This window comes from Pleurocapsa minor HA4230-MV1 (assembly GCA_019359095.1).
In the GTDB taxonomy this organism is placed as follows: domain Bacteria; phylum Cyanobacteriota; class Cyanobacteriia; order Cyanobacteriales; family Xenococcaceae; genus Waterburya; species Waterburya minor.
Map to the genome: position 1 here is coordinate 288,356 of JAHHHZ010000036.1, position 230,686 is coordinate 519,041.

A 230,686-nucleotide genomic window follows, 5' to 3' on the forward strand; every position below is an offset into this window, starting at 1 on the left:
AACCTATTTTGTACTTAAAACCTACTTTCTTTGGGCAAATTTTGTTAAGTTGCATAAAGAATATGTCAACTACAATCCTCATGACTGTGCGTAACGCTAAATCATCAAAACACCCGTTAACTCGACTGTTGCATTATGGAGATAAATATCAAAAAATAGTCTGGCAAGCCACAATCTGTTCAATTCTCAATAAACTGTTCGATCTTGCGCCTCCCGCTATCATTGGTGCAGCAGTAGATGTGGTGGTTCAGAAACAAGATTCGATCGTGGCGCGATTTGGGATTACTGATATTTTTCAACAGCTTTTGGTGTTGTCAATTTTATCGGCAATTATTTGGGGTTTAGAATCAGTATTTGAATACGCCTTTACTCGGCTATGGCGTAACCTGGCTCAAGATGTGCAGCACGATATTCGTCTGGATGCCTACAGTCATGTACAAAATTTAGAATCAGCCTACTTTGAGGAACGCAGTACAGGAGCATTGCTATCAGTTCTCAACGACGATATTAACCAACTGGAAAGATTTTTAGACGTTGGGGCAAATGAAATTATTCATGTTCTAACTACAGTAGTAATCATTGGTGGCTCATTTTTTGTCTTGACTCCCGATATCGCCTGGATGGCAATTGCACCAATTCCGATTATTGTTTGGGGTGCGATCGCTTTTCAAGGATGGCTTGCCCCTAGATATGCGGAAGTGCGAGAACGAGTTAGTACCCTCAATTCTCGATTAGCCAATAACCTCAGCGGGATTACCACGATCAAAAGTTTTACTACTGAAGCCTATGAAATCGAACGTCTGGCTAAAGATAGTAACGCCTATCGACAGAGTAATCATAAAGCGATCGCTCTTTCTGCTGCGTTTATTCCCTTAATTCGCTTGGTAATTCTGGCTGGCTTTACAGGCATCTTGCTCTATGGTGGGACGCAGGCTGCATCTGGCGCTTTAGCGATAGGTACTTATAGTGTGCTGGTATTTCTCACCCAAAGATTACTTTGGCCATTAACCCATTTGGGACAGACTTTTGACCTCTATCAACGAGCAATGGCTTCTATCGATCGCGTGATGGATTTATTAGACACTCCCATTGCCATCCATTCAGGAGAAAAATCTTTACCTCTAGCGACGATCGAGGGTGCAGTAAATCTCAACAATATTACCTTTGCCTACAACCAGAGAGAGCCAGTAATTAAAAATCTTTCCCTTGATATACCCGCAGGTCAAACTATTGCGATCGTCGGTGCTACGGGTTCGGGTAAAAGTACTCTAGTTAAGCTTCTGCTGCGACTATATGAGGTGCAGTCAGGGGAAATCACTTTAGATGGTCAAAACATCAAAGATATCGTCTTGTGGGATCTGCGTCGTGCTGTCGGTTTAGTTAGCCAAGATGTCTTCTTATTCCACGGTACGGTGAGAGAAAACATCAGCTATGGTTCTCCTGATGCTACCATTAGCCAAATCCAAGAAGCGGCTCGAATTGCTGAAGCTGCTCAGTTTATCGAGGAACTACCCGAAGGCTATGACACCATTGTGGGGGAAAGAGGACAGAAACTATCTGGGGGACAAAAACAGCGCATTGCGATCGCCCGAGCCGTATTAAAAGATCCGCCAATCCTCGTCTTAGACGAAGCAACCTCTGCCGTCGATAACGAAACCGAAGCTGCGATCGCTCGTTCTTTAGAAAAAATTACGCAAAATAGAACCACCATTGCGATCGCTCACCGTCTCTCCACCATTAGACATTCTGACTGCATCTATGTGATGAATTATGGTCAACTGATTGAAAGAGGAACTCATGAAGAACTATTAGCCCAAGATGGCGTTTATGCTGGCTTATGGCAGGTACAGACAGGAGCGAAAAGAGACAAAATACAGATCGCTTAACTATTAACTAATTCTGATGTCGGCTGCGGATTGTCTCGGCGATCGCTTTAAGCCAAGTTTCGGTAATCATTTCCTTAGATAGCTGAAAGACACAATAGCCGTGTTGTTGGGCTAAATTTAGCTTTTCATAGTCTCGCATCAGGCTTTTTCCTGTACTATGTCCGCCTTTGTGCCAAATTTGTCCATTAATCTCAATTGCGACTTTGGCAGCAAAGTTTACATAATCGAATTTAAAGCGACGTTGAGGAATTAGCCGTACTTCTGTTTCTAAATCTAAGTCAGGAAAAAGCTCTTCCCACATGAGATCGAACTCAAATTCCAGGCTACTAATACTCATTGGTTAAGCTAACTGTTCTGTTCTGTTCTTTTTTACTGAAGATAACCTGATTTTAAGCGATTGACCAACACAAATTCGATCGACCTCATCTACTTTTTCATTTATACCGACAAAGCAAAAAAATATGTCACAGCTTTGGATCTCAACTGAAGGACACCAACCAGTCGTTGCAGTAGCTCTTCATGATGGTCATGATGTACGCTCAGAAGTAAAACAATTACTGGCTATTAGCCCAGATGAGCGCCAGCGAGAAGAAGACCCCTTTACGGCTGTTTGGACAGATATTGCCGAAACAAGACTGGTTGTTTTGCGATCGCGTTTTGAAATCGATCTCAATCGTCCCCGCCATCAGGCTATTTACCTCCAGCCCGAAGATGCCTGGGGATTAAAGGTTTGGCAATCACAACTCCCCCCAGACTTAATTGAACGGTCTTTAGCCGAGTACGATGCCTTCTATACTCAAGTTGGGCAAATTTGCCGAACCTTAGAGCAACGTTACGGGCGCTTTGTTATTTACGATCTACATACTTACAATCACTACCGTCAAGGAATGCAAGCTCTCCCAGCTAGGGAAATAGACAATCCAGAGATTAATTTAGGTACAGGATCTCTCAACCGAGAATATTGGCACCCTGTAGTCGAGCGATTTATTCACGACATGAGAGGGTTTGATTTTTTGGGTAGACAGTTAGATATTCGAGAAAACGTTAAGTTTCAAGGAGGATATTTTGCTGAATGGGTTCACCAGCATTTTCCTGATTCTGCCTGTGTATTAGCTATTGAAGTCAAAAAGTTTTTTATGAACGAATGGACGCACCAGCTAGACTTAGCCAAGTTGTCAGCCGTACATCAGGCTTTGAAGGGTTCTGTTGCGGGAGTAATAGAAGAATTACAGTACTTAGCTAGAATTGCATCTTCATCTTGAAAATTGGTATAAATAAATACCCTACACAAACAATAGAAATGAAAATTCTCTTGGTGGATGATGAAACTGAATTAAGCGATCCTTTGAGTCGAATTTTGTTACAAGAAGGTTATCAGGTAGATATTGCTAATGATGGTGCAGCAGGAATGAACTTAGCTCTGCAAAACCAATATGATCTACTGATTCTAGATTGGATGTTACCCCATCAGTCGGGAATCGAAATCTGTCAATCAGTGCGATCGCAGCTCATTTCCACTCCCGTATTATTGTTAACCGCTAAAGATACATTAGACGATCGCGTTGATGGTTTGGATGCAGGAGCCGATGACTATCTGGTTAAGCCGTTTGAACTTAGGGAATTAATGGCTAGAGTACGGGCTTTATTGCGTCGCTCGACTTTGGAAACTCCCCAAGGCGATCGCTTAAAAGTGGCAGATCTCGAATTAGATCTGGAAAATCAAATGGTATATCGTCAGGATCGAGCGATTAATCTTTCGGAAAAAGAAATCAAGTTACTAACCTACTTTATGCAGCACCCAGACAGATTATTAGCCCACGAAGAAATCTATCGCTATCTTTGGCCAGCCGATGAGCAACCTAGTAGCAATGTGCTAGCTGCATTAGTGAGACTATTACGACGCAAGATTGAAATTAAACAGCAAACGCAATTAATTCATACCGTATACGGCAAAGGTTATCGTTTTGGCATCAATTAATTTCTTTTAAAACCTAAGTGGTAAGCTATCTTCCTGGTGGCACTGTAGCTCAGTTGCTTTAGCTTCAGCCTGCATTTTGGCAACTAACTGCCGATCTTGCTCTGACAGGTTAGATTGAACTGAATCTTCAAGCTCAACTGATTTCAGCGATTTTAGTTGTTTTGACAGTTCTAAAGTTTTTTCGATGGGAATTGCCAAGCTAGAGCGAGTAATTAATTCCTGTAGTGCTGGACATAGCTCTGAACCATCTTGATAAATTTCTGGAGATTCCCACAGAGGATAAGCATGTTTGCCGTTAATCCCAATTACTTCTGCTTGAGAATTGAATAATGGGCCGCCACTCATACCTTTTTTTACATCATTGGTGTAGCCAATCTGATAGCCTTCGGTCAAAGGTTGGTTGAGGATAATTGCTACTCTACCTAGTTTTAAACTTAATTTTCGCGGCCCAAAGATGTTAGATTGCGCCCACACAGCAGAAGTTTGTGGCAAACTTAGTTCTTGATTGGGGAAGCCCGCTGCAAATACAGATTCGCCCACTTCTAGCTTGGAAGAACTGCCGATTTTGGCTGTCTGATAGTCGGTATCGGCTTTGAACTTGAGCATGGCTAGATCGTATTGCTCCCCAGAAATACTCATCTGAGTAATTACTTCTGCACGATAAGTACTGCCGTCAACAGTTTCAATCGTGTAGGGCGGTTCTCCTGCCCGCAGAACGTGCTGGTTCGTAATTACTAGATATTCTTGGTTATTCTGATGCACGATAAAGCCAGAACCTAAAAAATCTTGATTTAAGATTCTGACACTAATATCTGATGCTACCTGGCTAATTTTAGTGGCTAACCGCTGGGGAGAAGCCGAGGCGATCGTTACTTTAAAGCGATCGCTATCTCCAGACAAAAACACCCCTGTACAGATAAGACAAAAGATTATCTTGGCTATTTGGGATGTTGAATTGAAAATAAAATAATTACGAACCCTATTTGCTATGTCTTGGTTTACATAACCCTTACGGGGTAGCCATTTCATTCATTAAAAAATCTAGCATGAGTACTTCGCAAGGCAAGACTTATTTTTCTACTGGTACTTTTTCGAGGAATTTGTTCATATCGACATAAAATTCGCCGTCAGAGTAGAATCCAGGGTCATCCGCACTAAGGGTTAGAGTTTCGCCACTAACGCTACGACGGAAATCTACTAGCTTAACTAGTACTCCTTCAGGATCGGTTTCTGGCTTGAGAGTAATTAGCACATTTTCGTCTGGACAGTCACCACCACGAGCATTAGCTACACATAGGACGGGTAGATTGTTGACGTTGCCTGTGCGGATAAACTTCAAATTACCTTGATCGAGAAATTTTTGAAATCTACTAGATACCGCAGAACATCTTTTTTGGGGAGTCCAATCGGGAGAAAATTCATTTTCCCAGTTGATTAGTTTTACTCTACCTCTAGGGGTGTTAACAAAAGTGTTCCAGCTGTTGTTTAGTTGAGCGCAATAATAGGTATTAGTATTTTTAGTCTGGGCTTCGGCAGGGTTGAAGACTGCGCTACCAATAATCACACCAAGCCCAGCAAATATGCCAGCCAATGTTTTAATTTTCATGATACTTTCTGAGATATTATGAGCCGTTAACAAAATAAACTACATGTTCACTCCACCGTAATTCTAACTGAAGTTGTCCGATCACAGACATTTATCTCGGTTTCAACTAGCAAGATTTACAGTAAGTTCATAATGTAGCCACAAAATGTACAATTGTCGAAGATTAGGTAAATTATTGGGCTAAGGTTTTCGGTTTAACCAGCTTGGCTTCAATCATCTGGCGGTTTAGATTGTGTCCAATTAGGACTAATTTAGTTTGTCGAGATTCATCTGCTATCCACAGGCGATCGTAAAAAGTATCAAAGCGATTTCCCACCCCCTGTAAGACCAAGCGCATTGGCTTATTTGGCACGTTGACAAAACCCTTGACGCGATAAATTTCTTGTTCGGCTACGAGTTCTTTAAGTTGTTGAATTAATGCTTGAGGTTCAAATGATTGGTCTAAAATTAATTCGATCGCATTAATCTCCTCATCATGCTCGTGTTCTGCTTCATGATCGTGGTGGGAATGACGGTTATCAAGGTCATCTTCTACGGCAGCATTAAACCCTAAAAGCAGATCGGGGTTGATTAACCCGTCTTTGACTGTGACAATCTTCACCCCAGGTTGCAACTCATGCTTCAGCCAATTTGTTACTTTAGTTAAGGTTTCTCGATCTACTAGATCGGTTTTGGTGAGCAAGACTAGATCTGCACAGGCTAACTGATCCTCGAATAGCTCTTCAATGGGAGTTTCGTGATCGAGATTAGGATCGGCTTCTCTTTGAGACTCTAAAGCAGCTAAATCACCAACTAAATTACCCATGCCCAAGGCATGACAATCGACTACCGTTACTACCCCATCTACCGTAGCGCTGTTGCGAATTGCTGGCCACCCAAATGCCTGAATTAAGGGTTTTGGTAAAGCTAATCCTGAAGTTTCAATCAGCAGACAGTCTATTTGCTCTCGACGCTGGAGCAATTCCTGCATGATCGGATAAAACTCTTCTTGAACAGTGCAGCAGAGGCAACCGTTGGTCAATTCGACAATATTACTTTGGGTACTACTTTGGGGATTTGATTCATCGTCACAAATCTGACACGATCGCAATAAATCTCCATCAATGCCAACTTCGCCAAACTCATTGACCAATACCGCGATCCGTTTGCCCTGATTATTTTGTAGTAGATGACGTACTAGAGTGGTTTTGCCTGCCCCAAGAAAGCCTGAAATTACGGTTACGGGTATTTTGTGCATGATTATTCTGGTTTTTTGCCGTTAATAACTTAATAATTAAGAGAATTTAACCTAAGACGATGTTGGACAAAAAAGTAAACCCAACACCACAGACGGTAAAGCCAACAAAGCGTAGCCAGAGAATTGATTTATTTGGCTGATTGAGTACTCTTTTACCCAGATAGAAAGCGATCGCAGCGATCCCTAACTGAATTAAGCAAAAACCCAGGAGATATGCACCCAAAGCGCTAGTTTCCGCCCCGACAATGGATTCACCGTAAGCATAGCCATGAAAAATACCCGCGATCGCACTAATTACAGCCAACAGCAACCAGTTAACCTGATTTTTTTGGGCTAAAAAGATCCCGATTAGCAATACTGAAGCCGAAATAATTAGTTCAGGAGTAGGAAGATTAATATTTTGCAGATGAATTCCCGTACCCACCGCCGTAGCGATCACAAACGCAGTCGGTATCATCATCCCTAAGTTGCTACTTAAAGCTGCCAATAAGCCGATGGCAATCACAAATGCTAAATGGTCGATGCCGATTACTGGATGAGCTAAACCAGATATAAAACCTGCCCCAAAAGTAATAGGTAGCGTACCTCCCATAGCATGATGGGCTAGAGCAGGAGTCGCATTAAATAAAAGATTAATACTCAAGAAAACAGTAGAAACCAAACCAAAAGCGATCGCTTTATTCTTATTCATAAATTACCAAGTTTTGGATTAAATCAGCCGAAAAATAACCGAGATTGCAGCAAGATGCACCAAGTCAAGATACTACCAGTTGGCAGCGTCCAGCATTATGTGCTTAATTCGCGTCACCACCACCAACTTTGTAACGTTAAGCTGGTAATCGAAGCTATAAATAAGCAGAAATTGCGTAGAGTAATTAAACTGCCACAGGAGTTAACGGAAACTAGCATCATCTGTACCTCGCAGATCTAAAAAAAGCTAATGTATAAGACCATCGGTGGGCATTCTGACTTTGGAGGTTGCTGAGGGCTAACTCCTTACAGTTGCGGGACAGTGCCAGATTTTCACTGGGCTTCCCCCCTTACGTTTGCACAGATCTGTACAAAACCGACTGATATTTATGGTGAGGCAATATTACCACTAATAGTGTCACTACTGGATCATCTAGCATCGAGGCGTAAAATTAAGACTTGAAACTACTTGAGTTTGGGGTTTAAAGTCTTGGTATAATCTGCTTTAAAGCAAATCTTAAATAATTGCAGAGAAATGGCAGACTGGCAGATAGTTGAGGGTGGCATCACTGCACCAAAAGGATTTATTGCAGCAGGCATCTCCGCAGGATTAAAATCCACAGGGGCAAAAGACTTAGCGCTGATTTTATCTCAATCAGATGCGATCGCCGCAGGGGTGTTTACAACTTCTCAGGTACGTGCTGCCTGCGTTGATTATTGTCGTCAGTGTCTTCAACTCAAAGCTAGTGCCAGAGCGATCTTATGTAATGCGGGACAGGCTAATGCTGCCACAGGAGAAGCTGGTTGGGAAGATGCTCAAGAGAGCGCTAGACTACTAGCTCAAGAACTGAATATCGATCCTAATGCTGTTTTGTTGGCTTCTACAGGGGTAATTGGCCAAAGAATCAAGATGGAGCAGCTACGTCAAGGAATTTTACCTTTAGTGAGAGCAGCGAGTGAAAATGGTGGGACTGATGCAGCTAAGGCGATCGTTACCACTGACCTAGTTACCAAAGAAATTGCTTTAGAAAGCATGATTGAAGGTCGTCCTGTCCGTATTGGAGGAATTGCTAAAGGTTCAGGCATGATCGCCCCTAATATGGCAACAATGCTGGGGTTTATTACTTGTGACGCTGCCGTATCGACTGGTTTATGGCATCAAATGTTAAAACGTGCCGTAGATCAAAGCTTTAATCAGATTACTGTCGATGGTGATACCAGTACTAATGACTGTGTGCTGGCGCTAGCTAATGGACAGTCCCGTACTACCGCAATCACCGAAAATAGTCCCAACGCTCAAAAGTTAGAAAGAATGTTGACGGCAGTTTGTCAATATTTAGCCAAAGCGATCGCCCGTGACGGCGAAGGAGCAACCTGCCTAATTGAAGTCCAAGTATCAGGCGCACCCGATAATCAAGCAGCATCTCAAGTAGCCAAAACTATTGTTGGCTCATCTTTAGTGAAGGCAGCCGTATTTGGTCGCGATCCTAACTGGGGTAGAATTGCCGCAGCAGCGGGTAGAGCAGGAGTTAAGTTTCATCAGGACGAGCTAAATATTAAGCTGGGAGATCTTGTCTTGATGCGGAATGGACAACCTCAAGAGTTTGATCGCAATGCTGCGAGTAATTATCTCAAAGCAGCAGCAGCAGGAGAATATTTGCAACACGATACTGTCTTAATTTCCGTTGAGATTGGTTTAGGTGCTGGTAAAAGCATCGCTTGGGGTTGTGACTTGACTTATAAATACGTGGAAATTAACGCAGAGTACACAACTTGAACTGTTTTAGTTCCTAGTACATAACTGATGTTACGCACCTGCTAATTTACTCTATGGCTTTTACTTGGGGACTTGCCCTAAAGGATATGCGAAGCGGTATCTCCAACTATGCGACTTGTCCTAAAGGATACTGCTCCGCATATGCCGCTTAGTTCGGTAGACAAGTGCTTTAGCACTAGCTTCGCGTCGGGGACTTGGGGCAATAATTATCTCCCTATCTCCCTATCTCCCTACATAATTGTAATTACTAAATTTTCTCTGCGTAACGTCAGTACATAATTAAAATAGTTGTAAAGGTCTAATTTAAAAGTTTAATTTAGTTGAGCATTAAGTAATTAATCTTTATTAAAGCGCTCACTAAGAATGATTATGCTGATAATAAGCTGATTTTTGTCGCTATTTAATCATTCAGCTAGAGCAGTAGATTGTGGCGCAACTATTTTAGACCTCATGGGTGCAAAAGTCCCCGATCATTTAGATGCCAACTCTTTCTAATCAATCTGTGATCTGTGTCTTTCAAGATTATTTACAGCAATCAAACCCATGAATGTTCAAGTCTCCGTTATTATTCCCGCGTATAACACGGAAAAGTATATCGCTAAAGCCATTAATTCTGCTTTGTTTCAGACGTTGACTAACATTGAAGTGATTGTAGTTAATGATTGCTCCACAGATAACATGCTACAAGTGGTTCAAGCTATTAAAGAACCTCGGCTTAAACTGATCTCCAACAGTCAGAATTTGGGTGTATTGGACGGATGCAAGAAGAATGTGAGGCGATAGAGCGATTTTTTCAAAATACCGCATATATTGACCAAAATCCTCAAGTAGCAGCAGCATTAAGGCTTAAAAAGCGAGAAACCCAGGTCTGGCTCAATTATTACCTCGCGATCGAACCTTTGAAGCAGGGGAGAACATTAATCTGCATCCAGAGAATCTTGTCTCATCCTGAAGTGATCAAACATTCACTCTTTAATCTACCTCGGTTAATTGCTCGTCGCTATCAAAATTTCTGGATGAGCCGACAGGTTAACTATCACAAAAGTGTGTTCAAAGTTTAGTAAGGGCAAAAGGTTGTTTGCCCCTACTACCTATATGCGAAGCGGTATACCACAAGGGTACAATGTGCCACGGCACTAGCTGACGCGAAGCTAACCCTTTAGGGTCGCGTCGTCCTTTAGGACTACCTACTACCTACTACCTGCTACCTACGAGCCGATTAATATTAATGTCCCAATTTAATTTTGTACGACTATAACTAGCCACCAACTTTTAATAATTCCACATCAAAAATTAAGGTTGCATTCGGCGGAATTACTCCACCCGCGCCTCTGGCACCATAACCTAATTCTGGAGGAATAATTAGAGTGCGTCTTTCGCCTACTTTCATCTCCGCAACTCCTTCATCCCAGCCTTTAATTACTTGACCAACACCCAGCTTAAAAGAAAAAGGACGATTGCGATCGCGGGAACTATCAAACTTGCTGCCGTCTTCTAAAGTGCCTGTGTAGTGAACGGTAACGTTTTCTCCTGTTTGGGGGGATGCACCATCACCCTCTTTAACGACAATATATTTTAAGCCTGAGTCTGTTGTAGTAGCGTTTGATAAATCCATAGATTCCTCGGATGAAATGTTGTTTTGAGCGATTAACTGCGAGTTTGTACTAGGCTGCTGTAGCTCAGATGCGATCGCCGTTGCTGAACCGCCTCCCCTCAAAGCAGAAAAGATTAGTACCGATCCACAGAGGAGAACGACAGCAATACTAATCAAGATTTCGTTACTCAATTTTTTGACCACCTGTTACTATATCCTGTTTTAAAATTACTAAAATTGCTCCAGAGATATTGTACAAGTTAACCACGATCTCCCTGTCATCTTTTGGGCTATTTTTAGCCTAAATTTTCCGACAATTGCGGTTTTTCAGGCTGGAGAATGATGATATTGTCGCCAATTATCGGATTACGAGCGATTAAAGTTCCTAGTCGATCTTTTAGCTCTAGTTTTTGGAAACTGAGTCCACGAGAACGCTGTAGAATCTCATTTCCTAAGCTTTTTTGACGCAGTTCATCCAGTTCATACCAGTTATCAGTCACCTCAACTAAAAGACTACTTTCAGGTAAATTAACTTGAATATTCTTAATAAACTCACTCGGCTCATCTTGAGCCAGCTCTCCTAACTTAGTTTTTAAGGTGGCAATAAAATTTTGTTCGGGAGTAAAGTTCAACTCTGGTTTAATTGTGACCAGTTTGAGATTTTTTGGCTTTCCAGGAGACGTTAATTCAGGAGGAATAATAGTTTTGACTACATCTTCGATTGGTTCAGCGATCGGTTCTATTTCAGCAGGAAAGTCGCTGACGTTAGTATTATCAGAAATATTATCAGAGTTATTTGAGTTCTCAGTCCCATTGATGGAGGGGGTTACTGGAGACTGCTCGGGAATTGGATCTGGATCAACGGCAACTTTTGGTGTGGGTTCGGCTTGGGGGAATAAATTAGCTATTACTGGAGGTTTCCAAAGCCAAAAGACTGTGACAATGGCGATCGCGATCGCTGTAACGCCAATCACAATTAAACCAATATTGTTCTTCTTTTGAACTCTCGATACGGGAGTTTTGGCTGCTGGAGCTTTAGCAGGGGATCTTTTAGTCGTTTTTTGAGCTGCTGGCTCTGGAATGGGATCAGCTGGTTGAGTCGTGAAGACAGGTTCGCTTTGAGATACCTTAACCTCAGCAGGGGGAGTAACAGCATCTTCTAATGCTTGGGTTGTGGTCAATAAAGTATTAATGGAGTCAGAAGAAGGCATCTTGGCTGAATCCTCGCTAATTCTTTTAATAGTTTCTTCCAGTCGGTCAATACTATCGTTTAACAGCGCAATTGTTTCGGTTTTAGACAAAGGAGGGCTGATATTTGACTCAGATTTGGGATCTAAGTTTGGTTGTGTTTGATTTTCTGCTGATTCCATTTGACTGTACTATTCGATCGGGATTAATATTTCTCAAGTTACTGCATTTATGAATAAATACCACTAAATGACAGTTTTTCGCGCTACCCTATATTGAAATTGAATTGAGAATTGAAATTGAACAATTAAATTCCTCTCTATTTTATCTAAGTCAGAGATTACCGTTGGTCAAAAAAACTTAACCCTAAGCGAGTGAAACAGATTCCCCCAGTTGATTTAACCCGACAATATCAATTAATTAAAGCAGAAGCTAACTCGGCTGTCCTCAAAATCCTTAATTCTGGTCGATATATAGGCGGAGAGGCGATCGCTACTTTTGAAAGAGAATTTGCTAATTATCTGGGAGTCAGAGAATGCGTTAGCTGTAATTCTGGCACAGATGCCCTTTTTCTCGCACTACGGGCTTTAAATATTGGCTCAACAATTGGCTCAACAGACGAAGTAATTACCACCCCCTTTAGTTTTTTTGCGACGGCGGAAGTGATTACCAGAGTGGGAGCAAAGCCAGTATTTGTGGATATCGATCCTGATACTTTTAATTTTGATTTAGCTCAGATTGAACAGGCGATTACACCCCAAACCAAGGCAATTATGCCAGTTCATCTTTTTGGTCAGCCTGTCAACATGAATGAATTAATGGCGATCGCCAAGGCGCATCAGCTATACGTCATTGAAGATTGCGCTCAGGCTGCGGGTGCTGCTTGGGGAGATCGGAAGATCGGCAGTATTGGTGATGTGGGTTGTTTTAGCTTTTTCCCCACCAAAAATTTAGGTGCTTGTGGTGACGGCGGGGCAATTACCACTAATAATCCAGCGATCGCCAAACAGATGAGAATTCTCAAAGAACATGGTTCTCCTGAGCGTTATCGTCATGATTTTGTGGGCATCAATAGCCGTATTGACGCAGTACAGGCAGTGATCCTGAGTGTCAAGCTACCGTATCTCGATTATTGGAACGAACAACGTAACCAAGCAGCTCAGTACTATCAGAAGCTCTTACAGCATGTCAATCTTAAACTACCTCAAGCATTACCTGGGGGCATCAGCGTTTGGAATCAATATACCGTTTGTGTCAGCTCATCACCTCAGAGTAATAATCGGCAACTGCTTCAGGAGAAATTACAGCAAAAAGGGATTATTTCGATGATCTATTATCCGATTCCCCTACATTTACAGCCTGTATATCAAGATTTAGGCTATCAAAAAGGACAGCTCCCCGCCGTGGAACAAGCTGCCCTAGAAGTATTGTCTTTGCCCATGTTTCCTGGGATTACCCCAGCCGAACAAGAGCAGGTGGTTTATGCGCTTAAAGATTGTTTGTCAGAAATTTAAGCTGTATTTAGCCCACTGATACCTGGCTGCCAGAGAGGGCTTCAACCAAGCTACGAACGACAGCTACCATAGCCACTTCACTATTTAGCTGGTTAATCGCTGAACCGACTCCTACTCCCGATGCTCCAGCAGCGATCGCCATTGGCACAGTGACGCTAGATAAACCAGAGGCACAAAGTACAGGAATATTTACTGCCTGAGAAATACTGTAAGCAGCAGCCAAGGTGGGGGCTGCTTTTTCAATTAAGCCTCTCACTCCAGGATTGCCAGGTTGAATGCTCGTTCCTCCCTCAGTTTGAATCAGATCGGCACCAGCTTGTACCAACTGTTCTGCTAGCTGAACCTGCTCATCTAAAGCCAAAATATGTGGGACAGTGACTGAAAGAGTTACTGTCGGCAACAATGAACGAGTCTGTTGCGTTAATTCTAAAACTTCAGCGGCTTCAAATCTTCTGCCCTGACTGTAAAAACTGTCGAAATTACCAATTTCAATGAGATCGGCACCAGCATTGACGGCACTGACAAATAATTCTGGCTCAACCGCAGAGACACAGATTGGTAAGTTGGTTAAATTACGAATCGCTTCCACCAATTGAGGTTGAGCAGCAATATCGACGAAAGTTGCACCGCCAGCTTCGGCAGCTTTAACGACTGCTGTTACCTGTTGGTGGTCAAAGTTATTTAAGCCGCTAATCACCTTGAGAGCATTTTTCCGAGTTAAGGCTTGAGCTAGCTGAGGATGGATGGTCATATTTACTTTTTGAAATTTTTAAGTCTGAACTGTAATTAAGTTCTAGTCTAATTATTTTAAGCTGAGGCTTGACACCAAAATAAAATAAGCAGAGGGAATTAATCTAAAACTAAGAGATTAATTAGGAGATTTTCGACGGCAGTTCAGTTAACTGCTTGCGCTGCGTTAAAACGTTTAGTTTTTGTAGTAGCATATCCACTTCAGCTTCTAGATGAAGATATTTAACCTGCTGATTTGTCTGATAGTGTGTGGTTTTTGGGGTTGGATTAGATAAAACTGTAGCCATAAATAACTTATTTTTAATTTTGTTTGATTATGCGATTTGAAATCATAACTTAAGAAAAGCACATTCTAGACAGCATAATCTTTAGATTTCCTTTAGATTGTGATAATTTATACTGCTAATCATATGTGTATCAACAGATACATAGCAATTATTGAAATTTTTTATCTTTGGTTCTTACTTAAGTAAGTTTCTCTTGTTGCGTTATTTAAGAGAAAATAAAGCGAAAGGTTTTTCGTAGCAATATTTGCGCAAAAAAGATGAGTTTACTATCTAAAGGCTTTGAAGTTGAAATGTACACTGGCACGCCAGAAGGAAAAATTGTTGGTTTGTCAGATAAAATCGTTCAAGCTTTAGATGGTTTTGTCCGCGAGCCTGATAGTCGTAACGTAGAATATACCACCGCTCCTTATTGTGGCTACGATCGCCTGCTCTGTGCCTTATTAAAGCCCAGACAATCCTTAAGAGGCTATCTGCAAACGTTAGGTGATTATACCCTCATTCCTGGTAGTACCATGTCCCTGGGAGGAAGCGATCGCTTTTGGCGTTCCGATCCTAATAATCCTTATCACGATTATATTGAGCAGACTTACGGTACTAACGTTGTAACTGCCAGTATTCATATTAATATTGGCATTGAAGATCCCGAAATCTTGATGCAGGCTTGTCGTTTAGTTAGGGTAGAAGCACCTCTATATTTAGCCCTGAGCGCCTCTTCTCCTTTTATTGATGGTCAAGTAACAGGGAGTCACTCAACACGGTGGCAAATGTTCCCCAAAACCCCGCAAAACGTACCATTATTTGAAAGTCATAGTCACTTTATCCGCTGGACAGAAGAGCAGCTAGTTGCCAAAACCATGCGTAATGTGCGCCATCTCTGGAGTGCAGTGCGTCCCAATGGCGATCGCCGTCCTTATAATCTCAACCGTTTAGAACTAAGAATTTGCGATCTCGTAGTCGATCCTCTGGCTTTACTGGCAATCACTGCTTTATTAGAAGCCAGAATCATGCAGATGATTGATGATCCTCAACTCGATCCACTACAACAAAGTAATTTATCCACTTACGATTTACAGTCAGAATTAATGGCACTAACTGACGAAAATGAAGTATTAGCTGCCCGCTCTAGTTTAGACGCTGAACTACGCCATTGGCAGGATGGTAGGAAGATTCTGGCTCGGGATTGGATTACAGAAATTTATGACGAAGTTTATCCCACTGCCAAAAAACGCGGTTTTAGCTGCTTCCTTTCTCCTTTGAAAAAAATTCTCCGTCAAGGAAACAGCGCCCAACAATGGCTAAAACTATACGAACAGGGAATGTCGCCCGTAGATATTATTCAACAAGATATCCAAAACATTGCTCGGCAAGAAAGAGATCTCGATTATGCCGTTTGTCCACAAGCCCTAATTGCCTGATAGATTAGTAATTACTGATTACTGATTACTGATTACTGATTACTAATTACTGTTCACTGTTCATTGATTTAAATGGTTCGTGTTGTCCTCGTTAATCCCGAAATTCCCCCTAATACGGGCAATATTGCCCGTAGCTGCGCTGCTACCAAGACTGAATTACATCTAGTTGCACCTCTAGGATTTGAAATCAGCGATCGCCATCTTAAAAGAGCAGGTTTAGATTATTGGCCGCTCGTAAAACTCCACTATCATGAAAACTTGGCGGCTTTTTGGCAAGAGCATCAGCAAAGAGGAGGTAGACTGATTGCTTTTAGTGTCAGGGGTACAAAAAATTATCTTGATTGCCAATATCAAGAAACAGACTGGCTGGTATTTGGTAAAGAAACTGCGGGCTTGCCTCCAGAAGTAACTGCTGCCTGCGATCAAATAGTCCGTATTGATATTGCTGAACCAAAGGTACGCAGCTTAAATCTTTCTGTTAGTGTCTCCGTTGGCTTATTTGAAGCAATTAGACAGTCAACACATTAACCGAATTTTGACCAATTAACTGTATTCTTGCTCGTACTACACTTGTTTAGAATCTCGTTTTAGGTTAATTTACTCTAAAAATAAGCTCTAATCATCAAGGCAACTAATTAGCAAAGTGAAACAAATGACCCAGACTTTGCCAAATCTGCCTGAAAAAAAATGCTGTATTCTTTCTAAAATCAGACACCAATCTTGATATGGTTAAACTTGCTAATAATACATACTTCCAACTAGGTGTCTTTATGTCATCGGTAATGGTGGTGCAAACAATGGGCCAAAATCAATTGACTCATGCTATAGAGTTCGATCGCCCCTTAATTGAACAATTATCCATTACTAAACCAGGCGTTGATTCAGTTCAATCACAGCAACAGCTTACATCTCTCCCGCAAATTTTCAACCTACTTGCTTTTCAGTTCAAATCTCACTTAGGATTTTCAACGCAGTTAGATAATCCTCAACCTGCTAGTACGGTTCTTTTAGCTCAATCAAAACGAACGAATCCTGCCTCAAACAATCAAGAATCATACCTGGCGAATGCCCAAACCCAACCCCAACCTCCGTCGCTAATTTATCATCAAGTAAAGCAAGGAGATACCATCACCAAAATTGCTAGTGAATATCAAGTATCGAGAAACGAGCTAATTAAACTTAATCAGATTCCCAATTCAAATGTTATTTTTGTCGATCAAAGATTACAAATTCCGACTACAGCGATTCAAAATAATCAAAATAATACCTTAAATTCTAGCAATTCGGCGATCGCTAATTTAGCTCCCACAACTAATTCTCGCACTTTGCCTCAGCCAAAGAGTAACCAAACAAATATTGTTCCATCTGCCGACGAAGATCCCTACATCGCTAATCTCAGAGCAGAAATAGACCAACTGCGCGCACAGTATAAACAGGAACAGGAACAAAAAGTAAATGGTAATGTAAAAACAGCTAGTTTAGTTTCCGTAACTGACCAACAGTTGGAATCAAAAGCAAAATCTAATCCTGCACAAATATCTACTACTGCTAAATTAAATTCACCTTTGCCACAGCGCAATATAAAATCCAATTTAATCAAACAAAATCTGATTGCTTTAAAACTGCCTCCTTTATCTAACCCAGACGCATATCTACCCAATACTTTTGACGGCTATGCTTGGCCTGCTGAGGGAGTAGTAACCTCTGGCTATGGATGGCGTTGGGGAAGAATGCATCAAGGAATTGATATTGCTGCACCCATTGGTACACCTATTGTAGCAGCAGCAGCGGGAACAGTAATTGGTGTTGGATGGCACGATGGCTACGGCAACACTGTTAAGCTAGAGCATTTAGACGGCAGCGTTACTTTGTACGGTCACAATGACCGAAATTTAGTTACTCATGGTCAGCAAGTCGAGAAAGGGGAGCAGATAGCCGAAATGGGTAATACTGGCTTTAGTACGGGTTCTCATCTCCATTTTGAAATTCATTTAAGAGATCAACAGATAGTCGATCCTATAACCTTACTTAGTGAGAGATAGTTTAGTTGTCGATTTTCTTGTGAGTGGCGATCGCCCATCTGAACTCAAATTGACGTTTTAATAAATATGAATATTAAAGCTAAATGTGATTTCCAGAGCTTTTAAGGGAAAATCGGCAGGTAAAGGAGCGAACGGGACTGAATTTTGCACCGCCTCTAAAGCTTCTCGATCTGCTTCATCAGAGCCAGAACCTTGAGATACTTGAAGTCCAGTAACTTGACCATTCTTTTCAATGTTAAAAGTTAACACAGTAGTACGATCGTCTTGTCGAAAAGCAGGATTCCAGTTAGGCTTTACCTTTCCCTCCATTTCAGCCAGATATTCACTGAGATCGAGACCTTTTAAAGCTGCTAGCTGTTCGGGATTTAAAACACTATTGTATTTAAGAGCTTCTGGACTAAAAAATGCGTCTCCACCACTAGCAAGGGTTTTTTCAAAATTTCCTCCTAATAAATCACCTGCACTGGTACTCACACCGTCTGGGTTTGCAGGTTTGTTGGGCTGATTAGACTCAGGAATAGGTGGGCTTTTGGGCGGTAAGCTCGTGGCTACTGAATCGCTTTTGGGTGGCGTTGCTACAGGTTTTGGTTGAGGCGCAGGAATTGTTGCTGATTTTGGAGTTGAAGCACTATCTGAGCCTGATAGGACTGGGGTTTGGTCTTTAACCGTAGGTATTGGTTCGGGGGTGGGTTGGGGAATCGGTTGTGGAGCAGGAGCAGGACTTGGTTCTGGTTGAGGGGGCGTTGGTGGCGTAACTGCTGTAGGTTCTGGGGGTGCTGCTCGATCGCCACTTTGATCTTCAGTGATAGTCTCTGCCGACTCTTTGGGAACAACTGTAAATTCAATTGGTTTGAGATCGCTTTTTTCTGGTGTAACAGTTTGAAGACTTTGATATCGTGCAAAAAAAAGTAATCCTAAACCATGAATCAAAACAGAAATTAAAATGGGCCATAGTAGATCCTGGTGATTTAAACCAGGGCGAACTACAGTTACTTGTTGATTATCTTGCTTTGCTGACTTTAGATCTACCATGATTGACAACTATCCTCCGCAACTGAAAATCTTACAGGCAATTGTACCTACATCCAACCTTAACAAATTGGGATTTTAAAGACTTTACTTTCACTGACGATTTCAATCAATTTTCCGTAAATCCCCCTCTAGTTAGATTTATTGTACCTACTTTAGTCAGTAGCATTGATTAGTTACTAGACGACTGGTCTACTACGAATTAAGCAAATCTATGTCTAAAATGTCTGAAATAGCAGAAAAAGTAGTCATTATTACTGGAGCAAGCAGTGGTTTAGGCGAAGCTACGGCGCGCCGATTAGCCAAAAATGGAGCGAAGCTAATGCTGGCAGCTAGAAGAGAAGATCGCCTGAAAGATTTAGTAGCCGATCTTCAAAAAGACGGTGGTGTCGCTAAATATCAGGTAACAGACATTAGCGATCGCTCTCAAGTAGAGCAATTGGTTCAGGCAACCAAAGAAGCTTATGGAAAAATAGATGTTTTAGTTAATAATGCAGGCTTGATGCCTTTATCACCTTTGGCAGCAGCGAAGGTAGATGAATGGGAAAAAATGATTGATGTCAATATTAAGGGGGTACTTTACGGAGTGGCTGCGGTCATGCCACTCATGCTGCAACAAGGATCGGGACACATCATCAATCTTTCTTCAGTAGCAGGACACAAAGTATTTCCTGGGAGTGCAGTCTACTGTGCTACTAAGTTTGCTGTTAAAGCAATTTCTGAAGGCATTAGGCTTGAATCTGAGGGCAAAATCCGTTCGACAAATATATCGCCTGGTGCATTGGCAACTGAGCTAGCCAGTACTATTACTCATGAAGAATCAGCCGAGATGGTCAAACAGTTGACTAATGTAGCAATTGATCCAGATGCGATCGCCCGCGCCATTACCTTTGCGATCGAGCAACCAGGGGATGTTGATGTTAATGAGATGATCATTCGTCCAACTAAGCAAGAACTATAACAATAAAGCATTAAATAATTAGGTAAAAATTAAGCAAAAATCATGTCACAAGAATTAAATAACAAAAAAATTGCCATTCTAGTCGCTGATGGTTTTGAACAGGTTGAATTAACCAAGCCCAAAGAAGCTTTTGAAGAGGCAGGGGCGCAAACTCAGATCATTTCCCTCAATAGCAATCGCGTTCAAGGATGGAATCATTTTGATCAAGCAGACTTTTTTGCTGTAGATGTTCCTTTAGAAAAGGCTCAAGCTGCTGACTATGATGCCTTGCTGCTGCCTGGTGGAGTAGCCAATCCCGACCAGTTACGCACTAACGACAAAGCGGTACAGTTTGTCAAATCATTCTTTGATGCTGGCAAACCCGTCGCTGCTATCTGCCATGCACTATGGACTCTAATTGAGGCTGATGTAGTTAAAGGGCGTAATCTTACCTCTTGGCCTTCGCTCAAAACCGATCTTAAAAATGCAGGGGCGAACTGGATTGACCAGGAAGTAGTCGAAGATAATGGTTTGATAACTAGCCGTAACCCTGATGACATCCCTGCTTTTAATGCCAAGGCGATTGAATTATTTGCTAAACAACCAGCAGCTAAATAGATCAAAACTGTCGGCGCAATGGCGCAACTAGCCCAGCAAATTGAACTAATTTTTAAATACCAATGCCTAATATCACTCTTTACGGTACACCTGTAAGTACCTATGTCCGTACGACTCGTTTGTTACTAGCAGAAGCTAATATCGACTATGACTTAAAAGATATTGGTATTTTTAACGGTGACAACAAAACACAAAGCTATTTAAGCAAGCATCCCTTTGGTAAAGTCCCCACGCTGGAAATAGATGGTCAAACAATCTACGAAACAGCCGCAATTACCTACTACATCAATCAAAAACTGGCTCAGGGTAAGTTTAGTCCACCCGATCTTTTGATGCAGACACGGATGCATCAGATCATGGCGATTATAGATAGCTATCTTTATGCTCCTGCGATTGGCACAATTGTGATTCAGAATCTAATTGTACCTACTCAAGGTGGGACAACTGACCAGCAAGCAGTAGAAGGAGCGATCGCGCCAACGCAAAAAGCTCTAAAAGCAATTGAAGACTTAGTTGTCGGGACTCCTTTTCTAGTTGGCAGCATGATTAGTATTGCCGATTTTTATCTAATTCCCATTTTTGTTTATTTAGCAAAAACGCCCCAATTTAAGGCGCTAACAGAAAACACCCCCAAGCTCAATGTATGGTTGAACGAAGTAAAGATGCTTGCTAGTGTTCAACAAATTTGTGCCTAGATCTTAGGAACGAGTAATTAAGACCTTTATGCAATTAAGACTCAAAGATTTAGAAATTAGTAGCCCTGTATTTTCTCCTTTGGGCAACATTCCCCAACGTTATACTAGCGATGGTGAAAATATATCTCCTGCCTTACAGTGGCGTAAAATACCCCCCGAAACCAAAGAGTTAGCCTTAATCTGTCACGACCCAGATGCACCTTTACCTTGGGGATTTACTCACTGGGTTGTCTACAATATTCCTGCCGACATTACCGAGATTGCCGAAGCTGGAGGAGATCTCTTTACCGCAGGGGTGAACAGTTCTGGCAACAAGGGTTATACAGGGCCTGCTCCCCCACCAGGACACGGCGTGCATCATTACTATTTTTGGCTATATGCTCTCGATCGTTCCCTCGAACTCCAGGCAGCTTTAAATCGAGAGCAATTACTTGAGGCGATCGCCGATCATATTACAGCTCAAGCCAGATTGGTAGGCACTTACCAACGTTAAAACTGTTAAAACCGCGAAGCTTTAAGCCATAAGCCATAAGCTTACATATTAGGGGATTTAACCCTCACTATGTCTTATTCTACCATGTGCAAAGTGGAGGAATTAAATCAGGCTTAAAGCTTAGAGCTGAGAGCTTTTGTTAAAACTATTGTTCTCAATCAGATTAATTATTGACTATGACTATCACCAACATGCCTCACCTCCTCAGTTCTTTTCAACTAAAAGATTTATCGTTAAAAAACCGTGTGGTAATGGCTCCGATGACTCGCGGACGTGCGGGTGAAGAGAAAACAGCCAACGCTTTGATGGCGAAGTATTATGCTCAACGTGCAGGTGCAGGCTTGATTATCTCTGAAGGTACGGCAATTTCTCAACAAGGCTATGGCTGGACAAATAGTCCAGGAATTTACACTCCTGAGCAAACTATAGCCTGGAAACAGGTAGTAGATGCGGTACATGAGCAGGGGTCAAAAATCTTTTTACAACTATGGCATACAGGTAGAGCTTCCCACAGCAGTTTCCAATTAAATAATCAACTGCCGATAGCTCCTTCCGCGATCGAGATTGAAGGTGGTGAGGCGCATACTCCTAGTGGTAAACAGCCATATGAAACACCTAGAGCTTTAGCAACAGCTGAAATAGCTTTAGTAGTAGAAGAATATCGCCAAGCAGCAGCCAACGCTAAAGAGGCGGGTTTTGATGGTGTCGAGATACATGCTGCCAACGGCTATTTAATCGATGAATTTTTACAGTCTAAAACCAATCATCGCACCGATCGATATGGTGGCAGTATTGCCAATCGCTATCGTTTTTTACAAGAAGTAGTCGAAACAGTCTTAACTGTTTGGGATGCTGGACGTGTCGGAGTTAGGCTTTCTCCTAATGGTAGTTTTAACGATATGGGTTCACCAGATTACCGCGAGTCTTTCACCTATATCGCTCAACAATTAAACGGCTATCAATTAGCATATCTGCACCTACTAGATGGTTTGGCTTTTGGCTTCCATGAATTAGGTGAGCCAATGACCATTGCAGAATTCAGAAAAATTTATGCTGGAGTTTTAATTGGTAACTGTGGTTACGATCGCACAGATGCGGAAAAAGCGATCGCCTCTGGAGATGCAGATTTAGTTGCCTTTGGTAGACCATATATCAGTAACCCTGATTTAGCAGCTCGTTTTGCCCATAATTGGGAACTTAATCCCGATGCAGAGATGAATGTTTGGTATTCCCCTGGTGCAGAAGGTTATACGAATTTTCCTGCTTATCAACCAGTGTAGTGATTACTAATTACTGATTGCCCATTACTCGTTACTCGTTACCCATTACCCATTACCCATTACCCATTACCCATTACCCATTACCCATTGAGGATGTCTGTTGATTAGCAAGTGGATCGAGATCGAGATATTGAGTTGTGGCATGAACTAAAGGTAATAATGCTCCTGCTTGCTCTGTGCCATTAACTCCTAAGTCGCTATGACAGAGAAATATTTTCTCGGTCGCTCTAGCCATAACGTCCCGCAAAATTCGCTCTAAACGTTCTCGATCCATAGCATATTCGTCTTCGGGCATCCAGGTTCTTCCTGTCCACTGCTTGAGGAATAATGGCGCAGCAAACAGGGTGGCTGCACCACCTTGTGACCAAAGGGGAGAGCTGACATCTAACCAAAATTGCCAACGATGGGACGATCGCTCTTGACGATATTGAAAGACAGTTGCTAGGGTCACGGCTTCTCTTTTGGGCGAAAATTGGCGTAACGGTCGAGGATTAGCGGTAATTGTCCCTCTGCGTAATAATTGGATAAACTGGGCGACAGTGGCAGTCTGGGTTTGAAAGCTCGGCTCGTTTTGTCTCAGTCTGCGGTCTACTTCCCAGAAATGTTGGGCAGTTTCCATTAATTCTCGCAATATGGCTAGGCGATCGCTCGTTAAAGAGCTACTGTTTAAACTGTTTAAAAAATATTCAATTGCTTCGGATAGTAAGATTGTCGGAGTTAAAAAACTTTGTTGCTGTTGACGGATTTTAGCTGCTTCAATCCAGCGCACAATTTTTTGATAGGCATTAGTGGCTTGATGTCCCAGACGATCCCAACGGGGAAAAGCTTCTATGGTCGATAGATAAGGAAATTCGGGATCGACATGATAGCAATAGTCGGCAATTAAACCTGCTCTTACAGGATCGATCTGTGATTTGCTTAAGACGATCAGCATTTCGGCGATCGCATCACGCTCTACCAAGCGACCTAAATCTCGATAAACTAAACCTAACAAAGTCAATAAACTTCTGACTAGGGGAGAACTATTCAGCGGACGTTGCTCATTTAGAGGCGTTACAAGAATGTTTTTGGCTGCTAAAATTTCAATTAGGCTATAGCGGGCAATTTCGTCTAAACCAGGGGCAATAATGGCGATTTCGGAGGGTTTAATATCTTGCTCTACGACTTGAATAATGATTTCCGCAGTCTGTCGCAATAATTCAGCACGGGAAATAGTTTGTAAAGATTGGATTGTCTCAGGAGCAGATGTTAGATCGTTAGTTTCAGGTAGCAAATTCCCCCAAGAGCCGACTGTAACTAGTTCTACTGCCGTATCAGCAAATTCAGTTCCTAGGTTAGCAGTGGTGGAGAAAAGCTGTTCTTGATGGCAACGAGTGGCTAAACCAGACAGATAATCGGGATCGGCGTTTAAACCTAAGCGAATTTTACCATCAGGGTTATAGGTGAAAACCGCAGATGCACCCCGATCTAGCATAACTTCAAACAAATTGCGCGCGATCGCGGGATAGTCATCGACATCATCAGCAAATACTGCCTGATAACGACTATTCAAATGCTGCTGATATTTAGGATTGGGCAGCAAAAAACGCCAGTAAAGCTCATAAATCAAGCCATAGGTAAGTAGTCCGCGCTCTAGACACCAGTTACGCCACGATAGCAGTAATTCTCCCATTCTGTAATGACGTTGGCTCTCGCTACCTAAATCGTTACTAGACATTCCCTGATATAGTATTGCCGAAATATCTTCTGTCGGTACACCACTAGCCCCTGCAAGCTGCATTAAATCCAAGGTTTGTCGCACTAAACGATATTCACCGTCAAGCTCACATAACTCTAGCCAGTCTGGTTCATTACGCCATAGCTGAGTGGCTAATTCTTGTTCGGTTTCTGGGCGAAGTCGAAGGGGAAACTGTGCCTTGAGCTTTAATTCTTCAAAGATCAAAGGGAAAAACAACATCACCTCATCGGTAATAAAACCGACAGGAGTTTTGCACACCACGGGATAAGTACCATCTACCGCTAATACTAGGCGATCGCTCAATTCACGGCGATTTTGATTATTGGCAGCAAAGACTAAAATAGCTGAGGCTAAATTTGCAGGTAAAGCTTTAATCTTTGGTTTGAGCAGCTGCTTTCTCACCCAGCTAGAAAATTCTGCCACTAAACGAGAAGTTTTTCCTGTGCGCGATGTTCCAGTGAGCCAAAGAGATAAAATAAGCAAAATCTATTATTTGACTAAGTTATTAATATAAGTCTTATACTTCATTATTATGTAAAGTATTATGTAAAGTACCAATTTTCTGACTCGATCTCAGACTAGGCACGATTATCCGAATTATTGCTTGTGCTGTTTAAAATTAATGAAACTTCAAGATATTTTTAATGTTGGCAGACGTTGGTTATCTGCTACTCCAGAAAGAGCATTGGATGCAGCATATCGGGCAGCAATCAGAATCAAGGCGATCGAAGACGATCATTTTGCAGGACAAATCGTATCTAATAATTCTGTCGAATATTCCCCCAGCGTCATCAAAGTATTCAAGGGAGATGTTAAAAACTATCTTAATACGATTAATGCTCGATTGACGGAATTTAAAATTAGCCGTGGGTTATTAATTTTTTCAAGTAATCAAGCAAATGATTCTAGCCAGATCATTGTACGCTACAGTAATGGTTTTGATGATACTCGTGAGCTGACGACCATAGAAAAGTTAGCTTTTATTGACGCAATTACTGATAAATATAAAACTGCTGTTGTCCAAGATTTAGAAATTACGCCGACTCGTCGTTTAGACAAAAATCAAAAAAACAACCGATTAATTATTAATAAAAATGAGCGTTCAATTGCTCTAAACAAATCATTCCCAGAAAGAAATGGCAAAGAACTTAATACAGAAACTATTACTGATAAAACTAGCGTTTTACCACGTTCATTTATGCGGACGCTTAACCGAATCAAACAAGAAATCGATCCCAAACTAGAAGATAGTGAGGAAGAAATAGTTAAAAGGTTTCGTAAAAGCCGTAACAAGACAGCAATTTCAATTCGCTTTCTACTAGTCTTAATTATTGTGCCTTTGTTAACACATCAAGTAACCAAAACTGTCTTCATTACTCCTTTGGTGCAAAAATACTTTGATGAACATCCACAACAAGTATTATTTATTAATAAAGATCTCGAAGAAGAAGCTTTTGCTGAATTACGCCAATATGAAGAAAAGCTTCGTTTCCAAAGTATTATTGGTTTAATACCTCCTCTTTCTCAAGCAGAACAAGAATTAGAAATAAAAGTAAAAGCAGAAGAGTTAGCCGAAGATTTTCGCGGGCGAGGTATTAATGCGATCAGCAATGTCTTTGCTGATTTCTTTTCATTAGTGGCTTTTGGTAGCATTGTTTACTTCTGTAAACGAGAAATTCAGGTGATTAAATCGTTCCTCGATGAAATTGCCTATGGTTTAAGCGATAGTGCTAAAGCTTTTTTAATTATTTTGTTAACGGACATTTTTGTCGGTTATCACTCTCCCCACGGATGGGAAATTATTTTAGAAGGTGTTGCTCGGCATTTAGGATTACCTGAAAATCGCGATTTTAATTTCTTATTTATTGCTACTTTTCCCGTGATTCTCGACACAGTTTTAAAATATTGGATTTTCCGCTATCTCAATCGTATTTCACCTTCTTCTGTTGCTACCTATAAAAACATGAACGAGTAAATATTTAATTTCCCACCAGTCCAAAAATCTTGGCAGCACCACCCAAAATAATCACTACAATTCCAATTAGTATTCACGATTAGTAAATTCTGAGTTAGTTATTCTCTTGTCTAATTGTTCTACTTGAGCATCCAGAGCTTTAACTTCACCTTTAACCTCAGTTTTCAAGTCTGTGACTTCTTGTGAGAGTTTGTCGAGCTTTTGATTAATTTGCCCTAATATTTCAGCTAAATGAGTTTCAATAATCGGATTACTCATTAAATATCACTTTTTTAATCTAAATAATCTACTGATATGTTTAAGTGTAATTGTTTCTTGTCTAGTTAGAGCGATCGCTCTTCAGGGTAAGGTATTATTAAGCGATCGCCCTACAAAAAATTTTAACTTTATTTTAAGATTCTGAGTATTTTTACTTAATAATAAAATAGTTTAATAGTAACATGATATATATCAATTAAGACGGTTAGTTTAAAGATAAAAAGATGAATCAAAAAGCTGTTGTTATTGAAATTAATGAAGTTCCTTTAAAAGTTTTAAACCACTATCGGGAATTAAAGCCTAATTCAACTATCGCCAAATTATTAAATGAATCTTTGGTACTCAAAACAGAAGCAAAAGATGTAGAAGAAAGTTTTTTGTATCCTTCCCAGACTTGGGGTTCATTAAATACTGGGGTGGAATACGATCAGCATCAAATTCATTGGTATAACGATCCCAAACCCGATCGCTATCCCCTATATTGGAAATTAGTAGCTGAAAGTGGGCTAAATGTAGGCTTAATTAATACATTGCATTCTTCCCCAGCAGATAGCTATATAGACAACAGTAATTATAAATTTGTCATTCCCGATTGTTTTGCCAGCAATAACCTTACCAAACCCGAAATTTTTCAAGATTTTCAGGTTTTAAATACCAGTGCTACCTCAGAAAATGGTCGAGCAACAACGCTCAAATTCCCTCGCCAAAAAGCTATTGCAACTTTAGTTAAATCTCCAGCTTTGGGGATAAAGACTAAGACTTTGTTAGATGCTGCTACCCTTGTCGCTCGAATTAAAACAGGTAAAGTCAATAAAGAAAGACTAAGGAATTTACAGTTTACTTTATTAGCGGATATTTTCTTCAAACAACTGCAATCTAAAAATGTTGATTTAGCTATCTTTTTTACCAACCATGTTGCTGCCAATATGCACCGCTATTGGTATGGATTATTCCCTGAAGACTATAGCCTCAAACTTTATGACCAACAGTGGTTAAATAAGTATTCCTCAGAAATTCTGGTATCTTTGGATTTATTAGATAATTTTTTACAGCGATTAATTAATTATTGTCAGCAACAAGAGCGATCGCTTATCTTGGTAAGTAGTATGGGACAAGCTGCGAATGAGAAATTGACAGAAACTCCCATGCATTTCTACATACTGGAAAATATTCAAAAATTACTAAATTTACTCTGTGAAGGTAAAGAATATGACTATCAAGTAGATGCAGCAATGATTCCTCAATACAGCTTAAATTTTACCTCGCAAAAGCAAGCACAAGAATGTTTTCAAATTATCAAAGAGTCTAAGCAATACTTAAAAAATATTTGGCTAGAAATAGATTTAAATCAGCAAGTGATTACTCTTTCAACTAATTTAAGTGGCAGTGCCGAGCAATTTTGGATCAAAGGCAAGTGTTTTAGCCATTTAGATTTAGGTTTTAAACAGATTCGAGTTGAAGATCACCATTCAGGTAGACATTGCCCAGAGGGCAGTTTGATTGTCTATAATAGCCCAACTAGTAGTAAAACTAAGGATACTGTTGATTATCTAGAATATGCACCAGCAATGCTCAAGTTTTTTGGCATAGCCCAACCTAGTTATATGCTTAAACCACAGTTTACTATTTAACCTCAGTTCGAGTTAAGAACATTAGTTTTTCAAGATCTTGCACAAGATAGTGACAATGAATATCAAATAATAGATTCAACTGTTGTCCGCGCTCATCAGCATAGCAGTGAAGCAAAAGGAACAGATATAAAAGCGATCGCTTTTATTTGTGGTTACAGCGTCGATATTAAATGTTTTCTAGTTAACTATCTTGTATATTTCTTCGATGTTTGGATATTCTGGTTTTTTGTAGAGCGATCGCTATCCCTACTGTATTTTCCCATAAGTTTTAGGCGTAACACCCACCAAACGTTTAAAATAACGATGAAGATGGCTTTGATCGACAAAACCTACCTGAGTTGCGATCTCAGCAAGAGATAATTTACCCTGTTGCATTAAGTTTTTAGCTCGTTCAATCCGACAACGGATAAGGATATCTATCGTAAGCAACAATTAGATCATTCCAGCCTACAGAATGACTAGAAACAATTGGCGCAGGAATATCTACTTTTTAGATTTTAAAGCTTCTCTTCGAATAATCATGAATTAATCATAAGCTTAATTTAAAACGAAGATCAATTCTCAATATATGGTCAAAGCTATGGGATTATTAAACGAGGTATTAAGTTAGAATCACAAGCTAATCCCAACGAGTGGGAGAATGTAGCTAAGAGCTAAGAGTTTCCATAGACACATCTTTTATCAGTAAATTTAAGCCCTGCATGAGTGAAGTTACCCTAGCCAATGGAAATGGAGTCTCCCAAGAAGAAATTATTGCCGCTTTGGAGATTCCCGCCGATTTTAATTTTGATTTGCCCGATCCTGAAGATGAAGAAATTCTGGAAATTGATTTCCGAAATCAGTTAGATAAGATCTGGCAAATATGCGATCGCTTTGATCTGCAAACAGACATCTGGCGCGGGCGTGTATTACGCTCGATTAGAGACAGGGAAAAGAAAGGCGGTGAAGGTAGAGGGGCAGGTTTTCTGAATTGGCTAAAAGATCGCGAGATTACTAAATCTCAGGCTTATGCTTTAATTCAACTGGCAAATAGTGCCGACACTCTATTAGCAGATGGAATGTTGGATGCTGAAAATATTAATAACTTTAGTAAGCGGGCATTTGTCGAAACTGCTAAATCTGCCCCCGAAATTCAACAATTAGTTAGCGAGGCTGCTCAAAAAGGCGATCGCATTACCCGTCGTGAAGTCAAGCAGCTTTCTGATGAGTGGACAGCGATGAGTTCAGAATTACTACCTGATGAGATTAAGGAAAAGGCAACAGCAGGCATCTTACCCACACGTCACCTTGCCCCTTTAGTCAGAGAAATGGAGAAGCTACCAGAATCTCATTTAGTTGAAATCAAACGGGAAATTGCCGAAAGTCCTGATATTGATACGGTCAAAATGATGACCACTGAAGCCAAAAACCTGGCTAAATACCTCGATGCGGCTGCCCAGGTACAAACTTTGCGGGATAAAGCGGTAGACATGGAATTAGCTTTAGAAGAAGCCCTGAGACTAGACTGTATCAACACTGCTGCGGATTTAGTTAAACAGGCTACTACTTTAGAACAAACAGTAGGCAAACTTTATACTACCTGGAAACGGATGAGTAATGTGGCCGATCGCCTGTATGTGGAAACGGGGGCATCTAATCCTCATTTGCGATCGCTTTTAACTTGCCTGGAGTCTTTAACAGGAGAGATTATTGAAGTACCTTTAGATGAAGAAGGAGAGCAAATTGTCCGACTAAAAATTTTGACAGAAGATTTTAATGCAGCTAACAATTGAAGAAAAGTAGATCTGCCGAAATAAGCATATATTGATACTGTTGATACTGCCGAGCAAGGTAACTTTTATTATAGGATTTGTAACTAATTTTTAATTCCCGTCGAACCAATACCCTGAATAAATTGTTTTTGACCAATCAAAAATAAAACCAAGACTGGAACAGTAGCGATTACCACCGCAGCCATTAACAAAGACCAATCACTAGTAAACTGTTCTTGAAACTCAGATAATGCTAGCTGTACTGTACGTAATTCTGGACGGGTAGTAAAGACCAATGGTTTAAATAAATCATTCCATTCACCAATAAAGGTAAAGAGAAAAAGAGTGACGATCGCAGGGCGAGCAAGAGGTAACATAATCTGAGTGAGAATCTGGAGACGGTTAGCGCCATCTAAAGCAGCAGCTTCTTCTAGTTCGATGGGAATACTAGAAAAATATTGGCGCAGCAGAAATATACCAAAACCATTAGCTGCTGTGGGTAAAATTAATGACCAATAGCTATTGATCAGATGCGCCCATTTTAAAATGACGAAGATGGGAATTACCAGTAATTGAAAGGGAATAACTAAGGTAGCTAAAATTAAGAGCAAAATCGCCTGTTTTCCTTTAAACTTTAGTCTGGCTAAAGCATATCCCGCTAAGGCAGAAGTTATAATTTGTAAAGCCGTAACGCTCAAAGCCACAATGGTCGAATTAGCAAAGGCTAAGAAAAATCCTCCTCGATGCCAAGCCTGTTGATAATTAGCCCAGGTAAAATGACCATCAGCAGTAGTAAAGGAAGCTTGCAGCACTACCAATAAAGGATATAATACGGCGATCGCCCCTAGAATCAAACCAATTAAAATTAATAATTTAGTTGCCGAAAAAAATGAAGGCGATCGCTGTTTCATCAGAATAAACCCTAAAATTAAATAGTAACCAGTAATCAGTAATTAGTCCTAAAGGATAAGCTTCGCAAATAATCAGTAATCAGTAATCAGTAATTAGTAATCAGTAATCAGTAATTAATAACATGAGCAAGCAGCGGGTATTATCAGGGATTCAGACTACTGGCAATTTACATTTAGGCAACTATTTAGGAGCAATTCGTAACTGGGTAGACATCCAGCAAGACTACGATAATTTCTTCTTTTTTGCCGATCTTCATGCCATTACTGTCCCCCATGATGCCAAAGTTTTAGCCGAGAATACCCTCAAAATGGCTGCGGTATATTTAGCCAGCGGGATTGATTTAAACTGTTCGACTATTTTTGTACAGTCTCATGTGTCGGCTCATAGCGAACTTGCTTGGTTGCTCAACTGTGTAACTCCTCTCAACTGGTTGGAAAGAATGATCCAGTTTAAGGAAAAAGCCGTTAAACAAGGTGAAAACGTAGGTGTTGGACTACTAGACTATCCTGTCTTAATGGCAGCAGATATCTTGCTTTACGATGCGGATAAAGTACCTGTGGGAGAAGACCAAAAGCAGCATTTGGAATTAACCAGAGATATTGCGGGGAGAGTTAATGACCAATTTGGTAAAAAGCAACAGCCTGTGTTAAAAGTACCTGAGCCGATGATCCGCCAAGAGGGTGCGCGGGTGATGAGTCTAACGGATGGGACTAAAAAAATGTCAAAATCCGATCCTTCAGAACTTAGTCGGATTGAGCTACTCGATCCTGCCGATGCCATTCAACGCAAGATTAAAAAGTGTAAGACAGATCCCGTTAAAGGACTGGTTTTTGACGATCCTGAACGACCCGAATGTCATAATTTGCTGACTCTTTATCAGATTCTCGGCAACAAAACCAAAGCAGAAGTAGCAGCAGAGTGTCAGGATATGGGATGGGGACAATTTAAGCCTTTGCTTACCGAAACTGCGATCGCAGCACTACAACCAATTCAAGCTAGATACTATGAATTGATGAATAATCGAGATTATCTTGATTCGGTATTAAGAGAAGGAGCGAGTAAAGCAAGTGTTGTGGCAAATCAAACATTAGTTAGAGTTAAAGATGCATTAGGATTTTTACCACCTTTTTAAAATAATCAAAAGCTGCATCCGCTCAAAATAATGGAAATAATTAGAATAATGAAAAAATAACCAACAAAACTCATATTTGGCTGTTAAAACATACTAATAATTAACCTTGCAATCTTACATGACTAATAATTTTCGACAAGCAGTATTAGATAAAAAATTTTTACTGACGGCGGAAGTCGCACCACCAAAAGGAGGCAACCCCGCTCGAATGATGGAGGTAGCATCAAAGTTAAAAGACAGAGTTCATGCGGTTAACGTTACTGATGGTAGTCGTGCAGTATTAAGAATGTCTTCGATCGCTGCTTCGACAATTCTCTTACAGCATGATATCGAACCAGTGTGTCAGATGGCCTGTCGCGATCGCAACTGTATTGGCTTACAGGCAGATCTTATGGGTGCTTATGCCCTAGGTATTCGTAATGTTTTGGCGCTCACAGGAGATCCAGTCAAGGCGGGAGATCACCAGAAATCTCGCTCAGTGTTTGAACTAGAGTCAGTCAGGTTGCTCAAGCTAATTACTAAACTCAATAGTGGCGTCGATTTTAACGATCAAACCATGCCCGATGATGCCCTAAATTTATTTTCTGGTGCTGCGGTCGATCCACAGTTAAAAAGCTGGTCAAGTCTGCAAAAGAGATTTGAACAGAAGCTGGAAGCAGGAGCGCAATTCTTTCAAAGTCAGATGATTACTGATTTTGACAAGCTAGATAAATTTATGACCCAAATTGCCTCGATTAGTGATAAACCAGTTTTAGCTGGGATATTTCTGTTAAAATCAGCTAAAAATGCCAAGTTCATTAATAAATACGTGCCAGGAGTAGACATTCCCGACGCTATTATTGAACGTTTAGCTAAGGCAGAAAACCCGCTTGAGGAAGGCGTAAAAATTGCAGCCGAACAGGTTAAGCTAGCTCAATCAATCTGTCAAGGAGTGCACCTAATGGCAGTCAAGCGCGAGGACTTAATTCCCGAAATTCTCAATCAAGCAGGGATTAAACCTCTATCTACTACAGTTAAAGCTTGACCTAATCGTGAGAGATCCAGTCGAGGTACTTTGGTTCATCAATTAACTCTTGAGCCAAGAGAAAGCTAGATATAGTCCAATTCTGATACTTTCTCGCCTCTTTACCCACTAGACGACCATTTTTTCCGTCATAATACTCTACCCATTCGTCTTTGTGCAAACGTTTGGCAGCAATATCAATTGCTCTTTGCGCTAGATCTACACGATCCATTTTGACTGCTGCTGCCACAAAAAAACCTAACAGTACTGGCCAGTTGCCCCCATTATGATATGACCAAGGACGATTTTTGGGGTCACAGCCAGTCAGGATCTGCCAGTCTCGATTCTTCAAGGCAGGAAAACAGATTTTCATGGGCATCCAACCAATTAAATCTTCCCATTTTTCTTCAATGGTGTGGAGAATAATTTGTCCCTGTTGTAGTGTCACCAAGGATGACAGGATTGCTATCATATTGCCTAAAGCAAAAAACCGACAGTCTAGGTGAGAAGGACCCAAATTACCAGCTAAATATCCCCCCTGTTCGGGAAACCATTCACTTAGTTCAGCATAGGGAATTGATTCAGCATAAATATTGAACTGGTTTAAAGCATCTTCACCATATTCTTCTGAATGGTAACGATAAATGACGTTGAGCTTTTCTGGATCTAACCAGTAGTTATGACGAATATGGCTAGTTAAGGGTGGAATGCGATTCTCAATTGCCTGGAGAATTTTGACATTTTCTTTGTTGTAGAGCAACAATTCTTTGGCGCAGCGCAAAGTAGTATGAAATAGCGCCTGAATCTCCAAAGGATGCCCATTAATTCCCATGCGACGGTCAATCATACAAGCTCCATCAGGAACAAGTAGCGTGGGGTACATATCAAATCGTGCCGAGAGACAAAGCTCGATAATTAATCTAATCCCCTTTTGCATTTCAGGACTGTGAGCAAAAGAACTTTCGCCTGTGGCTTTAACGTAAGCTCTTAAGAGAAATGTCCACCATAGACAAGAATCTACAGGAGTAACTCGACCAATAGCATGGTCGCCAAAATCGGCTTTGAGAAATTCCTCAGATCCCTGATGCAACACCTTAAAGCTCGCTGGCATCAATCCCCGTCCAGGCTCTAAGAAATCAAGCTGCTTTTCCTTAATCTGTAGTTTGAGAGTCTCAAGCAAAAAATTACGGACAATATCAGTTCTGCCTCTAGTGAGAAAAATCAAAGCAGCAGGCACAAAATCTCGGACAAAACACTGATCGTAATTTATAGCAGGGGAGCTATAGTCACCAGCAGCCAAAGTGCCAATAGGCTTACCTCGATAGTAGATAATAGATGATTCGAGAGCTTGCCATGCTTCGGCTGCAATAACATAACTTTGTTTGACACTCAATTGTATAAAACCCCTATTTTTTGATAATCTGCTGGTTTTTAGCTAACTTGATAATGAATAGAAAATTAGATTTATCTGTTATTATCCACTACTTTATTCGGTTTCTCTGAAACTTTTGCCTTTGTGGATCGTCAAAAATACTGAAGCGTCAACTAAATATGAGGCATTCAACATAATTACCCTCATAACTATACAAAATCACTAACTATTTTTTCAAACATCAATTAAAAAGTCACTCAGATCTATGAATTTAAATCAGCATTTTAAAACTTTAGTCTCACTAGCTAGTATTCCTGGTGCGATCGCTTTTTTAGGCATCCCTACTAAGGTTAATGCTTTGGATCTTGAAGGTTTAAACCCCAATCGTCTTCAACACTTACGTCAAGTTATTGCTCAAAGCAACCCGCCAGAGGTGATTATTAACGAACCAGGCTCTGAGCCAGCCAGTCCTCGGACTACTAGCAACGCTGATACTCGATTTAACTGCGAACTGGTCAATGGTGAATACACCGTAATGTATTATCCCGAAAGCCGACCCGATCAGGGTTATGCTTGGGCAATTCCTAGCGAACTAGGTGGTGGCTGGACTCCCCAAAAACGTTGTAATGCGATTACCGATCGCTTTGAATCCTATCGTGATGATGGATTATTGGAGTTAACTACAGGAACCGAAAATGGCTATGATACTATCTGCGTCACAACCCAAGTAGATCCTACAGATTGCCGTTTGGTTCTAACCGTTCCCCCTGGACAAGATCCCCAATTAACTCGTGATTTGATCTTCGATAATTTACTGGTTGCTGACGATGGTGGTTCTACTCAAGGAGTATATACCTTTGGCGATCGCCAAGGAGGAGGAAGCGATATTTTAAACGAAATCGGTAAGGTGATTAATGGTGGTAGTGGCAACCGTAATAACTCCCGTAAATCTTCACCCGAAGATATTAACCTGAAACCATTTTTAGATCCCGCTGACGGCGGTACAGGACAATACCTAAAAAGCAATGCTGCTGCACCAACACCGAGTAGTTCCGAACGTAAGCCAGACTTGTTTAAGTAAAGGGCTGCGCCCTAGCTATTAGCTTTTAGCTTTTAGCTCTTAGCCATTAGCCATTAGCTTTTAGCGCAATTAGAAGAGACTTTAAACTTCTCCTAATTGCGACGCGAAGGACGGACGCGCTAGCTAATCCTTTAGGGCAGACTGCTCATTGCTCACTGTGACGCGAGCTTGCGAGCTAATCCTTTAGGACTCATTGCTAAGCGTGCGCCAATAATTGATCCGCTTGCTTGGCGGTTTCAAAGAAATAGCGAACATTATCTTCAGGAGTACCCACCAATACCCCGTGTCCTAGGTTAAGAATATGTCCTTGATTCCCTGCTTTGCGAATTGTATCTAAAATGCGATCGCGAATTACGTCATGAGAACCAAACAAAACACCAGGATCGATATTTCCCTGTACCTTCATATCTTTACCTAGTCGCTGTCTAGCCTCAGCCATATCCACCGTCCAATCGACGCTGACAATATCTGCCCCTGAAGGAGTCATGCGCTCAAGCAAACCAGCACTACCGCTAACTAATAAAATCAGTGGTGTATCAGGATGAGTCTGTTTAACCTTACGAAATACCTGCTGTTGATATGGTAGAGCGAAGGCTTCATAATCTTGGGGACATAGTTGTCCCGCCCAAGAATCAAACATCTGCACCGCTTGAGCGCCACAGTCGATTTGGTAACAGACATAAGTAGCGATCGCATCTGCTAACTTGCTTAATAGCTGATGTAAAATCGTTGGGTCGGAAAATGCCATCCCCTTGATATTTGCGTAAGTCTTAGAACCTTTGCCTTCTACGGCGTAAGCAGCTAAAGTCCAGGGCGCACCAACAAAACCTAAGACGGTAGATTGATTGTTTACTTCTGAGCGCAAGCTTTCTAAAATAGTTCTAATAAAAGGTAGAGATTCCTCTGGTTGTAAAGCGTGTAGCTCATCTACCTGCTGCTGTGAACGAATCGGCGAACTAATAATTGGGCCTTTCCCCTCGGCAATATCCATTTCAATACCCAAACCAGGAAGTGGGGTAACAATGTCGGAGAACATAATCACACCGTCGGGCTGAAAAGCTTTCCAAGGCTGCAAGGAGATTTCAATTGCTACTTCAGGAATTTCAGAACGTTCACGAAAGCTAGGATATTTATCTCGAATATCACGATACGCTTTCATATATCTTCCCGCTTGGCGCATCATCCAAACAGGAGGACGCTCTAATTTTTCGCCACGGGCTGCTCTTAACAGTAATGGCGTTTCCTGTACTTCGCTCATTTTATAATTCCTGTTTAATATTTTTTTTAAGTGCAACTGCTAGCTTACCATTCCACAAAGGTTTGATTGCCCTGACCGATTGTTTAATTATGTGAAGCGAGTTAAGAAATAGGAAGTCAGAAGGTAGGGGCGAACGGCTGTTCGCCCGTACAGAAGTAGCAAGTTAATTAAATATTTTTAAGCTGCCGTATTGAAACTACTTGATAAATTCTACTAAACTGATCTTAGGGTAAATATCCCAAGAATTAAGGTTGAGCAAATATGTTGGGAAATTTTCAGCAAAGTAACTTGCGAATTGAAGTTAACGCTTCAGAGCAAATGATTAAAGACAGCTTACTCCAAAGCGATCGCTTGAAGCAATGGATGTGGCCCCAAAACTTTGCCTCCTTATCTGGCAAGCTAAGTCCTGGAGATACTTTTGTTAGCTCTTTAGGATTAGTAGAAATTGACCACAAGGTAGATATTGTTGAAGATCACAGCCTCCGCCTACTATTGAGTAAAGGTATTGACGGCTTTCATGAATGGCATTGGGGTGATGGTTGGTTGCAATCTCGTTTGGAAGGGGTATCGATTTTACCCCTCAATCTCGGTCAGACTTTAAGTCTATTTCGTTTACGCCAATATCTTAATGCCAACAAGACTTAATCTTTTTCATTAGGAATTGAAACTTTTAGCAGCTAGCTTACTTACTTGCTTCTAACTGTCTAAATTCCTCTTGCAGCATAGTTACAAGCTGATAGTTTTCTTTCGCCTGGGCTACTTTTAAGCGATGTTGGAGACTGTTTTGCAAGTTTTCTATATGTTTCTGCTGAGCAAGAGTATCTTGCAACTGGTATCGGAGAATATTAACAGCTAGGTTAGTAGCTTCTGCTGAGTCAGTATTTCGTCTTGCAGAGTATGTTTGCGAACCTTGATGCAGAGTATTAGTCGTCCGATTATGTTGAGGACTTTCTAAACAAGATATGTGACGCGGCAATTTAATCTTTACTGAAGGATCTACGATTAAGCGATCGCTTAATTCACTATCGCCTGGAGCGTCTCGATAATTTAAAGAGCGGGATAAATTTAACATTACTAAAATATCTCTGGTTAAAAATAAATGATAGTCAAAGTATAAAATTCATGACTTAGAGGATATCTGAAAAGTCTAATTGCTACGTTTCCAGTGGGTAGATCCCCCTAAATCCCCCTTGTTAAGGGGGACTTTGATTCCGATTCTCCCCTTGTTAAGGGGGGCTAGGGGGGATCTGCTAGGGTCTAAGCATAACAGAATTGAGTTCTCAGACATCCTCTTAGAGGCACTAAATCTTAGCACCTCTAAACGAACAATAATTAAAATTAATCTTGGGTATAGTGAACACCACGATAGGTAAGCTCTGATTTAACGTGCTTACGACGATGTTGTTCTTTCAAATGGTGGACTTTCCAAGGTTTACCACGATATTTTCCACCAATTTCTCCTTCACTGACATCCCACTCAAGATGAGGAGCTTCGTAAGATTTGCCTCTAAATTGTAATTTCATTGTCTTGTTTTGCTACTCAATATAATTTTCTATATGCGACAAAGCAGTTGTCATTTAAGTACCTACTGCGATCGCAGCAGATACAGTTATTTTTGCTTTACACATAAATAATATAGCTAATTTCTGTAGCTATTGTTACCGTTTAACCAGAAAATTATATTATTTAATAATATTTATCGATCTTTACAGCTGTTTTTGGTTCTAGTGGTGTGTCAAAATTATTTTGAGGGATAGTACGTATAGAAGTCACGCATTACCTACTACCTAATCTCAACCCATCAATTCAAACTTGACGACCTATTAGATTGCATAGCGTCATCGACTTGGGCATAAAGTTCGGCTAATCCAGCGTCATTGGTCAAAACCAGATCGGCTAAAGCTATTTTTTGCGCCAAAGGCATTTGGCTGTTGATTCTGGCTGCTGCTTGCTGAGGTGTTAAACCGTTGCGCTGCTTTAATCGTTCAATTTGTAAAGAGCGATCGCAACTTACCACCCAAATCTCTGTCACCAAAGCCATCAAATTCGCTTCAAACAGCAAAGGGATAGATAACACTACTATGTTACTTGTTAAATGTTGTAATTCTTGTGCAAAGCGATCGCGCACAAAAGGATGAATCTGCGACTCTAGCCACTGTTTTTCTGGAGGATTGTTAAAAATAATCTCCCCTAAAGCAGAGCGATTAAGCTCGCCATCGGGTAACTTAACCTGGTCACCATATCGCTGCCAAATAGCTTGGAAAATTGGCGAACCTGGGGTTACAGCTTCTCTGGCATAGACATCTGCATCTAAGACTGGCAAAGCATATCGATCTGCGAGGTAATTAGAGACGGTAGTCTTGCCTGTGCCGATTCCCCCCGTCAATCCAATCAGTCGTTTAGCTAAATTTGGCATACTCCAAGTGATAGTCGTACAAAGTTAGATTAGGACATTAATAATAATTGGCTCGTAAGTAGGAAATAGGAAGTAGGAAATAGGAAATAGGACATAAAAAGTAGTATTTCAAAAATGTTTTAACTTTGTTACGTGTGGCATAAAGTATTTTTCTATCAAAAGAAAGTTTTTCTGACTACGGAAGCTTGATAAACTATTGCCTAATGATTCGATGATCTTAAATCAAGGAGTAAGGCTTGTGTTAGACCAGAAAGCAAAAAAAATAATGCTGCGTAAAATTCCCCACGGACTTTATATCTGCGGTGTCAAGGAAGGGGAGGAAATGAATGGTTTTACCGTTAGCTGGTTAATGCAATCATCTTTTGAACCACCTTTAGTCGTTAACTGCGTTAAAAAAGGCACTGTCTCTCATGAAATGATTAAAAACACTCAAGTATTTGCGATTAGTTTCCTCGAATCAGCACAAAAAGATTTAGCAGCATCTTTCTTTCGACCAAAAACCCGTGTTGGTAATAAATTTGAAGATGTAGAATTTTATGAGGGAGAAGCAACAGGCTGTCCAATTATCCAAGACTCTTTAGGATATATTGAATGCAAGGTAGTCGGCGCAGTAGAAGAAGGTGACCACACAGTATATGTTGGCGAAGTAATTGCTTCAGGGATTCACCGAGAAGGCGATCAGCTCTTATTATCTAGCACTGGCTGGGAATACGGCGGCTAATTTTAGATTGGGCAACAAATATAGCTGTAGGTAAAAACGTTAGGAAATCTTCGAAATACTACTTCCTATTTGCCCTAAAGGATTCCCTACGGTCACGAAGCTTATGCTAAAGCATTTGCGAAGCTTATCCTTTAGGACTAGCTACGCGTCGTCCTTTAGGACTTCCTATTTCCTATTTCCTATTTCCTATTTCCTATTTCCTATTTCCTACTTCCTAATCGAGTCTGGATGCTCAGATTCAAGATAACCGACTTCTTCTTCCAGGCGATCGCAACAATAACGAACTAAAGCTAAACCGTCTGCTTGTGATATTGTACCTGTGGTGGTGGGAAATTTAGCTAATAATTGAGCCTCGGTAGTGGTATATTCTCCCAGTGTGGTTTTAAATTGAGCTAGATAATGACCAACCTCGCTATCTTCGTGGCAGCTAAATTCTAAAATTGAATCGAGATAATCTTTAATCGCTGTGTTATGAATTCCTTCGGTTACCGCAGCGTATAGCAGCTCATTATTGAGATAGTCAAACTCTGGTACATTCAATTTTTGCCCCTGTAGCTGGAACGTTTTGCATCCTACCTGGGGTCGAACGGTTATATTTTCTCGACGCACTCGATTTGCCGCCTCAGAAATTAAAGCTACTAATGCCAGGGTTACATGAGGATAGTTACTATCTGCGCCTCTTAGTTCGACTGTCCCAATCGAATTAAGTCGAATTGGATTCCAGCCTGCGGTTAATAATTCACCACCAGAATCGAAAAACATTTGTCTGTCTACCCCTGCGAGATCCATTGCCTGTAGCCAACTGTGGTAGCGATGAAATAGCTGTCCAGTTAAATCTTCGACGGTTTCAGCATAGGGCATCAAACCACCTACAGACGGAAGGTTAGTATAAACTCCTTGCCATGCAAAACGTTTGCTTCCTCGATAGTGAATTGTACGCATTGCCTTACCTGCTACTTCTCCCTGATAAAAAGGACAGGCGCGAGATAAAGTAATGATGGCCGCATCAAAAGCGATCGCCAGATTATAAATATTTAGTACTCTTTCTCTCGCTTCAGCAGAGGAATTATAAGCCAGACCAATTTGGCGATCTACGACATCAGTAGGCAGATCTAAATGAATATGCGTCCCTGTACATTTTGCAGCATGATCGAATCTTCCCGCGCCGACAGTTCTTACCTGCAAATGATAATTAGGTTTATTCCTGATTACTGGCGTAGTAAATAGAGGATAGGTAGATAAGGGATATACTCGTAAATCTAACTCTTGGGCTGCTTTTAACAAGATTCGCAGCAGGTCGAGATATTCGACTTTTAATTCGCTAAAGTTATTAACTGGAACAGTATTGATCTCTACAATACTTTTAACAAATTCTGGGGCAAAACAATTAGCAGAGCGATTACTGGGTTTGGCGATCGCACAACAGCGCTCTAGAAATTCATCAGCGCGATGGGATAAAAAACCCTCTAAATCGACAATAAAAAATTCTTGCTCCAGTCCAAGACGAGAATTGTTAAGCTCCATCTCATTATCATAGTTTTTTAAGTTGCTATAATTTGTAGCGACTGCTTCACTTTGATGATTAAGGGAAAAAACATTTAGCCAGCTTCAACCAATTTGAAGACAACTTAAATTATTTATGAGCAATCTATTTAATCATAATCAGCAATTAAATTCGGATTTAACTTCAATTCAAGAACCGATCGCCAATGCCCCAACCGAAGTCAAGCAGGTAATTGAACAGGTTTTAAAGTTAGAGAAAGACAAGCTTTATTTAAAAACTCCCCGTAATATTAATGATGATATTCTAAATATTATTAAACACGTTGTGCAATGAAGTTAAATTACCTGCAACTGTGCAACTTTCGCCAGTTTTATGGCAAAACCCCACAGATCAAGTTTGCCAGCGGAGCAAAAAACACTACTGTAATCTATGGTAATAACGGTGCAGGGAAGACTTCAATTCTCAATGCTTTCACCTGGGTGCTTTACGAGAAGTTTACCGCAGCTTTCGCTTTACCAGAATTATTAATTAATCAAAGATCTTTAGTGGAAGCACCACCAGAAAAAGCGGTAGAATGCTGGGTTGAGCTACAGTTTGAACGCGATCGCCAGATTTATCAATTGAAGCGCAAGTGTTACGCCACCAGAAATGCTCAACATGAGGTTAGCTACACTCAGGCTAATTTATTTATGTTAGTAGCGGGAGATGATGGACGTTGGTATCCGCCTTTAGAGTCGCCAGAGGATATAATTAACCGCATTTTACCCGCTAGTTTGCATCAGTATTTTTTTTTCGACGGGGAAAGAATCGATGGTTTCTTTCGTCAGAATCATAACTCGACTATTGCTGAAGACACCAAAGAGTTATTAGGAGTCAAGGTTTTAGATCGGGGAATTGAACATTTAAAAAAAGCTAAAAGGAGTTTACAAGAGGAGTTGGCAGAATTAGGCGACGCTCAAACCAAGCAGCTATTGAGAGAAGAAATCAAGCTAGAGCAAGATCTCGAAGCGATTAAAAAACTGATTACCAAAATCACCAGAGAAGTAGCTGAGTTAGAACAACATAAAGCAAATTTATCACGACAGCTATTAGAAATTAGTGGTGTTAATGAAATTCAAAAGCTTAAGCTCAAGTTAGTCAAACAGCAGAAATTAATTAAGCAAAATCTACTTCAAAGTAAAAAGGAACTGAAAAGGTTATTGTCGCAGGATAGTTATGTAGTATTTCTCCCAGAAATCGGCGATCGCTTTTTAGACTTATTGCAAACATTACGCGATCGCGGACAGCTTTCGAGTGGACTCAAACAAGAATTTATTCAGCAACTATTAGATCGACAGTCTTGTCTTTGTGGTGAGACTCTTATTCCTGAGACAGCAGCATATAACAGTGTCAAGTCATGGCTAGAAAAAGCGGAATTAAAAAACATCGAAGAATCGGCAATTCGGTTAGAGACACAGGTAAACACAATTAAATCTCAGTCGGCTGATTTTTGGCAGCAGCTAGATCGACAACAGACAGAAATTAAGCAGCAGTATCTTGAACTTAATCGCCTTGAAGCCGAGACAGAACAGGCTAATAAACAACTAAATAACTATCCCAATCGAGATTCCCAACAGCTACAGCAAAATATCGAGGCGATTGAAGAGAAAATTAAAAGTCTAGTCTTAGAACAGGGTGAAAACCAACAGCAACAGAGCGATCGCATTAAGCAATTAGAACAATTAAACCAACAGATCGCCCGACATCAACAAACCGAGAATAAACAACAGTTGGCTCAAACCAGAATTGCCGTTACAGAAGAAGCGATCGCTAGACTGCATGAAGTGAGAACCCGTCTGGAGCAACAGTTTCGCCTGGCTTTGGAACAAAAAGTGCAAGAAATTTTTAGCTTTATCTCCTTTACGCCTTATATTCCTCAACTGAGCAGCGATTATAAATTAACCCTAAGCGAAAATACTTCAGGGATCGCCACACCTGTGGCTGCATCAACGGGAGAAAACCAAATATTAAGCCTATCGTTTATTGGTGGCATTATCGATCGCGTGAGGCAATGGAGCGAGGGCAATAGTTTATTGGGATATGATAGCAGTACTTTTCCGATTGTGATGGATTCTCCTTTCGGCAGCCTAGATCAAATCTATCGTCGACAGGTAGCCAAAGCAATTCCTCAGCTAGCCAACCAACTAATTATTCTAGTGACTAAAACTCAATGGCAGGGAGAAGTAGAAGAGTCAACACAATCATTGGTTGGACAAGAATATGTGTTAACCTATTATTCCCCAAAACAGAACTGTAAGCCAGATCGTCTCGAATTAAACCGACAAAATTATCTCTTGGTTCAACCCAGTTTGAGTAATTTTGAATATACTGAAATCGTTCTAGTCAACAGTGCAGATTAGTAACTATTTCTCACAGTGATGACCGTAAAACTTAGGTTATAACTGTGTAAACAGATTGTTATTTTGTACAACAGCTATAGGGGCAGATATAGGAGTGAAGGAAAAATGCTTTTCTTAGATCATACACAGGTACAGTATTGCAAAATACAAAGCGGAGATCAGACATTATCGGGCTTAATCTATAACCAAAATCTGTTTATTAGAGAAAAAGCTTTCCCCAAGGAAGAAATAGAAGCAGCCATTAAAGAATGCCGCGAAGAATATCTAGATCATGAAGAGAGATCGCAGATTGCCACCTTACTAGTAAAAGGCAAAAATAGCGTTGGCATCTGGATGCAAAATAACAAGTATAAAGCTAATATTATTCCTGGTTCTAGTGAGCAAACGACAGCAAAACCTCAATCGTCCGCTAATAATGCCCAAGCCAAGGGTAATGCTCAAAGAATTAGTATCAGAGAGTTAGCGAGTAATATGCATTCAGAACGAGGCGTAGAAATTAAAACCCGACGTCATAAACTAATGCTGTTTCAACGGTGTTTTCTCGGTAATGAAGCTGTCGATTGGATCGTCGCTCAGGTAAAAGTATCGAGAGAAGATGCGATCGTTTTAGGTCAGAAAATGCTCGATAAAGGCATTTTTCAACATGTTTCTAATGAACATCAATTTAAGGATGAACCTATTTTCTATCGTTTCAATGAGGATCAGGGTAAAAGTATTTGGAACAGTTCGATGTGACATCCTCCCAGCGTGGGACTTAGCCTGACATTTCAGTTAAAAATCTAAACCAAGAAATTGATTTTATTAGCCAGGTGAAAATTGGGGAAAACTTGATTTAGGCGATCGCTCGGAACAGATAAGTGCTGGTGGAGAATTGCTGAAAATATTTCTCGAAAGTCGGTGGTAACTGGCAAATCTCGGTTTTGCTCTATTGCCGACTCGCCTAAACCCAACCACTCGCCATAGACATTACCGCCACGTACTGCCCCTCCTAAAAGCCAAATTACGTTGCCGTATCCGTGGTCTGTTCCTTTATTACCGTTTTCTCTCACCGTTCTGCCAAATTCTGAGATCACCGCAATTACAGTATCGGCAAAAATTGGCTCTAACCCATGAGCTAAAGTGGCTAGACCTTCCCCCAGAGAAGGCAACAAGCGTTCCAAAAGAGGATTTTGATTAACATGGGTATCCCAACCACCAATTTGCATAAAGGCTAATTGCGTCTGAGCATTGCCCACCATCAGTTTTGCCACTTCCACAGCGTCATCGACAAAAGCATTAACCCGTTTTGCTCCTCGTGAAGCCTCGATCATCTCTTGAGCTAACTCCGACATAACTATATCTCTAGCTTTACTCCCAGTTTGGTAAGCCTGACTCAAAGGATCGCTGCCACTATACAACTGACTAAAAGCTTGGCGGACAGCAAGATTATCGCTGGGAATTGGTACGGCGGAATTCAATCCAGGTTTGAGACTAGCGATCGCCATTTGACCCTTGAGAATATAAGGAGTAGTCACCCCAACATTAACAGCCTGAGTGGGTCGATCTTGAGGTAGTTGAGCTAGCAGTCGATTCATCCAGCCATCAGGGGTATCTTTTACGCCAGGAGTACCATTTTCCCAATAATCTTGAGCCTGAAAATGCGATCGCTCCAGTACGGGAGAACCACTAGCATGGACAAAGGCTAATTGCTGGCGATTCCAGAACGGCATCAGCTCTTTGAGTTGGGGATGTAAACCAAAAAAGCCATCCAGATCGAGCGTCCCCTGGGGCTGCTGTGGATAGGGTATGGCAATCGTTGGTCTGGCTTCATAATATTCTGCCTCTTGGTGGGGAATCACCATGTTTAAGCCATCAACAGCACCTCTAAGAAAAACTACCACTAGACGCTTACGGTTTTTGCTATTTACCTGTTGCGCCACCCAGCTATTACAACCGATGGGGAGTAACATTCCTCCTGTTGCTAAACCTGCCGCCGTTAAAAAATTTCTTCTGCGCATATTTTTTGCTTTTTACTCAGTTGTTTTAGCGATACATTGCTTCGGGACTTCCCATCATCAAGGCAGTACGCAGCTTGACAGGTGTTTGCTCAATTACTTCTTTGGTGTGGGGAGAAAATGCGCCTAAATTTTGTGCCAATTGTTGGATTTCAACTCGGCTGTTTTTATTTAGAACGCCATTGGCGATCGCTCTGGCAAAACCTGTTCGTTGTAACATTGCTTGGGGATTTAACCAAACTGATTGAGTATTGCTATATCCATTAGGAGCTATACATCCATAGGTGGGCATTGATAGCTGAAATAGCATCCCGCGTAATCTTTTGAGGTTAGGCTGTTGAATCTCTCCCAATCGCACCAAGGAAATCAAATACTGGTAAGGGGTTTTAAACTTTTGGCCAAAATACTGAGGATCGTTGAATTCCTGGCTGTGAATTAAAGCATCCATAACTAGCTGGATATTCCCCTGACTATCCAGAAACTTCTTGGCTAGGTGGTTAACTAATGATTCGGGGGGTCGATCGGCGACAAAATATTGCGCTAGCTCATAACTAATGTGATGGGCAGTTGCGGGATGATTTGTCAGGATTTTTAAAGCTGCTTCGCCTTCCTTAACACCGTCAGCAGGAATTTGCTGTCCCAAAAACACTTTATCTTGGCGATCGTGACGGCTAGCAAAAAAGAAAAAGCCTTGTTGTTCTCCCTTTTTCCCCGAACGATCCGTACTCCAACCAGTAAATATTCGAGCCAGAGCAATTACATCATCCTGACTATAGCCTCCCTCTACTCCAAGAGTATGTAACTCCATTAACTCACGAGCATAATTTTCATTTAGACCCCTGTTGTGCTTTTTGCCTGCGGGGCTATCTGGCGCAGTATTCATTTGATTATCTAAATACATGAGCATCGCTGGATGTTTTGCTGTCGCCAATAACAAATCATAGAAGTTGCCTAAAGCATGAGTCCGAATTTGATTTTCATAGTCGTATAACCAGAACTTAACCGCGTCTTTCTGAGCGTAAACATTAAAGTGATTGAACCAAAAATCGACCATCACTTCCTGTAGCTGACGATTAGAGTAGATTGCCCTAACTAGATGAGCATCCGCAACTTTGTTAATCGTGCTGGTATTTAGTTTTGCGATCTCTTGCTGAATTTCTTGCTGTTGTTCACTTGATAGTTGGGAATTTTTGAGCTTTTTGCGTAGGGCAGTAGCATTTTGATTCAGTTCGATTGGATTTTGGTTAATTGAACCAAGCTGGGCTAAATAGTCTTCTAGTCGGGAAGATTCACTCATAGATTGAGGCTTAAGCTGAGACTGAATATAAGCTTCAATTCCAGTTTTAGCAACCTGTTCTAACTGGGCTGAAGTTGTGCCAAAGCTCAATCTAGACAAGACATGCCGTTGATGATTTGGGGATTCACTAGCTGCAACATAATCTAGCGAATTTAACCAAAACGAGCTTAAAATTATGCTGATAAACCAGCTAAATAGCTTACTGACCATAGATCTACAACTAATTTTATTAAGCATCGTAGTTCTCCTCAAAACCAATTTTAAGTATTTGTAAGTATTAGATTTAATACGCTTTTCCCTAAAGGATTAGCTCCTACGTCGCGTCACAAATGAGTAGACCACAACAATGAAATTCAAATAAGAGCTAAAAGCTAAAAGCTAAAAGCTACGAACTAATTCATTAAAAACATAGTCTATTCAAATGAAAGCGGCTGTAATACCCAGACTGCGATCGCTAAATTATTTAGTTAGACGAAGTTCTATTAACAAAAGTTGCAAATATGAGTCGTTTTAATAAAAAAAATTAATTATTAGATAGTATTTGAATAGATATAAAATCAATTTAGAAACTATTTATTCTAAGTTTTGCTCGATCCCCAACTATCATTACTAAATCCTGTAGTTTCTAATTAATATCTGTATTATTTAACCTGACAAAAATATTTAGGAAAATTAAGCTCATGAAAGTTTCTTCGGATTTAAGTCAATCAATTATATTCGCTCTACTTCTTGCTTTTAGCAGCGTAGCTGTAATTTTGCTAATGTCGCTGGTTGGTGGTTAGATTTAATTTAATAGTTTTTAAATTGCTGAAATTACATCCAGACAAATTATCTAATTAAAACGATTAAACACTGTACTATGATTAAAACATTTTGCAGTGTTTTTTAGTCTTTGATAATTGTTTTAGAAACCAATCGCGTTTTTTTGCGATCGCCTTGGGATAAATCTTTACCGATCTGGAGTCGAGTTGCGTTGGTTTGCAGGATCGTTGCACCTGCTTTGTCTCCGAGTTGTAGAGCAGTTTTGGCAGCAGTTTGTAACATTGTAGCTGCCCCAGCGCGATCGCCATCTTGTAACTTAGTTTCCGCAATTTGGGTTTGACGATATTTAGCTAAAGTCAAAATATGATTTTGGACTTCATCGCTGGGTTGAGCCTGATATGAATCTTGAGATTCTAATTCAATCGCCAGAACATCGGAGTGGAGATTTTCTTGGTTAGTACTAGGATCGTCGTACTTCAGCTGAACCGCTGCAATTTTATGGGTGCCTGGAGACAACTGATTAAGATAAAGATTAATTAAAATTACCCGTGGTCGATCCATCATCAGATCTCCCAAGCGAACCGTGAAGTAATTACCTTCTAAGTGAATTGGTAGTTCAATTGTTTCAGGGGCTACCTGTGCCACTGGCTTTAATTCAGCCAGACGAACTTTAGGCATTAACTCCACCGTTAAACAACTGTTGGTTAAACCGACAGACTGAGCGCGGTTAAAAAGACGCTCAAACTCAGTCACTGCTTCATTTGGCTGTTCAATATAGACTAAAGTTCCTTGAGCTAAATCGGCGATTTGTTCCAAAATATCCTGATTCCAATGCTCACCAAAACCCAAAGTATCAATGGTTACGTTATATTCAGCCGCTAATTCTGCCAGTTTCAGACAGCGATTATTATCACCGTGTTCATTTTCGCCGTCGGTTAATAAAAAGATGCGGGATACACAGTGCAGGTTGTGGGCAGCTACTTCCTTGAGTCCTAAGCGTAATCCTTCATCAATAGCAGTTCCACCATCCGCCACCATCAGCCGAATTTTCTGTTTAATTGGCTCAACATCCATTACCTTTTGGTTTGGCACAATCACCTTTGCCCGATGATCGAACGTCACCACGCTAATACGATCGTTAGGCTTGAGTTTTTCGATCAGATTAATAGCAGCCTCTTTAACCATTTCTAATGGTTTTTCTGACATTGAACCACTGCGATCTAAAACTAAGCAGAGATTTAGAGGTAGTTCTGTTGTCTGGTCATCAGGAATAGCGGAGATTGCCAGAGAAAGTTGACGTTGACTACTATTTAACCGAGCATCAATATTGGCATCACTAAGGTAAGACTGTAGACCGACTCTCATGGCTGTAAAGGAATATAGAAGTTATGATTCTATAATATGACTCGATCATCATTGTATTGCCAAATAAAAAAGGGGCATTAATACCCCTAAAAACTTTAATAATTAATCAATGCTGATGGAAGTAGGTGCAGTACCAGTAGGAGGAAGACTAGAACCTCGGCGAAAATCTGCATAGAGGCGATCGCGCCAAGCAAAGAAAGGTTCAAACGTAATATTATCAGCTAATCCAGGAATACCCTTGCCCTTGAGGGGATCGGGAATATTGAGATAAGAACCGACGGGAAACTTCAAGTAAATACTCAATCCTGCCACAGCAAAATCAGCTAAAGTTGGCGTATCTCCCGTTAAATAAGCTTGGTTTTGCAAAATTAGACATAAAGCTTCTAAATCTTGAGTTAAACCTTTTTTGGCTGTTTTAACGGCATCTCCACCAAAGCCAACCCCTGTTCCTAACACCTCTAAAACCTCGCCAGGAATAGCTCCTATAGCAGTTTTAACTAAATCGGGAGTGTTATCTGGTAACAAAGAAGTCCGAAAATTCTGATTTTGATTTAAAGCACCGATAAAAGCCTTGCGCGCCTTTAAACCGATTGAAACATCTGCCCACTCTTCAATTAGCAAACACTGTCCCTTAGCCAAGGAATCTGTGGGTAGGATTGGGCGTTCGGGATACTTGCGTTCCAAATACAAAGCAATTTCTGTCGAGTCAGCAACATAAGTACTGCCGTCTTTGAGAACTGGTACTTGGCGACTACCTGACTTTTGCATCAGTTCAATCTGACCAACTCCAGGAGTAACTTCGATTTTACGATACTCTAACTGTTTGTAATCTAAAATTAGACGAACTTTTTCAGTATAGTGAGATAACTCAAATTGATATAGCTCTAACATTAAAACTCCTTATAATCAGATCGACTCTTTTGATCTTTAATTTACCTTGTTCTAACAATTGATGTCATCTTTCTCAAGTCTAGACTGTTTTCAACTAATTATAATGTGGGGAAATTTACTAGATCTTGAAAAGGCTATAACAAAGCAAAGCATCAACTCGACCATAAGCAGGAATATTGTAAGCATTTCAACATCTCCTGGTCTCATGCTCTTTATCATTGGAACGTTTGGCAACATTTTTATCCTTACTTTGATGTAAAGGAGGTTTAAAATTATTAAAATTAAAAGTACCAAGTCTTTACAGAACTAGAGTTGATGAAATTACCTGTTAAACCAACTTCAGCACTAACCTTAGAAGAATTTTTGCAATTACCAGAAACTAAACCAGCAATTGAATATTATCTTGATGGGCAAATTTACCAAAAACCTATGCCACAAGGCCAACATAGCACTTTACAAATTGAATTAGCATCTGCTGTCAATCAAGCAGGAAAAGCGCAAAAATTAGTTTATGCCTTTACAGAATTACGCTGTAGTTTTGCAGAACAATCGATAGTACCCGATATAGCTGTTTTTGAATGGCAAAGAATTCCTTTAGATAAAAATGGTCGTATTGCTAATAGATTTGAATTAGCTCCAGATTGGATCGTTGAAATCCTTTCTCCCGACGGGCGGCACAAGCTCCCGAATGCGATTCGGGAGACGCGCCCTCAACAATCCGCAAATAAGGTCATTCGTAAAATTACATTTTGTCTCAAAAATGACACAAAATTAGGCTATTTAATCGATCCTGATGATGAATCAATTACAGTTTTTCAACCTAACCAATTACCAGAAGTAAAAGATAAGCAGGATATCTTACCCGTTTTAGATGTGTTGAATAGTTGGCAACTTACAGTTGAAGATGTCTTCAGTTGGTTGAATTTTGTCTAAGCTCGATCTCTTACTAATTACGTCTAGTGTGAATTCTGCTATATGTGCTATTTTCAGTAACCTTTTGAGGACGACGACGCAAGCGATACATCACTAACCCAGTGAAAAATAAAATAGTGGGTGTTAAACCAACAAATACGTAAAGAATACGAGTTGGTAAACCGCCAAACGTGCCGTAGTGTATAGGAACAAAAGCATTTAAAATGCGATCGCCCAATTGAGCCTTCTTACTATTAATTACGTGTAGCACTTTGCCACTATAGCGATCGATGTCTACTTTATTGGCCAAATATTGCGCATCTTGGGGTTGCTTTAGGTAGACAGTAAAAACTGCATCGGGTTTAGTGGGGACAGAAATAACACTAGGCTTGGCTTCTGGAATAGTTGCGATCGCTGTAATATTACTTAGAAAGGCAATGATAAATAGTAAAGCAATCTGCAAACGTCTTGTATCCATAATGTTAACCTCTAATTGTTAGTAAAAACATCTTTAAAACTTGACAGAAACTAAACCAATTACAGAAAAAGGTGAGCCTGGTTCATTAGCATTGGTTCTGCTATTTTGAGTAGTGATAACAAGCTAAATTGAACTAAATAAAAGCTATCTTTGATTAATTGCACTTTTTTGATTCTTATTAGATTAGATTAAATTATTTTGAATTGCGAGTGATTAAGAAATAAGTAAAATTAACTGGCTTGTTGGGCATTGTCTAAAATGGAAGTACGATTTTCAGGAGATAAAAATTATGAATCCCATTACTATTGACGAAGCTGCCCAAAAGTTACCAGATTTAATTGATGCAGCACTACGTGGAGAAGAGGTCGTTATTATCAAAGATGGCTCGGTGGTAAAATTAATTCCAACCAATTCTGTTAAGCGTTATCCTGCTCAAGCTGGTAGTGCGAAAGGTCAAGTCTGGATGTCTGATGACTTTGATGAACCACTGGAGGAATTTAAAGAATACATGGAATGAGATTATTACTAGACACCCATACATTTATTTGGTTTGTTACAGATAGTCCACGACTAAGCACGACAGCCAAAGCCTTCATTGAGGATGAATACAATGAAAAATTACTTCGTAAAAGAGATCGCTAACCTGAATGAAGCAAGTTTGAATAAAATAAGGGCTGGTTCTATATTATTAAACCGCTACATCAACGATGCTCATTCCTCAAATTTCTACCATTGATTTACTCAAGTTAGCTTCTGGTGATGTGTTATCTCTACAGATCTATAAGTTTAAGGGCGATCGCCCTGGTAAAAAAGCTTATATCCAAGCAAACCTCCACGGGGCGGAAATTGTCGGTAATGCGGTGATTCAGCAGCTAATTGAATATTTAACGGCTTTAAATGCTGACCAGTTAGTAGGAGAAATTTGGTTAGTACCTGTGTGTAATCCTTTGGGGGTTAATCAGCGATCGCATTTTTTCTCTACAGGTAGGTTTAATAGCTACGATGGCAAAAACTGGAATCGTATTTTTTGGGAATATAAGCCAGAAGCAGCAGATTTGACCAAATTTGCTCAGTCTCAGCTAAATAAACCCCTAGAAGAGATTCGTCGTAATTATCTAGCGATGATCGAACAAGCTTGGGGAGCAGAATTAGACCGCATTAGCTTACCCCGCAGTGTTCCCCTCAGCCGACAATATCGCTATCAGCTACAGTCTTTATGTCTGGATGCCGATTATGTAATTGATATTCATAGTTCTAGTAATCAAGCGATCGACTATACTTTTGGTTTTAAAGAAAGAGTAGAAAGCATCAAATATCTCTTGCTGGAATATGGCGTGTTGATGGATGAATATGACGGCGATGCTTTTGATGAGGCATTTCTTAAGCCGTGGCTAGCCTTAGAGCAGGAATTAGCTAATTTAGGTCAAAAAATCCAGTTTGATATTGAAGCCTGGACTTTAGAATTGGGTGGAGGAATGGCGATCGATCCCAATTCTGTCGCTAAGGGATTCAGGGGCATTAAAAACTACCTCGCCTATAAACAAATGTTGCCTGGAGTCATCAATAAGACAGAAACCACCTTAGTATCAAAACAGAAAATAAATAGTTATTACGCCCCGACAGGGGGAATGATTCAGTCTAGATTACCCTTGGCAACTAAAGTAGAGCCTGGAGAGCAAATTTATCAGTTGCTCAGTTTTAATAAGCAGGGAACTACGCCAGAAATTATCAACGTTCAGGCTGAAACTTCAGGAATAGTCTTTGATATCTCGACTAACCAATGTGTTAATCAAGGAGAATACGTAATGGACATTCTCGATTGCTAACTTACCTCTTACTTTTTACCTCTTCATGGATTCCCCAGAAAATATCGATAGCCTAGTTCCGACAATTCCCATCGCCCCCCCTGATTTCAAATCGGGTTTTATTGCGATCGTCGGCAGACCAAATGTGGGCAAGTCCACTTTAATGAATCATTTAATTGGACAAAAAATTGCCATTACTTCCCCTGTGGCGCAAACTACCCGCAACCGTTTACGAGGAATCTTAACCACCCCTGAAGCGCAAATTATTTTTGTCGATACTCCTGGGATTCATAAACCTCACCATGAATTAGGCAAGGTACTGGTACAAAATGCCAAAACAGCGATTAAGTCGGTAGATCTAGTCTTGTTTGTCGTGGATGGTTCTAGTGAGGCAGGAACAGGCGATCGCTTTATTTTTGATATTCTCAAGCGGATTGATACTCCCGTAGTTCTGGGCTTAAATAAAGTTGACCTCCAACCAAGCAACTATCAGTTTATTGATGATACCTACGCCGAGCTAATTGCCGATACTCACTGGTCTACGGTTAAGTTTTCGGCGACTACAGGCACAGGAACTTTAGACTTGCAGCAGGCTTTAATTAATCGGCTAGAAACTGGCCCTTATTACTATCCTCCAGACCTAGTTACAGATCAGCCAGAACGCTTTATCATTGCGGAATTAATCAGGGAACAAATCTTACTCCACACCCGCCAGGAAATTCCTCACTCGGTAGCCATCACCATCGAGAAAATTGTCGAGCTGCCTAAAATAACTAAGGTGAATGCCGCCATTAATATTGAACGTAGTTCGCAAAAAGGAATTTTGATTGGCAAGCAAGGTATAATGCTCAAAACCATTGGTACAGAGGCACGACAGCAGATTCAAAAGCTGATTGCTGGGAAGGTTCATTTGGAGCTATTTGTTAAAGTTGAACCCAAATGGCGACAGTCAAGGTTACGCTTAGCGGAGTTTGGCTATCAGGTTGAAGAGTAAAGGGCTTTTAGCTCTTAGCTCTTAGCTCTTAGCTTTTAGCTCTTTACTCAAGTAATCTTTTGAAGCTAAAAGCTTTTTTTGGTAATTTCATTAAGTATTGAGCATCGAATATTAAGGATTTACATAGTGATGGTTGAAGAGGAACGAAAAATTAAAGTTAAAGTTAAATTATTTGCGGTATATCAGGAGGCGTTTGGCACACCAGAACTAGATCTGACGTTATTACCAGAGACAACTGTAGAGCAGGTTTTAGCATCTTTAATTGCACAACAGCCCAAGCTAGCTAAATGGCGAGATGTTACCCGTTTTGGGATAAATTTACAATTTGTTGAATCGTCTACCGCACTACAAGATGGTGATGAGATAGTCTTGATTCCTCCTGTAAGCGGTGGTTAAACCGCGAAGCCGTTAGCTATTAGCTAGTTAAAATCCTTACATTGTCTAGTATTGCTATATCTGCGTGGAAAGCAAATAAAAAATGGCGATCGCTCTCTAAGTATTCGCAATTTTTGTTGAGTTATTATCTGGCTCTTGGGTAAATATTTTTTATTTGGGATTCTTAGATACAGAAGAGTCCAGCTTCATAATATAAGATGATGAAATTGTGCTTTGTTGCTCATTAATTGCTCAATAATAACTAATAAAAGTTAGATTCCTATTAGTTATTATGTACTTATTGAAAAGATTGAGATTTATTTCTTACTCAAAGTTTAACCATAAAATGTCTCGCTTGCAGGCTTTCTGTATCGGCGTTACCGCAAAACTCCACCTGCTCATCAAAAAATAAACTATAAAAATTGCAGTCTACATTCAGGAAGAATATTTTTTACTAATTTCTACCTTTAGAAAGAGGATTTTTTTAGTAGTCAACAGGTAGCCTAAAGCTAACAATAAATAACTGATTAATTAAATCAAAGAAAAGAAATAAACTTCATTATCTAGCCAAAAAATAGATAATGCAGCAGCCACTTTTAATTAAGATTGCCACAAATTTTTAGGAGTTTTGGAGATGAAAATTGCTCAAATTGCCCCTCTCTGCGAACGAGTACCACCTCCTGCTTATGGCGGTACGGAAATTGTAGTTAGTCTATTAACAGATGAATTGGTGCGTAGAGGTCATGAGGTTACGCTTTTTGCTTCAGGAGATTCCCAAACTTTAGCCCATTTAGAGCCTTCTTGTCCCCAAGCTCTACGCTTACTCGAAGTAAGTCCAGCAGAAATTGCAGTTTATCAAAGCCTACAGCTAGATCGAGTATTTGCCCAAGCTGCGGAGTTCGATTTGATTCACTCTCATATAGGAGAAGTGGTATTTCCCTATGCAAACCTAGTGGAAACGCCAACGCTACATACAGTTCATGGTGTTATTCCCCCTCAGATTGAACCGCTGTGGCTCAATGCTCGGCATCAAAACTTTATTAGTATTTCTAATTCACAAAGACGCAACGATCTTCACTTAAACTATGTCGATACTGTTTATAACGGTATCGATACGGGCCGATATCCTTTCTATGTCCAGCCCGATCATCCTCCCTATTTAGCTTTTTTAGGCAGAATGTCGCCAGAAAAAGGCCCGCACCTGGCAATTGAAATCGCTAAACGTACTGGCTGGCACTTAAAGATGGCAGGGAAAGTAGATCCCGTAGATCGTCAATTTTTTGAAGAGGAAATCAAACCCTTAATTGATGGTGAACAGATTGAATTTTTAGGCGAAGCTAATCATCAGCAAAAATGTCCGCTTATGGGTGGTGCGGTAGCAACACTATTTCCCATTACTTGGAATGAACCTTTTGGTTTAGTGATGGCAGAATCGATGGCAGTGGGTACGCCTTTAATAGCTATGGCTATGGGTTCGACTCCAGAAGTAATCGATGCGGGGAAAACGGGGTTTTTGTGTCACAGTGTCGAGGAATGTATTGTGGCGCTAGATCGCATCGGCGAAATAGATCGAGTTGCCTGTCGCGATCGCGTTGTCTCTAATTTTAGTGTCAAGCGTATGGTTGACGACTATGAAGCAGTTTACCAAATGTTAGCCCAGCAGCCCAGTTCCAATCATCGCGTGCCAAATTTAATTGTGGATGAAAATCGTTTATCGGCATAAAGTATGTAAAATCTAAATTAACTAAACCTTTGCTAAATTAACAATTTGTACGGTGCTATGACAGAGCCTCTCGAACTCAATGGCAAAACTTACGTCCCCGTCGAAACCTCTCCAATCCCTCAGTGGCCGTGTGTTAAAAACGAATCGAGGCTTTCTACCCTAACTCTCAAAGACGATGACATTTTCTTGGTTACGGATACCCTAGGGAATATTCCAGGCTGTTTACCAGGCGAAGCCAGCACTAGTGTCGGATTATTTTGTCAAGACACCCGTTTTTTGAGTCGTCTAGAGTTGCAAATCGATGGTCAGTTACCAATTCTTTTGAGCAGTAATGCCCGCAGTGGCTTTGCCCTTTCTATTCTCTGTGCTAATCCTCATTTAGAACAACAGCAGATTGGGGCAGAAACGATTGGCATTGAACGAGAAATTGTGATTAATGGCGGACTGTTTGAAGAATTAGAGATTACTAACTTCAGCACCAGTCCCGTTAGTTTTGAGCTTAGTTTGAGTTTTGATGCCGATTTTGTCGATCTCTTTGAAATTCGCGGTTGGGAACGCAAACAGCGAGGCAAACTATTACGTTTGATGGATGAGGCAGAAAATGTCGAGTCACAAATAATCGAAACAGAAGCTACTTTAAGCGAGAATTTAGAATCCGATGTAGAGGTAATCGAACAAGCAAGTAGCCCTTTTATTTATGAATCTCATTCCGAGTTTACTGGAGGTAAAAGCGATCGCACTCTTTTAACAGCCAAAGCAGCCCAGGATTTAGTTTTAGTCTATCAAGGTTTAGACGGTGTAGTCAGGTCGTCGTGCATTCAATTTTCGTCCCGTCAGCCTGATTACTTCAAAGGCAACACTGCTATTTGGCGTTTAGAGTTGAATTCCCACCAAACCACACACCTAGGCTATCGTGTGCAGCTACTGGCTAACAATCATTCTATTTCCAAAGTAGGCACGCCCATGACCTTGATGCAGGCAAAAGCAGCAGAGTCAATGGAGTTACAAGAATGGCAGCAACAGGTAACTACAATTCGCTCCGACAGTAGTACTTTCAATCGGTTAATTGAAAGAGCAGAGCAAGATATTTATCTCTTGCGTCAAAGTTTTGAAGACAAAAAATTCTTATCAGCGGGAATTCCCTGGTTTTCCACCTTGTTTGGTCGAGATTCAATTATTGCAGCCTGGCAAACGCTAATCCTCGATCCTCAAATTGCTAAAGATACTTTATTTATCCTCGCCGAATATCAGGGAAAAACCGCAGATCAATGGCGGGAAGAAGCGCCAGGCAAAATCCTACACGAACTACGCCTGGGTGAAATGGCGCGCTGTGGCGAAATTCCCCATACTCCCTATTACGGTACGGTAGATGCCACTCCTTTGTGGCTAATTCTCTATGCCGAATATTATGCTTGGACGGGCGATCGCGAGACGATCGAGCAACTATGGGAAGCTGCCCTCTCGGCAATGAGTTGGATCGATCGCAACTTAGGACAAACAGGATATTTAAGCTACTCGCGTAATTCTCCCAGTGGCTTGCTCAATCAGGGTTGGAAAGATTCTGGAGACTGCATCGTTAACCGCCAAGGTCAATTAGCAACAGGAGCGATTACCTTATGTGAAGTTCAAGGTTACGTTTATGGGGCGAAAATGCGTCTCTGTGCGATCGCCGATTTAATGAAAAGAACCGATCTCGCTGGCAGATGGTATCGAGAGGCTCTAGAACTCAAAAGTCGCTTTAATAAAGATTTTTGGCTGCCCGATCTAGATTACTGTGCCTTGGCCTTAGATGGGGAGGGAAAACCTGTGGATAGCATCACCAGCAATCCAGGTCACTGTTTAGCAATGGAAATTTTACAACCCGAAAAAGCGATGAACGTTGCCGAAAGACTGCGTGCGCCAGATTTATTTAGTGGTTGGGGCATTCGTACTCTGAGCAATTTATCTCCAGCTTACAATCCGATGGGCTACCATGTTGGTTCGGTATGGCCCCACGATAATAGTATTATTGCTTTGGGTTTACGCACTACCGCTAGGGAAATTCCCAGAGAATCATCTGGTTTAGTCGAGCAAACCCTCGAAGTCGCTACGGGAATTATCGATATGACTCTTCAGCAGCCCTATCTCAGACCACCAGAACTGTTTTGCGGATATGAACGAAGAGAAGAAAATACCCCCGTACGCTATCCCGTGGCTTGTTCTCCCCAAGCGTGGGCAACAGGTACGCTATTTCAACTATTGCAGGTGGCAATTAACCTTGTTCCCGATGCAGCAAACAACCGTATGCGAGTGATCGAGCCAGTTTTACCCGAATCTATTAATTCTCTTTCATTGCACAATCTGAAAGTTGGTTCGACAATACTTGACTTAGAATTTGAGCGCCTGGGCAACACCACTGCCTGTCGGGTGGCAAAAAAACGTGGCAATCTCAGGGTAGTGTTTGAAGCTTGACATCCTCCCTCAATTTATTGAGGGATTCCTAGAACAAAGCGAGTTTTGACTCCTTGCGAGATTAACGGCGATCGCCATTGAGGTTCAAAAGATTGACAAAAATCATCTAGGTCGCAAAACAATTCTTCTAAAATAAACATAGGATGGGAGTGCTGAATTATATACATTTTCAGCTTACTACTCCCTCCTTTTCTTATCCCGAACTCAGGTTAACTAGTTATTCGTTTAACTTTGTTTGGTGGCAGCTTAACATTAGTTGCCAGTCCCAAAGCAGATAAAGTTTTAATCACCATCCAAGTTAGGTCAATTTCCCACCACTCTAGACCATGACGAGCAGAATATTGAAAAGCATGATGATTATTATGCCAACCTTCACCAAAAGTAAGCAGTGCTACCCACCAACAGTTGAGGGATGTGTCGTCAGATTCATAGCTTTTATAGCCAAATTTATGAGTTGCGCTATTGACAAACCAAGTACAGTGAAACACCACTACTAGCCTGACAAAAACGCCCCAAATTACCCAGGGTAGACCGCCAAAATAATATAAACTTCCCGCTAAAATAAGCTGGATGGGAATCATCCCGTATTGACAAAATTGATAAAAGCGATCGCCTGAGATATCCTTGGTATAACGAGCAATTTTCGCGTTGGCAGGATTTTGACATAGCATCCAGCCAAGATGACTCCAGAAAAAGCCTTTCAACGAATTATGTGGGTCAGATTCTAAATCGGAATATTGATGATGAATCCGATGCAGTCCAATCCAATCTAAGGGCCCTCCCTGACCAGCTAAAGTACCGCAAAAGATTAAGCAATATTCTAGTAATCGAGGAACTTGATAGCTACGATGGGATACGAGGCGATGAAATCCCAAAGTAATACCAAATCCTGCGGTGATTACGTACAGAATAAACGCTACCCCCAGCGCACCCCAGCTAAAATTGCGGGGAAATATGGCAAATAAAGCTACAAAGTGAATTATCGCCAGGTAAATAATTGTTCCCCAAGCAGGAGGAATTTTTTCAGATGTCGCAATCATTTATAAATCTAAATCTCAACTATATGTAATTATTGATGATGTAATTCCATATATCATCTGTTAAATGGTGTAATTTCATACATCATCTATTAAGTAGCACTCGCGAAGCAACAAACATAATCAAATCTGCTGTTGGTTTTCATGCTGAATTATTAGTCAGAATATGCCATTACTAAGATAAACTGCAAAAGCATTACTCGATTGACGACTGAAACATAAATCTCAGCACTGCCTTAAAATCATGAAAACTGATCGTCTGCTTTCAGAAGCAGAAAAAGCACTAATACCGATTTTTTCTAAAATTGACGCTCAGGTCAAGCAAAATCTCAAAAAAGTTTTAACCGCCTTCCGCGATCTGCGTGTGGGAGTACAGCATTTTTCTAGTGTTAGTGGCTATGGACATGATGATTTAGGCAGAGAAACCTTAGATCGAGTTTTTGCTCAAGTCATGCAGGCGGAGGCTGCTGCGGTACGAGTACAGTTTGTTTCAGGGACTCATGCGATCGCCTGTGCTTTATACGGCGTATTACGACCAGGTGACGAAATGTTAGCAGTGGCTGGCACACCCTACGACACTCTAGAGGAAGTAATTGGCTTACGAGGTAAGAATCAGGGTTCTTTAAAAGACTGGCACATTGATTATCGTCAGCTTGAGTTAACCGAACAAGGCACAATTGATTGGTCGGGGTTAAGTAGCGCCATTACTAGTAAAACTCGTTTGGTCTTGATTCAACGTTCCTGTGGTTATTCCTGGCGACAAAGCTTATCTATTGCCGATATTCAACGAATTGTGGAGTCGGTTAAACAGCAAAACCCCCATACGGTTTGTTTTGTCGATAACTGCTATGGCGAATTTGTCTCTGAACTTGAACCAACGGCGGTGGGAGTAGATTTAATGGCGGGTTCTTTAATTAAGAATCCTGGAGGCACAATCGTCACGGCGGGGGGATATATTGCGGGGAAAAAAGAGTTAGTTGAAATGGCAGCCTGTCGCTTAACCACACCAGGAATTGGCAGCAGTGGTGGGGCAACTTTTGATCAAAATCGTCTGATGTTTCAGGGTTTGTTTCTCGCACCACAAATGGTTGGGGAAGCGATTAAAGGTAGTCATCTAATCGCTTATGTTTTTGAACAGTTAGGTTATCGGGTTAATCCTTTACCCCTAGAACCCCGTCGCGATATTATTCAGGCAGTACAGTTAGGCTCGGCTAAAAAGTTGATTGCCTTCTGTAAAGCGATTCAACAGCATTCTCCTGTAGATTCCTATGTTGAACCCATTCCTGGGGAAATGCCTGGATACGCCAGCCAATTAGTTATGGCAGGAGGCACGTTTATTGATGGTAGCACCTCCGAATTCTCCGCAGATGGCCCTTTGCGCGAACCCTATATCGCCTTTTGTCAGGGAGGAACTCACTGGACACATATTGCGATCGCACTTGAAGCAGCAATTCCCGCCATGATTTGAGGAAGATTGAACTAGATCTGTTCTCCACTCTTTGCTTTCACAAGATAATGCCATAATTATTGAGCGTAAATTTAAATTCTAAAATCAAGCGATCGCGAGTTTGAGGTACAATTCCTTTATGAAAACAGAATGGATCTTCGGCAAAACCAACCCCAGCGCGATCGCAGATAGTAATTATATTTTCATGACCGTAGTATTCTGTAATTTCGCCGTCGTTTCTTTCCCTTAATAAAGAGAATTGATGACTTAACTTTTTGTTTTGATGGCTACTTTTGACACAAACGTGACAACCATCAGCTAAATCGACATCTGTAAGATAAAACATAAATTTTACACAGGCATAATCTTCGAGATCGTAGTGAAAGCGATAAAACCCTTCAGCACGTCCTTCAGCAGGTGTGTCTTTGACAAAAGTCCACCACATCTGAGTACTAGCAAGCATTGGCTGAGTACTAAAATATTTTGCTGCAATTTCCCAAAGTTTAGGATCTGCCGCTAATTTTTTAATTGCCGCGCATTGAGACGTAGGTTCAAAATTGTAACCAAGCCGAAAATTTCTGCCATATTTTATTTCTTGCACTTTTCTATTAGCCAGTGAGAAAGGAAATCGCCAATCTCCATTTCCCTGATAAGTAGCTGTTTGAGCAAAATCTAGAATCTCTTTCAGCAGATGGGATGGAATGATAATACCTAAGTGCAAACCGTCATTTTTGAGAGTTTTAACCACCCAATCAGGATCGAGATCACAAAAGCAAGAATCTTTTTTAGCTAAATCCAAATCCAACTGCACAGTTTGTTTACTCAATCGCAACACTAAAGAACGAATAAAATGGATACGGCTAAACGCAAACATCAACAACCACTGTGGCTGCTTAAGCGAGATGGCAAAATATTGTCTAAATCTTCGTTGAAACTTTAGCCGTAGTTTTTGAGAATTAATTAGTGAGATCATCTAGTTTTCCTGAATTCTCTATGTTCTAATCACTACATGGCACTAGAATACGCTCAATGGAAATTTATTTTCGGCTTTGTCCCTATGTCTGATTTCAATCCTCAATCGTCCTAAAAAACAATCGCAATTACACTAGTTAAATAGCTATATATTAACTACTTATTTTAAATTATTCTTAAAAGCGATCGCAACTTACAGCAGTTTTCAATTGAGTAGACACGTTAATTTATCGAAGTAATGGGTAATGGGTAATGGGTAATGGGTAATGGGTAATGGGTAATGGGTAATGGGTAATGGGTAATGGGTAATGGGTAATGGGTAATGGGTAATGGGTAATGGGTAATGGGTTCTATCCAACTGAAATTCGCTGTATGTTATGTAAGGAGTTTTTTCGAGCTAAAAACTAGTAAATTAGAACGAAGGTAATTCACATTAAGCGTACATTAGTTTTAATTTCAGCAAGACAATCTTTCATTTGCTATATCTGTAGCAAATCAATATGATACCCATAAATTAGAAGTGCGATCGCAACTTACAGCAGATTAAATCTGGAAATCAATCAACAATAATTTTTAGTTGTTAAAATTTTTTCAATTGACAGGCTTTTAAGATTAAGTGAATACCGAGAAGATATATTCCACTCACAACAGGAATTAGAAGGGATGGAGAAATGTGCATGTTAATTCTCTAGTTTGACGATTTTTTGTCCGAATTCCACTGAAAACAAGATATATACAGTTATCTTAGCTGAAGGAATAGTATTTAGAGTATCAATTTTGCACTGCACGATATTAGCTTAGGTAGCAAGTTTTGCTTGCCTTATTTTTTTAGCGCTGACCAAAACTAAGCACCTATTGCGCAACACTCAACCTTGAATACTGTTGTTCTAATGGTTTGTTATTAGTATTGCTGTTTATGTTAGTTGGTATTTATTTATTTAGCAAATTAAAATTGGATGGTCAAGATTGATTCATCAAGTCTAAATTTTATTTTATGAATTTGCCTATTTTAATCAAACCATTACTTTTTATTTATTGTTTGGGTTTAATCTCGGGTATACAACCAGATTTCGGTGGAGATTTTACTGCACAAGCTCAGAATACTGTTGCTTCAGACAATAATCTGACCAATTTATCCTCACAGGAAAAGACTAGTCTAAAACAAGGCAAAGTAATACTGAAAGGAGAAAAGGGTAAATATTTGGGTCAAGTAGAGACAGCAGGCAAGATCAATACTGCCTGGGAAGTTTTAACTGATTATGATAACTTTGAGCGTTTTTTACCTAATCTTGCTTCTAGTAAGATTATCTCGGCAAAAGGCGATCGCATTTTATTCGAGCAGGTGAACGTAGTCGATCTCTGGTTATTTAAACAAAAGTTTACTGTCCAGATTGAGGCGATTAAAACTAAACCAAACAAAATAGACTTTAAGATCGTTGATGGCGATTTAAAGAAATTAGTTGGTAGATGGCAAATTAAGGAAACATCTCCAGGTAAAATTTTGGTTAGTCAGGCAGTAGAAGTTGAGCCTGAAAATAATACAGAGAAGCCTCTTTTTTATGGCATTTATGAAAGTTCTTTAGAAGAAAATTTAAAAGCGATCGCTAAAGAAATTACTAAACGTTCTCAAATTTAAATATCAAGTTCAAAATCGAGATTATTTAATTCTTCTAATAGTAAAGCTTCTGCTTGTGATTCTGATAATTTCTCAATATTTAATGCATTATTATTTATTTCAGCAGCTTCCTTATTTTTAATTAGCTCAGAATTGAATAACAAAGATGATAAATAATTGCTCAGTGCTGTAAGATTGGCATAATCAAAAATAACAGTTGGCGATAGCTTTAGATTGTAACTAGATTGGAGTTTATTTCTTAATTCTACTGAACCTAAAGAATCTAAGCCTAACTCAGCAAAACCTGATGCTAAATCAATCTTACTTAAATCTTTAATGCCTAATATATCTGCTAACTGTTGACTTATTTGTTCTTTTAATAAATATTCTCTTTGCTCAGGAATTGCAGCAAGCAAATGTTGTTTGTAATCACTACTATTCTCAGCATAAGCTGGTACAGAAACTAAATTTTCGTAGTAAGGCGTAACAGAATTATGTTGTTGCCATAGATCCCAATCAAAGGGGATTACCCCTATCTGTGGGGGAGCATTTAATAGTAATTGTTCTAAGATTTCAATTCCTTGATTAGGTTTAATTGAGCCAATTCCTTGTTGCTTGAAAGCGTTTGTGATCTGAGTATTAGCAGCTAATCCTGTATTTTTCCACGCACACCAGTTAATCGCGATCGCAGGTAATCCTAAATTACGTCGAGCATGAGCTAAAGTATCGAGAAAAGCATTAGCAGCACAATAATTAGCTTGTCCTGCCGAACCAAGTAGAGAACTGGCGGAAGAAAACAGAATAAAGTTATCTAGGTCGTATTTTTGGGTTAAATGGTGTAAATTCCAGGCTCCTTGAACTTTTGGGGCAAGAACTTGCTCGAAACTATGCCAGTCTTGTTGGGCAATAGTGCGATCGCTGATTATTCCTGCACAGTGAACCACTCCTTTTAGTGGCGGTAACTCTAATTCGATTTGTATTAGAACCTGGGCTAGTTGATCTGTATTAGCAATATCTGCTTTAATAAGTTTAACTTGGGCCTTATCTTGAATTTTTTTGAGACTACTTTCTAATTCAGGTTTGATATCATTACGTCCAAGCAAGACAAGATTAGTTACCCCCTTAGTTACTAACCATTGGGCTATCTGTAAACCAATTGCCCCCATTGCTCCTGTAATCAGGTATGTACCTGTATATGTTTTGTGGGTAGGGGTTATTCTGGCATAATCCCTACTATTCATTGCAATGATAATTTTTCCTTGGTGTTTCCCCTGCTGCATATAGCGAAAAGCAGCAATAGTTTGCTCTTGAGTAAAGACAGTGTGGGGTAGGGGTTTAAATGTTTCAGCTATAAATTGCGATCGCTTGTTTAGTTTACTGTGCAATTCCCTTAACATTTGCTGGATTAATTCAGGCTTGTCTTGGGTGATCTGCCAGAGATCGACAATCGAGTAATTAATACTTGGTTCTACTTGTGCTACCTCTGATGGTGACCAAATACCTTGCTTGCCTATTTCAATCAAACGCCCATGTTTATTTAATACCGCAATACTTTTAGCAATAAACTCTCCTGAAAGAGAATTCAATACGACATCAACACCCTTGCCATTGGTTGCCGAGATAATTTCTTCAGCAAAATCAAGACTACGGGAGTTCATAATCTGTTTTACTCCCATAGACTCCAGCAATGACCATTTAGACATAGAAGCCGTGGCGTATATTTCCGCGCCGATGTTTTGGGCGATTTGAATAGCAGCTAAACCAACTCCCCCTGCTGCTGCGTGAATTAAAACCTTTTCTCCTGGCTGGAGTTTGGCCACATAAACCAGGGTGTAATAAGCTGTCAGGAAAGTTACAGGGATAGTTGCTGCTTCAAGCAAACTCAAAGATGCAGGTTTATTAATAGCTAGCTGGGAATTAACCACTAGGTATTGACTAAAGCTGTTTTCGGCAATTGCCATCACTTCATCCCCAGGCTTAAAGTTAGTTACCTTACTACCTACAGAAATAATTATCCCCGCACATTCTATGCCTAGAAATTTTGTTTGATCGGGATATAAATCTAAAGCTACCATCACATCACGGAAATTTAACCCCGTAGCTTTAACCTCGATTTCAATTTCATCAGCTTGAGGTTGTTGTCGGTTAATAGATTTCCATTGCAGACTATCTAAATTACCAGGATTATTGATATTTAGCTGAAAATTTCCCTTATTGATGGAAGATTTACCAATGGGCGATTGACCAATCGCCCCTACAATTCTTACCAACCTGCTAACATAACGCTGATTATCTCGATAGGCAACCTGTTCCATTCCTGAGTCGCCAAGTTCCTGAAAAATATTAGCTGCTGCGTTATCCAAAGAGTCTATATCTATCCCAACGCATCTTAACTCAGGATGTTCTAAAGCGATCGCTTTTTGCATCCCCCAAAGACAAGAGTTTTTAATTCCTGGTGTAAGTTGATAGTTACCAACAGGTTGTGCATTATGGGTAACAAACCACAAAGAGGAATGAGTGGCGGATTGAATTAAAGCCTGTACTAGATATAAATAATTTTGGCACTCTTGCCAGTTTTCAGTAAGATCCAAACTCCAGAGATATATAACCCCTGTAACTGTAGGATGTTGTTGAATTAAATCTGAGCAAGCTTGAGGATCGTCGGTAATTGTGTCACGAGTAATAAGATGGCATTGCTGCTGTCGATCTTCTAGTTGTCTAGCCAACTGTTGACCGATACCTGTACTGTCAGTAAAAATTAACCACGTACCCGTATTTGATAAAGAGGATGGAGTCAATAATGGTTGTGGTTTCCATTGCGGTTGATATAGCCAATTGTGCCAAGCTGGTTGAGATTTGATTGCTTGAGATTTTAAGCCTTCAATTTTGGCAATTAGATCGCCAAAATCGTTATATAGCCAGACATCTGCCATTAAGACTTGATGCTGATTATGATCTTGTCGTAATTTTAGATAACTCCAAACTCGCTGATGAGGAAAATATTGTAGATCTAGTTTTTCTAAACCGACGGGGATATAAGTTATAGCTTGTAATTCTCTAGGTAAAGCGGCAAAGAGTATTTGTAAACAAGCATCTAATAGTGCAGGATGAAAATAATAGGCTGCGCTGCTGAGGTGATTTGGTAGTTCAATTAATCCCAAGGCTTGATGATCTTTTGCCCACAGTTGTTTGATGCCCTGAAAGCTTTTACCGTAGTTAATTCCTTTGTCTTGGCAGTTTAAATAATGTTGTTCAACATCTAATTCAGTCTGGTTAAATTTAGTTCTAATCTCGTTTAAAGTTTGACCTTCAATTAGCATATTTGAGCTAGAAACTTGACCAGAACAATGTAGTTGCCATTCACCATCATTTAAACTATGAATTTCCCAATGACAAGCTTCTGTTGTGTCAGAGGTTATTATTTGAATTTCCTGCTCTAGCTTTAAGTTATTTAAGTTATTTTTAATATATAGAGGAGTATAAATATCAATATTTTTAATTAGCAATCGGTTAGTTTTACCATGAAATAAGCCCAAGGCGATCGCTATTTCTAAATAAGCCGTACCAGGAAAGATAATTTTACCTGCTAAACAGTGATCTTGTAACCAATTATAAGTATCAGCCTGTAGATAAGATTGAAAAATGGTTTGTTTTACAGGAGAAGAAATTAACTTACCTAACAAAGGATGAATTAAATTATCAACACTTTTTATAGCTTGATAGTTAGTAACTTCTGTCGGAATATCAAACCAATATCTTTGTCTTTGAAAAGGATAGGTAGGTAAAGATATTTTATTGGCGTTATAGTTTTGGGTGACAGCTTGCCAGTTTATCTCTATACCTGCTGTATATAATTGTGCCAGGTTTTCTAAGATATTTTGCCAATCTGCTTGTTGTGAATCGAGACTATGTAAAAATAACTTATTATCTCGATCATCTATAATACCTGTGACGATATTTTTCAAAATGGGTTTTGTTCCCACTTCTAAAAATATATCTACCTGTTGAATAGCTAAATATTCAATACTTTGAGCAAACTGAACAGGTTGTAATATATGTTTTATCCAATAATCAGCCGTGGCGATCGTTTCATCCGCTAATTCTCCCGTCAGATTAGAAACAAGCGGTACTTTAGGTAAAGAGTAATTAATACTTTCGGCTACTAGTTTAAACTCCTCTATCATCGGCTGCATTAAAGGAGAATGAAAAGCATGAGATACATTTAATAATTTAGTTTTGATTGCTAAATTATCTAGTTGTTGACTAATCTGCTCAATATCTTTTTCCAATCCTGATAATACTAAATGCGTCCCATTGTCCGCTGCAATACTTATCTTATTAGCAAGTAAATGCTCGATCTTATCTTTACTACTAAAAACTGCCAACATTGCCCCATTTTCAGGTAAGCTTTGCATCAACTTACCCCTAGCACAAACTAACTTCAAAGCATCCTCTAAGCTAAATATTTCTGCAATAGTTGCTGCTACATATTCGCCAATACTATGTCCGATCGTGACATCAGGTTTAATGCCCCAAGCTAACCATAGTTGCGCCAGAGAATATTCAATGATGAATAATAACGGTTGAAGATATTGGGTTTGATTGATATCAACATCCCACAGGGACGTGTCACAAATTTGACAACAGCGATCGCAATTTTCTTTAAACACATCGCAGGTATCGTATAATTGCCTTGCCATATCAACGTATTGCGAACCTTGTCCTGTAAACAGAAAAGCTAATTTATGGTGTTGGATTGGTTCTTCGATCGATATTGCTGCTAGTTTTTTAATTAATTCCTGTTTATCTTTAGCAACAATACCCTGACGATAATCAAAATGATGTCTGCCAATATTACTAGTTAAACAAATATCTGCTAAAGACGCTGCACAATTACTCTCGAACGAGTTTTGATAGTCGATCGCTAGTTCCTTTAAAGCAATTTTATTTTTAGCCGATAAAGTTAATAAATAAGCAGGCAATAATTGAGTCGTAGTTTCTGTTTGATTAACAAATTCTTCTAAGACAACATGAGCATTAGTCCCACCAATCCCTAAAGAATTAACTCCTGCACGACGAGGATAAAATTCAGTTTTCCAGTCTTGTAGCTGAGTATTAATATAAAAACGACCCTGCGCAAAATCAATCTGCGGATTAGGACGATTAAAATGTAAGCTTGCAGGAATTTTCTGATGATATAAACACAGGGTGGTTTTAATTAAACCGACAATTCCCGATGCCATTTGCAGATGTCCGACATTAGTTTTTACTGAACCGATCGCACAATCACTTTTTCTGGTATCATCATGATATGCTTGGGATAATGCTGTAATTTCAATCGGATCGCCTAGTTTTGTCCCTGTACCATGGGCTTCAATATAACTAACCGATCGAGGTAAGATGTCTGCGTAGGCGATCGCTTCGGCGATTACTCTAGTTTGCCCGTCTACATTTGGTGCAAAATAACCTACCTTAGCACCACCATCATTATTAACCGCCGATCCTTTAATTACGCTATAAATGCGATCGCCATCTTCTATCGCTCGCTCTAGTAGCTTTAACACCACCATCCCCGCTCCACTACCAAAGATTGTGCCTGACGCCTCAGCATCAAATGCCCGACAATGACCATCTGCGGATAAGATCATACCTTCTTGGTATAGATAGCCCATTTTTTGCGGAGAATGAACGGAAACACCACCAGCTAAAGCCATGTCGCATTCGGCATTAATTAAACTCTGACAGGCTAAATGAACCGCGACTAGAGAGGTGGAACAGGCTGTTTGCACATTCACACTCGAACCTGTCAGATTAAGCTTATAAGATGTTCTGGTGGTAAGATAGTCCTTGTCATTTGCCGTAGTGACTTGAAAGCCCCCCATCGAGCTTAAATTCATCACCTGTAAATCATCCTGGCGATCGATCTGATGGCGATGAGGATAAATATTATTTAACAGATAAGTATTAGTTGCTGCACCACCATAAAGACTAATATCACCCTGGTAGTTAAAAGGATCGTAGCCTGCATCTTCCAAACTTGACCAAGCACATTCCATAAATAAACGTTGCTGCGGATCTAGTAATTGAGCTTCTTTCGGACTATAGCCCCAAAAATCGGCATCAAAGCTTTCTATGTCATTTAAAATCGGACTAGCTTTTACATAATTAGGATTATTAACCAATGCAGCATCAACCCCAGCATTAATCATCTCTCGATCGCTAAAAAAGCTAATCGACTCCACGCCATCACACAAGTTATGCCAAAACTCGTTAATATTATTCGCCCCTGGAAAGCGACAAGACATACCAATAATTGCAATATCTCGATTACCTGTAGCCTGACGGCGCAACTCTCCCCGACGTTTACCCTGTTGTACAGCAATAGATTCTGGTTCGCTATGCAAATAATTAGCCAAAGCAGCAATAGTCGGATACTGAAACAGCAACACCGCAGACAAATCATATTCAGGAGTCAACTTACTCAATACCTGCATGAGTAATAAAGAATTTCCACCTAACTCAAAAAAGTTATCCTTAACCCCAACCTTGTCTAACTTCAAAACCTCTTGCCATATCTTTACCAGTCGCTGTTCGATCGCATTACCAGGCAACTCCTGCTGACTTAAATTCCGCTGGTTAAATAACTGTTCTATCTCCGAAATAATAGCCTTAAACTCCCCCGCAGCAAATCTTTGACTCAATTGCGATCGCTTGATTTTGCCAATTGCCGTCTTCGGTATAGTCTCTTGCGTCACAGGAATAATATAAGCAGGAGTAACCCCCATCTGCGTAAAAACATCCCTGCGGACGGTATTAATTAATCCTCTTAACTCATTACCTCGATAATCCGTATGGAAAAAAACCGCTATTTGCTCTTGCCGATTAAGATCCATAACGCCACAGACAGCAGTATAAGAAATGCTCACTCCTGCGATCGCTTCAACCACGGATTCAATTTCGTGATTATAATAATTAACCCCATTAATAATAATTACTTCCTTTTCTCGCCCCGTAATTGTCAGTTGCCCCGACTCCAAAAAGCCCAAATCCCCCGTCTTAAACCAACCATCATCAGTAAAGATCTCCTGGTTTAACTCCGACTGCTGATAATATCCTGCTGTGATCGTTTCCCCCTTAACCTGTAATAGCCCAACTTCACCTTCAGGAATTACTTGATTCCCTTCGTCTACAATGCGTAAAGACACCCCAGGAATCGGCGCACCGACTGACACAGATTCCCGATTCAAATTCAGATAAAAATCCTGTAGGGGCGATTGGTGAAGCACTTGCGGTGGACAGGTATCCTGGCATAAGCAAAGTGCTGAACCCGAAGGGTCAATCGCCCTCCAATGAGCTATTCCCGAAGTAGTTTCCGACATCCCGTAACCAGGGCTAACTACCGTCGGAGATAAACCATAAGGGGTAAGTAATTTGAGAAACTGCCCCATAGTCTTGCCCACAACCGCTTCTGCCCCATTGCCCATCCAGCGTAGACAAGACAAATCCCAATTGTGTTTAACTGTCCGATCTAAATTCCGTTCTAATTGTTGATTAACTAAGTTATAAGCAAAATTAGGACTCCAGGTGGCACTTACGCGATACTGATGGATTAAATCCAACCATTGCAGAGTATTTTGCAGAATAAACTCACTTTTAACCTGAATTTGCTGACATCCCAAATATACTTCCGTCAAATGGAACATCACCAAACTAGCGACGTGTTCCAAAGGCATCCAGTTCAAACTAATATCCTGTTGAGAAAGCTGATTCACCGTAGCCATACCGTAAACGCTGGCGATTAAATTACGGGCAGATAACATTACTCCTTTAGGCTTCCCTGTACTGCCCGAAGTCAATAATAACAACGCCAAATCATCCAAATTGCCCTGATGCCAATAGCGATCGCGATTATTACCCAACAAATCCTCAACTTGAACTGTAGCTAAATCCGCTATATCCCTATCGGCAATTACCACAGAAGGATTACATAACTCCCAAGCTTGCTCAATACGGCGATCGCCATTAAGATCTACGCCCAAAGGAATAGGTACAAATCCACCCAAAAAACAGCCCCACAAACAAACAAAAAAATGTCGCGGATCTTGCAGCTGAAGGATCACCCGATCTTGTGGTTGTAAATTACGTTGACGTAACCCAGCTAAGACACGTTCAGCCTCTGCCAATAAATCGCTGTAGGCTAAAAACGTTGACTGATTTCCATCGATCAAAACAATTCCCGTCGAATATTCAGCAGCCCGTTCCAGCATTTTAGGTAAATTAGTACTAAAAACAGAACTCGGCAAAACAGCCCCATGACAGAGAGAAAGATTAACGGAAACTTGTTCTGACAACTTATTCATACAATCAAACTCGACTCACTCACTACCGAAAGATCAAATTTAGAGTTACTTTATAGCAAATTAGTCACAATTAGGGCGAAATTTACTTTTAAGAGCGCATAAAATGCACCAAATTTGCGTATCTTATATATTGCAGTGATAATGTTTGGTGATGACACAGATCCCTCTCACTATTTTTGACGAAACTCTCAGAGACGGAGAGCAACAGGTTGGTATCTTCTTTGATGCCCAAACCAAAGGCGATCTGGCGCAACTAATTGCCCAAACAGGAGTGCATCATGTGGCATTAATGCCTGCGATCCATTCCACAGAAGCCCAGTTAGTCAAAAATTTAGTCGATCGCAATCTTCCCCAGATAGTCGCTTCAACCATGATGGGCAAAAGTCATATCGACCAATCCCAAGCCTGTGGGGTAAAAACAATTATTCTGTTCAATGCTGTCAGCGATCGCCTTTTAACTTTAAGAGATTCCTCAACCCAAGATACGGCTACAATTAACCAGATCCGCGACAAAATGCTAGAGCGAATTTTAGCCAATCTCCAATATGCTGCTAGTCGAGGATTAAAAATCTGTTTTGCAGCGGAAGATGCCAGTCGTGCCGATTTCGATTTCCTCGTCGAGTGTATCAATAAATTTCAGCCCTACATCGAGCATTTTATCCTCTGCGATACCGTCGGCATTCTCACCCCTGAAGATACTAAACTGTGGCTACGCAACCTCATCGAGTTCACGGGGGATAAAACACCCCTGTCTGTCCATTTCCATAACGATCGCGGTTTAGCCTTAGAAAACACAATCCAGGCAGTATTAGCAGGCGCTAGGGGTATCTCAGGCACGTTTGGCGGGATTGGCGAGAGGGCGGGTAATGTTGCCCTAGAACAGGTGCTTAATGGCTTAAAACTACGCTATGGCTGGCACATTGAAGGCATTAACTACGATGCCCTAACACAAGTAACTGAATACTTATCTAGTCAAGGCTTTAAAGCTAATGCCCCCTACTCCACCGAGAGTTTACGCTATGAAACAGGAATTCATGTCGATTCCCTTTGTAGCGATCGCTCTAGCTACTATTTATTTACTCAAGGACAACCTGAAGTCTGGTATGGCAAGTTTAGCGGTGCTAGTAACTTCCAATATCTGTTTGAACATTGTCTAAATCAACCTCAACCCCAGTCAAAGTATCAGGAATTTCGCGAGAAAATTAAACATATAGCGATCGCCCAAAAACGCTCTTTTGATCGAGCGGAAACTCTCAAGTTGTTGGGATATTAACCCAATCAGCAGTTAATCAGTATCAGGCTTTTAGCTTTTAGCTTTTAGCTTTTAGCTTATGCGCGATTACTTAAGTAAATAGCTAATAGCCAGGGAGAAGCCTTTTACCATAGTTTAGTCTTCAGGTAAATAATTAGGATTAAGAGTTTCGTCCAAGGTAAAGGGAGATTCTGGAGGGAAAGTATTCAGAGGTAATTCTGTTTCATCCGCTGCCTGTTCCCTTCCATCTTGATAACATTCAGAGAAAACTTCTTCACAATAGCCTTTTAAGCTGGGACTAGCAGAAAAAGCTTTTCTTAGTCTCCGTCGATGTTCTCTGATACTGGATTTCCAACTATTAGTTCTTCTTTCTGGCTGATATTTATACTTGAGTAAGTGTAACAAGACAACTACTAAGTTACTTTCAATTGCTCGTTTCTCACTTCTGCCCATGTCCTCAATTTCTTCAATTAAATTGGCTGTATCTACCTCAGAAAGTTTACCTTCAGAGATCAGTTGAGCAGTATGTGATAGCCAAAGATAATAATCTCGGTTATAGAGATTTGCTGAGTCAGTAGCAGACGATAATTGAGTAGTCATATAGTCATTATTGAGCAAGAGAAACGAGAAATTGGCTCAAACACCTAATATAGCCGTATAAAGTTAGATTAGGACATTAATAGTAATCGGCTCGTAAGTAGGAAATAGGAAATAGGAAATAGTATTTAAAAAATGTCCTAACGTTTTTACGTACGGCTATACTTTAGTCTGTATTTTATATTTATTATCTACAGCAGATCGCCAAGATACTTAGCTACTGTTTGTACGTCTTTATCCCCTCTACCCGAACAGTTCAAGACAATGCGTTGAGTTCCTGTCAATTGAGGACAAAGTTGCTCTAAATAAGCAAAAGCATGAGCAGTTTCTAGGGCGGGAATAATACCTTCCAATTCTGATAATAGACGCAAACCAGCGATCGCTTCAGTATCAGTCACGGCATAATATTCTGCTCTTTGAGTATCTTTAAGATAACTATGCTCTGGGCCTACCCCAGGATAATCTAGCCCTGCACTAATTGAATGAGCCTCGATAATTTGTCCTTGAGTATCCTGCAATAAATAGCTCATTGCTCCATGCAAAACCCCAGGACGACCTTCAGTTAGAGTAGCAGCATGTTTACCCGATGCCACACTTTCTCCCGCAGCTTCTACGCCAATTAAGCGCACGCTAGATTCAGCTAAAAACTCGTAAAACAAGCCCATCGCATTCGAGCCACCACCAACACAGGCGATCATAATATCAGGTAGTCCACCCCATTTTTCAGTACACTGCTGGCGAGTTTCACGACCAATTACCGCATGAAAATCCCGTACCATCATCGGATAAGGATGGGGGCCAGCCACTGAACCCAAGATATAGTGAGTACTTTCAACATTTGTTACCCAATCTCGAATTGCTTCAGAGGTAGCATCTTTTAACGTTCCTGTCCCAGCGGAAACTGGCTCTACCTTGGCTCCTAATAGGCGCATCCGAAAGACATTAAGCTTCTGTCTTTCCATATCTTGTACACCCATATAGATAATACATTCCAGACCAAAACGCGCGCAGACTGTGGCGGTAGCAACTCCATGTTGACCTGCACCTGTTTCGGCGATGATTCGCTTTTTACCCATGCGAATCGCTAATAACGCCTGAGCTAAAGCATTATTAATCTTGTGCGCTCCCGTGTGGTTTAAATCTTCACGCTTGAGGTAAATTTTAGGCTGAAAATCTGGGCGAGTATAGTGCTGGCTTAGACGTTCGGCAAAATAAAGAGGATTTGCTCGACCAACATAGTCTTTTAATAATCCTTGTAGTTCTTGAGTAAAATTGGGGTCGTTTTTATACTGGTTATAAGCAGTTTCCAATTCAGCCAAAGCTGGCATCAAAGTTTCGGGAACGTACTTACCACCATAAGGGCCAAAACGCCCTAATTGATCTGGTACAGAGGCAATGTTATCTCGTTTGAGGGGAGTGGCAGTCATAAAATTACGATTTAAGCTAAAAAGTAGATGTTATCGTAATTGTATCGTTTATGTATGGGTAAAAAGCCTTAGAGTTTAATCATAATTAAGCTCTGACAACTAGTTTTTAATCTGGTAAAGTTAGAACACAAGCAAGTCAAGATAGCTATTTTGAGCAACGGTCGGGTAAGTCCAGTGTTTAAAAGGCGGGAAACCTGAACCACTTATTTAAATGACGTAATGTGAACGTAAAATTTTCGCGATTATTAACTATAATAATTTTCCTCCTCAGTATTGGCGGAATTATTGGCCTAGGCTCTATTTTAATTGTTAGATATCTTCAAACACAGCAGATTCAGCAAACACAGCAAGCTAACAATTTACTAGCTCAGAAAAAATATTCTTTAGCTGTTTCTGCCTACGATCGACTGTTAAAAACTGATTCTAATTCTGCGCAATCATATCTACTGTGGGCTAATCGTGGAGCTGCACTATTAAAATTAAATCAGTATCAAGAAGCACTAAAATCCTGTTCTCAAGCTACTAGTTTAAATCAGCGAGCCGATTTAGCTTGGAACTGTCGTGGGGAGGCTCTATATTACTTGGGTCGATCCAATGATGCCTTGACTGCTTTTAAACAGGCGATCGCCATTAATCCTCAGAATGCAACTTTTTGGCTTAATCAAAATCAGGTATTATTCGATCTCGCTCAACACCAGCAGGCAATAGCAGCAGCTAAAGAAGCGATCGCCTTACTCCAGTCTCAACCAGCAACAGCTACCAAAAATCGTCAATTAGCGATCGCTTGGAGACGACAGGGACAAAGTTGGTTAGAACTGAAGCAAAATCAACAGGCATTAGCTGCTTTTAATCAGTCTTTAACTTACCAGCCTCAATATTTAGCTGCTCAACAAGACAGAGGAATTACTCTCTACAGATTGGGTAATTATGCTCAAGCTATTCAATCTTTTGAGCAAATTTTACAACAAGATAATTTAACTCCACAACAGCAGGCAATCAACTGGTTATATAAAGGAACTAGCCTCTGCCAAATATCCCAAGCTGACGCTGCCACCCAAGCTTTTAAGCAGGTGCTGCAACTCACTAATAATGTTCAGTTACAAAAAATAGCCCAAGCTGGCTGTGGTATTCATTAATAACCATTAGTGACAAGTTAAGATTAACTGATTAAATATCAACTATTGGCAAAGATGACAAAGGAAAAAACAGAAGATGAAATCTTATTGATTAAATTATGCAAAGGATTAATAGAAGTAGGCGATCGCATTAATCGGGGTGAACCTGCTTATCTAGTCGATCATTCTCAGCCATTTCCTCAGCCTTTGTACGAAGCATTTGAAAAATTAAGTATAAAGTGGATATTGCGCGATGGAGGAATGCGTCATCCTTCCATACTAAATATGGTTGAAGCAGCTAGAAAGTCAGTAGAAGCAGTTGAACCAGATTTTTGTGAATGGGTTGATTTTCCTGATGAACCTCTAATAGAAGACATGACAAGACCATCTGACGAATGTGAAGAATATGCTAGTGAATATAGTTTTAGTTTAGATATTGATAACAATCAAAGCTATATTCCCCGATTGATGGAGGAAATCAGAAGGTTTGATTTGCCTCATAGCACTTACACAATATTTCGTCGTTTTATAGCAGAAAATCTTTTTCCTTCAGAATCCGATATAGCTATTTTGCGAGATAATCATCCCGAAATTGAAAGAGTCAAAGAGTTTTTATCTAAACCCTATCGAGACGCACCTCCTCAATCAGATTCCAAACCACTATGTAAAACTTGTGGCGGATATTTAGACTGTGCAGCCAGAGAAATTGGATATTGCAAACCTTTAGATCGCAAAGTTGATAAAGCACCAATTCTCGATACTGTTATTTCTGTAATTAGACCATCTTTCATTGAGCTACGCTTAGATAAAAAGTTCAAAGATATGGGATTAGAAATAGAATTGTGGCCAGAATTAGATACAGCAGATTTAAAAATTACATTTCCAGATGGTAAGTTTTGGGCAATTGATGCTAAAGACTGGGGAAGTGCAACTAAGTTAGCTAGAAAACTGAATCAAGATACCATCCAAAATTTTGGTCAATCTAAATCATTTTTTGTTGTTCCAGATTATCGATTAAATAAACTTAAATATCAAGCAATTTTTCAAAGTAAATATCAAGGGAGTATTCCTCTAATTTCCGAATCAGAATTAATTAAGCGCGTCAAAAGAGAATTACAATGAGAGATTCAAGCAACTGGATAAATGTTCTTAGACAACCTTTAAGTGGTGCCATTCCTTTGAAGTTTTCTAATTTTGCTCGTATCGAATTAATGTTGTATGCCTTGCAAGCTTATTTTCCCAGGCAACAAATACGTGAAGCTCATTTATTGATGCAGGGTTATAGAGAACCAGTAATTAACGATAATCAGTGGGAAATTATTAAACATTTACGTCATTTAGCACCAGAGTTTCGTAGTTCAATTAGTTGGGAAATTGCTCTGCGTAATTATGATGATATGGCTAACAGTGATGTTGCTGGATGGTTGGGATTTGAGCTTGATTATGACAATAACCGTATTACTCTAAGCAATAATATGGTAATGAATCGATATGCAGTATATGAAAATATACTAACAAAAAGCTCCCTTAAGTTTTCTCAACGAGAATATAATCCAGCACCTCAAGGAAATTATCAATTTAATATTAGTTCAGAGCAGATAAGATTAGTTGGAATTTCAGATGCGATCGCAAATATAGGAATACAGCATCAAAATAATATTCCTAGTATTAATCTAAATCATAATCATTTGCCAATCAGAATATCTCTCGAACAATTAGTTGAACGAGGACGAAATTTAAGCTCGGTTTTAGGTTACGATGCGGGAGAAATCATAGAGAGATCGAGCTATTGGGATATTAAGCAAGATCGACAAACCAACGAGATTTTTATTGATGGTGAGAGTCATATTTTAGGCCCTACTGGAAGTGGGAAGTCTACCTTAATCGAATGTTTAATTACTTTATTAATTGAACAAAATAAAAGAATTGCGATCGCTACTAATAGTCTGGGAGAAGTTCAAGATTGGTTAGAATTTGCTCAAAAAATAGGTATTAAAGCTATTCCCATTATTGGTAATTCGGAACGACATAAACATCTAAGTCGGCTTAATCAAGCTGTGATGTTTGGTAATAGACAGCAATCTTTTACTCACCCTGGTTTTAAATGGCTCAGTCAATGTTGCTCTTTGTTTGCTTTAGCAACATCATCAATTCCCCAGTCAAATAGTCAACGACGCAATAAAACACCTTGTTTTAATCAACTAGAAGATATTGACGATCCGAAGCAGAAAAAGTACGATTGTCCTCTGATTGGTGTTTGTCCTCAACACATTACATCAAAGGAATTAGAAGAAGCCCAATTAATTGTCGGGACATTACCAGGATTTATCCATAAGAAAGTATCTCGTCACAATCTAGAAGAAAACATTACTATTCTGGAATATTTAGCTCTAACAACCGATTTATTCGTAGTTGATGAAGTCGATCTAGCTCAACCTAAACTAGACGAGCTTTTTTATCCTATTGTTACTATTGCATCTTTTAAACCAATTCAAGATACTTGGTCGCGTAGTGAATTTTATCAGCACGTAAACAGTGTTTTAGAAGGCGAAATAGTTGTTCTTGAAAGTTTTAAAGATTCTTGTCTTGAGGAATCAGAGGGTTGGAAATTTTTAGCTTGTAAAGCAATTGGGGATTTGATGTATTCTCTGAGAGATATTGAGACTGCCAACAAAGGGAAAAAACCCATACAAGAAATTGAAAAACTGTTCAAAGAATGCTCTGGCGAAGGAAGATTATTTGCTGCTTGGTCTTTGTTTGACACTCTTGCCGAACATCTGTCGGGAAAAATCAAAATACGCTTGGGTAAAAAAATACGTCAACCAACTGCTCAAAAATACGAACGTAGTTACGAAAGGTATCGTCAAATTTTTAAACCCATACAAGATAACCCCACCGATCCCGATCTAACAGGACTGAATCCTAAAGACAGTAAAATTGTTAGCAAATTAGCTTCAATTGCAGGAATTTTAGCAGGACAAGCTTATCAAAATATTCCTCATGATAAATGCGTGGAATTTATCAAAGAAACCAAATGGGATACCGAACTAAGCAGATTAGAATCAGATGATGAACTATTTACCAAGAATTTAGCAACTCTATTACAACTATCTATTTTTGCAACTCAAGCTTTGGGTGCATTAGGTAAGCACTTTTCTACGAGAAGACAATCTAGTAGCGAACTTCAATCTAATTTACCGTTGATTCCTCCAGTAGATTTTGAACGTTTATTACCTGCTTCTCCTGTAGGTGCTGTAACCAGCGCACAATATCAAGATGGACACCTAAAAATACATCGAGGTATTTGTATTGGGCGATCGCTTTTTAGTCAATGGAGAGATATTTTTAGCGTTGATGGGTTAGTGCCTTCTCATTTGCTAGTCACTTCTGCCACTAGTTATTCAGGAGAAAACAAGCAATCATATCCCTTCCACGTTCAACAACAACCCAGCTTACTAATTGAACCACCTCCAGAAAAAGCTAAAACAATAGCTTACGAAAGCGAATTTTTCTTTTGTCCTGTATCTGATGATGCTGGCGATCCTGTCTGGGTATCAGGTTCACAAGGGGATGAACGTTACAACAACATTGGTAAGATGGTTTCTGGTTTGTGTCGTCCTTCTGCACATGGTAAACCTCTAATCGAGCAGTTTCAAGATTATTTGGTCAACAAGATAGATAGCGATCGCAAAAATCTACTTTTAGTTACTAATAGTTACGTAGAAGCAAAAACTTTCTATGACTGTTTAAAGCCACCCTATAAAGATAAAGCCTCTTTTGTAGTTCGAGATGGAGACAGTGTTTTATGGTCGCCTGATATTAATGTTCCCCGTTCCAAAATGACAGAATTTCCTAGTTTAGGAAAAGAACTGTTGATCGCTCCAATTGGCGCTATTTCACGTGCCGTCAACTTAATGCACCCAGACAATCCCCAAGAACCTTATTTTGGCGGTATGGTAATTCTAGTTAGACAGCATCCTCGTCCAGATGACAATCAACTAATCATTAGTGCTGTTAACAAAAATGCAGTAGATAATATTGGTTCTCAATCTGTAGCAACTATTCAAAGACAAGCCAGAAACACAAGAGATATCTTTCTAGCTGTACCGCAAATTTTTTCTCAATTACCAGACGAATTGCAAGGAGTGGCAATGAAACAGCCTCTTGTTTGGACTTTAGCAGTAAATTTAACTCAATTGATCGGACGTAGCACTCGTGGAGGTCGTAAAACCATTGTTTGGTTTACTGATGCAGCATTTATGCCTCAAACTGCACAAGGTAAGCGTGCTGGTGATACAGAGCAAAATTCTCTTTTGTTAGCAGTACGAAAACTTTTAGGGGATGCTATTAAACAAGGTGGCTCATCTAGTCGCTTAATTCAAACTTTATACGGGCCAGTTTATTACCCTCTGACTCGTTTGACTCATTTTATTAGCGGAGTAAAGCTGTAATTGTAGTATTAATAATAGTGATGGCATAAAAATAAAATATCGACTAACCAAAGTAAATTATGGCAAAAAACCAGAGATACAATCATTTTCAACCAATTTATTTTGAATATATTGAGGCCTTAACTAAAGATATTGCTGGTTGGGTAATGCCATTTCCTAACTTAAAACGATTTAAAAGTAGTTACGGAGAAGAACAAGAAAACGCCCCAACAAATTCCTTGTTAGATATACTACGTTTACTTTTACCTCAAATCAGAGTCATTAATAAACTTGTTGTTGACGGTCAGCCTAACCCAGCAGCTTTTTTAGCTTACGAACCGATAGACCCTAAAATTTTATCTTTGATATTCAGCAAATGGGTTGAAGTTTGGTATCCAGAATTAGAACATCAATATTTAAAATCTTTATGTACTCCTAATCAATTTGAGTGGAAGTCTGCAACCCCAGAACAATTAGAATGGTGGTCGCCAGCCTGGTCAGTAGCAAAACATTTAAGTAAATATCAGGATGGAGAATATAGATACAAGCTGGGCAATAATGAATTCAATTTACTGTTTGCTCCAGGAAGAAAAGGGAATACTGTAGAGTTAGTTTCTTGGCCACCTTTTTCTACTCCTAGCGGTTATAAATCTTCTCTTGGAATTATCATATCTAGCCAAAGCGATTTTTCCGATAGAAGAATTAATATTCATTTCAAGATGAAACGTTGGGTAGTCAAAAGAGGAGAAAATGTAGACATTAATTTACAAACCAAAACCACCCATTGTTATATTCGTCGATTAACTTCTTGGTCAGGAAATTTTAATCTTCTTGAACCAAATGCTTTTACTGTTTTAGAAGCTAAAAACTTTAGAAGAGAAAGTCACGGTAGAAGCGAGTCTAATAACTCTACAGGCGCAGACGAGAAAAAATTTGAGCGTCGCTGGAAAGACAAAAAAATTCTCGAAATACTAGAAAAGCTATCAGTAGATATTCCCGATCTAGAAGATGTTCTCCAAAATCCTCTGAATTATATAGAAACAGAAAAGACAGATATTCTCATACCTGCCAGAAGCTGGCAAAAAGCAGGATGGGGGACAGGATTCACTATTTCTGATAGTAGAAGATTATTAAAACAAATTATTGCCTTTCTTCCTGCGGGCGCAACTTTAACTAAACCTTGGCAAAAAATATCAGCAATTAAAGATAATGACGTAATAAAAGAAAAATCTAAGGATGCTGATAAATCGATTAAAAGGCAATTCATCAAAAATCCTAAGCTCCAAAAACCATCTCAAAATCAACTACCAGAATTAACTGAAGAATTTAAAGAGTTTCTGCAACAAAGAGCAAACAATATAACCCTTCATGTATGCAGTTTGGCTGATTCTAAAACAAAAGATGCTATCGAAAAAGTTGCCAATCATTATTTTGGAGATAGCTTAAAACTAAAATTCTATTCGTCACAAAGTTTAGCCGATCCCATACAGTACGAAAAATCTAAAAAGAAAGACTCCAAAAACAAAAAAATTCCTCAGTTAAAACATATTAAAAAGTTCGGTGAACAATATCAGCCAGAGAATCCTGAGCCAATCATAGTAGAAATTTTGTCTTCACATCATCCTTTATATAATGGCGATGCCGATCCAAAATCTTACATTAAATCAGAACTGCCAAAATACAATCTCATTCCTCAATGTATTGTTTCTGCCGAAAATATCGATAAAGAAACCAAAGAAGCTACTTTAGATAAAAAAGCTAAAAAAAGTCTTTTAAATCGAGCTTTATCGTCGATTTTAGATGCAATAATGCCATTTGATCGACATTATCCTTTAACTACATCCGAAGATAATAACGTTTATGCGGGATTTTATGTCATCTCCCGCAACAAAGCAACTTCTAGCCAAAGCTTTAACGAACCAGTGTTAGTGGTTATCTACAAAAATGAGATTAAGGTTTTATTACCAGCACAAGATACAAAACTGCGTTCTTTTCCTCAATCTATCTGTCATTTAGCGAATAATACCAAAAATACGACTCGGCAGGATGAACGTACCGTCAATACAATGCTAGAACAACTTAGTATTAATTATTCCGATGCGGACAACATCTATCTATATGCTCACGAGCAAAATGCTCGAACATATTGGCAATGGTTACAAGATGGAAAATTTGACAAAGATAATCCACCAACTAAGAAAATCACTATTATGCGAGTTCGAGATTCAGAGAGTAATGAAGTGGCACAAGGCTACGGATTAGAAACAAAAGATGAAGATTTTACAGCCAAATTCAATCCAGAATCAGCATCTTTTGCGCAGGGAATATTTATTGCTCCAAACTGCGAGATCAATAATATTCCACTTACTCGAACTATATTAAGTGTTGCGCCCAAACCACAGACACTTAGCAAGCAAATAAAAACTACCAGTCGTGTCGAATCTTATACTGATTTTAAAGGAGAGACTAAAAGTCCATCTCCTAATACTGATTGGAAAATGCCACAACCTCGCTCTCACAATATTTTAGCTACGCCATCGCCAGACAAATTTATCTTACATCATGCGATCGCACATCATTTAAGATCTGTTCATTGGTGGAGTGCCGATGAATGCGAATATCCACTACCTCTTTCCTTAGCTAAGAAAATTAAAGAGTGGTGTTTTAGTACATAAGAAGTAACGCAAGCGCTCTTTAATTACACAAAATACAGAAGAACTATAATTTGAGTAACCCCAAAATGATCCCATAAAATTATGACTTCGGCATTATTAAGAGATTTTTTTCAACTTGATGCTAGCGATCGCGAAGAAAAATTCCTAACTTCTAATGTAACTTGGCAAGCTTATGAGTCACTTCTGACATCATTGGGGGATAGTTCTAGTTATCGAGTGGCTTACTTATTAGGAACTTTAGAAATTATGTCGCCCAGTCGTAGTCATGAATTAGATAAAAAAGCGATCGCCAGGTTATTAGAAGTTTATCTAGAAGAGAATCGTATTCGTTTTTGGGGATTGGGTTCAACTACTTTTCGTAAAGAAGATAAGCAAGCAGGAAAAGAACCAGACGAGTGTTATTGTATCGGTACAGATAAAGATATTCCCGATCTGGCAATTGAAGTTATTTATACCAGTGGCGGTGTTGATACTCTAGAGATTTATCAGCGTTTGGGTGTCGCGGAAGTATGGTTCTGGCAGGATCAACAGCTTAAAATTTATTGTTTGCAAGATAATAACTATCAACAGCAAATACAAAGTCAATTATTACCAGATTTAGATTTAACTTTATTGGCACAATATGTAGTTATCAGCGATCCTTTAGAAGCAGTTATTAAGTGGCGCAAACAAGTTCGAGTCGATTAGTTTTTGTATGATTGAGCAAAAAAAACAAAAATTTATGTTTAACTAATTTATTGGATAAACACTCTGATGAAACCAAGCCGTTAAAGCGATCGCCAGAGCATCAGCAGCATCATCAGGACGAGGAATAAAGTCTAAAGCAAGTTCTCGTGCCACTGCTTCTTGAACCTCTATCTTCTGAGCGTTACCATAGCCTGTCAAAGCTTTCTTTACTTCTGGTGGGGTAAATTCTACATAAGGTAAACCAGACTGCCCTAAAACCAACATTAAAACTCCTCTAGCTTGAGCGACGGTGATGGTATGGCTCATGCGATAAAAAAATAATTTCTCTATTGCCACGAGATCGGGTTTAATCTCGGCAATTACAGCATGGAGGTCATCATAAATCGTACAAAGGCGATCGCTAAAAGGTGTCTTGGCAGCGGTTTCAATAATGCCGTAATCTTGAAGTTGTACTCTTGCATCTAAGTTAAATTCTGCCGAGATCTGACAAATAATGCTACCAAAGCCCAAAATAGCGATTCCAGGATCTAATCCTAAGATTTTAATTTCCATTTGAGCCAGATCCGATTAACCTTAAAACCATAAACTCTATTTTGAAGATTGCACTCTTGACTATGGCTACCTGCCAACTCAATTACAGCACGATAGGATATGTTTATCTTAACGACTCTGGTATCTATCTCGAAAACAGCCATTACTTGAGATGAAAAATTCATCCCCCCATCAGAAAAAACTTCGTCGCCGTAATCGGTTGTTTAAATGGTTGTCTCCTGGATTATTTATTAAAAGATGGTTACTCATTAGTGCTACTGGTTTCATCCTAGCGGTAATTGGTTCGGCGATCTGGAGTAAGATGACGCCAATCTATCGTTTACTGTCTTTTACGGCGAATATTCTCGAATTTTTAACTACTGTTGTTCCCAACTATATTTCAGGCCCAGTTGTTTTAATGACGGGAATATTTCTAATTATTTGGGGACAGTCGCGCACTATGGGTTCAATTACCGATGTATTAGGGGTAGATAAGGACAAAGGACTAGTAGATATGTTGCTAGATCGTCGTCGTCTTAACCGTGGCCCCAAAATTGTGGTCGTCGGTGGTGGCACTGGTTTATCGACCTTATTGCGGGGACTTAAAGAATATAGCAGCAATATTACGGCGATCGTTACCGTAGCCGACGATGGAGGTTCTTCAGGTAGACTCCGAAGAGAGATTGGCGTATTACCCCCAGGAGATATCCGTAACTGTTTGGCAGCCTTAGCTGATGAAGAAGAATTGCTCACCGAGCTATTTCAATATCGTTTTAAGGCAGGCGACGGACTAGTCGGACATAGCTTTGGTAATTTGTTTCTCACGGTGATGAGCGAGATTACAGGGGACTTAGAACAGGCGGCAACTGCTAGCTCGAAGGTTTTAGCCATTAGCGGCAAAGTCTTGCCTGCTACCCTCAGTGACGTTAGCTTATGGGCAGAAATGGAAGATGGCAGACTGATTGAGGGAGAGTCTAACATTCCTGAAGCCAAAGGTAGAATTAAAAATATTGGCTGTATTCCCGCTAACCCTCCTGCCCTACCCTCCGCCGTCAAGGCAATTGAAGAAGCGGAATATATTATTATTGGCCCTGGCAGTCTTTATACCAGTATTGTGCCAAATCTATTGGTTCCTGAAATTCGCGATGCGATCGCCAAGGCTGATGTTCCCCGCATTTATATCTGCAATATTATGACTCAGCCTGGGGAAACAGAAGGTTACACCGTTGCCGATCACATTAGGGAAATCGATCGCATTAGTAAAGGCAAGTTGTTTGATGCGGTTTTAGTCCATCGCAAACCTCCTAGCGCTGTATCTTTAGAGCGTTATGCTTTAGAAAACTCTCATCCTGTTGATTTAGACCGCCACGAAATTGCTAAACTTAACCGTAGAATAGTTATGGCAAACGTGATGGAAGAAGATTCGGTTAGAGGTCATGTGCGTCACAGTTCTAGTCAGCTTGCTAGAGTTTTGTTGCGTTGGTATAGTGGCAAATGGCAACCGAAAATATAGCCGTACAAAGTTAGATTAGGACATTAATAGTAATCGGCTCGTAAGTAGGAAGTAGGAAATAGGAAATAGGAAATAGGAAATAAAAAATAGTATTTCAGAAATGTCATAACGCTTTTACGTACGGCTATATAACTAACTGTTTAGCGTTTTACCTGGCTCTTACTCAAAGTAATTGAAGTATATTATTAGTAGTAAAAAAAATAAAGGGGAGTAACAAAGCATTACAGTCTGATTAGTCCGCTTTACTTTGTTATCCCAACTTAAAGTTACTTGGCTTATTTATAAATATATCAATTCAATATAAAGGAAGTGTATTGCTTGGGGTCAAATAAGATAAACTTTTAATGAACTTTTGCTCAGATTCCAGTTGGTCTTGGTTTGACTAAGACAATCAACCGCAAGTTTAAGCTTTTTATTTCCTCAACAACAGTTTTTAATTCGTGTTAAAAATTTTCTTGCCTACTTTCAAAGCTACTTTTGATTTTGGCTGTCTATTAGGTGAACATTTGCCTCCTAGTTCAACACTGTTACTGATGGGTAACTTGGGTGCGGGAAAAACTACTTTAGTTCAAGGGATTGGTCGCGGTTTAGGGATTGAAGAACCGATAGTTAGCCCCACCTTTAACCTGATCAACGAATATCTAGATGGTCGTATTCCTCTGTATCACCTAGATTTATATCGCCTCGAACCTAGCCAAATAGATAGTCTCTACCCCGAAATCTATTGGGAAGGTCAAGAAGTCGTACCAGGAATTACGGCGATCGAATGGTCACAACTGCTGCCTTTTAAGCCTGACAGCTATATCAAAATCAAGCTATCAGGCTCTTTAGATTATCGACATGCTGAGCTTGAGCCTCATGGTCAAACCCCAGATCTAAAGTTTATCCAAAATTTTGTCTCTTCTGACCAGAAGTAATAGATTATGTACTTATACTAAAAAAGATGAAGAAACATATTTTGTCTCTTCACCCTTAGTTAGTTGGTGATTAATATTGGCTACTAACTTTTGTAGTTAAAAATAAGCTGGTTAATCATAGGTTAGATATTTAGTCAATACCTAGCTTGTTACCGCGTTTGTACTGCATGTACGCAGCAAAAAATAATCCTGCTAAGGTGATAAAAATCAAGCCCAGTACAATTCCTAGAAGTAGAGGTTCAATCACAAGGTGTCTCCTAAAAAGTTATCTAATTTGACTATATCCTACGCTAATATTGGCAAGCTCATCTATAACTCTTGGCGAAAAGAGCAGCTTCTAATCTAATTGAGCTTTTAGCCTGATGCTAATAATCGGTGGTTTCAACCTGAAATACTGATTTGTTAGCTAGCCTTTAGTTAAGATTATAAGTTAGTTTATTAATCATGGTAAACATAAGTAAACATTCGTAATTTTAAAATTATATAGTGGATAACCAGTTAGCCCAATCCTACGCTTGGCTAAGTCGCCTGACAATAATCATCATGGCAGTATTATTGGTGATCGGCTTTGGCATTCTGGGTATCTATTGGCAAAGATCTGCCGACCCTTACGCTTATCAAGTTTTGACCCTTGATGGAGATCCTCAAAATGGCTTGGCTATTTTTCAGATCAACTGTGCGGGATGTCATAATCTACAAGCACAAAGAAGTGTTGGGCCAAGATTAGAACATATTTCTAAGCGGAAATCACCAAGAGATATAATTACTCAAGTAACCAGTGGCAGAACTCCCCCCATGCCAAAGTTTCAGCCTAGCCAACAAGAAATGGCAGACCTACTTAGTTATTTAAATAAGCTTTAAACTGCTCAAGCTGCTTGAGTAAAATTTTGCCATGTCTTGACAATTGCAGCGATAATTAATAATCAAAAATCGAGCCTCAAACTCAATAGAGACAAATGTTTTATCTTGATTTATTGCTCTTGAATACGAAAAATTAACAGCTAATAATTCAACGAAAATTTCTGATACTATCTTGAATAGTCCTGATATATTATCGATAAACTATCGACATTTAAACAATGGGTTTAAGAATAGTCAAAAACTTTGACGCAACTTTCACTTTAGAATCCCAAGCCAAAGAAATTTTATTTAGTCTGTTAACTAATCAGACATTTACCGAACAAATTAGTCAAAAATTACACGAAACTACTATTAAATTTACCGATCTGTTGTTTCAACCAGTACCCTATAGTCAACAGACACCAAAAGGGATGCCTAGAGAGTTTGAACAGTATCACAACAACAGCGAATATATAATTATCAACGTCCCCCCTAACTTCATGTTTCAAGCCAAAATTTTTCAGCCTAGTCGCTTATGCGCTATCTACCGCAAAGTTAACTATTAATTACTAAAATTACTCAGCAACTTAATCTCTGCACACCTCCACCAAAGCTTAGGTGCTGTTAATTTAACCACAGACTGCGATCGCCAATCACAGTCTTAAATTACAGTCTTATTAAAGCCAGATAAACATGTCTATTCAAACCGAAACAGCATCTCTAGCTAGTCTGGAATACCAACCATATTTAATGGCTGATGGTCACATTAATGAAGACGTATCGGGTAAAATTGGAGTTTATGCCATTTTTGCTCAAGATCAGTCCTTGGTCTATGTTGGATATTCCCGTGACGTATATTTAAGCCTCAAGCAACATTTAATTAGACAACCCCAGCATTGTCATTGGCTTAAGATCCAAACGATCGCCCGTCCGAGTCGAACAGTTTTAGCCGAAATTGCCTCAGCTTGGATCGCTGAAAATGGTAAGACTCCTATCGGTAACGATACACAGCAGCACCTTTGGACTGAGCCAATTGATGCCAACCCCGCTATGACAGAGGAAGAAAAGGCACAATATCAACAGAGCGAAGAATCAAAGCAAATTAAAATACGGAAGCAGGTTGCCAGACGAGTAGAGGCTCAAATACTCAGCCGCTTAAGCGATCGCGGAGTTCAAATGGAAATTAGATTTAATCCTAAGCTCAAAGAAAAAGGTTTATTAGATCTCAAATAAGCTCATAGTCGCTCTTTAAGTTCGTCGTTATCTTTCGCCCGCTTTAAAATAGGAATAGTCGAGTTGTTTTTAGATCAATAGCCGTTCATCTCAAATAAATATGACAGCACTATTAAATAACCGCTATCGCATTATTAAAACTCTGGGTAGAGGCGGCTTTGGCGAAACTTATCTTACTGAAGATAACCATATGCCGTCGGGACGAAAGTGTGTCCTCAAGCAGCTAAAACCGATTGTTAAGCAGCCCAAAATGCCGCCCTGGATGAAAGAGCGTTTTCAGCGCGAAGCAGCCATTTTGGAAGAGTTGGGCAACGGTAGCAGTCAAATTCCTCAGCTTTATGCTTATTTTTCTGAAGGGGACAAATTTTACTTAGTCCAGGAATGGATTGAAGGATTAACTCTCAATCAATATTGGGAGCAAGAAGGCAATCTGCATCGTGATGAAGTAAGACAGATTCTCAAGCAGATTTTACCTGTTCTCGACTATGTTCATAGCCGTCGAATTATTCATCGAGATATTAAGCCAGAAAATATTATTCTGCGTAAGGGCGATCGACTGCCATTTTTAATCGATTTTGGTGCAGTTAAAGAAGCGATCGCTACAGAGGTTAACGGCAATAATAGTACCTATTCCGCTTCGATTGGAACTCCTGGCTATATGTCCTCGGAACAGGCAGCAGGTCGTCCGATTTATTCTAGCGATCTTTATAGTTTGGGCTTAACGGCAATTTTTTTGTTGACAGGACTAGCTCCTAATGAACTAGAAACCGATCCTCGTAATGGTGAAATTATCTGGCAGGAAAAAGCGGTTAATTTAGATCCTGAATTAGCTGACATCATTACTCGTGCTGTTAGGTTTCATCCTCGCGATCGCTTTGCTACTGCTCAAGAAATGTTAGCTGCCCTAAATCAAGACATTGCTAATAAGCCTAATAATCTGACAGGAGTCACCTTAAATGTTGCCCCCAATCGAGGTTCTGACAATCGGGAATTACTCACGAATGCTCACAACACCTTGGCATTTGAATCAAGACCTTTAAAGCGCCCCCAGAAAAATATCTGGAATACAGTTGGTTTATTTCTTCTGGTCGCTACAGGAGTGGCAGCGGGGACATTTGCTGCGGGGTTTGTGGTAGTTTCTAATCTCTGGCGATCGCCTGGAGATGCTCCAACAGCAGAAGTTGAGACAGCAAATAGGCAGCCCGATTTATTTTCTAATACGGACGAAGGTGAAACAGCACAAGCCGAAGCCGAAGCCAAGTTAAAAGCCGAACAGCAAGCCGAAGCCAAGTTAAAAGCTGAAGCCGAAGCTAAGCTAAAAGCCGAACAGCAAGCCGAAGCCAAGTTAAAAGCCGAACAGCAAGCCCAACAAGCTGAAATTGAACTCACAAAAGAGCCAAAAGCCGAGCAAAAAGAGCCAAAAACTTTAGCTAATGCTGATTTAGAGCCGACAGATGAACTAAATATTCCCATCCTCACCACTGGAATATCGGAAAGTCAACTCGTGAGTACTTTGGGTAAGCCGAATTCAGAAAGACAAGGCTGGCAGGCAAATAGTAAGGTGCTAGTTTACTATGATGTGATTCCCGATCGCGTTAATCTTAGTTATCAATCTGATGAGACAGGCAAGATTCGACAAACAGATGTTGCCCTAGATCAAGCGGTTAGCTTGGGTGCAATGCAGCAAACTTTAGCTAAAATGCTCGGGGGGGAGGCTCCTGCCGATATCAGAGACAAGTTACGTAGCGTTTACAATCGTGAAACTAGCTTCAGTTTTTTTAAGCTGGATAATTTAGAAGGTAAAGTTCAGCGAGATGCTCAAGGTCGCATTATTATTTCTGTGTGGGATCGGGGATATCAGCCGACTTAAAACAAATGATCATCCCTGAGCTTAAAGATTGCTGCTGGACTTGAATATGGTCTAAAAAATATTATGTCAAAAATTTATCAAGAATGAAGGACAGGACTGATTCCACCTCGAATATTAATTCAGATATTAATCCAGATATTAATCCAGAAAATATAACAGAGCTGGAAAACGGCAAGGTCGATCTAGAGGAAGAATCGTTATCTCTAGTCAAATCAAAGTCTTTAGAATCTCCTGGACTGAGGCGATCGCCAGTTCCTCAAAAAAATACTGGTCGTAAAATTAGTTTTTCCCAATCACAATTGATTTTAATTAGTCTCTTGTTGATGGGTTTAGGTCTCTGGTTTAGACTTTCTTGGTTGGGGTTGGCAAGTGCGATCGCTGCTTTGTGTCTTTCTCTAGGAGTCGTATTTGGCTCGGTTCGAGGCTGGGTGATTAAATTCCTCACAGTTCAAGAAAGAAGAACCATCTTGGCTTTTATCGGCTTTGTTGGAGCGATCGCTGGGCTGCTTAATTATTTAGGATTTTACAGCAACATTGGCAGTTGGCTTACTCAGTTTAAATACGATGAATTTGGCTCTTGGGCAGAATGGATCGGCGCTGTCGGACAAATTTTAATTGCGATGTTGGCGGTTTATGTCGCTTGGGCGCAATACGTTATTTCTAAGGATTTAACGATTCAGCAAAACCGAATTACTCAACAGCAGACGATTGATACTTATTTTCAGGGTATTTCTGACCTGACCTTAAATGACGAAGGTTTATTAGAAGACTGGCCGCAAGAAAGAGCGATCGCCGAAGGTAGAACCGCCTCAATTGTCTCTAGTATTGATGAAAACGGGAAAGCTAAAGTTCTGCGTTTTCTGTCTCAATCCCGTTTATTGACTCCCCTCAAACGAGATAATCTCCTTGGTAGAGCGATTTTAGATGGTAGTGGTGGGTATTCTGAAGATCGCGCCCATGGTACTAGGGTAATCGATCTAGGAGTGATGCTGGCAGGAGCATATTTAGTCGGACAAGACCTCCGCTGGACAGACTTAAGTGAAGCTAATATGGTGAGAGCCAATCTCAGTCATTGCGACTTAATTAAAGCAAATTTAGCTCGTACTGTATTGTATGAAGCAAATCTAGCTGGAGCAGATATTAAGGGCGCTCGCCTATTTTATGGGTCGGTAGAAACCGCAACTCCTCGTAGTATTACGGTACAGCCTGACTATGAAACAGGAAAACATACTGGTGTGGTTGTGGAAAAAGCTAATTTTTCAGGAATTAAACGCTTAAGTGATGAACAGCGTTACTATATCTGCTCTTGGTGTGGCGAAAAGTCTCGCTCAACTGTACCAGGAGGATGTGAGGGAATTCCCAATAAGTTAGGGAGATAGACACTTACTTTCAGCCATTAAATCACCAACGCCAAAATTTTATTTAATTATTTCATCTTCACAAGTTTCTCAAGTTGCTCATTTATAAATAAAGAATTACTGGATTTGACACCCATATTTTCTGTGGTTTCGAGTAGATTGACACTAACGGAGAAAGGAAATGAGAGCAGCAGATATAATGACTACCAGCGTATTTATGATCGATAGCTTGGCAACTGTGGCAGAAGCGATCGCCTTAATGCAGGATAAAAAAGTACGTTCTTTAATAGTTGAACCCAGTGAAGACGGCGCTTACGGAATTGTTACTGAAACAGACATTATTTATAAAGTAGCCACCCAAGATGTAGATCCTGAATCGGTGATGATCTACCAGATTATGACTAAACCCTGCATTGTGGTCAATCCCGATTTAGATTTAAAGAATGTGGCTCGACTATTTGCCGAAACAGGAATCAGCAGAGCACCAGTAATTCAGGAGCATCTTCGAGGAATAATTTCTGTAACCGATCTAATTATGAAGTCCAAGATATCATCACAATCTGCTTCTGATAGCCTCTCATTAAAAATTCAGGAAACTCTACTACACAGTCGCGTAGCTTTGGATGCACAAACAGAAATAGATCGAGAATGTGAAGCTGCTTGGGATGTAGTTGAAGAAACACAAGCTTACTAAAGTCAGCGTAGTGCATTTGTAATAATTTCAAGAGCATGTACAATATAGAGTTTTGTTTTTGTAAAAGTTATTAATTTACTACAACGGGCATTTAAAATTTTTGTTTAGTTTATTGATAATTAAAATCAATTAGAATAAAAATTGAGTTGCGCAGATGTTTATACAAGATTTAGCCCATGGTCGCAGTACAGCCTCTAGTTTCCGAATTTATGCTTGTTGGTAGGTTAGAAGATTTTGTGGTCAGTTCCAAAGGTCGCGTCAAATCTTTGTATCTATCTACCCCAGAAGCAGACTATACGATTGAAGTGGCTAAAGAACAAGCAAATGTTCTGAGTCAATATCTCAAACCTGGTTGCTATTTAAAAGTGGCGGGGATGCGCAAAAATAAACTACATCAGGCAAAGATTAGTTATAAAGCTTACAGTATAGAATTGCTGCCAGAACAAGCAACCTCCAGCAATACCGTAATTAAAACTCACAAATCAAAAGCTCAGATACTAGTCTGCCAAGGCTCAAGCTGTTGGAATAAAGGAGGAAGGGCCACTTATGAATTGTTAAAAGCTGAACTACAAGCAAAAGGAATAATCGATGACGTAGCAATTAAAACCACTGGTTGTTTGAAACAATGTAAGCAAGCTCCCAATCTAGTTATGCCCAACCGAAATCGTTATAGTAAGGTAAAGCCTCAACAAATATCACAGTTAATTACTAAATATTTCTAGTCATAACTAATAACTAGATCATCAACCCAAACTTGCCATAATGCAGTTCAAATCGTCCTCCGTTATTTATGTGACAGGAATATTTTTAGCAGGATTCTTTTTTACTCAATCTCCTCAAAGTTTAATTGCTACTGCTCAACCAGTTCCAGAAATAAATACTTACAATTTAAATCAAATTCAACAAAATGATGTGATTTATTTGGGGGAAAACCATGATAGTCCTGCTATCCACCAACAACAGCTAGAAATTATTACTCAACTCCAAGATAATCTAGCTAAAGCTGATTCGGCCAAAAAATTAGCGATCGCCATGGAAATGTTTCAGCGTCCATTTCAACCCATGTTAGACCGCTATCTAGCAGGAATAATTAGCGAAGAGCAACTAAGAAAACAAACTGAATATGACACACGTTGGGGTTTTGATTGGGAATTTTATGCGCCGATTCTACGTTTTGCTAAAGCCCAGGAAATTTCTCTAATCGCTCTTAATACTCCCGCTGAAATTACCCAAAAAGTAGCCGAATCAGGTATCAATAGTCTTGTAGAAAGTGACTTTCGCTATATTCCACCCCTGCAAGACATTAAGCTAGACAATACCCTATACCGTCAAAGACTAACAGAAATTTATCAACAGCACGCAAAAGAGGGACAGGGCAACAGTACGGATGCAGATAACTTCTTTGCCGCCCAAGTATTATGGGATGAAACTATGGCAGAAGCGATCGCTCTTGACTATCAAAAATACCCTGATACCCAAATCGTTGTCCTAGTGGGTAAAGCCCATGTAATGTACGATTACGCCATTCCCAATCGAGTCAATCGACGCATCAGCAAACCCAACTTCACTCAAACCACTCTTTTATTAAATAACAAGTAATTCTGGCGTTGCTGATTGAAAGCATGACGTACAAAATAATACTGTTCGTAGCTCTTAGCTTTTAGCTTTTAGCTTTTTGATTCAATACAATATAACAATTTCAAAACGTCACATTGTACCCTTGTCCTAAAGGACGACGCGTAGCTAGTGCTTTAGCATAAGCTTCGCAAATGGTATACCTCGATTTAGCAACGCCGTAATTCTCAGTAATCAGTAATTAGTAATTAGTCCTAAAGGACGACGCGTAGCTAGTCCTAAAGGATAAGCTTCGCAAATGCTTTAGCATAAGCTTCGCCCTAAAGGACTAGCTTCGCGTCGCAAATAATCAGTAATCATTCTTGATGCTGCAAGGCATATAACACCGAGCCTACCAAACCAACTTGGGGACTTAAGACGATGTGAACGGGAATTTTTTCAATTAAGGTACTAACTCGACCTTTATCCTTAAACGTTTGCAAAAATCTGCCATCTTGCATCAGCGGCAAAATTTTAGCAGCTATTCCCCCTGCAATATAAATCCCGCCGTAACAAAGTAATTTTAGAGCTAAATTTCCCGTTTCTGCGCCATAGGCTTCAATAAAGACATCCATAGTTTTTTCACAGAGGCGATCGCTTTGTTTAAAAGCTGCCTGAGAAATTATCGCTGCGGGGTCGATCGTCTTTTTTGCTTCCTGTTCCCACAGTCTAATTTTTTCAGCTATTGTCGAAGATTCAACCCCATAACCACTGTCGCGCAAAAACTGATAAATTGAGGTAATTCCTTGACCCGAAACTACTCGTTCAACCGAGATATGTTGAATATTTAATTTTTGACGTAAATATTTGAGTAATTCCATCTCCAAATCATTACGGGGAGCAAAATCTGTATGTCCCCCTTCACTGGCAAAGATCTGATATTTCTTACCTTGGGGAACTAGAAAAGCCTGCCCTAAACCTGTTCCTGCACCAATGACGGCGATGGGCGAATTTTCTCTGGCTTCTCCTTCTTGTAGGGTATGGACATCAAAATCTTTTAAGCCCAATATACCAAAGCTATTGGCAGCAAAATCATTCAGTAGATTAATTCTGGGGATATCCAATTCTGTTTGTAACCGTTGAGTGTCTAGCACCCATTTTAGGTTAGTTAAGTGACAGGTATTATTGACTACAGGCCCTGCGATCGCAAAACAAGCCAACTGTGGCTTAATATATTCATCTTGCGCTAAAAACCCGCGCACCATTGGTACTAAGTCGGGAAAATTAGCACTTATATACTGGGCTTCCTTAACAGTTTTAAAAGTCTTTTCGGTAAGAGTAACTTCGGTCACTTCCACCAGACGTAAAATCGTCTTTGTGCCGCCAATATCTCCAGCGAGTAAAAACATAATCTACTTGCGATCTATTCTAGTATTCATTTAGTGGGTAACCGTTTAAGATAAATCAAATCACATCTTGCGGTTTCCACACCTTCGGCGGGTTCATAGCCATTACGCTCATATAATTTTACTGCCTCTTTTAAGATTGTTGCGGTTTCCAGCCAAATTTCTTGATAATTTTTAATAGCGATCGCTTTCTCTAGTTTTAGCAATAAATATCTTCCTAGTCCTTTGCTTCTTACTTCTGGTAGCAGATACATTTTGCGAATTTCCACCGCCTTTTGTCCTCTAGCTATCGGTTGATATGCCGCTGTGCCGACCACAATTGCATCCTGCTCCACTACCCAAAACTCACCTCCAGTCTTTAAATAGGCCTGTTCCACCTCAATTACATCTCGATCTGCCAATTCAGGCTGCCAAGGCAAACCATACTCTTCTAGCACCGTCTTAATCACTCCTGCTGCTGAGGCGCGATCGCTCTGTTGCCAATCTCTAATCGTGAAGTTTTGATATTCTTCGTTCACTGTTTTGATTACTGATGACTAATTACTGATACTAAATCCGATTCTCAAAAATAACTTTGTGGTAAGCAGTTTAATTGGGCTGAAACTCATTACTCATTACTCATTACTCATTACTCATTACTCATTACCCATTACCCATTACCCATTACCCATTACTCATTACTCATTACTCATTACTGCTCATTGCCTAACTATGTAGCCTGGGTTCAGGATGCATCGTTGCCAAAATACTGCTTTCATATTCCCCTAATTCGGTTAATCGACGCTCAAGTTTAGGGCGATCGCTATATTCTAATGCTAGTAACCAATAGATGCCGTAATGACGGGCTTCTGATGCCATCAAACTACGATAAAACTTGGCTAATTCAGCATCGGGGCAATATGTTCCAATTAATCCTAGTCTTTCATGGGAACGAGCTTCGATAATTGCCAAAATTAGCAACAGGTCAACTAGGCGTTCTGGTTCGGGGTGGCGTACCTGGGATTTTAGCTGAGCAAAGTAAGGTGGAGCATTTAAAGCTGCTAAGGGAAGATTACGTTTTTCTAACCATTGATTTACCTGGTCAAAATGTGAGAGTTCTTCTTGAGCGATCGCAGTTAATTGACGCACTAATTTCTGGTGAGCAGGATAGCGAAACATGAGATTAATTGCTGCCCCTGCTGCTTTGCGCTCACAGTGAGAATGATCTAATAATATAGTATCGAGGTTAGCGATCGCTGTTTCGATCCACTCAGGGTTTGAAGGCTGTTGCAGAATTTTAATAGTAGCATTTGTGCTGTAAGTGACTACTCGATTCATCATAATCTTCTTATACTAAAGAACGTTTATTTTGCTTTATTGTCCAGATAGTTTGTCTCGAATAGTCAAGCAAAAATTTATTTTGATTATATGCACATCATCTTGAATTAAACGGGAATACTTACTAGTAAGTTAACAATTTCCTTTTATTATTAGTAAAACTGTTAGTAGTAAAAATTAATTGTCAAGAATGCACATTGTCAAACCAGCAAGCATGACTAAAAACCGCCGAATTGTTATTGGTGACGTACACGGACACTATGACACTTTAATTGCCCTACTAGACGCAGTTTCACCCACTAGCAAAGATGAAATATACTTTCTGGGCGACTTAATCGATCGCGGGCCTAAAAGCGCCCAGGTAGTAGATCTGGTCATGCGGAATAAGTTTCATTGTTTACGCGGCAACCATGAAGAAATGCTCTTGGATGTAGTTGGCACAGGAGAAGTCTCAGTCGATCTGTATCAAAGCTGGCTTTACAGTGGTGGTCACGCTACGGTGGATAGCTACGACAGCAAAATTCCTCAAGAGCATATCGATTGGATCAAGGGTTTGCCTTTATATCTCGATCTGGGAGACTATTGGCTGGTTCATGCAGGAGTCGATCCTAATGTTCCTCTCGCTCAACAGAATGCCGAACAGTTTTGCTGGATCAGAGAAGATTTTCATGGTAACGATCGAGCCATATTTAAAAATAAGCTGATTATCACAGGGCATACTATCACTTTTACCTTCCCAGGAGTTAAACCAGGACAAATTGCAGCAGGCAAAGGCTGGCTAGATATTGAAACAGGAGCATATCACCATAATAGTGGCTGGATGACTGCTATAGACCTCAATCAGCATAAAGTATATCAAGCGAATTCTTTTGATGGGCGGATTCGGATTATGCCCTTAAGCAAAGCGATCGCTAAGGTAGAATCTGCTAAAATAGCGTCCCGCAGAATGCGTAAAAGAGCCTAATTTGCTATTTGTTCGCCATCAGTTACACAAATTGAATCTCTTTTGATGACCAGTGTTTATTGCCTAAAGGTTTATCATAGATAGTGTCAGGTTAAGAGAGAATCGATGAGCCAGATCAAGTTAATGCACGCTAAGCTTCATCGCGTTAGAGTCACAGAAGCTAATGTCAATTATGTCGGTAGTATCACTATTGATCGAGATTTAATGAGTAAGGTAGGAATTCTGCCCCTACAAGAAGTAGACGTAATCAATCTGGCAAACGGTAAACGTTGGTCTACTTATGCGATCGCTGGAGTACCTGGATCGGGAGAAATCTGCCCCAATGGTGGAGCTGCCTTACTTTGTCAGCCTGGGGATATTTTGATTATTATTGCCTACGAATATCGCGATCGCTCTGAGGTCATGAGTCAGGGACATCAGGCAAAAGTGATTGTGGCAGATGAACACAACCATTGTTTAGAATTTATAGAACAAAGATTAGTCAACGAGTCAGGCAAGTTACAGTTTCAATCTTCGAGTGATTAAAAAGAGTTTTGGTAAAATAGCAAACAGTAAATCTGTAGCGGTTTATTCCAGATTGCGACACAAATTTCCCTCATTTACCACAACCCGATAAACTTAAACTTGTCGATCGCTTTTTCTGAGTAGCAAATTTCCCTAAGTTCGTAACAGAAATAAATTATCGTTGTAACAGTTGTAAAAGTTACATTAAAATTACAATTTTTTCACACAATATATAAAATAAATCATGACAGCAACAACTACTCGTTTTCCCATTGATTTAGGTGCTTATAAACCTTTAGCCTTAGATCCGAGCAAGGCGATGACAGATGAACAAAGAGCGGCATTGACAGCTAATATTCAACTCTGCCGTGAGGCGATCGTGTTCTTTACTGCTACTGGTGCAGCAAGAGGGGTTGGTGGACATACTGGAGGCCCTTTTGATACTGTTCCTGAAGTAATGATTCTGGATGCTTTTTTCCGTGGTGCGCCTGATAAGTTTGTCCCCATCTTTTTTGATGAAGCAGGACATCGGGTGGCGACTCAATATCTCATGGCAACATTGCATGGTGATTTACCGCAAGAGGATTTACTAAATTATCGTGGTGCTAACTCTAAATTACCTGGACACCCTGAGTTGGGATTGACTCCTGGGGTTAAATTTAGTTCTGGTCGTTTAGGACATATGTGGCCCTACATTAACGGTATTGCCCTAGCTAATCCTGATAAAGTAGTTGTTTGTTTGGGTTCTGATGGTGCGCAACAGGAAGGAAATGACGCTGAAGCTGCGCGGTTAGCAGTGGCACAAAACCTCAACGTTAAGCTATTTATCGATGATAACGATGTAACTATTGCTGGACATCCCTCCGATTATCTACCTGGTTACGATGTAGCTAAAACTCTAACGGGTCACGGTTTAGAAGTTAATGAAGGCGACGGCGAAGATCTGGACTCTCTTTATAGCCGTATGTGCGCAGCGGTGATGAGTGATGGCCCTGTGGCTCTAATTAATAAGCGTCCGATGTGTCCTGGGATTGAAGGCATCGAAGGCACTACCCACGGACATGATGTGATTTCGGTAGATAAAGCGATCGCCTATTTAGAGCAACATAATCAAGGTGCAGCAGCCGACTTCCTCAAAAATATAAAAAAACCCAGCAACGATTATAAGTTCTTGGGAGTGAGCGATAAACTCGGTTCTAACCGTAACGTCTTTGGTGATGCGGTAGTTTCTGTCCTCGGCAAAATGAGCGATGCTGAACGGAAAGAGAAAGTGATCTTTATTGACAGTGACTTAGAAGGTTCTTGCGGTTTTAAAACCATTCACGATGCTTATCCCGATGTCTTTATCCCTTCGGGAATCATGGAACGGGGTAATCTTTCCGCTGCTGCTGGTTTTGGGATGGCAGAAGGTAAACAGGGTGTCTTTGCTACCTTTAGCGCCTTTCTAGAAATGTGTGTTTCGGAAATCACTATGGCACGTCTCAACAAGTCTAATCTCTTGTGCCACTTCTCCCACGCTGGTATCGACGATATGGCAGACAACACCTGTCACTTCGGAATTAACAATATGTATGCAGACAACGGCTTAGAAGATGGTTATGAAACCCGTCTCTACTTCCCCGCTGATGCTCACCAAATGACTGCCTGTGTTAACAAAGTTTTCCACGATCCTGGAATGCGCTTTATCTTCTCCACCCGTTCTAAAGTGCCGATGATTCTCGATGATGCGGGTAAAGAATATTTTGGTGGCGATTATACTTTCACCCCTGGTAAAGATGAGGTGATTCGCGAAGGCGATGCAGGCTATATTGTCAGCTTTGGCGATGCTCTTTATCGTTCCTTGGATGCGGTAGAACGTCTTAGGCAAGAAGGAATTAACGTTGGTTTAATCAACAAATCGACTCTTAATCTGATTGATGAAGAGATGATGACAAAAATTGGTCAAGCGCCTTTTGTCTTGGTAGTTGAATCTTTCAACCGTCGTACAGGTTTAGGTAGCCGTTTTGGTTCCTGGTTGCTCGAACGTGGTTTAACCCCTAAATATGCCTATCTTGGTGTTCATGAAGAAGGCTGTGGTGGACTTTGGGAACAGTTCTCTTATCAAGGATTAGATCCAGAAGGCATCATGAGCCATGTAAAAGGGTTGATCTGAATTAGCTCCAAGCTTTAAGCTCTAAGCTTTAAGTAAAACAGTGTTGCAGGGTGGGTAAATTACTCACCTTTTTTCTTGTCTTCAATTTAGAGTAACAGGATTTATGAAATTATTTATTGACCAGTTAATTACCCAAATCATGCAAAAGCATACTCCTTGTATTGTGGGGTTAGATCCTGCCTTAGAAAGGATGCCCGAAAGCTGGCTAAAAGAACAGGGCATACATCAACAAAGTAGTCTAACTGACTGTGCAGAAGCGATTTATCAATATAATCTGATGGTATTAGATGCGATCGCCGATTTAGTTCCTGCCGTTAAACCCCAGAGTGCTTATTATGAATTATTTGGTTCAGCGGGAATTGTAGCCTTAGAAAAAACCATTCAAGCAGCGCGCGATCGCGATTTATTAGTAGTCTTAGATGTCAAACGGGGGGATATTGCCTCCACTGCTACTGCCTATGCTCAAAGCTATTTACCTCGTGAACCTGAGCGTCCTTTAGCTGCTGATGCCATCACTATTGTTCCCTATTTGGGTCAAGACTGTCTTGAGCCTTTTTTCAGCGAAGCAATTAAATGGGGTAAGGGTATTTTTGTCTGTGTTAAAACTTCCAATCCTGGTGCAGCGATTGTCCAGTCACAGCGATGCGACCCCGCGCCGTCTTACGGCGCTAGGGAACGCGCATCAAGACAAAAGATTGATGGCAGATATCTGTATGAAATTATTGCCGATCTAATTAAACCAGCCTCAGATCAAAGTATCGGTGAATTTGGCTATAGCGGTATCGGTGCAGTTGTGGGGGCAACCTATCCTGAAGCAGCGCAAAGGCTACGTAAACAGTTACCCCAGAGCTTATTTCTCGTTCCAGGGGTTGGCGCACAAGGTGGCGGGAATGAGGGGATTAAAGCCTGTTTTAATGCTGATGGTTTAGGTGCGGTAGTAAGTAGTTCTAGAGGGGTTATGTATCCTCATCAATACGGTGCAGTAGCAGCGAGTCAAGATACGATTAGACAAGCTGCCATAGATTTAATTACCCAAGTAAGAGAGATTTTAATTCCTTAAAATCCTCAAATGTGGTTAATCCTCTAAAGAACCATTAAGCTTTTGTTTTTGCAATACCAAGAACAGTGCTAAGGCAACTATGCTCAGTAAGATCCAAAGATCGGGTTCGGGAACTCCAGAAATTTCCGCTGTTTCAAAAGGATTAAAAGGGGTGTCTAGTTGTTCCGTTCCTGTTTCGATTTCTCGCTCAAAACGGTCTGCTTTCGCTTCCGCAGCTTTTAGTTGCTCCCTTTGCTGCTCATTAACTAAAACGATCATTGAAGAATAGGGGGTTACAATCTTATGATGCTTCGCGATTTGATGGATAGCATCTAATTTCTCTATAGATTGCTGATTTTTATCTTGATGACCTAAATTGAAGACTAGTTGACGGGCAGCAATAGGCTCAAGTCCCTGTTTAGAGTTGGTCTTTGAGTCTGATTTAGTTACAGTCCAACTATAGCCATCCACCACTGACTTAACCTCTGCTTGTTCTGTTGCCAAACGTTTGATTACCGTCGGCAGATTGGTGGCGACACCCCCATGACTATTTTGAATTGCTTGCAAGGTATCATCTTCATAAGCTTTGGGTAACTGACCGCCCAGATGTACCATCCACAGAGGAGAAGTTATTGCTGGTAGCTTTGGTCGATCTGAAGCTAGCTCATAGCTACCTTCATCTGTGAGTAGTAAGACGGCATCATAATCTTGGTTATCCCGCAGCATTTGAAACTGCCATAGCATCTCATCAGTTTGCAAAGAGCCATAAAAAGTTAGTTGATTTAGATGCAAATCGTTAAAATCTTCTAGACGTTGAGCTTGTTTAGGATCAGCATTAGTGAGATATAAATCCACATCATTACTAGCAAGACTATCTAAGTTCTTTTGCCACCATTCAATTGATTGTTGGACTTCTGCTAGCTGATTTCCCATACTGTAAGAACTATCCAGGATTAAAGCGTATTTTTGATTTTTTGGTAGAGCATAATCTTGCTGGCTCAAGGGTTTAACTGCAACACTATATCCATCTTCTAAATTAAGTTGATAGGTTTCTCGCTCTAAATTTTTCCCCGTACCACTAAAGTCTTCTAGCCAAGCATCTGCAAACAACCATTGCTTTTGACCATTGCGAATTCGCTGAGTCTGCCACGTCCAAAAGATATTCCGCTTCTCAGCTAATCTAGGTAATGCCCAACCTTGCTCTTGCTGCATCACTTGATAAGTTAACCAGAGATGCATTTTTGGTCGATCTAATCCTATCTCAATTTGGCCCACAGTCCTTTTGGGAGGAACAGGAAAAGCTCTGAGGCGATATTGTCCAGGCCCAACTTGTTCGAGTAAAGCAGGATCTACAGGGCGAGTACGATTGACCTGAGAATTATATACTTCTTGGGCGGCCCCTCTGGGAGATACTTGATAGGCAAAGCGTCGATCTAAGTCTTCTGTGTCTCCTAACCATAAGCCTGTAATAGCTGCACTTTCGGGCAAGGAGAAGTAGTAAAGAATCTCTTCTACATCATTAGTCTGATTTTCATAGACTTCGTGAATTTCTACATCCGCCCAACTTCCGTGAGGTGCAATATTTACTTCTTGTTTGGCTAACCAGACTTTCTTCTGGTCAATATTGAGTAGTCCTGCTTTTGCTTGATCTACTATGGCAGTAGACTGAATCGCATGACGGACTGAATCACGTTCGGCTTTTTGGATTGGGGTATCAAAGAATTCTGCATAAAGCTGGGCGGATTTATCAACATCATCACGAGAACCTTGGTATAGAAACGGTGAGAGAAGCTGGTTATATCGCTCTTGCATGAAGCGAGAAATTGGCTCAGGTAGTAGGGAATTGTACATATTATAAATATGGTTATTTCCTGACCGCGTGCTGAGGTAACGATAGGGATAAAGGTTAGCGTTAATTAGTCCTTGGCGAATTGTGCCAGAAGCAGCCAGCAACTCTTGTTTATTTAAGGATGATTGTTCTAATAAGCTAAATGCTTTAACCTGGGGTTGTTGATTAGAAATATTAAAAATAATTAGCCATGTAGCTACCACAGCTACTCCCACTTGTATAGCCTTTTGTTTACTATGTTGTTGGGCAAAAGCTTGAATAATTTTCTTGCCTGAGTTGAGATAAAGGTTCGTGATCGCAAAGGGCATCCCGACAAATAGAGCTGAACTAAAGCTAAACATGACCAGAGAAAATATGCCCGCGATCGAAAACCATAGCCAGCTACCTGAAGTTAAGCTATGCCAAAATCCCTCAACCCAATTAAAAGAGAAAAATGCGATCGCTAAACCACAAACTCCCATGAGAATATAGGCAGCAACAGGTAGGGCATAAAATAGTAAGATTGTCCCCAGATATATCCCAGTAAATAACATCAGGGTATGGGTAATCATCTGTACCCAAGAAAAAATCTTTAGATTACCGCGGTATCCTTGGAGAACCTCGATCGCAAATGCCACAATACAAACTAATAAAGTCCCTAAAATAAAAGTGTTCGCAAAGGTTAATTCCCGAATTAGAAACAACCGTACCAAACACCAAGTAATTAGAGGTGCTTCCACACCATAAAACCAGCGCATGAGATCTTGAGGTCGTTTGCTCAGATATTTCGCTCCATAGATAGTGGAGACTGTAGGGACAGCAATTAATGCCAGTAAAGTTAAGGCAAAGTCCAGGGGAATCGTGCCATCAAAGGTCGCGATAATTAGCAAAATGCCAATAAAAGGTGTAATGCCAAAATAAACTAGGCTGAGAAAGATTAAATTCCAACCCCAAAAGATAATTTGCCAGATAGTATTACGAAGTGATTTTGGGTTTTCCATTGATTGAGTGGGCAAGAATTAATGAGTAATTTGTAAAGAGTTTCACCCTTGTTCTTAGCTATTTACTTAAGTAATTTTATAAAGCTAAAGGCTAAAAGCTAAAAGCTTTTTTGGTAATGAGCGCTCGCTAATGATTAAAGTAGTTACTATTGATAGTCTGGTAGATAGTATTACTAAAGTTTTTAATTTCAGGGCTATCGGGATTTTCAGCGCGATCAAATAACACTGATACTAATACCCAAGTCTTATAACGATGGGAAATATAATCCCAAATACGAGTTACAAAATCATCGGTAGTTGTTTGCTCAGATTGAAACCAATAAACTGCTGAAAGTTTTCCATTTTGTAGTGATAGCCAGCGAGCATTGATAGAATCATTAATTAGGGTCGAATTCATTTTATCCACTTTGAAACCATTACCCAAAAAGCATAATTCGGGAGGATGGTGAGACTGCCAAGTGTCGCTTGCCACCATCAACATTGAACCTGTAAGGACGTGTCCCCCGAATTCATTCGAGGGCTTGTATCGTCCTGTCAAGCGATCGCTCTTAAAGCGTATTTTCTGCACCAGAGGGTTAGCAGGGCTATCAAAAAAATCTGCTTCTGCGGTGGTTAAGGCTAAATTTTCGGTGGTTATTTCTGAAGGCAAATTAATAGATTTTAAAGTAATATTGTCTACTGAAAATGGTTTAAATTGTCCAATAATTCCGAGAACTATCACTAGTGACAACAACCATTGGTAATTTAGATAATTTATATTTTTATGCTTATCTTGATAATATTTTTGCTCTTCAATTTTGGCTAAATCCAGAGAAGCTTGAGGTACTTTTTGTAATAACATCCAGGTTAAAGCACTAGCGAGCATAAATCCCACAATACCTAAAGGTAGGTGTAAAATATCGGCTATTTGCTGTTGTTGAAAAACTTCAATTATCAAAACTAAGATGAATACTCGCATCACATTAGTAGCGATTAAAAACAACAAATTGGCGATCGCCACTAGCAACCAACGAAATCCTAATTGACGACTTTCTAACCAAGTTGCCCCTAATAAAAACACTGTCCCTGTCCAAAGGCTTTTCATCCCACTACAGGGTAAATCTACCTGGGCAATCCCGTTTTCCATCACAATAATGTCATGGGAGGAAACAGCACTCAGATGAAAATCTGATAATACTTGAGCGACTGCGTGAGCAGTAATTACCCTGACAGGAAAACCTAAGCCACTATTAAAAGCTACTAAGAAAGGAATTATACAAGCAATGGCGATCGCCACACTTAAACCTCTATGCCAAGCTGTACTGGAAATAAACAAGCCTAACAAACCATAGCTACCTAGAATAAAACAGAGTAGGGTTAGTTGGGGAATATTCAGCGACCATTTTAAAATAATTGCCCCGATTTCTCCCCCTAACATCAACAAGAAGGGATAGATCCCAAAGCGTAGACTGAGTGATTCGGTTGAGCAAAAATCCCTGGGAATTATCTGAGCTAAGAGAACAATCAAACCAATCGTTAATAAAATTAAATTTAAAGTATTGGTATCTGGTAATGATTCGATAAACCATTGATACGTCCAGATATTGCCTAAAAGCCAAGCAAAGATCAGTAGTATGATCTGAAAATAGTGCTGCTTGAAAATCGATTTGCTAATCATCGCTAATTATCAATGTGGATAGTTTTCACGATGACTGGCGATCGTGACGATTACCATTGTATTTTTTTTAAATTAGCAATGGCCACAGCAGATTAGGTGATTTATCAAAAAGCTAAGAATCGATTATCGACTTATGTTGAATTTAATCCTGGAGCGCCAAAAAACTTTTTTATTCAATTTAGCGAGTGAACTGACTATCTCATCAATACACCGTAAGATATATGGTTTTTTACCGCTATTTATTTAAAAATAATTTGAGTACCCAAAGAATGTAACATAGTTCCATTAGTGACCTTGTAGTGAACTTGACCCAAGGAGTTCTATGTCGTTAGCTAAGCCCAAAGGACAAAAACTCAACGTTTCATTTGCTCAATTCTGGCTGTGGTGCGGAATTATTGCCATGATGATTTTTTTTCTGGCGCCAATTTTTTGGCAGATACTTACTTCGATCAAGTTAAACGCAGATATTTCCGCTATTCCCAATGTTTATTTACCAAATGAGTTTACTTCTGAACATTACACTCAGCTATTTAGCCGTCGTCCATTCTTAAGCTATATCTTGAATAGCGCCTTAGTGGCCAGCATTTCTACTATTGCATGTTTAGTACTGGGTTCTCCTGCTGCCTACGCCCTTACGAGGATAAATTTACCAGGAGAGAAATTTATCTTGACGGGAATTCTAATTATTACTTTATTTCCCTATGTGCTGCTGTTCTTAGGACTGCTAGAATTAGTTAAGGCTGTGGGCTTGGGTAATAACTATTTGGCTTTGATTATTCCCTACACGGCGATTAACCTACCCTTGACAATTCTAGTCATGAGAAGTTTTTTTCAGCAACTTCCTCAAGATTTAGAGGATGCAGCCAAGATAGACGGCTACAAAACCTGGGGAATGCTAATTAATATTTTACTGCCGATGACCTTGCCTGCTTTGGCAACCACAGGCATTTTGACCTTTATTTTTGCCTGGAATGAATATATTTTTGCCCTCACCTTTATTACAGAAGAAGCCAAGAAAACGATTCCTGTCGCTACCGCTCAATTAGGAGGGGCAAGTTTATTTGATATTCCTTATGGCCCTATCGCTGCTGCTACAGTTTTGGGTACTCTACCATTGGTGATCCTCGTTCTAGTTTTTCAACGTCAGATCGTTCAAGGGTTAACCGCAGGTGCGGTCAAAGGTTAAGCCAAGAATATTTACTAACGTTCGAGCCTCAAAAGTAATTAGTTTTTAGTTTTTGCAGTAGTTCTCAATGTATATATCTGAAAGTGACAAAATGCTGATTCGTCAGCTAATCGAAAACCAACTACAGGCATTTCAGGCAAACGATTTAGCAACAGCTTTATCGTTAACTAGTCCTAAGATTCAAAATAAATTTACGCTAGCAGATTTTAGCCAGATAATGACTGCTAAATACGGTGCGATACTTAAGCCTCGTTCAGTTATGTTCCGTGGTTTTACTCTGGTAAATAATTTTCCTGCCTTGATTGCGATGATTATGGATCAATCAGGTAATTTAGTTAAAGTCGTCTTTATCGTACAGCATCAACAGGACTATAGTTGGCGCGTTCATGGTTATGAGCTAGCTGGTATTAATGAAAAGATAGTTTAGATAAGCTGTCAGGTATTTAATTTGTTGATTGAGATTGACGCGGTGACGGGGTGATAATACCATTTCCCGAAACTAGCTAATATCAAGTACGGATAAACAGTTTAATTAAACTGTTCTAGTTCTTGGCCACCAATGATAAAAAGTTAAGCCTTTAATTAAATTATGTTCTTGTAGTAATTTTCGGCATCGAACTACGAGTAGCTCTGGTGATTGACTAATAAAATGATGTAGTGATGCAGCGCGGTGACGCGCCTCCAGGCGGACGGAGCGAAGCTCCTAATCCTTTAGGGCTAATCCTTTGTGACTTGTTGGTTTCCAGCAAAGAGCGACTGCATCAAGAAGTCCTTGAGCATTTGTCTTACCTATTGCTTTGGCGAGCGCTGGTAAACTTTTCCTTTTCAGGTCACTTATTAATCCCAACTGAAGATATTTAAATGATTCATAAGCTCTCCCTTCTATGAATAAATCTTTATATAGTTGGCAGTAAGTATCTACACATTGAACTGTTGGTCGAGGGGAGCGAGGCTTAACCATAGTCTTTGTCTGACTTTCAAGCTTTTTTCCTCATTTTACTTTGCCTAGAGTGACAGAAGAGAGATAATGGGTAATAAGTTCTATCCAACTGAAATTCGCTGTAAATTGCCTGTTAAACTAAACCGCCATGAGGAGGCTTAAAAGATTTTCCCGAGTTGTTATTTTTTTCGACAGCAGCAAAATGACTAGATTTAGCGCAAAAAATGTTTTTTTGTCTGACAATATTTTGATAGGAACCAGAAAGAGATTTAAGCCAAGAAATGCGGGAAGGAATCGCTGCCCCAGCAGGCTTCAATCCTTGAAGTACCCCTGATAACTGTAATCCTTCTAGGGGTTTAGCTTCTTTAATTTTATGCCAGACCGAGCGAGACATTAATAGAGTTTGTTCGACAGCCGTAGCACCCATTTTATTAAAATATTCTTCGCGTTCGGGCTGATAGTCAGCAGAAACTATCTCTAATGGCTGGGAATAAAGCTGCTTGTCTGCTGCCAAACCTCGTTTGCGATCGACAGATTCTTGAATAATTTGCGCCATCTTTGCCGTCAGCTGAGGATAAAGCCAAGTATAGGCAGGATTAACGGTTAATTGGGCGCGATGGGGTCGAGAACCATCTTTGGAAGATTCCAGCCTAAAATAGCCGATCGCTGCTTTGCGCTGGGGTTCAAAAACATAGCCACTAACGACATCTGTACCATTGAGCCACAGTCTAATCTGACTCACCGCGTTTTGCACCATACCAGATTTAAAATCATCTGCATGACGGTCAAAAACCTGTCTCAGTAGAGGTGGCATCGATACGCAATCAAGCTGATACAGCAAAGGTGCATCAGCATTACTAATAGGTAGAAAATTGGGTAAATCCGAGTCTTGCTGGGCTAGTTGAGCAATTAAATCCGCTGATATTTGCCAGTAGGTCATCTGTGCCAAAGGCTGAAAACCATTTTCGCGATAGAGAGCTAGATGATTTTTCTCATTAATATTCACCTCTAACATCCAGGTGCGAGCTTCCCAGATATTTTGCAGACAATGGCGCAGTAGCTGAGAACCTATCTCTTTCTGTGTTTTGAGTAATTCTAGATTAGGAGAATTACTATTGAGCAATACCCGTTCTACTCTCCAAGTACTACGAGTGCTATTGAGAGAAGAAACTTGAATTAAGCCAAGAACTTCCGATAAATGCTGTGCCACATAAACTCGCCAGCCATGATAATAAGAACGGGGTAAAAGAGCCAAAAACCTTTTTAATCCATACCAAGAGCCGACCTGTTCTAGTTCTCGATCGATAGTGATTAGGCGCTTGGAAGTTTCCTTAGCGACGCATTCGCTCACTAAGGCATTAATTGCATCCACATCACGATGTTGAAGAGGACGAACAATCAGCTGCTCATTGCCAGGTAGGGATAAAGTCATGGTTTTTTATAATTAATCAACTCTTTCTAGTTGCCATAAAATTTGATTGCCTTCTCGCCTGACTCGGGAAACAACCCAGTTACGCCAAGACCAGTGATCACCTCTACTGGTAACAGCACTAGCATTAATATCCATTAAATCTGCCAGTTCAGAACTGCTAATAAGGTAACCTTTTCCAGCTATCTCTTCAGCGATTCTTAGAGTATCAATTAAATCTCTTAACTGAGTTACTCGTTCTTCGCTTGATACTCTGGTTTCTTCCATTGTGCTGTTAGATGATTCAGTCATAAATAGCTAAAATTTAAATAATTGATAACTAGTTCTAGAGATGAAATATCATCTTTAGGATAATAAAGTTTACACGATATCTTGATTACCGTCATCTTAGCTAATTTGGACGAGAATTATCTGCTACTAGGTTAATATATCTTGACCGTCCTGGCTGAAAATCTGGCTTAATTTCTAAAGCTTTTTCATAGCAAGCGATCGCTTCAGACCATTTTGCTAGCTGTTCGAGAGCGCAACCTCGGTTGTACCAAAACAAATGATTTCCTGGCATCAACTTAATTGCCTGACTCCAGCTTTCAATCGCCCCAGACCAGTTTTCCAGCTGATACAAAGCATGGGCGCGATCGTTCCACGCTTGATAATTATTAGGGTCGATCGCCAAGGCACTTTGAAACGATTTTACGGCTGCTTCATAGTCGCCCATACGTCCTAAAGCACTACCTCGGTTATGCCATGCCTCTGGTAAATTAGCATTAATTTTTAACGCTTTATCCCAAGAAACGATCGCTTGAGCATATTCTCCTGCACTAACCTGCTTGAGACCGAGGTTAAACCAGCTTTCAATCACTTCTAAGCTTGAATCGTCTAGCAGCAATTCAGGTTCTAATTCGGGTTTTAATTCAGGTTCTAATTTTAATTCCAATTCTTCACCGTCACTGGTAATTTGATGTGAACTGTTTAGATCTAGGTCTAGATCTAGATCTAAATTAGCATCAGAAGACTCAGTTATTTCAGTTGAGGAAGCGATGGAACGATTATCTTGCCAGCTCGCCGTTTCTGGTGGAAGATCGAGCCTGTTGGCTGTATTGTCTTGGATCTCATTTGTAGATGAGTCTGAAGCAACTGAATCTACGTTTTCCAGCCAGAGATTTGACTGGGACTGAGGGTCGAAATCATTGTCCTGCGAAGCAGCATCAACAGCCAAATCCAATTCCACTGCTGTTTCCCGTGCTGTTTCCTGTGTCCCCAAAGCGTTAAAATCATCAGGTAATCTTTGGGATAACTCTTGTTCAGTTTCTATCTGCTCATTTAAACTAAAATCAGGCCCTGCATATTCCCAGATTACAGCGGGACTGTTGTCAAACAGCAATTCCCTACCAATGCGATGAGCAGCTGCACCAATTTGATTAATTTCGGTGGCAGATTGAGTCAGTTCACCCAAACGAATCATCATTGTTCCCCATTGGCGTTTAGACTGAATCGGTAGTTTTAATAGCTTTTCTCTAAAGCGTTCTAGCCAAATCACCCAGTCAGCCTGTTGTCCGCGATCGCCTAGCTGGTTAAAAAACTTAATAATTCGGTGATCGTGCCAACCATGAGCAATACCTTCTAAAAGCTGATTGAATAAAAATTCATAGTCAGCATCTGACAATCCAGACTGCGCTAATGAAGTAACTTCAGGCTTTAGAACATCTTGGTGAGACTGATTTGAGTTAGAGTTTGACTGTGGTGTATCTTGCTTGACTTGTCCAATCGTGTGACTCATGACCTTAGATCAAATATACTGATTTATTAGAAAAGTTAAACTAATTTTATTCAAAGCAATCGGCTCACATAAAAACAGTGATGCTTTGAGTCTGGTTGAAGAAACTTGGTTATCCAAGCATTATCTACAGCTAAATATTGCTCAATTGTACAGGGATAATTTTTTACGAATGAGTAAAAAATAAAAATCCACATTAACTATGGCTTACGAACCTCTACATCACAAGTACCGACCACAAACTTTTGGCGATTTGGTTGGTCAGGAAACGATCTCTTTAACTCTCAGTAATGCTTTAGAACAGTCAAAAATTGCTCCTGCCTATTTATTTACAGGGCCTCGCGGTACAGGTAAAACCTCTAGTGCCAGAATTTTAGCGAAATCTTTAAATTGTTTAAATAGCGATCGCCCTACTCCTCATCCTTGTGGAAAATGTGAGGTCTGTTTAGCGATCGCCAAAGGTTCGGCATTAGACGTAATGGAAATTGATGCTGCCAGTAATACGGGGGTGGATAATATTCGCGAAATTATCGAGCGATCGCGCTTTGCCCCTGTTCAGTGTCGTTATAAGATTTATGTTGTTGATGAATGTCATATGCTCAGTACCGCAGCATTCAATGCCCTGCTGAAGACTTTAGAAGAGCCACCAGCACAGGTAGTTTTCATCTTGGCAACTACCGATCCTCAGCGAGTTCTCTCGACAATTATTTCTCGTTGTCAACGGTTTGATTATCGACGTATTCCTCTGACAGAGATGACCAGTCACCTGAGATATATTGCTGAGGCTGAGAAAATTGCGATCGCTGATGATGCTCTGACTTTAGTTGCCCAAATTGCTAACGGTGGTTTGCGGGATGCGGAAAGTTTACTCGATCAGCTCAGTCTTTTACCTGACACGATCACGGTAGAGAAAGTCTGGGATTTAGTTGGTGCTGTTCCAGAACAAGATTTATTAAAGCTACTTCAGGCAATTAAGAATAATGATTCAATCGCCGTTTTACAACAGTGTCGCAGTCTGTTAGACAGAGGTAGAGAGCCGTTAGTAGTGTTACAAAACTTAGCTAGTTTCTATCTCAATTTGTTAATTGCTAAAACCGCACCTCAACATGCCGAATTAACCGCTGTGACAGAAATCTGTTGGCAACAACTATGTGCTGAAGGTAAGAATTGGCCGACTGCGTTAATTTTGCGCGGACAACAACACCTAAAAGAAGCAGAAACTCAACTCAAACGGACAACTCAACCTCGCCTGTGGCTGGAAGTTACTTTACTGGGACTATTGCCAGAAGCTCATGCAGCGATTGCCATGCCGTCACAAACAATTCCGTCTATGTCGGTCAACCCAGTTGTCACACCTGTTTCTCCTGTTGTGGAGTCTACTATTCCCCCAGCAGTACCTAGAGAAACTACTCCTCAAGCAGCTATGGCGATCGAGCGAGATAATGTTCGGCAATCGACAGTCCCACAGCCAGACTCAGCATCAACACAGCAAAATAAGGAGAAAACGCACTCCGATGTAGCGCCACAACATTTTACTAATCAACCAACTGCCGCAGCAAATCCTACGCCTACAAATGCACCTAACAATTATCAAGATCGAGTTACCAATCAAGAAATCTGGACTAAGGTGGTCAGTTGCTTACAGCCTCCCACAACTCAGGCATTATTAAAACAACAGTGTCATTTAGTCAGCTTCGATGGTTTAAGTGCGATCGTGGGGATTAGTTCGGCTAAACTACAAAAGCTCAATCAAGGTAAAGTGCCTAATATTGAAGCCGCCTTTGCTCAAGTCTGCCAACGGAAAGTGAGAGTCCAATTAGAGGTTGCTAGTTCTCAAGGCAATACGACCAAGAATTCGATTGCAACTACCGCTCGACCTGTTGAAACAACACTTTCTGCCCCAGAACAGCCTCCAAACCCGCCTCCACCCAGTACTAAAACAGTACCGCCAGTAGAGAATGCAGCGATTGCGATTAAGCCACCCAATTTTTCAAGTCAAAACCAAGCAACCCTAACACCAGTACTCCAGACTCCCTCAACAAAATCTCTCGACCATAATTTTAATGGGAGCGTAATCGCTCCGAGTTCTCTAGAGAATCGCCCTCAAGTCATTGCCACTGAAAACTCCCCCGTTTTAACTCCCCCCGCTGTTGCTGCCGATCTTACTCCTGCCATTAAGACTGAGGTAATAGCTGAAAATTATGTAGATAGTGAATTACAGCAGGCGATCGCTAGTCTGACTCAAAGTTTTGAAGGTGAAGTAGTGGAGTTAGACAATTTTTTTGATGAGTATGATGAAGATGATGAATTGCCCCTAGACGACATCTCTACCCTATTAGAGCAGCGAGATCTAGAAGAATATGATGATGAATGGTAGCTACTAAATGCTTAGGGAAAACAGCAAAAGAAGTTATAGATTGCTTTTCAACAGACAATAACATTTTTACTGATCCCTAAGACAAAACTCTATCTCTCCTATTCCAATCTATGAACCTCTACCTACTTGAATATCCCTTACCCTAACTGGAACACAAGCATGGGTCATTTGGGCAATTTGCATCGGTTCACCCTTGCCACACATATTTGTTCCACATTGAACTAGTTCAGATTCGCCACCGAGAGCATCAATGCTGTTCCAAAAGTCAGTAGTCATACTGTGATAGGTAACATTCTTGAGCATTCCTGTAATCTTGCCATTTTTTACCTGCCAGAAAGCATCTCCACCAAACTGAAAGTTACGACGTTGCTGATCGATGGAATAACTACCAATGCCGTCAATAAGAATGCCCTCTTCAGTATCAGCAATCATTTGTTCCAGGGTGGCAGTATGACGATCGCCTGGTTTTCCTGGTTCTAAACCGAGATTGGGAATACGTACCATTGGCGTACTTGACCAACTATCGGCAAAGGCACTACCGTTACTACTACCTCTACCTAAACGAAAAGCGGTTTCGCGATCGCATAAATAGTCGTTGAGGATACCATCTTTGACTACATACCAGCGTTGTGCGGGTACACCCTCGTCATCATAAGCTACTGTACTACGTCCTTGGGGCTGAGTGCGATCGGCTACCAGATTGATCCAAGGGGCTGCATATTGTAATTGGTGTAGATTATCCGTGGTAGCAAAGCTTGTTCCTGCAAAGTTAGCTTCATAACCATATACCCGATCGAGTTCAGTAGGATGTCCGACAGATTCGTGAATAGTTAAGAACAGATTACTCGGCTTGAGAATTAAGGTGGTTTTACCATCTCCTGTAAATTCTGGAGCGTGTACTTTTTCAATGGCTTCGTTAGCTACTCGGTCAATATTACCCAGTAGATCGGCGCGATCGATATGTTCATAGCCAATATTAAGGGGTGGGCGTTCGTAATTTCTGCCTTGAGCATCACCATTAGCGATCGCCGTACAGCCCATGCCAGGATAGCTACGATATAGGGTTTGTTCGATGATTGAACCCACGGTAGAAGCGAATATTTTATCTTCTTGGGCAAAACTAAGGAATGAATAGGCTTTTTTGATGCCCTTGTCTTGATAGCTCAAAAACTGCTCGTTAATCTGAAGCAGCAACTCGGCTTTCTCTTGGATCGGTACTGTGAAAGGATCGATTTGAATGGGTGTGGTATATCGAGCTTGATATGCTTCTACAGGAACTAGTTTTACAGGCTCTTGTTGCGTTAGACGACTACCTTTGGCGGTTTCCACAGCTAAGTTAACAATCCGCGTAATTTCTGCTGGAGTAATCTGATGGGAAGCCACGAAACCCCACGCACCATCTAACAAGACTCGTACCCCAAAACCCGAACTCACGTTGTCACTCAGGCGATTTAAAGAGCGATCGCTCGCCGATAAGTTTTGCTTGCGATCGTGACAAATCCGAATATCGCCATATTCGCAACCCGCCTGACGGATTAGATCGACAGCCAAGATAGCTAATTCTTTAGTAGTTGTTTGAATCGGAGCTTGTACCATTGGTGCTTTAAGGAGAAAAGGTGTTGATGTAGATATATTCTAGACAATCGCTTTGGAGGATGAATCGGGATTGACGTTTAAACTCTTTAAATCAAAAGCTAAAAGCTAAAAGCTAAAAGCTAAAAGCTAAGAGCTGATCTAAACCCATTAATTAAAACTTGATAGACTATTAGAATTGCCAATAGTTAGATGCTGATTTGAGCTATCTGGCACCAATATTTCAGACTTAACCTTAATTTTAGTATTGGTAAACTCAGGTTTTGGGCGGATTCTCACTAAGAAGTAACCTTGTTTATCCTGCGGTGCTAGGGTATATTTTGGCTCGGTAATAATACACCAAGTTAAAGGCAGGCTAGAGCGATCGTAGAAGGTAAAATAAATATCAAACTGCTCGATAATTTCTGGCGCAGTGGCGATTTGTAGAGTTTGTTGAGCGTCTAAATAATTATAGGCAAAATGGGTGGCAGGTGCGCCAACGGGTAAATATTCGTTACGGACAAAAGATTCTGGGAGATAGTTACGCAGCTTCAGGATAGTAAAGATATAGTAATGCAGGCTGGAGTAAAACCAATTTTTAGCGTTAATTAAATCATGGTAATACTTGTTGATATCGCTAGGAATATTATCAGCTTCAACAAATAATTGTCCGTCTATTTTTATAGCTGGATAATTAATAATTTCAGCACGATTATAGTAGCGAACTCCCAGAGAATATCTACCCGCAGGTAGCTTAATTGTCTGCCAAGAACTATTAACATCCAACTGTTCTGATTCGAGGCTGGTAACGGTTTTATATCCAGGAAAACTATAGACTACTGCAATCCAAGAACGAGCCGATTGATTAGCAGTTTTAGTATCAATAGCGATCGCCTCTGTAACTTTAAATGGCCCTAAAGTACCAATAATGGCGTGGGTGTTCCAGCGTGGAGCTTTGGTCATTAAAACAGGCAAAACTAAGGGAGCCTTAATCATTTTTGCCGATAATACTCGCCACTGGGAAGCCTTTTTTTTATTCAGCGCCAGATAAACCGTAAACAAATTACCGATCGCGAATTTAACTATCTTATTAAATAAAAAAGATAAGCAAGCTAAAGGAATTTCCCACAATAACCAGATTTTATCCATCTTCATCCTAATCGCAACTCCACAATAATTGTTACAGATTTAATTCTTGAGCAAAATCTTGCAGCTTCGTAAAAGCATATGCACCCATTAACGCACCCCAAATTCCTTTTCCAGTTGCAGGATCGATACCTTTGTCATAAGTCAGTAGCTCGCTGGGTGTAGCTTTGAAGCCCAGAAAAACCTGAAAAGTACTACCCTGATAAGTAACGCTACAGGGTTCATCTGTGACTGGAGTAGTTGCAAAACAGTATGTTCCGTTAGCTAATTCTTGGGTAGCAACCTTAAGCGTACAGTTGGGCAAAAACTTAATTTTATCGGGAGTAATCTGGGTAATTAAAGCTTGATTTTGTCCCGCACCTCTGGCAGTAGCAAGATCTTCAAACATATAAAATTCCACCTCGATATTTTCTCGCTCTCGTAAACGCAAAATTCTCGGACGATAAGGCTGATCGAGCTTAAGTATATTAGCCTGTTCCGCAAATAAAGTAATGCTATCGTCAGTAAAAATAGGTACTGGGCGAATCCAAAGCCGCAAATTAACGAACCAAGCGGGTTGTTCTAGCGCTTGGGGTTGATTACTGAATTCTCCAGCTAAATAGCTAGCTAGGGCAGTAAGTTGAGGAGAAAAATTCATTTAAATAATGAAGTTGTTTAGACTATCATAGGACATTTCAAATCGGCGTAAACGGTCAAAGCTATAAGCTATCAGTAGAATATTGGTAAAGACGCTTGAGCAGCAAGATTAATGTTTGAACTACAAGAACTGAGAAAAAGGATAGAAGAACAGGATTATCAGGGAGCTTTAAAAATAGTTGATGAGCTAGAAGAAATGCAGGGCTATTTCATTCTCATATATCCAGAGAATAAATTCTCTGTCTAAGTACATTAAGTCCGTTTAAACGGACTTTAATTTTAAGCCAAGAAATTTATTTCTTGGTTCACTATAGTTAGAACGAAATAGCCCTGGAAAAAATGTCCGTTGAAGACAAGTTAAATAAAATCGAAAGCTACATGGTAATTCTTTATATCTGTAGGATCACTAAAAATAGCTACACAGCTTAATTTATAATGTTCGCAATACTATAAAAAATATTATCAACATAATGGACGGCAACAACGGACAACTAGAACGCCTCATTGCTTTAGCCGAAGACGAACTAGCCGTATACAGTAGCGATGCACGCAAGATTGAAAAATTAAGACGCAAAATTGGTATTTCTGTCACCCCCAAGGAACAAAAAGAAGTCAAGGCAGAATTACTAGAATTAATGCCCAAAGGCTTTTTTGGTAAGCTAATTGAGGAACAACGTCAGACTGTAGCTTTACCTTTCTGGGGAATTGCGGGATTAGGATTACTATTTGGCATTTCCTTGCGCCAGCCTGTAGATTTTCTCGCGCCAGCTATCGGTATTCCCATTGCGATCAATGTGCAAAAATGGGGCTGGAATTTACAAGCCAAAAGAATTCTGCTCAAAACTCTCGAAGAAATTGAACAGCGATCGCAACAACCAGTTAAAGAGTAAGAAGTGTTGAACATAGTACTTAATACTGACAAACATCTTCCATAATTGCCACTTGAGTAGAAGTTTCGGGTTGTTCTTTAAGACAGTACTCTTCTAACTCTTCGCTCAACTCTTCTAACTTTTGGCTGACTTGTGCAAGTTCTTGGTTCACCTCTTTAACTGCATTACTCTCAAATTCTGCGGTAATGTCGTTTAATCCTTGAGCAGAGATATCTACACATTTTTGCTCAACACGAATATAGGTTTCGTAAGGACAACTATTCTCAGCCTTGACATGGTAATTGACAAATAAGGGTAAGCATAGCGCTACTAGAGGTAAAGTCATCTTAATTTGATTGGTTCTTTCTTGAGTAGCCATAATTCCACCTAAAGCAAGTAACATTTTTAGATCTTTAACAATTCAACTCTGGTTGATTTTGAGCTATTTAGCCCTGATCTAAATCACAGTCAGAAAGTGAGCGATTAATGATGATTTAAGTCTTGCTTGAGGTTGAAAGCTGTCATAAGTCTAGTTGTAAGATAGATTACCAACAAAACTAATGAATAGATTATGGAAGATTTAAGATCCTCACAGTGGAATCCAGCCGACTATGCGAAAAATTCCGATGCTCAATTAAAGTGGGCGCGATCGCTGACTAAAGACTTAAATTTAGCAGAATACCAGTCTATTCTTGACGTGGGGTGTGGTGATGGCAAGATTACCGCTGACTTTGCCGCTAGTTTACCTCAAAGCCGAATCGTCGGCGTAGATAGTTCACCTGAGATGATTGCTTATGCTGCTGAGAAATATCCTCCCAGCCACTATCCTAATCTTACTTTTGCTTGCGTTGATGCGCGATCGCTTGACTTTAATCAAGAGTTTGATTTAATTTTCTCCAACGCCACTCTTCATTGGGTAGACGAGCATCAGCTATTTCTCCAAGCTGCAAATAAAGCGTTAAAAGAGCGAGGAAGATTAATTATTTCCTGTGGTGGAAAGGGCAATGCAGCCCAAGTCTTAGCTATTTTTGCTGAGTTAACAGCTAGGGATTTGTGGCAACCTTATTTTGCCGATTTTAACAATCCTTATTTCTTTTATGGACTTGAAGATTATCAAACCTGGTTGCAACAAGCTGGCTTTAGGGTTAAACGCTTAGAATTAGTACCCAAAGACATGACTCATCAGGGGGAAGCAGGATTAGCAGGCTGGATACGTACTACTTGGATGCCTTTTACCAAATATGTACCAGAAACAAAGCGTGACGATTTTATTGCTCAATTTGTCGAGTTATATCTGGCTAAAAACACTTTGGATGCTCAAGGATTAAGTCATGTTTCCATGGTGAGATTAGAAGTTGATGCTAATAAAACTAACGCCGTTTAGCAGAAGTAATAACAGTATTTATTATTTATTTAGTTTGACAGATGCCTCTAACATATCTACGGAGCGAAAATTAAAATCAAAACAAAAATTGGCTTAAACCTCTGGGTAATCAAAACTAATTATGATTGACCGATTTTGGCAATGGCGTAATTTTATACTTACTATTTGTCTAAGCTTCATCCTAATAAGCCTAATTTATTTAGTGCCGACGCTCAATCAACCATTATTAGCCCAGTCGGATCTTAGTCTCAAATCCGACATTATTTCCCTGGAATCGCGCCTTAATCGTTTAGAACAGGAAGTAACCCGCCTCAGAAGTAGCAGTTCTAGTTCTCAAATTAATATTCCTGCTGCCGAACTAAAAGAGCGATCGACTCCTCCAGCATCTCGTAATACGACTGGCAATATTACCGTAGTTGATGGACAGATTATTGGACGCACCGATCCCTTATATTCAAGATTGGCGACGCTATTAATTGAACTCAAAGAAGAGGTTACAAGTCTCGATCGCCGTTTAACAGAAATTGAGCAAGCTACCCCTTAAAGCAATCTTGATTGTGATGATCGGATTCTCAACTATTTGTAGTAGTCTAAAAATTATTTTTGCTCTAGTTATACCATTTCTCCTTGAGGTTACACTTAATATTTTAAGTTTAAATCTCGCGCAAAGACGCAAAGACGCAAAGGGGTTAAATTTAATTTAGTGCATTGTTATAGAGAATTGGTATTAATATTTAAAAAAACCTGCAAAGCAACTTCATTGTAGCGGTGGTTGTCATCAGTTTAAGTGTAAATACTGATATTTACCGCAAATTCTCTTGTCTTGCTAAATCTTGCTTTAAGATTAAAAAACAAATTAATTAAGTAGCAATATTTAATTTACTTCAAGTGCGATCGCGAAGGGTAGGTAGAGCCTAATTGCCTGCGCGATCGCGCCCTGATTAATTTCAAACGATAGCTGTAAACATCGTTAATTGTAAATTATGACTATAACTCCTGCACAGGAAGCGATTTCTAATTTAATTAATCTAGCAGAACGTGGCGAGATCGATCCCTGGGATGTTCCCGTGATTAGTATTATCGATCGGTTTTTAGCTGAACTAGGATTAATTGGCGAAACAGAATCTCCACAACAGGAGGCAGACTTACCTCGTTCTGGTCAAGCTTTCCTTTGGGCATCAATGTTAGTACTCCTAAAAGCTGATAGCCTCAATCAAATAGAAGAGGAATTAGCAGATATTGACGCTGATGATTTGTTTGAATCAGAAATTTATCTCGATCCCGAAAGGCGATCGCTACCTGCTAATCTAGAACAGCATTTACGTCGCCGTACTGCGGTGCAACCAATCAAAAAACGGCGAGTTACCCTACAAGAACTGATCGAGCAGCTAGAACATATTGCAGCAGAAATTGAAGCGGTGACCACAGATGGCTCTCCCCGTCGCTCTCAACGTTCCCGTAGTGCTGCCATTAAAGCGATCGCTCAACTAGCTCACAATGAAAATCTAACGGAGTTAGCAGCCCAGTTAGAAAGTTTTCTGCATCTTAATTTACCTAATTTATCCCCAAACAAAGATTATGTAGATTGGGAACAGCTATTACAAAAATGGCAAATTAATCAATCAGCGCAAACGACAATCCCCGAACACTTAAATTCAGATCGCGCGGGAGTTTTTTGGGCATTACTATTGCTTTCGGCACAGTCAAAAGTTGAACTGTTTCAAGAAGAGTTTTATCAAGACTTAAGTATCCGTCCTTTAAATTCGTATTTGCAAACTTGATTCTTCGGTGAACATTGTTGATACACTGGAATAGTTTAAATAGTTATTTTTAAGTCTGGTTGAGGAGAAGCTTTAATGAAAGCCATGATTTTGGCGGCTGGCAAAGGCACTCGCGTTCGTCCCATAACATACACAATACCCAAACCCCTAATTCCGATCTTACAGAAGCCAGTGATGGAGTTTCTGTTGGAACTGCTGCGACAGCATGGTTTCGATCAAATTATGGTCAACGTCAGTCACCTGGCGCATGAAATTGAAGGATATTTTCGCGATGGTCAACGTTTTGGCGTCGATATTGGCTATTCTTTTGAAGGTAGTATTGTTGATGGTAAATTGGTCGGCGAAGCAGTAGGATCGGCGGGCGGATTACGAAAAATTCAGGATTTTAATGCGTTTTTTGATGATACCTTTGTTGTTCTCTGTGGTGATGCTCTAATCGATCTAGATTTAACCGCAGCCGTCAAACAACATCGAGCCAATGGTGCGATCGCTACTGTGGTTACCAAAAAAGTACCTAAAGAAGACGTTCCCAGCTATGGTGTGGTGGTAACAGACGAAAATGGCAGAATTAAATCTTTCCAGGAAAAACCCTCTGTAGAGGAAGCTTTAAGCACTGATATTAATACAGGTATATATATTTTCGAGCCAGAAATATTTGATTATATTCCTCCCAAACAAGAGTTTGATATTGGGGGCGAATTATTTCCTAAGCTAGTGGAAAAAGAAGCACCTTTTTATGCTGTTTCGATGGATTTTGAATGGGTTGATATTGGTAAGGTTCCTGACTACTGGCAAGCTGTTCGGGGTGTCCTCACCAGGGAAATCAAAAACGTTAATATTCCTGGTACAGAGGTTGCCCCTGGAATCTACACGGGTTTAAATGTTGCGGTCAATTGGGATAAAGTAGACATTAAAGGCCCTGTTTATATCGGTGGCATGACCAAAATTGAAGATGGCGCCAAAATTGTTGGCCCTGCCATGATTGGCCCTAACTGTTATATCTGTAGTGGAGCAACGGTAGATAATAGCGTAATTTTTGAATATTCCCGTTTAGGAGAAGGAATTCGCTTGGTTGATAAGCTGGTATTTGGGCGCTATTGTGTCGATAAAACTGGAGCGGCGATCGATCTCCAGGCTGCTGCCCTCAATTGGTTAATTACAGATACCCGCAACAACCATTCTGAACAGGAATTGGATGAGCATAAGGTGATTAAAGATTTCTTAAAAGAAGATAATTAGATTCTTTGATCGGGCGTTCCCTCATTTAGGAAGCGCCGAGGGAAAATCTCCTCATACATCTAAGTAGGTGGGTGTAATTAAATTGGAAATGAGGTTAGGGAGTAACAAGTAACAAGTAACGAGTAACGAGTAACGAGTAATATGCGGAGCGGTGACGCGATATGCGGAGCGGTATCCTTTAGGACGAAGGAGCTAATCCTTTAGGAATCCTTTAGGACAAATAGCTCTAAGGGTAGGGGTTTGATCAATTATTTTGCCTACCTACTTAGTTTTTCAGTAGTTTTACTAGCTGGTTTACAATCTCAAAACCAATAAATTAAAAATTATCGAACAATTTTGGCACTTTTACTGATATAATTACATAGTCTCGATGGGCTATAACTCAGTTGGTTAGAGTGTCACATTGACATTGTGGAAGTCGGCAGTTCGAGTCTGCCTAGCCCAACTTCCTGGAGTGAGGAATTAAAAATTTTACTCGCCCAGTAAATCAAAATATGGTGATCGCAGAACATAGAGGCTAAACTAAGCTTGCTTGTTTCCATCCAAAAGAATAATTGTCCACTGGCAAATATTTATGTCAGGGAATAAAGATAATATATGTCTGGAATCTGCCTAAGCAGATTACCTTTTATATAATAGGCGAAAATACTAATTTATTTTGCTCAGCCTGGAATAGGATAAGTTTTTCTACTTAAGAAACAAGAGATAGACATAAAAACTACACAAGTTACCAGGTAATTTACAGTTTTACATACACAATAGAGCAGACAGTAGATATTGTAATGAAACAGACACCCATGATTAAATTATTGATCCGTTGGAGTATAACTTTAGGAGTCGCAGGAGCTACTTTTTTTAGCTGGAGCGCAATCGAGAACTTAATGGCGATCGCTTTACCTGAAGCAGAAATTCTCAAAAAACTCGATCCCGTACCAGTATTCACCATTGCAGACGAAAAAGGTGCGCCTTTAGTAGCTTCAGGAAAAGACAAAGCTAAAGTAGCGGGGGTTTTTATTTCCCAAGGTGATGCTAACGAGTTTGTCAATCAGCTCAAAACCGAAAATCCTGAATTGGCAGAAAAAGTTAGAGTTGTTCCAGTCTCATTGGGAGAAGTTTATAAGCTGGCAGGATCGGCAGAAGGGGAAAACAATGCCTTGAACTTTGCCTATGTTCCTGAGAAAGAAGCTGTAGCCTCAGCTAAAACTATTGGGGAAGCTAATAAACAGCCATATAAAGGAGGAGTGCCTCTATTTGTGGCAAAAGGCGGTGAAGGTAAAGGATATTTAACCTTTGAAAGAAATTCTCAGCAGGTGATTCCCTTTTTCTTTGATAAAGCACAGCTAGAAGAAATGATCGCCCGATTTAAACAACAACAACCAGAAGTAGCTAATAACGTAAATATTGAAGTTCATCCTCTAGAAGGGGTGATTGAAACTTTACAAACAGGTTCAGACGAAATTCTGGAAAAAATTGTCTTAGTTCCTTCCACAGAATCAATTCAGTTCCTACAAACAGTAACACCTACTGAGGGAGCAGCACCAGCACCAACCCCAACCCCAGCACCAGCACCAGCGCCAGCGCCAGCAGAATAATTGAACAGTATTGCTGGTGAAAATTTATATAGCTGGTATCAACAGGCAAAAAAAACCGCGATCGCCAATCGTGTAGATCCAGATGAAGTTGATTGGTTAGTCCAAACAATTACCGATCTAGACAGTCTGTCTTTGCGTTTGGGTACATGGCAAAATCAAGCGCAAATTAAAAGTAACAAATCTCTGTCTGAGTTAACTAAACTATGGCAACAGCGTCTTCAAGAGCGTCTACCCGTACAATATTTGGTAGAAACAGTCTTTTGGAGACGTTTTCAATTGAAAGTTACCCCTGCTGTGTTGATACCTCGTCCAGAAACAGAATTAATCATTGACATAGCTTTAGAAAACAGCTTAATTTCAGGTTCTAATCAACATTGGGTAGATTTAGGTACTGGTAGTGGAGCGATCGCTTTAGGATTAGCAGATGTTTTTCCCGAAGCAACAATTCATGCGGTAGATCTCAGTGCGGAGGCTCTAAAAATTGCCCAAGAAAACGCTAAGAGCGTAAATTTCAACCACATTCAATTTTATCAGGGTAGCTGGTGGAGTCCTTTGAGTTCGCTTCAAGGTCAAATAACAGGCATGATTTCTAATCCGCCATATATTCCGTCGTCGCAGATTGCTCAACTAGAGCCAGAAGTAGCCAAGCATGAGCCTCGTTTAGCATTAGATGGTGGTGATGATGGTTTAAATGATATACGTTATTTAATTAAAACTGCGCCCGAATATTTAGTTTCTGGGGGAATCTGGCTAATTGAATTGATGGTTGGTCAAGCAGATACAGTGGTTGCGCTGTTAAAACAGCAGGGAGAATATAAAGATCTCCAAGTATTTCGCGATCTTGCTGGTATTGAGCGTTTTGTCTTAGCCTACAGATGTTGATTACTAATTAGTTTTTCAAGCAGCAAAAAATTAAAATCTATGGTGAAAGTTTCTCAGACAGAATTGATTGCAGGAGCGATCGCTGGTAAGGTTGTCAGTTTTCCTACTGATACTGTTCCTGCATTAGCAGTAAAGCCAGAGTTGGGTAACTTAATTTACCAATTGAAACGGCGTTCGGCAAATAAACCCCTAATTTTACTGGGAAGCTCGATTGATGATTTGCTTCCTTACATTACTTACAATGATGCTGAGTTAGCAATTTGGCAAGAAATAATCCAGCAACATCTTCCTGGCGCACTTACTTTAGTTCTTCCCGCTTCGGATCGAGTACCCCAAGCAATTAACCCGATCGATACTGATACCGTGGGGATTCGTATTCCCAATTGTCCTACTGCACTCGAAATCTTAAGCCAGACTGGGGTTTTAGCAACTAGTAGTGCCAATATTTCAGGACAAGATGCTCTGCGAACAATGAAGGCGATCGAGCAAGCTTTTCCGTCGGTGTTGGTGCTAGAAAACATGGATTTAACTCCTGGTAGTGGACTTCCTTCTACAGTAGTTATTTGGCAAGAACAGCAATGGAAAATCATCCGTAAGGGGAGTATTGTAATTACTGATTACTGATTACTGATTACTCATTACTCATTACTGATAATTAATTATCATTCATTGTTGCTTTCTACCTATTACCTATTACCTATTACCTACTACCTATTTCCCCTACTTGCGCCAGGTAAAATAAAAAGTTGCTCCTTCCCCAAGTTGAGATTCGACCCATATTTTGCCTCCTTGACTTTCGACAATCTTTTTGACAATTGAGAGACCAATGCCTGTGCTTTCAATCGAGTCTCTAGCTTGCAGAGTTTGGAAGATGGTGAAGATGCGATCGTGATACTGCGGATCGATCCCTAATCCGTCATCTTGCACGCCAAATTGATAAAACTCCTCTTGTTCTTCTACCAAGATGGTAATTTTGCCCTGTTGTTGATGATGATATTTAATCGCATTGCTAATTAAGTTGGTAAAAACTTGCTGTAATGAAAGGGCTTGGGTGGTTAAGGTAGGTAGATTAGGCGGAACTTCAATTTCAAATTCTGGGGGAGGAGAGAGAAAATCGATCGCCTCATTGATTAATTCGCTTAAATTAACAACTGTGACTGAGATATTTTGCCTCCCCACACGAGAATATTCTAATAAACCTTGGATCAAGCCATCCATCCGCTTAACCCGAGACTGCATGAGATCGAGTTGCTGTTGATTTTCGGCGGGAATTTGTCCCTCTAGATCTTCACTCAACCAAGTTGCTAAATTCGAGATCGCCCTTAGTGGTGCTTTGAGATCGTGAGAGGTGACGTAAGCAAAATGATCTAACTCCCGATTACGGTTTTTCAGCAAAGATGTAATTTTAAGTAATTCTCGGTTAGACCATTCCAACTCGATCGCCTTTTCTTTCAGGGAATTTTCTGCCTGTTTTCTAATTTCTAATTCTCTTTGTAAACTATCTAATAACTCAGCCTGCTGGATGGCGATCGCTAACTGGACTGATAATTTGTCTAATAATTCCACTTCATTAGTTAGCCAATGACGGGGACTGCTACACTGATGAGCAATTAGTAAACCCCAAAGCTGAGGACATTTTGGTGCTGAACTAGGTGCAAGTAATAGAGGGCAAACTATATGGGCTTTGACCTGAAACTCTTCTAAGAGCTTAATATGACATGAGGACAGTCCATATTCATGAATATCATCAATTGCCAAAGTTTCGCCTTGTTCATATCTAGCTGCACCTTGTTCTTGAAAGCAGGTATCGACTATATTTTGTCCCCAAGATTTTTTCCAACCAAGTTTGACTGACTCAGCAACAATATCACCACTCAGATCTGAGGTAAATCGATAGATTACTACGCGATCGCAATTGATTAAAAGCTGTACTTCTTTAACTGCGGTATCAAGTATTTCTGATAAATCTAATGATTTACGAATCCGCAAAGCAGTTTCTGCAATCAACTGTTGTTGCCGAATGTTCATACTGGGGATTACTTGTTTATTGTTCATTTTTCACTGCTGAGCGCTGACAAATCTAGATTGAATTTAATGGCGATTTGACTCAAAATTTCTTGTTCTTTTGGGGTAATATTACCTTGAGAAATAGCAATGTCATAACATCTTTTCCAAGTTAAAGATGCAAACTCAGGAATTAATTCTTCAAGTAATGCCGATAAATCATGACGTTGTTTGAGATTGACGGCAATAGTTTCGACAGAAGAAGGCGATATTGTTTTTACTTGAGGTAAGATTTCTGCCCAAGTTTGCTCTGGATAACTTACCTGGATCATATGCGCCAAGATCCGATCCATGATTTCAGACTGTTTTAAAGCTACTTGCCAATCTGTATCAGTTTTTGTCTGCATCGAGACTTCTGAATGATTAACTTTGGCTTGATAAAAACGACAGGCTGTTTGCCCCAAAACATATAGCATAGCTGCATTTGTCGAAGCACCGATCACTGCGCCAATTCCTGGAATAATCTCCACCACGCTTAAACTTGTTTTTAAAACATCTGCGCCTAAAGATAAACCAAAAATTGCCAAAACTTCTCCTCGTCTGGCAGGTTCATTTAGATCTAAGTCATAAGCTGCTGCAATTTCATAGACCATTTCCGTTTGCAGCTTGGTGGTGGCAATTAATTCTATACCCAAAAAGAGGGCTGCAATGGGAGGTATGATATTAGTCAGTAGTCCTAAGCGTCCACCTGACCAAGTTTTCTGAATGATTAAACGCTGGGCAATTTGATCTGCTGTTTCATGAGGATATTGCGATCGCATTTCCGCCACAACTTGCTTGATTTTGGTAGTATCTGCTTTACCGAGAAAGGGCTTTATCCAGTCTAAGCCAATGAGCTTATCTGCTGCTTGCAGTACAGGGTTAGAAGAAATCCATTCTAAAGTCTCTCCTGTAGATACAGTGGTTTTTTCTAAGATTTTTTGAGTTTCGGCAGTTGCAGCTTCAGTTAAATTGCTTACGGTTGAAATTACTTCAGCAATAAAATTGGTTGGGGAATTCATGTTAAATGTTGGATAACTGTTATGGGTTGCTTGACAATTAATCGATCTTTAAATGATATTAAAAATCCTGACTGCATGACCTAAGATGGTTGATACAGCCAGGATATTTATTAAAAGCTAGGAATAATTAGTTTGAACCTAAAAGCCGAAGATTATTTTTTTGATGTTTGACGCTTTAATAATATGGCTTTGAATTAGCTTCTATTTAGTTAAGTTGTCAAAGAAATTAGCTGCTTTGTCTTTAACGCTGGTGGCATCCGTTTCATCGGGTGAAACCATTTTCTCTTGATCTGCTGCACCCTGTACTTCGTTCAATCCTTTTTGCGACTCTTTCGTTACTTCTTCAATTCCCAGAGGAGCAGAACGAGCAACATCATCTGTTTTGTCTTGAATATTGTTTAGTCTCGCTTCGCCGTCAGTAGTTTTACTGGTCACTGCTTGAGCAGGGTTAGCAACCGAAAGAAATAGTAATCCACATACAAATACAGTTAATACAGCACGAATAGAAGACTTTAACCAGTTGTTTAACTTGTTGAATGACATAAACTGACCTCAAAATATGATTCTTAATTATTCTCTATAATGACTGCGATCGCTTTGTAACAACATCCCACCAAAGATATAAAGTCTTGGCTTAAGTTAACTGCTAAAAGACAATTATTATCTTAGCAATCCATCTAAAGGTATATTTTTAATCTAGTCAGAAAATACAAATTACACCGTAACTCTCAAATTTTCCTGCAAAAAACTTGTTTTGCTCCAGCTTCAACGAAACGATCTATCATAAAAATATTTCATTAAATAAATTATTAGCAAGTATAAGTACAAGTATAAAGTTATGATAAATTATCACTTGTCAAAAAGACAAACTTGGTTTCAGCTATTATTAGCAACGTCCGTCATTACTGTTAGTAATATTTCAGTATCGGCATCACAAAGCTTGGCGATTGACATTACTGACGTAATTAAAGGTACAGTGCAGTACGTTCAGATAGCAAATATTTCTGATGAACAGGAAATCGAAATCGGCAAACAGACCAATCAACAGGTGTTAAGCCAGTATCAGCTTTATAATAATTCGCAGATTCAGCAATACGTCAGCGATCTGGGACAAGAGTTGGTTAGTGCTAGCGATAGTCGAGACATTCCATTTAATTTTCAGGTAGTTAGCAGCGACGAAGTTAATGCCTTTGCTACTCCTGGCGGATTTGTTTACGTTACTACTGGCTTATTAAAAACTGCCGAAAATAGAGCGCAATTAGCATCCGTAATGGCTCACGAGATTGCTCACATCAATGAAAAGCACGGTGTGAAAGCTTTGAAGCAGGCGGTGGCAGCTCAAGGGATCGCTGGAGCAGCAGGAGTAGAAACTAGTCAGTTGGCGCAAATAGCTTACCAATTAACGCTAGACTTACCTCAAAGCCGCTCTTTTGAATATGAAGCCGATAATAGCGGTTTAAAGATATTACAGCAGTCTGGCTATCCTGCCCAGGCTTTTGCTGACTTTCTCGCTAAATTAGAAAGCAGTGGCAACACACCAGAATTTATTCGTACCCATCCTACCAGCGAGAATAGAATTAAAGCGATTTCTCAAAATACCCAAATTTCCAATAGCAACAAAGGACAAGATCCTACAGAGTATAGTAATAACGTACTTTCTTTGCTTTAAGAAAATTAGTTAAAAGCAGTAAAGCGATCGCATTGTTGAAGTTGGTGTGGACAGGCGATCGCCAAAATTATCAGCAATAAAAATAAAAAGGAATGATAGAAGATGGCGATGATATTCCACAACCATCTAGTTTTGTTGAATACATAGAAACGCAAATTCCCGCTTAAATGAATTGTAAACGCGATCGTATTGTTAGAGTTGGTGCGGACAGGCGATCGCCAAACTATGAGGGAATTACATTGACTTAAAAATACGTAACATTAGGTCTTAATTTAATTTTCAATTATGTGGTTAGGTGAATTGATGTTGACCTCTGTGTAGTAGTTTAAAACTTATAGCTAAAAAATAATCAGTTTGAACTCAAAATCATCAGGTTCATCATGAAACCAACTTTTAAAAATACATTAGCGTGGGAGCAAGCTCAGGTGTTGATGCAGCCAGCTATGCTCAGAGTTATAGATAATATTCGTAAGGAAATAGAAAATTCTCATTGGAAAGGAACATATAAAGAGGTCACAGCACCGATCCCTGGCTATCACCTTTGTCTTACTTCCTCTAATTATCAAATAGAGATTGATATTTGGGAACTTTGTTACAAGGTTTGTTTTCAAGAATATGAGCCAATTCAACACATCTTTAGTCAAGAGAATGAGGCTGCTTATCCCGTAGAAATAGATACTCGTCTTCTAGATGATTTAGGAGAGGTGGACTGGCAGCTATTAGAATCTAAAGCGCAGCAGTCTGTGAGAAAAGTCTTTAGTACTCTCCCTGAATAATGACGTTGCTAAGTTTCTAGGATTTACACGGCTAACCGACGATTGCCATACCATTGGCTCAAATCCTGCTCAATTTCATCCAGGATGGCGATCGCATCCATGATTGATTTTGCATCAACTGATAACAAAGCAAACACGGTTTCAATCCGTTCTTGATATTTCTGTGGACAAAGCGCAAAGCTCTTGGCAATTGCCACTGCGCCCTTTTCATTCAATAAGTACTCTTCATTGAGTGCAAATAACACCTGATTCATACAAGCCACGCTGCGGAAACAACAGCCTGCTGCATAAGCAACATCACCGCGTGCAACTGCCTTTTGGGCAACAAACAGTGAGAAACTAATTTCCCAGGCAAACTTATTAATTGTGGCTTGTTTTAACCCAATTGGATAGAGTTTTGTTTTAGCCTTTAGAGCGTCTAAAATACCATCTGGATCGTAAAGTGGCAGACCAATGGCAACCTCACCCATATAAATGGAGGACACAAAGCCGTGGGGATGTCCAGGTTGATAATCAATCGTGATTTTTCCCTCATGACAATCATCAATAACACCGTTAACCTGAGCCAGATCACGATAGAGAAAATCTACAGATATACCTTCTACTTTTAGCCAACCACCACCATTGATCCATCTTCCCCATTCACCAATTGAGGTAATTAAATTTGCGCGATGGTTATCGTCAAGTTCAGAAGCAAGATGATTTAGAGAAATTAGATCAAATGAACTCTCTGGTTTGTAATAAATTCCCAGATCCACATCTGACTTTTGGGTATAATTACCTCTTGCTCTGGAACCCCCTAAAGCGATCGCTGCAATTCCCTGAATTGATCGCAAACGGGCTACAACGCGCTCTATGAATTGAGGTAGCTGCTCATTCATGTTAGCTCCATTTTTAGCTTTATTTTCACCCCCAATCCAAAAAAAATGGCATATGTTAGATGTTATCAAACAAGTTTCCCAGCATATACCATACCTGAGCCACACACAAACTATACATCACCGTATGATATTTCACTTTGGCATTTTTGCATCATAGCCGATAGCGTATACCGCAGTAAGGAAAAATCAAGTTCGGCAACGCGAAGTTTGCGAACTTGATACTATACTACTCAACAAATTAATCGATTTCGTGAAACCGTTTAGGCAATGGTAGATAATCACCACCGTAGCAGTGAAGGGAAAAGTCATTGCCTAGCAGGCACGGCGATCTAATTTATATTCTGATTAATTCCCTTCCAAAGCTGCCTGAGTTTTTTTGCGGTCTAGCTTCAACATCAAGACACCTAAAGGAGGCAAACAGAGGTCTAACGAAAAAGGCATATTGTGGCAAGACCAATCATCAGTCCATTTACCACCATAGTTACCCATATTGCTGCCGCCATACTTGCCAGCATCACTGTTAAATATTTCGGTATAAAAACCCTTTTCAGGAACACCAATTCGATAGTGACTGTGGGGTTGAGGAGTGAAATTACACACGGCAACTATAAACTCGTTAGGATCTTTGCCTCGACGAATAAATGCCACGACGCTATGACGATTATCGCTACAGTCGATCCATTGGAAACCTTCTTCTTCAAAATCTCTGCTATATAGTGCGGGTTCACTCTTATAGATCCTATTTAGATCACAAAAAAACTGCTTCAAAGCTTTGTGACTATGATAGTTGAGGAGATCCCATTCTAGATCTATCCAAACATTCCACTCACTCCACTGGGCAAATTCCATGCTCATAAACATAGTCTTTTTGCCAGGATGGGTAAACATATAGCCAAACAAACAACGCACGTTAGCAAATTTTTGCCATTCGTCCCCAGGCATCTTACCAATGATATTGCTTTTCCCATGTACAATTTCATCATGAGATAGCGCCAGCATGTAGTTTTCGCTGTGGTGATACCACATACTGAAAGTCAGGTTGTTTTGATGAAATTGGCGAAACCAGGGATCCATGCTGAAATAATCCAACATATCGTGCATCCAGCCCATATTCCACTTCATATTGAAGCCTAAACCACCAGTATAGGTAGGCCAGGAAACCATAGGCCAAGAGGTAGATTCTTCAGCGATAGATAGTACCCCTGGATAGTAGCTAAACAACAAACTGTTGACCTGACGTAAGAAATTTGCAGCTTCGATATTTTCACAACCACCATATTCGTTGGCAATCCACTCTCCATCTTTACGGCAGTAGTTGAGATAAAGCATTGAGGCTACTGCATCGACTCTAATACCATCGATATGATATTTATCAAACCAGAAGAGGGCATTTGCTACTAGGAAATTACGTACTTCGTTGCGATGATAGTTAAAAACCAAAGTTCCCCATTCCTTATGTTCACCCTTGCGCGGATCGCTATGTTCGTAGAGGTGAGTTCCATCAAAAAATGCTAAACCATGACCATCTTTCGGGAAATGACCAGGAACCCAGTCAACAATTATGCCAATGCCATTTTGATGACATTGATCGACTAGGTACATAAAATCTTCTGGGTTACCATAACGGGAAGTGGGAGCGTAGTACCCAGTTACTTGATATCCCCATGAACCATCAAAAGGATGTTCGGCAATAGGTAGAACCTCAATATGGGTATAACCCAATTCTTTAACATAGGGAATTAGTTTATCTACCAACTCGTAATAACTCAAAAAACGGGCTTCTTGTTTCCACTCTGAAACAGGAATTGGTTCTGTTTTCCCAGAAAGCAACTTTGTTGGTTCATCTGCCGAACCGTGCATCCAAGAACCTAAATGAAGTTCGTAAATCGAGATTGGTTGTTCTAAAGGAGTGCTACGACGACGTTTTGCCATCCATTCTGCATCGTTCCATTGATAGCTATCGAGATCGGCCACAATTGAGGCTGTTTTAGGTCTAACTTCTTGCTGAAAACCATAAGGATCGGATTTTTCGTAGATATGTCCTTCCCAGTTTTTAACCTCATATTTATAAGCAGCACCATAAGTTATTTCAGGAACAAATAATTCCCAAATACCACTACTGCCTTTGCGCATCTGGTGCTTTCTGCCATCCCAACTATTAAAATCGCCTAACACAGATACATTGCGAGCATTAGGGGCCCAAAGAGCAAAATACACCCCCGCAACACCGTCTATCTTGGTACTGTGTGCGCCCAACTTCTCGTAAATACGATGATGATTTCCTTCAGCAAAGAGATGAATATCAAGATCTGTCAGTCTTGGTGAATCAAAGGCGTAGGGATCGTGAATAACTTTTTCGTTATCTCCTTCTTTGATCCGTAGTTGATAGTTAGCTAGCTGAGGATTTTTAACGACACAAACAAAGAAATGGGGGTTATGCATTGGTTGCATAGGATACTCAGTTCTTTCTTCGGGACAAACCACCCAGGCAGCAGAAGCATCGGGAAGATAGGCACGAATTACCCAGCTGTGAACTTTTCCGTTCTCTTCATAAGGATGACGACCTAATACTTCAAAGGGATTGTGGTGAAGATTGTGAACGATCTGATTAACTTGTTCGGGAGCAATGGTAAGAGACATTTAAAGTATCAATATCGGGGGTGTATATTATGTGGTCAGTTTGTTAAAAAAGACGCTGAACAGGCATTAATTGAAGCCAGTCAGAAAATTAAAGCTGCAATTTTATTTATACTGTTTGTAAGAATACTTTAACTATTTTTAAGCACAATACAAATAAATTATTGATTTTTAGCTAAAATGCTTTAATAAAAAGGAATTATAGTCTGAATCAGTTTTCTAATCTGTAGCAAAAAGATAAGTTGCTGAATATCTTCGTTGATTTGGGGATCAAAACGTGATTCTCGCAACCTTGCCTGTAGTTCCTCGTATTCACTAGCCGACAATGGTTTACCATCTACAGGCGATCGCCCTTCAAAAATGATCTCTGTACGCAAAATTTCTTCGGGAACATCTTCGGCAGGAGGCAGGGCAAAACACGCTAAAGGTTGAAGGCAACTAAGTAAGAGGATTACTAAAGTTGTTTTGCTTAAAGAAAGGATGTGAAAATTAATCAAATTTTTGGATTAAATAGTAATTCTTAGCTCTACTGTAGCGATAATAAATGCCAGTTTTCTGGTAAGTATATATAAACGTGTTTTGTGTCGCTAGTTTTACCTACTTTGAATTATTGATGTCATCCTTATCGCAACGTTTAGCTGTGTTTCGACAGCTTCCTTTAAGAGCGCAATTAGCAACTATTACTTCTACCAAGGCTAACAGCGTTCTGAGTCAGAAACACGAGTATATTGCTAGCTTGGAACAAATTCATGCTGAATCCTTAGCCAAAGCTACTGAGGCAGAAAAGTTAGTGTATCACAAGGCAAAAGATTTGCTCGGAAATTAAGTATGGCTATGATTATCAGTAGGTAGGTCAAATTAATTAGAAGACAGTCTGGTAGGGAATTAGGGAATTAGGGAATTAGGGAGAGATAACTAATTACCATTAAAATCTATCTTGTTTTTGGTTTTATATTTAATTCCGCCTAGCTACTTAAGTAAGGCAAGACTAATCCCACCTTACCTATTGTGATTGATTTGGAGCTAAAAGCTAAAAGCTAAGAGCTAACAGCTAACAGCTAACAGCTATAAACATCATTACTAGCAAGCTCAAATAACAACTTGCCAAGATCTTACAGCCAACAACTAACATCGATCGCCAAACTTTGTCCTAATTTGAGTAAGGGTTTAATTTGGGTGATATCCCAGCGACAGCTATGGTAGTCAGGATAAGTAGAATCGAGCAAACAGTTAGGCACAATGTATTGGTGTAAGCAGCTAAGATAGACTTCTTGCGCTTGATCTAAAGTTAATCCTAAACGTAGTTGATTTCCCACGGCGATCGCTGTTTCAATCCTGGTTACATCAGCTTCTAAGGTTACAGGATTACCGTCGTATAGTAGTCGCCACAAGAGGCGAACAATTGTTTGTTCCAAGATTAGCTTGACATCGGGAATATTGAGCCAGCATTCGAGGTAGTTTGCCTCTGTCGCCGTAACGGTGAGTTCTGCAAGTGCGCTATCAATAGTTGCCTCTTCTTCGATCCCCTGTTCTAAGGTGTTCGCCGTCTCAATACAGCGGTAAGATAACGCCACTTCCGCAGCTACTTTTAATTCTTGAGGTACAGGCATTTCTTCTCGTTGAAAAGCTGCCAGCATACTATAGTTTTCTCGATATACCTGGGTATAAAGCTGGTCAAGATGTTTCTTCGTTTGAGCAGTTAACAGTCTGACGATTCGCTGTCTTTCCTCGGCAAACAGATGTTGCAGACTAAAAGAGTGATCCCCCATTAAACGGTTCATCTTCAGGATTACCTGAGCGGCGCTAGCCTGCTTGAGATCGTTAAATAGCTGTTGCTTTAGCTCTGTATAAGCCAAACGACCATCAAATTCCGTAATGCAGCAATGAAAATCCCATCCCCCCAGATGCAGTGCAGCAAAGACAAAATGCTTGCTTTCCCAGGTGATTTCCGAGGTTAATTGAATCTGTCCCAAGGAAAGAGTAAGGGTACCCATCTGCTGCTTTTGATAATCTAGCTGCTCAACTTCATAGCAGTAAATTCGTTCCTGATGTAGGTAATCGGTAAAGATAGAGCTAATGGCATAGTGAGCAGCTACTTGATGCAAACTCACCTGAGAAGGTGCTACTAGATCTTGAAAAACTTTTTTGCCGTCACCAAAGGCAGCAACATTACTCGGTGCTTGAGCTAGATAGCTGAGAAAATCCTGCTTAAGATCGATCCCCGCCACTGCTCCAGCTAATTCCATCGCTCGGGTTGCATAGCGTAAAATCTGTACTCCTTCAGGGCGAGAAATTTCTTCAAAAAACCAACCGCAGCTAGTGTACATCAATAAAGTGTGACGCTCCATTTCCAACAAACGCAGAGCATCAATCTGTTCCGTAGAGGATAATTCCTTTGCCTGATGACGCAGTAAAAAATTAGTCACGTTTTTCACAGAGCGATCGCGCACTACTTGAATGTATTCATTACGAGCTAACCAGGGATCGCGGAAGAATTTAGCGCCAGCCTCTTCATAAACTGTAATTAGGCGATCGCGTAACCAATCCAAAGCATTTCTTAAAGGTCTCCGCCATTTTTGATGCCAACCACCACCACTGCCACATCCACAATCATCTTGCCAACGATCGACTCCGTGGTCGCAACTCCAGGCTGTTACAGGCTTTAACTTTACTTCCCAGGTAGGAGGACAGATACTGAGGTAATGAGCATAGTTAGTTACCGTCCAACCTTGATGAGTGAACTGTTGGCTCAAGGCATAGGCAATACATTTTTCCGTACCGCCTTTATGATGTCCAAAAGTTTCTCCGTCAGTGGCGACACTAATTAACTGCGAAAGGCGATCGCTTCTCACTGCTTGTCCTAAACGATCGGCTAAGTTATCAGCGGTATTTAAAACATCGTTGAAGCCCATGTCGCGGGAGATTGGCCCGTCATAAAAGAAAATATCAATATAGCGATCGCGATCGACAAAACAACGATAGGGACGGGTGGGATCGATTTGTTGCCCCCCAACTTCATGCCATTTAGACTCTAATTCATCTTCTGTCGCCATTACACGGCATTTTTGAGCCTGGGAAGGAGCAAGAATAATAAACTTTATCTCTTCTTCGATCAAGGCTTCTAGAGTCGGATAATCAACGGCTGTTTCTGCCAACCACATACCTTCAGGCTCACGACCAAAGCGATCGCGAAAATCAGCTTTACCCCAACGAATTTGCGTAATTTTATCCCGTTGATTGGCTAAGGGCAAAATAATATGGTTATATACTTGAGCGATCGCATTACCATGTCCATTTAATCTAGCACTACTCAAGCGATCGGCTTCTAAAATCCTTTGATAGACTGCGGGATCGTATTGTTCTAACCACGACATTAACGTCGCACCAATATTAAAACTGAGATACTCAAAATTATTAACGATTCCCAGCAACTCTTGATTGTGGTTAAGTATGCGGGCAAAAGCGTTAGGACGATAGCATTCGTGATGGATGCGTTCATTCCAATCATGGTAGGGATGAGCGCTAGGTTGCCTTTCAATCGTATTGAGATAAGGGTTTTCCCGAGGAGGCTGATAGAAATGACCGTGAACTGTGATGTATACACCCTGGGCAGTTTTCAGGGGATCGCGCTCAACCTTAGCTGGAATTGAACTGATAGCTGAATTAACTGGCGAAGTTGAAACCATAAAAAATTGTTCCCTAGTAGTTAAATGGGTTAATGAGTTGAATATTGCAAATCCAATAAATCACTTGAGATTTTGAAGAGGGAAAGTAAAAACTCAAGCATTATAATTTTGGGGTAGTTGATCTGTGGCGACTTATGTATTTCATTTAAGCTCAGTTTTTTCTAGTTAAGTTGGTTTGTAAAATAAATCAACAAACTTTAATCAAACAGAATATGAATTACTGTCAAATGTTGATAGCAACTGTGAGCATTAGCTTAATTTAATTTTGCCCAACTGTCTCCTATTACAAATCTCAATGGCGATCCGTCAGGCTACGCGAAGCTAGTCCTAAAGCACATTGTACCCTTGTCCTAAAGGATAAGCTTCGCAAATGGTATACCGCTACGCATATCCTTTAGGGTAATTGCCTTTCAGGTAGCGCACGGGGATCGCCCACGGGACTAGTAGTCTGTCAAATATTAATTGATGGGTTGAGGTTAGGTAGTGGGCAGGGCTATTTCGTTCCAACTGTAGTGAACCAAGAAATAAATTTCTTGGCTTAAAATTAAAGTCCGTTTAAACGGACTTAATGTACTTAGACAGAGAATTTATTCTCTGGATATATGAAAATGAAATAGCTTTGGGTAGTGGGTAGTATGGCTTATAGCTAGGAGCAAAGCTCCTTTATTGATTCAGTTGAGCAACTACAGGCTGTGGCCAAAATTTTTGTATATCTTTCGGTAACATATTAGCCACATCAACAATTTCTCCTTCCGTTACCCATTGGGCTAAAACAGCAAAAACTCCAGTGATTAATACTTCTATCTCGACTGGATAGTCTCCTTGAGGTAGATTATCGCGAATCTTCTCGACAAAAGCGCCGACAGACCTTTCTTTGGTGGGTGTAGCTGCGGGTTTCCAACCCTGGTAATAAAAACCTGCCAGCATGACGGGAAATTGCGCACCTAGTTGTGCAGCTTCTTCTAGAGGAATGCGATCGCGTAAACCATGTAAAACTGCTTTAATACCAATAAAAACAGTGTGCTTATCTTCAAGTTTGAGTTGCTCAGCAACATCGTTAATAAATTGATGTGTTTTTTCGATGGTACGGTCGAATACCGCTAATCCATTGGCAGACATAAGAGAGAGTAAGATTTTAGCTAAATTTACTCCCTACATTGTGACAAACTTAAAACTTGCTCAACTTCTGGCTAAGTATATATTTATTGCTCATGCAAGTGGCAAATATGCGCCGATTTCTCTTCCTGAAGCAATATATAGTCGTACAAAATTAGCGATAGACAATTAGGGCGCTCGGCTCGTAGGTAGTGGGTAGTAAGTAGTAGGTAGTAGGTATTAGTAAACAACGTCCTAACATTGTTTAGTATTGCTATATTTTTTCCTGATTAATTTGCCCTGCATATTTATCGCAATTCTCTAAACTACGAAAAATAGCTATTAAAAAGCCGCGAATAGTTCGTTTAACTCTCGCGACTTCAAGACAACTATGGTAATTTAGCTATGTAACCTATACCTTCGCTGGTTCTACGGTTTTAGCTGTTAGCTTTTCGTAAGTTTCACGCATTTTCAAGCCAACTAACACTTGGAACAAACCAGTTCCGTTCTTGGAACCAGGATAATCCCGATGCTTAAGCAGTAATTCAGTCATTTCACCATAGTGACCTGTACTAGTATTGCTGAGATGGCTTTCGATGTAGATCATTTGTTCGAGGTTACCAAACTCACCATCCACTTCTAAAATCGAAACTTCATTATTGTAGAAAGTATCAGGGCCGTAATACATCTTAATTCCTGGGATCGGACATTCTAGCTTACGTCCACATGGTCGCCAGTGAATAGTTGAACCTTCATCAAAGAGATAGACAGTATTAAAGTTTTCTATGCCTTCTTTTTGAATTAGACGAACTCTAAGTAATTCGCTTTCCTTGTCTTGTACTAACTGAGTTGGTAATACCTGAATTACAACATCAGCAAATTCTCTTTGTACCTCGATGTAAGCTTTAAAGTCAGGTTCACGCGCCTTGATCGAAGCCAAAATATCTTCGTAGGTATGACCACGTTCAGCCATATCACGCTGAATTTTCCATTGAATTTTAACTTCGTCGCTGATGTCTAGATAGACGCTAAAGTCTACCAGTTCCCGTACTCTTTGGTCGTACAGAGGATGCAAACCTTCAATGACAACTACTTTGTTGGGTTCAATTCTTTCTGGAGGATCGAGTTCACCAGTTTCATGATTGTAGATTGGCTTATCGATCGCATTACCTTCTTTCAGGGACTTGATTTGTTCGTACATCAAGTCAAAATTATTGGCTTGAGGATTTAAAGCTGTCACCCCAGCTGCTTTTCTACCTTGGCGATCGAGACTATGATAGTCATCAAGACAAATCACAGTCATAAACTCTTCACCAAATAAATCTGTTAAACGGCGAAGAAAAGTTGATTTACCACACCCAGAGTCACCTGCTACTCCAATCAGTACCACTCGGTCTAAATCAGCGGTCATAAAATTCCTCTTCTACAAAAACTAAATATTTAACTTATATTGATTAGCTATCTCTCAGGAGCAAACTCGCAAATATACCCCGATTTAGCCCAGTCACAAACTTTTTAGCCTGATACTAGGTCATATGGTACTTGGAGACACACACAAGTTCATTCCAACTAGATACTCTCAAACTGTCTTGCCCACTTAGTGATCGAGACAACTTAAGTAAGCTTGATTTTAAGCTAGTTAATCTGACTATTAAATGCTAATTACTAACATTGATGGATCTTACCAGAACCTAACTCCCTCTACAAGAGGATGCAGTCTGAAAATCTGCCACAATAACGGCAAAATTTAATCTGGATTTGCCAATCAACTAGTTGAAGAAAAAATGAAATTGAATTCTAAACTACAGACTCTGTTTCTCGCTAGCATGTAAGTTAGAAACTTAAGACTGAAGTTTTACCAGATTTTCATCCGAGGTTTTTACTGGTGGATGAATCAATAAGAGTCCTCCAATGATAGTCTATTAGAGCAACATAAATAATCAAAACTGCTGCCTTGGTTGCCTGTTCAATTCAAATTACGAGTCTGGCAATCAATATCAGTTATGTAAAATATTTAATACTCTAAATTTTTAGTTGGGGGATGAAGTCCAGGTAATGTACAACTCTAGCACCGCGTTTTCTAGCAGCAACACCGCATACAAAAACCGTTTATTCATTTATGAGGTAACAGGTTTATCTCAAAATAGCGTTGATACCAAAGTGCCGATTCGCAGCAGCGGGACAGTACTAATCACTGTTCCTTATAGCAGAATGAATCAGGAGATGCGCCGTATTAATAGTTTAGGCGGAAAAGTAATTAGCATCAAGCCTGCTGGGGGTGATGTACCAGCGCCAGATAGTCAAGCTGTCACTCAATCTGCACCTGAGCAGAAGCAAGCCTCTAACAATAAAAAATCTATGACTCAAGCAACACCAAAAAAAACTAAAACTGAAGTTCCCGTTAATATTTATCGTCCTAAAGATCCTTACATTGGCAAGTGTACCGAAATCTATGACTTGGTAGATGAAGGTGGTATTGGTACTTGTCGTCACATGACTTTTGATCTCTCTGGGGGAGATTTACATTATGTAGAAGGTCAAAGTATTGGTATTGTTCCTCCTGGGGAAGATGATAAAGGTAAGCCTAATAAGCTCAGACTATATTCGATCGCTTCTACTCGTCATGGTGATGATTTAGAGGATAAAACGGTCTCTCTCTGTGTTCGTAAATTAGAATATAAACATCCTGAAACTGGAGAACATGTTGAAGGTACTTGCTCTAGCTTCCTCTGCAACCTCAAGCCAGGGGACGATGTAGCAATTACGGGCCCAGTAGGTAAAGAAATGCTCTTGCCTGAAGATGAAGATGCCAACGTCATCATGATTGCTACAGGTACAGGAATCGCTCCTTTCCGTGCTTATCTCTGGCGGATGTTCTTAGAAGGAGATAAAAACCCTGATTACAATTTTAAAGGTCAGGCTTGGTTATTCTTTGGTATTCCCACAACGCCAAATATTCTCTATAAAGAGCAACTAGAGAAAATGGCAGCGGATCATCCCGATCAATTCCGCCTAGATTATGCTATTAGCCGTGAACAACAAAACCCTGAAGGCGGCAGAATGTACATTCAGCACCGAATTGCCGAACATGCAGACAAGCTGTGGGAATTGATGCAGAATCCCAAAACTCATACCTATATCTGTGGATTAAAAGGCATGGAAGGCGGTATCGATGAGGCGTTAAGTGCTGCTGCTGCCAAGCATGATGCTAATTGGGAAGAGTTCCGTAAAACAATGAAAAAAGAACACCGTTGGCACGTTGAGACTTACTAAGCTTCTGGTCAACTCACCATCACAAACATCATAATTAACGTTGCGTCGACTAAATTAATAGTAGGCGCATTTTTTCTGCTAATTTACGATATCTGTTCTTTTTTTTCAAAGGCTAAAAGCTAAAAGCTAAAAGCTAAAAGCTAGTTAATTTGAACGAAGCTAATTCACACAAAGCGTTGTAGATTGCTCTTTGAAGCATACAATTTATAGTCCATAGCTTACAGCCTACACAGCTACCAGGTTATCTCTACTCCAACCGAACTTAACTAATCTTGATTTAAAAATGAGAATTACGTTAAATTTAGTTAAGCTAGAGGTAATATAAAGAAAAGAAACTTGACTAAAGGTTAAAGACTACTACGACATGACCGTTCAGAACAAATAAAAATAACCTAATAAATATTCAATTAAAAACAAGTTACATCTTATGAAAAATTTTTCGTGGAGAATTGCCTTACTGTGGACACTACCTTTGTTGGTCGTCGGCTTTTTCTTGTGGCAAGGAACTTTTACTACCCCAACTGCTAGCAGTGGCTTGAGTGGCAATACTGCTAGTACTCGTATGACCTATGGACGCTTCCTCGACTATTTAAATTCAGATCGAGTTACTTCCGTCGAGCTATATGACAATGGTAGAACAGCTATCGTTCAAGCGATCGACCCTGAATTAGATAATCGACTACAGAAGCTAAGAGTTGATCTACCTGCTAATTCTCCTGAGTTAATTGCCAAACTACGAGATGCTGATGTCAGCTTTGAATATCATCCTGCTGGTAATGAAGGAGCAGTCTGGGGACTTTTAGGAAATCTCATCTTCCCTGTAATTTTGATTGGTTCTTTATTCTTCTTATTCCGTCGTTCCAACAATATGCCTGGTGGCCCTGGACAAGCAATGAACTTTGGCAAATCTAAAGCCAAGTTTCAAATGGAAGCAAAAACAGGCATCATGTTCGATGATGTAGCTGGTATTGACGAAGCAAAAGAAGAACTACAGGAAGTTGTAACTTTCTTAAAACAGCCTGAAAGATTTACTGCCGTTGGTGCAAAAATTCCTAAAGGTGTATTGCTAGTTGGGCCTCCTGGAACTGGTAAAACCTTATTGGCTAAAGCGATCGCTGGTGAAGCTTCTGTACCTTTCTTCAGTATTTCTGGTTCGGAATTTGTGGAAATGTTTGTCGGTGTCGGTGCATCCCGTGTTCGCGATCTATTTAAGAAAGCCAAAGAAAATGCACCTTGTTTAATCTTTATCGATGAGATTGATGCAGTAGGTCGCCAGCGTGGTGCTGGTATTGGTGGCGGTAACGATGAGAGAGAACAAACTCTTAATCAACTGCTAACGGAAATGGATGGTTTTGAAGGCAATACAGGAATCATTATTATTGCAGCAACCAACCGTGCTGATGTTCTAGACTCCGCGCTGATGCGTCCAGGTCGTTTTGATCGTCAGGTAATGGTAGATAACCCCGATATCAAGGGTCGTTTAGAAATTCTTGAGGTTCATGCCAGAGACAAGAAAATTGCCCCTGAAGTGTCCTTAGATGCGATCGCGCGCCGTACTCCTGGTTTTTCTGGTGCTGACTTGGCTAACCTACTCAACGAAGCAGCTATTTTAACTGCTAGAAGACGCAAGGAAGCCGTTACCATTCACGAAATTGATGACGCAGTAGACCGTGTTGTCGCTGGGATGGAGGGTACTCCTTTAACCGACGGTAAGAGTAAAAGATTGATTGCTTACCATGAAATTGGTCATGCGATCGTGGGAACTTTAGTCAAAGATCACGACCCCGTACAGAAAGTAACTCTAATTCCTCGTGGACAGGCTCAAGGTCTCACCTGGTTTACTCCTAGCGAAGACCAAGGTTTGGTTAGCCGTTCTCAGCTGATGGCGAGAATTGCTGGCGCTATGGGTGGTCGTGCAGCGGAAGAAGAAATCTTTGGTAGCGACGAAGTAACCACTGGTGCTGGAGGCGATTTACAGCAGGTATCAGAAATGGCACGTCAAATGGTTACCGTTTATGGTATGAGCGATCTAGGGCCAATTGCATTAGGTGGCGGACAGGGCGATCAAGTATTCTTAGGTGCTGGTTTGACTTCTCGTGCTGAATATTCAGAAGAAGTTGCTTCTCGTATTGACGATCAGGTACGTCAAATTGCTGAACATGGTCATCAACTAGCACGGAAAATTGTCCGCGAAAATCGTGAAGTAATCGATCGCTTAGTCGATCTTTTAATTGAAAAAGAAACAATTGACGGTGAAGAGTTGAAGCAAATTGTTTCCGAGTATGCTGAAGTACCAGAGAAAGAAAGATTTGTACCTCAAATCTAATTCTAATTTTGACAATTGAAAATCGCTGGGATAGTCTTAGGGCTATCCTTTTTTTTAGTAATTTTTGAGTTGGCGAAAAGGCGATCGCAAATTAATTTATGTTCTCAAATATTATTTAGCCAAAAAATAGGATCGATGAGTCTGAGCCTGAGTCTAATTAGCTTTAGAATTATTTTGGGATCAAAAATCGCTTTTGGCTTAATTGCTCGTTAGCTTTTGTCCACAATACATCTCATGATTGATGCAAAATAATCTTGTAATTCGTTAAATCTGAAGAAAATATTGAAAAATAAATATTCTGCGTCTTAGTCTTATACGATTCATGTAGAGTAATTTAAGAGTTTATTTTACTTCTATACCGAGTCTGTTCGCCAGACAGTATGTTAGCCAATCAGCTTCTAAATTTGTGAACAATTCTGCCATCAGACCTGCATTCAATAATGTACTCCCTTTATTGAATAGTGAGTTGTCAACCAGAACGATGATTGATGCTCAGCAAAAGTCCGCCGAAGACAAATTACGCCAAGATTTGCAAAACAGTGAAGCCAAATATCTAATGGCGACTGAAATAACCAGCGATGGCATTTGGGCCTGGGATTTAAGTAGCGATCGCGTTGAGTATTCCGCACGTTGGAAGTCGATGATCGGCTGTGGTGAGCAAGAGATTAATCATAGTCTGATCGAATGGCTGGTTCGAGTCCATCCCACAGATGTAGAAAAGCTTAAAAGGCATTTAACAGAGTGCTGGCAAGGAAAAGTTGAGCGCTTTGAAGTGGAATATTCTTTGTTACACCGAGATGGAGAGTATCGTTTGATGCGGTGTAAATGTATTGCTGTGGCTAATTTGGCTGGAGTAGTTTGCCAATTGATTGGCGCTCAAACGGATCTGACTCAAGATCGGCAAATTAAAGCTAGGCTGAATCATCAATTCGATCACGATCGATTAACTAAATTACCCAATCGCCAGCTATTTATTGAAAAGCTGCAAGAACTGTCGCGACTTAAGCAGCATCCAGAATACTCCTTTGGCATTTTGTGCTTGGACTTAGATCGATTCAAAAATATTAACCACAACTTTGGCGATGAAATTGGCGATCGCATTTTAGTCGAAATTGTTCGTCAGCTAGAGTCCTGTCTTAGACCTCAAGATATCTTGGCTCGTTTGGGGGGAGACGAATTTGCCATCCTCTTAACTAGTTTTGTCAACGAGCAGCGTCCTGCTGCCATTGCTTCTCAGATTCAGCAGCAGCTGTCAACACCAATTAAAATCGCCGAGTATTCTATTTTAGTCAGTACCAGTATCGGCATTGCTACTCCCGACACTAGCGACCTATCAGCAAATACCACCAATGGATTGCTGCAATCTTTACAGAATGCCGAACTTGCTATGTATCAGGCAAAAGCCAGGGGACAAGCCTGTAATCAAGTATTTGAGTCGAGGTTGCATCTGCAAAGCCTAGAAAAAACTAGGTCGGAGGATGATTTGCGCAAGGCACTCGAACAAGGGCAGTTTGTACTATACTATCAACCTTTAGTACAGTTAGTCGACCAGCAGCTAATCGGATTTGAAGCCTTAATTCGCTGGGAGCATCCTGTGCGGGGTTTAATCTCTCCAGGCGATTTTATTCCTTTAGCCGAAGCTACGGGGTTAATTATACCAATTGGCTGGTGGGTATTGCGTTCGGCTTGTGAGCAAATGGTGCAGTGGCAAAAAAATTCAGCGGCTAAATCAATTTTTGTTAGTGTTAATATTACAGGCAAGCAGTTTTCTCAACCCTACGCAGGAGATATTATTGCCCAGATTTTAATGGAGACAGGCTTAAATCCAAAATGTCTGAAGCTGGAAATTACTGAAAGCGAGATCATCGAAAACATAGCTTTGGTATTGCCTACGGTAGAGAGGCTTAAAAGCTTGGGAGTTCAACTATCAATGGATGATTTTGGTACTGGCTATTCTTCTCTCAGCTATCTCCACTGTTTACCAGTTGACACCCTCAAGATCGATCGCTCATTTATTCAGGGTATGGAAAGCGATCGCCATCAGTTAGAATTAGTCAAAACCATTATTAAGCTCGCCGAAGTATTTGAGCTAGATTTAATCGCCGAAGGAATTGAGACCCAAACCCAGTGTGCCGAGTTGATTGAGCTTCAATGCAAGTATGGACAAGGTTATTTATTTTCCAAACCTGTTAATAGTGCGATCGCAGCTACTTTCTTCAATTCTTAAATTATAGATTATTCAATATTGATAGTTGCAATGATGCTGGACTTTAATTGAAGCATTGATAAATAAAACTGTATACTTAATCAATAAATTTTCAATAAAGCGATTGAAGCGCAATGCTGCGAGCTAGCTTTAGCCCTAAACCATAATTTTAGATGATTAACGTTCTTATTGTAGACGATCAGAATTTAACTCATAGATTAATAGAAACTTATTTAGAACCAGATTCCGAAATCAATATAGTTGGTTTTGCCCATGATGGTCAGGAGGCAATCGAACAAATTCCTCGTTTACAGCCAGATGTAATCTTGATGGATGTGGAAATGCCTAAAATGGATGGCTTAACCGCCACTAAAATTATTACTCAGCAGTTCCCCCAGTCCAAAGTATTAATTCTTACTGTTCATGATAACGAGGAACATTTATGCACAGCGCTTACAAATGGTGCGAAGGGATATTTATTAAAAAATACCACAGCACAAGAGCTTAAAAATGCAATTTACTACGTTAATCAAGGGTATTTTCAGTTAAGTGTCGGACTGATTGAAAAATATCTGCACAAAATCATTACTAGCAAATCAGAAGTTGAAGAAGTTTCTGAGATTAAGCGTAAGGTAAATCATCTGTATAAATCTCTAGACAAAATAGAAAATAGATTAAAACAGATAAAACAAAACTCTAGCGAAGATTTGAGAGAGCATTTAGAAGTTAAGATTCAAGACATAATACAAGCAGAAATGAGAATGGTTCACGATCACGACTCAAATCTTCAGTTTAAAGTTGACCGAATGAAACATAGTCAGGAACGATTAGAAAAAAGCGTTGGTTACCTGTTTAAAATTCAAATTGCCTGTATAGTAGTTACTTTACTGTTTATTTGTTATCTTATTTTCTCCAGTCTCAGCTAGAGGATGAATTAAATTAACTAACGTTTTTGCTAGGATTAACTAACAAATTTTTATTGAGCGCATTGCGATAAGATAGTCGGGATTTAATATTATCCGTATAAGAAAGCTCCTTCTGTAAATATTTCCAGATCGACTCACAAGCTTCATAACTGCCAACTGTAGCCAGTAGGCGATCGCCTTGATAAATCCCCCACCTTTGGTTCTCTGCTTGCTTTATTTCGTATTTGAGGTCAGACATTACAAAAGTTTGCTTATCTTATTATTTATTTATATACTTACATTAAAAAACTGTACTTTTTTAAATAAATCTATCTTAAGTTTAATCTTAGATTTAAAGCTACGTGATGCCGTGAGCAAAACAACAATCTTAAGGATTTCTCAATAATTAAAGCTTAAGGTAAACTGAGCGGAATTTAGATCGAGTATCAATTATATATATGCAACGGAGAAGTTTATGCAAGTTTTTGTTAGTGGAGGCGATCGCTTTAAAATGTTTTAACACTGATAAAGCACAGGCGAGTACCTGGAGTTATCAAGGAGAAACAGGCACAGATTTCTGGGGAGAACTCGATCCCAAGTTTCAGACTTGTCGTTCGGGTCAAGCTCAATCACCGATTAATATAGAGGGGTCTGGATTTACTTTGAATGTTGGTAGTCTAGACTTAAATTATCAAGATACTCCACTGACAATCGTTAACAACGGTCGTACTATTAGAGTTGATTATCAATCTGGAAGCAGCTTGACTCTAGATGGTCAAGTATATGAACTATTGCAGTTTCACTTTCATCAACCTAGTGAGCATTTAATTTCAGGCAAGGCTGCCGAAATGGAAGCGCATTTTGTACATCAAAACCAAGCTACAGGAGATTTAGTAGTTTTGGCAGTATTAATGTCAGAAGGAGAGATGAGTCAAGCGCTAGAATCCATTTGGCAGCAAATACCTCGATCTGATGCTCAAACATCTCAGGTGTCTGACTTAACGATTAATGCGTTGCAGTTACTACCCGAAAACAGTCAGCAATACTATCGCTATCAAGGTTCTCTGACTACGCCTCCCTGTTCAGAAATTGTTACCTGGCTAGTTTTGAAACAACCTGTATCAGTCTCTAAAGCGCAATTAACCAGATTTTTTCAAGCGATCGGCAACAACGCTAGACCAGTACAGGCTTTAAATCAAAGATCTTTACTCCAGTTTAATTAGTAAAAATTTGCATTCTTCAACTGACTGCTCCGTTAAAATTGTTGATACTTCTTTGCTAAAGCTAATGTGACACAAGATAAAAGTCTCCTAAAAAATTCCCTAAAGGGCGACACGGAGTTAGTACCCTTGCGGTATACACCTTCGGACGATGCGAAGCGAGTGCTTTAGTATAAGCTCCTGCGTCGCCCGTCGCACAGATAACTTAAGGCTTACAGCTTATAGCTTTTTGATAACTTTGTGGTAAGCAGTTTAATTCCACTGAAACTCTTTACCCATTACCCATTACCCATTACCCATTACCCATTACCCATTACCCATTACCCATTACCCATTACCCATTACCCATTACCCATTACCCATTACCCATTACCCTTAGTATGATTGCTTCCCAAACAGAATCACTTTCTTTAACCACAATTGCGCAACAAACCCGTGCAGCAGCACTTAAACTAGCTGTCTTATCAACCGAAGACCGCAACTCTGCTTTAGAAGCAGTAGCAAAAGCTCTGGAAATAGCTACTCCTGATATAATTGCTGCCAATGAAGCGGATCTTAAGGCAGCCGAGTCCGAGCATATTGCCCCCGCACTATATTCTAGATTAAAGCTAGGGGAGTCTAAATTACAAGCTGCGATCGCAGGAGTTAGAGATGTCTCAAAACTAGCAGATCCCATCGGCGTTACTCAGATTCACCGTGAGTTAGATGAAGGTTTGATTTTAAAGCGGGTAACTTGTCCTTTAGGGGTTTTAGGCATTATTTTTGAAGCGCGTCCTGAAGCCTTAATTCAGATTACTAGTTTGGCAATTAAATCTGGTAACGGGGTAATTCTTAAAGGTGGGAAGGAAGCAATTAACTCTTGTCAGGTTTTAACCAAGGTTATTACTCAAGCATTAGCAGCGACCAAAGTTGACCCTGCTGCGGTGCAGTTATTGACCACTAGAGCAGAAATTAAGCAGTTATTAGAACTTGACCAGTATGTAGACCTAATCATTCCTAGAGGCTCTAACTCTTTTGTTCGCTATGTACAGGATAATACTCGTATTCCTGTTTTGGGTCATGCGGACGGCATCTGTCATCTGTATCTAGACAAAGCAGCGGATTTAGCCAAGTCAATTAAAATTGCCGTTGATGCAAAAACACATTATCCCGCAGCCTGTAATGCGATCGAAACTTTATTAGTACATCAAAATATCGCCCAGGAGTTTTTACCCCAAATTGCTCAGGCGTTAAATGCCGAGGGAGTAGAATTACGCGGGGATGAGGCAACTAGAAAGATTATTGAGGCTAAACCGGCTCAAGAACATGATTGGCAAACAGAATACAGTGATTTAATTCTGGCAATAAAAATAGTCGATTCTCTAGAGACAGCGATCGCCCATATTAATCAATATGGCTCAAGACATACCGAGGCGATTGTCACAGAAGATAGCCATGCAGCAGAGATGTTTGGCGATCGCGTAGATGCTGCGGGAGTGTATCATAATTGTTCAACTCGCTTTGCTGATGGTTTTCGCTATGGTTTTGGTGCAGAAGTTGGTATCAGTACACAACAGATGCCTCCCCGTGGCCCAGTTGGCTTGGAAGGTTTAGTTACTTATAAATATAAGCTGACTGGCGATGGTCATATTGCGGCTAGCTATACAGGCAAGGATGCTAAAGCTTATACTCACCGTGATTATTGATTATTGATTATTGATTATGGATTCAATTCAAGTTAGTGGTATTCGTGCTTATGGCTATGTCGGGTATTTACCTGAAGAGAAGGTCTTAGGACAATGGTTTGAAGTCGATTTAACTCTGTGGGTAGACTTGAGTGCTGCGGGAATAAGTGACGATATTACGGATACTTTAGACTATCGAGAAGCGATCGCCATTGTCAAAGAACAGATTACTACCGCTAAGTTCGATCTAGTCGAAAAGTTAGTTAGTGCGATCGCTGACAAAATTTTAAGCCTGGAAAAAGTAAGTCAAGTTCAAGTTAAGCTATCAAAACCAGCAGCGCCGATTCCTGATTTTAATGGTCGTATTACTTTAGATATTATTCGCAGCATAGCTTAAATATACAGAATCTTGCTAATTTGACAAGTAGTAAGAACACCGAAGTCCCGTGATCCCCGCTTGAATTTTAAGCATTTCCGAGCATGGGGAATGAGAGCCAATTGGGCAAAATTAAGATTAGAAGGCAATTCCACAAGTAGATTAGCCGTAGTCGAATTATTCGGTTAGCTAACAGCTTAAAAACAACTTTTAATTATTAATTAAGGATCTTGGTCGATGAATAGAAGAATACAGCTCATTACTCTATTGACTTGGCAGTATATTAACCAGCAGCTAGGTCATCAACATTCTGTTTGGAATATTAGACATTTTTGGTATTTATATCAAATTACTCTATTTAAAAGATGTTGGGAGCAGGAATGTTCTCAAAAGAGTCATCCGCAGTGTTAAATAATCATTAATTAACCTGATGGAATCATAAAAGGGGCAGGTAGTAAGCTGAAAGTAACGACAAATTCAGCAATCCTGCCCTATGTTTTGTTTATACCAATTTCTCTATGAAAATGCATTAAATTAGATTTGACTCCTTTGCCCTAAACTAAGCGGGATAAACGTCTTTGCGTCTTTGCCCCAAACTAAGCGGGATAAACGTCTTTGCGCGAGAATTACAATCAAAATATTAAGTGCAACTTTAAAGATAAATGGTATTAGATGCTTTGTTTTACAAGGGTATAAAAATACGTCCGAAATTGAAATAATTTATCCCATTAAAATAACATTATCGATTACGTGAATTACGCCGTTATCCGCTTCAATATCTGCTGCAATTACGGTGGCATTCTTAACTTCAAAATTATCAGTAAAATCGAGGGAAATAGGCGCACCTTCAACAGAAATAACTGACTCAAGTTTGGCTAAATCAGCTTTCATTAATTTACCAGAAACAACATGATAAGTTAAAATTCTTGCTAGTTGAGGCGGATTTTGCACTAAAGTTTGAACTGTACCAGGGGGAAGTTTAGCAAAGGCATCATCAGTGGGAGCAAAAACAGTGAAAGGGCCTGGAGTTTTCAAAGTTTCAACTAAGTTAGCTGCTGTTACGGCAGCAACTAATGTACTAAATCCTTCTGTGTTTACTGCAATATCAACAATATCGGGCATATTTATAAATGTTGTATGTCTATTGATTTTATCTTCGTTTATTTAGTCAATTGTATAGTATATTCACTTCAAAAAAATCAAAAATACCAGCTAAATATTAGTTTAATTATTGCTAATAATTTTAAATTAATACTATTTTAAATTATCTTCTAAGTCTGGCAATTTTATCTAATTACTGATGAAATTTGGGATACAACATCGCCTTAACAGGAGATTTCCCGATCAGATGTTGCTTAATTACGGTGTCAACTTCATCGGGGTGAACTTGCCAGTACCAAACTCGATCTGGTTCTATAACAACCATTGAACCATTTCCACACTGTCCTAGACAAGGAACAGAGATCAGTTCAACCCCTGGAGGTAAGTTTTGGGCAAAATTCTGCCATACAGTCTGCGCCTGGTATTTACGGCAGCTACGCCCGCGACAAACTACTACTTTTTTCCCAGATGTTGGAGATGATGGATTATGAGCGATCGCTGATAAATCTGTTTCTGATGTCATCACTACACAATTCAAGTAAATTAAAGTTTAATTTATGCTGCTAAATCTTAACTTTTTCAATGCCCTAGGGGGGCATCGAGGTTAAATGTGCTAGCTTAATTAGTAATAGGACTTGGACTTTAGTTTATCTCGGCAAAAGACGGCATATATCTCTTCTAAATCCGATTCACAAATTAATTCAATTTATCAAAGGAAGTAGCAAGTGGTTACAATCCCTCATCAATCAGCCTCTACAGTTCATGAGCATCATCATCATCATGAATCCGATCATAATCAAAACAATCGAGTAGCCGTATTATTAATGGGCTATGGCGAAGTAGAAAGTTATGCAGACTTTGCTAACTACAACGAACAGGCGCTCAATCTTTTGACGGCTAAATTTGCCCCCGTACCTACCTGGATTTATCCAGCGATCGCCAAATTATTAGCAATTTTTGACCTTCACGAATGGAGTCATCAGCACAATAATTTTATTTCCCCCCACAACGCCATCTTTGAAGAGCAAAGAGTAGGTATTGAAAAAGAACTTAAAGAAACCTGGGGTGAAAAGATAGCAGTCTTTAAAGCATTTAACTTCTGTGCGCCTCATTTACCCGAGCAGGTATTGGCTGAAATTAAAGAGCAAGGTTTTGAGAAGATTTTAATTTATCCTTTGCTAGTAGTTGATTCTATTTTCACTAGCGGTATTGCTGTCGAGCAGGTGAATAAAGCCTTGGCACAGCAAGCAGATGGAGATACTCATTGGTTAAAAAGTTCCCGTTACATTCCTTCCTTCTTCAACAAGCCAGAATATATTAATTTGATGGCGCAGATGGTGGAAGAAAAGATTGAAGCAGAGTTAGCTCAAGGGCATTTAGCTTCACAAATTGGGATCGTCTTAATGAATCATGGCTGTCCCCATAAAGCCAAAGGATTTACTTCAGGCATTGATGAAAGTCAAGCTATGTATGAATTGGTTAGAGAAAAACTAATTGATAAATATCCGCTTATTTCTGTCGGCTGGCTCAACCACGACACGCCTCTAATTGAGTGGACACAGCCCAACGCTAAGCTAGCTGCTCAAAATCTGATTGGGTTAGGAGCAACTTCGATTGTGATGATGCCCATTGGTTTTGCGACTGAAAACCACGAAACTCTACTAGATGTAGATCATATTATCCATAGTCTTCAGCACAAGCATTCTGACGTTACTTTTATTCAGATGCCCTGCGTCAATAGCCATCCTGAATTTATGCACATGGCAGCGGAGTGGGCAAATCCTCAGATTGAAGCTTTATTAGGGGAATCTGGTAATACGGTAAATCCTCAGCTAGCTAAAACCCAAGCTACTCATCACCATCATCATCACTAAACGTTCTGTGTGAATTAAGCTTTTAGCTTTTAGCTTTTAGCTTTTAATTAAATAAAATAATTAATAACTATCAATTTCACTATGTCCTCAAAGGCGATCGCCATCAGCCGACGCTTTTATTTCTGCACGGTTTTATGGGAGACTGTCATGATTTTGATCGGGTTATTAATAACTTGTCAGGGTTTTGCTGTCTAGCTGTAGATTTACCTGGTCATGGTCAGACTATAGTAGAAGAGGATAGCGATTATCAGATGCCGAATGTTGCTCAAGCACTAATTAACTTATTAGTCGAGTTAAACATCAAGCAATGTATTCTAGTGGGTTATTCGATGGGAGGCAGAATTGCTCTTTATCTAGCTATTTATTTTCCTCAGTATTTTCCAGGAGTAATCTTAGAATCTGCTTCCCCAGGATTATCTAGTCAGTTAGAGCGCGATCGCCGTAGAGCAAAAGATTCAAAGCTGGCAGAGCAACTAGAGTCATCAGATTTTGATTTTGCTAATTTTCTCCAACAATGGTACAGCAACCCGTTATTTGCATCCTTGAGAAAGCATCCTCATTATCCCCAGGCGATCGCCAGAAGATTGTGTAACGATCCTAATCAGCTAGCCAAGTCCTTACGCTCGATCGGTTTAGGGACACAGCCTACACTATGGAAAAGTCTTCCAGAGATACAGATTCCCCTGCTACTGATTGTGGGAGAGTTAGATCCCAAATTTATCAAGATTAACCAAGTAATGGCTAATTGTTGTCCGCAGGCTAGTTTGTACAGGATCGATAATACTGGACACAATGTTCATTTTGAAGCTCCTTTGCAGTTCAGTAAACTGCTTAAATATTTTGCTACCAATTTGTCATTAACAGTAGACTTTAATTAATAGATTAACTATCAGCAAACAAACCAAGTTGCTGATACTCGATATTAAAAAACGTCTAGTGTGAATTAAAAATTAGAGTGATTTAGCTATAAGCTATAAGCTCTCTAGTTGTATCTAAACCAAGCAATAGAAATGGGAGTTTTTTGACTTTGGTTGTAGCTCAAATCAGTTAATTTACGATATCTGTTCTTTTCTTCCAAAGGCTAAAAGCTAAAAGCTAGTTAATTTGAACGAAGCTGATTCACACTAAACGTATCTAATCAAATGACTCAATCTTGATTAAATAGCTAATTATGAGCGTTTTGTGTTTATTTTGCGCTAATTTTGCTTGCATTGTACAGAAGATTTTTTGACTCAAATAAGTTAAGATTCTCAGTAGTAACACATAAATATAACAGTAACAAATATATCTCTATTCTTGAGCAGTGCCGATCCCTTGATAACTAGTTCAAGTGTTTTGCTCACTAAGGTAGAAAAAACATTTAACAAGATCAATAATATTAATAATCTATAATGAGTATTCAACCATCACTATCGTTGACGGAAATATCGGCTAATGGTTCGGCAGCCAAAACAATTTTGACCGAATTGTTTAGTAATTTGCGCGATGTTAAGACAGAAGAAGATATTCTACAAGCTGGAGTTAGCATTGTTCGTCAAGCTCTCAAATGCGATCGCGCTGTTGTCTATAGTATGCAAGCAGAATCCTACTGTAAAATCGTCGCCGAAGCAGTAACTCCTGGCTATACGCAAATTTTGGGTAGGACAATTAAAGATCCTTGCTTTGAGGCGGGCTATATTGAAAAGTATAGTAAAGGTCGAGTGCGGGCAATTACTGATATTCATAAATCGGGAATCAATCCTTGTCATATTGAAAACCTGGAAAAAATTGAGGTTAAATCGAATTTGGTGGTGCCAATTGTCCGTCAGGATAACTCCTTATATGGATTATTGGTCATGCATCAATGTTCGAGAAGTAGAGAGTGGCAACAGTCGGAGGTAGAGTTTGTTCTTCATGTGTCTGGTTGGCTGATTGAAGAACTTGCTAAACATGAGTATTATTCGGCTTTAGAATTGCAGGTAAAAAATGCTAAGGAAGCTCGACAGCTAGTTACCACCGCAACACAACAAATTCATCGAGCCGTAAATAGTCAGGAAGCTTTACAGTTTGGGGTATTGCAAGCCAAGGAAATAATTAATTGCGATCGCGTTGTAATCTATGGATTGCAAGAGGGAAATATGGGTAAAATTGTCGCCGAAGCTACTGCTCCTGCTTTAGCACCGATTTTAGGCAATGTAATTAAAGATCCCTGTTTTGAATACCGTTACTCAGAGCAATACGAGAGTGGGCGAGTTCGGGCAACACCTAACGTTTTTGAAGCTGGCCTGAGCGAATGCTACATTGATAGTCTTGCTAAAATAGGCGTCAGATCTAATTTGGTTGCAGGGATCAATTGGGACAACGGTAAGATTTTTGGTTTATTAGTAGCTCATCAATGCTTCGATTTTAAAGATTGGCAGCCAGACGAAATTGAAAACTTTAAAGAGATCGCTTTCCATACTGGATTGTCTCTGTCAAAAGCGATCGTCAAAGAGCGCACTTATACAATTGAAACAGGGCTACATCAGCTAAGTCACGTCAAGGATACAGTTAATTTGGCGAAATCCAAGATCGAGCAGATTAAGCAGCCAATGCAGGATACTGGCAAAATTTTAGTTGAAATCAACAATCTTAATAAGCTGCTAGAACGAGAAATCGATCAGATTAATCAAAATGGCTTAGCGCAGACGAAAAAAGATACTAAGTTAATTCAGATTATTGCCCGCAAATTAATTTCAATCACCTCGAAAATTAAAAACTCTCTAACTACAGTTAATACTAGTAGTAATGAAGCAAAACTATTTCTAGATGAGGCGAGCGCTTATATTGATGGGAATCAATCTGAATTTGATTGATTTTTAGTGATTTAAAACTAGAGAATTATTTGGTGTTGTCTATAATCGCGATCGCTTTAAATTTAAAGCGATTAAAGATCTGGAGCAAACGGATTAAAAACAAGATGGCGGCGATCGCTAAGCCCAGAGACTGTCCAATCCATAAACCCTTTCCTCCCATACCGTAGTTAAAGCCCAAAATATAGCCTGTAGTTAAGCCAATCCCCCAAAAAGCAGGAATACTCAGTAGCACGGGAATCTGTGTGTCCTGGAGTCCCTGGAGTGCGCCATAAATAATTTTTTGCATCCCGTCGAGGATTAGTGCCACCACACCGATAGTCAGCATCGGCACAGCCATTGTAATTACGGCTAAATTAGCAGGATCTCTGAGGTCAAGATAGAGTCCGATAACTAATTGGGGAAAAATACAGATGGCGATCGCGATTATTAGATTAAATATCAATCCTAAGATAATACTGAGAGCAGTAGCTCGTTGAATACCAACCAGGTCATTTTTGCCTAAAGCTTGACCGACTCTGATGGTTGTAGCGTAAGAGATGCCCAAAGGAATCATAAAGATAATTACGATAGTTTGCAGTACTATTTGATGAGCAGCCAAAGTCTCTGTACCCAATGCACCCATAAGATAAGTAACCACGGCAAATAATCCTGACTCCAAGGCAATAAAAATGCCAATCGGTGTGCCAAGACGAATCAGCTTGAGGAAGATAACTGACTGAAATTGACCCAACTGAGCAAAAAGACGGTAGGTTTTAAGTCGTGGATGTCGGAGCAGATAGACTACCAGAGCCAAAAACATGAGCCAAAGGGTAATTACGCTGGCGATCGCTAAACCTGCAATTTCTAAGCGGGGAAAACCAAACTTACCAAAAGCAAGTACATAGTTGCCCACAATATTACAGATCGTCCCCCCCATTACAATTAGCATCAAGGGACGAGCATGAGATAAACCAGAGGCAACTCCTCGCAAGAGCATAAATCCCAAAATAGGAAAGCACCCCCAAGCCATGATGTCCAGATAAGTATCAGCCAGGGCAATGGTGACAGGATCTTGCCCCATGGCTAGTAATAGACGGTCTAGATTGGCAATAATTATGGCGAGGGGCATGGTTAAAATTATTACGAGATAAAATCCTTGGCTAGTAATGGTCGCAACTCGATGCTTTTTCTGCGCACCATCAGCCTCAGCAATTAGAGGCGTTACAGCCATGATTACTGCACCAACTACACTAGTTAAAGTCATAAAGGTAATGCTGGCAAGCCCTCCCGCAGCAAGGGTTGTCGCTCCTAAACGACCCATCATTAAAGTATCGACAAAACCGATGAGAGACTGAGCCACTTGGGCGCTAGCCAGAGGAATTACTAACTGGAGTAGTTTTTTGCTCTCCTGATAAATTGGACTGGTTTTTAAAGTCAAAAACAAAACTACGTTATTTAAAAATTCCCTGATATTTAAACTTATCTATAGACATAATCTATCGTGTTTATCGTATTCATTGTATTTTCTGAAACCACCTAAAAAAACTATAATAATCAGGCAAGATTTAACGATGCTGGAGAAACTCTTATGGCGCGGATGTATTACGACGAGGATGCTAACCTAGATCTCTTAAAAGATAAAACGGTAGCAATTATCGGTTATGGTTCTCAAGGACATGCTCACGCACTCAACTTAAAAGATAGCGGTGTTAATGTCATTGTAGGTTTATATCCTGGCAGTAAATCGAAAGCTACGGCAGAAGCAGACGGATTGAAAGTTCATCCTGTAGAAGATGCAGCTAAAGCAGCAGATCTAATTATGATTCTGCTACCAGATGAAGTCCAAAAACAAGTTTATACCGAACAGATTGCCCCACACCTTAGTGATGGTAAAATCTTAGCCTTTGCTCACGGGTTTAATATTCACTTCGGACAAATTGTCCCTCCTCAAGGTGTAGACGTAATGATGGTTGCGCCTAAAGGGCCAGGACATCTAGTTAGACGTACCTATACTCAAGGACAGGGTGTACCTTGCTTATTTGCAGTCTATCAAGACGCTACAGGTCAGGCACGCGATCGCGCTATGGCTTATGCTAAAGGTGTCGGTGGTACTAGAGCAGGAATTTTAGAAACTTCCTTTAGAGAAGAAACTGAAACTGATTTATTTGGTGAACAAGCGGTACTTTGTGGCGGTCTCAGCGCCTTAATCAAGACAGGTTTTGAAACTTTGGTCGAAGCTGGTTATCAGCCTGAATTAGCTTATTTTGAATGTCTACATGAAGTTAAGCTGATCGTCGATTTAATCGTGGAAGGCGGGTTGGCTAAAATGCGTGATAGTATTTCCACTACAGCAGAATACGGCGACTATACTCGCGGCCCTAGAATCGTCAATGAACAAACCCGCGCTGAAATGCGTAAAATTCTGCGAGAAATTCAACAAGGAGATTTCGCCCGCGACTTTATTTTAGAAAATCAAGCAGGTAAACCAGGATTTACGGCAACTCGTCGCTTAGAAGCAGAACATCCAATTGAAGAAGTGGGTAAAGATGTTCGCGCTCACTTTAGCTGGTTGAAAAATAATTAAGCTGAATTTTAGTTTGGTTTAGACTGATTAGTTATTAACATTAGGAGAGTTAGCTCTCCTTTTTTTGTATCATCCACAGATAAAAAGTTATGAGCAAAGAAAGTTTCGGACTAGATAATCGGCTATATGAATACTTACTTTCAGTATCCCTAAGAGAAGATGAGGTACTAGCTCAATTACGTCAGGAAACTAGCCAACACAGCGCTAGTATTATGCAAATAGCCCCCGATCAGGGACAGTTTATGGCGTTGCTAGTCAAACTGTTAGGAGCTAAGAAAACTCTAGATATTGGCGTGTTTACAGGCTATAGCTCTTTAGTGGTGGCGCTGGCGTTACCTGAATCGGGAACAGTAATAGCTTGCGATCGCGATCCTCAATGTACCGAGATTGCTCGTCGCTATTGGGAATTAGCAGGAGTAGCCCACAAGATCGATCTGCGTTTAGCACCCGCATTAGAGACCTTAGATCGGTTAATTGCCAATGGTGAAGCCGGTAGTTTTGACTTTGCCTTTATTGACGCTGATAAATCTAACTACTCTAACTATTATGAACGGGCTTTAACTCTGTTGCGTCCTGGAGGAATAGTGGCGATCGATAATGTCCTTTGGTTTGGTAGCGTTGTCGATCCTAAAGATACAGATAAAAGAACGGTTGCCATTCGGGAATTCAATCAAAAACTCCATCAAGACAACCGAGTAGAAATTAGTATGCTGGCGATGGCCGATGGTCTAACCTTGGCACTTAAACAGTAATTTTTTAATAATTGTTCAATATCAGCTCAGTAAACTTTATGGCAATGGCGGACTAGGAGGATTAGGCGGATTAGACGGATTAGAAAAGGGATCGATGGTGTCGGGTAAGCCAGGTAGAGCGCTAGTGCCAGGTAGAGCAGGATTAACTCCTGGAGTCGGCGCAACTTGTACTGGTTGAGAGCCTTCGGGTAGAGTGGCTAGCGCCACGCGATCGCCCCCCACATCCCGCAGAATATCTAAAACTTCAACGACTTCTCTGTAGGTCGAGTTTTTGGCAGCATACAAAGTCATCAAGCCATCAGGATTAGCCTGTCGGAATTTTTTAATTTCCCACGACAAATCAGCGCGACTAACCAAAGTCTTATCAACGTATAGCTGACCAAGATCATCAATCGTCACAATTAAAATATTTTGCAACTGTGGCGTACCAGTTTTTGCTTGAGGCAAATCCAGACTAATTGCTTGTTGACGCGAAAAATTGACCGCAGCTAAGATAAAAAAGATCAAAATACAGAAAATAACGTCAATTAAGGGCAATATCTCAATATTTGCCCCACTTTGCTGGCTATCATCCTGCCAGAGATTCATCGATTTAATTGGTTTCGGCTGGTACTTTCGTTTACGAGTCATGTAAGTGATTACTGATTAGTGATTACTGATTGGGGGATCGAAGATTAGGGGGTCTAATATCGACAAAGGAATATTCGTCTTTGCTAATAACGCCAGGGGTTTCGTCTTCTTGTAATTGTGACCAGCGATCGCGATACATAACTTCCAGACGGCTACCAGTGCGACGTAAGATTCTAATCTGATTTGCCCAAAAAGCCTGAAACATACGATAAAAGCTGAGGCTAACAATGGCGACTAGTAAACCTGCTGCCGTAGAGATCAATGATTCCCCAATCCCCATGGTTACTCCAGAAGCATCTGCTGTACCTAAGTCACTGATTTTAATCGAACTTAAGGCTTGAATTAGTCCCCAAACTGTTCCAAATAAGCCTAACAAAGGAGAAAGAGCAATAATTGCCTCTAATACTTTGTCTCCCTTGCGCATCCGCGCTACTTGTTCTTCAGCAGCCGATTCTAGAGCGAGGTGAAACATATCAGGGTCAGGGTTAGATAGTAAAAAGGGAGAATAAACAAAACTTCCCAAGGGATGACTAATATGTTCCTGAGCAATTTTACCTACCAAATTCCAGTTGCGTTCGGCAGCTTCCATGATCTGATTAAAAATTTTCTTTTCTTGGAAAACTACTCTTGACCAAAACCAGAGCCGTTCGAGGATAGTTGCAATAGATAGTACTGAAAGAAACAGCAGGGGATACATAGAAATACCGCCCTTATCAATAATTTCTAAAAAATTCATCTTACGCCAATTACCTCTTGATATAATTTTTAATTAAAATTACTTGAACAGTTTAAACATTTTAGGTTATTCCAGTTTAAGTCCATAAATATAAATAACACAGGCTACACTAAAATCTTGGTTATCTAAAATTTTTCTAACATGGGTTTCGATTGATGTCTATAGTCAAGGAATTTGGTAATTTATCGTCAGCAACTTGATGTATTCTTTTGCATCTTAGACTACTATAATCTGCACTGTTAATAATTAATTGCCAATGAACCGTAATACTCTTTGGGGAACTTTTGCTCTAGTTTTACTGCTTAGTTTAGCGGCATTAGCATCTCAGGAAGAAGCCAGCTCAGTCAGTTCTCTCAATCAGCTATCTAGTGGATCTAAGTTAATTGCTAGCCAACCAGGAACTAAACTAAATCAGCTAGTAAACGCCAATAATCGCTTTGGCTTTGATTTATTTGCTCAACTCCAGCTACAGCCAAAATCTCAGTCTCAAAACATATTTATCTCACCTCAGAGTATAGCGATCGCTCTAGGGATGACGCGCAACGGTACGGCGGGAAAAACTCAGGCAGAAATCAGCCAAACTCTAGGATTAGAACAATTTGACCCAGCAACAGTTGATTCTAACTATGAGCAGTTAATTGAAACTTTAAACACTGCCGATAACTCTGGAAAATTGGCGATCGCTAATTCTCTCTGGGTCAATCAAAATATTAGTTTAAAAGATAGTTTTATTAAAACTACCCAAGATTTTTATCAGGGAAAAGTCAGCAACCTAGACTTTACCGACACCTCCGCCAAGAATACAATTAATCAGTGGGTAGCCAGCAACACCGCTAACCAAATTCCTGCGATCGTTGATTCGCTCTCGCCTGAAGCTGCTTTGTATCTAATCAACGCCATCTATTTTAAAGCAAGCTGGACAGATAAGTTCGATCCTAATGCCACTACAGAGCAACCTTTCTATCTTGAATCTAAGACAACAAAACCTGTAGCGATGATGAGTCAGACAGGAGACTATCGCTACTATGAAAACCAACAGTTTCAAGCGATTCGGCTACCTTACGGCAAAGGTAAACTGGCAATGTATATTTTTCTCCCTCAAGCCAATAGCAGTCTAGAGCAATTCAATCAGCAGTTAAATCTAGCTAATTGGCAAACATGGTTGAATCAAATGCGATCGCAACCAGGCAATGTTTCTCTACCCAAATTTAAGCTGGAATATACTAAAGAGTTAAAAGATGTCCTGTCCTCTCTGGGGATGCAGCAGGTATTTAATTCTAGTCAAGCAGACTTTTCTGCCATGACAGATAGTGCTGTGGCTCTCGCTCAGGTTAAACACAAAGCGGTAATTGAGGTCGACGAAGAGGGAACAGAAGCTGCGGGAGCTACCTCTAGTGGTATTCGTATAACATCAGCAACACCTCAAAATAAGCCTTTTACAATGAACATTAATCGCCCCTTTTTCTTCACCATTCATGACGATCGTGCAGGAATAATCCTTTTTATGGGTAATGTTGTTGAGCCTGAAGAAAATTAGCTTTAAAAATATCCCTTAACTTTTTTGGTTTTGTACCAGGGTGACAAAGTTCGAGAGAATCTTTAGTCCATTCTCCGAAGACTTTTCTGGATGAAACTGGACTGCCATCAAATTATCATGAGCGATCGCAGCTGTTACGGTTTGTGAACCATGAGTTACCATTGCCGAATTAAATTGAGGCTCTTGGGGAGCAGCATAAAACGAGTTAACAAAATAAACATAAGGCTCAGGGGGCAAATCTTGCCATAGTGGATGATTGGGTTGATTAAACTCCAGTTGATTCCAACCGATCTGTGGCACAGTGATTCCTGGCTCACTTTTAAAACGATGTACCATACCAGGAATAATACCTAATCCCTTTTCAATACCTTCAGCCGAGCCTTCAAATAAAAGCTGTAGTCCCACACAAATACCTAAAAATGGTTTACCTGTGGCAATAGCTTGCTTAATTATCTCTTCTAGATTACGCTCTCTAATGTGTCTCATGGCAGGATCGAAGGCTCCTACACCTGGCAAAACTACGGCATCAGCAGCAAAAATATCTTCAGCAGCATTGGTTATTTTAGGCACTGCACCCGCTTTCTCCAAACCTTTACAGGCAGAGTGTAGATTTCCCATATCGTAGTCAATCACAGCTACATTAACCATATTTTACCGTTACCACTGAATACTCTCTTACCGTATTCTAAACAACTTTGGTTACGGCTTATTATTCTTTACCAGGAAGGCAAGGATAGGAGAAAAAATTTCACCTACAATCATTAGCGTAAAATCGGGATGACAGGATTTGAACCTGCGACATCCTGCTCCCAAAGCAGGCGCGCTACCAAGCTGCGCTACATCCCGTTTATGACTTTTTTAATTTAGTCCTGAATCAATATAACACAAATACTTGTGAATAGTTAATTACGGAGCAATTAGGGATTTAGAAGTTTTGCTGAAAATAAAATGTCTTAACAAGTAATGATGAATGCTAAGGGTTTTGAGTTTGATGAAAATTCAGTCAGAAGTCTAGGGGTGAGTTTGTTTATCCAAATCACCCGCTATCTACCGTAGAACATAAACAGCTTTGCTATATTCCAGGTATCTCTAATTGTTTATCTTCTTTCTTGCTACTTCGTTTCTTCTCAGTCTCAGATTTTTTAGGTTTAGCTTTATCTCTTTGTCTTTCTGCCTTAATCCTTTCTAATAATACTGATGCTGGTTCATCATTAGGGTCTTGGGGTACAAGTTCGCCTCGGAATGCTTTAGCTAATATGGATTGATTGAGGGTTTTTAAGTCGGCTTCTGCTTGTTGGTATTGTTGTTCGATACTGTCTGCTAGTTTGAAGAGAGATTCGATACGGCGGACTATTTCTTTTTGTTCTTCAAGTGGTGCAAGAGGAATATGTAATTTTTTTGTCTCGTCGCTATTAATATTATTAACTCCACTTGTTGAGCGTAAAGGAATCTCTATTTGTAATCTAATCTCATAACTAGAAAACCATAGATTTAGATATTTTGGATAAACTAAGGTTCTGTTTGGTCTTAATCTAATTAAATATCCAGCATAAGCGAAACCTCGTTCTGCTTCATCAATGATGGCTGTTCTACCAACTAATGACACACTCCCGTTCGACCTAATCATTAAAACATCTCCTGGGGTGAGTCTTAATTTATCTAATTCTTTGTCTGACAGTTCTGCATATTTCAAATCTGAATGGTCAATAGTTCCATCAACAACATTAGGAATGCGTAATACAGGAATACCATCTATTTTATAACTACACTTTTTGGATGTTCCATATTTTAGATTTTCAACAACATCACCAATTAAAGCTTGATACCAACTAATAGGTAGATTGCTTGATACTAAATCAGAATTAGATTCTACAATCTTTGAAGCAGGTTCTACATCGGGGTTTTGTTCTCGCCAGTCTTTAGTTAAATCACCACGAAAAGCAGCAGCCAGAACAGATTGACGAAATTGATTTAGTAGAGGTTTAATTGCTTTGAGTTCCTCTTTTACTGCGGTGCTTCTTGTTTGTAGGGCTTCTATTTTGGTGACTATGCGTTTTTGTTCGTTGAGGGGTGGTAAAGGAATACTTGTTGATAAAATGAAATCTTTGGTAACACGTCGATGACCTACTACACCTGTCATGTTCATCGAAGCATTTTGTATATAGCTATTCTGGCGTAGAAAAGGATGTAAATATTGAGGTGAAATTGCACCATAACTACGCAAAGTATAAAATTCTGTAGAACCACAAGCTAGACCATTACAAAGATTTTCAGCAATAGCAGATTTCCCATTTTCCATACAAGGAGTTATCTTGGCAAAAATGACATCTCCGTTAGCAAAGTGTGTATATCCTTTTCTAATTTCTCCTAATTTTCTACATTCAACATCTGGTGAAATAGTGCCAGTTTTTTCATCAACTTCCGCCATTGGTACAAAAGAGACTTCTAATTCATCTAATAAATTGTTATTGTGTTTGGGATTTAATATACAAAGTTCACTTAAAGACTTAATTGACCATCCTGTAGGTAATTTATTAATATCAATCAATTTAATTTATCCTCGCCCTTTAACAACAAATATCTATTAATTAAAACCTGCACGTATCTTTCATTAATTACGTAGCGTCATAATTATAGCGGGGGAATTAGGTTTCCCGTTTGATTTGTTCGATTAGGTAGGCACATACCCACACCGCCAGACCGCCAGAGAATGAATTCTCTGTCTAATAGATAAAATCCGTTGAAACGGATTAGGGGTTCAGGGTGGGGAATTAAAGTAAGATGATAAAATTTGGGTGCGATCGCAGTTTGATTTTAGTCATCTTGAGATGACTTTGGGTATTAGGCAGCGATTGAAATCGCTGACGGTTTAATAAACTGACAATTTTCAAACAAATATCGCTCAATCGAAACTCGTGCATAATCAATATTAATTAATCTAACTCCTCCTCTTTTCTATTAATTGTTGTTTTGTATCCATAATCTAAAATCCTAAAAACCTATATCTTGAAGATTCAAAACAAAGCCAGATAAAACATTTTCTCCATCTAAACTAACAGGATGGTCTAACTCTTCTACATTAGTATTAGGACGATAAATATAAACCTTTTGCTTTATGGGATCGATTAACCAGCCTAATGAAGCACCATTATCAATATATTCTTGCATCTTATCCTGCAAAATTTGTAAACTATCGGTTTCCGAACGCAACTCCACTACAAAGTCTGGACAAATAGGCGCGAATTTTTTCCGTAAATTATTGTCAATTTGTTGCCAACGTTTTTTATCAATCCATGCAGCATCGGGAGAACGTACCGCACCATTAGGTAAAGTAAAACCACCACTAGAACCAAACCCAACCCCAGTAGCATTCTGCTTAGTCCACAACCATAATTGACCAACTAAATTAAAATTTCTTTCCTCTCCTTCTGCACCAGTAGGGGACATGAAAATTAATTCTCCGTGGGAATTGCGTTCAATATTGACATCTTGATTAAGTTGACAAAAATCAAAAAACTGTTCGTCTGTCATCTTCATCGATTGATGCAAACGAATTTTCAAAGGAACAACTTCTCTATTAACTGATAACTGAGAATTCATAAGTATTTTCTAAAATTGTAAACATTTAGTTCAGGTACATTTGTGGATTCAAAACTTTCAATTAATAAACCAATAATTTCCATCAATGATGCTAAAGGATATATTTATTTTCTCTCACTTTATCAATAAAAATCTGATGATAGTTTTAATCAACTAACTTGAAAATTTCTGCTGCAACCCGATCGCATACTCCCACTGTTCCCAAAAGCGATCGCATTTTTTGATAGCCTGCGGTAATTTCTGGTTGAGTATCTGAGTTGGGTAAAAGTTTAATGGCTTCGCGAGTAATATTTTCGGCGGTGACCTCTTCTTGCTGTAATTCGGGGACGATCATGCGGTTGACAACTAAGTTTGCTGGGGACATCAAAGGCACTTTAAAGCCCATTTGGCGACCGATCCAGGCGGTCAGGGGATGAATGCGATAGATTACCACCTGGGGAATATTTAACAGGGCGATTTCTAAGTTAACCGTACCTGATTTGGCGATCGCCAGATCGGCAGCAGCGATCGCATCTAGGGTTTTGCCATCGAGAATTTGTACAGGTAGGTTGTATTCTGCCACGGCTGCGGTAATAGCTGAGCGATAGTTAGCTAAGGATACAGGAAGTAAAAATTTAACTTCTGGCATCTGCTGCAATATTTGTTGTGCTGCTGCACACATCACGGGAAGTAAATACTTGATTTCTTGCTGGCGCGAAGCGGGTAGTAGAGTCACAATCGTATCTGACAATTCTAATCCCAGATTTAAACGAGCCTGTTTTTTATCTGGTGCATGTTCCAGCCGATCTAGCAGGGGATGACCTACTAGGACAGCATCAATTTTTTTTTGTTTAAAGTATTCATATTCGGCAGGAAAGATTGCCAACAGTTTATCTACCACCTGGGCAATTTTAGCAGCGTTATTTAACATCGGGACTGCCCAATCTTGAGGTGCAATATAATAGACCACGGGGATATGAGGTAAATGCTGTTTAACGTAGCTAGCCAAAGCTAAATTAGATGCTGGATAGTCAATTAAGACCAAGACATCAGGAGAGTTTTGCTGGATATAGTTTTTGGTCAATTTTTGAATCTTAATCGTCGGTAAGATAAAAGGGATAGCTTCAATAAATCCCATTGAACCAATGGCTGCTGTATTAGCTAAGATCTTCGCTCCCGCTTCTTTCATGCGATCGCCACCTAGTCCTGCAATTTCTAAGTCAATCTGACGTTTAGCAGCAGCTTGATACAAGGATTTAATCAGCATCGAACCCTGTAAGTCTCCAGAAACTTCTCCTGTACTAATAAATATTTTCATTTAGTAATTGCTAGCGCTCATCGGTACAACTGTAGTTCAAATTAAGGAAAAAGCTACAGGTTTTCCAGCGAGAAAAGAGATAAACTAATTTTCTTTAATCTGGCGCTATTTTAGCTCTGTATCATGACAAAATATGGTAATTCGGTCAAAAAAGCGATTGTTGAGTCCTTTAGAGTGAAAAAATGGCAAAATTTTGGCGCAAGGATACTCAAGCTGCAATAGCTTGGGTGAGCAACGACCACAGCAGATTTAATGGTTGCGGATTTCTTGGCAGCTTAATGGGCTGGTGTTTGGTGAGTTATCCCCTTGCAGCTCAAGTTACTCCTGATAGTAGTCTTGGCACTGAAACTAATACTGACAATAACGTGACGGAGATTACTGGAGGGACTTCCTCAGATAGTAATTTATTTCATAGTTTTCAAGAGTTTTCTGTTGAAACTGGCAACACAGCTTATTTTAATAATGGTGCTGAGATCGTTAATATTATTGGTCGCGTTACAGGCAGTAGCGGCTCGAATATCGACGGTTTAATTCGAGCAAATGGCGATGCTAATCTGATCTTGATCAACCCCAACGGTATTACTTTGGGCAGTAACGCCAGGTTAGATATCGGCGGATCATTTTTGGGTAGTACCGCCAACAGCGTAGTGTTTGAAGATGGTACTGTGTTGAATACAGATCCCAATAGCCAACCTTTATTGACTATTAGCGCCCCCGTGGGTTTACAGTTGGGACAAAATTCGGCAGCAATTGAAGTATCAGGAGCAGATCTCAATACGGGGTTAGAAATATCACCAGGCAATACTTTCGCTTTAGTAGGTAACGGCATTACTTTTGATGGTGGAGTGGTCACAGCCGAATCTGGCAGAATTGACCTGGGTAGCGTCGGTGCAGGACAGGTTAGTATTAGTGAAATTGCTGCGGGATGGCAGTTAGGATATGAAGAAGTAACGCAGTTTGGGGAACTTCAGCTATTGGGGAGATCTGCTCTACTTAACCCTAATATAGCTGCTAACTCCACGGGAGGAATTCAAGTGCAGGGAAGTAATATTATTCTAGAGCGATCGCAAATTACTGCTCAAACCCTAGCAGATGCCCCAGGGGGAAATATTGTAGTTAATGCCTCAGAATCTCTAGCTCTATCGGGAAAAGCAGCGGTGGGTGAAAATAGCTCACAGATCTCGAATAATGTTAGAGCAGGGGCAACTGGTCAAGGTGGCGCAATTGACATTACCACAGGCAAATTAGATATTAATCCGCGATCGTTTATCGATAGTAGTATCTTTGGTGCTGGAAGTGCTGGCGATATTAAGATTGCTGCTACACAAATCAATATCAATGGCGCTGGATTTTTAGAATTTCAACAAAGATATCGCATTGATGCTCTTGAGGGAAATTTACGACCAGACAGTCGGATTACAGGGATTTTTGCGGGGACTTCTACTACTGGTACAGCAGCGAACATCGCGATTGAAACTGATGCTTTAAATTTAACCGACGGGGCAATTATTTTTACTCCTGTCTATATCGCTGGAAATGGAGGGAATATTAATGTAACTGCCAATGAGATTAACCTAAAGGCATCGGCAATCCAGAACGGTGGGGGGGTAGACAGTTTAGCGACGGCTTCTTTGGGCAATATTAATCTAACTAGCGATCGCTTAAAAGTCAGTGATGGGGCAACGGTAATCAATCTTACTTTTGGTGATGTTTCAGGAGGAAGTATAAATGTAGTTGCTGATTCTATTGATTTAAGCAATAGCCCTCCTGAGAGTATTATCGGCACGGGATTGTTTACCAATACCACTTTAGGTTCAGGGGAGGGGGGCGATCTTAATGTGAGTGCTAACACCATAACTTTAAAAGATGCCGTCATTGCTAGTAATTCAGGGGCAATCCTACCAGATGGCACAGTAATTCCCTTTGGTGGTTTGGGGGGAGATATTCAGATTGAAGCCAGAGAAAGCATTGACGTATCAGGAGTTGTCTTTAATACCGATAATCCACAACTATCTGTGAGTGCGGTTGCGGGGATTGGCACTACCACTTTTAGTGACTCTGACGGCGGCAATTTAACCATTGATACTGGTAGACTCTTAGTCCGCGATGGAGCCAACTTTGCTTCATCAACTTTCAATGCAGGGGAGGGGGGACAGTTAACGATTAATGCTGCTGAATCGGTTGAGCTAATTGGAATTACAACCGAAACAGGGATAACTCTTGGGGGTTTATTTGCCTCCTCTGGCAGTATTATACCTGAGCTAGAAGTTACTGGTGCTTCAGGCAATATAAGCATCACCACTCCTAATTTAACCGTCCGAGATGGCGCAGTTATTGACGTACAGAGTGATAACCTGGGGGATGCGGGCAGTATTAATCTAGTTACTGATTCAGTTTTGTTGGCTAAGGGCGGGGCTTTATCTGCCACCACGCAAGATGGAGCAGGGGGAAATATTCAGATCGATACCAAGGTGCTGCAATTAAACCGTGGATTAATCAACGCTTCGGTATTAGGTCAGGGAACAGGAGGCAATATTGAAATTAACGCTCAAGATTCGGTACAAATTACGGGAACTAGCTATGAACAACTCCAATCAACTCTATTCGATTCCAATTTATTTAGTCCAGAATTTTTTGCTAATCTGAGCATCGACCAAATTAATGAAGGTATCTTAGCCGCTGCTGCAAATAGTGGTGATGCAGGAACAATTGAGATTCAAACCGCCAATCTAGAACTGAAACAAGGAGGTTTGATTGCTACTGCCACGGCAGGAAGTGGATCGGCAGGCTCTATTTTGCTTAACGCCTCAGAATCATTAGTAGTCAATAGTTCATTTATTTCTAACAATACTTTTTTTAGCGGTGCAGGTGGTGATATTGCAATTGATACTAGTCGATTAGAAATTTTGCAAGGAGGACAGATCACAGCTTCTACTCTTGGTCTAGGAAATGGTGGCAGTGTCGCGATCGATGCTAGTGAATCAGTAACCGTTGCGGGACGGGCAGAAAATACCGATCTGGTACCAAATCGCTCAGAAACTTTAATCAGTAATATTTCAGTCGGGGCGCAACCTTTAACCACAATTACAGGCAACGGTGGTAATTTAACCATCAATACCCCCCAGCTCAAGATTGACGATCGCGCGGCCATTTCGATTGGCTCTACAGGTAGTGGTAATGCGGGTAGTCTGGAGGTTAATGCCGATTCAATTATGCTTGATAACCAAGGGGTAATTTCGGCAGACACTCAATCTGGTCGAGGTGGCAATATTATTTTAAATGCTGACAATCTTATTTGGCGAGGAGGAAGTTTTACCACTGCTACATCCAGGGGAACGGGTAATGGGGGGAATATTACATTCAACAGTAACAATCTACTGGCTTTAGAAGGTAGTCGCGTCACCGCTAATGCCTTTATGGGTATGGGAGGCAATATTCAAGTTAATACCCAAGGATTGTTTATCTGTCAAACCTGTCAGGTAACTGCTAGTTCTGAATTAGGTTTAGACGGGTTGGTAGACATCGAAACTTTAGAACCGACTACTAGCCTAAGTTCCTTAGAGATACCTCAACAACCAACCCAACCTCAAGAAGAAGTCGCGGTGGCTTGCCCCTCAGAATCAAGAAATAATAGTCAGCTCACAATTACTGGTCGCGGTGGATTACCAAATCGACCTCAAGAGCTATTAAATGCGCGATCGCTGATTGAGTTTGCGCCTGTTGCTGCGAGTAAAACACCAATCAAACCAGTTAAACAAGCTATTTTACCCCCTCCTGCCCGTGGCTGGTATCGTCTTCCTAGCGGTCAGGTAATGCTGACGGCACAGAATATGGACAACTTGGCTTCACCCCAAAATTCGCCCATTAATACCGTAAATTGTCATAATTAATTAGTTTCTCAAACCAAAATTACTGTAACCACGATTAATATGAGTATCTTTAATCAAATCCTCAGCGCGATCGATAACCCCCAGCAAGAAGCAAGCAATAACCAACTTGGTTCAATCCTCGATACGGTGCAGCAGTTAAGCGGAAATTATCAAACTAACCCTAGTGCGGTAGAGTCGGCAATGTCAATTGTGGGGGGCTATACTAAGTCGGCACTGCAACAGCAACGTAATCAGGGTGGTACGGCACAGGTTAATCAGATGTTAAATCAGTTTGGCGGTACTCAGGCTAGTCCTCAAGTTTTATCGGCTTTATTTGGTAGTTCTCAGCTACAAAACATGATTGCACAAATTAGCCAGCGTACTGGTTTAAATTCTCAGACAATTCAGTCAATGCTGCCCATTCTCGTGCCTTTGGTGCTAAATCTCTTAAAGACAGGAAACAATAAAAGTAATGTCCAGGGAGGTAATCCTGTGGTAAATAGCTTTCTCGATTCTGATGGCGATGGCGATGTTGATATCAGCGATATGATGACTATGGCTTCGCGTCATCTTGGCAGATAGATCGAGGGGAAAATAGGAAATAGGAAATAGGAAATAGGAAGTAGGAAATAGGAAGTAGTATTTCAAAGCTGTCCTATTGTTTTTACCAGCTATATAAGACTTTGATTGGCTTATAGCTTACAGCTTATGGCTTATAGCTAGTTTATTTCTTAAGATTGAGGCAATTAAGAATTCGGTGAGCCAGTTGTTGAGCAAGAACTGGTTTATTGACCAAATCATTGGCACCGTTAGCAAATACCTCAGTGGAGATAGCAGCGTCTTGATGAATGCTCAGAAATAAAACTGGTAATTTACACCAGTAGGGATAAGTTCGTAGAACTTTGCATATTTCAATACCGCTCAAGTGGGGCATTTCTATGTCTAACACTAATAGATCGGGAGCAACAGCTTGCAGTACATCCCAAAATTGTCGCGGATCGTCTAGGGTAGTCAGTTTAAATCCCCAAGGCTTGAGTAAAGTTGGTAATGTCTGTAAGAGTTCTACGTCGTCATCAACAATCATCACCTTTTTCCCCAAAGACAAGTGTTGTACTGCTTTATGATAAACGGCCATAATTTGGCTAGGATTAACTGGCTGGGTAAGATAAAATTTGCCTCCATGTCGTGCTACGAGCAAGCGATCGCCAAAATGATCGCGATCGCCAATGACAATAACTGGTATGGATGGTGTTAGTAGCTTAAATTCGGCAATTAAGGCTAAATACTCTTGCACATTTTCAGTAAAAGATATTTCTAGTAGCACAGCCTGTGGAAGTTGCTCACCTTTTGCTTGTTTTTCATCGAGCCAATTTTGCACTAATTCAGGAGTAGCGATTACTTTTGTGCGAATTCCTTGATTTTTTGCTTCAGGGATTAATTGTGCAGCAAAATCGCTATTACTCGTAATTATTAATAATAAAGGCGAATTTTCGGCTAATTTATCGGATATTTGCCGAACTATATCTTGTTTAGTAGTTAATTCTGCTCGTAGAGATGCAAATTTATCAGATAACACCAGTAATTTATTTGAGTCGTGATTAAAATCATTTTGCAATAGTTGTTCTATTTCTTTAGCTAATTCAGCAGCTCGATCTAAGCCAAACTGTCCTAAGTTCCCCGCCAAACTATGAGCCACAATAATGCCAGAAAGGCGATCGCTAATTTCTAAATTGCCAGCACTTAACGAGTTAATAGTTTGACCTAAAGTTGTTAGTTGTTGTTCTCTTCTAGACTGATGTTTTTCCCAGATAGAGGTTAAAGCACTTAAATGTAGCGATTGTTTGGTTAATTCTTGGTCTGGGTTAATTTCTGGGCTAGTCTGAGTTGGTAAATTACTAACGTCTCGATCTTGAGCAATAGGTTTGAGGCAATAACCTTGTCCTCTGACAGTGGTAATTAAATCATCAGGGAAACAGGCATGTTTTAATTTTTGACGTAAGTGTCGCAAGTGAGATCTTACCGTTGCCTGAGCAGGATATTCAGTAGAAGACCATAAATGATCGATGATCTTTTCCACTGAAAAAACTTCTTGACTATGACGTAGAAACAACTCTAGCAATCGATATTCTTTAGCTGTGAGCAATAATGATTGTCCCTGATAGGTAACTTTGCTAGTACAGGGATTTAGCTCTAGATTTCCCCACCGTAATACAGGCAAGAAATCACAGGTCAATCGACGTAGTAAAGCGCGAATATGAGCAGTTAATTCTTCGACATCAAACGGCTTGCAAATATAATCATCTGCACCAGCATCAAGACCACGAATTTTATTTTGACTACCAGTACGAGATGTCAATAAGATGATTGGCGTATCATAATCGTGAGCGCGAAAACGCTGACACAACTCAATTCCATCTAATTTGGGCAAAGACCAGTCGAGAATGATTAAATCATAGGTATAGGTAGAACCGTAAATCCATCCCTGTTCACCATCTGTTGCCACATCGATCGCATAGCTTTGTTGGGCTAAAGTTGTGCTTAATAGCTCGACCAAAATTTGATCATCTTCAACTAATAAAATTCGCATATATATCTGGTCAATTTTAATCAGAAAATTAATAATAAAATTACAGCTGCCATCCCAGTATTTTGGCTATTTGACTGGCAAGGGTCATAGAATTAAAAGGTTTAGTAATTACATCGACGACTCCTAAACTTTTAAACTGGTTTTTTTCAGCAGCTTGGGCTTTGGCGGTTAAAAAAATTACGGGAATATCACTGGTTTGGTGATTAGTTTTTAATTGAGATAAAGTATCGATACCATCCATACCTGGCATCATGACATCTAAGAGAATAGCGTCAGGCTGTTGGTTTTGCGCTAAATTAATTCCTTCTAAACCAGAAGAAGCGATCTCTACTTGCCAACCAGCTTCGATGCCGATTCCCACCTGGACTACTTCTTGAATAGTTTCTTCATCGTCGATCAGTAAGATGTTTTTTTTAGTCATGGCGATCGCTCTCCAATTGAATTAGTTCTGGTAAGGTGAAATAAAAAGTACTGCCGTTTTCTAAACAACTTTCAGCCCAAATTTGCCCACCATGTCCTTCCACTATCTGACGACAGATAGCCAAACCTAGACCAGTGCCTCCTTTTTTGCGAGAATCAGAAGAATCTACCTGTTGAAACCTCTCGAAGATTGTTTCTAGGCGATCTTGGGGAATACCCTGTCCTCGATCCTGAACGGCAAAAGTAATGTAGGAGATTGATTGAGGTTGGCGATCAAGATTTGGCTGAGGGTTTTTTGCTGCTGATAGCACTACGGTACTTTGAGCGGGAGAAAATTTAATCGCATTACTGACCAAATTGGTCAAAGTTTGTACTATATAGTCTCGATCTGCCCAAACAACTAGATTACTGGGTTGGCAGGATAGCTGAATTCCTTGTGACTGAGCCAAAGTTTTCATCGCTTGGACTGCTTCTTCTATCAATTCTCTGGCTGGACAGGCTTGCTTGTTCATATTGATTTTGCCCGACTGAATTCGCTGGAGATCCAGAACATTATTGACTAGGTGAACTAATCTCTCAGTCTGCTCGTCGGCAATTTTAAGCATTCGCTCGCCCTGAGTTGACAGGCTACCCAGCTTACCAGTTGACAAAATTTTGAGGGAACTATGAATCGAGGTTAACGGCGTACGCAGTTCGTGGCTGACAACGGAAAGAAATTCGTCTTTCATCCGTTCAATCGCTTTGCGATCGCTAATATCGCTAGTCAGAGCAAAAAATCCTTGAACTGTATTTTGTTCTTGCAGGTGAGGAATATAAGTAACACTTAAAGAGTGCAGACATCCATCTTGTAAAACTAGATCGCGTTCATAAGTTACTGTTTCTCCCTTAAGTACGCTGGCAACATGTTGGCTAACTTGTTGATAATCGTCTTCTCCATGAACTTGGGCAAGATGCTGATGACAAATCTCTTGGGGAGATAGCCCTAACCAAGTTTGATAAGCCTGATTGTTAAAGCGATAATGCTGTTGATTATCTACATAGGCAATGAGAACAGGTAAACCATTGGCAATTAAACGTAGCTGTTCTTCACTATGACGCAGCGCTGTTTCTGCTTTGGTACGAACATTGATTTCTTGCCTTAATTTAGCAGTACGTTCGGCAACCAAGTCCTCTAAGTTTTCCAGTAACTCTGCTTGGGATAAGGCAATGCCAATCTGATCGGCTAATTGCTGCATTAATTCTTGTTCAAATTCTGTCCATTCTCTAGTTGCTTGACATTGATGGGCAATTAACAAACCCCATAGATGTTCGCCTGCGGTTGGAGACTTAAAATTTTGCAGAATCGGTACCACCAGCTTACTTCTAATCTGCCATTCATCCATAAACTCAATCAGGCATTCTGCTAATCCCGCGTCGATCGCATGAACATTAGCGATCGCTCTAACTCTTCCTTTGGTATAAAGCTGCCGATAATCTGCGGGAAATACTTCTTCAGGAAACTCTACCCCTAAAATTGGCTTAAAGTCTGGCAATACTGCTTCTTTAATCGGCATTCCCGTACCGTTGGCAAAAACCTGATAAATTAAGACACGATCTGCCGCTAAAATTCTTTGCACTTCAGTCACAGTAGTTTGAAGAATTTCTGGTAACTGAAGGGATTGACGAATTTTCAGGGTAACTTCCGCAAATAATTCTACTCGTTGATAATAAAGATCTAGTTCGGCTGTTGCCTGTAATTGAGAATCAGAAACGTCTCTCAAAACCAGTAGATTGTAATCAGGTAATAAATCTAGAACTCGACTATATTCAACAGTCTTAACCTGCTTTTTTGCTTGCTTAAGCTGAATTTCGCCTCGCTCTGCAACCTGCGCCCAATTAATAGCAGATACCAAAAATTGGCTAATCGATCGATCGATCAACTTCTTTTTACTAACGCCGAAGAGCCTACAACCAGCAGGATTTATTGCCACGATCCGATCTTGATGATCTAAAATGGCGATCGCCTCTAAGGAATGTTTATATACTGCTTCTAAGAATGACTTTTTGGTTGGAGATTTTTTTACTCCCGCCATAATTAAATTTGTAATTATTTTTATTAACTGAGCTTAACTTGAACTTAAGTTTGTTTAAGCAATGTGAAATTAAAATTAACTATAAACTTCACCAAAAAATCTGCTAACTCAAGGGCAATCAAAGAGCATCTGGCTCATGTAGCGATCTGTCCAAGTTTCACCCAAAGATTTTTCTAATACCCTGCGGGTTTTATCGTTTTGTTGCTGTTGATTACAGTAGTGGCGTTGTCTTGATAAAACTTGAGCCTGTTCTAGTTTGTCAGTAAGAGCAGATGTCGCCAGAGCAATTTTACAATGTACGGCTAAATATTGTTGCACCCTCTCCAGAAAAAGTCCTTCTTCTTCAGCATTATGGGGATGTACAAACAAACAGAACCCAGAGAAAATATTACCCCATGCGGGTAATGCGCGAGGCTGGGAAAAATCGATGGCAGGTAAATTTGCCAAAGCCCTAATATAATCAGAAGAAAGAACTCCTTGGCTATTTACGGGGGACAAATCCACAATTGCTGCGCCAATTCCCGCTTGAGTGCCGACTAAATCCACCCCAAATATAGGTAGATCGTAATTGAGACGGGGAAACATGACACAATGTAAAATATCAAGGCGATCGCCTACTTGAGCTAACTCTAAATGTAGCTTGCGAAATTGAGTGGTTTGATAGCAACGATTTTCGATAATTAATTTCTCTTCTGCCAGATTGCCCTCGACATAACCCAAATCTTCAGGAATGTTATAGGGAGAGAGATTTAAGTCATGCTTCCACTTAGATTCGATCCAGTTTGCCAACTGCTGAATTAAATAGTGCTGACGTTCTCTCAGAGAAAACTTAAATTGAGTAACCATTGGCTCTTGTTATATTTTAAAATTTAAGCAAAATTTAAACAAAATTCAAAGTTAATTTAAAACCATCAATCGTAGGAGCTTGATTAATTAAGCCCCTACAACTTAATTCGTGGAGGAATTAAACTAGGCTTAAAGCTTAGAGCTTAGAGCTTAGAGCTTAAAGCTTTTGTTAAAATCAATTTTGATGATCTTTAGCAGCTTGTTTTTTCTTGTGTCTGGCAGCTTTAGTTTCTTCAGGTGCTTCAGAATTATCCTTATGCTCCTGTTGCTTCAAAGCTTCGAGAGATTGAATACTGACAATAGTTCCCCCCATTTTGCCAATCCGCTGCATTTCTTCATTCATGCGATTATAGGGAACAGAAACAAAAGTACTGCCACTGTTACGAAATGAATAGCTATTGCTATCATTATCTTGGCTTTGCTTTAGTCCCGTAACTTCATACACAAAAATACGATTGTTTGATGATGAACTCGAACGACCGCTAATTACTGATTTTCCTAACATTGTCTTAAGCTCTCCTTTAAGCTAAGGTAACGCTGGCAACCTTTCCACCCATTTTGTTGATCTTTTTCAACGTGGGGGTAAGTTTATCGTAAGGCACTAAAATAGCTCGACTAACCCGACGCACTTTAGGGTATCTGGGTAAATTCATTGCCGATATTTCAACGCGATAAATACGATTATCTTGATTGGCAGTTCTAAATGCTTTATTGGGAGCATTTCCTTGACTAGATTCTTGATAAGCCCAGCCGACTCCTCCCCCTGAAGGTGCTACCACCGCAGAAACACTATTAAGAGCCAGATCTTTGGCCAAGCGAGATGCTGTGCCTGCTACCTGAGCGCGATCGCTATTAGCATAACCTCGGTATAGTTGGAACATACGGGTAAAACCAACTATTTTCTGCGATGGTTGAGTCGCAAAACCGATGTAATAGGGAACTATATTGTCACCAAAGCTGGCTTCATATTCAGCGGAGTCGATATAGTCGTCGATATCTGCCTCATAACCCTTATTTTGATAAAGATCGAGGTGATAAATCACTTCAGACTCGTCATAGGCTGCTCGACCTAATAAATGCTTGAGATTTAACTCAATCACCCTAGTTTGAAAATTGTCATAAAAGAACTTAGTCTTATATAACTCTGATTTAGCTACTGCTCGGACAAATTCCCGTACCGTCAATGAACCATTACACAGTAAAGATTCTGTAGCGGTTAAACGCTCAGACTGCATAATATAATCGTTACCCAAAACTTGCCGATAAACAGCCTTAATTACCGCCTGAGCATCGTCTTGAGTATAGTTAGGACGTAACTCTAAAGGTGCGCGATCGCTAAAAGCAGAAACCCCTAAACGAGAGGCTGCTGTTGTAATTGCCACTTACTATTCTCCTAATAATTATCTTAAATTAAGCTTAAATTAAGCGTTGGTAAGGCTAAGAATACGACTACCCTGCTTATTCAGCTTTTGCATGGTTGCTGAAAGTCTTTCGTAAGGAACGATATACTCTTGCATACTACGACGTACTTGAGGCGTGCCGATTGTGCCTTTAGTTACTCGCAATCGATATAAGTCACCTCTTTCAGTGGTAGTTGTTCCAGACAAAGAGCCATTACCCCCAGGACTTTGAACGGGAGTTGCCATATTACGGGCTAAATCGTAGGTTAAACGAGGGCTACCAGTGTTGCCTTGGGCGCGATCGCTATTGGCATAACCTTGATAAAGCTGGAACATACGGGTAAAACCGACAGTTTTTTGCCCCGCTTGGGTGGAAAAACCTCGATAAAAAGGAACAATATGCTCGCCAAAGCTTTGCGTATATTCTTCAGAATCGATATAAGAATCAATATCTGCTTCAAAACCTTGATTTTGGTATAAATCTAGATGCTCAACAATTTCTGTTTCATCGTAAGGCGCACGACCAAGTAAATGTTTAAAGTTCAACTCGATGGTACGGGGATGATAGTTGTTATAAAAGAATTTTGTCTTATAAAGTTCTGATTTTGCTACCGTTCTGACAAATTCACGAACTGAGATCGAACCATCTCCCAACAGAGATTCGGCACTAGTCAGACGTTCTGATTTCATCAAATGGTCGTTGCCTAACACATGTCGATACACGGCGGCGATCGCTACTTTAGCTTCTGACTTAGTCCAGTTAGGGCGCAGTTCGACGCGATTTGTCTCGTCAAAGGCAGAAATTCCCAAGCGAGATGCTGCTGTAATTGCCATTGATTAACTCCTAAATTTTCTTATTATGTGGCTAAAAAAATTGCTTAGAATTGCAGTTGACCATTAAACAAACAAGAAGAGCTTCAATAGTCATCTGCGATTCCAAGCTACTAGAAAACTCTAGCTAAGAGCGTTAATTGCGTACTCAATATAAGAATTGGCTTCTACCGCAGGATCACCACTTAACCCATGATTAGATCTAATATATTTGAGGGCTTCGACATACCAGCTAGGAGATAATTCAAACGTGGCGTTGATTTCAGCAACTCCAGCAATTAAATAATCATCCATAGGGCCAGTACCACCAGCGACTAAACAATAGGTAATCATGCGTAGATAATAACCAATGTCACGAGCGCACTTAGCTTTACCTTCAGGAGTAGAAGCATAATTTGGCCCTTGCATTTGGGTTGTGTAAGGAAATTTGCTGTAAACAGCTTCTGCTGCGCCTTTAACCAAGCTGTCTGCTTTATTAGTTAATCCTTGAGCAGCTTCCAAACTGGCACTAGCTTGGCGAAAACGACCAAAGGCAGTTTGAATTTCGCTACTGCTTAAAAAGCGACCTTGGGAATCAGCAGCCGATACTGCTTCAGTGATAGGAGTTTTCATGCGTAAAATACCTCTTGTTTTAAATTTTTACTATGTGTCTAAAAAATGGATTTGCGTTGAAGTTAATTAGCCGACAGACGCTGCTGCGCGATCAAAATAGCTAGATACTTCAGACATCAAAGAACTACAATCTCCTTGAGTTACGCCATTTTTGTCGTTAGCGATCGCGATCGCCGCAGCTTTCATTTTGCTCACAGCTTCTGCTACAGAACCACCGGGAACTCCCAAAGCGACATAAGTTTCTCTTAAACCATTTAAGCAACGGTCTTCTAAAACACTGCCATCACCAGAAAAAGTGGCATAGGTGACATAGCGCAAGATAATTTCCATGTCTCTTAAACAAGCAGCCATGCGACGGTTGGTATAAGCGTTACCACCAGGGGCAATTAACTGAGGTTGTTCGGCAAACAAAACACGAGCAGCATTGGCGACAATAGCGGAAGAATTACCAGTGATGCGGTTCACTACATCCATGCGTTTGTTGCTCTCAGCCACCATATTTTTTAGTGCCTCGAACTGACCTTGATTGAGATAATCGCCTCTAGCATCGGCTTGGGAAATTACTCTGGTAAATGCGTCAAACATCAATATTTCTCCTGAATCTTAAGATTTGCACCAAATGGATGATTGGGAAAACTGATCCCTAACTTGCGCTCAAAAACTGCATTTATCTCGATCTAAATACCTAAATAGTTAAATCCAGGTTATAATACTTTGCCCTACCTAAATAGCGAGCAAGCTTTTAAAAGTTAGGAGATTCAGTGACATTTGGATACTGTTCATTCAACCAAAGTCTTTGTGCAATTTTTGTGCAATGGCACTGAGATAAAATGAAGTTTTATTGGTTTTTGTAACAAACGATTCATTATTTTTCAGAAAAATCAATTACCTCAATCATTCGCCATTAGTGAGATCGCATTTTATTCCAGTCCCAATGAAGGTTATGGAGACTTGCGATCGCTTACTGAATTATCTATCTAAACAGATTCTCGCTTCCAAGGAGCAAACCAAGGTAGTAAAAGCAAACCAGGTAGGGCTGCAAACAAAGTAAACAAGAAAAATCCTGGCCAGCCTATTTCTTTGGCTAAAAATCCAGCAGGGGCAATCAAAATATCCCGACTAAAAGCCATCAAACTGGATAAAAGAGCAAATTGTGTGGCGGAAAAGCGTTGATTGCACAAACTCATCATAAATGCGACAAAACCTGCTGTTGCTAATCCTGAACATAAGTTCTCGACATTAATTGCCACAACCATAAACTGATAATTGTGTCCTAACTGTGCCAAGATAAAATACACAAAATTACTAAAAGCTTGCAAGAAACCAAAGATCCACAAAGAACGATTAATCCCGACACGACTGAGAATTAATCCGCCGAATAATGTACCCACAATCGTGGCGATTAATCCCATTCCTCCTTGTATTGCACCTATATCTGTTTGAGTAAAACCAATTTGAAGTAAAAACGGAGTCACCATATTATTTACTAAGGCATCTCCTAGTCGATAAAGAATAATAAAAATTAGAATCAAAAAGCTTTTGACTACCCCCAAACGTTGAAAAAAGTCTTGAAAGGGCTGAACAATAGCTGCTACTAAATTAGTCGGGGGCTGATCTTGTAAAATCGGTTCTGGTGACCAGATAGAAAATATAACATTTAAGGCCATTAATCCCGCCAGACATAAATAGACTCCTTGCCAAGAAATCCGATCGGCTAAAACCAGTGCCAATCCGCCTGTAATTAATAAAGCAATACGATAGCCTAAGACTCCTACCGCAGCACCTGCACCCGTTTCCCAAGGTTCTAAAATATCAGTACGATAAGCATCAAAAGCAACATCTTGACTAGCACTCAAAAAAGCAATGATCAATGCATTGATAGCGAGTAATTGGAGACTTTGTTTTGGTTGTTGAAAAGCCATTATAGCGATCGCAATTGTTAAGCCGATCTGGGCAATCACTAACCAACCTCGCCGACGACCAAAAAACGGCGGAATGTAACGATCTAAAAAAGGCGCCCAGAGAAATTTGATCGAATAAGGCAGTGCAACTAAACTCAGTAAACCGATCGAAGCTAAATCCACCCCCTCTACCGTTAACCAAGCTTGTAAAGTTCTACTGGTTAAAAATAGAGGCATCCCCGATGAAAAACCCAACAAGAGCAAGGCTAACATTTTGCGACTTTGAAAAACTTGCAAAGGAGACTTGTTTGTTTTCATAGGTTCAAAGGAATGGCTATTACCAGAAAATTAGTTAAGTTAACAAGCTATTTATAACGCGATTTTTTAAAAGAGTAAGCTAACCCTCAACTAATGACATCACAGCCAAATCTTTAAAAAACTTTCAACTAAATACTGTTGCATAGTCGCGGGCAAAATCTTCAAAACTGCGCGGTGTTTTGCCGATCGCATCCTGCACTCCCGACGAGATCGCTGCTGCTTCATTGCGCTGATAATGAGCATAATCCTCTATTAGTCCCTCTGCTTGCCATACTGGTAAACCAACGCCGAGCAACATATCATGCATCTGTTCGGGTGAGATATTGACAAAGGCAATCTGACGACCTAAAGCGACGGATAAACATTCTGCCATCTCGGTATGCGTCAACGCTTGCGGCCCAGTGAGGTCATAAATCTTCCCCTCATGACCAGTTTCGGTCAAGGCAGCTACAGCTACATCCGCAATGTCACGAATATCTACTATGCTTACTTTTGTGTTGTCTATCGCTGCGTAAAAAGCGTTTTGGGTCGCGATCGTTGAGCGAAAGTTTAACAACCCCTGCATAAAGAGGTTAGGACGCAGAAAGGTGTATGCCATCTTAGAGGCTTGAATTGCAGCTTCGACTGCTGCATGGTAGCGCAAAAAGCGTACAGGTGAGTTAGCATTGGCTGCAAACTGCGACAGTTTGACGATATGCTTAACCCCACTTTGTTCGGCCGTTTTAATAAACGCGAGTTGTTGTGCTTCAGCACGTTCTGATGAGTTGGTCAGCAAAAACCCCCGTTCTACACCTTCTAAGACACTCAGCATTGTTTCTGGGCGATCGAAGTCCCCTTCTACAATTTCGATGTTTGGCAGCGAGCTAATTGCACTTGCGCGATCGCGATCGCGAACCATGGCGCGGGCTTGTATATTTCCTGCTGACAGTCGCTTGAGAACTTCTAGACCGTTGTTTCCAGTTGCACCAGTTATTAAAATCATCTAGATATTACTCCTTATAGTGTCTTAACTTGTCTACTTATTTTATTAATTCTTTATTTGTGAATAAACAAAATTGGTAAAACTATTTTCATTGAGTTTGTGCCAAGCAGAAATGCGATCGCGGAATTGTTGCCACTCTTGATACACTGCTTTAAAATCAGGATCTTTGGCAGCAAATTCGTCATAGAGAGCAAAAGAAGCTTTTTCTGCTGCTTGGAGAATTTCTTCACTATAAGGACGTAGTTGCACACCAATATTTAAGAGACGTTGCAAGGCTTGATTATTACGAGCATCATAACGAGCCAACATTGTCGCGTTAGATTCATAAGCGGCAGTTTTAATTGCTTCTTGATATTGAGTCGGCAGTTTATTCCATTCATTTAAGTTAATTTGCAACTCAAAAGTCGAGCCTGGTTCCCACCAACCTGGATAATAGTAAAACTTGGCTATTTTATTCAGTCCTAATTTTTCATCATCATAAGGGCCAACCCATTCACTAGCATCAATTGCACCAGTTTGCAGTGCTTGAAAAATTTCCCCACCACCGAGAGTTTGCACGGTTACACCTAATTTAGCCATTACCTGTCCACCCAAACCAGGAATGCGCATCTTTAAACCTTTAAGATCGTTGAGGGTAGAAACCTCTTTCCTAAACCAGCCTCCCATCTGCATTCCACTATTACCCGCAGGAAATTGGATTAAATTAAATTTTTTGGCATAAATCTCTTGTAGTTTGGCTAAACCCCCTCCTTCATATAACCAGGCATTTTGCTGTTGAGCAGTTAAACCAAACGGAACAGTTGTACCAAAAGCTAAAACAGGACTTTTGCCAATGTAATAGTAAGATGCTGTATGTCCGCATTGAACTGCACCCTGAGACACCACATCCAAAACTTCCAAAGGAGGCGCAACTTCACCCGCAGCACGGGGGCTAATTTTAAACTTACCTCCAGTTAAGGCTGCAACACGATCTGCCAAAACCTGCGCTCCCCCAAAGATAGTATCGAGAGAGGGAGGCCAACTAGTTGCCATTTGCCATTGAAGATCGGGTAAATTAGCTATATCTGATTTTTCTTTTTCTGTTGAGGCTGGGTTTTGTTGATTTTGACAGCCGCCAACAATTGCTACTCCCCCAGCAGCAATTACCCCAGAAGAGACAGATTTAACTACAGATCGACGTTTCATAACATATTCCTCACACTTACTTAAAACAGTTGACAGATATATTGGCACTCTCTGGGGAAGAAAAGACAGATTCTGAAAAGATTTTTATTAATTTGTGAACTACTTTGTCTGTGATATGAATAGAATTAGTTTAGATAATCAGCAAGTAACTATCCAGATATTTGGTTGGGATAAGCTTTGGTCTTTCAAAAGAAAAGTGATTTTTGACCAGAATAATATTATCCAAGTATTTAAATACGATAAAAGCATTTCACCTCCTTGGCTGAAAAGTCTTGGTACAGCAATTCCTGGGATAATTATTGCTGGAACTTATCAAAATTTTAAAAATCGCCAAGAATTTTGGTCTACCCGTTTTAACGGCAATACTATCGCCATCGATTTACAACGAGAAAAATATAATCGTGTAGTTTGTGATTTACCCCAGGATCAATCTGTCGATGAATGGATAGCGAAGTTGACTATTAATTAGAGTAAATTAACGATCAGACTTCTCTATAGCAGCTTGGCGCTTTGACTCGAACCGAAATCGCCATTTTTCATCAATTTCTGTAGCTAATTCGTATAAAGAAATAGTTTGGTGTTCAAAATCTTTAGCTAGTTTTAGAAGTTTTAACCAAGTTTTTTCATCTGGTAATTGTTTCACTATTGATGTCTCAATTCCAACTCGCTATAGACTAGCAAAATTTTTGCCATTAATCTCGCAGATCTGATTTTTGGTTCATCACCTTGCGCCTTGAATCCAAACGAACTCTCCATTTTTCATCAATTTCTGTCGTTAGATCGCACAAAGCTTGAGCCTTCTTTTCTGCATCTCGCGCAAGTTCCAGAAGTTTTAGCAAAGTTTTCTCATCTGGTAGTTGTTTCATTGTAATTCTTGTAGGTGAGCGATAATTCTTCTAACACTTATTTTAACTTCTAAAATTTTACCCAACTCCGTTCCTAAATCTTCACCAGCTTCCAAAATTTCAGAGCTAGTTACATCATTACTGGAAATACGATTAACAGTAATATTTATTCGTCGTTTAGAGATTTCTACAAAGAGAAGAAAGTTATTAAGAGAAGCAAAAAACTGAATCAGTATGAAATTATCTGGAAAGTTAGACAAAATAGGTCGAACTAAATTTAAACCTTCTGTAGCTTCTCTCTCAATTTCCTTTAACTCCCGATCTAAACGATCGACAAGAGACTGAATTTCTGATGGAATAGGCATTGATACTCAAATCTAGCAATATACAAAGTGCGATCGCAGCAATAATAATAACCGATCGCCAATCGAGGAAATGCTATATCTACAATTGAACTCGCCAATTCTTGGGTAAAATTAGTTACTTATTTAAAAATTTAATGATGAGAAATTCCCAAATGCGATCGCTACTCAAGATTGCCAATGCGATCGATAATCTTACAGAAAAGCTTGGCTGGTTGCTTAACTGGTTGGTTTTATTAACTGTCGGCGTGGGTTTTTATAACGTTATAGCTCGTTATTTAGGACGTTTTATCGGGGTGCAGTTATCATCGAATGCCTTAATTGAGCTTCAGTGGTATTTATTTTCGATCCTTTTTTTAGCAGGATTTGCTTATATTCTCAAGCACGGGGATAATGTACGGGTTGATTTTTTATACTCTAATTTCAGTTTGAAACAGCGATCGCTGATTGACTTTTTAGGTACAGTTTTATTTTTAATTCCTTTTTGTGCGATCGGTATCTGGGTTACATTTAATCCAGTTTTGCAATCTTGGGGATATTTACCCGATGGCAGTTGGGGGAGTTGGGAAATTTCCCCCGATGCTAATGGCTTGCCCCGCGCTCCAATTAAAACTATGATTCCTGTTGGTTTAGGGTTATTGCTCCTGCAAAGTATCTCTCAAGCGATTAAGTATTTAGCTGTTTGGTTGGGATATGAGCAAGTATCCGACCGAATAAATTTAGAAACTTCCGAGCATACTAATATTGAATAAGCTGTCAGGTATTTACAGCAGTTTTCGATTGAGTAGACACATTAATTTATTGAAGTAATGGGTAATGGGTAATGGGTAATAGGTTCTATCCAACTGAAATTCGCTGTAATTTGTTGATTGAGATTGACGGGGAGATAGGGAAATAGTTTATTGTTTCAGATCATAATACACAATTTAAATGCGTACAAGCTTAGGAGAAAAGGATGGGCTTTGAGTGGCTAGCAATTGCAATGTTTTTGGGCTTCTTCATCATTTTGATGAGTGGTTATCCTGTTGCCTTTTCTTTTGCTGGTACGGCGATCGTTTTTGGCTTGATTGGGATGGCAGTAGGCGCATTTGATATTCATCGACTATTGCTGTTGCCCAATGTTTGGTTTGGCACGATGTCTAACTTTACGCTACTGGCTATTCCCTATTTTGTCTTTCTCGGTGCAATTTTAGAAAAATCAGGCTTGGCTGAAGAATTATTAGAAACTATTGGGATTGTTTTAGGCAGATTGCGGGGTGGACTTGCCTTAGCAGTAGTTTTAGTCGGAACTGTTCTAGCTGCAACCACAGGAGTAGTAGCAGCGACGGTGATTGTCATGGGAATGTTATCTTTGCCCATTATGCTACGGTATGGCTACGACAAAGAACTAGCTTCAGGAGTAATTGTCGCATCGGGAACTTTGGCTCAATTAATTCCCCCTAGTATAGTTTTAGTGATCCTCAGCGATCAAATTGGGGTTTCTGTAGGGGATTTATTTTTAGGCGCATTAATCCCAGGTTTGATGCTTTCAGGGGCTTATATGCTCTATATAATCGCTTTGGCGATCGTTAAACCCGAACTAGTGCCAGCCTTACCTGCCGATTTGCCGATTCCTAAAGGTATTGATTTAGTGGCACAAGTAGTCAAAGCGGTTGTACCAGCATTATTGTTAATTTTTGCAGTTTTAGGCAGTATTTTCTTTGGTCTAGCTACCCCTACAGAAGCAGGAGCGGTAGGAGCGGTAGGAGCTTGTCTCTTGGCAGCACTAAACAAACGTCTGACTCCGCAACTTTTAACCAATGCAGCACACTCTACAGCCATTATTACTGCTTTGGTCTTAATGATTTTATTTTGTTCTTCTTTTTTTAGTTTGGTATTTGATGCCCTGGGAGGCAAAACTTTGATTACTAGTCTCCTAACTAGTGTACCTGGAGGCTATCTAGGATTTCTAATTGTCAGTAATTTAGCAATTTTTGCTTTAGGAGTATTCCTCGAATTTATTGAAATTTGTTTTATTGCGATGCCGTTATTCGTTCCTGCTGCACAGGCTTTAGGAATCGATATGGTTTGGTTTGGCGTGGTAATGGCAATTAATTTGCAAACTGCTTTTATTTCTCCCCCCGTCGGATTTTCTTTGTTTTATCTCCAAAGTGTTGCGCCTAAAGAAATCAGTACCATTGAAATTCATAAAGGTGCAATTCCTTTTATGGTTTTACAATTTATCGTTTTAATTATTGTGATTGCTTTTCCCCAAACAGTACGCTGGTTAGTCGATCTTTCGGCAGTTACAGGAGCAACATAAAGAGAAATAGTACTACCTACTCTATAGTTGGTAACATAAACAATAAATATAAACTAACTGTTTTATCCCTATCCTGACCCAGTATGACTACTGACTTTCTCGGCCATCTTAATCCTTCCCAACGCCTTGCTGTAGAGCATTATTGTGGCCCAATGTTGGTAGTTGCAGGGGCAGGTTCGGGCAAAACCAGAGCATTGACTTATCGTATTGCTAACTTGATTCGTAATCGTCAGGCAGATCCAGAGCATATTTTGGCGGTTACCTTTACCAATAAAGCTGCACGGGAGATGCGGGAAAGAATTGAATATATTTTCGCCACGGAGTTAGCCTTAGAACAGCATGGTCAACGGCTGGAGTTTTTAAGTGAGTACGAGCAAAAAACATTAAAGTCTAGAGTATACAAAAGGACGACTAAAAAGCTGTGGATTGGTACTTTTCATAGTCTGTTTGCTAAGTTATTGCGCTTTGATATTAATAAGTATCAGGATGAGCGGGGGCGTACTTGGAAGCGGAATTTTTCTATATTTGATGAGTCGGATGTTCAGAGTTTATTTAAAAATATTGTTACCAAGGAATTAAATTTAGATAGTAAGAAATTCGATCCGCGCAAGATTCGTTACGCCGTGAGTAACGCCAAAAACCAGGGTTTGACTCCCAATGATTTAGCCAAACAAGATCCTGGTTATCGTGGTCGCGTGATCTCAGAAATTTATAATGAGTATCAATCTAGGTTAGCTGCCAACAATGCCTTAGATTTTGATGACTTGATTTGGGTTCCTGTCAAACTATTTCAGCAGAACGAATCTATCCTAGGCTATTGGCATATGCAGTTTCAGCATATTTTAGTAGATGAGTATCAGGATACTAACCGCATTCAATACGATCTAATTCGCTTGCTGGCAACTAATGGTGAGACTAATAAAAAAGAGTGGAATTGGAATAGGCGATCGCTTTTTGTGGTGGGAGATGCGGATCAATCGATCTATTCTTTCCGTCTGGCTGACTTTACCATCCTGTTAGATTTTCAGCAGGATTTTGGGGATGGTTTGCCCGATGAAGATACCCGCACCATGATTAAGCTAGAAGAAAACTATCGTTCCCGTGAGAATATTCTGCAAGCAGCCAACCATTTAATTGCTCACAACAGCCAGCGTATTGATAAGGTTCTCAAACCAACCAGAGGAGTAGGAGAACAAATATTTCTCTATAAAGCCGATGAGGAACAGCAAGAGGCGCGCTTTGTCGTGCAGCAGATGAAGCAGATTAAGGAAAACAACCCCGAAATAGATTGGGGTGACTTTGCGATTTTATATCGCACCAACGCTCAGTCTCGTCCTTTTGAAGATTTACTACTACACAATAATATTCCCTACAATATCGTCGGCGGTTTAAAGTTTTACGATCGCAAAGAAGTCAAAGATGCGATCGCTTATTTACGCATTATTGTTAATCCTGAAGATACCGTAAGTCTGCTGCGAATTATTAATACTCCCCGTCGGGGTATTGGTAAGACTACTATGGACAGGCTGATGGATGCTTCTCAACAGATGGGTATTCCCCTCTGGGAAATAGTTAATGATGAAACCTCCGTAAACACGATGGGGGGACGCGCTGCTAAAGCTCTAAATCAGTTTGCACACATGATTCAAGAGGCTAAAGATCAGCTAGACAATTTGACGGCGACAGAAGTATTGAGCTACATCATGGAACAGTCGGGTTACGTCAAAGAATTACAGCAGCAGGGAACAGATGAAGCCGATAATCGGATTGCCAACATCTACGAGTTATATAATGCGGTGCAGCAGTTTCAGGAAGATAACGAGGAAAATAGTTTAGAAGCATTTCTCGCCAGCGCCTCTCTTTCCTCAGATTTAGATGATTTAAACGAAAAACAGCAAAAAGTCTCGATGATGACGCTTCACGCTGCCAAAGGTTTAGAGTTTCCTGTAGTTTACTTGGTTGGTATGGAACAGGGTTTATTACCCCACAACAGAACTTTAAACGATCCGTTGGAAATCGAAGAAGAACGTCGTTTATGTTACGTTGGCATCACCCGCGCTCAAGAACAGCTATTTTTAACCTACACCAGAGAGCGTCGTCTGTGGGGCAATAGAGAACCTGCGGTATCTTCTCAGTTTTTACAAGAGCTTCCAGAAGAGTTAATTGATAGCAACATCAACGTAGCCAGCTCCCATCGTACTCGCATTCGTGCAGAAAGAACCTCTCAAGCGATAGATATCGACTGGAGCGTAGGCGATCGCGTTTTACATCATGAATTTGGTGCAGGAGAAATTACCCATGTTCTAGGCAGTGGTAAGAAAGCCACCTTAGCCGTCAAATTTCTGAGTATGAATGTGACGAAGATTATTCCTAAAATTGCGCCGATGGAAAAAGTGGAATAGGACTTTTATGAGGTTGAACTGGAAGCTTTCGCCTACACTCTATCTCATGATTTACGCAATCCAGTTAGATCAAGTATGGATAATGACTTTAAATAGAGTGATTCTCCAAGTCCCCAAGTCCCCGACGCGAAGGACGGACGCGCCAGCTAATCCTTTAGGACGAGCTTGCGAGCTAATGGTAAACCATACCGCTTCGCATATCCTTTAGGGCTAGTCCTAAATTAAAACATTTAACTGTTTATCCGAACCTAATATTAGTGGATTGCGTGGTTTCAGTGAAATCCTACAAGTCAAATATTCCCAGAAGCTAGACCACGAGGGGCAAGACTTTATTGCTCAAATTCAAAAGGCAGTTCAACGCATTAACGCTCAAATAGAAGGAATGCTTGAACTACATCGTGCCAAGCATGTAGAAATTAAATTGCAGACTGTCGATCTTAGTATCATCGCCAGTGAACCAGAGCGCTCTGTGGAAGTTGCGATCGCAGAATCTATAACTGCTTATGGAGATCCTGTATTGTTGCAAGTTGTTTTAGAAAACTTACTCTCTAACGCTTGGAAATATTCGGCTAAGATCATTCATTCGCGGATTGAATTTGGTTATCTCAAAAATTCTGCTGTCTTTTATGTTCAGGACAATGGTGCAGGATTTGATATGAAACAAGCAGATGATTTATTCCTCCCCTTCAAGCCTTTGCATTCCAACAAAGAGTTTGTGGGTACTGGGATTGCTCTGGCTTCAGTCGCTCGAATAATTGCTAGACACTCAGGAAAGATTTGGGCAAAATCTTCCCCTAATCAAGGTGCAACCTTCTCCTTCACTCTGTCCACTGTTAGCTGCGTAATCTAAAGGTATTTTTACAGGTATTTCCCTTCAGTATCAGGGCTTTCCATCCGTGGTAAACCCATGCTATAGTTACGCACTCTTGCACCCAGGTTATAGCTAAGTTCACCATTAAGCAATAAAGAGCGAATAAAATGCTCTAAATCTGAACCAATACGACGCAGATTATATTCACTCAAATCTTCGCCATTATTTTGTTCTACCAATGCATCAAACTGACGATAAACCTTCTGTAAAGTGTCTTCATTCCAGCTAAACTCATTGTCTGGGTCAATATCTAGAGTTAAGACTCGATCGCTTGGGATTAACTCATTGCCCTTGACTTCGGCACTATAGAGACGGACATGACGGGTAGTTGATTTTACAAGCATAGTAACAGTACCTAAGGAATAATTTTGTGAATGCAGGGAGTTAGGGAGTTAGGGAGTTGGGGAGTTAGGGAAAGTAAAGTTGACTTGTGATCCCCATATCCCCATATCCCTAATCAACAAGAGTGCGTAACGTCAGTTACTAATTACTTTATGAATTCCCACCTTATTATCGTAAATTACTTATAAGCTTTAATGCACTCTTCAACTAGAGGGGTAACTGCATCAACGTCTTTCCAGCCTTGGATTTCGGTAACTTTCTTTTCCAAGTTTTTGTAAGTTCTGAAAAATTCGGCAATCTCTTCTAAGCGATGAGGCGCAATATCTTTTAAAGACTTAACTTCATTGTAACGAGGATCTTCGGCTGGAACACAGAGAATTTTTTCATCGCGATCGCCACCATCAATCATCAACAGCATCCCAATCGGTCGAGCAGCAATTACACAGCCAGGAAAAGTTGGCTCATCCATCATTACCATACCATCTAAAGGGTCGCCATCATCAGCTAAAGTATTGGGGACAAAACCATAGTCGTAAGGATATTTAACTGAGGCAAATAAAACGCGATCTAAGGCAAAAGCGTTCATGTCTTTGTCAAATTCATACTTGTTTTTACTCCCACCAGGAATTTCAATTAGAACATTAATGATGCCAGGTTTAGGCTGAGCAGGAATAAGAGATAAATCCATAAAATTCTCCAAATACTAATTGATTTATTTACAACAATGATTAAGCTGAGTTACTTAGAACCCAATCAAACCGCCATGAAAATTTTACCTGATTAACTAACCAAATCTAAATAAATCTAAATCCAATTTTGGGCGTGACTATTTCTAATTGCTTCTAATTTGAGTAATATTTCTTTTTGGCGATCGCCTTCTACTTTAGTTAATCTTGTACAGTAAATTAAAGAAGATGAGCTACTTCAAACAAATATGGTTAACCTTGGTTCACTTCCTTTGACAACTGCTACTAATCCTGACGATAGTTTCGCTATTACGATTGCACCCTTATCTTTGACAGAAGTATACGAATTGGCAGATGATGCAGCTAACGGCGCTGTGGTGGTTATGAGTGGGACGGTGCGTAACCAAACCGAAGGCAAGGCTGTCGAATATCTTGAATATCAAGCTTATCAACCAATGGCGATCGCTGTCTTTCAGGCGATCGCTGCTCACATCCGTAACCAATGGCAGGATACTAACCGAATTGTGATTCATCATCGGGTAGGTAAACTCAAAATTGGTGAGATTAGCGTGATTGTGGCGGTAGGTTGTCCTCATCGTGGGGAAGCTTTTGCTGCCTGTCGTTATGCGATCGACACTCTAAAACATAATGCACCCATCTGGAAAAAAGAGTTTTTCCGCGAAGATGACGGCACATCTCACAGCACTTGGGTATCTATTGGCGCTTGCGAAGAGTAATTATAATCGCTTTGAAGCTAAATCTGGGAAAATATTTCTGCTTTGATTCATTTACTGACTGGGTTTTAAGACTCCTAATATCATAATGGTTTGATACAGTCAGGACGATCATTTTTTGGACTATTGACCGTTTTACTGACTTGGTGCATTTGCAGTTCGATTTCTGGCAAGGATTCAATTAATTCTTTTCTTCCATCAAGCTCTCCCAACCAAAGATCGTAATACTCCGATGGTATAATCACTGGCATTCTATGATGAACTTCAGCAATCACGCTTTTAGCCTCAGAAGTTAGAATCGTACAGGATAAAAGCTGTTCTTCTGTCTCAAGATTGCTCCAAGTTTCCCAGATGCCAGCGATCGCGAACAAAGGTTTATCTTGATAGAAGTAGTAAGGCTGTTTGCCCTTCGACCACTCATAAAATCCAGACACGGGAATCAAACAGGGACGCTTTTTAAAACCATCTCTAAAACTGGGTTTTTCTTCAACTGTTTCCACACGAGCATTAATTAGATTACTCTTCCAAGTATCCAGACTCTTGACCCAACTGGGAACTAAACCCCATTTCACTAGATCGAGAAAGCGTTGATTTTTTTCATTTTGCTTGATTATTAAAATCGATTGTGACGGAGCAATATTATATCGAGAGGAAATAGATTGATTCACTTCCACTTTAAATTGTTGAGCTAAATCAAATGCTGTTGTATCGAGAGTAAATCGTCCACACATAGCTAATCAAATGTAAATAACGACAGTAACTCCATCTAGTATAAAAATACTGTTAGCTTAATGAATCTAACGATTGGCTGGAGTTTCACTACTCAAGCTGGTAGACCTCGTAAGAATCAGAAGACAACCAGCCGTTATTACTAAATTTAAACTCGTTTAAGTCTTAATCAGGAGCGCGATCGCTATAAAGTAAAATTTACGAATCGTTACAATATCCCAAATCGGCAGCAAATACAACTAATTTAATTACTTAATCTTGGCACAAGTTTGATTGGCAACCTTGGCTTCTTCTGTGGCAGATGTTGTAAGCAGAGAATGCTCGCGCAAACGATCGCAAGCTAGTTGTAACCAAGTTGAAAAATTACCCCCCTGCCATAACCGTATTGTAGTATCCCAACTGCCACTGACAATTTTTTGCCCATCAGGACTAATGGCAACAGAACTGATTGGAGTTTCATGTCTTTGTAATGGTTGACCGATCGCTTTGCCTTGTTTGTCCCATAATCGTAGCGTGCGATCGCGACTACCACTCACTATGTATTCTCCATCAGGACTAAAAGCAACTGAGGTAACAGCACTGCCATGTCCGATAAAAGGCTGACCGATCGCTTTACCTTGTATATCCCACAATCGTAGCGTGCGATCGCGACTGCCACTAACTATGTATTCTCCATCAGGACTAAAAGCAACTGAGTTGACTATATCTGGATGTCCGTCCCAGGATTGACCGATTTGGTTGCCTTCTAGATCCCACAGCCGAATCGTCTTGTCGTTACCACCACTGATAATTTGTTGCCCGTCGGGACTAAAAGCAACGGAGAAAACAGCCGTCTCATGCCCGATAAAAGGTAGAGCGATCGCCTTGCCTTGTTTATCCCACAATCGTAGAGTGCGATCGCGACTGCCACTAACTATGTATTCTCCATCAGGACTAAAAGCAACGGAGGTGACAGCGCTACTATGTCCTTTAAAAGAATCACCGATTTGGTTGCCCTTTAGATCCCACAACCGAATCGTCTTGTCGTTACCACCACTGATGATCTGTTGTCCATCGGGACTAAAAGCAACGGAAGTGACAACTTTATCATGCCCGATAAAAGGCTGACCGATTTGATTGCCCTTTAAATCCCACAACCGAATCGTCTTGTCATTACCACCACTGATGATCTGTTGTCCGTCGGGACTGATGGCTACAGCTAAGACTTTATCCTGATGTCCTACTAAAGTGCGATCGCCTAGGAAATCGGCTTTCTTCCACAATCGAACTGTACTATCTTCGCTACTACTAACAATAGTTGCCCCATCAGGACTAAAGGCAACAGAATAAAGATAATATTCGTGTCCGATTAGCGGTTGACCGATTTGATTGCCTTTTAGATCCCACAACCGAATCGTTTTATCATCGCTGCCACTTAAAATATATTTTCCATCAGGGCTAAAAATAACTGAACGGACAAAATCTTCGTGTCCAATAAAGGATTTGCCGATCGCATTACCCTTTTGATCCCACAATCGGATCGTATTATCGGCACTACCACTGGCGATCGTTTTGCCGTCTGGACTAAAAGCGACTGAGAAAACGTGGTCTTGATGACCCACAAAGGGCTGAGCGATAAGATTACCCTGTTTGTCCCACAGCCTAATTGTGTTGTCGTCGCTGCCACTGGCTATATACTGTCCGTCTGGACTGAAGGTAACAAACCAAATTTTCCCTTGATGACCATCAAAGGGTTGACCAATTTGGTTGCCTTTTAGATCCCATAACTTCACTCTGTGATCATCGCCGCCACTGGCTATATACTGTCCATCAGGACTGAAGGCGACTGACAGCACTCTACCCTGATGACTTTTGAAGCGCTGAACGATATTACCCTGTTTATCCCACAGCCTAATTGTGCTAATTGTGTTATCACCACCGCCACTAGCTATATATTGCCCGTCTGGACTGAAGGCGACTGAATGAACAAGACTTTGATGACCCTTAAAGGGTTGACCAATAGGATTACCCTGTTTGTCCCACAAGCGCACTGTCCCGTCATCAGCAGCACTAGCAATAATTTGACCATCAGGACTAAAAGCAGCTGACCAAACTGGACCTTGATGCCCTCTCAAGACATTGCGTTCTATCGGTACGTTGATCGCATCCCGTAAACTAGAGCGTACTTGGGGTAAAATCTGGGCGAAGCGATCGCCAAATCTGTCTCTACTCTCGCCATTAAGGGCTATGGCCTTAACTACCCCCTCTACAGGGTTGACACTCAGCAGATTGCTCGCTTCCTGTGCCTGTTCGCTCAGCTGTAAGATGCTTCTCTGCCGTTCGGCTTGTTGCCACTGCATACCTGCCAAAAGTGTGAGTCCAGCAAAAACGACAGATATGCTAGAAATTGCTATGAGTAGCTTCTTTCTGCGTGCTTCCTCTACATGGAGAAGGCGATCGCCTTCTGCTAGACTGGCATCGATAAATTCACTTTCCTCTGGTCTTAAGCCACCAATGTTTTTAAAAGTATCTTTTTGTCTAAAATCTACCACCTGAGCTAATCGAGAGCCTTTCAAGAGTTCATCCTGAGCTTTAAGCTCATCTTTTGAGCGAATTTTTTGCCACCGTCTTGTCTCACCAGCTAACCAATTTTTGAGAATAATTGCTTCTTTTTCTTCTTCAAGCCAGCATTTTAGCTCATTCCAAGATGAGAGTAAGATTTCATGGGCAATTTCTACAGTTGCCGATTGTTTTAGGGGCTTGCTTTCAATCACTGGCAGTCCTTTTATGCTTGAATATTCGCCACTACTAACATTACTAACCAGCAACTTTTCTTCAATAAATTTATTGAGGATCTTTTCTACTGATTCACCGACAAATTCATCTCGATAAGCCCGTCTGCTAACTGCTTTCCTGACAGAATTGTTGTCAACAATATTTACCAGCTTCAAAAATATTTGCTTGGTAGCTGTCTGTTGGTCTTGGTTCAAATTGCTGTATATTTCGCCGATCCGCTTTTGCAGCGCCCCTCTTATCCCCTCCAACGCTGCATAATTTTTCTTGTTTAAGGTACGGTCTTCGATATTAGGACGACCATCAGCACCGAAAGATTGACATTCACTTTCCCAAAGCAAATTTAGGGTGTACTGCAATAGGGGAAGATAACCTTTTTGTCCTTCAACTTCCTGGATAATTTGTTCAACTAACCCTTTTTCAAACATAACCCCATGCTTAGCTGCTGGTTGCTCGATCGCCTGTCGTAGTTCATCTGGGTACATCTCAGTCACCAGATGAATATTATTTTGATTGGCAATATTACCTAGATCGGGATAGAAACTCAACTGTTCCAGAAAGTCAGACCGCATTGCCAGTATAATCTTGATCGAATTATTACCCGACTTGGCAACTTGAACCAGACCTGAAATAAAGTTTTGGCGTTTGTCTAGATTGTCACAAATAGTGAACAACTCCTCGAATTGATCGACAAAAATGAGCCATCGTTCCCCATCCTGCCTTAAGGTACTAATCACTCTAGCTAGGCTATCTGTCTTTGCTTCCAGGGCAATCTCAGCTTCTGCTTTATTAAAGCTATAGTCCTTTTCTTCGCTGAGTAGACACCGATATAGAGAATCAAAGGGATCTTGATTGGGCGTAAAGATGAAGTCATAAAATGTTTGAGACTCCAGAGATTTCTTCAACTCAGGAATTAACCCAGCACGCACGACAGAGGACTTGCCACTTCCAGAAGCCCCTAACACTAAACTCAAGTTGCTGCGATTCACCGCCTCGAATAATCTGGCAATTAACTTATCTCTGCCAAAAAAGCGCTCTCTGTCTTTAAAGTTAAACCTTTTGAGTCCCTGATAAGGTGAATTTTTATTCAGTTCTCGCTGGGTGACCACCTCAACCGAAGACTGGATGATCTGCGTCTCGATGATGTTCTGAACTGGCGCAAAGGTCAAGTCACGCCCAACGTTAGCATTTTTAACCAAGTTATCTTGTGCTTGAGATAACCTTGTTAAAGCTAACTTATCACCGCACTTCACACAGAACTTTGTGTTGGGAAGATTTTGATGCAGACAATTAGGATTAGGGCATTGGCTCACAACTCGACCTCACCTAGATTGAGTAATCCTCGTCCTATTTTTGCCAAAAGTTGAGACCAAAATAACTTCATGATTCTATTTCCTTAACTCTTGCTTCCGTCTTGAACTGGTTTAAATTCAAAATTTCCACCAACATTTACACCGCTCACCTGGTTGGTTTGAGTTTGATTGATCATCGCCTGTCCACCAGGCTGTTCTTTGATCTGGTCGAGTAAATCTTGAACTAACTTGCGAATCTCAGGGTCATCATTGACCTTAGAGATTTCCACTTCTTCTTGTAATGTGGCTTTGCGCGCTTCCGAGTCTGGCTTCTTTTCTAATTTATCGACGGCATCAACCAGATCGCTTTTGTCGCCAAACTTTTTCTTCATAGCGTCTTTAAGCGCAACATAACAGTCTTTGCACGCATCGTTAGCCAGAGCAACCACAATTGCAGTTGTAATAGGGTCCATTGTTAATTCCTCAATAATTAGTAATGTGTGTAATTTTTAAACGTTATTTAAAAGGCATTTTTGCCAGAGCAATTTAGCCGATAAATTCAAAATTTTTCAGGCCTACGGCATCTGTTTTCAACCAGAAAACGCCACCAGCTTGGGGATACTGAGCTAATACAGCTTCATCCATATCTTTTCTAGCTGTTGTTATGTAAAGCTCATTCAGGTTTAGACCGCCAAATGTGCAAGACGTAACATTAGGAGCAGGGATAGGAATACTTTGCAGCAATTCCCCAGTGTGAGGATTCCAGCGAGTGACTTTAAATCCCGCCCACAATGCTACCCAAATCATGCCTTCTCGATCGATCGCCATGCCATCGGGATATCCCCTTAAGGTATCTGGGATGGTAACTACAACTCTGCGGTTACTAATGTTTCCCGTCTTGAGATCGTAATCGAAAGCAAAAACGTTTTTAGTCGGAGAATCGATCAGATACATCGTCGAATAATCTGGACTCCATCCCATCCCATTAGAAACGGTAAGATCGCCCCATAATCGTCGAACTGTTAGATTGCGATCTAAGGAATATAACGATCCAGCTTCCTGAGCGGCTTCTTCCTCTTGATCTCTATGCATTGTTCCTGCCCAAAAACGCCCAACTGGATCGCATTTACCATCGTTAAATCTATTCGATGGCAGATCACTCTCAGGAGACGCGAGATATGTAAGTTTTTCTGTTTCTAGCTCCAAAGCAGCCAAGCCGTTTTCTAAACCTAAAACAACACCACCTGATTTTCTCGGAACAACGCAACCAACTAATTTTCCTAGTTCGATTGTCCGATTGGTTTTAGTTTCAGGCTGATAAACGTGCAATTGTTTTTTTTCTACATCAACCCAATATAGTAATTGCTTTTCCTGATGCCAACAGGGGCATTCTCCCAGCAAAGCTTGTGATTCAATAATTAATTCTGGTTGAGCAGTCATGACACTCCTTTCTCATTCTGGGCTAAGAGTTTTTTAGTTACAGTCGCTGTAAGACGACAAATCCATTCGCGGGAATGACAACATAAATTTGACCGTTACTAGCAGAGATAGATCCGCTTAAATTGCCGATACTATTGCCCCCATAAGGTTCGGCATCACTGTTAAAAATCTCGCGCCACGTACCATTGACCAGGCGAGAATTCTCGATCGCATATCCCGAGCTAAAAGGACTATTATTGAGACTTGCCACCACTAGCAACTCTTGAGAATTATCCCAGCGCCTAAAAGCGATGATTCGGTTGGCATTGTGAACATGGATGATGTCAATCTGGTGCGATCGCAATCCCGCATGTTCTAACCGCAGGCGAATGATATCCTGATAAAATCTAAACAGCCTCCGACCTTCTCCTTGACGCTCCCCTAAAAGATCTTCCCTGTTACTCAAGAAATCTATGTAGCGGTAAAATCTCTGGGCGCCAATCTCCTCACCCATCATAAACATAGGTGTACCCGCAGCAAGCATCGTCATGCCACAGGCAAAGCGACAACGTGCTTCAGCAATACGGCGAGTTTCTCCAGTCAGGGGGGCGGAATTGACCGCTGCTGAGATAGTTCGTCTAGAGTTTTGCGAGTTACCAGCCTCATCATGAGATTCATGATAGACTACCTTGCGATCTCCAGATGCTGCCAGTGCGCCAGCAAAGTAATCCATTGCCAAGGGTTCGTTGCCACCGTATCCCACCGTCGTAATTAATCTGGCGTACTGTGTTCCTGCTTGAGCATCCCCGACAAGATGGTGGTAAAAACTAGAATACCAAGTGGCATCGAATCCTAAACCGCCATTATCCACAGGCTCGGTAACCCCATCCCAATCGGAATGATCTTCTGCCATCAGCATCACGTCGGGACGAATCAGCTTCATGGTTCGCGTCCATTCTCTGAGGAACTTCGCCCCAAAAACATTGACATTATCAGTTCTCCTGCCATCGGCATGAAGCACATTATATAAATGGATCGAAGCCGTGGCATCGACTCGAAATCCGTCTACGTGAAATTCTTCAATTAAAGTAGCAGCACTACTGATAAACATTTTGCGCACGATCTCCTCATAAAAGCGAGGAGCATAGCCTGTAGAATAGTTATCTATATAACCGCCATCTGGCTGCGGATAGCTACTAGAATTACCCTCATACCAGTAATAAATATTTTGTTCGGGAACGTCCGAGTCGTAAGCCCATTCCGCACGCCCTGCGTCTGGAGAATAGTGATTGTAGACAACATCAAGAATCACCGCGATTCCTTGACGGTGGCAGGTTCTAACAAAATGCTTAAGTTGGTCTCTACCGCCAGCGCTGTATTCCAGGGCGAAGTAGTGAGAAGTTTCATATCCCCAATTAACCTCATCTCTAAATTCAGATAGGGGCAGAAGTTCGATCGCATTTACACCCAAATCAATTAAATACGGTAATAAATCGATCGCATCTTCAAAGTTGCCTGGTCGATTTTGACCACTGCCGAGAGCGCCGACATGGAGTTCGTAGATCACCAAGTCTTCCACACGACGGGGTACGGGGCGATTAGGATCGAATTCGTTTTGCCAGAATTCAGCCTCTGAGATAAATACCTGTTGCGATGAGAATTCCTCCTCAAGCTCTCTAGTTATTGTTTCGGTATCGATGACTACCGAGCAGCTAACCGAGCCGTCAAGCTGCCGATAATCGCCAGAGTAAGGGGGGTGTTCTGGATTGGCAGGGTTAATTCTACCTTTCCCCATCTGACAGCGAGAATAGATATCGGTTTTATAGGCTACCTGTCCGTCTGCTTTAGTTACTCTGAACATATAGGGCAGGCGATCGAAGGCAGTAAAATTAGCTAGAGGTGCTGCGCCATTAGTTTGCCAAGTTCCATCCCCTAGGCGAGACAGTGATAGTCGCGGACGGCTAGTATCCTCTCCCACGCCAGTATCTGCAATGTAACCGCTCGATTGACCGAAGACAACTTCCACATTTCGGGCATTGGGTGCCCACACGGCAAACTGAATCCCTGGTTGAGGTGTGCCATTATAAGATTTTTGCGCTCCCAACCGACGGCAATGAGTCAGGTAGTAGCTTTCTTGTTGGATTGCGCTATTTGGAGCCTGTAGGATAAGAGTGCGATCGCGTTCTGTAGAATTAAGATCATTCTCTTCGGTCATTATGCCCCAGAGATTATTTCCTGCTGGTGCATCTAAGATCACACCCCAACGAAATTGTTGACCGATTTGTGAATCAGCTAAATTTACGGTCGCCGTAAAACAAGGACAACCATCTTCACCAGTTGTCTGTTGCATTGGTAAAGATGTCCACTGGTCAGAATAGCGTCCATTGCTATCCCAAGTTCCAGTCAAGCGAACGTTGTTAATAAACGATCTTCTTAAGCCTGTAAAATAGGTAAATTGAACTGTAGCCATGATTTAAATTTAAAAGTTGAGCAAAGGTAATAAGTAATAAGTAATGGGTAATGGGTAATGGGTAATAGGTGATAAAATTTCAGCGGAATTAAACTGTTTACCACAAAGTTATTTTTGAGAATTTGATCAATTGGATTGGTGCAATCGGTATTGGAGTTTGCTATATTCCCGAGAAGTAAAGCATCTGTAAGCTAAGAGCTAAAAGCTAAAAGCTAATTTTCATCGATGAATCCCTGAGAGATTTCCACAATTCTGCTGTCAGGGTCGGCAATCCAAACCGTGCGCCAGCCTGGGATATAGTCATCAAAGTTAAGGGGGCCGAGGGTAATTTTGGCATCGTTCCCCATCTCAGCTAATTTGGCATCTACATCATCAACTTTGAAAGCTAGATGACGCACTGAAGGAAACTGATAACCATCATTTATCGCGGGAGCAATGGGTAGTTTTTCGGTTGCTTGAAACAATTCAAAATAGAAAGCACTATCGCCCATTTTGATAAACACAATTTGACTGCCGTCTGGCAGTTTTGCCACCCTCGCCCGTTTAAACCCAAAGTGTTTGCTGTAGAATTCTTCAGTCGCTGTCTGGTCTTGGCAGGTTAGTGCTACTTGCGAAAAAATTTGTAAAGTCATAATTCACCTGTTTAATAGCTTTTAGCCGTTAGCTATTAGCTCTTAGCTTAAGTTTTCGGTTAGTATTGTTAGTCTGATCAATCTGATAAACTGTGCTGTTGTTTAATTAAGTCCGATACCTTTTCGGCGATCGCCAAGATACCTGTATGACAGTTACCCGAAGGCACGACAGGCATAACACTGGCATCGGCTACCCGTAATCCTTTTACGCCATAAACCCGCAGATGGGGATCGACAACTGCTAAGCGATCGCTGCCCATTTTGCAAGAACCCGCTTGATGGTGGTAGGTATCTGCTCTTTGCTTGACAAATGCCCGTAATTGATCGCGATCGCTAACGTCTGAACCAGGTAGCAGCTCTTGCTTTACCCAACCAGAAAAAGCTTTAGTCGCAAAAATATCACGGGCAATTTCGACTCCTTGAACTAACCTTTCCAGGTCGGATTCAACTCCCAGATAGTTAGGGTTAATTAAGGGTTTATCTAAGGGATTATTACTTGCCAAGCGTATCCAGCCGCGAGATAGGGGACGAACAACACCAGGTAAAATGCTGATGGCATTGGGATAGTTTTGACCAACAATTACATCAAAGGGAACGTGGACGAAAGCAATCTGCAAGTCTGGGCCAATCCAACCAGGTTCGGATTTACAGAACAAGGCACTTTCGGAAAGATTTTGATTTGGTGGTGGTACGGGTTGAGCAGTTTCGGCAATGACACCAACCAAGACGTGATTGTGAAAGTTTTCACCGACACCAGGGAGATCTGCCACCACAGGAATATTAAATTCTTGTAAGTGACTCGGATTGCCAATTCCCGAAAGCAACAGTAGCTTAGGTGACTCGATCGCACCGCTGCAAACAATAACTTCACAGTTAGCCTGGGCGGTTTTAAGTTCGCCATTTTGTCTATACTCCACCCCTGTACAGCGATCGCCAAAAAACAACAACCGAGTCGCCTGAGAATTGGTACTAATAGTTAGATTTGGTCGCTTTAAAATTGGATTTAGGTAAGCAACGGCAGTACTTTGACGCTTGCCATCCTTAATGTTGACATGATGCCAGCCTGTCCCTTCCATATTGGAACCGTTGAAGTCTGGCGTATAGGGATGCCCCAGTTCTAGGCAAGCTTGAATAAACGCTTCCGAAGTCGGATTCGGGTTGTGCAATTTGGCATTGGCAACATATAACGGCCCGCCTTTCCCTGCCCAAGGACTGGTATCATCTTCTTGATCTTCCAGTTTTTGGAAATAGGGCAAAAGATCTTGGTAAGACCAGCCAGGACAGCCATTATATGCCCAGTTGTCGTAATCCGCTTGATGCCCTCGGATGTGCATCATGATATATAGATTGCTGCTGCCACCTGGAATTTTGCCTCGCGGTTCGTGCGTAATTCGCCCATCTAAACCAGGTTGAGGAACGCTGGTATAGTTCCAGTCCACTTCTGAACCCAATAAGCTTGGCCAGGCTGAGGGGTTAGAAACATTCGGCGGAATTTCAGGATTGCCAGCCTCTAAAGCCAGCACTTTCACTTCTGGATTTTCAGTGAGTCGGTTAGCCACAACTGCACCAGCCGAACCAACTCCCACAACGATAAAATCAAATTCATTCATATAGATACTCTCTACTTTTGATAGCTAAGAGCTAATTGAATTAACTCGCGTTCTGATTGACAAAGGGATCGAATGGTCTAGTGTCGTGGAAGTTTGCCATGTATGCAATCTTGCCGTTTTCAATGCGAAAATAGTTGGCAACATCTGCCTCTATTGGTACGCCACTAGCATTAGCCGCCGAAATGTGAGAAACAACGCAAGCTTCTTGACCATTAATGACAATTTTTTGGGGTTGATTTTGGAAGCGCGAATAGCCTGTTTCAAGTCCGCCAATTGCACCTCGTAAGATTTCAATTCCTTCTAGATGACCTGCTAATTGCTCATCCATGACCATGTTGTCCGCGAATAGCGATACCCAGGTATTCCAATCCCCTGCATTAGCAGATTCGTAGTATTTGTTGATGATGTCTTGAGTGTTCATAAATGCTCCTTAGTAGTTTGTGAATTTGTGGATTTTTAACAGTTATTTGAAATTTAAAGGTTGGGGAATCCTGGTAGGGTAGTCAAAGAGTCGACGATGTAGGTGACGATCGCTGGTTGTTGAGTCTGGGGCGATCGCACTACCACCCATCTTTGAGCTGCATCAAAGGCTAATCTTTCACTTTTTGGGGCTGGTGCGTTCCAGCGACTAGCTTCCCAGCGTACGACTAGTTGCACATCAGCGAGATTACACCCATTCGAGTGCAAGCCCTTCGGGTATCCTAAAGGACTAACTTCGTGTCGCGCTTCGCGATCGCCATCGATTGTAATATCTAATGTTTGTAAAGTGTGTACTTCATCAAAGAAGGTGTGAATTACACGGTCATACCAAGATCTGAATCCATCTAGACCGTGCAGGGTAGTTTCTGGTAACTGCATTTCCAGAGTTTCACCTGCTAATAAGGGTAAAACCTCGGCAATGGGTGCATGGACATCTAATTTTAGATACCAATCGTCTACCAATTGTTTAACTTCAGACTCAGTCAGAGTGGTTAGTGTGTTCATGTTTTTATCAGCGAATTAAACTGGTTGTAATCTTAGTGCCACCACTAATTAGGTCTTTCACCATCTCGCTGTTGATAAAAGCGTGGGGAAATCCTAAATCGATTTGGCTGACACCATCCAAATAGTCCATATGTTCAGGAGAAAGAGTGAAATCTAAACAACTCAGGTTATCTTCAAGCTGTTTAATCGTTCTAGCTCCAATAATCGGCACAATATTACTGTTTTTTTGCAATAACCAATTCAAGGCAACTTGAGCAGGGGAACTCCCGATCTCTTGAGCTATTTTTTGCACTGCATCAGCAATACGAATATTGCGATCGTCGAGCTTGTCGGTGACCCAATTTCCTCTACCACCCTCCATGGCTACCTCGGAATTTTCCCCTGTCATCTGAGGAGACTTACTGTACTTACCAGTTAGTAGACCACCAGCTAGAGGAGACCAAGGTAGAACGCTAATATTAAGTTCCTGCGCCATGGGAATTAAATCTCTTTCTGGAGTTCTTTCAATCAAGTTGTATTCAACCTGCATGGCGATAAAAGGATTCCAACCTTTAAGATCGGCGAGAGTATTCGCTTGAGCAACTTTCCAAGCAGGAGTATCAGAAATTCCTAAATAAAGTACTTTTCCAGCTCGTACTAAATCGTCTAAAGCACGCATGACCTCTTCAATCGGCGTTCTAAATTCCCAACAGTGCAGCCAATAAATATCGATGTAGTCGGTTTTCAGACGTTTAAGACTAGCTTCTACAGCCTGAATCAAGTTTTTGCGGTGATTTCCGCCAGCATTAGGATCTCCAGGATAAGTATTAAGACTGTATTTCGTCGCTAATACTAAATGCTGCCGATTTTGACCAATAAATTCACCCAGAAAAGATTCACTAGTTCCATTAGTATAATTATTGGCTGTATCAATAAAATTCCCACCACGCTCCATATACAGATCGAAGATCTTGCGGCTCTCTTCTCGGTCGGCTCCAAAATTCCAATCAGTACCAAAGGTCATTGTGCCTAGGCAAAGTGGCGAGACTCGCAAGCCACTGCGACCAAGTAATCGATAATTGTGAAGTTGAGTTAGTTTTGGTAGCTGCATATTTATAGTTGCCATAAAAAATTACCAAGCTGATTTAACTAATGGAGGAACTAAACCAAGTTGCTGTACTATGGTCAAACCATCTGAGTTGAACCAACGCTGCATTAATTTGCCGTTAGCAAGACGGAACATGGCGATTCCCTTCCAGGTCAGTTCGTTACCAGTTGGATTAACCCCAAGCCATTCCCCTTGATGGGTGCAGCGCATGATCCCGCGCACTCCCACCATGTCGTCTTCGGCAATCATTTCCTGAATGCTGACATGAAGATCGGGAAGAATCGAGCGAGTTGCGATAATTCCTTGCTTAATTACCTCGCGACCCTGGGGACTGCCGAAAAGTGCTTCACCGCGATCCTCAAATTCCTCATCCATGATTTCGTCTAGCAATTCCACTTCACCGTTGTTCATGACTTCTTCATAGAAACGGCGGACAATAACTTTGTTCTCTGCTACTGACATTACCTATCCTCCTATCATTGGAACTAACTCAAGTTGTTGCATCATGCCTAGTTCATCTTTAATTCCCCAAAGTTCTACGATCTTGCCCTCGTTAAAACGGGCGATCGCCGAGGCTGTCCAGGTAATTTCTTTCCCTGTGGGAGCCGCACCGAGCCACTGTCCTTTGTGAGTCGCACTTGTTGTTACATAACTGACCACCTTATCTTGCTCGGCAAATATTTGCTCAAGAGTAAATGTGACATCGGGAAAGGCAGTGCGAAACGCCGTAATCAGTTTTTTAATTGATTCGCGACCGCGTCCGAAGGGTAAAAGGTCGTCACCGTGGAGGATCAAATCGGCGATCATCAACTCATCGAGTGTGTCCATATTCCCTTGACTGAGTGCTTCAAAAAGACGGTGAATAGCGTTCTTGTTCTCTTCTATTAACATTGCCTATTTTCCTTATGTGTGCTGAACTTACTGGAATGAGCATCGTCTCAAGCAGTTGCTTAAGCGTCTGTCATTTTTAAGCTGGCTAATCTGACCGTCGTTTAGTGATACCTGTAAAATAACTACCGTTACTTGGCACTAGGTCGGCGACGACAAAGGCATATTCCAAGGCACGTTTAATGCCGTTGACCACCTCGGCCTCGGTGATCACGAAAACTACGCCGCCACCAGCAACCGTACCAGTGCCATTTCCATTCACGGTATAGATCCCTTGGTCAGAGCCAGTAACGAATGCCCGTTCGCGGAACGACCCGACCTGGACGTTGGAAATATTGGATTCGGAGAACCCACCGTTACCGTCATAGGTTAGGATGCCAAACCCTGCTCCTGGAGTCTGACCACCTCGCCCAACCGCAGCTCCAACGTATGTACCACTAAGGCTGGCGTTGGTGAACTCACCATCCTTCGGTAAACGTTTTGCGATCGCTGTGAATAGATTTCCTGTCACTGGCTCCAACTGCCGTAGGACAAAAGAGAATTCCTGAACAATTTCTGTGCCGTCGAGGTGGTTAGTTTTGGCGATCGCCAAGAGTATTTCTGGATCTGTGTCCTCGGCTGAGCGAGTATTGCCAGTGCCGTTCTCGTTGACGGTATAAGTTCCTTTAACAGGGAGTTCTCGAAACTTCCGTTCTCCGAACTGGTCGCCAGGCAAGTTCTGCCAAGTGAATCCCGTGACCTTTTCTTGACCATCGAAGGTCAGAAGACCAATCGAGGACAAAGGAGACTGACCTCCCCATCCCGTACCGCTGAAGGCGTAAGTTCCTTGTAGATTATAATTAGTGAACATTGGTTGAGATTCCATCACCAGCCTCTTTTGTAGAACATCTCACGCCAGTCTCTTGGTCACGAAGGTCGTCACCAGGTTTCCTGTTGGCGGCAGCAAATCATTAGTGACGAAGAAATACTCCAAGCAGACCTTAACGCCATCGACCACATGAGCTTTGGTGACCACCAGAACAGCCTGACCGTTTTGACCGATGATGGTTCCTGTTCCGTCCTCTTCTACGGTATATCTACCTTCGGGGGTATCGAAGGTGACTGAGCGTCGCTCGGAAAACAGATTAGCTGGCAGATTTTGGATATCTACCGCAGTGAAGCCACCATTACCGTTAAAATTGACTGCACCAACGCCGATGGCTATGGCTGGAGTCTGGTTACCACGGGCAATACCAGGCCCGCCATAAGTGCCTTGAAAGCTGGCTAGCGAGAACTTTCCCCCGTCTGGATGTCTGGTTGCTGAATACATCATTAAACTCCCCGAAGCAGGGTCTACGGTATTCTGCATCAGAGAAAGTTCTTGGGCAATCTTGACGCTGCCGACCAGTTCGGCTTTAGTAATCAAAAAGATAGTTTCTCTTTCACTGCTAGAACCGTCAGACATGGTTGAGATTATCCTGGTTGAGCCATACCCAGACCCATCTTGATCGACTGTGTAGGTTCCCTGGAAAGAGGATTTGACCAAAAGTCTGGCATTAAAGTCAGTCCCTGGTGCATTTGTGATCTCCGTTCCAGAAACGTTGCCGTATCCATCAAAGGTAAGAACGCCAACCGAAGCAGTCTGTGTCTGCCCGCCCCGACCGATACCAACTAGCCCATAAGTGCCTGCCAGACTAGCATTGGTAAATTGTTCTGATATGGTGGACAACATAGATGTCATAATAAATCTCTTTCCTTATATTTGTTCGTAACGTAAGCTCAGGTCTTTCTCTTTATTTCTTTTGTTGATGTTTGGTATTTGGCATATTTCAGTACTAACGCCAGAACTCATCGAACTGGGCAGTACCGTCGCCAAAAATAAGTCCGCTACCTTCAATCACTTTGCCATCGCGCCAGCGCAGGATATGAACGACATCAATAGCTAACTGTCTGCTTTCGTCTCCAGCACGATGTCCAGTGTTGTGTCTGATATCTGCGGAAGTGTCTCCAGTAATGAGAACTCTGTCCCAGGACATTTGGAAACTGTTGTCGGTGAGGAATCCTACCTTGTCCATAAATGCCAGGAACTCATCTAAGCCGCTTTTCAAGCCTGAGACTTGATTGTGTCCTGGAACTAACCAGGTCATATCTTGATCCCAATACTCCTCAATTTTCTGTCTGTCTCCGCTACCCAGTACATCGTATGCTTCCCTGACCCGTTGTTCAGTTAGGCGGAGCGATCGCTGTTGATTGGAAGTGGCTATTCCTGCTCTCATCATTTCTTCAGTCATCAGTACTCCACCTTGAACTCCCCAAGCACCTGCTTGCACTTCATCCACTAGGGCATAAGTGTAAGGACGAACAATTTCACCCATGACATTAGCAAGGGTATTGCTTAATTCCTGAACAATCTCACCTTTTTGTTCTGAACTGGCGAAGTCTTCTAAGAGGGTGACACGAATAATAGGCATTTGAACTTCTCCTGATTTTATTTGTGTTTTAAACTGGGTAACTGTTAGGCTAGGCGGTCGGGGATTGGTTTGAGAGCGTAGACAGCGTTGAAAAATTGATCGACTGTATGTTGATCGCTAATGTAAACTTGAACATCGGCAATTTTGCCCTCACGGATATGGTAGTGAGTACAGTTAAGGGCATCTAAAACCGCGCCGTTACTTTCTCCATGCCCACGGTGGACTTCGACAACCGTGCTTTCTCCCCAAGCATCAATACCGCTGAGATCCACTTGGATACCTGCTTTATTCAACTGCTCAAAGAAAGCAATCACTTCATTAGCACCATTTTTAGTTCCTGCTAAGGGGTGATGCCCAGGTAAACGCCAGATGAGGTCGGCAGCAAAGATTTCTTGCCGAATAGTGTCCATATCACCGCGATTAAAGCATTCGTACATTCTTTGAATGAGTTCTACATTTGGATTTGCCATTTTTCTGCTCCTTGTTTTGTGAGTAATTAAACTTGTTACTGTCCGCATTTAGGACTAACTAGACTGCCTGGTACTTCGTTGCCGATCACTAGATCGATTAGGAATGGGCCATTATGGAATAGTGCTTGAGCGATCGCTGGTTTGATCTCTTCTGGTGTCTCCACCCGCACGGCTTGCACTCCCATTGCCCTTGCTAATTCGTCAAACTGCAAAGCTGGTTTGCACAGATCGAAAGAAGCGGGAAATTCATGTGGCTCGATCTGCCGTTCTTGCCAATACTGCAAAATATTCAGTTTGAGAATGCGATAGCTACGATTGTTGCAGATCACAAATTTAGCGTCGATGTTATGGCGGGCAGCCGTCCACAACGCTTGAATGGTATACATTGCTCCACCATCACCTGTAAAACCGATCACTGTTTTGTCTGGATGAGAGAGTTTGATGCCAATTGCCCCAGGAATGCCTACACCCAGAGAACCGCCCCGCGTCTGGAAATAATGCCCCAGGGTCGTCGGTGGAATATAGCGACACAGCTCTTCAGAATGAGTGAGTGCCTCATCGAAGACGATCGCATTTGGTGGTAAGTGTCTGGCTAATTCTTCGGCAAACTGTGATAGATGCAGCGGTACAGAGTCATGCACGGCTCGATCGGCAGCAAACTGCTCACTCATTGCCTGCTGTTTGATTTCAGCAATTTTAGTGGTTCTCTGACCAGCCATTCGCTTTTGCTCAGGGGTGAGAGTTTTGGCTAATTCTGCCCCCAGCTTGGCAAGGGTTGTTTTGGGATCGCTGACTAAGCCTAAATCCACAGGAAAGTTCTTGGCGATCTCATAAGCATTCAAATCGATGTGGACGATCTTGGCACCAGGAGCAAACACATCCGACAAAGCAGGAAATACTTCGGGGAAAACATATGTTCCGCAAATCAGTACGACATCGGCTTGGGATGTTGTGCGACTGCTAACTTCGCCAAACATATGCCCCAACAGCCCGCCATATAGCGGATGGGTAGCATTCATATTTGGTTCGGATGAATCAGAACCCCAGACTTGTGCGCCAATCAGTTCGGCGACGTGGGTTAATTCTGCTTGGGCATCGGAATAGGCTATGCCATCACCAACGATAACGAGTGGTTTTGTTGCCTGAGCTAGCATGGTTGCAGCTTGGGCGATCGCCTCTGGTTCGGGAGCAACTCTTGTAATGGGGATCGAAGTGTTTCCCACTTCTTCTTCATTGACAGCATCCAAGACATCCATGGGTAAGGAGACAAAAACGGGCCCCATCGGCGGAGTAGCAGCAATTTTGATCGCCCGTCGTAATACCCGCAGCAACGAACTAGGATGAACTACCCTGGTTGCCCATTTGGTAACTGGTTTTGCCATACTCACTAAGTCTGCTGCCATTTGTGCATCCATGGCATCGTATTGAAGGCCAGATTCACCTGCTAGTACGACTAGTGGTGCATGACCGCGCATTGCTTGATAGATCATGCCAATACCATTACCTAGACCAACACCGCTATGGAGTTGGACGATCGTTGGTTTTTTAGTAGAGCGAGCATAACCATCTGCTGCTGCCACGGCGATCGTTTCTTGTAATGCCAGAATGTATTCAAACTCTGGATAATAATCTCTGAGTGCATCGAGAAATCCTTCTTCCGATGTCCCAGGATTGCCGAACATATAGCGGATGCCATCTGCTAGTAATTGTTCGATGATTGCAAATCGACCATTTCTTTTTTCCATGATTTTTTTTTTTAGAAGAGTCTCGCGCAAAGACACAAAGGCGCAAAGACGGACGCGAAGTTTATCCGAAGGTGTATACCGCAAGGGTACTAACTCCGTGTCGCCCTTTAGGGAATCCTTTAGGACAAAGGCGCAGAGACAAGGACACGCTGTTACTGGGTAGCATTTAAAAGCTACGAACAGTATTTTTTTGTGCTTCATGCTTTCAATCAGCAACGCCTCTTTCACTACTAGGTCGTCAAATTCGTTTTGAGTAATGAGTAATGAGTTTTTAACCTACTACCTATTACCTATTACCTATTACCTAATCTCAACCCATCAATTCAAACTTGACGATCTACTACCAGCCGTATCTGGTTAAACCTTGCTCTAAGACTTCTACTACTTTTTGACCCGTAGCATAAGAGTCTGGAGTGGAGCGACCTGTAATGAAGGGGTAATCGACAATCACTGAGACTTCACGCCCCACATTGCCGTGGAATTGTCCTTCAGGGCCTGTGGCGTCCCGCAGGATGTACTCTAATGGATAGAATGGAGGGCCAAAGTTAATGTTACCGAGACTAGGATCGACGTTAGTTCCCATAAATCCCGTACCGTCTTTATAGTCATATTCCAAACAATGACCTGTAACGTGCTTACCCCGAATAATACTTTGGCGATCGCCAAGATCGCGAGCAAAGGCAAGACAAGGAACTCCATAGCACTCAGCAGCAATGGGTTTATCCATTTGATAGAAGTTGAGAATCAAGTCATGCACTCTCTGGTTGTTGACCAGATCTACCATCGGGCCACTACCGCCAACGATTAACATGGAATCGTATTGACTGAGTTCTTGTTCGCGGATTTCTTGAAGTGTGCGATAGTATGCTTCCATTTCCCGCAGGAATTTCGCAGAACTCCAGTAAGGTCTTTCGGGCAACCAGTCTCTTAAACTTTTGGGATTATTTAAGCGGGGATTACTGGGGTCATCAATTGCTCTGACTTTCTCTGCCATTTCTTGAGAAACTACGGGACGACCTAAAGGCGGATCGACAAATGTGGCATCCATACTGACACTGATTGCGACTGGTCTTTTGCCTGTGGGAGTGGCAAACTCAACTTGATAGCCAGCAGCATCGAAGGTTTCGAGGGGGCCAATTAATTCTTCGCCCCAATAACCCCATTCCGATAGTATGATCAAAATCTTTCTAGTCATTGGTAAGATCTCCTAATTACAATAAGTGGAATCTTGAATAAAAGCTCTAAGCTTTAAGCTTTAAGCCTTGTTCTTTAAGGACGATTTGCTGTGCGATCGCATCGATAAAGGCATTTACATCGCCTCCTGAGTGTCCTGTCACCATATCCCCGTCAACCACAATATTTTTGGGGTCGTTGGGCTGGGAATCAACAGGGGGGGGTACGTAAATTGCACCTGCATTGGTGATGTCTGCTAAAACAACTTGGTGACAAATTACTCTTCGCCCTTTGAGTAACTCTGGCATTGGTGTCAACAGCCATAATCCATGACACAGCAAGCCTTTGATAATTTTGGGATTCGCCATTGCTTTAGCGAAGAATTGGACGGCAGGAGCAGTGCGAGTCTGTTCTGGACTTATTGGCTGTCCTTCTGGGGGTTCAAAGTAACGCAGGCGTACACTGGTGTAGTTAGCTGCCATGATCACTGCCGCATATTCATTAAGATCTACATTTTGAAAGTCAATGTTGACTTCGATGTATTCGGGAATTTCTCCATCTACTTCATCGATATCGGAGACAAAGCGCGCAGATGGATTTGACCATAACCGAGACATTAAATGTACGGTTGCTCCCAGTTCGGGAAAGCGTGTTTGATAGGTTTTAATTTCTTCAGGAATAAATTCAGTCTCGACGAGTACAGCAATTTTCTTCCCTGCTAATATTTGGGTAGCCATTTCTTACCTGCTAATAGTTCAACGAGTTCAGCTATAAAGGCTTGAGTTCTACAACAATCTCTGCCTCTGAACCCAACTGGAATTCTTTTTCGCTCAAAGTAATGCGGAAGTTATCAGGATCGAATGAGTCTCGTTCACCGCCATCGATGTTGATGCGGTTGACTTGTAAAGTATTGGGTCTGACAAAATCAGGTAAGACATTTAGCGATCGCTGACGGCAATTTTTATTCGGTTTGAAGTACAGGCAGAAAGGTTGTTTCGTTACGTAGGAGCTAATATAAATATGCGCTAGATAATTTAGCTCGAAGGCATGATAGCCAGAAATGGCATGACCGCCTTTGTTACCATAACCACCTTCAATTACTGGCATTCCACTTTCGGTAACGCGGAAAAAGATTCCTTTGCTGTCTTGGTCGAGAAAGAATAAATTCCAAAAAGCGGCTGTCTCTTGAGCGAGTCGCAAATACTCTTGCTTTTGTTCTTTACTCTCATTACTGCAACCATGCAAAATTAAGTAGGCGAGGAGAGCTTGTTCTTGCTGCCAAAAGTCTTTGGTATTGCTCCAAGGAAATTCGATGGGGAAACCGTTGGCGGGGTTGCGCTCTAAGGTATCGAAAATACCGCCTCGAAATAGATCTACCCCAAGATCTGCCATGGTAGTGCCTAATTTGTCTGCCAGCTTCATCAGATCGTCGGCTAATTTTTTCGATCGCTCTGCCTCTTCACAGTCTTCAGCCATAACTTTGTCCGCCGAGAAGTAGTAGTAATTGGCAACACGAGTCAAGTTCCAGGCAATCTTTAAGTTGTGTCCGACTACAGCACGATTTCTTTGCCAACGCCAATCATGTTCGGGTTCCCAGTTGCGGAAAAATCGTTCGTTTACAAATGGCACATTCTCGTCAGGATCGGGAAACTGCTCGATGATAATTGTGCTGGTGGTACGGAGAATTTTTTTGCAGGTTTCTAAAAACTTTTGCATCTCTTCATAGTTGCCATCAGTGATTGGCAGCGGTTCGAGTGCAATCATCAGATTAACTAGATAAGCTGGAATATGATCGCCAATGGAATTCCAGTTTTTCCGCCCGTGGTTATCACCCAAAGCCTCACTATCCCAGCTTAAGTTTGCATAATCGAGGTGAGAAAAGTAATCCCCAAAAGCATCCTTGCCATACTTCGATTCGAGATCGAGATAGAAATCGTTAAAGGTGCGAATTGTGCGCAGGATATCATCGAGGACTTCCCAATCAAGAGTAATGCGATAGTATTGAGCGAGTCCAGCCAACGCATATATTTGTTCGTAAAGGGGAATTGTGCCGCGATCGTCGTCATTTTGAGAAGTCATGTATAGTTGATAGCTATACTCGGTTTTACGCTTACCAGATGCCCAAAAGCAATGTTTGCCATCGCTGGTTAAAGAGCGAAACGTTTCCCGTTGATATTGAACTCCTGCACGAGCAGCTGAGAGATAACTTTCAGAACCAGTCAGCAAGTAAGCTGAAGATAATCCGTAGATTAAGCGAGATAGGGTCGAACTTTCCTGAATATTATCATCCGTACGTAAACCAATAATATTTAAGTTGGTCTGATAGAGTCTAAAGTCATCAATTTCATAGGTGACTTTATTCGGGAATAAAAAGCCGAGCCAAGTGTCGGATAGTCGAGCAATTTGGGTCAACCACCAGTGATTTTGCTCGAACAAAAATTCTCCATCAAATGCTTGCAATAGGTGAACACTAATTGCATCTAAACGACGATTAGCACCATCTTCTAAATAAACACCTTCGACGGCAACTAAGCGATCGCTATGAATATATTTTTTGATTAACTGTGACGGATTTTGGCTAAAATCTTCAGGATTTGGATAGCGATCGCGATCGATACCATCCAAATTTTGCATAGACTGAAATCGGGTTTCTCTGGCAACATGGATCAATAATTCATCGCCACTACGGCATTTGATACTAAAGGCAGAGTCCTGTTCTTTAATCTCAGTCACATAACCCATCAGTGTCGTACTTTGAGTAAATTGTCTCATGGATTTATTTTGTTAGATACTTCTCTACTTATGGTCAAACTTATGACTAATTGTCTGCTAATTATCTATTTAAGCCAGACAAAAATAGCTAGAACTTATACGACCATTAACAATTAATTTAAATCATTAAAATTGCCATGCAAGTAAGTTATTTTTATTCAAACTTTTAGACAATTAATTAACTTGTTTAATCTAAATTGATTGTTTTTTTAAGTCTAGGAAATTTGTCTTTGACAAACAAGGGACATTCTTTTGATTTGATCGGTTTTTTTTTCGATGTTATTTGTAAATTTGTAAAGCTTTGAGCTAGTAAATTTCCTAAAAAAGAAAGACCTCATAGTTCCTAGCTATTTACCTATTACCTATTATCTATTACCTATTACCTATTACCTATTACCTAATTGTCTATCGCTAATTTTGTACGGCTATACTATCTCTTCTCTACTAACTGTGCGCACAGTCGATCTAAATCTCGATCTTGCTGCTGCACGATTAGCCTTGCCACCTTTTCTAGCTCGGCAATATTTTCTGGAGTTGTCACGTCAATATCATCATTAGCATCATTTAATAGTCCTTGAAAGCGATAGTAACGCTGAGGCTCGTCCTCGCTTTCTGGTAACAACTGCTCTAGCTGACAAGCTACTGACTCACTCTGACCATCTAAAACTATACCCATTAGCGATCGCCCCCAATCGAGGCAACCCCAATTTTTAATATTATCGTAGAGATACTGCCGTGTCAGCGAACCCGTACCCAGGGAAACAACCAGAATATCGTCTAGCTTGAGTGTTTCTTTGGTTGCTTTTTTGTGGGAAATAATTGCTTCTAGCGTTCCTAGGGAAGTAGGATTATTAGCAAAAACACCTCCATCAATGAGTGAATAATAACCGCTATCGGTGGCGATCGTCTCAACTTTGTAAGGAGCGAAATAAGTTGGCGCAGCCGAGGTTGCCATTGCTGCTTGCTTCATCGTGTAACCATCGCATATTTTACGAAAATTACGTCTTTCTTCTGTTTGAGTTTGCTCGTTACTAGTAAAAAAGATTGGCATTCGTAATTCAGTGTCATAGCTAGTAATAAAAACTTCTTTAAGTGCTTCTTTCATTAAAGTCTCTCCGAGAAATTCTGTTAAAACTTCTTCTCTTCCAGTTGATGGAAACTTGGGCCCGCGTAGACTATTGATATCGATTTCAGGTAAGTCGATCGCTTGAGGCAAATTCTGTAAAAGGTTGCGAAACTGGTTGTAAACTTGTTCTAATGATTCATCTAAAAATGACTCTTGTTCGTCAAAGATGCGTCTGCCATGATTTCTATAAAGCTCGACAATATCTTTAGCTGTATAAAAAGCGATATTTGGTTGCACTGGATTTGGTTTAGTTAAAGTAAGAGCTACTAGCCCTCCAGTCGAAGTTCCAGCAATCATATCGAAAAGTTCCGCAATTCTTTTGCCTGTCCGCTTTTCAATTTCAACTAAAATAATTGCTGGAATGATGCCGCGAATACCACCGCCATCAATTGATAAAAGATTAAATTTGCAATTCATAAATTTTACCTAATTATTAGTATTTGCTAAGCAAGATGCTTTGTTCGATATATAGCCATAAGTAAAAACATTAGGACATCTTTGAAATACTATTTCCTATTTTCTATTTCCTACTTCCTATTTCCTAACCGTCACTCTAGGCAAAGATGACATTACAAATTTCTTGCACCACCTGCCTACTTTGCCAATAACTACCATGAGCATTACCACCTTGAATTAGAGCTAAACCTGTTTGGTTTAAAGGTTGTGTCAAAAAGTCGAATCTTCCTGCTTGACGAGTAATTACATCTTGAATATCTAAATATTTTGCATCACCATCCACTAGACCACTCATCAGTTGTTTAAGTGGGTAAGCGAGGGGATCGGCAGGATGAATATAGTTCCTCCAAGGTAGCTTTTGGTGTTGTCGCGCTACATAAAGATGCTCTAATAGCTTCTGAAGACAGGGGGTGATATCGTGTCCGCTAGGGGAACTAGCACCATCTTTCCCTGGTACGATATCCGTAAGACTAAAAATTGCGATCGGCGATCCCATAGTATGAATACTGGCAAGTTTAATACCGCGATCGCGAGTATCGGCATCTGTGCCAGATACCCCAAATATGGCATCACGAATTGTCATTACTTCTTGATGTCCAGGTACAGTTGGCTCATCCCAACGAGTGGCGAATAAGATGTCAAATAAAATTACAGTCCCCCAACTATGGGTGACGACGTGCAGGCGATCGCCTGGCTCGTAATCAGCAACTATATTAAGAGCATCCATCTTGAGCTTCTTGACAACCCTAGAACCTACGTGACGACTAACGTAGAGAGCTGCATCTCCAGCAAACTGAAGAATTTGCTGCGAGCGGAATTTTCTAAACCAGAGTCCTTCCCACAGGGGAGAAGCTTGCAGTTGTGCTAAAAGTGAATTTTCAATTTCAACGTTGAGATCGCCCCAATAAAAAGCTATCTTCTTCAAATGGCGATCGCTATCTAAAGTAGATGCTTGCAGACGCTCAAACAGCGGATCGGCATATGTACTTTGCTCGTGTGCCTGGCGGGTGTTAACACCATGTACAAATAGAATGTAGTCAGTAGCCATCACGATACCTCTCTACTCTTACAGTTGTTTTCATTTGAATAGACTACGTTTTTAATTGGTTAGCTTTTAGCTCTTAGCTCTTAGCTAATTATTAGGTTTAATTTATATAGCAATCCCAAATGAGATAAGAAATTTCTACTACCTACTACCTAAAAACCAATCAATGTCCTTTCATGAATCAAATAGGACTGCTATATGGTCTACTCAACTGAAAAGCGCAGGAATTTAAATCATAAAAATTGCCACGCAAGTAAGTTATTTTTATTCAAACTTTTGGACAATTAATTAACTTGTTTAATCTAAATTGATTGTTTTTTTAGTCTAGGAATTTTATCTTTGATAAACAAGGGACATTCTTTTGATTTGAGCGGTTATTTTTTCGATGTTATGTTTAAATTTATCAAGCTTCGATCTAATAAATTTTCTTAAAAAGAAAAGGTTCAAAACCTCTTCGTGCTTAAAGCTAATAGCTAAGAGCTAACAGCTATTGACGATATAGCAGCCTCCAAGCATGAGGGGTTGTACCGTTAAGCCGACGAAATAGACGAATAAAATAGCTTGAATCAAAATAGCCTACTGACTCCGCAATTTGATTCACAGGGAGATCGGTTGCTAGCAGTAGGTGGCGGGCCTCTGTCATGCGACGCTCGACAATCCAGCTGCCTACGGTTTTTCCAGTTTCTCGCCGAATCAGATCGGTTAGGTAAGCAGGAGAAAAGTTAACTTCCTTAGCAACTTCTTGTAAACCAATAGAATTACGGAAATTGGTCGCGATGAAAGATAACACTTTTTCCACTACTGGAGAACCTTTTTTGGTCGATCGCTGAGTAGAAGATTTGTTTGATTTGGATAATTGTGGTTCGCTGAATCTAGCAGTTTCAATGAGTAATAGCATCAACAGGGCGCGTGCTGCCTCGATAAAACTAAGTTCTTGATTACCAAGTTCGTTTTGTAACTGTCCAAAGAGGTCTAACCATCGCGATCGCTCTTTCTCTGGAATGTAGAAATGTTTAATTTTAAGGTTATTGATTGGTAAAAACGACTCGATTACTCGATTAGGGAGCATTAAAAATATATTGGCATCAGTGTATGCTGGGTGAAGTGCTTCGGCTTCAAAACCAACAATCCATTTAGTAGCGCGATCGAGACCACTGGGATCGTGAACCTCGCCAGGAGCGATTAAAAAAAGATCGCCAGATTTAGCCCAAAGCTTGCGATCGCCTATCATGTACCAGCCTTCACCTTCTTCAAGGAAAAATAGTTCAAAAAAAGAATGTGCATGAGGACGTGAAGATTGAGTATCCGAACCTGTAGAGCGAAATACTGTTATCTTGGGAGCGCTATCAAGGATTTGGTTAGATAAAGACAGTGTTCGTGGTGGTGGCGCAACGTAATTAGCTGACAGTATTGTAGTATCTTTCTCGAACATGATTGGATTTTTCATTGTTTTTCTCCTTTTAGGAACTGATTTAATCGTCAAGATTCAACTTGGTCAAAACATTCGCTAAATATCACGAACTTATTCCTAGCAAATATCATCTTGAATTCGGGTAAATTGGGAATTGAGCAGCTCGTAACAAAGAAAAAGAATAACGAATACAAATAGCTTACTCTGGAGTGCGATCGCGCTTCGCTTAGCCTTTGGATCGCGCGGGTCAACATTTAGTTGCCATTTTTCCTGTTAAAAAGCTTACTTTTTCCAGGAAAAAGCTCAAATAGTTTTGATAATTCTCCTTGTTTGTATTTGATAAATTTACCTGCTTTTATAGTAGTTTTACTTCTAGTCTCTTAATCTCATAAAACTCATAGAAAAACTCATGAAACAATATGTATAGGAATACTAGACAATGTTAGGACGTTTTTTACTACTACCTATATGCGAAGCGGTATGCTAAAGCATTTGCCCTAAAGGATTCCCTCTGGTCACGAAGCTTATCCTTTAGGACTAGCTGCGCGTCGCCTTTTAGGACTACCTACTACCTACTACTTACTACTTACTACTTACTACTTACTACTTACTACTTACTACCCATGTTCAATCACTAGACATTCCCCAATCTTCTCGCCAAAGCTTTTTAAGCTCTTGAATTTTTTTCTTGGTTTTTATTGCTTTCCAGCCGTCTTTAATAGCTTCTTTTTCTTTTTTAGTTAACTTCCAAGAAAAAGGTGGTTGATATTGACCTCCTTGACTGTAAAATTCTGGTGCTTCAGATTGGGAAGGGAAGAAAATCGAGTAGTGTCGAATGTCTACCTGTTCTTTGGGGTATTGTTTTTGCAGCATTTCTACTTCTGTTAAGTTTCGCGTCGCCATGATTGGATCTCGAACTTGGAAAAGTGTCAGTAATGGTGCGATTGTCGCCATGAACCAGCCTTGATGCTCTCTAATTTCTTGATTTAACTCAGATTGAGGAAAAGCGTTGATTTGTAACAAGAGAACTCTTTTAATGTTTAGTCCTTTTTTAAGATCTAGCCATTCATTGAGCCATTCAACTGTGGTCACAAAACCAGAACCGTCGACATAACCGCCATCAGCCACATGGTATTTGGGATCTAGAGCAAGATCGTTGCAGCAAATCGGTGAGACATAAGGAAAAGTTGAGGATAGTCTGGCAGCCGTGACGATATCAAGATCATGGTCACCATAAAGACGATTGAAATCCAAATATTTTTTCTCAGAGGATTCACTAAAAGTCATGGGCGTGACTAAAAAGCGATTACCATCTTCAACCAAAGTCGCGTTGAATATAGGAATGGGGATTTCACCTTGCAGAACTTGCGATCGCCAGGTGGCTAAAGTTTTCTCTTGATTCGGATTTTTCATTTCCCCTTGCCAGTCTGTTTCTACGGCAATTCCGCGATCGCTAATTTTAGGACTCAAAAGGGAGGGAAGGATAGGCAGTGCAATGATTCGCCACAAATCTGGATAAGCCAAGCCCCAGCCAGTAGCGTCCAAACTATCTCGGGTAGCACTATTAAAGATGTTTTCTAGTTCTGTATTTTCTGGATAACCTTTAGAGCCAAAGCGATCGAGATAGTACATTGTCCCTACTGCACCACCTGAGACAGCACTAATCAAACTAATTGCTTTAGTAAAGGAAGTTCCTAACAATTCCTCGTGCTGTAAACCAGTCAGGACTTCAGTTATCCAGCCTGCTGCTTGAATGCCACCACCACTAGCACAAACGACTACTAGAGTTTTTTCATGGCTTTGGTGTTTGAGGCGTTGATGGATGACTGTTTTAAAGTCTTTTAACTGCGGATCTTCACTTTTGTTCTTGAGAATATCTTCTTTAAGCTCAAAGAAGTGATCCACTTTAAATAGCCAATACATAGCAGCAGAGATCAGCAACCAAAAAGACAAAACAGAAACGCGAAAGTAATCAAAATAAAAGGTAAAACTGCCTAAAAAAAGTGTTCCTGCCGAAATTAGCAGCATGACATATAAAAGTGCAGGGGCTTCACGCTGACTAGAAATTGGGCGCGGTTTAAAGGCGATAAAAATAAACAGATAAACTAATAAAAGAACTAAAAAGAAAGCAAAGGCATTAAGATGAGCGGCAGTAAGTTCGCCAGTTATGGGATTGACATAACCGTTGGTAGAATGTTTTGCCAATAAGAAAACAAAAGCCAGATATAACTGATTGAAGAAATCATTGCTGGCTAACCAAATTCTAATCTTGTCAAAAGCGATTAAAAAACACCCGCTAGATACTAAGCCGATTAAAAGTCCCGTCCATCTTTGGTGGTTGAGTTCTTCTTGAGATAAGTCAGTGGTAGCTATCCAAGTCGGTAAGGCTAAAGCGATCGCCAGAACATATAACCATGATTCGGGTATTTCTGATAGTTCTGGCAAGTCAAAGCGAGCGGGTGCATTATGAAGTATGGTGTAGGCAACAAATATTACTGCTATACCTGCTGCGATCGCACCCAGGATTGTAAAAGCTAATTGCCAGATACCACGCAGGACAAATAAATTCTTGAGCATCGCTGGTAAGAAAAACTTGGCGATCGCGGGTAAACTTAACAGCAATAAACCCGTTACAATTGGGACGCGCAAGAAGAAAACATATTGCCAGAAAGTAGCAGGAACTAGCAGCCAACCAGTGAGCAAAACTAGCACTAAAACAGTCCATACAATTAGATTTAGAACAATTCTTTTCATCTTCTAAAATTCCAGAGTGAAGTTAGAGATTCGCGTTCTTCCGTAGTAAACTTGCGCTAAATAAAAGCCAGGAGCAATCTGGCGCATTTCCTCTCTAACTTTCTGAAAGATAAACGAGGTTTTGGAGTAGTCCAAGATAATTGCTTCTCCTTCACAAAACCAGCCATTTTCTGTATAGATTTCACCTTTGAAGGCTTGAAAACCAAAGGGAGGAATTATATTCAAAAAGTACTTTTCTTCTCGATAAAAAAACTTTCCCCGCCAGAAAAACAACTTACTCAGAAGTGCCAATATTTTCACCAAGATCGTTCCAGCACCAATAATAGCGATACCTTTACTTTCTCCATCAGGAATTTCACCCACTGAACCCTGTTTGTAGAGTTCGTCTATTTCAGCTTGTGACATATTTAATAAATCACTTGGTTTTGGAGTTGTTGTTGTCATTTATTGATCTCCTTGTTGTTTAATATTTGATTGTTATTTAGATCTAGGCGCAAAAATTAATTCTTCATAATGTTCAATTAATCCTTTCCCCTTTCTCCTTTCCCCGTTCCCCTTTACTCAATCAAGGTTTATTGGACTTGTGCAAGAAGCTTATTGTTGATTCTGTTGATTTGTGTCGCAGTGCTAGAGTTAAAAGGATTGCTTCGGCGATGCCAATAGTTAAATCTCCAATACCCAAAGTTACAAATCCACTAGGCATATAACCAATCGAAACACCAATAAAAAAAGTTGTGGCTGGAATTAAGCGAGCAGCAATTAAAAGCCAACAATTAACTAAATAGCGATCGGGATCTTGGGCAGCAGGAATATAAAAACAACTGAGTAATACCAAAAGAACTGAATAATTAAACAGCCAAACAGTCGAATTGCTCTCACCCAATTGAAAGAAGGTAATTAATTGTTCTGGAATCACAAAAGCAAAAATTGCATAAGTAAAATTGATCAAAATTCCCAACCAAACGACGCGCTTAAACCAAACAATGTATGTGTTCATATGTGTTCATGATTAAAGTTGTTTGAGATATTCTACTAATGCTTTTTTATCCTTAGCTGGTAAGTCCGTACCATACAAATGACCGCTATTGCTGTTACCTGGTAAGGTAGTATCCAACTTAAAATATTGTTTGCCGTTCTCCTCTGCTACATTGGAAACAAAACCAACTTTGTCGCGATCGAATACGTCATAACCGCGATAAAATGTCTTCGGTCTATTAGCTGGTCGTTCCAATAGGTCAGTTAAAGTCGGAACTGAACCGTTGTGCAGATAGGGAGCGCGTAACCAAATTCCATCAAGAGGCATGTTGGCATAGCCATTTGTTTTTTGGAAGTGCCGAAATTGCTGATCTTCACCTCGATAACTAATCCCAGCAAATAATGTCCGTTGATTCTCCAGCAGTTCATTGGTATAAGAATCGAGACGACCTCTATCTGTGCCAATTTCTTCAATCGGTGTTACTTTCCCTACCTTTGCACCATCAAAAGCATGACAGCTAGCGCAGTTGTTTTCATAAAGTCTTTCCCCCGCAGAAGCTAACTCTCGATCAATTGCGTAGGGATAAGGTGGTGCTGGTAGTTCCCAAAGCCAATCAGCAACCCGATGAATCGCATCAAAGTCAATGGTGGTGGGGGTGACTAAAGCTAAGGCAGCACTATTATTTCTTTCATTTACTGAAGTATTGTTTCCATCCCAGTGCAGTTGCATTCCCTCACGGGGTTTTTGTTGCCAGACGCTAGGGAAATCAGCAATCCCATTTAATTCTGACTGGGGTAGCTGGTTGGCAGGAACATTAAACTGACGGGTTTTATAGGAACTAAAAGTATCAACTCGACCAGGGCCATATGCTGACTGCCGATCTAAAAACGCAAATTTACTTCTTTGAGTAATTAAGGCATCTCTGGTTTGCGGAATCGCAAAATAACGATAAATTAACTTTTCTAAGGGGTTGAGATTAGCCCCTAGGGACTCAATCTGAGGCATCATCGTATCAGCAGTAAATCGCTCATCGATCGCCACGGCTGCCAGAAACTGAATATATCCCGCTAAATCGACTGTATTAGAGGGCATAGCCGTAATAATCTGCGGTTCGCTCTCTGGTGTATCTCTTAGGCTTCCTGCATGACAAGTGGCGCAGTTTTGGGCAACACGATTGAAACCTATCTTGCCTTGAGAAAAACCAATGGGTAAGTCTTGTCCTGGTTCTTGAATAAAGCCCAGGGAAGTATATCCCTCTCCAGGTAATCGATCGGCAAAAACAACTGGTAGTGCTTTCCAAACCCAGTAGGGAAGACCATTAGCTGCCTCACCGCCAATCGAGCCATATTTGAAATGTTCTTCAATATCTGCATACTTAACCGTACCGTTGCCTAATACTAGTGGCGATACTAAATAAATAAAAAAGATTAAAATCGCGACTAAAATAGCTGCAATAACCGCGACAATTTTTTGCCAAGCTGGCTTTGAATTTGAATTAGATACCTGACTTTCGCTGGTCACTTCTCGAACCTCAATATTATTAAATATATTCAGAATTTTGTAAGGGCGATTCCGTAGGGCGATTCGCCCTAAAGGACTAGCTTCGCGTCGCGAATCGCCCCTACAAGTTACATCGGTGGCATAGATAACTGAGGGGCTGGATCGAAGACGGTCATTACTTCACGGGTTCTAGCGATCGCCGCTTCCTCCGCCGCCTTTTCCCGTTCTTTGGTCGTCAAATTGCTAATCGAACGTTGATAAAAGCGATCGATTGCATAGCAGCCCATCGGTAATTCTAAATATGCTCCCAAACATTGATTGCAATAGGTGCAAGGTCGCTCGGCAATATCTTTACCTTGCTGGAAATATTGATTCACCAGATCGTTATTCGCCACCAGTGTTCGAGCCATACTCACTCCATCAGTATATTGACCCGCGATCGCGGCATTGATGTATGATGCTTGTTGAAACCCTCCAGTGGTAATAATCGGAATTTCTCGCAGATTCTGCTTAATTTCTTTGGCATCTCTGAGAACTGTCCCTTGGTGTTTATTTAAGAGCTTGCTAAATTCTGCGGTAGACAAATGCTCTTTAAAGAATTCATCCAGCCATTCGTTTTGAATCTCTGACCCCTTGACAGGCTGTTGGTAGCTATTTTCGATTTTTCTAGGTAGTCGTCCCCAAATCCTTTGAAAAATAAATTGCAGCCAGGAATACCGAAATAAAATTAGGTTGCGAAAGCTATTCTTGCCACCGCTTGAGGTCATCGTATCGTAGGTATATCGCACCATCTGGAACGGAAAAGGGCCAGAGGGCAACAACGGGTGAGGGAAAGTGCTACCTCTAGAAACGTGAATCGCATCCACACCATCTTCTTCCAGCCACTGACAAATTTGAATAGCTTCCTCTAAGGTATTCCCAGATTTTTCCCACGGCGTAATAATGTTATTGAACTCCCTAACACTAATCTTTGCCTGTAGGTGAAATTCATCTCCCACCACTTTACGAATTTCTCGCACAATTTCTTGCAGAAACCGATAGCGATTTTTAAGTTCCCCGCCATATTCATCGGTGCGTTGATTAATGGCAGAACTAAGAAACTGATTGATTAAATACCCGTGAGAGCTATGTAGTTCGATACCATCGAGGTTCGCTTCTTTCGCTCTTGCTGCTGCTCTGGCAAAGTCTTGAACTATTTGTTTAACTTGGCTAGTTGGCATCTCGATCGCAGGTAGACCGTGAATTCGATCTGCTCGATCCGTTGAGCTTGGCGCAGGTTTCGGTGCAATTTGCTGGTCAATAATTTGCGTGTTTTCAATCCCTTCAATGTCTCTCTGCCGACCAGAATGACTTAGCTGAATAATATATTTGCATTCATATCGGCGTACTGCTTCTCCCACGGTACGCCAAAAGGGAATTCTTTCATCACAGTCGATGGTGACTACATTAGGCGTAATTCGACCTTCAATAGAAACAGGGGCATAAGAAGAAATAATTGCTCCAACCCCTCCCTTAGCAAACTTATTTTCCCAATTGACCCGAGCTTGATTTCCCGAACCATTATAGTTATCCCAACGCCCCGTAATACTGGAGCGAAAAATACGATTTTTAACTGTCAGGTGGCGGAATTTCAATGGTTGAAATAACATATCTTTTTCCTCCTAAAAATATGGAGCGAGGGAACAAGCAAAGTAATTTATTTTGCTTATTGTGGGCTGTTAAAATTTTTATCTAAACATTTAAAACTATTTAATTTAAGCCTATACTTATTCTTGTAGTTTCAATGTTTTTTTGTAATTTTTCTTGATATTATTCTAGAAACTATGTACTAATAAAGCCTGTTTTACCTTGATTGCAGGACATTTTGGAAAAACATTAACTAATTTTCTAGTTACTTAGTTTCTATGATTGGTCAAAAAAAATTACGCTAGTAACTCAAACCGATTAACTTGATTAAGTAGTGTAATCATTCTTAATAAAGACTAGAAAGATCGAGCTTGAAATTAATTTTTAGAAAAAGAAAACTTTGGGCAAAAGATAAAAAAACTTATATTTTTCGCCAAGAAAAGTACTAGGAGAAGTAGATGAAAAAGTCCCGTTTAGGCGTTATAACTTGCGCGATCGCAATTTCGCTCATGATTTTAGGCTGTTCTCCCTCTGAACACCAAGCAATATCAGTCGAACGTTTGCAAGAATTGGTTGCTGAAGCCGAAGCTAGAAAAACGGGGGAGATCTCACCCCCCAAATATGAGCAGCAAAACCCGACTCAAACTGCTCAAAAGCAAAAAACTAATGACGAAGCCACAGAATACGACCGAGACTATCTTGGTTACGTGCCATCAGAGTACTATGGCAACCTTACAGAAGCCGAACAGAAGGGTCTACAGACCTGGTATTTTTGGACTGGTGGGAATGAGAAATTTTTCCGAGACTTAGCCAGACAAACTCGTGGGGAGGCTGACTTTTTAAGTCTTTTAGATGCCCGTCCTGATGGCGATCCAGTAGATCCATCTCACCACTATCAACGCAATGAGCGGTTTAAGGAAATTGGCGTAGTCAATGACCCCAGCTGTACTGCTGCAACCCAACCAGATGAATATGGTCTCTGGTTAGATAAATGCGATCGCGATCCTAATGCGACAGGGATTATGGGAGCGCGCAAGTTTCCCAATCCTAATTTTGACCCAGAAAAATGGGATGCCGTTCAGTACTATGCAGCAGGAGCCAACCAAGCCCAAGTCGAACCCCCTTATCGTTTTGGGATCTCCTGTGGAGTTTGTCACATTGCCTTCGATCCTCTAAATCCACCTCAAGATCCCGAAAATCCGCAATGGAAAAATATTGTCTCTGCACTGGGTAACCAATACCTCAGAGAAGGCTCATTATTTGGCGGAACGATACCCGATGAAGACTTTCGCAAGCAAGTCTTGAATAGCCAGCCTCCAGGTACTTCAGACACTTCTCGGATTGCCACCGACCATATCGATAATCCCAATACGATTAATGCCATTTTTAACTTGGCAGATCGACCGAGAGCCGAAGAAGTAATGAACGATGGCACGAAACAGCAAGTTCCTCACATACTCAAAGACGGTGCTGATTCCGTAGGCATTCCTTTAGCTTCTGAGCGAGTCTATATCAATATCGGTTCTTGTTCCGATTACTGGCTCACTCTCCACGAACCTTTATTAGGAACAACACCGCAAAAACCTTTTGAGATCGAAACAGCTAGCCAAGAATGCGAATATTGGCCAAAAACTGAAGCGAGGATGGCGGATGCCGAGGCCTTTTTGACAACTCTTACGCCAATGTACTTAAAAGATGCACCAGGGGGTAAAGCTTATTTAACCAAAGACGACTCAGTTTTAAACCGAGGTAAGATCGTCTTTGCTGATACTTGCGCTACTTGTCACTCCAGCAAACAGCCATCAGCCCAAATTCTTGCCGATCCCGAACAGGCAAAACAATGGTATCGAGAGTCAGTCCTTAGTTCTGATTTTCTCGAACATAATTTCTTATCAGACGACAAACGTTATTCGATTACGCAGATTGGTACTAATGCTGCTCGTGCCTTAGCAACTAATGCTAAAGAAGGTCAGGTCTGGGAGGAATTTTCATCTCAAACCTACAAACAATTACCATCCCCAGGCAAGTTAAATTTAGAAAATCCTTTTGATGAAGAGCAACCGATTGAATTCGATATCCCCCCAGGAGGAACTGGCTATTATCGGACTCCATCTTTAATCAGTGTGTGGTCAAGTGCGCCATTGCTGCACAACAACGAACTGGGTGTATATACTGCCGATCCTTCCGTAGCAGGTAGGATGACAGCTTTTAACGATGCCATAGAAAAACTATTATGGCCTGAAAAACGCGATCGCATTATCCATCGAACTGAGCGGGATACTCATTTAGCCATGGGAGAACTAGAAGCCGACGTACCTCATGGAACTCCAATTAAACTATTAGCTAACTTAGACCCTCGTGGGACACCGAGAATTCTACAACGCAAATTAAACTCCGAACTAGGAGGTAAAATTTTAAGTTCTTTAGTTCGGTTTATTCCCGATGATGTACTGACTCCTCTGCTTTTGAGATACAATCTAGCTCCAGATTTTATCGAAGATCACGGCCATGAGTTTGGAGCAAATTTAGCCGATGACGATAAACGAGCATTAATCGAATTTTTGAAAACTTTCTAGTAGATTACTCGTATGATGGCACTCCCACAGTTTGTTTTCTCTTGCTGTGGGATTCTTCACCTTAGCGAAGAAACAAACTAGAATCGCATTACAGTGCTAGTAACAACACTGTATAAAATCCCGCACCCAAAGCAAACGCCCAAAAACGACTCTGACGTTCTTCAGGAAGTTCCTCTTTCAGCACATTTAAGATTATTCCCCCAGCCAAAAAGGCAAATAATAGCGAGATCGCAGCTGGTGAAAGTTCGCTTCCTAGTCCAATCGCCCAGCCAAAAATAATTGCTGCTGCTAGTATCCAACGACCGAGCTTATGATAGGCATGTTTGTGATTTGCTCGCAAACCGAAGTCATTGACCAGAAAATGTAAAGCCATTGCCAAAAAAAAGAAAATCAAACTGAGAATTCCCGATTGTTCTCGATGCAACAGTAGATAGCC

The 230,686-nt window shown here is 40.6% G+C and carries 201 protein-coding genes, 2 tRNA genes, 2 pseudogenes and 1 riboswitch (1 of these 206 only partly in view); of the genes and pseudogenes, 95 read left to right on the forward strand and 110 right to left on the reverse strand.

Translation table 11 applies throughout. From position 1 onward, the window contains the following. Window positions 1-80: 80 nt before the first annotated feature. Window positions 81-1,886: an ABC transporter ATP-binding protein/permease gene (locus tag KME09_25285; protein ID MBW4537254.1), complete on the forward strand. Its 1,806-nt coding sequence runs from the start codon at window positions 81-83 to the stop codon at window positions 1,884-1,886. A 7-nt stretch (window positions 1,887-1,893) separates the two neighbouring features. Here KME09_25285 and KME09_25290 read toward each other — a convergent pair whose 3' ends face one another. Then, a complete protein-coding gene (locus KME09_25290) occupies window positions 1,894-2,223 on the reverse strand; it encodes a hypothetical protein (GenBank protein MBW4537255.1) in 330 nt (109 codons plus the stop codon). Between the two features lie 124 nt (window positions 2,224-2,347). Here KME09_25290 and KME09_25295 point away from each other — a divergent pair, with 124 nt between their 5' ends. Together KME09_25295 and KME09_25300 are read left to right on the forward strand one after the other, a co-directional pair. Continuing rightward, window positions 2,348-3,148 carry an N-formylglutamate amidohydrolase gene (locus tag KME09_25295; protein MBW4537256.1) on the forward strand — a complete coding sequence of 267 codons (801 nt, stop codon included), beginning with the start codon at window positions 2,348-2,350 and terminating at the stop codon, window positions 3,146-3,148. A 38-nt stretch (window positions 3,149-3,186) separates the two neighbouring features. Further along, on the forward strand, window positions 3,187-3,864 hold the full coding sequence (locus KME09_25300; protein ID MBW4537257.1) for a response regulator transcription factor: 678 nt from the start codon (window positions 3,187-3,189) through the stop codon (window positions 3,862-3,864). 6 nt (window positions 3,865-3,870) lie between these two features. On the opposite strand, the gene KME09_25305 is transcribed toward KME09_25300, so the two are convergent. From KME09_25305 to KME09_25320, 4 genes are all read right to left on the reverse strand, one after another. Then, window positions 3,871-4,893, reverse strand: coding sequence for a serine protease (locus KME09_25305; GenBank protein MBW4537258.1), 1,023 nt, complete (start codon window positions 4,891-4,893; stop codon window positions 3,871-3,873). Window positions 4,894-4,933: 40 nt separating this feature from the next. Then, on the reverse strand, window positions 4,934-5,470 hold the full coding sequence (locus tag KME09_25310) for a COP23 domain-containing protein (GenBank protein MBW4537259.1): 537 nt from the start codon (window positions 5,468-5,470) through the stop codon (window positions 4,934-4,936). A gap of 172 nt (window positions 5,471-5,642) precedes the next feature. Continuing rightward, the gene (gene cobW / locus KME09_25315; GenBank protein ID MBW4537260.1) at window positions 5,643-6,707 is read right to left on the reverse strand and encodes a cobalamin biosynthesis protein CobW; all 1,065 of its coding nucleotides are present in this window, start codon (window positions 6,705-6,707) and stop codon (window positions 5,643-5,645) included. A 46-nt stretch (window positions 6,708-6,753) separates the two neighbouring features. Then, a complete protein-coding gene (locus KME09_25320) occupies window positions 6,754-7,398 on the reverse strand; it encodes a HupE/UreJ family protein (protein ID MBW4537261.1) in 645 nt (214 codons plus the stop codon). Window positions 7,399-7,452: 54 nt separating this feature from the next. Here KME09_25320 and KME09_25325 point away from each other — a divergent pair, with 54 nt between their 5' ends. The 4 genes from KME09_25325 (at window position 7,453) to KME09_25340 (ending at window position 10,235) form a co-directional block, all read left to right on the forward strand. Next, on the forward strand, window positions 7,453-7,638 hold the full coding sequence (locus KME09_25325) for a hypothetical protein (protein MBW4537262.1): 186 nt from the start codon (window positions 7,453-7,455) through the stop codon (window positions 7,636-7,638). Window positions 7,639-7,644: 6 nt separating this feature from the next. Then, window positions 7,645-7,793, reverse strand: a riboswitch (cobalamin riboswitch). A gap of 139 nt (window positions 7,794-7,932) precedes the next feature. Next, window positions 7,933-9,174, forward strand: a complete 1,242-nt coding sequence (gene argJ / locus KME09_25330) for a bifunctional ornithine acetyltransferase/N-acetylglutamate synthase (GenBank protein ID MBW4537263.1) — start codon at window positions 7,933-7,935, stop codon at window positions 9,172-9,174. A gap of 543 nt (window positions 9,175-9,717) precedes the next feature. Further along, complete coding sequence (locus KME09_25335) at window positions 9,718-9,957, forward strand: glycosyltransferase family 2 protein (protein ID MBW4537264.1); 240 nt, start codon at window positions 9,718-9,720, stop codon at window positions 9,955-9,957. Beyond that, window positions 9,933-10,235 (forward strand): hypothetical protein, encoded by a 303-nt coding sequence (locus tag KME09_25340; GenBank protein MBW4537265.1) that lies wholly within the window; start codon window positions 9,933-9,935, stop codon window positions 10,233-10,235. The genes KME09_25335 and KME09_25340 overlap by 25 nt, the downstream gene beginning before the upstream one ends. Window positions 10,236-10,432: 197 nt before the next feature. On the opposite strand, the gene KME09_25345 is transcribed toward KME09_25340, so the two are convergent. Together KME09_25345 and KME09_25350 are read right to left on the reverse strand one after the other, a co-directional pair. Continuing rightward, window positions 10,433-10,972, reverse strand: a complete 540-nt coding sequence (locus KME09_25345; GenBank protein ID MBW4537266.1) for an FKBP-type peptidyl-prolyl cis-trans isomerase — start codon at window positions 10,970-10,972, stop codon at window positions 10,433-10,435. Window positions 10,973-11,064: 92 nt separating this feature from the next. Further along, on the reverse strand, window positions 11,065-12,138 hold the full coding sequence (locus KME09_25350; protein MBW4537267.1) for a hypothetical protein: 1,074 nt from the start codon (window positions 12,136-12,138) through the stop codon (window positions 11,065-11,067). Window positions 12,139-12,330: 192 nt separating this feature from the next. On the opposite strand from KME09_25350, the gene KME09_25355 reads away from it, so the two are divergent. After that, window positions 12,331-13,470, forward strand: a complete 1,140-nt coding sequence (locus KME09_25355) for a DegT/DnrJ/EryC1/StrS family aminotransferase (GenBank protein MBW4537268.1) — start codon at window positions 12,331-12,333, stop codon at window positions 13,468-13,470. A gap of 7 nt (window positions 13,471-13,477) precedes the next feature. On the opposite strand, the gene KME09_25360 is transcribed toward KME09_25355, so the two are convergent. After that, window positions 13,478-14,221, reverse strand: a complete 744-nt coding sequence (locus KME09_25360; GenBank protein MBW4537269.1) for a DUF561 domain-containing protein — start codon at window positions 14,219-14,221, stop codon at window positions 13,478-13,480. 121 nt (window positions 14,222-14,342) lie between these two features. Further along, window positions 14,343-14,507, reverse strand: a complete 165-nt coding sequence (locus tag KME09_25365; GenBank protein ID MBW4537270.1) for a hypothetical protein — start codon at window positions 14,505-14,507, stop codon at window positions 14,343-14,345. Window positions 14,508-14,764: 257 nt separating this feature from the next. Here KME09_25365 and gshA point away from each other — a divergent pair, with 257 nt between their 5' ends. The 3 genes from gshA to KME09_25380 all read left to right on the forward strand — a co-directional run bounded on the left by gshA (window position 14,765) and on the right by KME09_25380 (window position 17,964). Next, window positions 14,765-15,922, forward strand: a complete 1,158-nt coding sequence (gene gshA, locus KME09_25370; protein MBW4537271.1) for a glutamate--cysteine ligase — start codon at window positions 14,765-14,767, stop codon at window positions 15,920-15,922. Window positions 15,923-15,994: 72 nt separating this feature from the next. Further along, a complete protein-coding gene (locus tag KME09_25375; GenBank protein ID MBW4537272.1) occupies window positions 15,995-16,450 on the forward strand; it encodes a tRNA (cytidine(34)-2'-O)-methyltransferase in 456 nt (151 codons plus the stop codon). Window positions 16,451-16,647: 197 nt separating this feature from the next. Further along, the gene (locus KME09_25380; protein ID MBW4537273.1) at window positions 16,648-17,964 is read left to right on the forward strand and encodes a peptidoglycan DD-metalloendopeptidase family protein; all 1,317 of its coding nucleotides are present in this window, start codon (window positions 16,648-16,650) and stop codon (window positions 17,962-17,964) included. 57 nt (window positions 17,965-18,021) lie between these two features. Here KME09_25380 and KME09_25385 read toward each other — a convergent pair whose 3' ends face one another. After that, window positions 18,022-18,996, reverse strand: coding sequence for a TonB family protein (locus tag KME09_25385; protein MBW4537274.1), 975 nt, complete (start codon window positions 18,994-18,996; stop codon window positions 18,022-18,024). Between the two features lie 220 nt (window positions 18,997-19,216). Between KME09_25385 and KME09_25390 the strand changes: the two genes are divergently transcribed. The 5 genes from KME09_25390 to KME09_25410 all read left to right on the forward strand — a co-directional run bounded on the left by KME09_25390 (window position 19,217) and on the right by KME09_25410 (window position 23,019). Further along, window positions 19,217-19,954 carry an SDR family oxidoreductase gene (locus tag KME09_25390; GenBank protein ID MBW4537275.1) on the forward strand — a complete coding sequence of 246 codons (738 nt, stop codon included), beginning with the start codon at window positions 19,217-19,219 and terminating at the stop codon, window positions 19,952-19,954. Between the two features lie 42 nt (window positions 19,955-19,996). Next, window positions 19,997-20,551 (forward strand): type 1 glutamine amidotransferase, encoded by a 555-nt coding sequence (locus KME09_25395; GenBank protein ID MBW4537276.1) that lies wholly within the window; start codon window positions 19,997-19,999, stop codon window positions 20,549-20,551. 62 nt (window positions 20,552-20,613) lie between these two features. Beyond that, window positions 20,614-21,246 (forward strand): glutathione S-transferase family protein, encoded by a 633-nt coding sequence (locus tag KME09_25400; GenBank protein ID MBW4537277.1) that lies wholly within the window; start codon window positions 20,614-20,616, stop codon window positions 21,244-21,246. A gap of 28 nt (window positions 21,247-21,274) precedes the next feature. Further along, the gene (locus tag KME09_25405; GenBank protein ID MBW4537278.1) at window positions 21,275-21,739 is read left to right on the forward strand and encodes a YbhB/YbcL family Raf kinase inhibitor-like protein; all 465 of its coding nucleotides are present in this window, start codon (window positions 21,275-21,277) and stop codon (window positions 21,737-21,739) included. Window positions 21,740-21,915: 176 nt separating this feature from the next. Then, window positions 21,916-23,019, forward strand: coding sequence for an alkene reductase (locus tag KME09_25410; protein MBW4537279.1), 1,104 nt, complete (start codon window positions 21,916-21,918; stop codon window positions 23,017-23,019). Between the two features lie 73 nt (window positions 23,020-23,092). Here the strand turns inward: KME09_25410 and KME09_25415 are convergent, their stop codons facing one another. Beyond that, on the reverse strand, window positions 23,093-25,243 hold the full coding sequence (locus KME09_25415) for a recombinase family protein (GenBank protein MBW4537280.1): 2,151 nt from the start codon (window positions 25,241-25,243) through the stop codon (window positions 23,093-23,095). A gap of 136 nt (window positions 25,244-25,379) precedes the next feature. On the opposite strand from KME09_25415, the gene pxcA reads away from it, so the two are divergent. Next, entirely contained in the window at window positions 25,380-26,732 is a 1,353-nt protein-coding gene (gene pxcA / locus KME09_25420; GenBank protein MBW4537281.1) for a proton extrusion protein PcxA, read from the forward strand. A 4-nt stretch (window positions 26,733-26,736) separates the two neighbouring features. On the opposite strand, the pseudogene KME09_25425 reads toward pxcA, so the two are convergent. Further along, window positions 26,737-26,990, reverse strand: a pseudogene (locus tag KME09_25425) (hypothetical protein). Between the two features lie 224 nt (window positions 26,991-27,214). Here KME09_25425 and KME09_25430 point away from each other — a divergent pair. Beyond that, complete coding sequence (locus tag KME09_25430) at window positions 27,215-28,621, forward strand: hypothetical protein (GenBank protein MBW4537282.1); 1,407 nt, start codon at window positions 27,215-27,217, stop codon at window positions 28,619-28,621. A 246-nt stretch (window positions 28,622-28,867) separates the two neighbouring features. Here the strand turns inward: KME09_25430 and KME09_25435 are convergent. Further along, window positions 28,868-29,032, reverse strand: a pseudogene (locus KME09_25435) (helix-turn-helix transcriptional regulator). 290 nt (window positions 29,033-29,322) lie between these two features. Between KME09_25435 and KME09_25440 the strand changes: the two are divergent. Then, entirely contained in the window at window positions 29,323-30,393 is a 1,071-nt protein-coding gene (locus KME09_25440; GenBank protein MBW4537283.1) for a hypothetical protein, read from the forward strand. A gap of 83 nt (window positions 30,394-30,476) precedes the next feature. Here the strand turns inward: KME09_25440 and KME09_25445 are convergent, their stop codons facing one another. Next, window positions 30,477-31,283, reverse strand: a complete 807-nt coding sequence (locus tag KME09_25445) for a carbohydrate ABC transporter permease (GenBank protein ID MBW4537284.1) — start codon at window positions 31,281-31,283, stop codon at window positions 30,477-30,479. Window positions 31,284-31,405: 122 nt separating this feature from the next. Between KME09_25445 and trpS the strand changes: the two genes are divergently transcribed. Together trpS and KME09_25455 are read left to right on the forward strand one after the other, a co-directional pair. Then, entirely contained in the window at window positions 31,406-32,416 is a 1,011-nt protein-coding gene (gene trpS, locus KME09_25450) for a tryptophan--tRNA ligase (GenBank protein ID MBW4537285.1), read from the forward strand. A gap of 118 nt (window positions 32,417-32,534) precedes the next feature. Next, window positions 32,535-33,440, forward strand: coding sequence for a methylenetetrahydrofolate reductase (locus KME09_25455; protein MBW4537286.1), 906 nt, complete (start codon window positions 32,535-32,537; stop codon window positions 33,438-33,440). A gap of 1 nt (window position 33,441) precedes the next feature. On the opposite strand, the gene KME09_25460 is transcribed toward KME09_25455, so the two are convergent. Continuing rightward, window positions 33,442-34,818, reverse strand: a complete 1,377-nt coding sequence (locus tag KME09_25460; protein ID MBW4537287.1) for a glycoside hydrolase 100 family protein — start codon at window positions 34,816-34,818, stop codon at window positions 33,442-33,444. Window positions 34,819-35,056: 238 nt separating this feature from the next. Here KME09_25460 and KME09_25465 point away from each other — a divergent pair, with 238 nt between their 5' ends. Further along, window positions 35,057-35,872: a COP23 domain-containing protein gene (locus tag KME09_25465; GenBank protein ID MBW4537288.1), complete on the forward strand. Its 816-nt coding sequence runs from the start codon at window positions 35,057-35,059 to the stop codon at window positions 35,870-35,872. 196 nt (window positions 35,873-36,068) lie between these two features. On the opposite strand, the gene hemE is transcribed toward KME09_25465, so the two are convergent. Continuing rightward, complete coding sequence (gene hemE, locus KME09_25470) at window positions 36,069-37,130, reverse strand: uroporphyrinogen decarboxylase (GenBank protein ID MBW4537289.1); 1,062 nt, start codon at window positions 37,128-37,130, stop codon at window positions 36,069-36,071. A gap of 261 nt (window positions 37,131-37,391) precedes the next feature. Here hemE and KME09_25475 point away from each other — a divergent pair, with 261 nt between their 5' ends. After that, window positions 37,392-37,775, forward strand: a complete 384-nt coding sequence (locus KME09_25475; GenBank protein MBW4537290.1) for a hypothetical protein — start codon at window positions 37,392-37,394, stop codon at window positions 37,773-37,775. A gap of 37 nt (window positions 37,776-37,812) precedes the next feature. On the opposite strand, the gene KME09_25480 is transcribed toward KME09_25475, so the two are convergent. From KME09_25480 to coaE, 3 genes are all read right to left on the reverse strand, one after another. Next, window positions 37,813-38,202 (reverse strand): hypothetical protein, encoded by a 390-nt coding sequence (locus KME09_25480; protein MBW4537291.1) that lies wholly within the window; start codon window positions 38,200-38,202, stop codon window positions 37,813-37,815. Between the two features lie 266 nt (window positions 38,203-38,468). Continuing rightward, entirely contained in the window at window positions 38,469-38,654 is a 186-nt protein-coding gene (locus KME09_25485) for a DUF4278 domain-containing protein (protein ID MBW4537292.1), read from the reverse strand. A gap of 278 nt (window positions 38,655-38,932) precedes the next feature. Next, window positions 38,933-39,547, reverse strand: a complete 615-nt coding sequence (coaE, locus tag KME09_25490) for a dephospho-CoA kinase (GenBank protein MBW4537293.1) — start codon at window positions 39,545-39,547, stop codon at window positions 38,933-38,935. A gap of 238 nt (window positions 39,548-39,785) precedes the next feature. Here coaE and KME09_25495 point away from each other — a divergent pair, with 238 nt between their 5' ends. After that, on the forward strand, window positions 39,786-40,268 hold the full coding sequence (locus KME09_25495) for a flavin reductase family protein (protein MBW4537294.1): 483 nt from the start codon (window positions 39,786-39,788) through the stop codon (window positions 40,266-40,268). Between the two features lie 207 nt (window positions 40,269-40,475). On the opposite strand, the gene KME09_25500 is transcribed toward KME09_25495, so the two are convergent. After that, window positions 40,476-41,792 (reverse strand): hypothetical protein, encoded by a 1,317-nt coding sequence (locus KME09_25500; GenBank protein ID MBW4537295.1) that lies wholly within the window; start codon window positions 41,790-41,792, stop codon window positions 40,476-40,478. A gap of 115 nt (window positions 41,793-41,907) precedes the next feature. Here KME09_25500 and KME09_25505 point away from each other — a divergent pair, with 115 nt between their 5' ends. The 3 genes from KME09_25505 to KME09_25515 all read left to right on the forward strand — a co-directional run bounded on the left by KME09_25505 (window position 41,908) and on the right by KME09_25515 (window position 44,906). Next, the gene (locus KME09_25505; protein MBW4537296.1) at window positions 41,908-42,105 is read left to right on the forward strand and encodes a hypothetical protein; all 198 of its coding nucleotides are present in this window, start codon (window positions 41,908-41,910) and stop codon (window positions 42,103-42,105) included. Then, window positions 42,102-44,171 (forward strand): AAA family ATPase, encoded by a 2,070-nt coding sequence (locus KME09_25510; protein MBW4537297.1) that lies wholly within the window; start codon window positions 42,102-42,104, stop codon window positions 44,169-44,171. The genes KME09_25505 and KME09_25510 overlap by 4 nt, the downstream gene beginning before the upstream one ends. 105 nt (window positions 44,172-44,276) lie before the next feature. After that, window positions 44,277-44,906: a hypothetical protein gene (locus KME09_25515; GenBank protein MBW4537298.1), complete on the forward strand. Its 630-nt coding sequence runs from the start codon at window positions 44,277-44,279 to the stop codon at window positions 44,904-44,906. Between the two features lie 44 nt (window positions 44,907-44,950). Here the strand turns inward: KME09_25515 and KME09_25520 are convergent, their stop codons facing one another. The 4 genes from KME09_25520 to KME09_25535 form a co-directional block, all read right to left on the reverse strand. Then, the gene (locus KME09_25520; GenBank protein ID MBW4537299.1) at window positions 44,951-46,168 is read right to left on the reverse strand and encodes a DUF1501 domain-containing protein; all 1,218 of its coding nucleotides are present in this window, start codon (window positions 46,166-46,168) and stop codon (window positions 44,951-44,953) included. A gap of 25 nt (window positions 46,169-46,193) precedes the next feature. Continuing rightward, window positions 46,194-47,672: a DUF1800 domain-containing protein gene (locus KME09_25525; protein ID MBW4537300.1), complete on the reverse strand. Its 1,479-nt coding sequence runs from the start codon at window positions 47,670-47,672 to the stop codon at window positions 46,194-46,196. A 675-nt stretch (window positions 47,673-48,347) separates the two neighbouring features. Further along, window positions 48,348-49,589: a VWA domain-containing protein gene (locus KME09_25530; GenBank protein MBW4537301.1), complete on the reverse strand. Its 1,242-nt coding sequence runs from the start codon at window positions 49,587-49,589 to the stop codon at window positions 48,348-48,350. A 102-nt stretch (window positions 49,590-49,691) separates the two neighbouring features. Then, the gene (locus KME09_25535) at window positions 49,692-50,480 is read right to left on the reverse strand and encodes a glutathione S-transferase family protein (GenBank protein ID MBW4537302.1); all 789 of its coding nucleotides are present in this window, start codon (window positions 50,478-50,480) and stop codon (window positions 49,692-49,694) included. A gap of 315 nt (window positions 50,481-50,795) precedes the next feature. On the opposite strand from KME09_25535, the gene KME09_25540 reads away from it, so the two are divergent. Beyond that, window positions 50,796-51,413: a Uma2 family endonuclease gene (locus KME09_25540; GenBank protein MBW4537303.1), complete on the forward strand. Its 618-nt coding sequence runs from the start codon at window positions 50,796-50,798 to the stop codon at window positions 51,411-51,413. A gap of 13 nt (window positions 51,414-51,426) precedes the next feature. Here the strand turns inward: KME09_25540 and KME09_25545 are convergent, their stop codons facing one another. After that, entirely contained in the window at window positions 51,427-51,870 is a 444-nt protein-coding gene (locus KME09_25545) for a PepSY domain-containing protein (GenBank protein MBW4537304.1), read from the reverse strand. Between the two features lie 289 nt (window positions 51,871-52,159). Here KME09_25545 and KME09_25550 point away from each other — a divergent pair, with 289 nt between their 5' ends. From KME09_25550 to KME09_25575, 6 genes are all read left to right on the forward strand, one after another. After that, a complete protein-coding gene (locus tag KME09_25550; protein ID MBW4537305.1) occupies window positions 52,160-52,387 on the forward strand; it encodes a DUF2281 domain-containing protein in 228 nt (75 codons plus the stop codon). A gap of 190 nt (window positions 52,388-52,577) precedes the next feature. Then, entirely contained in the window at window positions 52,578-53,696 is a 1,119-nt protein-coding gene (locus KME09_25555) for a succinylglutamate desuccinylase/aspartoacylase family protein (GenBank protein MBW4537306.1), read from the forward strand. Between the two features lie 25 nt (window positions 53,697-53,721). Continuing rightward, entirely contained in the window at window positions 53,722-54,669 is a 948-nt protein-coding gene (gene era, locus KME09_25560) for a GTPase Era (GenBank protein ID MBW4537307.1), read from the forward strand. 129 nt (window positions 54,670-54,798) lie between these two features. Continuing rightward, a complete protein-coding gene (locus tag KME09_25565; protein MBW4537308.1) occupies window positions 54,799-55,065 on the forward strand; it encodes a MoaD/ThiS family protein in 267 nt (88 codons plus the stop codon). A gap of 613 nt (window positions 55,066-55,678) precedes the next feature. Further along, window positions 55,679-56,767, forward strand: a complete 1,089-nt coding sequence (locus tag KME09_25570; GenBank protein ID MBW4537309.1) for a glycosyltransferase family 4 protein — start codon at window positions 55,679-55,681, stop codon at window positions 56,765-56,767. A gap of 57 nt (window positions 56,768-56,824) precedes the next feature. Beyond that, complete coding sequence (locus KME09_25575) at window positions 56,825-59,218, forward strand: amylo-alpha-1,6-glucosidase (GenBank protein ID MBW4537310.1); 2,394 nt, start codon at window positions 56,825-56,827, stop codon at window positions 59,216-59,218. A gap of 209 nt (window positions 59,219-59,427) precedes the next feature. Here the strand turns inward: KME09_25575 and KME09_25580 are convergent, their stop codons facing one another. Beyond that, window positions 59,428-60,258, reverse strand: a complete 831-nt coding sequence (locus KME09_25580) for a fatty acid desaturase (GenBank protein ID MBW4537311.1) — start codon at window positions 60,256-60,258, stop codon at window positions 59,428-59,430. 241 nt (window positions 60,259-60,499) lie between these two features. On the opposite strand from KME09_25580, the gene KME09_25585 reads away from it, so the two are divergent. Beyond that, complete coding sequence (locus KME09_25585; GenBank protein ID MBW4537312.1) at window positions 60,500-61,723, forward strand: methionine gamma-lyase family protein; 1,224 nt, start codon at window positions 60,500-60,502, stop codon at window positions 61,721-61,723. Between the two features lie 37 nt (window positions 61,724-61,760). On the opposite strand, the gene KME09_25590 is transcribed toward KME09_25585, so the two are convergent. Continuing rightward, window positions 61,761-62,675 carry a hypothetical protein gene (locus tag KME09_25590; GenBank protein ID MBW4537313.1) on the reverse strand — a complete coding sequence of 305 codons (915 nt, stop codon included), beginning with the start codon at window positions 62,673-62,675 and terminating at the stop codon, window positions 61,761-61,763. A gap of 993 nt (window positions 62,676-63,668) precedes the next feature. Between KME09_25590 and KME09_25595 the strand changes: the two genes are divergently transcribed. Then, window positions 63,669-64,310 carry a cyclase/dehydrase gene (locus tag KME09_25595; GenBank protein MBW4537314.1) on the forward strand — a complete coding sequence of 214 codons (642 nt, stop codon included), beginning with the start codon at window positions 63,669-63,671 and terminating at the stop codon, window positions 64,308-64,310. Here the strand turns inward: KME09_25595 and KME09_25600 are convergent. Then, window positions 64,307-72,649: an SDR family NAD(P)-dependent oxidoreductase gene (locus KME09_25600; GenBank protein MBW4537315.1), complete on the reverse strand. Its 8,343-nt coding sequence runs from the start codon at window positions 72,647-72,649 to the stop codon at window positions 64,307-64,309. The genes KME09_25595 and KME09_25600 overlap by 4 nt on opposite strands. 151 nt (window positions 72,650-72,800) lie before the next feature. On the opposite strand from KME09_25600, the gene KME09_25605 reads away from it, so the two are divergent. After that, window positions 72,801-73,922 (forward strand): 2-isopropylmalate synthase, encoded by a 1,122-nt coding sequence (locus KME09_25605; protein MBW4537316.1) that lies wholly within the window; start codon window positions 72,801-72,803, stop codon window positions 73,920-73,922. Window positions 73,923-74,036: 114 nt separating this feature from the next. Here the strand turns inward: KME09_25605 and KME09_25610 are convergent, their stop codons facing one another. Both KME09_25610 and trpB read right to left on the reverse strand, forming a co-directional pair. Then, a complete protein-coding gene (locus KME09_25610; GenBank protein MBW4537317.1) occupies window positions 74,037-74,501 on the reverse strand; it encodes a DUF29 domain-containing protein in 465 nt (154 codons plus the stop codon). A gap of 188 nt (window positions 74,502-74,689) precedes the next feature. Then, complete coding sequence (trpB, locus tag KME09_25615) at window positions 74,690-75,925, reverse strand: tryptophan synthase subunit beta (protein ID MBW4537318.1); 1,236 nt, start codon at window positions 75,923-75,925, stop codon at window positions 74,690-74,692. A 221-nt stretch (window positions 75,926-76,146) separates the two neighbouring features. Here trpB and KME09_25620 point away from each other — a divergent pair, with 221 nt between their 5' ends. The 5 genes from KME09_25620 (at window position 76,147) to KME09_25640 (ending at window position 84,832) form a co-directional block, all read left to right on the forward strand. Continuing rightward, the gene (locus KME09_25620) at window positions 76,147-77,061 is read left to right on the forward strand and encodes a tetratricopeptide repeat protein (protein ID MBW4537319.1); all 915 of its coding nucleotides are present in this window, start codon (window positions 76,147-76,149) and stop codon (window positions 77,059-77,061) included. Between the two features lie 54 nt (window positions 77,062-77,115). Further along, window positions 77,116-78,162 carry a hypothetical protein gene (locus KME09_25625; protein ID MBW4537320.1) on the forward strand — a complete coding sequence of 349 codons (1,047 nt, stop codon included), beginning with the start codon at window positions 77,116-77,118 and terminating at the stop codon, window positions 78,160-78,162. Beyond that, entirely contained in the window at window positions 78,159-81,491 is a 3,333-nt protein-coding gene (locus tag KME09_25630) for a hypothetical protein (GenBank protein MBW4537321.1), read from the forward strand. The genes KME09_25625 and KME09_25630 overlap by 4 nt, the downstream gene beginning before the upstream one ends. A 59-nt stretch (window positions 81,492-81,550) precedes the next feature. Next, window positions 81,551-84,145 carry a DUF3893 domain-containing protein gene (locus KME09_25635; protein MBW4537322.1) on the forward strand — a complete coding sequence of 865 codons (2,595 nt, stop codon included), beginning with the start codon at window positions 81,551-81,553 and terminating at the stop codon, window positions 84,143-84,145. Window positions 84,146-84,226: 81 nt separating this feature from the next. Further along, the gene (locus tag KME09_25640; protein ID MBW4537323.1) at window positions 84,227-84,832 is read left to right on the forward strand and encodes a Uma2 family endonuclease; all 606 of its coding nucleotides are present in this window, start codon (window positions 84,227-84,229) and stop codon (window positions 84,830-84,832) included. 42 nt (window positions 84,833-84,874) lie between these two features. Here the strand turns inward: KME09_25640 and ruvC are convergent, their stop codons facing one another. After that, the gene (ruvC, locus tag KME09_25645) at window positions 84,875-85,384 is read right to left on the reverse strand and encodes a crossover junction endodeoxyribonuclease RuvC (GenBank protein ID MBW4537324.1); all 510 of its coding nucleotides are present in this window, start codon (window positions 85,382-85,384) and stop codon (window positions 84,875-84,877) included. Window positions 85,385-85,535: 151 nt separating this feature from the next. Between ruvC and KME09_25650 the strand changes: the two genes are divergently transcribed. Both KME09_25650 and tsaE read left to right on the forward strand, forming a co-directional pair. Continuing rightward, window positions 85,536-86,876: a YvcK family protein gene (locus KME09_25650; GenBank protein ID MBW4537325.1), complete on the forward strand. Its 1,341-nt coding sequence runs from the start codon at window positions 85,536-85,538 to the stop codon at window positions 86,874-86,876. A 440-nt stretch (window positions 86,877-87,316) separates the two neighbouring features. After that, on the forward strand, window positions 87,317-87,793 hold the full coding sequence (gene tsaE, locus KME09_25655; protein MBW4537326.1) for a tRNA (adenosine(37)-N6)-threonylcarbamoyltransferase complex ATPase subunit type 1 TsaE: 477 nt from the start codon (window positions 87,317-87,319) through the stop codon (window positions 87,791-87,793). Window positions 87,794-87,923: 130 nt separating this feature from the next. Here the strand turns inward: tsaE and petG are convergent, their stop codons facing one another. After that, the gene (petG, locus tag KME09_25660) at window positions 87,924-88,040 is read right to left on the reverse strand and encodes a cytochrome b6-f complex subunit PetG (protein ID MBW4537327.1); all 117 of its coding nucleotides are present in this window, start codon (window positions 88,038-88,040) and stop codon (window positions 87,924-87,926) included. 239 nt (window positions 88,041-88,279) lie between these two features. On the opposite strand from petG, the gene KME09_25665 reads away from it, so the two are divergent. The 8 genes from KME09_25665 (at window position 88,280) to KME09_25700 (ending at window position 95,387) form a co-directional block, all read left to right on the forward strand. Then, window positions 88,280-88,654, forward strand: coding sequence for a cytochrome c (locus tag KME09_25665; GenBank protein MBW4537328.1), 375 nt, complete (start codon window positions 88,280-88,282; stop codon window positions 88,652-88,654). 218 nt (window positions 88,655-88,872) lie between these two features. Next, window positions 88,873-89,199 (forward strand): hypothetical protein, encoded by a 327-nt coding sequence (locus KME09_25670; protein ID MBW4537329.1) that lies wholly within the window; start codon window positions 88,873-88,875, stop codon window positions 89,197-89,199. Window positions 89,200-89,326: 127 nt separating this feature from the next. Then, window positions 89,327-89,866: a GIY-YIG nuclease family protein gene (locus KME09_25675; GenBank protein MBW4537330.1), complete on the forward strand. Its 540-nt coding sequence runs from the start codon at window positions 89,327-89,329 to the stop codon at window positions 89,864-89,866. 100 nt (window positions 89,867-89,966) lie between these two features. Beyond that, a complete protein-coding gene (locus KME09_25680) occupies window positions 89,967-91,736 on the forward strand; it encodes a protein kinase (GenBank protein MBW4537331.1) in 1,770 nt (589 codons plus the stop codon). Between the two features lie 83 nt (window positions 91,737-91,819). Further along, the gene (locus KME09_25685; GenBank protein MBW4537332.1) at window positions 91,820-93,115 is read left to right on the forward strand and encodes a pentapeptide repeat-containing protein; all 1,296 of its coding nucleotides are present in this window, start codon (window positions 91,820-91,822) and stop codon (window positions 93,113-93,115) included. Window positions 93,116-93,275: 160 nt separating this feature from the next. Further along, on the forward strand, window positions 93,276-93,788 hold the full coding sequence (locus KME09_25690; protein ID MBW4537333.1) for a CBS domain-containing protein: 513 nt from the start codon (window positions 93,276-93,278) through the stop codon (window positions 93,786-93,788). 176 nt (window positions 93,789-93,964) lie between these two features. Further along, window positions 93,965-94,510: a (2Fe-2S) ferredoxin domain-containing protein gene (locus KME09_25695; GenBank protein ID MBW4537334.1), complete on the forward strand. Its 546-nt coding sequence runs from the start codon at window positions 93,965-93,967 to the stop codon at window positions 94,508-94,510. Window positions 94,511-94,550: 40 nt separating this feature from the next. Beyond that, a complete protein-coding gene (locus tag KME09_25700; GenBank protein ID MBW4537335.1) occupies window positions 94,551-95,387 on the forward strand; it encodes a ChaN family lipoprotein in 837 nt (278 codons plus the stop codon). A gap of 332 nt (window positions 95,388-95,719) precedes the next feature. On the opposite strand, the gene KME09_25705 is transcribed toward KME09_25700, so the two are convergent. From KME09_25705 to KME09_25715, 3 genes are all read right to left on the reverse strand, one after another. Continuing rightward, on the reverse strand, window positions 95,720-96,751 hold the full coding sequence (locus KME09_25705) for a glucokinase (protein ID MBW4537336.1): 1,032 nt from the start codon (window positions 96,749-96,751) through the stop codon (window positions 95,720-95,722). A 26-nt stretch (window positions 96,752-96,777) separates the two neighbouring features. Further along, window positions 96,778-97,266, reverse strand: coding sequence for a GNAT family N-acetyltransferase (locus KME09_25710; protein MBW4537337.1), 489 nt, complete (start codon window positions 97,264-97,266; stop codon window positions 96,778-96,780). 187 nt (window positions 97,267-97,453) lie between these two features. Then, window positions 97,454-98,068 carry a tRNA-(ms[2]io[6]A)-hydroxylase gene (locus tag KME09_25715; protein MBW4537338.1) on the reverse strand — a complete coding sequence of 205 codons (615 nt, stop codon included), beginning with the start codon at window positions 98,066-98,068 and terminating at the stop codon, window positions 97,454-97,456. Window positions 98,069-98,279: 211 nt separating this feature from the next. Between KME09_25715 and KME09_25720 the strand changes: the two genes are divergently transcribed. From KME09_25720 to pyrF, 4 genes are all read left to right on the forward strand, one after another. Beyond that, a complete protein-coding gene (locus tag KME09_25720; protein ID MBW4537339.1) occupies window positions 98,280-99,029 on the forward strand; it encodes a serine/threonine protein phosphatase in 750 nt (249 codons plus the stop codon). A gap of 105 nt (window positions 99,030-99,134) precedes the next feature. Next, window positions 99,135-99,554: an aspartate 1-decarboxylase gene (locus tag KME09_25725; protein MBW4537340.1), complete on the forward strand. Its 420-nt coding sequence runs from the start codon at window positions 99,135-99,137 to the stop codon at window positions 99,552-99,554. Between the two features lie 223 nt (window positions 99,555-99,777). Then, the gene (locus KME09_25730) at window positions 99,778-101,685 is read left to right on the forward strand and encodes a transketolase (protein ID MBW4537341.1); all 1,908 of its coding nucleotides are present in this window, start codon (window positions 99,778-99,780) and stop codon (window positions 101,683-101,685) included. A gap of 103 nt (window positions 101,686-101,788) precedes the next feature. Further along, the gene (gene pyrF / locus KME09_25735) at window positions 101,789-102,745 is read left to right on the forward strand and encodes an orotidine-5'-phosphate decarboxylase (GenBank protein MBW4537342.1); all 957 of its coding nucleotides are present in this window, start codon (window positions 101,789-101,791) and stop codon (window positions 102,743-102,745) included. Between the two features lie 15 nt (window positions 102,746-102,760). Here pyrF and KME09_25740 read toward each other — a convergent pair whose 3' ends face one another. Beyond that, complete coding sequence (locus KME09_25740; protein ID MBW4537343.1) at window positions 102,761-105,553, reverse strand: TIGR02921 family PEP-CTERM protein; 2,793 nt, start codon at window positions 105,551-105,553, stop codon at window positions 102,761-102,763. Between the two features lie 127 nt (window positions 105,554-105,680). Beyond that, complete coding sequence (gene xrtO, locus KME09_25745; protein MBW4537344.1) at window positions 105,681-107,210, reverse strand: exosortase O; 1,530 nt, start codon at window positions 107,208-107,210, stop codon at window positions 105,681-105,683. Between the two features lie 322 nt (window positions 107,211-107,532). Between xrtO and KME09_25750 the strand changes: the two genes are divergently transcribed. The 3 genes from KME09_25750 to KME09_25760 all read left to right on the forward strand — a co-directional run bounded on the left by KME09_25750 (window position 107,533) and on the right by KME09_25760 (window position 109,257). Further along, window positions 107,533-108,396 (forward strand): carbohydrate ABC transporter permease, encoded by an 864-nt coding sequence (locus tag KME09_25750; protein MBW4537345.1) that lies wholly within the window; start codon window positions 107,533-107,535, stop codon window positions 108,394-108,396. A 67-nt stretch (window positions 108,397-108,463) separates the two neighbouring features. Beyond that, window positions 108,464-108,823 (forward strand): DUF4864 domain-containing protein, encoded by a 360-nt coding sequence (locus tag KME09_25755; protein ID MBW4537346.1) that lies wholly within the window; start codon window positions 108,464-108,466, stop codon window positions 108,821-108,823. A gap of 230 nt (window positions 108,824-109,053) precedes the next feature. Next, complete coding sequence (locus KME09_25760) at window positions 109,054-109,257, forward strand: hypothetical protein (protein MBW4537347.1); 204 nt, start codon at window positions 109,054-109,056, stop codon at window positions 109,255-109,257. A 212-nt stretch (window positions 109,258-109,469) separates the two neighbouring features. Here KME09_25760 and KME09_25765 read toward each other — a convergent pair whose 3' ends face one another. The 3 genes from KME09_25765 to KME09_25775 form a co-directional block, all read right to left on the reverse strand. Next, window positions 109,470-110,768, reverse strand: a complete 1,299-nt coding sequence (locus KME09_25765) for a GNAT family N-acetyltransferase (protein MBW4537348.1) — start codon at window positions 110,766-110,768, stop codon at window positions 109,470-109,472. Between the two features lie 12 nt (window positions 110,769-110,780). After that, window positions 110,781-111,056: a hypothetical protein gene (locus tag KME09_25770; GenBank protein ID MBW4537349.1), complete on the reverse strand. Its 276-nt coding sequence runs from the start codon at window positions 111,054-111,056 to the stop codon at window positions 110,781-110,783. Between the two features lie 100 nt (window positions 111,057-111,156). Further along, window positions 111,157-112,542 (reverse strand): tetratricopeptide repeat protein, encoded by a 1,386-nt coding sequence (locus KME09_25775; GenBank protein MBW4537350.1) that lies wholly within the window; start codon window positions 112,540-112,542, stop codon window positions 111,157-111,159. Between the two features lie 199 nt (window positions 112,543-112,741). Here KME09_25775 and KME09_25780 point away from each other — a divergent pair, with 199 nt between their 5' ends. After that, entirely contained in the window at window positions 112,742-114,916 is a 2,175-nt protein-coding gene (locus KME09_25780) for a DNA polymerase III subunit gamma/tau (GenBank protein MBW4537351.1), read from the forward strand. A gap of 108 nt (window positions 114,917-115,024) precedes the next feature. Here KME09_25780 and KME09_25785 read toward each other — a convergent pair whose 3' ends face one another. The 3 genes from KME09_25785 to KME09_25795 form a co-directional block, all read right to left on the reverse strand. Continuing rightward, on the reverse strand, window positions 115,025-116,512 hold the full coding sequence (locus KME09_25785; protein ID MBW4537352.1) for a TldD/PmbA family protein: 1,488 nt from the start codon (window positions 116,510-116,512) through the stop codon (window positions 115,025-115,027). A gap of 147 nt (window positions 116,513-116,659) precedes the next feature. Beyond that, window positions 116,660-117,637 carry a hypothetical protein gene (locus KME09_25790; protein ID MBW4537353.1) on the reverse strand — a complete coding sequence of 326 codons (978 nt, stop codon included), beginning with the start codon at window positions 117,635-117,637 and terminating at the stop codon, window positions 116,660-116,662. 31 nt (window positions 117,638-117,668) lie between these two features. Next, complete coding sequence (locus KME09_25795) at window positions 117,669-118,271, reverse strand: chromophore lyase CpcT/CpeT (GenBank protein ID MBW4537354.1); 603 nt, start codon at window positions 118,269-118,271, stop codon at window positions 117,669-117,671. Window positions 118,272-118,740: 469 nt separating this feature from the next. On the opposite strand from KME09_25795, the gene KME09_25800 reads away from it, so the two are divergent. Continuing rightward, a complete protein-coding gene (locus KME09_25800; protein MBW4537355.1) occupies window positions 118,741-119,160 on the forward strand; it encodes a hypothetical protein in 420 nt (139 codons plus the stop codon). A gap of 19 nt (window positions 119,161-119,179) precedes the next feature. Here the strand turns inward: KME09_25800 and KME09_25805 are convergent, their stop codons facing one another. Then, complete coding sequence (locus tag KME09_25805) at window positions 119,180-119,542, reverse strand: hypothetical protein (GenBank protein ID MBW4537356.1); 363 nt, start codon at window positions 119,540-119,542, stop codon at window positions 119,180-119,182. Window positions 119,543-119,710: 168 nt separating this feature from the next. Here KME09_25805 and KME09_25810 point away from each other — a divergent pair, with 168 nt between their 5' ends. The 8 genes from KME09_25810 (at window position 119,711) to KME09_25845 (ending at window position 126,641) form a co-directional block, all read left to right on the forward strand. Beyond that, window positions 119,711-120,523 carry a methyltransferase domain-containing protein gene (locus KME09_25810; protein ID MBW4537357.1) on the forward strand — a complete coding sequence of 271 codons (813 nt, stop codon included), beginning with the start codon at window positions 119,711-119,713 and terminating at the stop codon, window positions 120,521-120,523. Between the two features lie 121 nt (window positions 120,524-120,644). Continuing rightward, on the forward strand, window positions 120,645-121,067 hold the full coding sequence (locus KME09_25815) for a hypothetical protein (protein MBW4537358.1): 423 nt from the start codon (window positions 120,645-120,647) through the stop codon (window positions 121,065-121,067). Between the two features lie 439 nt (window positions 121,068-121,506). Then, on the forward strand, window positions 121,507-122,304 hold the full coding sequence (locus tag KME09_25820) for a segregation/condensation protein A (protein MBW4537359.1): 798 nt from the start codon (window positions 121,507-121,509) through the stop codon (window positions 122,302-122,304). A gap of 75 nt (window positions 122,305-122,379) precedes the next feature. Further along, entirely contained in the window at window positions 122,380-123,543 is a 1,164-nt protein-coding gene (locus KME09_25825) for an NDP-sugar synthase (protein MBW4537360.1), read from the forward strand. 371 nt (window positions 123,544-123,914) lie between these two features. Beyond that, window positions 123,915-123,988 (forward strand) — tRNA-Val (locus KME09_25830). Window positions 123,989-124,343: 355 nt separating this feature from the next. Then, entirely contained in the window at window positions 124,344-125,135 is a 792-nt protein-coding gene (locus KME09_25835) for a hypothetical protein (protein MBW4537361.1), read from the forward strand. Then, on the forward strand, window positions 125,136-126,017 hold the full coding sequence (gene prmC / locus KME09_25840; GenBank protein MBW4537362.1) for a peptide chain release factor N(5)-glutamine methyltransferase: 882 nt from the start codon (window positions 125,136-125,138) through the stop codon (window positions 126,015-126,017). A 39-nt stretch (window positions 126,018-126,056) separates the two neighbouring features. Continuing rightward, window positions 126,057-126,641: an L-threonylcarbamoyladenylate synthase gene (locus tag KME09_25845; protein MBW4537363.1), complete on the forward strand. Its 585-nt coding sequence runs from the start codon at window positions 126,057-126,059 to the stop codon at window positions 126,639-126,641. A gap of 96 nt (window positions 126,642-126,737) precedes the next feature. Here the strand turns inward: KME09_25845 and KME09_25850 are convergent, their stop codons facing one another. The 3 genes from KME09_25850 to KME09_25860 form a co-directional block, all read right to left on the reverse strand. Then, the gene (locus KME09_25850) at window positions 126,738-128,072 is read right to left on the reverse strand and encodes a GAF domain-containing protein (protein MBW4537364.1); all 1,335 of its coding nucleotides are present in this window, start codon (window positions 128,070-128,072) and stop codon (window positions 126,738-126,740) included. Continuing rightward, window positions 128,069-129,082 carry an EcsC family protein gene (locus tag KME09_25855; GenBank protein MBW4537365.1) on the reverse strand — a complete coding sequence of 338 codons (1,014 nt, stop codon included), beginning with the start codon at window positions 129,080-129,082 and terminating at the stop codon, window positions 128,069-128,071. Before KME09_25855 ends, KME09_25850 begins: the two co-directional genes overlap by 4 nt. A 201-nt stretch (window positions 129,083-129,283) precedes the next feature. Next, complete coding sequence (locus KME09_25860) at window positions 129,284-129,625, reverse strand: hypothetical protein (GenBank protein MBW4537366.1); 342 nt, start codon at window positions 129,623-129,625, stop codon at window positions 129,284-129,286. 295 nt (window positions 129,626-129,920) lie between these two features. Here KME09_25860 and KME09_25865 point away from each other — a divergent pair, with 295 nt between their 5' ends. After that, window positions 129,921-130,751: a M48 family metalloprotease gene (locus KME09_25865; protein ID MBW4537367.1), complete on the forward strand. Its 831-nt coding sequence runs from the start codon at window positions 129,921-129,923 to the stop codon at window positions 130,749-130,751. Window positions 130,752-131,131: 380 nt separating this feature from the next. Next, entirely contained in the window at window positions 131,132-131,527 is a 396-nt protein-coding gene (locus KME09_25870) for a hypothetical protein (protein ID MBW4537368.1), read from the forward strand. Window positions 131,528-131,550: 23 nt separating this feature from the next. Here the strand turns inward: KME09_25870 and KME09_25875 are convergent, their stop codons facing one another. From KME09_25875 to KME09_25885, 3 genes are all read right to left on the reverse strand, one after another. Continuing rightward, window positions 131,551-132,408, reverse strand: coding sequence for a nucleotidyltransferase domain-containing protein (locus KME09_25875; protein ID MBW4537369.1), 858 nt, complete (start codon window positions 132,406-132,408; stop codon window positions 131,551-131,553). 345 nt (window positions 132,409-132,753) lie between these two features. Next, on the reverse strand, window positions 132,754-135,048 hold the full coding sequence (gene glgB, locus KME09_25880; GenBank protein MBW4537370.1) for a 1,4-alpha-glucan branching enzyme: 2,295 nt from the start codon (window positions 135,046-135,048) through the stop codon (window positions 132,754-132,756). A 182-nt stretch (window positions 135,049-135,230) separates the two neighbouring features. Further along, complete coding sequence (locus tag KME09_25885; GenBank protein MBW4537371.1) at window positions 135,231-135,527, reverse strand: hypothetical protein; 297 nt, start codon at window positions 135,525-135,527, stop codon at window positions 135,231-135,233. A 131-nt stretch (window positions 135,528-135,658) separates the two neighbouring features. Here KME09_25885 and KME09_25890 point away from each other — a divergent pair, with 131 nt between their 5' ends. After that, window positions 135,659-135,871, forward strand: a complete 213-nt coding sequence (locus tag KME09_25890; protein MBW4537372.1) for a hypothetical protein — start codon at window positions 135,659-135,661, stop codon at window positions 135,869-135,871. Between the two features lie 286 nt (window positions 135,872-136,157). Here the strand turns inward: KME09_25890 and KME09_25895 are convergent, their stop codons facing one another. From KME09_25895 to KME09_25905, 3 genes are all read right to left on the reverse strand, one after another. Further along, on the reverse strand, window positions 136,158-138,731 hold the full coding sequence (locus tag KME09_25895; GenBank protein ID MBW4537373.1) for a DUF3536 domain-containing protein: 2,574 nt from the start codon (window positions 138,729-138,731) through the stop codon (window positions 136,158-136,160). A 663-nt stretch (window positions 138,732-139,394) separates the two neighbouring features. After that, a complete protein-coding gene (locus KME09_25900; protein MBW4537374.1) occupies window positions 139,395-139,850 on the reverse strand; it encodes a DUF2267 domain-containing protein in 456 nt (151 codons plus the stop codon). A 388-nt stretch (window positions 139,851-140,238) separates the two neighbouring features. Further along, on the reverse strand, window positions 140,239-141,237 hold the full coding sequence (locus KME09_25905; GenBank protein ID MBW4537375.1) for a phosphoribulokinase: 999 nt from the start codon (window positions 141,235-141,237) through the stop codon (window positions 140,239-140,241). A 644-nt stretch (window positions 141,238-141,881) separates the two neighbouring features. Here KME09_25905 and KME09_25910 point away from each other — a divergent pair. The 4 genes from KME09_25910 to KME09_25925 all read left to right on the forward strand — a co-directional run bounded on the left by KME09_25910 (window position 141,882) and on the right by KME09_25925 (window position 148,557). Further along, window positions 141,882-143,099 carry a ferredoxin-NADP reductase gene (locus KME09_25910; protein ID MBW4537376.1) on the forward strand — a complete coding sequence of 406 codons (1,218 nt, stop codon included), beginning with the start codon at window positions 141,882-141,884 and terminating at the stop codon, window positions 143,097-143,099. Window positions 143,100-143,526: 427 nt separating this feature from the next. Continuing rightward, the gene (gene ftsH2 / locus KME09_25915; protein MBW4537377.1) at window positions 143,527-145,425 is read left to right on the forward strand and encodes an ATP-dependent zinc metalloprotease FtsH2; all 1,899 of its coding nucleotides are present in this window, start codon (window positions 143,527-143,529) and stop codon (window positions 145,423-145,425) included. Window positions 145,426-145,831: 406 nt separating this feature from the next. Continuing rightward, window positions 145,832-147,652, forward strand: a complete 1,821-nt coding sequence (locus KME09_25920) for an EAL domain-containing protein (protein ID MBW4537378.1) — start codon at window positions 145,832-145,834, stop codon at window positions 147,650-147,652. A gap of 152 nt (window positions 147,653-147,804) precedes the next feature. After that, a complete protein-coding gene (locus tag KME09_25925; protein MBW4537379.1) occupies window positions 147,805-148,557 on the forward strand; it encodes a response regulator transcription factor in 753 nt (250 codons plus the stop codon). A gap of 13 nt (window positions 148,558-148,570) precedes the next feature. On the opposite strand, the gene KME09_25930 is transcribed toward KME09_25925, so the two are convergent. Further along, complete coding sequence (locus tag KME09_25930) at window positions 148,571-148,795, reverse strand: hypothetical protein (protein MBW4537380.1); 225 nt, start codon at window positions 148,793-148,795, stop codon at window positions 148,571-148,573. Window positions 148,796-148,994: 199 nt separating this feature from the next. Here KME09_25930 and KME09_25935 point away from each other — a divergent pair, with 199 nt between their 5' ends. The 4 genes from KME09_25935 (at window position 148,995) to KME09_25950 (ending at window position 152,207) form a co-directional block, all read left to right on the forward strand. Further along, complete coding sequence (locus tag KME09_25935) at window positions 148,995-149,759, forward strand: carbonic anhydrase family protein (protein MBW4537381.1); 765 nt, start codon at window positions 148,995-148,997, stop codon at window positions 149,757-149,759. A 377-nt stretch (window positions 149,760-150,136) separates the two neighbouring features. Next, a complete protein-coding gene (gene proA, locus KME09_25940; protein MBW4537382.1) occupies window positions 150,137-151,441 on the forward strand; it encodes a glutamate-5-semialdehyde dehydrogenase in 1,305 nt (434 codons plus the stop codon). A gap of 16 nt (window positions 151,442-151,457) precedes the next feature. After that, the gene (folB, locus tag KME09_25945; protein MBW4537383.1) at window positions 151,458-151,817 is read left to right on the forward strand and encodes a dihydroneopterin aldolase; all 360 of its coding nucleotides are present in this window, start codon (window positions 151,458-151,460) and stop codon (window positions 151,815-151,817) included. A gap of 216 nt (window positions 151,818-152,033) precedes the next feature. Continuing rightward, window positions 152,034-152,207 (forward strand): hypothetical protein, encoded by a 174-nt coding sequence (locus KME09_25950; GenBank protein MBW4537384.1) that lies wholly within the window; start codon window positions 152,034-152,036, stop codon window positions 152,205-152,207. 309 nt (window positions 152,208-152,516) lie between these two features. On the opposite strand, the gene KME09_25955 is transcribed toward KME09_25950, so the two are convergent. After that, window positions 152,517-152,918: a fasciclin domain-containing protein gene (locus KME09_25955; protein ID MBW4537385.1), complete on the reverse strand. Its 402-nt coding sequence runs from the start codon at window positions 152,916-152,918 to the stop codon at window positions 152,517-152,519. A 172-nt stretch (window positions 152,919-153,090) separates the two neighbouring features. After that, on the reverse strand, window positions 153,091-153,420 hold the full coding sequence (locus KME09_25960; GenBank protein ID MBW4537386.1) for a (2Fe-2S) ferredoxin domain-containing protein: 330 nt from the start codon (window positions 153,418-153,420) through the stop codon (window positions 153,091-153,093). A gap of 202 nt (window positions 153,421-153,622) precedes the next feature. Between KME09_25960 and KME09_25965 the strand changes: the two genes are divergently transcribed. The 3 genes from KME09_25965 (at window position 153,623) to KME09_25975 (ending at window position 157,605) form a co-directional block, all read left to right on the forward strand. Further along, window positions 153,623-154,771: a ferrochelatase gene (locus KME09_25965; GenBank protein MBW4537387.1), complete on the forward strand. Its 1,149-nt coding sequence runs from the start codon at window positions 153,623-153,625 to the stop codon at window positions 154,769-154,771. A gap of 134 nt (window positions 154,772-154,905) precedes the next feature. Beyond that, window positions 154,906-155,649 (forward strand): 2-succinyl-6-hydroxy-2,4-cyclohexadiene-1-carboxylate synthase, encoded by a 744-nt coding sequence (gene menH / locus KME09_25970; GenBank protein MBW4537388.1) that lies wholly within the window; start codon window positions 154,906-154,908, stop codon window positions 155,647-155,649. A gap of 513 nt (window positions 155,650-156,162) precedes the next feature. Further along, complete coding sequence (locus KME09_25975) at window positions 156,163-157,605, forward strand: GAF domain-containing protein (protein MBW4537389.1); 1,443 nt, start codon at window positions 156,163-156,165, stop codon at window positions 157,603-157,605. Window positions 157,606-157,630: 25 nt separating this feature from the next. Here the strand turns inward: KME09_25975 and KME09_25980 are convergent, their stop codons facing one another. Further along, window positions 157,631-159,022 carry an MATE family efflux transporter gene (locus KME09_25980; protein ID MBW4537390.1) on the reverse strand — a complete coding sequence of 464 codons (1,392 nt, stop codon included), beginning with the start codon at window positions 159,020-159,022 and terminating at the stop codon, window positions 157,631-157,633. A 150-nt stretch (window positions 159,023-159,172) separates the two neighbouring features. Between KME09_25980 and ilvC the strand changes: the two genes are divergently transcribed. Together ilvC and KME09_25990 are read left to right on the forward strand one after the other, a co-directional pair. Next, window positions 159,173-160,168, forward strand: a complete 996-nt coding sequence (ilvC, locus tag KME09_25985; protein MBW4537391.1) for a ketol-acid reductoisomerase — start codon at window positions 159,173-159,175, stop codon at window positions 160,166-160,168. Between the two features lie 89 nt (window positions 160,169-160,257). Next, window positions 160,258-160,920 (forward strand): class I SAM-dependent methyltransferase, encoded by a 663-nt coding sequence (locus tag KME09_25990; protein ID MBW4537392.1) that lies wholly within the window; start codon window positions 160,258-160,260, stop codon window positions 160,918-160,920. A gap of 36 nt (window positions 160,921-160,956) precedes the next feature. On the opposite strand, the gene KME09_25995 is transcribed toward KME09_25990, so the two are convergent. Then, on the reverse strand, window positions 160,957-161,508 hold the full coding sequence (locus tag KME09_25995) for a biopolymer transporter ExbD (protein ID MBW4537393.1): 552 nt from the start codon (window positions 161,506-161,508) through the stop codon (window positions 160,957-160,959). 64 nt (window positions 161,509-161,572) lie between these two features. After that, entirely contained in the window at window positions 161,573-162,286 is a 714-nt protein-coding gene (locus tag KME09_26000) for a MotA/TolQ/ExbB proton channel family protein (GenBank protein ID MBW4537394.1), read from the reverse strand. 256 nt (window positions 162,287-162,542) lie between these two features. Between KME09_26000 and KME09_26005 the strand changes: the two genes are divergently transcribed. Then, entirely contained in the window at window positions 162,543-163,823 is a 1,281-nt protein-coding gene (locus tag KME09_26005; protein MBW4537395.1) for a serpin family protein, read from the forward strand. A 15-nt stretch (window positions 163,824-163,838) separates the two neighbouring features. Here KME09_26005 and hisH read toward each other — a convergent pair whose 3' ends face one another. From hisH to lpxB, 5 genes are all read right to left on the reverse strand, one after another. After that, window positions 163,839-164,471, reverse strand: a complete 633-nt coding sequence (hisH, locus tag KME09_26010; GenBank protein ID MBW4537396.1) for an imidazole glycerol phosphate synthase subunit HisH — start codon at window positions 164,469-164,471, stop codon at window positions 163,839-163,841. Between the two features lie 124 nt (window positions 164,472-164,595). Further along, window positions 164,596-164,669 (reverse strand) — tRNA-Pro (locus KME09_26015). A 226-nt stretch (window positions 164,670-164,895) separates the two neighbouring features. Beyond that, window positions 164,896-166,371 (reverse strand): restriction endonuclease subunit S, encoded by a 1,476-nt coding sequence (locus KME09_26020; protein MBW4537397.1) that lies wholly within the window; start codon window positions 166,369-166,371, stop codon window positions 164,896-164,898. Between the two features lie 443 nt (window positions 166,372-166,814). Further along, window positions 166,815-167,423 carry a Uma2 family endonuclease gene (locus tag KME09_26025; GenBank protein MBW4537398.1) on the reverse strand — a complete coding sequence of 203 codons (609 nt, stop codon included), beginning with the start codon at window positions 167,421-167,423 and terminating at the stop codon, window positions 166,815-166,817. 145 nt (window positions 167,424-167,568) lie between these two features. Continuing rightward, window positions 167,569-168,720 (reverse strand): lipid-A-disaccharide synthase, encoded by a 1,152-nt coding sequence (gene lpxB, locus KME09_26030; GenBank protein MBW4537399.1) that lies wholly within the window; start codon window positions 168,718-168,720, stop codon window positions 167,569-167,571. Window positions 168,721-168,902: 182 nt separating this feature from the next. Between lpxB and KME09_26035 the strand changes: the two genes are divergently transcribed. Together KME09_26035 and KME09_26040 are read left to right on the forward strand one after the other, a co-directional pair. Further along, window positions 168,903-172,610, forward strand: a complete 3,708-nt coding sequence (locus KME09_26035; protein MBW4537400.1) for a filamentous hemagglutinin N-terminal domain-containing protein — start codon at window positions 168,903-168,905, stop codon at window positions 172,608-172,610. 39 nt (window positions 172,611-172,649) lie between these two features. Continuing rightward, window positions 172,650-173,171 carry a DUF937 domain-containing protein gene (locus KME09_26040; protein ID MBW4537401.1) on the forward strand — a complete coding sequence of 174 codons (522 nt, stop codon included), beginning with the start codon at window positions 172,650-172,652 and terminating at the stop codon, window positions 173,169-173,171. 142 nt (window positions 173,172-173,313) lie between these two features. Here the strand turns inward: KME09_26040 and KME09_26045 are convergent, their stop codons facing one another. From KME09_26045 to KME09_26100, 12 genes are all read right to left on the reverse strand, one after another. Then, window positions 173,314-175,176 (reverse strand): response regulator, encoded by a 1,863-nt coding sequence (locus KME09_26045; GenBank protein ID MBW4537402.1) that lies wholly within the window; start codon window positions 175,174-175,176, stop codon window positions 173,314-173,316. Window positions 175,177-175,216: 40 nt separating this feature from the next. Beyond that, window positions 175,217-175,597, reverse strand: a complete 381-nt coding sequence (locus KME09_26050) for a response regulator (protein MBW4537403.1) — start codon at window positions 175,595-175,597, stop codon at window positions 175,217-175,219. Next, complete coding sequence (locus tag KME09_26055; protein MBW4537404.1) at window positions 175,590-177,668, reverse strand: PAS domain S-box protein; 2,079 nt, start codon at window positions 177,666-177,668, stop codon at window positions 175,590-175,592. The genes KME09_26050 and KME09_26055 overlap by 8 nt, the downstream gene beginning before the upstream one ends. A gap of 108 nt (window positions 177,669-177,776) precedes the next feature. Continuing rightward, window positions 177,777-178,514 (reverse strand): phycocyanobilin:ferredoxin oxidoreductase, encoded by a 738-nt coding sequence (locus tag KME09_26060; GenBank protein MBW4537405.1) that lies wholly within the window; start codon window positions 178,512-178,514, stop codon window positions 177,777-177,779. A 175-nt stretch (window positions 178,515-178,689) separates the two neighbouring features. After that, window positions 178,690-179,019: a phycobilisome linker polypeptide gene (locus KME09_26065; GenBank protein ID MBW4537406.1), complete on the reverse strand. Its 330-nt coding sequence runs from the start codon at window positions 179,017-179,019 to the stop codon at window positions 178,690-178,692. 16 nt (window positions 179,020-179,035) lie between these two features. Then, window positions 179,036-179,896 (reverse strand): phycobilisome linker polypeptide, encoded by an 861-nt coding sequence (locus KME09_26070; GenBank protein MBW4537407.1) that lies wholly within the window; start codon window positions 179,894-179,896, stop codon window positions 179,036-179,038. A 39-nt stretch (window positions 179,897-179,935) separates the two neighbouring features. Continuing rightward, window positions 179,936-180,748 (reverse strand): phycobilisome linker polypeptide, encoded by an 813-nt coding sequence (locus tag KME09_26075; protein ID MBW4537408.1) that lies wholly within the window; start codon window positions 180,746-180,748, stop codon window positions 179,936-179,938. Window positions 180,749-180,868: 120 nt separating this feature from the next. After that, complete coding sequence (cpcA, locus tag KME09_26080) at window positions 180,869-181,357, reverse strand: phycocyanin subunit alpha (GenBank protein MBW4537409.1); 489 nt, start codon at window positions 181,355-181,357, stop codon at window positions 180,869-180,871. Window positions 181,358-181,423: 66 nt separating this feature from the next. Beyond that, the gene (locus tag KME09_26085; protein ID MBW4537410.1) at window positions 181,424-181,942 is read right to left on the reverse strand and encodes a phycocyanin subunit beta; all 519 of its coding nucleotides are present in this window, start codon (window positions 181,940-181,942) and stop codon (window positions 181,424-181,426) included. A gap of 392 nt (window positions 181,943-182,334) precedes the next feature. Then, the gene (locus KME09_26090; GenBank protein MBW4537411.1) at window positions 182,335-183,576 is read right to left on the reverse strand and encodes an AmpG family muropeptide MFS transporter; all 1,242 of its coding nucleotides are present in this window, start codon (window positions 183,574-183,576) and stop codon (window positions 182,335-182,337) included. Between the two features lie 124 nt (window positions 183,577-183,700). Next, complete coding sequence (locus KME09_26095) at window positions 183,701-184,558, reverse strand: SDR family oxidoreductase (GenBank protein MBW4537412.1); 858 nt, start codon at window positions 184,556-184,558, stop codon at window positions 183,701-183,703. Window positions 184,559-184,603: 45 nt separating this feature from the next. Then, complete coding sequence (locus KME09_26100; GenBank protein ID MBW4537413.1) at window positions 184,604-185,743, reverse strand: TRAP transporter substrate-binding protein; 1,140 nt, start codon at window positions 185,741-185,743, stop codon at window positions 184,604-184,606. A gap of 115 nt (window positions 185,744-185,858) precedes the next feature. On the opposite strand from KME09_26100, the gene KME09_26105 reads away from it, so the two are divergent. Further along, complete coding sequence (locus KME09_26105) at window positions 185,859-186,212, forward strand: hypothetical protein (protein ID MBW4537414.1); 354 nt, start codon at window positions 185,859-185,861, stop codon at window positions 186,210-186,212. Between the two features lie 6 nt (window positions 186,213-186,218). Here KME09_26105 and KME09_26110 read toward each other — a convergent pair whose 3' ends face one another. The 3 genes from KME09_26110 to KME09_26120 are packed head-to-tail and all read right to left on the reverse strand — an operon-like array spanning window position 186,219 to window position 186,953. Next, window positions 186,219-186,386 (reverse strand): hypothetical protein, encoded by a 168-nt coding sequence (locus KME09_26110; GenBank protein MBW4537415.1) that lies wholly within the window; start codon window positions 186,384-186,386, stop codon window positions 186,219-186,221. Window positions 186,387-186,435: 49 nt separating this feature from the next. Beyond that, the gene (locus KME09_26115; GenBank protein ID MBW4537416.1) at window positions 186,436-186,609 is read right to left on the reverse strand and encodes a hypothetical protein; all 174 of its coding nucleotides are present in this window, start codon (window positions 186,607-186,609) and stop codon (window positions 186,436-186,438) included. Continuing rightward, window positions 186,606-186,953, reverse strand: a complete 348-nt coding sequence (locus tag KME09_26120; protein MBW4537417.1) for a restriction endonuclease subunit S — start codon at window positions 186,951-186,953, stop codon at window positions 186,606-186,608. Before KME09_26120 ends, KME09_26115 begins: the two co-directional genes overlap by 4 nt. A 152-nt stretch (window positions 186,954-187,105) precedes the next feature. On the opposite strand from KME09_26120, the gene KME09_26125 reads away from it, so the two are divergent. From KME09_26125 to KME09_26140, 4 genes are all read left to right on the forward strand, one after another. Further along, entirely contained in the window at window positions 187,106-187,702 is a 597-nt protein-coding gene (locus KME09_26125) for a TRAP transporter small permease subunit (protein ID MBW4537418.1), read from the forward strand. Window positions 187,703-187,905: 203 nt separating this feature from the next. Continuing rightward, on the forward strand, window positions 187,906-189,252 hold the full coding sequence (locus KME09_26130; protein MBW4537419.1) for a TRAP transporter large permease subunit: 1,347 nt from the start codon (window positions 187,906-187,908) through the stop codon (window positions 189,250-189,252). A gap of 83 nt (window positions 189,253-189,335) precedes the next feature. Further along, complete coding sequence (pcrA, locus tag KME09_26135) at window positions 189,336-191,654, forward strand: DNA helicase PcrA (protein MBW4537420.1); 2,319 nt, start codon at window positions 189,336-189,338, stop codon at window positions 191,652-191,654. 262 nt (window positions 191,655-191,916) lie between these two features. Continuing rightward, window positions 191,917-192,504, forward strand: coding sequence for a hypothetical protein (locus tag KME09_26140; GenBank protein MBW4537421.1), 588 nt, complete (start codon window positions 191,917-191,919; stop codon window positions 192,502-192,504). Between the two features lie 8 nt (window positions 192,505-192,512). Here the strand turns inward: KME09_26140 and KME09_26145 are convergent, their stop codons facing one another. Both KME09_26145 and KME09_26150 read right to left on the reverse strand, forming a co-directional pair. Further along, a complete protein-coding gene (locus KME09_26145; protein MBW4537422.1) occupies window positions 192,513-192,869 on the reverse strand; it encodes an NAD(P)H-quinone oxidoreductase subunit M in 357 nt (118 codons plus the stop codon). Between the two features lie 176 nt (window positions 192,870-193,045). Beyond that, on the reverse strand, window positions 193,046-193,555 hold the full coding sequence (locus tag KME09_26150) for an inorganic diphosphatase (protein MBW4537423.1): 510 nt from the start codon (window positions 193,553-193,555) through the stop codon (window positions 193,046-193,048). Window positions 193,556-193,801: 246 nt separating this feature from the next. On the opposite strand from KME09_26150, the gene KME09_26155 reads away from it, so the two are divergent. Next, the gene (locus KME09_26155) at window positions 193,802-194,290 is read left to right on the forward strand and encodes a molybdenum cofactor biosynthesis protein MoaE (protein MBW4537424.1); all 489 of its coding nucleotides are present in this window, start codon (window positions 193,802-193,804) and stop codon (window positions 194,288-194,290) included. Between the two features lie 80 nt (window positions 194,291-194,370). Here KME09_26155 and KME09_26160 read toward each other — a convergent pair whose 3' ends face one another. The 28 genes from KME09_26160 to KME09_26295 all read right to left on the reverse strand — a co-directional run bounded on the left by KME09_26160 (window position 194,371) and on the right by KME09_26295 (window position 227,697). After that, window positions 194,371-195,018 (reverse strand): SOS response-associated peptidase, encoded by a 648-nt coding sequence (locus tag KME09_26160; protein MBW4537425.1) that lies wholly within the window; start codon window positions 195,016-195,018, stop codon window positions 194,371-194,373. Between the two features lie 246 nt (window positions 195,019-195,264). Next, window positions 195,265-199,101: a WD40 repeat domain-containing protein gene (locus KME09_26165; protein MBW4537426.1), complete on the reverse strand. Its 3,837-nt coding sequence runs from the start codon at window positions 199,099-199,101 to the stop codon at window positions 195,265-195,267. 83 nt (window positions 199,102-199,184) lie between these two features. Next, complete coding sequence (locus tag KME09_26170) at window positions 199,185-199,553, reverse strand: hypothetical protein (GenBank protein ID MBW4537427.1); 369 nt, start codon at window positions 199,551-199,553, stop codon at window positions 199,185-199,187. Between the two features lie 73 nt (window positions 199,554-199,626). Beyond that, window positions 199,627-200,520: an SMP-30/gluconolactonase/LRE family protein gene (locus KME09_26175; GenBank protein MBW4537428.1), complete on the reverse strand. Its 894-nt coding sequence runs from the start codon at window positions 200,518-200,520 to the stop codon at window positions 199,627-199,629. Between the two features lie 37 nt (window positions 200,521-200,557). After that, window positions 200,558-202,969, reverse strand: coding sequence for an alpha amylase C-terminal domain-containing protein (locus tag KME09_26180; GenBank protein MBW4537429.1), 2,412 nt, complete (start codon window positions 202,967-202,969; stop codon window positions 200,558-200,560). A gap of 212 nt (window positions 202,970-203,181) precedes the next feature. After that, a complete protein-coding gene (locus KME09_26185) occupies window positions 203,182-203,601 on the reverse strand; it encodes a VOC family protein (GenBank protein MBW4537430.1) in 420 nt (139 codons plus the stop codon). A 77-nt stretch (window positions 203,602-203,678) separates the two neighbouring features. Continuing rightward, window positions 203,679-205,211 (reverse strand): GMC family oxidoreductase N-terminal domain-containing protein, encoded by a 1,533-nt coding sequence (locus KME09_26190; protein MBW4537431.1) that lies wholly within the window; start codon window positions 205,209-205,211, stop codon window positions 203,679-203,681. A 40-nt stretch (window positions 205,212-205,251) separates the two neighbouring features. Then, window positions 205,252-205,632 (reverse strand): nuclear transport factor 2 family protein, encoded by a 381-nt coding sequence (locus tag KME09_26195; protein MBW4537432.1) that lies wholly within the window; start codon window positions 205,630-205,632, stop codon window positions 205,252-205,254. A 53-nt stretch (window positions 205,633-205,685) separates the two neighbouring features. Further along, a complete protein-coding gene (locus tag KME09_26200) occupies window positions 205,686-206,195 on the reverse strand; it encodes a hypothetical protein (protein ID MBW4537433.1) in 510 nt (169 codons plus the stop codon). Between the two features lie 7 nt (window positions 206,196-206,202). After that, window positions 206,203-207,285, reverse strand: coding sequence for an aldo/keto reductase (locus KME09_26205; GenBank protein ID MBW4537434.1), 1,083 nt, complete (start codon window positions 207,283-207,285; stop codon window positions 206,203-206,205). 21 nt (window positions 207,286-207,306) lie between these two features. Beyond that, on the reverse strand, window positions 207,307-207,744 hold the full coding sequence (locus KME09_26210; GenBank protein ID MBW4537435.1) for an ester cyclase: 438 nt from the start codon (window positions 207,742-207,744) through the stop codon (window positions 207,307-207,309). A gap of 3 nt (window positions 207,745-207,747) precedes the next feature. After that, window positions 207,748-208,173 (reverse strand): ester cyclase, encoded by a 426-nt coding sequence (locus KME09_26215; GenBank protein MBW4537436.1) that lies wholly within the window; start codon window positions 208,171-208,173, stop codon window positions 207,748-207,750. Between the two features lie 85 nt (window positions 208,174-208,258). Next, window positions 208,259-209,035 carry a hypothetical protein gene (locus KME09_26220; protein MBW4537437.1) on the reverse strand — a complete coding sequence of 259 codons (777 nt, stop codon included), beginning with the start codon at window positions 209,033-209,035 and terminating at the stop codon, window positions 208,259-208,261. 24 nt (window positions 209,036-209,059) lie between these two features. Further along, on the reverse strand, window positions 209,060-209,890 hold the full coding sequence (locus KME09_26225) for a hypothetical protein (GenBank protein MBW4537438.1): 831 nt from the start codon (window positions 209,888-209,890) through the stop codon (window positions 209,060-209,062). A gap of 94 nt (window positions 209,891-209,984) precedes the next feature. Then, on the reverse strand, window positions 209,985-210,620 hold the full coding sequence (locus KME09_26230; protein MBW4537439.1) for a nuclear transport factor 2 family protein: 636 nt from the start codon (window positions 210,618-210,620) through the stop codon (window positions 209,985-209,987). A 44-nt stretch (window positions 210,621-210,664) separates the two neighbouring features. Continuing rightward, the gene (locus KME09_26235; protein MBW4537440.1) at window positions 210,665-211,090 is read right to left on the reverse strand and encodes a nuclear transport factor 2 family protein; all 426 of its coding nucleotides are present in this window, start codon (window positions 211,088-211,090) and stop codon (window positions 210,665-210,667) included. A 35-nt stretch (window positions 211,091-211,125) separates the two neighbouring features. Further along, on the reverse strand, window positions 211,126-212,835 hold the full coding sequence (locus KME09_26240; GenBank protein ID MBW4537441.1) for a thiamine pyrophosphate-binding protein: 1,710 nt from the start codon (window positions 212,833-212,835) through the stop codon (window positions 211,126-211,128). Window positions 212,836-213,175: 340 nt separating this feature from the next. Continuing rightward, the gene (locus KME09_26245) at window positions 213,176-214,030 is read right to left on the reverse strand and encodes a type 1 glutamine amidotransferase domain-containing protein (GenBank protein MBW4537442.1); all 855 of its coding nucleotides are present in this window, start codon (window positions 214,028-214,030) and stop codon (window positions 213,176-213,178) included. Between the two features lie 46 nt (window positions 214,031-214,076). Continuing rightward, the gene (locus tag KME09_26250; protein MBW4537443.1) at window positions 214,077-214,745 is read right to left on the reverse strand and encodes a DJ-1/PfpI family protein; all 669 of its coding nucleotides are present in this window, start codon (window positions 214,743-214,745) and stop codon (window positions 214,077-214,079) included. Between the two features lie 31 nt (window positions 214,746-214,776). Beyond that, window positions 214,777-216,780 (reverse strand): hypothetical protein, encoded by a 2,004-nt coding sequence (locus KME09_26255; GenBank protein MBW4537444.1) that lies wholly within the window; start codon window positions 216,778-216,780, stop codon window positions 214,777-214,779. Between the two features lie 430 nt (window positions 216,781-217,210). Next, on the reverse strand, window positions 217,211-218,323 hold the full coding sequence (locus KME09_26260; GenBank protein ID MBW4537445.1) for a patatin-like phospholipase family protein: 1,113 nt from the start codon (window positions 218,321-218,323) through the stop codon (window positions 217,211-217,213). Window positions 218,324-218,459: 136 nt separating this feature from the next. Further along, window positions 218,460-219,410, reverse strand: a complete 951-nt coding sequence (locus tag KME09_26265; GenBank protein MBW4537446.1) for a hypothetical protein — start codon at window positions 219,408-219,410, stop codon at window positions 218,460-218,462. A gap of 484 nt (window positions 219,411-219,894) precedes the next feature. Further along, on the reverse strand, window positions 219,895-220,854 hold the full coding sequence (locus tag KME09_26270) for an AraC family transcriptional regulator (protein ID MBW4537447.1): 960 nt from the start codon (window positions 220,852-220,854) through the stop codon (window positions 219,895-219,897). A 591-nt stretch (window positions 220,855-221,445) separates the two neighbouring features. After that, the gene (locus KME09_26275; GenBank protein MBW4537448.1) at window positions 221,446-223,572 is read right to left on the reverse strand and encodes a hypothetical protein; all 2,127 of its coding nucleotides are present in this window, start codon (window positions 223,570-223,572) and stop codon (window positions 221,446-221,448) included. A 3-nt stretch (window positions 223,573-223,575) separates the two neighbouring features. Further along, window positions 223,576-224,016, reverse strand: coding sequence for a hypothetical protein (locus KME09_26280; GenBank protein ID MBW4537449.1), 441 nt, complete (start codon window positions 224,014-224,016; stop codon window positions 223,576-223,578). A 121-nt stretch (window positions 224,017-224,137) separates the two neighbouring features. Next, window positions 224,138-224,569 carry a hypothetical protein gene (locus KME09_26285; protein ID MBW4537450.1) on the reverse strand — a complete coding sequence of 144 codons (432 nt, stop codon included), beginning with the start codon at window positions 224,567-224,569 and terminating at the stop codon, window positions 224,138-224,140. Window positions 224,570-224,581: 12 nt separating this feature from the next. After that, window positions 224,582-226,069 (reverse strand): c-type cytochrome, encoded by a 1,488-nt coding sequence (locus KME09_26290; GenBank protein ID MBW4537451.1) that lies wholly within the window; start codon window positions 226,067-226,069, stop codon window positions 224,582-224,584. A gap of 107 nt (window positions 226,070-226,176) precedes the next feature. Next, window positions 226,177-227,697 (reverse strand): NADH:flavin oxidoreductase, encoded by a 1,521-nt coding sequence (locus KME09_26295; GenBank protein MBW4537452.1) that lies wholly within the window; start codon window positions 227,695-227,697, stop codon window positions 226,177-226,179. Window positions 227,698-228,132: 435 nt separating this feature from the next. On the opposite strand from KME09_26295, the gene KME09_26300 reads away from it, so the two are divergent. Further along, window positions 228,133-230,250 (forward strand): hypothetical protein, encoded by a 2,118-nt coding sequence (locus tag KME09_26300; GenBank protein MBW4537453.1) that lies wholly within the window; start codon window positions 228,133-228,135, stop codon window positions 230,248-230,250. A gap of 88 nt (window positions 230,251-230,338) precedes the next feature. Here KME09_26300 and KME09_26305 read toward each other — a convergent pair whose 3' ends face one another. Further along, on the reverse strand, window positions 230,339-230,686 hold the 3' portion of the coding sequence (locus tag KME09_26305; GenBank protein MBW4537454.1) for a hypothetical protein. The gene runs 399 nt beyond the window's last position; only the last 348 of its 747 coding nucleotides appear in the window; the start codon falls outside the window, past its right edge; its stop codon occupies window positions 230,339-230,341.

Excerpts from the sequence above, each read along its gene's own strand:
- KME09_25285 (MBW4537254.1), top strand. The coding sequence starts at position 81 with ATGACTGTGCGTAACGCTAAATCATCAAAACACCCGTTAACTCGACTG.
- KME09_25290 (MBW4537255.1), bottom strand. The coding sequence starts at position 2,223 with ATGAGTATTAGTAGCCTGGAATTTGAGTTCGATCTCATGTGGGAAGAG.
- KME09_25295 (MBW4537256.1), top strand. The coding sequence starts at position 2,348 with ATGTCACAGCTTTGGATCTCAACTGAAGGACACCAACCAGTCGTTGCA.
- KME09_25300 (MBW4537257.1), top strand. The coding sequence starts at position 3,187 with ATGAAAATTCTCTTGGTGGATGATGAAACTGAATTAAGCGATCCTTTG.
- KME09_25305 (MBW4537258.1), bottom strand. The coding sequence starts at position 4,893 with ATGAAATGGCTACCCCGTAAGGGTTATGTAAACCAAGACATAGCAAAT.
- KME09_25310 (MBW4537259.1), bottom strand. The coding sequence starts at position 5,470 with ATGAAAATTAAAACATTGGCTGGCATATTTGCTGGGCTTGGTGTGATT.
- cobW (MBW4537260.1), bottom strand. The coding sequence starts at position 6,707 with ATGCACAAAATACCCGTAACCGTAATTTCAGGCTTTCTTGGGGCAGGC.
- KME09_25320 (MBW4537261.1), bottom strand. The coding sequence starts at position 7,398 with ATGAATAAGAATAAAGCGATCGCTTTTGGTTTGGTTTCTACTGTTTTC.
- KME09_25325 (MBW4537262.1), top strand. The coding sequence starts at position 7,453 with ATGCACCAAGTCAAGATACTACCAGTTGGCAGCGTCCAGCATTATGTG.
- argJ (MBW4537263.1), top strand. The coding sequence starts at position 7,933 with ATGGCAGACTGGCAGATAGTTGAGGGTGGCATCACTGCACCAAAAGGA.
- KME09_25335 (MBW4537264.1), top strand. The coding sequence starts at position 9,718 with ATGAATGTTCAAGTCTCCGTTATTATTCCCGCGTATAACACGGAAAAG.
- KME09_25340 (MBW4537265.1), top strand. The coding sequence starts at position 9,933 with ATGCAAGAAGAATGTGAGGCGATAGAGCGATTTTTTCAAAATACCGCA.
- KME09_25350 (MBW4537267.1), bottom strand. The coding sequence starts at position 12,138 with ATGGAATCAGCAGAAAATCAAACACAACCAAACTTAGATCCCAAATCT.
- KME09_25360 (MBW4537269.1), bottom strand. The coding sequence starts at position 14,221 with ATGACCATCCATCCTCAGCTAGCTCAAGCCTTAACTCGGAAAAATGCT.
- KME09_25365 (MBW4537270.1), bottom strand. The coding sequence starts at position 14,507 with ATGGCTACAGTTTTATCTAATCCAACCCCAAAAACCACACACTATCAG.
- gshA (MBW4537271.1), top strand. The coding sequence starts at position 14,765 with ATGAGTTTACTATCTAAAGGCTTTGAAGTTGAAATGTACACTGGCACG.
- KME09_25375 (MBW4537272.1), top strand. The coding sequence starts at position 15,995 with ATGGTTCGTGTTGTCCTCGTTAATCCCGAAATTCCCCCTAATACGGGC.
- KME09_25380 (MBW4537273.1), top strand. The coding sequence starts at position 16,648 with ATGGTTAAACTTGCTAATAATACATACTTCCAACTAGGTGTCTTTATG.
- KME09_25385 (MBW4537274.1), bottom strand. The coding sequence starts at position 18,996 with ATGGTAGATCTAAAGTCAGCAAAGCAAGATAATCAACAAGTAACTGTA.
- KME09_25390 (MBW4537275.1), top strand. The coding sequence starts at position 19,217 with ATGTCTGAAATAGCAGAAAAAGTAGTCATTATTACTGGAGCAAGCAGT.
- KME09_25395 (MBW4537276.1), top strand. The coding sequence starts at position 19,997 with ATGTCACAAGAATTAAATAACAAAAAAATTGCCATTCTAGTCGCTGAT.
- KME09_25400 (MBW4537277.1), top strand. The coding sequence starts at position 20,614 with ATGCCTAATATCACTCTTTACGGTACACCTGTAAGTACCTATGTCCGT.
- KME09_25405 (MBW4537278.1), top strand. The coding sequence starts at position 21,275 with ATGCAATTAAGACTCAAAGATTTAGAAATTAGTAGCCCTGTATTTTCT.
- KME09_25410 (MBW4537279.1), top strand. The coding sequence starts at position 21,916 with ATGACTATCACCAACATGCCTCACCTCCTCAGTTCTTTTCAACTAAAA.
- pxcA (MBW4537281.1), top strand. The coding sequence starts at position 25,380 with ATGAAACTTCAAGATATTTTTAATGTTGGCAGACGTTGGTTATCTGCT.
- KME09_25430 (MBW4537282.1), top strand. The coding sequence starts at position 27,215 with ATGAATCAAAAAGCTGTTGTTATTGAAATTAATGAAGTTCCTTTAAAA.
- KME09_25440 (MBW4537283.1), top strand. The coding sequence starts at position 29,323 with ATGAGTGAAGTTACCCTAGCCAATGGAAATGGAGTCTCCCAAGAAGAA.
- KME09_25445 (MBW4537284.1), bottom strand. The coding sequence starts at position 31,283 with ATGAAACAGCGATCGCCTTCATTTTTTTCGGCAACTAAATTATTAATT.
- trpS (MBW4537285.1), top strand. The coding sequence starts at position 31,406 with ATGAGCAAGCAGCGGGTATTATCAGGGATTCAGACTACTGGCAATTTA.
- KME09_25455 (MBW4537286.1), top strand. The coding sequence starts at position 32,535 with ATGACTAATAATTTTCGACAAGCAGTATTAGATAAAAAATTTTTACTG.
- KME09_25465 (MBW4537288.1), top strand. The coding sequence starts at position 35,057 with ATGAATTTAAATCAGCATTTTAAAACTTTAGTCTCACTAGCTAGTATT.
- hemE (MBW4537289.1), bottom strand. The coding sequence starts at position 37,130 with ATGAGCGAAGTACAGGAAACGCCATTACTGTTAAGAGCAGCCCGTGGC.
- KME09_25475 (MBW4537290.1), top strand. The coding sequence starts at position 37,392 with ATGTTGGGAAATTTTCAGCAAAGTAACTTGCGAATTGAAGTTAACGCT.
- KME09_25480 (MBW4537291.1), bottom strand. The coding sequence starts at position 38,202 with ATGTTAAATTTATCCCGCTCTTTAAATTATCGAGACGCTCCAGGCGAT.
- KME09_25485 (MBW4537292.1), bottom strand. The coding sequence starts at position 38,654 with ATGAAATTACAATTTAGAGGCAAATCTTACGAAGCTCCTCATCTTGAG.
- coaE (MBW4537293.1), bottom strand. The coding sequence starts at position 39,547 with ATGCCAAATTTAGCTAAACGACTGATTGGATTGACGGGGGGAATCGGC.
- KME09_25500 (MBW4537295.1), bottom strand. The coding sequence starts at position 41,792 with ATGGAGCTTAACAATTCTCGTCTTGGACTGGAGCAAGAATTTTTTATT.
- KME09_25505 (MBW4537296.1), top strand. The coding sequence starts at position 41,908 with ATGAGCAATCTATTTAATCATAATCAGCAATTAAATTCGGATTTAACT.
- KME09_25510 (MBW4537297.1), top strand. The coding sequence starts at position 42,102 with ATGAAGTTAAATTACCTGCAACTGTGCAACTTTCGCCAGTTTTATGGC.
- KME09_25515 (MBW4537298.1), top strand. The coding sequence starts at position 44,277 with ATGCTTTTCTTAGATCATACACAGGTACAGTATTGCAAAATACAAAGC.
- KME09_25520 (MBW4537299.1), bottom strand. The coding sequence starts at position 46,168 with ATGCGCAGAAGAAATTTTTTAACGGCGGCAGGTTTAGCAACAGGAGGA.
- KME09_25525 (MBW4537300.1), bottom strand. The coding sequence starts at position 47,672 with ATGGTCAGTAAGCTATTTAGCTGGTTTATCAGCATAATTTTAAGCTCG.
- KME09_25530 (MBW4537301.1), bottom strand. The coding sequence starts at position 49,589 with ATGAGAGTCGGTCTACAGTCTTACCTTAGTGATGCCAATATTGATGCT.
- KME09_25535 (MBW4537302.1), bottom strand. The coding sequence starts at position 50,480 with ATGTTAGAGCTATATCAATTTGAGTTATCTCACTATACTGAAAAAGTT.
- KME09_25540 (MBW4537303.1), top strand. The coding sequence starts at position 50,796 with ATGAAATTACCTGTTAAACCAACTTCAGCACTAACCTTAGAAGAATTT.
- KME09_25545 (MBW4537304.1), bottom strand. The coding sequence starts at position 51,870 with ATGGATACAAGACGTTTGCAGATTGCTTTACTATTTATCATTGCCTTT.
- KME09_25550 (MBW4537305.1), top strand. The coding sequence starts at position 52,160 with ATGAATCCCATTACTATTGACGAAGCTGCCCAAAAGTTACCAGATTTA.
- KME09_25555 (MBW4537306.1), top strand. The coding sequence starts at position 52,578 with ATGCTCATTCCTCAAATTTCTACCATTGATTTACTCAAGTTAGCTTCT.
- era (MBW4537307.1), top strand. The coding sequence starts at position 53,722 with ATGGATTCCCCAGAAAATATCGATAGCCTAGTTCCGACAATTCCCATC.
- KME09_25565 (MBW4537308.1), top strand. The coding sequence starts at position 54,799 with ATGGTTGAAGAGGAACGAAAAATTAAAGTTAAAGTTAAATTATTTGCG.
- KME09_25570 (MBW4537309.1), top strand. The coding sequence starts at position 55,679 with ATGAAAATTGCTCAAATTGCCCCTCTCTGCGAACGAGTACCACCTCCT.
- KME09_25575 (MBW4537310.1), top strand. The coding sequence starts at position 56,825 with ATGACAGAGCCTCTCGAACTCAATGGCAAAACTTACGTCCCCGTCGAA.
- KME09_25580 (MBW4537311.1), bottom strand. The coding sequence starts at position 60,258 with ATGATTGCGACATCTGAAAAAATTCCTCCTGCTTGGGGAACAATTATT.
- KME09_25585 (MBW4537312.1), top strand. The coding sequence starts at position 60,500 with ATGAAAACTGATCGTCTGCTTTCAGAAGCAGAAAAAGCACTAATACCG.
- KME09_25590 (MBW4537313.1), bottom strand. The coding sequence starts at position 62,675 with ATGATCTCACTAATTAATTCTCAAAAACTACGGCTAAAGTTTCAACGA.
- KME09_25595 (MBW4537314.1), top strand. The coding sequence starts at position 63,669 with ATGAATTTGCCTATTTTAATCAAACCATTACTTTTTATTTATTGTTTG.
- KME09_25600 (MBW4537315.1), bottom strand. The coding sequence starts at position 72,649 with ATGAATAAGTTGTCAGAACAAGTTTCCGTTAATCTTTCTCTCTGTCAT.
- KME09_25605 (MBW4537316.1), top strand. The coding sequence starts at position 72,801 with ATGACACAGATCCCTCTCACTATTTTTGACGAAACTCTCAGAGACGGA.
- KME09_25610 (MBW4537317.1), bottom strand. The coding sequence starts at position 74,501 with ATGACTACTCAATTATCGTCTGCTACTGACTCAGCAAATCTCTATAAC.
- trpB (MBW4537318.1), bottom strand. The coding sequence starts at position 75,925 with ATGACTGCCACTCCCCTCAAACGAGATAACATTGCCTCTGTACCAGAT.
- KME09_25625 (MBW4537320.1), top strand. The coding sequence starts at position 77,116 with ATGACAAAGGAAAAAACAGAAGATGAAATCTTATTGATTAAATTATGC.
- KME09_25630 (MBW4537321.1), top strand. The coding sequence starts at position 78,159 with ATGAGAGATTCAAGCAACTGGATAAATGTTCTTAGACAACCTTTAAGT.
- KME09_25635 (MBW4537322.1), top strand. The coding sequence starts at position 81,551 with ATGGCAAAAAACCAGAGATACAATCATTTTCAACCAATTTATTTTGAA.
- KME09_25640 (MBW4537323.1), top strand. The coding sequence starts at position 84,227 with ATGACTTCGGCATTATTAAGAGATTTTTTTCAACTTGATGCTAGCGAT.
- ruvC (MBW4537324.1), bottom strand. The coding sequence starts at position 85,384 with ATGGAAATTAAAATCTTAGGATTAGATCCTGGAATCGCTATTTTGGGC.
- KME09_25650 (MBW4537325.1), top strand. The coding sequence starts at position 85,536 with ATGAAAAATTCATCCCCCCATCAGAAAAAACTTCGTCGCCGTAATCGG.
- KME09_25670 (MBW4537329.1), top strand. The coding sequence starts at position 88,873 with ATGGGTTTAAGAATAGTCAAAAACTTTGACGCAACTTTCACTTTAGAA.
- KME09_25675 (MBW4537330.1), top strand. The coding sequence starts at position 89,327 with ATGTCTATTCAAACCGAAACAGCATCTCTAGCTAGTCTGGAATACCAA.
- KME09_25680 (MBW4537331.1), top strand. The coding sequence starts at position 89,967 with ATGACAGCACTATTAAATAACCGCTATCGCATTATTAAAACTCTGGGT.
- KME09_25685 (MBW4537332.1), top strand. The coding sequence starts at position 91,820 with ATGAAGGACAGGACTGATTCCACCTCGAATATTAATTCAGATATTAAT.
- KME09_25690 (MBW4537333.1), top strand. The coding sequence starts at position 93,276 with ATGAGAGCAGCAGATATAATGACTACCAGCGTATTTATGATCGATAGC.
- KME09_25695 (MBW4537334.1), top strand. The coding sequence starts at position 93,965 with ATGGTCGCAGTACAGCCTCTAGTTTCCGAATTTATGCTTGTTGGTAGG.
- KME09_25700 (MBW4537335.1), top strand. The coding sequence starts at position 94,551 with ATGCAGTTCAAATCGTCCTCCGTTATTTATGTGACAGGAATATTTTTA.
- KME09_25705 (MBW4537336.1), bottom strand. The coding sequence starts at position 96,751 with ATGTTTTTACTCGCTGGAGATATTGGCGGCACAAAGACGATTTTACGT.
- KME09_25715 (MBW4537338.1), bottom strand. The coding sequence starts at position 98,068 with ATGATGAATCGAGTAGTCACTTACAGCACAAATGCTACTATTAAAATT.
- KME09_25720 (MBW4537339.1), top strand. The coding sequence starts at position 98,280 with ATGACTAAAAACCGCCGAATTGTTATTGGTGACGTACACGGACACTAT.
- KME09_25725 (MBW4537340.1), top strand. The coding sequence starts at position 99,135 with ATGAGCCAGATCAAGTTAATGCACGCTAAGCTTCATCGCGTTAGAGTC.
- KME09_25730 (MBW4537341.1), top strand. The coding sequence starts at position 99,778 with ATGACAGCAACAACTACTCGTTTTCCCATTGATTTAGGTGCTTATAAA.
- pyrF (MBW4537342.1), top strand. The coding sequence starts at position 101,789 with ATGAAATTATTTATTGACCAGTTAATTACCCAAATCATGCAAAAGCAT.
- KME09_25740 (MBW4537343.1), bottom strand. The coding sequence starts at position 105,553 with ATGGAAAACCCAAAATCACTTCGTAATACTATCTGGCAAATTATCTTT.
- xrtO (MBW4537344.1), bottom strand. The coding sequence starts at position 107,210 with ATGATTAGCAAATCGATTTTCAAGCAGCACTATTTTCAGATCATACTA.
- KME09_25750 (MBW4537345.1), top strand. The coding sequence starts at position 107,533 with ATGTCGTTAGCTAAGCCCAAAGGACAAAAACTCAACGTTTCATTTGCT.
- KME09_25755 (MBW4537346.1), top strand. The coding sequence starts at position 108,464 with ATGTATATATCTGAAAGTGACAAAATGCTGATTCGTCAGCTAATCGAA.
- KME09_25765 (MBW4537348.1), bottom strand. The coding sequence starts at position 110,768 with ATGACTTTATCCCTACCTGGCAATGAGCAGCTGATTGTTCGTCCTCTT.
- KME09_25770 (MBW4537349.1), bottom strand. The coding sequence starts at position 111,056 with ATGACTGAATCATCTAACAGCACAATGGAAGAAACCAGAGTATCAAGC.
- KME09_25775 (MBW4537350.1), bottom strand. The coding sequence starts at position 112,542 with ATGAGTCACACGATTGGACAAGTCAAGCAAGATACACCACAGTCAAAC.
- KME09_25780 (MBW4537351.1), top strand. The coding sequence starts at position 112,742 with ATGGCTTACGAACCTCTACATCACAAGTACCGACCACAAACTTTTGGC.
- KME09_25785 (MBW4537352.1), bottom strand. The coding sequence starts at position 116,512 with ATGGTACAAGCTCCGATTCAAACAACTACTAAAGAATTAGCTATCTTG.
- KME09_25790 (MBW4537353.1), bottom strand. The coding sequence starts at position 117,637 with ATGGATAAAATCTGGTTATTGTGGGAAATTCCTTTAGCTTGCTTATCT.
- KME09_25795 (MBW4537354.1), bottom strand. The coding sequence starts at position 118,271 with ATGAATTTTTCTCCTCAACTTACTGCCCTAGCTAGCTATTTAGCTGGA.
- KME09_25800 (MBW4537355.1), top strand. The coding sequence starts at position 118,741 with ATGGACGGCAACAACGGACAACTAGAACGCCTCATTGCTTTAGCCGAA.
- KME09_25805 (MBW4537356.1), bottom strand. The coding sequence starts at position 119,542 with ATGTTACTTGCTTTAGGTGGAATTATGGCTACTCAAGAAAGAACCAAT.
- KME09_25810 (MBW4537357.1), top strand. The coding sequence starts at position 119,711 with ATGGAAGATTTAAGATCCTCACAGTGGAATCCAGCCGACTATGCGAAA.
- KME09_25815 (MBW4537358.1), top strand. The coding sequence starts at position 120,645 with ATGATTGACCGATTTTGGCAATGGCGTAATTTTATACTTACTATTTGT.
- KME09_25820 (MBW4537359.1), top strand. The coding sequence starts at position 121,507 with ATGACTATAACTCCTGCACAGGAAGCGATTTCTAATTTAATTAATCTA.
- KME09_25825 (MBW4537360.1), top strand. The coding sequence starts at position 122,380 with ATGAAAGCCATGATTTTGGCGGCTGGCAAAGGCACTCGCGTTCGTCCC.
- KME09_25845 (MBW4537363.1), top strand. The coding sequence starts at position 126,057 with ATGGTGAAAGTTTCTCAGACAGAATTGATTGCAGGAGCGATCGCTGGT.
- KME09_25850 (MBW4537364.1), bottom strand. The coding sequence starts at position 128,072 with ATGAACAATAAACAAGTAATCCCCAGTATGAACATTCGGCAACAACAG.
- KME09_25855 (MBW4537365.1), bottom strand. The coding sequence starts at position 129,082 with ATGAATTCCCCAACCAATTTTATTGCTGAAGTAATTTCAACCGTAAGC.
- KME09_25860 (MBW4537366.1), bottom strand. The coding sequence starts at position 129,625 with ATGTCATTCAACAAGTTAAACAACTGGTTAAAGTCTTCTATTCGTGCT.
- KME09_25865 (MBW4537367.1), top strand. The coding sequence starts at position 129,921 with ATGATAAATTATCACTTGTCAAAAAGACAAACTTGGTTTCAGCTATTA.
- KME09_25870 (MBW4537368.1), top strand. The coding sequence starts at position 131,132 with ATGAAACCAACTTTTAAAAATACATTAGCGTGGGAGCAAGCTCAGGTG.
- KME09_25875 (MBW4537369.1), bottom strand. The coding sequence starts at position 132,408 with ATGAATGAGCAGCTACCTCAATTCATAGAGCGCGTTGTAGCCCGTTTG.
- glgB (MBW4537370.1), bottom strand. The coding sequence starts at position 135,048 with ATGTCTCTTACCATTGCTCCCGAACAAGTTAATCAGATCGTTCACAAT.
- KME09_25890 (MBW4537372.1), top strand. The coding sequence starts at position 135,659 with ATGTCATCCTTATCGCAACGTTTAGCTGTGTTTCGACAGCTTCCTTTA.
- KME09_25895 (MBW4537373.1), bottom strand. The coding sequence starts at position 138,731 with ATGGTTTCAACTTCGCCAGTTAATTCAGCTATCAGTTCAATTCCAGCT.
- KME09_25900 (MBW4537374.1), bottom strand. The coding sequence starts at position 139,850 with ATGTCTGCCAATGGATTAGCGGTATTCGACCGTACCATCGAAAAAACA.
- KME09_25905 (MBW4537375.1), bottom strand. The coding sequence starts at position 141,237 with ATGACCGCTGATTTAGACCGAGTGGTACTGATTGGAGTAGCAGGTGAC.
- KME09_25910 (MBW4537376.1), top strand. The coding sequence starts at position 141,882 with ATGTACAACTCTAGCACCGCGTTTTCTAGCAGCAACACCGCATACAAA.
- ftsH2 (MBW4537377.1), top strand. The coding sequence starts at position 143,527 with ATGAAAAATTTTTCGTGGAGAATTGCCTTACTGTGGACACTACCTTTG.
- KME09_25925 (MBW4537379.1), top strand. The coding sequence starts at position 147,805 with ATGATTAACGTTCTTATTGTAGACGATCAGAATTTAACTCATAGATTA.
- KME09_25930 (MBW4537380.1), bottom strand. The coding sequence starts at position 148,795 with ATGTCTGACCTCAAATACGAAATAAAGCAAGCAGAGAACCAAAGGTGG.
- KME09_25935 (MBW4537381.1), top strand. The coding sequence starts at position 148,995 with ATGCAACGGAGAAGTTTATGCAAGTTTTTGTTAGTGGAGGCGATCGCT.
- proA (MBW4537382.1), top strand. The coding sequence starts at position 150,137 with ATGATTGCTTCCCAAACAGAATCACTTTCTTTAACCACAATTGCGCAA.
- folB (MBW4537383.1), top strand. The coding sequence starts at position 151,458 with ATGGATTCAATTCAAGTTAGTGGTATTCGTGCTTATGGCTATGTCGGG.
- KME09_25950 (MBW4537384.1), top strand. The coding sequence starts at position 152,034 with ATGAATAGAAGAATACAGCTCATTACTCTATTGACTTGGCAGTATATT.
- KME09_25955 (MBW4537385.1), bottom strand. The coding sequence starts at position 152,918 with ATGCCCGATATTGTTGATATTGCAGTAAACACAGAAGGATTTAGTACA.
- KME09_25960 (MBW4537386.1), bottom strand. The coding sequence starts at position 153,420 with ATGACATCAGAAACAGATTTATCAGCGATCGCTCATAATCCATCATCT.
- menH (MBW4537388.1), top strand. The coding sequence starts at position 154,906 with ATGGGAGACTGTCATGATTTTGATCGGGTTATTAATAACTTGTCAGGG.
- KME09_25975 (MBW4537389.1), top strand. The coding sequence starts at position 156,163 with ATGAGTATTCAACCATCACTATCGTTGACGGAAATATCGGCTAATGGT.
- ilvC (MBW4537391.1), top strand. The coding sequence starts at position 159,173 with ATGGCGCGGATGTATTACGACGAGGATGCTAACCTAGATCTCTTAAAA.
- KME09_25990 (MBW4537392.1), top strand. The coding sequence starts at position 160,258 with ATGAGCAAAGAAAGTTTCGGACTAGATAATCGGCTATATGAATACTTA.
- KME09_25995 (MBW4537393.1), bottom strand. The coding sequence starts at position 161,508 with ATGAATCTCTGGCAGGATGATAGCCAGCAAAGTGGGGCAAATATTGAG.
- KME09_26000 (MBW4537394.1), bottom strand. The coding sequence starts at position 162,286 with ATGAATTTTTTAGAAATTATTGATAAGGGCGGTATTTCTATGTATCCC.
- KME09_26005 (MBW4537395.1), top strand. The coding sequence starts at position 162,543 with ATGAACCGTAATACTCTTTGGGGAACTTTTGCTCTAGTTTTACTGCTT.
- hisH (MBW4537396.1), bottom strand. The coding sequence starts at position 164,471 with ATGGTTAATGTAGCTGTGATTGACTACGATATGGGAAATCTACACTCT.
- KME09_26025 (MBW4537398.1), bottom strand. The coding sequence starts at position 167,423 with ATGAATTCTCAGTTATCAGTTAATAGAGAAGTTGTTCCTTTGAAAATT.
- lpxB (MBW4537399.1), bottom strand. The coding sequence starts at position 168,720 with ATGAAAATATTTATTAGTACAGGAGAAGTTTCTGGAGACTTACAGGGT.
- KME09_26035 (MBW4537400.1), top strand. The coding sequence starts at position 168,903 with ATGGCAAAATTTTGGCGCAAGGATACTCAAGCTGCAATAGCTTGGGTG.
- KME09_26040 (MBW4537401.1), top strand. The coding sequence starts at position 172,650 with ATGAGTATCTTTAATCAAATCCTCAGCGCGATCGATAACCCCCAGCAA.
- KME09_26045 (MBW4537402.1), bottom strand. The coding sequence starts at position 175,176 with ATGCGAATTTTATTAGTTGAAGATGATCAAATTTTGGTCGAGCTATTA.
- KME09_26050 (MBW4537403.1), bottom strand. The coding sequence starts at position 175,597 with ATGACTAAAAAAAACATCTTACTGATCGACGATGAAGAAACTATTCAA.
- KME09_26055 (MBW4537404.1), bottom strand. The coding sequence starts at position 177,668 with ATGGCGGGAGTAAAAAAATCTCCAACCAAAAAGTCATTCTTAGAAGCA.
- KME09_26060 (MBW4537405.1), bottom strand. The coding sequence starts at position 178,514 with ATGGTTACTCAATTTAAGTTTTCTCTGAGAGAACGTCAGCACTATTTA.
- KME09_26065 (MBW4537406.1), bottom strand. The coding sequence starts at position 179,019 with ATGTTAGGAAAATCAGTAATTAGCGGTCGTTCGAGTTCATCATCAAAC.
- KME09_26075 (MBW4537408.1), bottom strand. The coding sequence starts at position 180,748 with ATGGCAATTACAGCAGCATCTCGCTTGGGAATTTCTGCCTTTGACGAG.
- cpcA (MBW4537409.1), bottom strand. The coding sequence starts at position 181,357 with ATGAAAACTCCTATCACTGAAGCAGTATCGGCTGCTGATTCCCAAGGT.
- KME09_26085 (MBW4537410.1), bottom strand. The coding sequence starts at position 181,942 with ATGTTTGACGCATTTACCAGAGTAATTTCCCAAGCCGATGCTAGAGGC.
- KME09_26090 (MBW4537411.1), bottom strand. The coding sequence starts at position 183,576 with ATGAAAACAAACAAGTCTCCTTTGCAAGTTTTTCAAAGTCGCAAAATG.
- KME09_26095 (MBW4537412.1), bottom strand. The coding sequence starts at position 184,558 with ATGATTTTAATAACTGGTGCAACTGGAAACAACGGTCTAGAAGTTCTC.
- KME09_26100 (MBW4537413.1), bottom strand. The coding sequence starts at position 185,743 with ATGAAACGTCGATCTGTAGTTAAATCTGTCTCTTCTGGGGTAATTGCT.
- KME09_26105 (MBW4537414.1), top strand. The coding sequence starts at position 185,859 with ATGAATAGAATTAGTTTAGATAATCAGCAAGTAACTATCCAGATATTT.
- KME09_26115 (MBW4537416.1), bottom strand. The coding sequence starts at position 186,609 with ATGAAACAACTACCAGATGAGAAAACTTTGCTAAAACTTCTGGAACTT.
- KME09_26120 (MBW4537417.1), bottom strand. The coding sequence starts at position 186,953 with ATGCCTATTCCATCAGAAATTCAGTCTCTTGTCGATCGTTTAGATCGG.
- KME09_26125 (MBW4537418.1), top strand. The coding sequence starts at position 187,106 with ATGCGATCGCTACTCAAGATTGCCAATGCGATCGATAATCTTACAGAA.
- KME09_26130 (MBW4537419.1), top strand. The coding sequence starts at position 187,906 with ATGGGCTTTGAGTGGCTAGCAATTGCAATGTTTTTGGGCTTCTTCATC.
- pcrA (MBW4537420.1), top strand. The coding sequence starts at position 189,336 with ATGACTACTGACTTTCTCGGCCATCTTAATCCTTCCCAACGCCTTGCT.
- KME09_26145 (MBW4537422.1), bottom strand. The coding sequence starts at position 192,869 with ATGCTTGTAAAATCAACTACCCGTCATGTCCGTCTCTATAGTGCCGAA.
- KME09_26150 (MBW4537423.1), bottom strand. The coding sequence starts at position 193,555 with ATGGATTTATCTCTTATTCCTGCTCAGCCTAAACCTGGCATCATTAAT.
- KME09_26155 (MBW4537424.1), top strand. The coding sequence starts at position 193,802 with ATGGTTAACCTTGGTTCACTTCCTTTGACAACTGCTACTAATCCTGAC.
- KME09_26160 (MBW4537425.1), bottom strand. The coding sequence starts at position 195,018 with ATGTGTGGACGATTTACTCTCGATACAACAGCATTTGATTTAGCTCAA.
- KME09_26170 (MBW4537427.1), bottom strand. The coding sequence starts at position 199,553 with ATGGACCCTATTACAACTGCAATTGTGGTTGCTCTGGCTAACGATGCG.
- KME09_26175 (MBW4537428.1), bottom strand. The coding sequence starts at position 200,520 with ATGACTGCTCAACCAGAATTAATTATTGAATCACAAGCTTTGCTGGGA.
- KME09_26180 (MBW4537429.1), bottom strand. The coding sequence starts at position 202,969 with ATGGCTACAGTTCAATTTACCTATTTTACAGGCTTAAGAAGATCGTTT.
- KME09_26185 (MBW4537430.1), bottom strand. The coding sequence starts at position 203,601 with ATGACTTTACAAATTTTTTCGCAAGTAGCACTAACCTGCCAAGACCAG.
- KME09_26190 (MBW4537431.1), bottom strand. The coding sequence starts at position 205,211 with ATGAATGAATTTGATTTTATCGTTGTGGGAGTTGGTTCGGCTGGTGCA.
- KME09_26195 (MBW4537432.1), bottom strand. The coding sequence starts at position 205,632 with ATGAACACTCAAGACATCATCAACAAATACTACGAATCTGCTAATGCA.
- KME09_26200 (MBW4537433.1), bottom strand. The coding sequence starts at position 206,195 with ATGAACACACTAACCACTCTGACTGAGTCTGAAGTTAAACAATTGGTA.
- KME09_26205 (MBW4537434.1), bottom strand. The coding sequence starts at position 207,285 with ATGCAGCTACCAAAACTAACTCAACTTCACAATTATCGATTACTTGGT.
- KME09_26210 (MBW4537435.1), bottom strand. The coding sequence starts at position 207,744 with ATGTCAGTAGCAGAGAACAAAGTTATTGTCCGCCGTTTCTATGAAGAA.
- KME09_26215 (MBW4537436.1), bottom strand. The coding sequence starts at position 208,173 with ATGTTAATAGAAGAGAACAAGAACGCTATTCACCGTCTTTTTGAAGCA.
- KME09_26220 (MBW4537437.1), bottom strand. The coding sequence starts at position 209,035 with ATGGAATCTCAACCAATGTTCACTAATTATAATCTACAAGGAACTTAC.
- KME09_26225 (MBW4537438.1), bottom strand. The coding sequence starts at position 209,890 with ATGACATCTATGTTGTCCACCATATCAGAACAATTTACCAATGCTAGT.
- KME09_26230 (MBW4537439.1), bottom strand. The coding sequence starts at position 210,620 with ATGCCTATTATTCGTGTCACCCTCTTAGAAGACTTCGCCAGTTCAGAA.
- KME09_26235 (MBW4537440.1), bottom strand. The coding sequence starts at position 211,090 with ATGGCAAATCCAAATGTAGAACTCATTCAAAGAATGTACGAATGCTTT.
- KME09_26240 (MBW4537441.1), bottom strand. The coding sequence starts at position 212,835 with ATGGAAAAAAGAAATGGTCGATTTGCAATCATCGAACAATTACTAGCA.
- KME09_26245 (MBW4537442.1), bottom strand. The coding sequence starts at position 214,030 with ATGACTAGAAAGATTTTGATCATACTATCGGAATGGGGTTATTGGGGC.
- KME09_26250 (MBW4537443.1), bottom strand. The coding sequence starts at position 214,745 with ATGGCTACCCAAATATTAGCAGGGAAGAAAATTGCTGTACTCGTCGAG.
- KME09_26255 (MBW4537444.1), bottom strand. The coding sequence starts at position 216,780 with ATGAGACAATTTACTCAAAGTACGACACTGATGGGTTATGTGACTGAG.
- KME09_26260 (MBW4537445.1), bottom strand. The coding sequence starts at position 218,323 with ATGAATTGCAAATTTAATCTTTTATCAATTGATGGCGGTGGTATTCGC.
- KME09_26265 (MBW4537446.1), bottom strand. The coding sequence starts at position 219,410 with ATGGCTACTGACTACATTCTATTTGTACATGGTGTTAACACCCGCCAG.
- KME09_26270 (MBW4537447.1), bottom strand. The coding sequence starts at position 220,854 with ATGAAAAATCCAATCATGTTCGAGAAAGATACTACAATACTGTCAGCT.
- KME09_26275 (MBW4537448.1), bottom strand. The coding sequence starts at position 223,572 with ATGAAAAGAATTGTTCTAAATCTAATTGTATGGACTGTTTTAGTGCTA.
- KME09_26280 (MBW4537449.1), bottom strand. The coding sequence starts at position 224,016 with ATGACAACAACAACTCCAAAACCAAGTGATTTATTAAATATGTCACAA.
- KME09_26285 (MBW4537450.1), bottom strand. The coding sequence starts at position 224,569 with ATGAACACATACATTGTTTGGTTTAAGCGCGTCGTTTGGTTGGGAATT.
- KME09_26295 (MBW4537452.1), bottom strand. The coding sequence starts at position 227,697 with ATGTTATTTCAACCATTGAAATTCCGCCACCTGACAGTTAAAAATCGT.
- KME09_26300 (MBW4537453.1), top strand. The coding sequence starts at position 228,133 with ATGAAAAAGTCCCGTTTAGGCGTTATAACTTGCGCGATCGCAATTTCG.